192 protein-coding genes, 4 tRNA genes and 3 pseudogenes (2 of these 199 cut by a window edge) are annotated in these 230686 nt (G+C 56.5%); 94 read left to right on the top strand and 105 right to left on the bottom strand.

The annotated features are described in order from the left end of the window. The 3 genes from JTM80_RS09170 to JTM80_RS09180 all read right to left on the bottom strand — a co-directional run. Positions 1 to 370, bottom strand: partial view of a phycobilisome rod-core linker polypeptide gene (locus tag JTM80_RS09170; RefSeq protein ID WP_172358375.1) — the 5' portion only. The gene continues 3041 nt to the left of window position 1, outside the view; the window shows 370 of its 3411 coding nt (coding positions 1–370); the start codon lies at positions 368 to 370; its stop codon lies beyond the left edge, outside the window. Between the two features lie 433 nt (positions 371 to 803). Continuing rightward, the gene (locus tag JTM80_RS09175; protein ID WP_205371036.1) at positions 804 to 1691 is read right to left on the bottom strand and encodes a CHAD domain-containing protein; all 888 of its coding nucleotides are present in this window, start codon (positions 1689 to 1691) and stop codon (positions 804 to 806) included. A 136-nt stretch (positions 1692 to 1827) separates the two neighbouring features. After that, the gene (locus tag JTM80_RS09180; RefSeq protein WP_172358373.1) at positions 1828 to 2448 is read right to left on the bottom strand and encodes an L-threonylcarbamoyladenylate synthase; all 621 of its coding nucleotides are present in this window, start codon (positions 2446 to 2448) and stop codon (positions 1828 to 1830) included. 339 nt (positions 2449 to 2787) lie between these two features. Here JTM80_RS09180 and JTM80_RS09185 point away from each other — a divergent pair, with 339 nt between their 5' ends. After that, positions 2788 to 3279, top strand: coding sequence for a hypothetical protein (locus tag JTM80_RS09185; RefSeq protein WP_172358372.1), 492 nt, complete (start codon positions 2788 to 2790; stop codon positions 3277 to 3279). Between the two features lie 134 nt (positions 3280 to 3413). Here JTM80_RS09185 and prmC read toward each other — a convergent pair whose 3' ends face one another. Continuing rightward, a complete protein-coding gene (prmC, locus tag JTM80_RS09190; RefSeq protein WP_172358371.1) occupies positions 3414 to 4313 on the bottom strand; it encodes a peptide chain release factor N(5)-glutamine methyltransferase in 900 nt (299 codons plus the stop codon). Positions 4314 to 4330: 17 nt separating this feature from the next. Then, positions 4331 to 5128 (bottom strand): Tic22 family protein, encoded by a 798-nt coding sequence (locus JTM80_RS09195; protein ID WP_172358370.1) that lies wholly within the window; start codon positions 5126 to 5128, stop codon positions 4331 to 4333. Between the two features lie 385 nt (positions 5129 to 5513). On the opposite strand from JTM80_RS09195, the gene xylB reads away from it, so the two are divergent. Both xylB and JTM80_RS09205 read left to right on the top strand, forming a co-directional pair. Continuing rightward, positions 5514 to 6992 carry a xylulokinase gene (gene xylB / locus JTM80_RS09200; protein ID WP_172358369.1) on the top strand — a complete coding sequence of 493 codons (1479 nt, stop codon included), beginning with the start codon at positions 5514 to 5516 and terminating at the stop codon, positions 6990 to 6992. 93 nt (positions 6993 to 7085) lie between these two features. Beyond that, complete coding sequence (locus tag JTM80_RS09205) at positions 7086 to 7619, top strand: GNAT family N-acetyltransferase (protein ID WP_172358368.1); 534 nt, start codon at positions 7086 to 7088, stop codon at positions 7617 to 7619. Between the two features lie 11 nt (positions 7620 to 7630). On the opposite strand, the gene JTM80_RS09210 is transcribed toward JTM80_RS09205, so the two are convergent. Both JTM80_RS09210 and JTM80_RS09215 read right to left on the bottom strand, forming a co-directional pair. Then, positions 7631 to 9253 carry a sodium:proton antiporter gene (locus JTM80_RS09210; protein WP_205371037.1) on the bottom strand — a complete coding sequence of 541 codons (1623 nt, stop codon included), beginning with the start codon at positions 9251 to 9253 and terminating at the stop codon, positions 7631 to 7633. Positions 9254 to 9328: 75 nt separating this feature from the next. Continuing rightward, complete coding sequence (locus JTM80_RS09215; RefSeq protein ID WP_172358366.1) at positions 9329 to 10657, bottom strand: FAD-dependent hydroxylase; 1329 nt, start codon at positions 10655 to 10657, stop codon at positions 9329 to 9331. Positions 10658 to 11003: 346 nt separating this feature from the next. Between JTM80_RS09215 and JTM80_RS09220 the strand changes: the two genes are divergently transcribed. Then, positions 11004 to 11882, top strand: coding sequence for a class I SAM-dependent methyltransferase (locus JTM80_RS09220; RefSeq protein WP_172358365.1), 879 nt, complete (start codon positions 11004 to 11006; stop codon positions 11880 to 11882). 20 nt (positions 11883 to 11902) lie between these two features. Here the strand turns inward: JTM80_RS09220 and obgE are convergent, their stop codons facing one another. Further along, positions 11903 to 12913: a GTPase ObgE gene (gene obgE / locus JTM80_RS09225; RefSeq protein WP_172358364.1), complete on the bottom strand. Its 1011-nt coding sequence runs from the start codon at positions 12911 to 12913 to the stop codon at positions 11903 to 11905. 27 nt (positions 12914 to 12940) lie between these two features. On the opposite strand from obgE, the gene thiL reads away from it, so the two are divergent. After that, positions 12941 to 14011, top strand: coding sequence for a thiamine-phosphate kinase (gene thiL / locus JTM80_RS09230; RefSeq protein ID WP_172358363.1), 1071 nt, complete (start codon positions 12941 to 12943; stop codon positions 14009 to 14011). A gap of 19 nt (positions 14012 to 14030) precedes the next feature. On the opposite strand, the gene JTM80_RS09235 is transcribed toward thiL, so the two are convergent. Further along, entirely contained in the window at positions 14031 to 14420 is a 390-nt protein-coding gene (locus JTM80_RS09235) for a hypothetical protein (RefSeq protein ID WP_172353200.1), read from the bottom strand. A 243-nt stretch (positions 14421 to 14663) separates the two neighbouring features. On the opposite strand from JTM80_RS09235, the gene JTM80_RS09240 reads away from it, so the two are divergent. The 9 genes from JTM80_RS09240 to JTM80_RS09280 all read left to right on the top strand — a co-directional run bounded on the left by JTM80_RS09240 (position 14664) and on the right by JTM80_RS09280 (position 23358). Then, positions 14664 to 15131: an Lrp/AsnC family transcriptional regulator gene (locus tag JTM80_RS09240; protein ID WP_172358362.1), complete on the top strand. Its 468-nt coding sequence runs from the start codon at positions 14664 to 14666 to the stop codon at positions 15129 to 15131. A gap of 34 nt (positions 15132 to 15165) precedes the next feature. Further along, the gene (locus tag JTM80_RS09245) at positions 15166 to 16587 is read left to right on the top strand and encodes a BCD family MFS transporter (RefSeq protein ID WP_172358361.1); all 1422 of its coding nucleotides are present in this window, start codon (positions 15166 to 15168) and stop codon (positions 16585 to 16587) included. Between the two features lie 5 nt (positions 16588 to 16592). Further along, positions 16593 to 17180, top strand: coding sequence for a gluconokinase (locus JTM80_RS09250; protein ID WP_225906809.1), 588 nt, complete (start codon positions 16593 to 16595; stop codon positions 17178 to 17180). A gap of 71 nt (positions 17181 to 17251) precedes the next feature. After that, the gene (locus JTM80_RS09255) at positions 17252 to 18694 is read left to right on the top strand and encodes a DICT sensory domain-containing protein (protein ID WP_172358360.1); all 1443 of its coding nucleotides are present in this window, start codon (positions 17252 to 17254) and stop codon (positions 18692 to 18694) included. A gap of 129 nt (positions 18695 to 18823) precedes the next feature. After that, positions 18824 to 19522 (top strand): pentapeptide repeat-containing protein, encoded by a 699-nt coding sequence (locus JTM80_RS09260; RefSeq protein WP_205371039.1) that lies wholly within the window; start codon positions 18824 to 18826, stop codon positions 19520 to 19522. Continuing rightward, the gene (gene rnc, locus JTM80_RS09265; protein ID WP_172358358.1) at positions 19500 to 20216 is read left to right on the top strand and encodes a ribonuclease III; all 717 of its coding nucleotides are present in this window, start codon (positions 19500 to 19502) and stop codon (positions 20214 to 20216) included. The genes JTM80_RS09260 and rnc overlap by 23 nt, the downstream gene beginning before the upstream one ends. A gap of 111 nt (positions 20217 to 20327) precedes the next feature. Continuing rightward, positions 20328 to 20669, top strand: coding sequence for a hypothetical protein (locus JTM80_RS09270; protein ID WP_172358357.1), 342 nt, complete (start codon positions 20328 to 20330; stop codon positions 20667 to 20669). Between the two features lie 21 nt (positions 20670 to 20690). After that, a complete protein-coding gene (locus tag JTM80_RS09275) occupies positions 20691 to 22223 on the top strand; it encodes a DUF6745 domain-containing protein (protein ID WP_205371041.1) in 1533 nt (510 codons plus the stop codon). Between the two features lie 148 nt (positions 22224 to 22371). Further along, positions 22372 to 23358 (top strand): FecR domain-containing protein, encoded by a 987-nt coding sequence (locus JTM80_RS09280; RefSeq protein WP_172358355.1) that lies wholly within the window; start codon positions 22372 to 22374, stop codon positions 23356 to 23358. A 10-nt stretch (positions 23359 to 23368) separates the two neighbouring features. Here JTM80_RS09280 and JTM80_RS09285 read toward each other — a convergent pair whose 3' ends face one another. Beyond that, entirely contained in the window at positions 23369 to 24034 is a 666-nt protein-coding gene (locus JTM80_RS09285) for an HAD family hydrolase (RefSeq protein WP_172358354.1), read from the bottom strand. 90 nt (positions 24035 to 24124) lie between these two features. On the opposite strand from JTM80_RS09285, the gene JTM80_RS09290 reads away from it, so the two are divergent. Together JTM80_RS09290 and JTM80_RS09295 are read left to right on the top strand one after the other, a co-directional pair. Further along, positions 24125 to 26149, top strand: coding sequence for a CHASE2 domain-containing protein (locus JTM80_RS09290; protein WP_172358353.1), 2025 nt, complete (start codon positions 24125 to 24127; stop codon positions 26147 to 26149). A 147-nt stretch (positions 26150 to 26296) separates the two neighbouring features. Then, positions 26297 to 27271 (top strand): lysylphosphatidylglycerol synthase domain-containing protein, encoded by a 975-nt coding sequence (locus JTM80_RS09295; RefSeq protein WP_172358352.1) that lies wholly within the window; start codon positions 26297 to 26299, stop codon positions 27269 to 27271. 99 nt (positions 27272 to 27370) lie between these two features. Here the strand turns inward: JTM80_RS09295 and JTM80_RS09300 are convergent, their stop codons facing one another. The 7 genes from JTM80_RS09300 to JTM80_RS09330 form a co-directional block, all read right to left on the bottom strand. Then, complete coding sequence (locus JTM80_RS09300) at positions 27371 to 27805, bottom strand: hypothetical protein (RefSeq protein WP_172358351.1); 435 nt, start codon at positions 27803 to 27805, stop codon at positions 27371 to 27373. Positions 27806 to 28055: 250 nt separating this feature from the next. Next, positions 28056 to 29897 carry a nickel/cobalt transporter gene (locus JTM80_RS09305; RefSeq protein WP_205371042.1) on the bottom strand — a complete coding sequence of 614 codons (1842 nt, stop codon included), beginning with the start codon at positions 29895 to 29897 and terminating at the stop codon, positions 28056 to 28058. A 74-nt stretch (positions 29898 to 29971) separates the two neighbouring features. Continuing rightward, positions 29972 to 31387: a tetratricopeptide repeat protein gene (locus JTM80_RS09310; protein ID WP_205371043.1), complete on the bottom strand. Its 1416-nt coding sequence runs from the start codon at positions 31385 to 31387 to the stop codon at positions 29972 to 29974. Positions 31388 to 31739: 352 nt separating this feature from the next. Then, positions 31740 to 33032, bottom strand: a complete 1293-nt coding sequence (locus tag JTM80_RS09315) for a DUF4331 family protein (protein ID WP_205371044.1) — start codon at positions 33030 to 33032, stop codon at positions 31740 to 31742. A 158-nt stretch (positions 33033 to 33190) separates the two neighbouring features. Next, the gene (locus tag JTM80_RS09320; RefSeq protein WP_172358348.1) at positions 33191 to 34138 is read right to left on the bottom strand and encodes a phosphoribulokinase; all 948 of its coding nucleotides are present in this window, start codon (positions 34136 to 34138) and stop codon (positions 33191 to 33193) included. Positions 34139 to 34440: 302 nt separating this feature from the next. Next, positions 34441 to 34965, bottom strand: coding sequence for a hypothetical protein (locus JTM80_RS09325; RefSeq protein WP_172358347.1), 525 nt, complete (start codon positions 34963 to 34965; stop codon positions 34441 to 34443). A 373-nt stretch (positions 34966 to 35338) separates the two neighbouring features. Beyond that, complete coding sequence (locus JTM80_RS09330; RefSeq protein ID WP_205371045.1) at positions 35339 to 35950, bottom strand: hypothetical protein; 612 nt, start codon at positions 35948 to 35950, stop codon at positions 35339 to 35341. 444 nt (positions 35951 to 36394) lie between these two features. On the opposite strand from JTM80_RS09330, the gene JTM80_RS09335 reads away from it, so the two are divergent. Next, on the top strand, positions 36395 to 37654 hold the full coding sequence (locus tag JTM80_RS09335; RefSeq protein WP_205371046.1) for an inorganic phosphate transporter: 1260 nt from the start codon (positions 36395 to 36397) through the stop codon (positions 37652 to 37654). A gap of 226 nt (positions 37655 to 37880) precedes the next feature. Here the strand turns inward: JTM80_RS09335 and JTM80_RS09340 are convergent. Then, positions 37881 to 38123, bottom strand: a pseudogene (locus tag JTM80_RS09340) (hypothetical protein); the annotation flags it as partial. A 478-nt stretch (positions 38124 to 38601) separates the two neighbouring features. On the opposite strand from JTM80_RS09340, the gene JTM80_RS09345 reads away from it, so the two are divergent. After that, positions 38602 to 40197: a NupC/NupG family nucleoside CNT transporter gene (locus JTM80_RS09345; protein ID WP_172358344.1), complete on the top strand. Its 1596-nt coding sequence runs from the start codon at positions 38602 to 38604 to the stop codon at positions 40195 to 40197. Between the two features lie 92 nt (positions 40198 to 40289). On the opposite strand, the gene JTM80_RS09350 is transcribed toward JTM80_RS09345, so the two are convergent. The 6 genes from JTM80_RS09350 to JTM80_RS09375 form a co-directional block, all read right to left on the bottom strand. Further along, a complete protein-coding gene (locus tag JTM80_RS09350) occupies positions 40290 to 40991 on the bottom strand; it encodes a triacylglycerol lipase (protein WP_205371047.1) in 702 nt (233 codons plus the stop codon). After that, positions 40988 to 41884, bottom strand: coding sequence for an alpha/beta fold hydrolase (locus tag JTM80_RS09355; protein WP_205371049.1), 897 nt, complete (start codon positions 41882 to 41884; stop codon positions 40988 to 40990). Before JTM80_RS09355 ends, JTM80_RS09350 begins: the two co-directional genes overlap by 4 nt. Positions 41885 to 42053: 169 nt before the next feature. Continuing rightward, a complete protein-coding gene (locus JTM80_RS09360) occupies positions 42054 to 44861 on the bottom strand; it encodes a cation-translocating P-type ATPase (protein WP_205371051.1) in 2808 nt (935 codons plus the stop codon). Positions 44862 to 45343: 482 nt separating this feature from the next. Then, on the bottom strand, positions 45344 to 46438 hold the full coding sequence (locus JTM80_RS09365; protein WP_205371053.1) for a pseudouridine synthase: 1095 nt from the start codon (positions 46436 to 46438) through the stop codon (positions 45344 to 45346). A 36-nt stretch (positions 46439 to 46474) separates the two neighbouring features. Then, positions 46475 to 46774, bottom strand: a complete 300-nt coding sequence (locus JTM80_RS09370) for an AzlD domain-containing protein (protein ID WP_172358341.1) — start codon at positions 46772 to 46774, stop codon at positions 46475 to 46477. 235 nt (positions 46775 to 47009) lie between these two features. Then, positions 47010 to 47393, bottom strand: a complete 384-nt coding sequence (locus JTM80_RS09375) for a gamma-glutamylcyclotransferase (protein ID WP_172358340.1) — start codon at positions 47391 to 47393, stop codon at positions 47010 to 47012. 295 nt (positions 47394 to 47688) lie between these two features. Between JTM80_RS09375 and JTM80_RS09380 the strand changes: the two genes are divergently transcribed. The 3 genes from JTM80_RS09380 (at position 47689) to JTM80_RS09390 (ending at position 49801) form a co-directional block, all read left to right on the top strand. Beyond that, positions 47689 to 48558 carry a DUF928 domain-containing protein gene (locus JTM80_RS09380; RefSeq protein ID WP_172358339.1) on the top strand — a complete coding sequence of 290 codons (870 nt, stop codon included), beginning with the start codon at positions 47689 to 47691 and terminating at the stop codon, positions 48556 to 48558. A 262-nt stretch (positions 48559 to 48820) separates the two neighbouring features. Next, positions 48821 to 49300 (top strand): CRR6 family NdhI maturation factor, encoded by a 480-nt coding sequence (locus JTM80_RS09385; protein ID WP_172358338.1) that lies wholly within the window; start codon positions 48821 to 48823, stop codon positions 49298 to 49300. A 273-nt stretch (positions 49301 to 49573) separates the two neighbouring features. Further along, positions 49574 to 49801 carry a hypothetical protein gene (locus JTM80_RS09390; RefSeq protein ID WP_172359095.1) on the top strand — a complete coding sequence of 76 codons (228 nt, stop codon included), beginning with the start codon at positions 49574 to 49576 and terminating at the stop codon, positions 49799 to 49801. A 37-nt stretch (positions 49802 to 49838) separates the two neighbouring features. Here JTM80_RS09390 and JTM80_RS09395 read toward each other — a convergent pair whose 3' ends face one another. Continuing rightward, the gene (locus JTM80_RS09395; protein WP_205371055.1) at positions 49839 to 50303 is read right to left on the bottom strand and encodes a hypothetical protein; all 465 of its coding nucleotides are present in this window, start codon (positions 50301 to 50303) and stop codon (positions 49839 to 49841) included. 135 nt (positions 50304 to 50438) lie between these two features. Continuing rightward, positions 50439 to 51968, bottom strand: coding sequence for a site-2 protease family protein (locus tag JTM80_RS09400; protein WP_172358336.1), 1530 nt, complete (start codon positions 51966 to 51968; stop codon positions 50439 to 50441). Positions 51969 to 53035: 1067 nt separating this feature from the next. Between JTM80_RS09400 and JTM80_RS09405 the strand changes: the two genes are divergently transcribed. Then, positions 53036 to 53716 (top strand): MBL fold metallo-hydrolase, encoded by a 681-nt coding sequence (locus JTM80_RS09405; RefSeq protein ID WP_172358335.1) that lies wholly within the window; start codon positions 53036 to 53038, stop codon positions 53714 to 53716. 112 nt (positions 53717 to 53828) lie between these two features. Here the strand turns inward: JTM80_RS09405 and JTM80_RS09410 are convergent, their stop codons facing one another. After that, complete coding sequence (locus JTM80_RS09410) at positions 53829 to 54641, bottom strand: HAD family hydrolase (RefSeq protein ID WP_205371057.1); 813 nt, start codon at positions 54639 to 54641, stop codon at positions 53829 to 53831. Positions 54642 to 55294: 653 nt separating this feature from the next. On the opposite strand from JTM80_RS09410, the gene JTM80_RS09415 reads away from it, so the two are divergent. Continuing rightward, complete coding sequence (locus tag JTM80_RS09415; protein WP_172358333.1) at positions 55295 to 58243, top strand: PAS domain S-box protein; 2949 nt, start codon at positions 55295 to 55297, stop codon at positions 58241 to 58243. Between the two features lies 1 nt (position 58244). On the opposite strand, the gene JTM80_RS09420 is transcribed toward JTM80_RS09415, so the two are convergent. After that, positions 58245 to 59003 carry a hypothetical protein gene (locus JTM80_RS09420; RefSeq protein ID WP_172358332.1) on the bottom strand — a complete coding sequence of 253 codons (759 nt, stop codon included), beginning with the start codon at positions 59001 to 59003 and terminating at the stop codon, positions 58245 to 58247. A 291-nt stretch (positions 59004 to 59294) separates the two neighbouring features. On the opposite strand from JTM80_RS09420, the gene JTM80_RS09425 reads away from it, so the two are divergent. Continuing rightward, positions 59295 to 60215, top strand: coding sequence for a site-specific DNA-methyltransferase (locus JTM80_RS09425; protein ID WP_205371059.1), 921 nt, complete (start codon positions 59295 to 59297; stop codon positions 60213 to 60215). A 538-nt stretch (positions 60216 to 60753) separates the two neighbouring features. Further along, positions 60754 to 60915: a hypothetical protein gene (locus JTM80_RS09430; protein WP_225906810.1), complete on the top strand. Its 162-nt coding sequence runs from the start codon at positions 60754 to 60756 to the stop codon at positions 60913 to 60915. A 360-nt stretch (positions 60916 to 61275) separates the two neighbouring features. On the opposite strand, the gene JTM80_RS09435 is transcribed toward JTM80_RS09430, so the two are convergent. The 4 genes from JTM80_RS09435 to JTM80_RS09450 all read right to left on the bottom strand — a co-directional run bounded on the left by JTM80_RS09435 (position 61276) and on the right by JTM80_RS09450 (position 64028). Then, positions 61276 to 61671, bottom strand: a complete 396-nt coding sequence (locus tag JTM80_RS09435; protein WP_172358330.1) for a hypothetical protein — start codon at positions 61669 to 61671, stop codon at positions 61276 to 61278. Then, positions 61664 to 62029 carry a hypothetical protein gene (locus JTM80_RS09440; RefSeq protein WP_172358329.1) on the bottom strand — a complete coding sequence of 122 codons (366 nt, stop codon included), beginning with the start codon at positions 62027 to 62029 and terminating at the stop codon, positions 61664 to 61666. Before JTM80_RS09440 ends, JTM80_RS09435 begins: the two co-directional genes overlap by 8 nt. Positions 62030 to 62058: 29 nt before the next feature. Further along, positions 62059 to 62433, bottom strand: a complete 375-nt coding sequence (locus tag JTM80_RS09445) for an HNH endonuclease (protein WP_172358328.1) — start codon at positions 62431 to 62433, stop codon at positions 62059 to 62061. A gap of 269 nt (positions 62434 to 62702) precedes the next feature. Continuing rightward, the gene (locus JTM80_RS09450) at positions 62703 to 64028 is read right to left on the bottom strand and encodes an IS110 family transposase (RefSeq protein WP_225906777.1); all 1326 of its coding nucleotides are present in this window, start codon (positions 64026 to 64028) and stop codon (positions 62703 to 62705) included. Positions 64029 to 64565: 537 nt separating this feature from the next. Between JTM80_RS09450 and JTM80_RS09455 the strand changes: the two genes are divergently transcribed. The 4 genes and pseudogenes from JTM80_RS09455 (at position 64566) to JTM80_RS09470 (ending at position 67309) form a co-directional block, all read left to right on the top strand. Then, entirely contained in the window at positions 64566 to 66233 is a 1668-nt protein-coding gene (locus JTM80_RS09455; protein ID WP_205371060.1) for a DUF262 domain-containing protein, read from the top strand. 212 nt (positions 66234 to 66445) lie between these two features. Continuing rightward, a complete protein-coding gene (locus JTM80_RS09460; RefSeq protein ID WP_205371061.1) occupies positions 66446 to 66706 on the top strand; it encodes a hypothetical protein in 261 nt (86 codons plus the stop codon). Continuing rightward, positions 66699 to 67117: pseudogene (locus JTM80_RS09465) on the top strand (retroviral-like aspartic protease). The gene JTM80_RS09460 and the pseudogene JTM80_RS09465 overlap by 8 nt, the downstream one beginning before the upstream one ends. Before the next feature lie 42 nt (positions 67118 to 67159). Beyond that, positions 67160 to 67309 carry a hypothetical protein gene (locus JTM80_RS09470; RefSeq protein WP_205371062.1) on the top strand — a complete coding sequence of 50 codons (150 nt, stop codon included), beginning with the start codon at positions 67160 to 67162 and terminating at the stop codon, positions 67307 to 67309. Between the two features lie 186 nt (positions 67310 to 67495). Here JTM80_RS09470 and JTM80_RS09475 read toward each other — a convergent pair whose 3' ends face one another. Continuing rightward, a complete protein-coding gene (locus tag JTM80_RS09475; protein ID WP_172358323.1) occupies positions 67496 to 69010 on the bottom strand; it encodes a hypothetical protein in 1515 nt (504 codons plus the stop codon). Positions 69011 to 69343: 333 nt separating this feature from the next. Here JTM80_RS09475 and JTM80_RS09480 point away from each other — a divergent pair, with 333 nt between their 5' ends. Continuing rightward, positions 69344 to 70219 carry a pirin family protein gene (locus JTM80_RS09480; RefSeq protein WP_205371329.1) on the top strand — a complete coding sequence of 292 codons (876 nt, stop codon included), beginning with the start codon at positions 69344 to 69346 and terminating at the stop codon, positions 70217 to 70219. A 154-nt stretch (positions 70220 to 70373) separates the two neighbouring features. On the opposite strand, the gene JTM80_RS09485 is transcribed toward JTM80_RS09480, so the two are convergent. Both JTM80_RS09485 and dnaK read right to left on the bottom strand, forming a co-directional pair. After that, entirely contained in the window at positions 70374 to 71729 is a 1356-nt protein-coding gene (locus JTM80_RS09485; protein ID WP_205371063.1) for a DUF4912 domain-containing protein, read from the bottom strand. A 432-nt stretch (positions 71730 to 72161) separates the two neighbouring features. Then, positions 72162 to 74069, bottom strand: coding sequence for a molecular chaperone DnaK (gene dnaK, locus JTM80_RS09490; protein WP_172358320.1), 1908 nt, complete (start codon positions 74067 to 74069; stop codon positions 72162 to 72164). A gap of 700 nt (positions 74070 to 74769) precedes the next feature. Here dnaK and JTM80_RS09495 point away from each other — a divergent pair. Further along, a tRNA-Arg gene (locus JTM80_RS09495) sits at positions 74770 to 74843 on the top strand. Positions 74844 to 75428: 585 nt separating this feature from the next. On the opposite strand, the gene JTM80_RS09500 is transcribed toward JTM80_RS09495, so the two are convergent. From JTM80_RS09500 to JTM80_RS09525, 6 genes are all read right to left on the bottom strand, one after another. After that, entirely contained in the window at positions 75429 to 75629 is a 201-nt protein-coding gene (locus JTM80_RS09500) for a hypothetical protein (RefSeq protein WP_172358319.1), read from the bottom strand. A gap of 54 nt (positions 75630 to 75683) precedes the next feature. Continuing rightward, positions 75684 to 76421 (bottom strand): hypothetical protein, encoded by a 738-nt coding sequence (locus tag JTM80_RS09505; RefSeq protein ID WP_205371064.1) that lies wholly within the window; start codon positions 76419 to 76421, stop codon positions 75684 to 75686. Positions 76422 to 76741: 320 nt separating this feature from the next. Further along, positions 76742 to 78859, bottom strand: a complete 2118-nt coding sequence (gene ppk1 / locus JTM80_RS09510) for a polyphosphate kinase 1 (protein WP_225906811.1) — start codon at positions 78857 to 78859, stop codon at positions 76742 to 76744. A 99-nt stretch (positions 78860 to 78958) separates the two neighbouring features. Beyond that, a complete protein-coding gene (locus JTM80_RS09515) occupies positions 78959 to 79165 on the bottom strand; it encodes a hypothetical protein (RefSeq protein WP_205371065.1) in 207 nt (68 codons plus the stop codon). Positions 79166 to 79382: 217 nt separating this feature from the next. Beyond that, the gene (locus JTM80_RS09520; protein ID WP_172358316.1) at positions 79383 to 79988 is read right to left on the bottom strand and encodes a superoxide dismutase; all 606 of its coding nucleotides are present in this window, start codon (positions 79986 to 79988) and stop codon (positions 79383 to 79385) included. 149 nt (positions 79989 to 80137) lie between these two features. Then, on the bottom strand, positions 80138 to 80845 hold the full coding sequence (locus JTM80_RS09525; RefSeq protein WP_225906812.1) for a bifunctional 4-hydroxy-2-oxoglutarate aldolase/2-dehydro-3-deoxy-phosphogluconate aldolase: 708 nt from the start codon (positions 80843 to 80845) through the stop codon (positions 80138 to 80140). Between the two features lie 92 nt (positions 80846 to 80937). Between JTM80_RS09525 and JTM80_RS09530 the strand changes: the two genes are divergently transcribed. Further along, a complete protein-coding gene (locus tag JTM80_RS09530) occupies positions 80938 to 81369 on the top strand; it encodes a TMEM165/GDT1 family protein (RefSeq protein WP_225906813.1) in 432 nt (143 codons plus the stop codon). A gap of 7 nt (positions 81370 to 81376) precedes the next feature. Then, positions 81377 to 81703 (top strand): TMEM165/GDT1 family protein, encoded by a 327-nt coding sequence (locus JTM80_RS09535; RefSeq protein WP_172358315.1) that lies wholly within the window; start codon positions 81377 to 81379, stop codon positions 81701 to 81703. Positions 81704 to 81713: 10 nt separating this feature from the next. On the opposite strand, the gene JTM80_RS09540 is transcribed toward JTM80_RS09535, so the two are convergent. Further along, positions 81714 to 82232 carry a hypothetical protein gene (locus JTM80_RS09540; protein ID WP_205371066.1) on the bottom strand — a complete coding sequence of 173 codons (519 nt, stop codon included), beginning with the start codon at positions 82230 to 82232 and terminating at the stop codon, positions 81714 to 81716. 610 nt (positions 82233 to 82842) lie between these two features. Between JTM80_RS09540 and JTM80_RS09545 the strand changes: the two genes are divergently transcribed. Further along, the gene (locus JTM80_RS09545; RefSeq protein ID WP_172358314.1) at positions 82843 to 83088 is read left to right on the top strand and encodes a hypothetical protein; all 246 of its coding nucleotides are present in this window, start codon (positions 82843 to 82845) and stop codon (positions 83086 to 83088) included. Between the two features lie 109 nt (positions 83089 to 83197). Here JTM80_RS09545 and JTM80_RS09550 read toward each other — a convergent pair whose 3' ends face one another. The 4 genes from JTM80_RS09550 to JTM80_RS09565 form a co-directional block, all read right to left on the bottom strand. Then, entirely contained in the window at positions 83198 to 83500 is a 303-nt protein-coding gene (locus tag JTM80_RS09550; RefSeq protein WP_172358313.1) for a hypothetical protein, read from the bottom strand. Between the two features lie 20 nt (positions 83501 to 83520). Continuing rightward, entirely contained in the window at positions 83521 to 84972 is a 1452-nt protein-coding gene (locus JTM80_RS09555) for a PLP-dependent aminotransferase family protein (protein WP_172358312.1), read from the bottom strand. Between the two features lie 572 nt (positions 84973 to 85544). Next, a complete protein-coding gene (locus tag JTM80_RS09560; RefSeq protein WP_172358311.1) occupies positions 85545 to 86273 on the bottom strand; it encodes a ParB N-terminal domain-containing protein in 729 nt (242 codons plus the stop codon). 3 nt (positions 86274 to 86276) lie between these two features. Further along, positions 86277 to 87134, bottom strand: coding sequence for a ParA family protein (locus JTM80_RS09565; protein ID WP_172358310.1), 858 nt, complete (start codon positions 87132 to 87134; stop codon positions 86277 to 86279). Between the two features lie 327 nt (positions 87135 to 87461). Between JTM80_RS09565 and JTM80_RS09570 the strand changes: the two genes are divergently transcribed. The 3 genes from JTM80_RS09570 to JTM80_RS09580 all read left to right on the top strand — a co-directional run bounded on the left by JTM80_RS09570 (position 87462) and on the right by JTM80_RS09580 (position 90063). Continuing rightward, entirely contained in the window at positions 87462 to 88055 is a 594-nt protein-coding gene (locus tag JTM80_RS09570) for a hypothetical protein (RefSeq protein ID WP_205371067.1), read from the top strand. Between the two features lie 147 nt (positions 88056 to 88202). Continuing rightward, the gene (locus JTM80_RS09575; protein WP_172358308.1) at positions 88203 to 88904 is read left to right on the top strand and encodes an ATP-dependent Zn protease; all 702 of its coding nucleotides are present in this window, start codon (positions 88203 to 88205) and stop codon (positions 88902 to 88904) included. Beyond that, a complete protein-coding gene (locus JTM80_RS09580) occupies positions 88879 to 90063 on the top strand; it encodes a glycosyltransferase family 4 protein (protein WP_205371069.1) in 1185 nt (394 codons plus the stop codon). The genes JTM80_RS09575 and JTM80_RS09580 overlap by 26 nt, the downstream gene beginning before the upstream one ends. A 165-nt stretch (positions 90064 to 90228) precedes the next feature. Here the strand turns inward: JTM80_RS09580 and JTM80_RS09585 are convergent, their stop codons facing one another. Next, complete coding sequence (locus JTM80_RS09585) at positions 90229 to 90909, bottom strand: hypothetical protein (protein ID WP_172358306.1); 681 nt, start codon at positions 90907 to 90909, stop codon at positions 90229 to 90231. A gap of 226 nt (positions 90910 to 91135) precedes the next feature. On the opposite strand from JTM80_RS09585, the gene JTM80_RS09590 reads away from it, so the two are divergent. Further along, the gene (locus JTM80_RS09590) at positions 91136 to 92368 is read left to right on the top strand and encodes an MFS transporter (RefSeq protein WP_172359089.1); all 1233 of its coding nucleotides are present in this window, start codon (positions 91136 to 91138) and stop codon (positions 92366 to 92368) included. Positions 92369 to 92391: 23 nt separating this feature from the next. On the opposite strand, the gene JTM80_RS09595 is transcribed toward JTM80_RS09590, so the two are convergent. From JTM80_RS09595 to JTM80_RS09610, 4 genes are all read right to left on the bottom strand, one after another. Further along, positions 92392 to 93399 (bottom strand): glycosyltransferase, encoded by a 1008-nt coding sequence (locus JTM80_RS09595; protein WP_172358305.1) that lies wholly within the window; start codon positions 93397 to 93399, stop codon positions 92392 to 92394. Between the two features lie 76 nt (positions 93400 to 93475). After that, a complete protein-coding gene (locus JTM80_RS09600; RefSeq protein ID WP_205371071.1) occupies positions 93476 to 94603 on the bottom strand; it encodes a glycosyltransferase family 2 protein in 1128 nt (375 codons plus the stop codon). Positions 94604 to 94873: 270 nt separating this feature from the next. Further along, a complete protein-coding gene (locus JTM80_RS09605; protein ID WP_172358303.1) occupies positions 94874 to 95080 on the bottom strand; it encodes a hypothetical protein in 207 nt (68 codons plus the stop codon). A 200-nt stretch (positions 95081 to 95280) separates the two neighbouring features. Then, positions 95281 to 96207 carry a 3'(2'),5'-bisphosphate nucleotidase CysQ gene (locus JTM80_RS09610; RefSeq protein WP_225906814.1) on the bottom strand — a complete coding sequence of 309 codons (927 nt, stop codon included), beginning with the start codon at positions 96205 to 96207 and terminating at the stop codon, positions 95281 to 95283. Between the two features lie 335 nt (positions 96208 to 96542). Here JTM80_RS09610 and JTM80_RS09615 point away from each other — a divergent pair, with 335 nt between their 5' ends. Then, positions 96543 to 96764 carry a hypothetical protein gene (locus tag JTM80_RS09615; protein WP_205371073.1) on the top strand — a complete coding sequence of 74 codons (222 nt, stop codon included), beginning with the start codon at positions 96543 to 96545 and terminating at the stop codon, positions 96762 to 96764. Positions 96765 to 96799: 35 nt separating this feature from the next. On the opposite strand, the gene JTM80_RS09620 is transcribed toward JTM80_RS09615, so the two are convergent. After that, on the bottom strand, positions 96800 to 97720 hold the full coding sequence (locus tag JTM80_RS09620; protein ID WP_172358301.1) for a PfkB family carbohydrate kinase: 921 nt from the start codon (positions 97718 to 97720) through the stop codon (positions 96800 to 96802). A 356-nt stretch (positions 97721 to 98076) separates the two neighbouring features. Between JTM80_RS09620 and psbQ the strand changes: the two genes are divergently transcribed. Both psbQ and JTM80_RS09630 read left to right on the top strand, forming a co-directional pair. Beyond that, positions 98077 to 98535 carry a photosystem II protein PsbQ gene (psbQ, locus tag JTM80_RS09625; protein ID WP_205371075.1) on the top strand — a complete coding sequence of 153 codons (459 nt, stop codon included), beginning with the start codon at positions 98077 to 98079 and terminating at the stop codon, positions 98533 to 98535. A gap of 35 nt (positions 98536 to 98570) precedes the next feature. Beyond that, the gene (locus tag JTM80_RS09630; RefSeq protein ID WP_205371077.1) at positions 98571 to 99740 is read left to right on the top strand and encodes an FAD-binding oxidoreductase; all 1170 of its coding nucleotides are present in this window, start codon (positions 98571 to 98573) and stop codon (positions 99738 to 99740) included. A gap of 14 nt (positions 99741 to 99754) precedes the next feature. Here JTM80_RS09630 and JTM80_RS09635 read toward each other — a convergent pair whose 3' ends face one another. Together JTM80_RS09635 and JTM80_RS09640 are read right to left on the bottom strand one after the other, a co-directional pair. Continuing rightward, positions 99755 to 103453, bottom strand: coding sequence for a Calx-beta domain-containing protein (locus tag JTM80_RS09635; protein ID WP_205371078.1), 3699 nt, complete (start codon positions 103451 to 103453; stop codon positions 99755 to 99757). A gap of 661 nt (positions 103454 to 104114) precedes the next feature. Beyond that, the gene (locus JTM80_RS09640; protein WP_172358297.1) at positions 104115 to 105668 is read right to left on the bottom strand and encodes an adenylate/guanylate cyclase domain-containing protein; all 1554 of its coding nucleotides are present in this window, start codon (positions 105666 to 105668) and stop codon (positions 104115 to 104117) included. 244 nt (positions 105669 to 105912) lie between these two features. Here JTM80_RS09640 and JTM80_RS09645 point away from each other — a divergent pair. Further along, positions 105913 to 105993: transfer RNA gene (locus tag JTM80_RS09645), tRNA-Leu, on the top strand. A gap of 89 nt (positions 105994 to 106082) precedes the next feature. On the opposite strand, the gene JTM80_RS09650 is transcribed toward JTM80_RS09645, so the two are convergent. Together JTM80_RS09650 and JTM80_RS09655 are read right to left on the bottom strand one after the other, a co-directional pair. Beyond that, positions 106083 to 106607, bottom strand: a complete 525-nt coding sequence (locus JTM80_RS09650) for a GNAT family N-acetyltransferase (RefSeq protein WP_172358296.1) — start codon at positions 106605 to 106607, stop codon at positions 106083 to 106085. Positions 106608 to 106646: 39 nt separating this feature from the next. Next, positions 106647 to 107213 carry a hypothetical protein gene (locus JTM80_RS09655; RefSeq protein ID WP_205371079.1) on the bottom strand — a complete coding sequence of 189 codons (567 nt, stop codon included), beginning with the start codon at positions 107211 to 107213 and terminating at the stop codon, positions 106647 to 106649. 484 nt (positions 107214 to 107697) lie between these two features. On the opposite strand from JTM80_RS09655, the gene JTM80_RS09660 reads away from it, so the two are divergent. Then, positions 107698 to 109317, top strand: a complete 1620-nt coding sequence (locus JTM80_RS09660) for a sensor histidine kinase KdpD (RefSeq protein ID WP_205371080.1) — start codon at positions 107698 to 107700, stop codon at positions 109315 to 109317. A gap of 395 nt (positions 109318 to 109712) precedes the next feature. Here the strand turns inward: JTM80_RS09660 and JTM80_RS09665 are convergent, their stop codons facing one another. The 5 genes from JTM80_RS09665 to JTM80_RS09685 all read right to left on the bottom strand — a co-directional run bounded on the left by JTM80_RS09665 (position 109713) and on the right by JTM80_RS09685 (position 114742). Next, positions 109713 to 110690 carry a DnaJ C-terminal domain-containing protein gene (locus JTM80_RS09665; RefSeq protein WP_172358295.1) on the bottom strand — a complete coding sequence of 326 codons (978 nt, stop codon included), beginning with the start codon at positions 110688 to 110690 and terminating at the stop codon, positions 109713 to 109715. 184 nt (positions 110691 to 110874) lie between these two features. Further along, entirely contained in the window at positions 110875 to 111504 is a 630-nt protein-coding gene (locus JTM80_RS09670) for an AAA family ATPase (protein WP_172358294.1), read from the bottom strand. Positions 111505 to 111551: 47 nt separating this feature from the next. Then, positions 111552 to 112841, bottom strand: coding sequence for a glucose-1-phosphate adenylyltransferase (locus JTM80_RS09675; RefSeq protein ID WP_205371081.1), 1290 nt, complete (start codon positions 112839 to 112841; stop codon positions 111552 to 111554). 301 nt (positions 112842 to 113142) lie between these two features. After that, entirely contained in the window at positions 113143 to 113991 is an 849-nt protein-coding gene (locus JTM80_RS09680) for an alpha/beta fold hydrolase (protein WP_172358292.1), read from the bottom strand. Between the two features lie 580 nt (positions 113992 to 114571). After that, positions 114572 to 114742 (bottom strand): hypothetical protein, encoded by a 171-nt coding sequence (locus JTM80_RS09685; protein WP_172358291.1) that lies wholly within the window; start codon positions 114740 to 114742, stop codon positions 114572 to 114574. A 445-nt stretch (positions 114743 to 115187) separates the two neighbouring features. On the opposite strand from JTM80_RS09685, the gene speY reads away from it, so the two are divergent. Then, complete coding sequence (speY, locus tag JTM80_RS09690) at positions 115188 to 116393, top strand: homospermidine biosynthesis protein (RefSeq protein ID WP_172358290.1); 1206 nt, start codon at positions 115188 to 115190, stop codon at positions 116391 to 116393. Positions 116394 to 116665: 272 nt separating this feature from the next. On the opposite strand, the gene JTM80_RS09695 is transcribed toward speY, so the two are convergent. Then, a complete protein-coding gene (locus tag JTM80_RS09695) occupies positions 116666 to 117550 on the bottom strand; it encodes an Npun_R2479 family HD domain-containing metalloprotein (protein WP_172358289.1) in 885 nt (294 codons plus the stop codon). 635 nt (positions 117551 to 118185) lie between these two features. On the opposite strand from JTM80_RS09695, the gene JTM80_RS09700 reads away from it, so the two are divergent. Continuing rightward, a tRNA-Gly gene (locus JTM80_RS09700) sits at positions 118186 to 118257 on the top strand. A 114-nt stretch (positions 118258 to 118371) separates the two neighbouring features. Further along, positions 118372 to 118791 carry a DUF4346 domain-containing protein gene (locus tag JTM80_RS09705; RefSeq protein ID WP_172358288.1) on the top strand — a complete coding sequence of 140 codons (420 nt, stop codon included), beginning with the start codon at positions 118372 to 118374 and terminating at the stop codon, positions 118789 to 118791. 78 nt (positions 118792 to 118869) lie between these two features. On the opposite strand, the gene JTM80_RS09710 is transcribed toward JTM80_RS09705, so the two are convergent. The 4 genes from JTM80_RS09710 to JTM80_RS09725 form a co-directional block, all read right to left on the bottom strand. After that, entirely contained in the window at positions 118870 to 119607 is a 738-nt protein-coding gene (locus JTM80_RS09710) for a hypothetical protein (protein WP_172358287.1), read from the bottom strand. A gap of 282 nt (positions 119608 to 119889) precedes the next feature. After that, positions 119890 to 120495, bottom strand: a complete 606-nt coding sequence (locus tag JTM80_RS09715; protein WP_172358286.1) for a hypothetical protein — start codon at positions 120493 to 120495, stop codon at positions 119890 to 119892. 322 nt (positions 120496 to 120817) lie between these two features. Further along, positions 120818 to 120913 (bottom strand): photosystem I reaction center subunit XII, encoded by a 96-nt coding sequence (gene psaM / locus JTM80_RS09720; protein WP_172358285.1) that lies wholly within the window; start codon positions 120911 to 120913, stop codon positions 120818 to 120820. Positions 120914 to 121012: 99 nt separating this feature from the next. Then, positions 121013 to 121183: a hypothetical protein gene (locus JTM80_RS09725; protein WP_172358284.1), complete on the bottom strand. Its 171-nt coding sequence runs from the start codon at positions 121181 to 121183 to the stop codon at positions 121013 to 121015. Between the two features lie 464 nt (positions 121184 to 121647). On the opposite strand from JTM80_RS09725, the gene JTM80_RS09730 reads away from it, so the two are divergent. Then, positions 121648 to 122364 carry a sugar transferase gene (locus JTM80_RS09730; RefSeq protein ID WP_172358283.1) on the top strand — a complete coding sequence of 239 codons (717 nt, stop codon included), beginning with the start codon at positions 121648 to 121650 and terminating at the stop codon, positions 122362 to 122364. A gap of 32 nt (positions 122365 to 122396) precedes the next feature. Here the strand turns inward: JTM80_RS09730 and JTM80_RS09735 are convergent, their stop codons facing one another. Beyond that, positions 122397 to 123575: a histidine kinase gene (locus JTM80_RS09735; RefSeq protein WP_172358282.1), complete on the bottom strand. Its 1179-nt coding sequence runs from the start codon at positions 123573 to 123575 to the stop codon at positions 122397 to 122399. Between the two features lie 395 nt (positions 123576 to 123970). Here JTM80_RS09735 and JTM80_RS09740 point away from each other — a divergent pair, with 395 nt between their 5' ends. Further along, a complete protein-coding gene (locus JTM80_RS09740) occupies positions 123971 to 124633 on the top strand; it encodes a dienelactone hydrolase family protein (RefSeq protein WP_172358281.1) in 663 nt (220 codons plus the stop codon). A 217-nt stretch (positions 124634 to 124850) separates the two neighbouring features. On the opposite strand, the gene psb34 is transcribed toward JTM80_RS09740, so the two are convergent. Continuing rightward, on the bottom strand, positions 124851 to 125021 hold the full coding sequence (gene psb34 / locus JTM80_RS09745; protein ID WP_172358280.1) for a photosystem II assembly protein Psb34: 171 nt from the start codon (positions 125019 to 125021) through the stop codon (positions 124851 to 124853). Positions 125022 to 125248: 227 nt separating this feature from the next. Then, the gene (gene codB / locus JTM80_RS09750; protein WP_172358279.1) at positions 125249 to 126538 is read right to left on the bottom strand and encodes a cytosine permease; all 1290 of its coding nucleotides are present in this window, start codon (positions 126536 to 126538) and stop codon (positions 125249 to 125251) included. A gap of 124 nt (positions 126539 to 126662) precedes the next feature. Between codB and JTM80_RS09755 the strand changes: the two genes are divergently transcribed. The 3 genes from JTM80_RS09755 (at position 126663) to JTM80_RS09765 (ending at position 129149) form a co-directional block, all read left to right on the top strand. Next, the gene (locus tag JTM80_RS09755) at positions 126663 to 127223 is read left to right on the top strand and encodes a hypothetical protein (RefSeq protein ID WP_205371082.1); all 561 of its coding nucleotides are present in this window, start codon (positions 126663 to 126665) and stop codon (positions 127221 to 127223) included. A gap of 106 nt (positions 127224 to 127329) precedes the next feature. Then, complete coding sequence (locus JTM80_RS09760) at positions 127330 to 127728, top strand: hypothetical protein (RefSeq protein ID WP_172358277.1); 399 nt, start codon at positions 127330 to 127332, stop codon at positions 127726 to 127728. Positions 127729 to 128399: 671 nt separating this feature from the next. Beyond that, on the top strand, positions 128400 to 129149 hold the full coding sequence (locus JTM80_RS09765; RefSeq protein WP_172358276.1) for an SIMPL domain-containing protein: 750 nt from the start codon (positions 128400 to 128402) through the stop codon (positions 129147 to 129149). Between the two features lie 26 nt (positions 129150 to 129175). Here the strand turns inward: JTM80_RS09765 and JTM80_RS09770 are convergent, their stop codons facing one another. Then, entirely contained in the window at positions 129176 to 130264 is a 1089-nt protein-coding gene (locus JTM80_RS09770; RefSeq protein ID WP_172358275.1) for a serine hydrolase, read from the bottom strand. 77 nt (positions 130265 to 130341) lie between these two features. Here JTM80_RS09770 and JTM80_RS09775 point away from each other — a divergent pair, with 77 nt between their 5' ends. The 4 genes from JTM80_RS09775 to JTM80_RS09790 all read left to right on the top strand — a co-directional run bounded on the left by JTM80_RS09775 (position 130342) and on the right by JTM80_RS09790 (position 132300). Then, on the top strand, positions 130342 to 130926 hold the full coding sequence (locus JTM80_RS09775) for a peroxiredoxin family protein (RefSeq protein ID WP_172358274.1): 585 nt from the start codon (positions 130342 to 130344) through the stop codon (positions 130924 to 130926). 158 nt (positions 130927 to 131084) lie between these two features. Continuing rightward, positions 131085 to 131231, top strand: a complete 147-nt coding sequence (locus JTM80_RS09780) for a hypothetical protein (protein ID WP_172358273.1) — start codon at positions 131085 to 131087, stop codon at positions 131229 to 131231. Continuing rightward, a complete protein-coding gene (locus JTM80_RS09785) occupies positions 131182 to 131985 on the top strand; it encodes a peroxiredoxin (RefSeq protein WP_172358272.1) in 804 nt (267 codons plus the stop codon). The genes JTM80_RS09780 and JTM80_RS09785 overlap by 50 nt, the downstream gene beginning before the upstream one ends. A 6-nt stretch (positions 131986 to 131991) precedes the next feature. Continuing rightward, positions 131992 to 132300 (top strand): 2OG-Fe(II) oxygenase, encoded by a 309-nt coding sequence (locus JTM80_RS09790; RefSeq protein ID WP_172359085.1) that lies wholly within the window; start codon positions 131992 to 131994, stop codon positions 132298 to 132300. A gap of 145 nt (positions 132301 to 132445) precedes the next feature. Here the strand turns inward: JTM80_RS09790 and secA are convergent, their stop codons facing one another. Beyond that, positions 132446 to 135340 carry a preprotein translocase subunit SecA gene (gene secA / locus JTM80_RS09795; RefSeq protein WP_172358271.1) on the bottom strand — a complete coding sequence of 965 codons (2895 nt, stop codon included), beginning with the start codon at positions 135338 to 135340 and terminating at the stop codon, positions 132446 to 132448. A 235-nt stretch (positions 135341 to 135575) separates the two neighbouring features. On the opposite strand from secA, the gene JTM80_RS09800 reads away from it, so the two are divergent. Both JTM80_RS09800 and JTM80_RS09805 read left to right on the top strand, forming a co-directional pair. Then, a complete protein-coding gene (locus tag JTM80_RS09800; RefSeq protein WP_172358270.1) occupies positions 135576 to 136436 on the top strand; it encodes a mechanosensitive ion channel family protein in 861 nt (286 codons plus the stop codon). Further along, positions 136433 to 138205, top strand: coding sequence for an ABC transporter ATP-binding protein (locus tag JTM80_RS09805; protein WP_205371083.1), 1773 nt, complete (start codon positions 136433 to 136435; stop codon positions 138203 to 138205). The genes JTM80_RS09800 and JTM80_RS09805 overlap by 4 nt, the downstream gene beginning before the upstream one ends. On the opposite strand, the gene JTM80_RS09810 is transcribed toward JTM80_RS09805, so the two are convergent. The 8 genes from JTM80_RS09810 to JTM80_RS09845 form a co-directional block, all read right to left on the bottom strand. Continuing rightward, a complete protein-coding gene (locus tag JTM80_RS09810) occupies positions 138202 to 139044 on the bottom strand; it encodes a glycosyltransferase family 4 protein (protein WP_172358269.1) in 843 nt (280 codons plus the stop codon). The genes JTM80_RS09805 and JTM80_RS09810 overlap by 4 nt on opposite strands. Positions 139045 to 139585: 541 nt before the next feature. Then, positions 139586 to 140917, bottom strand: a complete 1332-nt coding sequence (locus tag JTM80_RS09815) for a glycosyltransferase family 4 protein (protein WP_205371085.1) — start codon at positions 140915 to 140917, stop codon at positions 139586 to 139588. A 22-nt stretch (positions 140918 to 140939) separates the two neighbouring features. After that, on the bottom strand, positions 140940 to 141776 hold the full coding sequence (locus tag JTM80_RS09820; RefSeq protein WP_172358267.1) for a WecB/TagA/CpsF family glycosyltransferase: 837 nt from the start codon (positions 141774 to 141776) through the stop codon (positions 140940 to 140942). Positions 141777 to 142095: 319 nt separating this feature from the next. Next, positions 142096 to 143220: a dTDP-glucose 4,6-dehydratase gene (gene rfbB, locus JTM80_RS09825; RefSeq protein WP_205371086.1), complete on the bottom strand. Its 1125-nt coding sequence runs from the start codon at positions 143218 to 143220 to the stop codon at positions 142096 to 142098. 99 nt (positions 143221 to 143319) lie between these two features. Next, positions 143320 to 144396, bottom strand: a complete 1077-nt coding sequence (locus JTM80_RS09830; protein WP_205371087.1) for a glucose-1-phosphate thymidylyltransferase — start codon at positions 144394 to 144396, stop codon at positions 143320 to 143322. Further along, positions 144368 to 145357 carry a dTDP-4-dehydrorhamnose reductase gene (gene rfbD, locus JTM80_RS09835; protein WP_205371088.1) on the bottom strand — a complete coding sequence of 330 codons (990 nt, stop codon included), beginning with the start codon at positions 145355 to 145357 and terminating at the stop codon, positions 144368 to 144370. The genes JTM80_RS09830 and rfbD overlap by 29 nt, the downstream gene beginning before the upstream one ends. Continuing rightward, complete coding sequence (rfbC, locus tag JTM80_RS09840; protein WP_205371089.1) at positions 145354 to 145899, bottom strand: dTDP-4-dehydrorhamnose 3,5-epimerase; 546 nt, start codon at positions 145897 to 145899, stop codon at positions 145354 to 145356. Before rfbC ends, rfbD begins: the two co-directional genes overlap by 4 nt. Before the next feature lie 124 nt (positions 145900 to 146023). Continuing rightward, positions 146024 to 147085: a glycosyltransferase family 2 protein gene (locus JTM80_RS09845; RefSeq protein WP_205371090.1), complete on the bottom strand. Its 1062-nt coding sequence runs from the start codon at positions 147083 to 147085 to the stop codon at positions 146024 to 146026. Positions 147086 to 147797: 712 nt separating this feature from the next. Between JTM80_RS09845 and JTM80_RS09850 the strand changes: the two genes are divergently transcribed. Next, entirely contained in the window at positions 147798 to 149129 is a 1332-nt protein-coding gene (locus tag JTM80_RS09850; RefSeq protein ID WP_205371091.1) for a glycosyltransferase, read from the top strand. On the opposite strand, the gene JTM80_RS09855 is transcribed toward JTM80_RS09850, so the two are convergent. The 4 genes from JTM80_RS09855 to JTM80_RS09870 all read right to left on the bottom strand — a co-directional run bounded on the left by JTM80_RS09855 (position 149114) and on the right by JTM80_RS09870 (position 155417). Then, positions 149114 to 150256 carry a Gfo/Idh/MocA family protein gene (locus JTM80_RS09855; RefSeq protein WP_172358260.1) on the bottom strand — a complete coding sequence of 381 codons (1143 nt, stop codon included), beginning with the start codon at positions 150254 to 150256 and terminating at the stop codon, positions 149114 to 149116. The two genes, JTM80_RS09850 and JTM80_RS09855, sit on opposite strands and share 16 nt — an antisense overlap. Before the next feature lie 123 nt (positions 150257 to 150379). After that, positions 150380 to 151591, bottom strand: a complete 1212-nt coding sequence (locus JTM80_RS09860; protein WP_205371092.1) for a Gfo/Idh/MocA family protein — start codon at positions 151589 to 151591, stop codon at positions 150380 to 150382. Positions 151592 to 151802: 211 nt separating this feature from the next. Continuing rightward, complete coding sequence (locus JTM80_RS09865) at positions 151803 to 154184, bottom strand: tyrosine-protein kinase domain-containing protein (protein WP_172358258.1); 2382 nt, start codon at positions 154182 to 154184, stop codon at positions 151803 to 151805. Between the two features lie 213 nt (positions 154185 to 154397). Then, positions 154398 to 155417, bottom strand: a complete 1020-nt coding sequence (locus tag JTM80_RS09870) for a polysaccharide biosynthesis/export family protein (protein ID WP_172358257.1) — start codon at positions 155415 to 155417, stop codon at positions 154398 to 154400. A gap of 862 nt (positions 155418 to 156279) precedes the next feature. Here JTM80_RS09870 and JTM80_RS09875 point away from each other — a divergent pair. The 3 genes from JTM80_RS09875 (at position 156280) to JTM80_RS09885 (ending at position 160384) form a co-directional block, all read left to right on the top strand. Further along, positions 156280 to 157617 (top strand): oligosaccharide flippase family protein, encoded by a 1338-nt coding sequence (locus tag JTM80_RS09875; protein WP_205371093.1) that lies wholly within the window; start codon positions 156280 to 156282, stop codon positions 157615 to 157617. Between the two features lie 248 nt (positions 157618 to 157865). Then, on the top strand, positions 157866 to 159233 hold the full coding sequence (locus JTM80_RS09880; protein ID WP_172358255.1) for an O-antigen ligase domain-containing protein: 1368 nt from the start codon (positions 157866 to 157868) through the stop codon (positions 159231 to 159233). 284 nt (positions 159234 to 159517) lie between these two features. Then, positions 159518 to 160384 carry a LysR family transcriptional regulator gene (locus JTM80_RS09885; protein ID WP_172358254.1) on the top strand — a complete coding sequence of 289 codons (867 nt, stop codon included), beginning with the start codon at positions 159518 to 159520 and terminating at the stop codon, positions 160382 to 160384. 176 nt (positions 160385 to 160560) lie between these two features. Here the strand turns inward: JTM80_RS09885 and JTM80_RS09890 are convergent, their stop codons facing one another. Then, a complete protein-coding gene (locus tag JTM80_RS09890; protein ID WP_172358253.1) occupies positions 160561 to 160950 on the bottom strand; it encodes a hypothetical protein in 390 nt (129 codons plus the stop codon). A 199-nt stretch (positions 160951 to 161149) separates the two neighbouring features. On the opposite strand from JTM80_RS09890, the gene JTM80_RS09895 reads away from it, so the two are divergent. The 5 genes from JTM80_RS09895 to JTM80_RS09915 all read left to right on the top strand — a co-directional run bounded on the left by JTM80_RS09895 (position 161150) and on the right by JTM80_RS09915 (position 165494). Then, on the top strand, positions 161150 to 162346 hold the full coding sequence (locus JTM80_RS09895) for a glycosyltransferase family 4 protein (RefSeq protein ID WP_172358252.1): 1197 nt from the start codon (positions 161150 to 161152) through the stop codon (positions 162344 to 162346). A gap of 735 nt (positions 162347 to 163081) precedes the next feature. Then, entirely contained in the window at positions 163082 to 163891 is an 810-nt protein-coding gene (locus JTM80_RS09900; RefSeq protein ID WP_172358251.1) for an FHA domain-containing protein, read from the top strand. An 82-nt stretch (positions 163892 to 163973) separates the two neighbouring features. Then, complete coding sequence (locus JTM80_RS09905) at positions 163974 to 164477, top strand: DNA recombination-mediator protein A (protein WP_172358250.1); 504 nt, start codon at positions 163974 to 163976, stop codon at positions 164475 to 164477. Between the two features lie 58 nt (positions 164478 to 164535). Continuing rightward, positions 164536 to 164928: an MAPEG family protein gene (locus JTM80_RS09910; protein WP_172359083.1), complete on the top strand. Its 393-nt coding sequence runs from the start codon at positions 164536 to 164538 to the stop codon at positions 164926 to 164928. 74 nt (positions 164929 to 165002) lie between these two features. Beyond that, positions 165003 to 165494, top strand: coding sequence for a YajQ family cyclic di-GMP-binding protein (locus tag JTM80_RS09915; RefSeq protein WP_172358249.1), 492 nt, complete (start codon positions 165003 to 165005; stop codon positions 165492 to 165494). A 609-nt stretch (positions 165495 to 166103) separates the two neighbouring features. Here JTM80_RS09915 and JTM80_RS09920 read toward each other — a convergent pair. Then, positions 166104 to 167327: a tocopherol cyclase family protein gene (locus JTM80_RS09920; RefSeq protein WP_225906815.1), complete on the bottom strand. Its 1224-nt coding sequence runs from the start codon at positions 167325 to 167327 to the stop codon at positions 166104 to 166106. 5 nt (positions 167328 to 167332) lie between these two features. Further along, on the bottom strand, positions 167333 to 168253 hold the full coding sequence (locus JTM80_RS09925) for a hypothetical protein (protein WP_205371094.1): 921 nt from the start codon (positions 168251 to 168253) through the stop codon (positions 167333 to 167335). Between the two features lie 1155 nt (positions 168254 to 169408). Between JTM80_RS09925 and JTM80_RS09930 the strand changes: the two genes are divergently transcribed. The 4 genes from JTM80_RS09930 to JTM80_RS09945 all read left to right on the top strand — a co-directional run bounded on the left by JTM80_RS09930 (position 169409) and on the right by JTM80_RS09945 (position 177654). After that, on the top strand, positions 169409 to 169792 hold the full coding sequence (locus JTM80_RS09930; protein WP_205371095.1) for a calcium-binding protein: 384 nt from the start codon (positions 169409 to 169411) through the stop codon (positions 169790 to 169792). Continuing rightward, positions 169762 to 170133, top strand: coding sequence for a hypothetical protein (locus tag JTM80_RS09935; protein WP_205371096.1), 372 nt, complete (start codon positions 169762 to 169764; stop codon positions 170131 to 170133). Before JTM80_RS09930 ends, JTM80_RS09935 begins: the two co-directional genes overlap by 31 nt. Before the next feature lie 403 nt (positions 170134 to 170536). Further along, positions 170537 to 171491 (top strand): IS630 family transposase gene (locus JTM80_RS09940; protein ID WP_205369865.1). Its coding sequence is split into 2 segments (ribosomal slippage): positions 170537 to 170880 and positions 170879 to 171491, totalling 957 coding nucleotides; the frame shifts between segments, so codons are not numbered across the junction. A gap of 649 nt (positions 171492 to 172140) precedes the next feature. Next, positions 172141 to 177654, top strand: coding sequence for an ATP-binding sensor histidine kinase (locus JTM80_RS09945; RefSeq protein ID WP_205371097.1), 5514 nt, complete (start codon positions 172141 to 172143; stop codon positions 177652 to 177654). A 155-nt stretch (positions 177655 to 177809) separates the two neighbouring features. Here the strand turns inward: JTM80_RS09945 and map are convergent, their stop codons facing one another. After that, a complete protein-coding gene (map, locus tag JTM80_RS09950) occupies positions 177810 to 178589 on the bottom strand; it encodes a type I methionyl aminopeptidase (protein ID WP_172358243.1) in 780 nt (259 codons plus the stop codon). 135 nt (positions 178590 to 178724) lie between these two features. Further along, entirely contained in the window at positions 178725 to 180551 is a 1827-nt protein-coding gene (pabB, locus tag JTM80_RS09955) for an aminodeoxychorismate synthase component I (protein ID WP_205371098.1), read from the bottom strand. A 573-nt stretch (positions 180552 to 181124) separates the two neighbouring features. On the opposite strand from pabB, the gene JTM80_RS09960 reads away from it, so the two are divergent. Together JTM80_RS09960 and JTM80_RS09965 are read left to right on the top strand one after the other, a co-directional pair. Next, positions 181125 to 183089 (top strand): caspase family protein, encoded by a 1965-nt coding sequence (locus tag JTM80_RS09960; protein ID WP_172358241.1) that lies wholly within the window; start codon positions 181125 to 181127, stop codon positions 183087 to 183089. 683 nt (positions 183090 to 183772) lie between these two features. Continuing rightward, positions 183773 to 184819 carry a pentapeptide repeat-containing protein gene (locus tag JTM80_RS09965; protein WP_172358240.1) on the top strand — a complete coding sequence of 349 codons (1047 nt, stop codon included), beginning with the start codon at positions 183773 to 183775 and terminating at the stop codon, positions 184817 to 184819. Positions 184820 to 185738: 919 nt separating this feature from the next. Here JTM80_RS09965 and JTM80_RS09970 read toward each other — a convergent pair. Both JTM80_RS09970 and JTM80_RS09975 read right to left on the bottom strand, forming a co-directional pair. Then, positions 185739 to 185999 carry a hypothetical protein gene (locus tag JTM80_RS09970; RefSeq protein ID WP_172358239.1) on the bottom strand — a complete coding sequence of 87 codons (261 nt, stop codon included), beginning with the start codon at positions 185997 to 185999 and terminating at the stop codon, positions 185739 to 185741. 209 nt (positions 186000 to 186208) lie between these two features. After that, a pseudogene (locus tag JTM80_RS09975) lies at positions 186209 to 186460 on the bottom strand (LuxR C-terminal-related transcriptional regulator); the annotation flags it as partial. Positions 186461 to 186621: 161 nt separating this feature from the next. Here JTM80_RS09975 and JTM80_RS09980 point away from each other — a divergent pair. Both JTM80_RS09980 and JTM80_RS09985 read left to right on the top strand, forming a co-directional pair. Beyond that, positions 186622 to 187089, top strand: coding sequence for a DUF4168 domain-containing protein (locus JTM80_RS09980; protein WP_225906816.1), 468 nt, complete (start codon positions 186622 to 186624; stop codon positions 187087 to 187089). 4 nt (positions 187090 to 187093) lie between these two features. After that, positions 187094 to 188074: a carbohydrate kinase gene (locus JTM80_RS09985; RefSeq protein WP_205371099.1), complete on the top strand. Its 981-nt coding sequence runs from the start codon at positions 187094 to 187096 to the stop codon at positions 188072 to 188074. Positions 188075 to 188086: 12 nt separating this feature from the next. Here the strand turns inward: JTM80_RS09985 and yvcK are convergent, their stop codons facing one another. Then, a complete protein-coding gene (gene yvcK / locus JTM80_RS09990; RefSeq protein WP_172358237.1) occupies positions 188087 to 189511 on the bottom strand; it encodes a gluconeogenesis factor YvcK family protein in 1425 nt (474 codons plus the stop codon). Between the two features lie 763 nt (positions 189512 to 190274). On the opposite strand from yvcK, the gene JTM80_RS09995 reads away from it, so the two are divergent. Continuing rightward, positions 190275 to 191057 (top strand): ABC transporter ATP-binding protein, encoded by a 783-nt coding sequence (locus JTM80_RS09995; RefSeq protein ID WP_172359081.1) that lies wholly within the window; start codon positions 190275 to 190277, stop codon positions 191055 to 191057. A gap of 79 nt (positions 191058 to 191136) precedes the next feature. On the opposite strand, the gene JTM80_RS10000 is transcribed toward JTM80_RS09995, so the two are convergent. Both JTM80_RS10000 and gyrA read right to left on the bottom strand, forming a co-directional pair. Further along, positions 191137 to 194190, bottom strand: coding sequence for a GAF domain-containing protein (locus JTM80_RS10000; protein WP_205371102.1), 3054 nt, complete (start codon positions 194188 to 194190; stop codon positions 191137 to 191139). A gap of 584 nt (positions 194191 to 194774) precedes the next feature. Further along, positions 194775 to 197297: a DNA gyrase subunit A gene (gene gyrA / locus JTM80_RS10005; protein ID WP_172358234.1), complete on the bottom strand. Its 2523-nt coding sequence runs from the start codon at positions 197295 to 197297 to the stop codon at positions 194775 to 194777. Positions 197298 to 197665: 368 nt separating this feature from the next. Here gyrA and JTM80_RS10010 point away from each other — a divergent pair, with 368 nt between their 5' ends. Next, positions 197666 to 198064, top strand: a complete 399-nt coding sequence (locus JTM80_RS10010; RefSeq protein ID WP_172358233.1) for a response regulator — start codon at positions 197666 to 197668, stop codon at positions 198062 to 198064. Positions 198065 to 198573: 509 nt separating this feature from the next. Next, a complete protein-coding gene (locus JTM80_RS10015; protein ID WP_172359080.1) occupies positions 198574 to 199674 on the top strand; it encodes a glycoside hydrolase family 10 protein in 1101 nt (366 codons plus the stop codon). Positions 199675 to 199790: 116 nt separating this feature from the next. Here the strand turns inward: JTM80_RS10015 and JTM80_RS10020 are convergent, their stop codons facing one another. Further along, on the bottom strand, positions 199791 to 200654 hold the full coding sequence (locus tag JTM80_RS10020) for a tetratricopeptide repeat protein (protein WP_172359079.1): 864 nt from the start codon (positions 200652 to 200654) through the stop codon (positions 199791 to 199793). A 282-nt stretch (positions 200655 to 200936) separates the two neighbouring features. Next, positions 200937 to 203444, bottom strand: a complete 2508-nt coding sequence (locus JTM80_RS10025) for an ATP-dependent Clp protease ATP-binding subunit (RefSeq protein WP_205371104.1) — start codon at positions 203442 to 203444, stop codon at positions 200937 to 200939. A gap of 1032 nt (positions 203445 to 204476) precedes the next feature. On the opposite strand from JTM80_RS10025, the gene JTM80_RS10030 reads away from it, so the two are divergent. Next, entirely contained in the window at positions 204477 to 204725 is a 249-nt protein-coding gene (locus tag JTM80_RS10030) for a hypothetical protein (protein WP_205371105.1), read from the top strand. Between the two features lie 228 nt (positions 204726 to 204953). Further along, positions 204954 to 205475, top strand: a complete 522-nt coding sequence (locus tag JTM80_RS10035) for a YbaY family lipoprotein (RefSeq protein WP_205371106.1) — start codon at positions 204954 to 204956, stop codon at positions 205473 to 205475. A gap of 86 nt (positions 205476 to 205561) precedes the next feature. Here JTM80_RS10035 and JTM80_RS10040 read toward each other — a convergent pair whose 3' ends face one another. After that, complete coding sequence (locus JTM80_RS10040) at positions 205562 to 205891, bottom strand: hypothetical protein (RefSeq protein ID WP_205371107.1); 330 nt, start codon at positions 205889 to 205891, stop codon at positions 205562 to 205564. A 58-nt stretch (positions 205892 to 205949) separates the two neighbouring features. After that, the gene (locus JTM80_RS10045; RefSeq protein WP_205371108.1) at positions 205950 to 207539 is read right to left on the bottom strand and encodes a hypothetical protein; all 1590 of its coding nucleotides are present in this window, start codon (positions 207537 to 207539) and stop codon (positions 205950 to 205952) included. Between the two features lie 324 nt (positions 207540 to 207863). On the opposite strand from JTM80_RS10045, the gene JTM80_RS10050 reads away from it, so the two are divergent. From JTM80_RS10050 to JTM80_RS10065, 4 genes are all read left to right on the top strand, one after another. Beyond that, positions 207864 to 209366: a UDP-N-acetylmuramoyl-L-alanyl-D-glutamate--2,6-diaminopimelate ligase gene (locus JTM80_RS10050; protein ID WP_172358228.1), complete on the top strand. Its 1503-nt coding sequence runs from the start codon at positions 207864 to 207866 to the stop codon at positions 209364 to 209366. Between the two features lie 394 nt (positions 209367 to 209760). Continuing rightward, positions 209761 to 211392: an ATP-binding protein gene (locus JTM80_RS10055; RefSeq protein WP_172358227.1), complete on the top strand. Its 1632-nt coding sequence runs from the start codon at positions 209761 to 209763 to the stop codon at positions 211390 to 211392. A 165-nt stretch (positions 211393 to 211557) separates the two neighbouring features. Next, positions 211558 to 212076 carry a hypothetical protein gene (locus tag JTM80_RS10060; protein ID WP_172358226.1) on the top strand — a complete coding sequence of 173 codons (519 nt, stop codon included), beginning with the start codon at positions 211558 to 211560 and terminating at the stop codon, positions 212074 to 212076. A 93-nt stretch (positions 212077 to 212169) separates the two neighbouring features. Next, positions 212170 to 212742, top strand: a complete 573-nt coding sequence (locus tag JTM80_RS10065; RefSeq protein ID WP_205371109.1) for an Npun_F5749 family FMN-dependent PPOX-type flavoprotein — start codon at positions 212170 to 212172, stop codon at positions 212740 to 212742. A 55-nt stretch (positions 212743 to 212797) separates the two neighbouring features. On the opposite strand, the gene JTM80_RS10070 is transcribed toward JTM80_RS10065, so the two are convergent. Further along, complete coding sequence (locus JTM80_RS10070) at positions 212798 to 214828, bottom strand: FAD-dependent oxidoreductase (protein ID WP_172358224.1); 2031 nt, start codon at positions 214826 to 214828, stop codon at positions 212798 to 212800. A gap of 455 nt (positions 214829 to 215283) precedes the next feature. On the opposite strand from JTM80_RS10070, the gene JTM80_RS10075 reads away from it, so the two are divergent. Then, on the top strand, positions 215284 to 216057 hold the full coding sequence (locus tag JTM80_RS10075) for a peptidoglycan-binding protein (RefSeq protein ID WP_205371110.1): 774 nt from the start codon (positions 215284 to 215286) through the stop codon (positions 216055 to 216057). A 537-nt stretch (positions 216058 to 216594) separates the two neighbouring features. Here the strand turns inward: JTM80_RS10075 and JTM80_RS10080 are convergent. The 3 genes from JTM80_RS10080 to JTM80_RS10090 all read right to left on the bottom strand — a co-directional run bounded on the left by JTM80_RS10080 (position 216595) and on the right by JTM80_RS10090 (position 219537). Then, the gene (locus tag JTM80_RS10080; RefSeq protein ID WP_172358222.1) at positions 216595 to 217200 is read right to left on the bottom strand and encodes a hypothetical protein; all 606 of its coding nucleotides are present in this window, start codon (positions 217198 to 217200) and stop codon (positions 216595 to 216597) included. A gap of 401 nt (positions 217201 to 217601) precedes the next feature. After that, positions 217602 to 218087, bottom strand: coding sequence for an allophycocyanin subunit alpha-B (apcD, locus tag JTM80_RS10085; protein WP_068507529.1), 486 nt, complete (start codon positions 218085 to 218087; stop codon positions 217602 to 217604). 211 nt (positions 218088 to 218298) lie between these two features. Further along, positions 218299 to 219537, bottom strand: coding sequence for an acetate kinase (locus JTM80_RS10090; protein ID WP_205371112.1), 1239 nt, complete (start codon positions 219535 to 219537; stop codon positions 218299 to 218301). A 237-nt stretch (positions 219538 to 219774) separates the two neighbouring features. On the opposite strand from JTM80_RS10090, the gene JTM80_RS10095 reads away from it, so the two are divergent. The 4 genes from JTM80_RS10095 to JTM80_RS10110 all read left to right on the top strand — a co-directional run bounded on the left by JTM80_RS10095 (position 219775) and on the right by JTM80_RS10110 (position 223001). Then, a tRNA-Leu gene (locus JTM80_RS10095) sits at positions 219775 to 219858 on the top strand. A 122-nt stretch (positions 219859 to 219980) separates the two neighbouring features. Further along, complete coding sequence (cobJ, locus tag JTM80_RS10100; protein WP_205371332.1) at positions 219981 to 221900, top strand: precorrin-3B C(17)-methyltransferase; 1920 nt, start codon at positions 219981 to 219983, stop codon at positions 221898 to 221900. Positions 221901 to 222061: 161 nt separating this feature from the next. Beyond that, entirely contained in the window at positions 222062 to 222229 is a 168-nt protein-coding gene (locus tag JTM80_RS10105; RefSeq protein ID WP_172358220.1) for a metallothionein, read from the top strand. A gap of 268 nt (positions 222230 to 222497) precedes the next feature. Beyond that, positions 222498 to 223001, top strand: a complete 504-nt coding sequence (locus JTM80_RS10110; RefSeq protein WP_205371113.1) for a type IV pilin-like G/H family protein — start codon at positions 222498 to 222500, stop codon at positions 222999 to 223001. Positions 223002 to 223269: 268 nt separating this feature from the next. Here the strand turns inward: JTM80_RS10110 and infC are convergent, their stop codons facing one another. After that, on the bottom strand, positions 223270 to 223797 hold the full coding sequence (gene infC, locus JTM80_RS10115; RefSeq protein WP_197673295.1) for a translation initiation factor IF-3: 528 nt from the start codon (positions 223795 to 223797) through the stop codon (positions 223270 to 223272). A 545-nt stretch (positions 223798 to 224342) separates the two neighbouring features. On the opposite strand from infC, the gene JTM80_RS10120 reads away from it, so the two are divergent. The 3 genes from JTM80_RS10120 to JTM80_RS10130 all read left to right on the top strand — a co-directional run bounded on the left by JTM80_RS10120 (position 224343) and on the right by JTM80_RS10130 (position 226710). Continuing rightward, positions 224343 to 224966 (top strand): ComF family protein, encoded by a 624-nt coding sequence (locus JTM80_RS10120; RefSeq protein ID WP_225906817.1) that lies wholly within the window; start codon positions 224343 to 224345, stop codon positions 224964 to 224966. A 382-nt stretch (positions 224967 to 225348) separates the two neighbouring features. Further along, positions 225349 to 226008, top strand: a complete 660-nt coding sequence (locus JTM80_RS10125; RefSeq protein ID WP_172358218.1) for a Uma2 family endonuclease — start codon at positions 225349 to 225351, stop codon at positions 226006 to 226008. A gap of 90 nt (positions 226009 to 226098) precedes the next feature. Next, positions 226099 to 226710, top strand: coding sequence for an adenylate/guanylate cyclase domain-containing protein (locus tag JTM80_RS10130; protein ID WP_172358217.1), 612 nt, complete (start codon positions 226099 to 226101; stop codon positions 226708 to 226710). Here JTM80_RS10130 and JTM80_RS10135 read toward each other — a convergent pair. Continuing rightward, entirely contained in the window at positions 226707 to 227060 is a 354-nt protein-coding gene (locus tag JTM80_RS10135) for a type II toxin-antitoxin system VapC family toxin (RefSeq protein WP_225906818.1), read from the bottom strand. The genes JTM80_RS10130 and JTM80_RS10135 overlap by 4 nt on opposite strands. A 1-nt stretch (position 227061) precedes the next feature. Here JTM80_RS10135 and JTM80_RS10140 point away from each other — a divergent pair, with 1 nt between their 5' ends. Genes JTM80_RS10140 through ispD form a run of 3 tightly spaced genes read left to right on the top strand, consistent with a single transcriptional unit; the run spans position 227062 to position 228969 of the window. Beyond that, positions 227062 to 227241 (top strand): DUF2256 domain-containing protein, encoded by a 180-nt coding sequence (locus tag JTM80_RS10140; protein ID WP_084781995.1) that lies wholly within the window; start codon positions 227062 to 227064, stop codon positions 227239 to 227241. A 47-nt stretch (positions 227242 to 227288) separates the two neighbouring features. Then, complete coding sequence (locus tag JTM80_RS10145) at positions 227289 to 228257, top strand: isoaspartyl peptidase/L-asparaginase (protein WP_068507512.1); 969 nt, start codon at positions 227289 to 227291, stop codon at positions 228255 to 228257. A gap of 13 nt (positions 228258 to 228270) precedes the next feature. Next, the gene (gene ispD, locus JTM80_RS10150; RefSeq protein ID WP_172359075.1) at positions 228271 to 228969 is read left to right on the top strand and encodes a 2-C-methyl-D-erythritol 4-phosphate cytidylyltransferase; all 699 of its coding nucleotides are present in this window, start codon (positions 228271 to 228273) and stop codon (positions 228967 to 228969) included. Between the two features lie 97 nt (positions 228970 to 229066). Here ispD and JTM80_RS10155 read toward each other — a convergent pair whose 3' ends face one another. After that, positions 229067 to 229801, bottom strand: coding sequence for a proteasome-type protease (locus JTM80_RS10155; RefSeq protein WP_172358216.1), 735 nt, complete (start codon positions 229799 to 229801; stop codon positions 229067 to 229069). 27 nt (positions 229802 to 229828) lie between these two features. Beyond that, positions 229829 to 230686 carry the 3' portion of a heat-inducible transcriptional repressor HrcA gene (gene hrcA, locus JTM80_RS10160; protein ID WP_172358215.1) on the bottom strand. Its footprint extends 237 nt past the window's final position, so the window shows 858 of its 1095 coding nt (coding positions 238–1095); the start codon falls outside the window, past its right edge; the stop codon is at positions 229829 to 229831.

Consider the following 230686-nt stretch of genomic DNA (forward strand, 5'->3'; position numbering starts at 1 on the left):
AGCCACCGCTGCTGCCAGAAACGTAGGTCACGGTGCCTAGCTTCATGGCTTCTTCGGTGTCGAGGGCAACGCCGCCCATCGTCATCATGACAGGGACTTCTTCGGGGGGCTTTTCGAGAAAGGCCATGGGGGAGCCGCCGACAAAGATGCGGTTGGCGGCCCGAGAGACGATGAGTTCGGAGTTTCTGGTGATGGCATCGGCGATCGCCAATCGCTTGAGTCCAGAAGAGAAGAAACTGGTTAATTCGGCGAGTTCACCCCGCCCCAGGAATCGGTCTTGCTGCTCCGCCTGGGAAATGGTTGAGACGGGTAGGGTTTGATAAAGGTTTGGACGCGCAACAGAGCTTCCACCGCTTGCCGTAACACTCATTGGATTTCAAAAGCTCCCTTAATAAACAACTGCCTCAGGTGAGAAGTAGACGTTCCCAGTACGAAATTCAGAACGGCTTGAATAACGACACCCTCCGATGGGCACAGGAGAAATTGTCGCAAGCGATACTAAACAAGCGTTCTGGGGTCTTACAGATTAACTTTTAGATTAGAACGTTTAGGCCCCGCCATGCGGAATGTTAAAAAGCATGTCGAGAACTCTCTCTAGAGTGTCCCAAAAAACCTGATTCTGTGGATGGAATCAGGCTGAGAGAAGTGATAAGTTTTGTTGCAAAACAAAGAGGGCGGGGAGATGGGGCGGAGCGGGGATAAGGGGGTGAGCAATTCTCTCACCCGGTTCACTCCTCCTCCGGTCATTTCTCGGCGTGTCAATCTCAGTGCGCCAGCTCATTTATCAGTGCGTCAATGCTGCATCACTCTAACACTGGCTGGAGCAGCATTTCATAAAGCTGGTAGCGCGAGGCTGGGTCGAGATGCTGGAGGCGTGTTTGGTTCCAGTTCGCCAAAATTTGCTGCTGGTTGGATTGCACCATTTGCCGCAGTTCTAATAGCTCCGTGCCTTTGGGCAGCACGTCGGATAGCAGCTCCAGCAGCACCTGAATATCTTGCAAGCTACCAAGGCTGTCTTGTAGCGACTTTAGCCCAGCGATCCAGGCTTTGAACTGAGCGCCATAGAAGCTGACGAAAAACTCTGCCTGGTAACGAACGTGCTTGCAGGCTTTGCGGAGGTCGTGCAGCGTTGGGGCGGTGTCTTCGGTCAACGCTTCGGTGGCAATGAGCCAGCCGGGGTGTAGCAGCGAGGTCGATAGCAACGGGCTGAGCAGGTCGGGCAGAACGGTCACAATGGGGATTTGAGCCAGTGGCGTGAACCGGGGAGCGCTGAGCCAGGTTTCGTAGGCGGTTTTCAGGTCTTGATAGCGGCTCTGGCTGAGGATGTCGCGGGTGCCTGCAAGGGTTTTGCGGCGCTTTTGCTGGAGTGCGGCGATCGCCGTTTCGAGATACGCCTGCTCTGGCTGGCTCAGATGGGGATGATAGTCTGTCTGGAGCGTGGCGATTTGCACGTCCAGATCCCGCAGTTTGCCCAGTGCCTTGGTGAGCGATCGCACGCGCTTGGAATGTGCCGCCTTGGGCAAATCGATGGCGGCTCCGAATACTTGCAGTGCCGTATAGAGCCGACGGCTATGAACGCGCATTTGGTGGAGATGCTCCGGGTCGGTATCTGCCAGGACGTGCTTTTCGTGCTTCACCATCTGGCGATACTGCTCGTCCACGATGCGATGGGCATACTCTCCCAAGGTCAAGGGTTGAGGCGTTGGCTGTTCCTTGGGTTGCCTGATTTGCTTGCTTTGCCTGGGTTGCTTGCCCTTGCTCCGCTGCTCGGTTTTCATAGGAAATTTACCAATTTTTAGTCTTATCTTAACTTACGGCTTTTGCAGCCTATGGCTGGAAAACGACCTGGCCCTGCCGCAAAACGAGCCAGCCTTGATCCGTCCATTTCACCACCGTTGAGGGGGTTCCAGAACCCGCATAGGTGGCAGACACCGAGAGCGATCGCCCCAGTTCGTCCAGTGCTGCTTCGGTCAGCGTATAAACATCGGGAAACTGTGCGTTAATGTCTGACAGATTTTGCAACGCGGGTTCTCCAGAGCGGTTAACGCTGGTGGTGGCCAATGGGCCTGTCTGCGCCAGCAGATGTCGGGCTAGGGCATGGTCGGGTACACGGATGCCGATGGTCGTTGGGTCGGTCGGGTTCATGGCGCGGGGGAGGCGATCGCCCGCAGGCAGCACCAGCGTCACCGCCCCCGGAAAGTAGCGCTCTGCCGCCGCCTGCCACTGCGCCTTTGCCGCTCTATCCCCTGCCACAAACGCCCACAAATCTTCCACACTGCCGCCCATCAAAATCAGCGGCTTGCGCTCGTCCCGCTGCTTGGCGGCATAGATCAGCCCCGCCGCATCTGGTCGCGTTGCCAGCGCGGGCACGGTATCCGTCGGGAAGCTAATCAGCCCAGCACCCCGCCGAGCGACATCAACCAGTTCAGCCAGAGACACTTGCGGCATAGCAGAGAGGTATCACAGACACCACAATAAGTTAGGTGGACATTAATAAACATAAAGCCCAAAGACCCTGTGCCGCCCGCTGCGCGGGCGGCGCAGGGTTCAGGATCTGTTTTTTAATCTGGTCTATCTACTTAGAAAACACAGGGGATTTTAGCTAATCTGAAACTCGCGCTATTCTACGGATTGCAAAGGGTTAAGGCAACGGTTCAATGCCAAATTTCCCCGTTGTGCCGCGCCTCGACTGCGGTACGCTACCCACCGAAACCCTGCTCACCACTATCGCTCACCTCACCACTGCGTAATTCTCCCAAGGTAATTCTCCCAATAAATTCTCCTAATATGGATAATCCGCTCAGCCCAGACCCAACGCCCGTGCAGCAGCAGTGTGCCAGCCTACTCAAAACCTTTTGGCAAGCCAAATACGCCGCCTATCAAAGCGGAGAAGATGCGACTGAGGAAATGCCGCTGCGTCAGAATGCGATCGGTGGCATCGGCATTGCAAGCACGCCTCCCCTGCCCGCCAGTGTCCAGGCTGCCTACGATTTTTACGATGAACACGTGATGCAGCACGACTGGGGTTCGGTGTCTGTTTCTCAAGTGCCGATGGAGGGCGCACCCAACGGCGCGGTGTATGCCGTGGTGACGACGACCGATGGCGATGACGGCTGGCTGGAACTCTTTGACCTGGACGGCAATCCGCTGGGCGCAGCCCGCACGTATCTGGAACTGGTGTCCTGGGGTGATCCAGAGGCGCTGCGGGAACAGGTGCATACGGGCGAGTTTCCCGAAGAGTTGCGGGCGCGGATGGACACGACGCTGTGGGGAAAGTGAGAGGGAAGAACGAAGAGGGAAGAACGAAGAACGAAAAGAGGGAAGAGCGAAGAAGGGAAAGAGGGAAGAGCAGGTTTTCGCTTTTCTATTTTCGTTCTTCCTTTTTCCCTCTTCCTTCAAGTCCCTATTGCCTATCACCTTCTCACGCTGACGGCAAATCGCTCGATTCCGGCCAGGTCGGGATGAATCTGAACCGTGGCGTATTGCCCCGTGTTGCTGAGGAGTTGGGCGACGGCTGGGGCCTGACCGGCCATCATTTCCAGCAGCAAGAGTCCGCCCGGTTTCAGGTAGTGGGGGGCCGTGTGGACAATGTGGCGAATGCAGTCTAGCCCGTCGGGGCCGCCGTCGAGCGCGGCGTGGGGTTCGTGGCGAGCTACCTCTGGGTCTAGGTGGGTTAAATCACTGGTGGGAATGTAGGGCGGGTTTGAGACGATGCCCTGTAGCTGTCCGGCAAGGAAGGCTAGCGGCTCGAACCAGGAGCCTTGGTGAAACTGGATGCGATCGCCCAAGCCAGCAGCATCAGCATTTTGTCGGGCGATCGCCAGGGCGGGTTCACTCCAGTCAACCGCGTGAACCGTAGCCAGCGGAAAGACCGAGGCCAGCCCAAGGGCGATCGCCCCGCTGCCCGTTCCCAGGTCGGCCCAACGGCTGACTTCCTGAACCGGCCAGCCATATTGCAAGGCCGCTGAGTTTGCCAGGTCGATCAGCAGTTCTGTCTCTGGACGGGGAATCAGAACCGCTGGCGACACAGCCAGGTCAAACTCTCGCCAGGGAACTCGACCGACCAGATATTGCACGGGCACTCGGTCACGCAGCCGCGCCTGCCAAAGCCGGGTCAGGTCAGCCAAGGAACGGCTGAGCGAAATTTCTGGTGGAAACGGTGGACCCAGCTTCAGCAGCAGCGGCTCCACGTCGGCCCCCTGTTGCAGTAGCCAATCGACCTCTGCTGGACTGACCTGATGGGCGATCGCCGCCTGACGCGCCAATTGTCGCCACTGCCAGAGGCGATCGCCCGCTACCGTTTCCTTCACCACAGCTTTAACAGCGGGGACTAGCGGGTTCTGCCGCCGCTATTGCGACCGCCCCCGGCTGGTGCTGTGCCGCCATTGGGCTGCAACGTCCGGATATACTCCAGCGTCTCGCGAGGCGGCACCAGCACCACCTGATTCAAATCAGGATCATCGCTGCTTTGGAAAATCTGGATCAGCGTTTCCAAACTGGTCACTTGAACCCGCGTCCGACCTGCCAAACTCGGCTCTTGTTGGGTAATCCGGGTCACCATTGCCTGCAAGTCTTGCTGCGTAAAGAAAATCGGAATCACCCGCTGGTTCCCCTGCTGAATGGTGAGATAGCCACCGCCCTCCTGGGTCGATTCCAGGAAAAACAGCGGAACACCCTCGAAATTCTCAGGATTTTGCCGATTTTGCTGGAGTACCGTGCGGGCCGACTCGACCTGCTGACGCATGGGCACGAAGTAGAACCGCAGGGCATCATCGTCGTTTTGCTGGCGCACCGCCAGTTCAAAAATTTCCGCCAGCGAAACGGTTGTCACTTGCACCGAGTTGCCAAGCTGGGGATTGCGAGATTTCAGTCCCTCGACAAACTGCTGCGCGTCTTGACGGCTGATGAAGACCCCTGCGACGGGGGTGGCGTTATCTCCTTCCCCAGTTGTGGCAACGAGCGGGGTGCCATCGGCATCGGTAACTGCAAACACAGGGATGGGGCGGAGACGTTCCATGACTTGCTCGGTGGTCAACGCCAAGACGCGCAGCCCACCCGCTAATAGACCAGTCAACGCGATGCCGCTTGCTACTGCGATCGCCGCACTCCGTTGAAATAGTGACCTCATAACGACTTAATACTCCTTAATTACAGGCCCAAACGGACGTTGATTTGGGGCTTGTTTGGGTCATCGGGGGAAAGTTTAGACGGTTGCAGCAACGCCGCTCGTCAGAGATTTTTTCCCTGGCACCACCAGCGCCGAAAGTTGGATTCATTCTACAGGCAAGTGGGTCGAGTTAGCAGACTGCTTGTGCCAAAGGCAAGTTCCGCCGCTAAGAGGCACGTCTATTCTTCAAGAGGCAGATCTTTAAGAGGCAGATCTGAGGAGACAGGGTGATTGGCGGGGTGGAGTGGGGTTAAACGGTTGAAGTCAGTCACTCACCCTCACATTTCCTGCTTATCTAGCCCCTTGTTTATTTTTCCTTTTTCCTTTTTCCCTTTTCCTTTTCCCAATGTTTCTTGGAATTGACCTCGGCACCAGTTCCCTAAAAGCGCTGCTGATGAGCGCTGATGGAACCGTCATCGCTGAAGCTTCCCATCCGTATCCGGTGAATGCGCCCCATCCGGGCTGGGCCGAAAGCGACCCGCAGGACTGGTGGAACGCAGGGGCGATCGCCGTTCGGAAGGTGGTTCAGTCCTATGCTGCGCAGGTGCAAGCCATCGGGCTGTCGGGGCAAATGCATGGCGTGGTGGTGTGTGATGGGGCGGGAAACCCGCTGCGGTCGGCGATTCTCTGGGCCGATGGGCGATCGCACTATGAGCTAGAACACTATCGGGCGCTGGGAACTGAGGCGCTGCGGCCGCTGGCCAACCCGCTGACCGTGGGCATGGCGGGGCCGAGCCTGCTGTGGCTGCGGCAGGGAGAACCGGAGGTATATCGGATGGCCCGTTGGGCGCTGCAACCCAAAGACTGGCTGCGGCTGCGGCTAACGGGACAGGCGGCGACGGAACCCTCGGACGCTTCGGGTACGCTGATGGCGGATGTGGCAGCGGGAACCTGGGCGATCGCCCTGCTGGAGGCCCTGCACCTGCGAACCGACTGGCTGCCGCCAATTGTGGCTTCGAGGGCGATCGCCGGAACCCTGACCCGCAGCGCCGCCGAGCATCTAGGGTTGCCTGCCGATCTGCCCGTAGTGGCCGGAGCCGCCGATACTGCCGCCGCGCTGCTGGGGAGCGGACTAACTACGGCTGGAGATTGCCAGCTCACTGTCGGCACGGGTGCACAAATTACGCTGGTGGGCGATCGCCCCACCCTCGACCCGCACGGCTGCACCCACCTGTTTCACGCGGCCCTCCCGAATCAGTGGTATACCCTCGCCGCCATGCAAAATGCGGGGCTGGCGCTAGAGTGGGTGCGGCAACTGCTGGGCCTAAGCTGGGCCGACCTCTACGACCAGGCGTTTACCGTGGAACCGGGCTGCGACGGGCTGGTGTGCTTGCCCTACCTCACCGGAGAACGCACCCCCCACCTGGATCCCACCCCCACCGGGGCCTGGATTGGGCTGGGGCTGCACCACACCCGCGCCCACCTGGCCCGCGCCACGCTAGAGGGCGTTGCCTTTGCTATTGCTCAGGGCTTTGCGGCACTCCAGGCAACCGGGGCAAATCCCGATACCCTGTATCTGGCGGGCGGCGGCAGCCTGCATCCCCAGTGGCGACAACTTTTGGCCGATGTGCTTCAGCGTCCGCTACACAGCGTCGAAACCCAATCGGCCTCGGCCAAAGGAGCCGCTCTGCTGGCGCGGCTGGGAATCGGGCAAGATAGACAAATAGGAGAACCCTGGAAAGAGAAGCAGGCGATTCCTGGAGGGAGCGCGACGCAAATTGCCCCCGCCCCGCAGATCACCATTCCTAACTCCCCTTCCCCTGCCCTAGAAACCGCCCATCAGCGCTTTGCTCAACTTTATCCGGCAGTGCGATCGCAGCTTTGAAAGAAGGGTCAGGAGACAGAAGGCAGGGATTCAGGACGCACGCTCTGCCCGCTTTACTTTTCCCCCTGCCCATCCACAACCCAATCCTCTCCCATGCTCACCCCCGTCACCACCTGGTATCTGGAAATGCTCAGCCCAGAGTGGCTGCGCCCCACCCTATCCAGCCGTGCCGATCTAGTGGTCATGCAGGCCGAGGTTCCGTCGCCAGAGTTTAGCCGCTTTCTCTATACGGCAGTCGGGGGCGACTGGTATTGGCTCCAGCGGTTGTCTTGGAGCTATGAGCAGTGGTTGCGCTATCTCGATCGCCCGCAGGTGCAAACCTGGGTAGCCTATGTGTCGGGTACGCCAGCAGGCTATGTAGAACTGGAGGCGCAGCCCGATGAGAATGTGGAAATTGCCTACTTTGGGCTATTGGGGCAGTTCATGGGGCAAGGGCTGGGTGGACACTTGCTGACCGTGGGCACGCAGCAAGCCTGGAACATGGGGGCAAAGCGGGTGTGGGTGCATACATGCAGCCTGGATGGCCCCTACGCGCTGAAAAACTACCAGTCTCGCGGGTTCAAACTGTATGACCAGCAGGTACATTCCGAAGAGCTGCCGGAGCAGCCACCGGGTCCCTGGGGTTGAGGGTTCAGGGGTTAGCTTTCTTTGGTGGCGGCGATGGGGGCGATTTCTGGCTTGGCGGCTGGTTCTGGAGTGTGAGGATTTTCCTCGTCGTTAATGATTGATTCCAGCAGCGCGGGCGGCTCTTGGCTCAGCCGGCCCAGTTGCACCAGCTCGTAGTAGGCGTTGGACTCTACAGCCAGCAGTTCTTTCCGCAGGGTTTCGATGCCCAACTCAGCCAGGGATGGGTTTTGCTGACAAAGGGACTGGCTCTGCTGCTGCAACTTGTGCAATTCTGCTTCGATGGTGGACTGTTCGGCGCGAAACGCAGCGGGGTCGATGCCTGCGCGAGTGCCTGGCTGCTGCATATAGTCCAGCACTTTTTGCAGAGCGGTTTCCCGCGAGATGAGTTCTAGATACTGCTGCTGGATTGGGTTTGCCTGGATCAGGTCGAGCGCCTGCAACAGCGGCTTGACCGTGATGCCCTGCACCAGGATGGTGAAAAACACCGTGCCAAACACCACCGCGATTAGGGCATCTCGCTGGGGCACGGTTTCGGGCACGCTGAGGGCCAGCGCCAGCGCAACGCCACCCCGCAGCCCGCTCCAGCACAGCATGGTCTGGAGGTTCCAGCCGATATCGACAGTGGTGATGCGGTTGCTGATGGCCGTGAGCAGGGCGATCGCCACGACGCGAGTCACCAAAACAGCGGCGATCGCCACGGCAATGCCCGCCAAGCCCGACCACACCGAGTCGATCAGCAATTGGTCGCCAATCAGGAAAAACAGGATGGAATTAAAGAAAAAGGCGATAAATTCCCAAAACTCGCTGACCACCACCCGCGTCCGGGGGTTCATGCCCACCCGCGACCCAAAGTTGCCCATGATCAGCCCGACGGTGACGGTGCCGATCACGCCCGATCCGCCCAGGTTTTCGCCAATCAGATAGGCGGCGTAGGCTCCCACCAGCGTCAAGGACTGCTCTACTAGCGGCAGGTCAAATTGTTTGGTGATTAGCGAAATGCCAAAGCCCACCAGCAGCCCCACGCCCACGCCAATGCCTACGACCGAGGCAAATTCCACAATCAGGTTTTGCAGATCGAAGGTTTCTGTGCCCGTCGCCAGCCCCAGCAGCAGGCTAAAGGCGACCACGGCCGTGCCGTCGTTGAACATGCTCTCGCCTTCTACCAGCACCTTGAGCCGCGAGGGTGCGCCCAGTTCGCGTAGCAGCGTGCTGACTGCCACTGGGTCGGTCGCCGATAGACACGCGCCCGTCAGCAGTGCCACCGGCCAGAGAAAATCGGCCCACTGCGCCAGCGCAAACGCAATGCCCAGGATCGTCACCACTACGCCCAGCATGGCATAGAGCGCGATGGGAACCAGGTTGCGGCGGAGTTCGCGCCATCGAATGTTCCACGCTGCCTCAAACAGCAGCGGCGGCAGGAAGATCCACAGAATTAGCTCTGGCGATGGCGAAAAGAAATGAATATCCAGCAGCGCTAGCCCCATGCCCGCGATCACCAGCAGCACGGTGTAGGGCAGCTTCCGCATCCAGGGGATACTCTGCGGCAGTACGGCGATAATCAGCGCCGCCGAGATCACCAGCAAAAACTGCTTTAAGTTTTCTTCAATCGAGACAGGTTCAATTAGGGATTCCATAGCGCAAACACATGAACCGACAAATGCAGTTTAGTGTAGCGTCTTTTCTCTGAAAGCCCGGTACTACAGGCCTCACTAACGCTCTAGTTGGGGTTTTCCAGGGTGTTGGGCGAGTTGGGGCGATCGCCCGCCCAGCCCCGTCATCAGCCGCAGTGCCAGAAACCGCAGCGGCCACAGCCCGGCCATCAGCCGCAGCGCCAGCCGTCGCGCCATCACCAGCGGACGCCAGCGGTTGGAGAAGGTGCGATCCAGCAGGTCGGTAAAGCCCAGAATTGTTAAGTTCTCTAGCTTTCGCCAGCGCTCGTAGCGCTTCAGCACGGGCAAGGTGCCCAAGTCTTTGCCTGTGGCGTGTGCCTGGGTTAGCACCTCTGCCAGCGCCGCTGCATCCCGAATGCCCAGATTCAGCCCCTGACCGCCGACGGGATGGCAACAGTGTGCCGCGTCGCCCACCAGCGCCAGCCGGGGCTGCACGTAGCGATCGCTCTGCATCAGCCGCACCGGGAACAACGCGCGATCGCCCACCAGTTCCAGCCGCCCCAACTGCCCGCCATAGCGTCGCTCTAGCTCTACCAGAAATGCCGATTCTTCTGTCTCTAGCAGCGCCCTGGCTTCTTCATGGGGAGCCGTCAGCACGATCTGGCAGCGGTTGTCGGGCAGCGGCAGCGTGGCAAAGGGACCACTCGTCCAGAAGTGTTCGCGGGCTACGTTGCCGTGGTCTTTTTCGGGGCGAATCACCGCCGTCACACAGGACTGCCAGTATTGCCAGCCGTGGGTGCCGATGCCCGCCGATTCTCGCAGGGGCGATCGCGCTCCGTCCGCCGCCACTAGCAGTTGCGTGGTGAATTGCCGCCGTTCGCTCTCCTGCTCCAAATGCAGAGTGACGTGATCGGATTTATAGTCCACCGCCACCAGCGTTGCGGGGCAGTGCCAAGTGAGGTTGGGCGTGTTGTCTAGGGCTTCGTAGAGCGATCGCAGCAAGACGTGATGTTCGCCCACATAGCCTAGTTCCGCTGTGCCTAGGTCTTGGGGCTGGAGCGTCACCACGGCGGGCGAGTCTTCGTCTGCCAGCCGGATCTGGCGAAAGGTGGCAATTTGCGGCAGAATTTTGTCCCATAGCCCCAGCCCTGCAAGAATGCGCCCCGTCATCAGGGTTAGCGCGTAGGCTCGCCGCCAGGAAAAGCCCGCCTCGATGGGCTTCGCCTCAATCACCGCCACCCGCAGCCCGGAATGTTTCAACGCGCAGGCCAGAGTTAGCCCGACGATGCCCCCTCCGGCGATCGCCACGTCATAATCCAGCCGATGGGTAAAACTGTCTACCGGAGAGGGTTGGGAAACGCTCTGCTGATTTGAAATTTCTAAAACCGAGCCAGCGTGGTCAACCAAAGAACGCGAATCTAAAACCATGTCGGAGCGCAAAAGGCAGATGAATAAGGGAAATTAAAAGTGTTAAGTAATTTAACTAATTCTATTGTGACGCGATCGCCCGCTTCCTTTCAAGCCAGCGAACCGAAATCGCATGGGCAGACCCAGCGTTCTCCAAACTTTCACCCCGCTACGACCTCGACGGAGGGGATGGAAATGGTGAGAAATGCAAGGAGTCTTCCCAGTAAAATAAGAGCTTTGCGGATGCCGAAATTACAAAACCCTTACAAAGCCTCACGCGCCACGCCGACCTCAACCCTATACGCTCAAATAAGACGCTTAAAGATAGACGCTTAAAGACGCTCTCAATTCAACGCTCTAGCTCACTATGCAGCCACTCAGCCCCACCGAACGCCTGATCAAAGCCTACGTAGACCTGGGCAACACGCTCTATCGCCAGGGCGACTTTGCCCAATCGCTGTCCTATTTTCAGCAGGCGCTCGACGCTGCGCCAGACCTGAGCGCGTTTCAGAAGGCGCGGCTGCTCTACAACATCGGCGTGTCGTATCTGAATATGGGGGAGCGCGATCGCGCCATTGGCTACTTTCAGCAGGCGCTCGAACTCTGTCCTGACCTGGCCCCAGCCCGCGCCGAATTGCAGCGGATTGCATACCAGGATGACGTTCAAGCCAAGGGCTATGAGTTTACTCAGGACTGGTTTAGCCGCAACGTCTGGCTCTGGCAGGAACAGCTTCAGGCATTGGCGGGGCGGGAAAACCTAAATGCGCTGGAGATTGGCAGTTGGGAGGGGCGATCGGCCTGTTGGCTGCTGGAAAATGTGCTGACCCATCCCACGGCGCGGCTGACCTGCGTCGATACCTTTGCGGGCAGTTCCGAAAATCTGTCGCTGGATCACGACACCGAGGGCATCGAAGCCCGGTTTGATGCGAACATTGCCCGCACTGGGGCTGCCGAGAAAGTGACCAAGCGAGTCGGGGTATCCAAGGATGTCGTGCGATCGCTCCCCCTGGATTCTTTCGACTTTATCTATGTCGATGGCTCTCACCACGCGCCCGACGTGATGACCGACGGCCTGCTAAGCTGGCTCGTCCTCAAACCCGGCGGCATCCTCATCTTCGACGACTACGACTTTGGGCTAACGGGCTACGGCACCAAAGAGGCGATCGATGCCTTTCTCGCCACCTTCAAGAGTCAGCTTGAGCTATTGCACCAGTCACACCAGGTCGCCGTGCGAAAGAAGGCGTGATGGGTCGGCTGAGAGCCAGGTTAAACTTCCACCTCTACGCTATCTAGCACGCGCCAGACTTCCTGAAGCAGCGCCTCCAGACCCACTCGGGCCACCGCAGAAATCTGGAACACGGGTAGACCGCTGAGGCGGTGCAGTTCAGCGGCGATCGCCTCCGCCCGTTTCCGCTCACCCCCCAGCGCATCGACCTTATTCAGTGCCAAAATTTGCGGGCGATTGGGCAGGCCGCGGCCATAGGCTTCCAGTTCGTCCTGAATCACCTGGTAAGCGGCGATCGGGTCGTCTTGTGTCGCGTCAATTAGGTGCAGCAGCACGCGCGTCCGCTCGATGTGTCGCAAAAAGTCGTGCCCCAGTCCTGTGCCCAGGTGTGCTCCCTCGATCAGCCCTGGAATGTCGGCAAACACTGTGCCGTCGCCCGTGGGCTTGCGGACGACCCCCAGGTTGGGCACCAGCGTTGTGAAGGGATAGTCGGCAATTTTGGGTCGCGCCGCCGACAGCGCCGAAATCAGCGTAGACTTGCCCGCATTGGGCAGACCAATAATGCCCACCTCTGCCAGCAGCTTTAGCTCCAGACGAATGAGGCGCTGTTCACCCGGAAGCCCTGGCAGGGCCTTCTCTGGGGCGCGGTTAAAGTTATTGAGAAAATGCTTGTTGCCCAGCCCGCCCTTGCCACCCTTGGCGACAACAAGCCGCTGGCCGGGCTGCACCAAATCGCCGAGCTGTTCGCCGGTTTCGGCATCGTAAACCATCGTGCCGCAGGGGACGCGAATCAGGCGATCGCTCCCCGAAGCCCCGGTCATATTCTTCGGGCCGCCGCGCTGCCCGTCTTCTGCCTTAAACTTGCGGGCATAGCGAAAGTCGAGCAGCGTCTGCAAATCCGTCGCTGCTTCTAAAATCACCGAGCCGCCGTGCCCGCCGTTGCCGCCCGACGGCCCGCCCGCAGGCACGTATTTCTCCCGGTGAAAGGCCACCAGCCCATCGCCGCCTTTTCCGGCCTCAACTTCGACTTCCGCCTGATCGATAAATTGCATTCCCACTCTTGCCAATCCGCTTTTCTGATGGTATCTGAATCCTTGCAAGTCAAACACCTCGGCGAACAGGGCCTGCTCCGTCGCATTCAGACCTTTTGCCCGGCGGGGATGGTTGGCGACGACGCGGCCCTGCTGACGGTTTCGCCGGGGCGATCGCTCGTCGTCACCGAAGATTTGCTAGTGGATGGCGTTCACTTCAGCGTCGGGCTGGCCTCGCCGGGCGTGATCACCACGTCGCCTGCGGATGCGGGCTGGCGGGCCGTAGCGGCGAACCTGTCGGATCTGGCGGCGATGGGCGCTGCGCCGTTGGGCATTACCGTGGGGCTGGGGCTGCCCGGTGATCTGCCTGTGGACTGGATCGAGCAGCTTTATCAAGGCATGACCGACTGTCTGAGCCAATTCAACACGCCGATTGTCGGCGGGGATCTCTGCCGATCGCCCGTGTTTACCGTGGCGATCGCCGCCTTTGGCGAAGTAGACCCAGGCCATGTCCTGCGTCGCGCTACGGCCCGACCGGGCGACGTAATTTGGGTCACGGGCCCCCACGGAGCCTCTCGCGCTGGTCTGGAGTTGTTGATTCATCCTGAGCAAGGCGAGGGCCTCACCGAGGGCGATCGCGCTGCCCTGATCCGCGCCCATCAGCGTCCTTTGCCCCGGCTGGATGTGATGCCGCTGTTGCGGGCCTGCGGGGCCGCAGGAGAGGGGGAGACTGACGGGAAAGGGCGCTTCAACCCCCCAACTGCCCCGCTCACTGCAATGGACAGCAGCGATGGACTCGCCGACGCGGTGCTGCAAATCTGCCGGGCCAGCGGCGTGGGCGCGGTGCTGCATCGCCGCCAGATTCCGCTCCCCGTGGGGCTGGTGGACTGGGTGGGAGAACCGCAGGCGATCGCCTGGGCGCTGTATGGCGGCGAAGACTTTGAACTGGTGATGTGCCTGCCGGGGGCGATCGCCCAAGCGCTCCAGGCTCAGTTGCCGGGTTCCGCCATTGTCGGCGACATTGTTGCCGGCCACGATGTGATCTTGCGAGACGAAACGGGCGAAACCCCCGATGAGTCTCTCCGTCTCGACCAGGGGTTTCAGCATTTTGGAGATTAGGGGTCAGCCCCTGCTCTCTTTATCCTGCGTAGCGTGCCTCGATCCAGCGCCGCATTTCGTCTTCAGAATCGGTCGAAAAGTGGCGATCGCGCTCTGGGTCATAGGCGTGCCAGTCCACCTGCCCGCTGGCATGTCGGGTCTGCCAGACGCGCAGTTCTGGCGCTTGGGTCAACCAACGAACAAATCCCTGCCATGCATTGCGCTGGCGCTGAGCGGAATCCGCCGTGGGAGTAAACTGAGTCGTCGCGGCTGCTTTGAACTGTTCAAGCTGCTTCAGACTCAACGTGAGTTGAGTAGCGAGGTCATCGGATGGCTGCGTCGTGCGTTGCGATGACACGGACTGAGTTTTCCCACGGAACAGAACCTCAAAGCCATGAGCAATCGGCGTAAAGAGATTGATCGATTTCATAAATTCAACCTCCAAACTGAACTCAACAGAACTTATGCACTTTCGATAAGCTCGGTTTTTGGACAATTTCTTGCGGGCGCAGCCCGCGAGAAACTGTCCAACTGCGTAAGTCCTACTCAAATTAGGAATATCCATCCGTGGAATGCCTTCTATATCTAGAATAGAAGGTGGATTTGGGAATGCACAGCCTGAATCAAAGGTGGAACCGCTTAATAAACTTAAAAACGAAGCAGTTTTTGCCCTATGAGCTTGGAAATAGAAAGGCTCCTAGATGACACAGGCTGGGCGCTGCTGCGATCGCTCCAAGACGATGCGCGGCTGTCCTACAGCGAACTGGGGCGGCGCGTTGGGCTGTCGGCTCCGGCGGTGGTCGATCGCATCCGCCGCATGGAGGAGTTGGGCATCATTACGGGCTATCGCGTCGAACTGGATTTGTCTAAACTGGGCTATAGCATCATCGCGTTTATGCGAATCGAGTCGTTTCCGGGCGAGTTTGCCCGCCTGAGCGATCGCCTCCAGTCCATGCCCGAAGTGCTGGAGTGCCACCGCGTCACGGGCAGCGACGATTACATTGCTAAGGTTGCCGTGGCCTCCGTGGCCCATCTAGAATCCCTGATCGACCGATTTACCAATAGCCAGGTGACAACGCTCATCGTCCTCTCGTCCCCCGTCACCCGCCGCACCATCGATCACGGTCCCCGCCATCCCTGACTCTTTTACTTGATGAACTTGCTAGGACACATTCATGGCTAAAGGAGAGTTTATAAGCTCGGCAGTGGCTCAACCGACGGTCAAGCTGGGGCTACCCACCATGTTTCGGCTGGGTCTGTTTCAGATGGGCCTGGGCATTATGTCGCTGCTGACGCTGGGCGTGCTGAACCGCGTCATGATCAAAGAACTGGCCCTGCCCGCAACCATCGTAGCGGCGACCATCGCCATGAACCAGTTTGTTGCGCCATCGCGGGTGTGGTTTGGGCAACTGTCCGATTCCAAACCGCTGGGCCAGAGCCACCGCACCGGCTACGTCTGGCTGGGGGCGGCGCTGTTTACTACGGCTTCGTTTCTGGCGGTTCAGGTGGTGTGGCGGCTAAACAACAGCATCCAAGCAGCGGGCTGGGGCTTTGCGACCTATGCGTGGATTGCGCTGCTGGCGCTGGTGTTTGCGCTGTATGGGCTGGCCATTAGCGCCAGTTCTACGCCTTTTACGGCGCTGCTGGTGGATGTGTCGGATGAAGACAACCGTCCGAAGCTGGTGGGCATTGTCTGGTCGATGCTGATGGTGGGGATTATTGTGGGGGCGATCGCCTCTAGCGGGCTGCTGCGACAGATCGACTCGGACGCTCCCCTAGAACTGGTGCGGGCTTCGATTAACCGGATCTTTCTAATCATTCCAGCAATCGTGTTTGGGCTGACGCTAATTGCCACCTGGGGCGTTGAAAAGACCTTTTCGCGCTATCGATCGCGCTCGATGATTGCCGACCGGGAAGACAGCATTACCCTGGGGCGATCGCTCAAGGTGCTAACCGCTAGCCGCCAGACGGGGCTATTCTTCAGCTTTTTGATGATGATGACCCTCAGCCTGTTTTTGCAGGAGTCGGTGCTGGAACCTTACGGCGGCGAGGTGTTTGGTATGTCTATTGCCGAATCCACCCGGCTCAACGCCTTTTGGGGACTGGGCACGCTGATCGGCATTGCCACGACGGGCTTTCTGATCGTGCCGCGCATTGGCAAACACCGCACCGCAAAACTGGGCTGCTATGCTGTCGCCGCCAGCTTTGTGCTGATCATCCTGGCGGGCTTTTCGGCCAATCCTCGGATGCTGAACCTGGCGATGCTGATTTTTGGACTAGCCTCCGGCGTGACGACCAACGGCGCAATTAGCCTGATGCTAGATTTGACTGCGGCAGAAACGGCGGGTACGTTCGTCGGCGCGTGGGGGCTGGCGCAGGCCATGTCGCGGGCGGTGGCGGCGGTGCTGGGCGGTGCGGCGCTGGATGCGGGGCGGGTGCTGTTTGGGTCGCCCGTCCTCGCCTACAGCTTTGTGTTTGCCCTGCCCATTTTGGGAATGCTATTTGCCGTGCGCCTGCTGGATCGGGTGAACGTGCAGGAGTTTCAGCTCAAAGCCAAAGAGGCGATCGCCGCTGTGCTTCAGCAAGAGCTGGATTAGGCTCTATGAGGCTTCAATCCATGCCCCAATTCCCCATCGTCTGGATCGTCATGGGTGTCGCAGGTTCCGGCAAGACCGTCGTGGGGCGGCGGCTGGCGCAGTGGCTAGAGTGCGATTTTCTGGAGGGCGATCGCCGCCATTCCCCAGCCAATATCGCCAAAATGCAAGCCCAGATTCCGCTCGACGAGGGCGATCGCCGCCAGTGGTTGCTGGATATGCAGGACGACATTCAGCGGGCGATCGCCCTCCGCCGCGAAACCGTAATCACCTGCTCTGCCCTCAAGCGGGCCTACCGTACCCAACTCGCCGCGCCCGGTGGGGTGCAGTTGGTTTGGCTGGATGTGCCCCCAGCAGAGCTAGAGCGGCGGCTATCCAATCGCCTGAACCACTACATGAAGCTGGAAATGCTAAATAGCCAGCTTGCCGCCTTTGAACCTGTGTCTGCCGAAGAGGCCGTCATCCGAATCGACGGCAGTTTGCCCCCCGATGCCATCGTGGCAGACTGGCTCCGTCAGGCAACCCAGCAGTTTCCGGCTCTCAATCTCCCCTGGTGGCAGCGCCTCCACCCAGAGAGTCCCAAACGCGACCCATAGAGATTTCCTATGAACCGGAAAAGTCTGCGAGAATCGAAGCAAGAAGTCTTGCACCACCGCCAATCGCCAGGATGCTAACCGGATCAATCTTGCAACAGTTGAGGGATGCTCACCAAGGCAGCCAGTCTCAGGGCAAGCGCCCGCTCAACTTTGGAGTTTATTACAAAAACACGCTCGTCGCCCTATGCCACGCGCTAGAAGACTCGATTTTGGAGCATGACTACTCGCCGCTGATGATTACGGCATTTCAGCGGGGCAAGTGGTATTTGCAGGAAGCCGACCGCTATGGGCAGATCGCCGAAAAGTCTCCGCAGATCGTGATTCTGGCAGCAGACGATGCGGGCTTTGCCGAACACCCCACCAGCCAGCGGGACAACGTGGCGCTGGTCAGCCTGGAGGATGCCGACCCGGTGGCGCAGGAGTGGCATTTGATTATCGTTTCGCCAGACTATACGGCAATGGTGCTGTGCCAGGAGTTGGCGGAAGCAGACTATCTCAAAGCAGGCGTGCCGACCCATGACCTAGAGCGCAAGTTCTACGGACTATGGACCTTTGAGCCGTCGCTGGTGCTGGAAACGGCGGAACTGGCGATCGCCCACATTGGCCGCTATAACCCCCAGCTTCAGCAGCAGTTGACCCAGCAACTCAGCGCGATCGCCGCCCAAGTCCAGCAGGTCGACGCGCTCTGCAGCTCCCCCACAGCCGACAACCTGGGCGACATCGTGACGCGGGTGGTGGACTATCTGCAAACCCATCAGGCGGCAGACCCCCAGGCAGAGTTTCGCGATCGCTTCTCGGTCAACGACAACCTGATTTCCAACGAGCTGCAAGCCTATTTGCGAATTGCCCAACTGATCGACCTGACAGACCTCAGCAACCCGATGGCCGCCGCCGAAGTGGCGACGCTCACCGAGGCGATGGGGAATTTGCTCGACCTCCCTGCTTGGCAACTTCATCGGCTCCAGTTGGCCAGCCTGCTGCACCGCATTGCGCGGATCGAGTCGGGGGGGCCCGTGCTAAGTCCGGGCGCGTCGTCTCGGTATGACGAAGACGCGACGGTGCCCCTGGCCTGTCCGCTGATTCCGGGAACCCAATTGCTGCGGCGGATGAACCGTCTGAAGGCGATCGCCACCATTCTCGCTCACCACACCGAACGCTGGGATGGGCGTGGCTATCCGGCCGGGCTACGCGGCGATGAAATTCCCCTAGAGTCGAGAATCCTGGGGCTGGCGATCGCCTTTCAAGCCCACGTCACCCATCTCAATGCCCAGCCCAGCGCCGACCCCCTGCAAAACCTGACCATCGCCCTCGACCAGTGCAAAGCCGAACAGGGCCAGCAATGGGATCCCAAGCTGGTGGAAACACTGTCGCTGCTGATTGCCGGAATCCAGCAAGGACTCAGCCTGCCTGCGGCATTGCCCAAAATCGCCTCTGGACTGTGGCTACTCGACTCCCACTCGGAGGAGGATGTGCTGGGGCTGTCGCAACTTTCCAGTCCTGTCGAAGCGCCTTAGCATCCTGGTTTGCACAGGGTTCTGGTTTGCACAGTGCCCAATTTGCATAGTGTCTAATTTACATAGTGCCCCGGTTTGCATCCTGTCCCCCTTTGCATCACGTCCCGGTTTGAACGCTCTGAACCGCCCATGAACATTAAAGAAATCCACGCCGGAACCCTAAAGCAGCTTGCAGGAGCCGACCTGCAAGACGAAGACCTGGCAGGCGCAGACCTGTCGCGGGCAAACTTGGCCGGAGCCAACCTCACCGGAGCCAGCCTCACTGTCGCCAAACTGAGCGGGGCGCGGCTCGACGGGGCAAACCTGATGGGCTGCGACCTCAGCCGCGCCGACCTGCGGGCCAATTTTCTCGGCGCAAACCTGATGCAGACCAACCTCAGCGAGGCCGACCTGCGCGGCAGCAACCTGCGCGGCGCAAACCTGATGCAGGCAAATCTCACCCGTGCCGTGTTCACGGGCGCATTCCTCAGCGGTGCCAACCTGATGGGCGTGAACCTGAGCGGGGTCGATCTGCGCGGGGCAGACCTGCGCGGCGCAAACCTCAGCAACGCCAATTTGCAACACGCCAACCTGCGGCAGGCAAACCTGCAAGGCGCAGTGTTAACCGAAGCGAACCTGGAATCTGCCGACCTCCAGGACGCGAACCTGGCTGGAGCCAACGCGGTCGGCGCAAACCTGCTCTGCGCTGAACTAGAAGGCGCGAACCTGGACGGGGCAAATCTGTCGGGGGCCTGCGTGCGGGGGACGAGGCTGGATGGGAAGAACGAAGAGGGGAGAGGGAAGAACGAAGAGGGAAGCGTGACAAATGGTTCTCCATCCTTCTCGTGAAACGAAACTGCGTGGGTTGATGCAAAAGCTGGGTCTGTCTGCAATGGCTCCGGTGGACTTGGGGCTGCTGGATCAGGCGCTGACCCATGCGACGGCTTCGGCTAGCAAGAACTATGAGCGCCTGGAGTTTGTGGGCGATGCGGTGGTGAAGCTGGCGGCGGCGGAACTGCTATATGAGCTATATCCTAAGCTGCCGGAGGGAGAACTGTCGGCGTTTCGGGGCATCATGGTGAGCGATCGCACGTTGGCTACCATCGCTGATCAGTACAACCTGGAGCGCTACTTGCTGATGGGAGCCGCTGCCTATGCAAATCCGGTGGGCAGAGAAACCCGTCTGGCAGACGCGCTAGAGGCAATGGTGGCGGCGTTTTACCTCAGCACCCAGGATCTCAGCCTAATTCGCCCGTGGCTAGATGGCCACTTCCGGGCGATCGCCGCTGACATTGCCCAAGACCCCACCCGCCAAAATCACAAAGGCGCACTGCAAGAAATTACCCAAAGTCGCTATCGCGCCCTGCCAGAATATCGCGTGACCGAAGTAGGGCAAGACTACGGCGATCCGGAGCGCTTTGTCGCAGAGGTTTGGATTCAGGATCAGTGTGTGGGAATCGGGAAGGGCCAGTCTAAAAAAGCAGCGGAGCAGGCGGCGGCACAACAGGCCTATCTCAAGCTAAGCCAACAGCCTCCGCTTTAGCTGGATGAGACCCATCGCATTCAGCCAGAGGCATAACCCTTCTGCCTGCACTCAATAGGTGCTTGAAACTTGCGCCGCAGGTTTCGAGAATTTTGATTTGGAGGAAGTGGTATGAATCCGATTCGCCAGGGTGATGTGATTTTGACCCCTGTGGAGTCCAGCGAGTTGGCACAGCGGCAACCCGCCCTGTTAGACCGAGCGCAAAGACTGAACCATTTGACGCTGGCAGAAGGAGAGGTGACTGGACATCGACACCGCATTGCGGACGGCGAGGCGGAGCTATACGAACGCAATGGCACGTTGTATCTCAGTGTCCGGTCGGAGTCTGCCCGATTAGTCCACGAAGAACACAAGCCGATTGATATTCCAAGGGGCCTTTGGCAGGTTCGGATTCAGCGCGAGTATGTGGGAACGGAACAGCAGCAGGTCGTTTTTCGTTCTGTGGAAGATTAGCCGAGCGAGAGGATTCCAGCCATGACCGATCTGCGGACTCCGCTTACGCCTGAACAGCGATCGCGCTTGCAAGCTTGCCGCCAAAAGTGGGTTGACCTGGCCCATACAACGCAACCCGTCGATGCCAAGCAGGTGACAGAGCGCGTGCTGGAGTTTTATGCGGCGTTTGGGCAGCCAGCCCCTAATGTTGTGGTGTGCCCAGGGGTGATCAGCGCGATGACCGATGCGCTGACCTATCGCCCACTGGGCCAGCGATTGCAAAAAATGCGCTCTAACTGGGAAGAGTGGGTATCAACAATAGGGGTGGCAATCGTCGTCGGCACAATCTGGGGCGGCGGGGCGGTGGTGTTTATCAGGTGTCTGCTGACTGCTGCGGTGTCTGAACTTGAAGGAAAAGCGGTGGATGATTCTCTCAGGCTGCTGACCCGCATTACCCTATGGGGAACGCTGCCTGCTGGAATTGCCGCAATGTTTTTGTTGGGCGTTTTGTGTTCGTCTGTGAGCGCTCTGGTGACCACAGTCTGCGATCGCCATTTTCTGAAATGTACCGAGCGCTCCGTCTATCAGTCGGGGTTCCGCAGCCCCAGGGCGCAAGCCGACCCCAAATGGCGGCAAGTGGCTGATTGGGTTGGCACGGACTGGCGATCGCCCCTGCACGGGATTAACTTCTGGCAAGTCTGGATACTGTGGGAATTTCAGAGGCTCCACTGGCAGTTTCCGGAGTCGATGTTGCGAGCCGTCTGGCAGATCTGCATTAATAGCGATCGCCCCCAGGATGAACTTTATAGCTCGCACTTCGCCAGAGACTTTTTGAATCGTCGTGATTTTGAGGACTGGCAGGCGCAGGCTCGACGAGCTGATCAACGCCTGTGGACGGAGGCTCAATGGCAATTTGTGCTATCCAACGGCTCATGGCGTAACGCTCAGTTGCTAGCACGATTCTCGCTGGAAATTAGCCTGCTGGCTCCCTATTTCACGATGCTGGATTTTTGCGAGGCGGAACTGGGCTATCAGCCTGACCCGGTTCGCTGGAAGGCGCTGCGCCACCTGATGCAATCCACGGGCTATGTGATCGCAGGGGGACGAACCTGCTGGGTGGGCGATCGCCCCATCTGCCTCAAGTGCGATCGCCAGGGCCGCTTCCACGCAGACGGACAGCCTGCCCTCGCCTTTGCCGATGGCGCACGCCTCTATGCACATCACGGGGTTTTCCTGCCGCCCAAGTATGGACAGACTCCCATTGCCCACTGGCAGCCCCGCTGGCTCCTCCAAGAAACCAACGCAACCCTGCGCCAGATTTTGATTCAAGGCATTGGCTATGAGCGCATCGCCCGCACACTCCAGTCTCGCAGCGTCGATTGCTGGCGCGAGTACGTGCTTTGCCGCATCCCGACCCATCCAGACGTGGAGCCGTTTTTGCTGCTCCAGATGACCTGTCCCAGCACCCGGCAAATTCACGTCCTTCGAGTGCCGCCGACCCTGCGAACCGCCCGCGAAGCCGCCCGCTGGGTCAACTGGGACATCGACCCAACCGACTTTGCCATTGAAACCTGAGCCACCGATCGCAAAATGGCGATCGCAGTGTAAAAAACATCCAAAAGTTTACTGAAGCATCTCCCAAAATTTACGGAAGTTTTTCACGGAATCCCCCGGCAAATGCCTGAATGGATCAGTGGAGTTCTGTAGATGTGCAGGTGCAATCATGCCTTATCGAAAATCCTCGATCGGGTTTCTGGAACGGGTTTCGGGTCAGGTTTTCGGGCAAATTTTGGGACGAGTTTTCGGGCAAATTTTCGGGCTGCGGCGGCGCTTCGTGTCGAGCCTGCTGATCGGGTTTTGGGTGGTGCTGGTGATGGGGGCAGTGGCGCAGGTATCGGAGGCGCAGACCAGCGTCACGCGCGGCACCATTACAGAAGTGCTGGACGGCAATCAGGTGTTTATTCAAAATCGGCAGGCGCGGGTCAACGATGTGGCCAACCGAGGGCAGCAGGTGCGGACGGGTCGGGCCCGTGCCCAGGTCAATTTTAATACTGGGGCTGTGGCGCGGCTGTCCAATAACTCGGTGCTGACGGTGGGGCAATGCGCTCAGCTTCAGCGTGGTGTGCTGCTGGTGAATGGCGCGGTAAACGGCTGTACGTCGTCTGTAACGGCGGGGGTGCGCGGCACGACCTACATTCTGGAGGTGGACGACGACGGGCGAGAGGAAATCAAGGTGCTGGAAGGTGAGGTCGTGGTGACGAAGAACGAGGCTGGCTTTATAGAACCCAGTTCCCTGATGGAGCGACTAGAAGGGCGATCGCGCTTTCGGCGAGGCACTAAACAGCTTTCGCTGCCTCGCAGACCCAGCCTGGGGATTCCGTCCACCCGGCCCAGCCCTAGCCCCTCGCCCAGTCCCTTGCCCAGTCCGTTGCCCAGTCCGGTTACAGAGTCAGCCGATCCAGAGAATACGGTTGTGCTGTCGGCGGGGCAAAAGGTCGCCACGCGGCGCGGCTCGCCCCTGGGCCCGGTCGAAGACATCACGCTAGAAGAAATTAACGCCATTCTGTCGGGCAGCCTGTTCAACGGCTATTTGCAATCGCTGCCGGGGTACGCTGCGATTCAGAGTACGCTTCAGCGGATCTATCCAGGGCTGTCGCTGCCAGGAGTGCCGGGGCTGCCTGTGCCGGGGCTGCGGATACCGTTTTTCTAGGTCTGGTTTTCTAGGTCTGGGCTGCAACGAGCGCTTTGAGTTCGTGCAGGGTGCGGATGTGATGGGTCGCAAGATTGGTGGGGGCCACGCCAGGACGGAGGATTTGCACTGTGGGGATGCCAAGGCGATCGCCCGCGGCCAGTTCCGAGTCAGGATTGTCCCCTACCACCAGCGCCTCAGCAGGGCAGAACTGATGGGCGTTTAGGATGGCTTGAAAAATGTCCTGCTTGCTAGTGCGGTTGGGGTCATCAACTGCATCGATGTAGATCCCGGTAAACCACTGCTCGAAAGGCTGCTCCATGCTCAGCGCCTTAATCTTGCTGTCCTGAAGCGGGCGAAAGCCCGACGTAACCAGAAACAGCATCGGCAGTGGGTCACCCCGCAGTTCTGCTAGGACGTGCAGATCGCCGTAGCCCCGCATCGGCGTGCTAACGCGAGTTTGCGAAATCACGGCCTGCCCCGCCGCCAGCATCTCGTCTGAGAAGTCGTGTTTTTTGGCCACAAAGTCGAGCGCATGATACCAGCAGTCGCCCAGCGCGGCTTCCAGAACGTCGTCGGGCAAGGTTCCCTGATTGGCTTGCCGAATTGCGTCAAATACAGGCTCTAGGAGTTCGGCTCCGGGTTCATCAGCCGCACTGAGGCAGTTATCCAGGTCAAAAATGATGGCTTTGATCATGCGGATGATTCTGCTGGGTGTCCTTCGTTTGGCAAATGGCGATCGCACGGCACGAGGCCGCTCTCATTCTACGGTTAAGGGTGATTCACCATGTTTTTCAAACCACTGCGCCGCGTTCGACCCTTGCCCGCGCTGCGTTCCGAAACGACCCCGGCAGACCAAGCACCCCTAGCGCAATCGCCCTGGCAGGTGTTGGGCTATGGGCTAATTGGCCTGTGGGCGGTGACGGGGGCGATCGCCACGGGCGTTGACCTGGGCACGGTGCAGTGGATGGAGCGACAGGCGCAGGTGTTGTTCTTTCGGCTGCGGGGCCAGGTAGAGCCACCTGCCAATATCGTAATTCTGGCGATCGACCAGGAATCGCTGGCGCGGGGAGCAGACGTGCAGGCAGACCCCGACCGCTATCCCGAACTGGCTCCGATTGAGATTTGGCCCTGGCAGCGGGCAGCCTATGCCCAAGTGATCGATCGGCTGCTAGACAACGGAGCGCGGGCGGTGTCTGTCGATCTGGTGCTGACCGATCCCAGCCTGTATGGTCCAGCGGACGATCGCCAGCTTGCGGCGGTGCTCCGGCGGCATCCGGGGCGGGCGGTGCTGGCGGCAAACTATGAGGTGTTTGGCACGCCCGACGGCGGCGAACAGAGCCAGATCGTGATGCCCAATCCCGACTTTGGTGCGGCGATGACGCAAATTGGGCTGATTAACTTTTTGCGCGATGCCGACAAGCGGGTGTACCAGTTGTCAGACAATCTGATTGCCGAAGTGCTGCAACCCCAGGGCATAGGCGAGGGGCTGGATTCCTTTGCGGTGGCGACGCTGCGGGCGGCCCAGCTTGAAATTCCGGCGGTGACCACGGGCGACATTTTCTACTACGGGCCGCCGACGACGTTTCGGCGGGTTCCCTTCTGGCATGTCCTCGACCCCACAAACTGGGCCGTTCACCAGCGCCAGGGGACGTTTCAGGATGCAATTGTGCTAATTGGGCCGCTGTCCAACGATGTCGGCAATGACTTTATTCCCACGCCCTTTTCGGAAACGATGCCGGGGGTGGAAATTCACGCCAATGCCATCGCCACGCTGATGCAAGACCGCGTGATTCAGAGTGCCTTGCCGACGGCGCAGGAGCGGGGCTGGTTTGTGCTGGCGCTGGTGGGGGGCGGCGGGCTGGCGCTCATGGCGCTGATTCGGCAGCCCGTGATGCAGATGAGTCTGGCGGTGGGGGCGATCGCCCTCTGGGGCACGATCGGCTACCTCAGCTTCACCGCAGGACAGCAGATCTGGCCCGTAGCCGTGCCCTGCTTGGGCCTCTTCCTCAGCGGCGCAACCTGCCTCACCACGGGCACGATCCATACCCAGCTTGAGCGTCGTCGCCTGCGAACCACCCTAGAGCGCTACGTCGCCGCGCCCATCGTGCAGGAAATTTTGACACACCATTCCAGCGATTTTCAGTCCCTCCTGAAAGGGCGGCGGGTGCAGGCGGCGGTGATGTTTTGCGACATTCGCAGCTTCACCACGCTCTCGCTGGAGCTAGAGCCAGAAGCATTGCTTGAGCAGCTTAACGAATACCTGAATGCAATGGTGGAGGCAATCCTGGCAGCAGGTGGCACGATTGACAAGTTCATCGGCGACGCGATTATGGCGGAGTTTGGCTCGCCCATTTCCCACGGTGCAGAAACCGATGCGCTGAACGCGATTCGGGCGGCGCTGGCGATGCGGCGATCGCTCTCCGTTCTGCAAGCCGAGTGGCAGCGGGCAGGCAAACCGATCCTGTTCAACGGCGTGGGGATCAACTTTGGCGAGGCGATCGCTGGAGACATCGGCTCCATCCGCCGCCGCGAATTTGCCCTGATTGGCGATGCCGTGAACATTGCCAGCCGCGTCGAAGCCCTCACCCGCAACTTCTGGACTGACATCCTGATCACCGACTCCCTCTACGCCCTGGTGCAAGATCAGGTGGAAGTCGTTCCCATTGGCGCACAGGAACTCAAAGGGCGCAAAGACGAAAAGGTAATGCTCTACAGCCTCGTCGGCTTCAAAGGCGACGACCCAACGCTGTATCACACCGTCCACGAACGGCTGCGGGCGTTCAAAGGGTTTGAGGAGATGCGGAGTTAAGGGGGGGAAGGGATGATGAGATGATGGAACGAAAGCCAAAAAACGAAGAACGAAGAACGAAAACCAAAAAACGAAAACCCATTCTTCCCTCTTCGTTCTTCCCTCTTCCCTCTTCGTTCTTCCCTCTTCCCTCTTCGTTCTTCCCCAATGCCATCTATAAACCTCCGCCCCAAAGATTTCCTCCGCTGGGCCATTTTCGGCGGGGCGCTGTTCTTTTTGGCGCAGGCGGTGCGGCGACACTGGGCAGAGGTCGCGCAGATTCGGATCGAGGGGGCGGGCTGGAGGCTGCTGGCGATCGCCCTGCTGATCACCCTCATCGCCCATCTCTGGACGGGTTGGGTCTGGGGCTGGATTTTGGGCGATTTGGCTCAGCCCGTTCCGGCGCTCTGGGCCACGCGCACCTACCTGAAAACCAACATTGCCAAGTATCTGCCGGGAAACGTCTGGCATCTCTATGGGCGGGTGGTCGCGTCGCAGAAGCGCGGCATTTCCCTGGGTGCGGCGACCCTCAGCGTGCTGCTGGAACCGCTGCTGATGGCGGCGGCGGCCCTGATGCTGGGGCTAGTGGGAATTCGGCAGGCAAACTGGAGCGTGCAGGCGCTGAGTCTGGTCATCGTGCTGGCAGGCGTGCATCCCCGCGTGCTAAATCCAGTGCTGTCCGTGCTGCGGCGGCTCAAGGGCAGGGGCAAAAAGACGGCTGATGCCGCCGCAGATTTGGCAGATTCCGCGCCGTCTTCTGCGCCGTCTTCTGTGCCATCTGAGGCTAAACCCTGGCAGCTCAAGCGCTATCCCTTGCGGCCGCTGCTGGGAGAACTCCTGTTTGTGGCGCTGCGGGGGCTGGGGTTCGTGGCGATCGCCCTGGCCTTGCAGCCCGTTGCGCCGGCCCAATGGCTGCCGCTGATCAGCGGGTTCAGCTTTGCGTGGCTGCTGGGACTGGTGATTCCTGGCGCACCGGGCGGCATTGGCGTGTTCGAGGCAACGGCGATTGCCCTCCTGGGCAACCAGCTTGCGCCCGCCATTCTGCTCAGCGTTGTCGCCCTCTATCGGCTGATCAGCACGCTGGCAGAGGCCATCGGCGCGGCGCTGGCATGGCGAGAACTGGGAGTCCAGCGTCCACACTAGCAGGGCAACCCACACGGGCGATCGCTTGGTAATCATCTTTCAACCCCAGCAGCAGCCAGAATTGTTTCGCCAAGACAACTGGATGCAAGCGGGAGCGTGCTATGGGCAGCGGCGACCCTGTGCATCCAGCACCACGCACCGACCGTTGTTCACGCTGATGCGGCTATTGGCACCCGCCGTGTCATAGATGGGAACAACGGGCGTAAAGTAAGGCTCATCCTCGATCGGCGTGGCGGAAAGTGGCTCTTCGTTGAGCAACAAGTCCGGGTCGCGGCCCGTCGGAGTCGTGCTACCGCCATTACTGCCAGGATTGTTAAGAGAGGGCGGACGAGACATCGGACTGACTGGATAGGGCGCAGCAGCCGGAGGACGAGTCGAGTTGCCACACAGTCGATTCAGATCCAGCACTTGCCCGCTGCTGGTTTCCATATAGCAAGACAGGTCGCGGTTATCAAGCGGATTGCTGAGGGTGGCTTGCGGAAGAAGGGCGATCGCCCCAGCACCAGACAGCACCAACAGGATGTATTTCAGCATAGGAGTTTGCTCAGAATTTACTCACGATGAAATTGCAGTCACGTTCTCAAAAATCCGGTCAAACAATCGTCAAAATAAGTAGATGGATCAGATTAAAAAACAGATCCTGAACCCTGCGCCGCCCGCGCAGCCGGCGGCGCAGGATCTTTGGGGTTTATGTTTATTAATGTCTACCTACTTAATCTACGGAAATCGCCAGTCCAAAATCCAAAATCGCCAATCCAAAATCCAAAATCACCCTCACAGCACCTCACAGCAATAGTTGCGTAAGCGCCTTAAGCGAAATCCCCACGCCCAGCAGCGTAATGCCCGCCGCGCTAACCAAGGGTAAGATATGCGTCCACCGCTGGGGCGTAGGCACTCGCCAAAACCAGTGCTTGGCCCGCACCAGCAGCAGCCCCAACCCCGTCAGCACGCCTGCCAGCCCCAGGCTAAAAGCCAGCACCAGCACTAGCCCAAACCCAGTTTTACCCAGGGCGATCGCGCTCAGCAGCAGCACCAGCGCCGCCGGACAGGGCACCAGCCCTCCCGAAACGCCAAGCGCTACCAGACTGCGCCAAGTCACAGGTTCACCATCCGCTCCGGGCGGCAGATGAGAATGCCCCTGAGAGTGTTCATGAGAATGTCCGCGGGAGTGTTCATGAGAATGTCCGCGGGAGTGTTCATGAGAATGCTCCTGGGAGTATTTATGGGAATGCCTCTGGGAATGTCCGTGGGAGTATTCATGAGAATGCTCACGGGAATGCTTGTGAGAGGACTCCTGCGAATGCTCATGAGAAGGCTGGCAAACAGGCTCATTCGGGTACTCAAGACTATCCTCGCGAGAAGATTTATGGAAATTCTCATACGGATGTCTATGAGAATGTTCATGGGAATTTCCATAGGCATGGCTATTAGGATGCTTATGAGAATCTCCTCGATCGTCCTGAGAAGCACAGTGGGAATGTTCAGGAGAACGGCTATGGGGAAGCCCACGCGGATTTTTTTGCAGCCTGTAGGAATCGTGAGCACGAACCAGGGCAGGCACATGAACCAAATTCTGTGAATGATAATGATCTTCTGAATACACTTGATTAGGCTCGGCAGACTTATGAGATTTATGAGGCTGAGGATGTGAATGGAAATGACTGCTAGACGGTGATTTGGAACTCAAGCTGGAATGCAGATTATGATGTACTAGGTCATGCTGATGCGAATCGGGTTTTGAACGTAGCCGACGATGCAGCAGATTCAGACCAATCCCAACCACCATCGCGCCCGATGCCAGGCTTAGCCAGGGATAAAGCTGCTCTGGAAGCACGTACTGAGCCGCGAACAGCGTCGCTAGCCCCAGCGCAAACACGCCGAGGGTATGGGTGATGGTGGTCGTCAGCGCTAGGAATACTGCATGTTTGGGCGTGGCGCGTTCGCCTACCAGATAAGCGCCGACGATCGTTTTGCCGTGCCCTGGCGACATGGAGTGAATCGCGCCCCAGAGAAACGCTCCGGCGATCGCCAGCAGCAGTTCCCCTGTGCCGAGTCCGGGCAGTCCTGGCGCAAGGGCCAGGGTTTGTTGCCTTGGGGTAAACAGAAACGTCCGCAGCCGCCCGTTTTGTAGAATTGTGGTCAGGCAGCTTGCCGTGGGCACATCGGGCAGGAACAGGCCGTAGTGAATTTGCACCCCCTGAACAGGCTGGGGCCAGGCAAAGGTAAGGCGTAGCGTGCTGTGGGTGGTGTTTGGCGCGAGGCGGACGCTGTTAGGCAAAGGTGCATTGGCTTCCAGCGGTTCCAGGGTGAGCGTACCGGGGCGGCGATCGCCATCCAGCATCCGAATCTGGCTGCCCAAAAACGCCTGTAGCGTGGTGGCATGGTCGCGCACTTCCTGGGGAGAGAGTTGACCGTTGCGATCGCCATCGGCAAACGCCGTTAGCCCGGTTGGATAGGTGAGCATCATTTCCACAGTGGATTCTGCCACGCGCACTTCCGCAACGGACAAATCTGCCCAGTGGGCCTGCCCAGGAGCCGCCAGTCCCAGCCACAGCATCACTGTGATGACCCCAGAGAACAACGCCCAGGATAGGAAGCGACCTGGTTTACGCATGAGTTTATCCATAGATCAATGCATGAATCCATGCAGTAGAAGAGAATAGAACTGATCCGCAAATCCGAACGGTGAACGTCATTTCGCTAGCCGCCCAAGCCTATGCCTAGACCAGCGGCATAACGTGCGTTTTGATCAAATTGGGGATCGATCTCAAGCATTTGCTGGCGATAGGCGGCGGCCTGCGCTGGGTTGCCCAGGGCTTCCTCGATTTGGGCGGCGCGATCGCACAGGGCTGCATCACGAGTGCCCAGGGCGATCGCCGCTTGAACCACCTCCCTAGCCTCCTGCCAGCGCCCCATCTGTGCCAGCGCCCAGGCGTAGGTATCGAGCGTGTCTGCGTCGCGCCGCTGCTTGACCTCCGCTTCCATCAGCGCCAGCACCTCGGCGGTGTCTTCTGGGCGGCCCCGCTCCAGCAGCAATCGCGCCAAGTCACGCCGATGCCCAAAGCCAAAGGCGCTAGAACCCGCCGATGTCTCTGCCAGCGTTTGCCGCAGTTGCAGTTCGGCGTTTGCCCAGTGGATTTCTGCCTGGGCGGGCTGGTGTTGCAGGGGCTTCAGTCGGGCCTGTCCCCGCTGCACCAGCGGTTCGTAAACTGTCGCGGCGCTGCCCATGTCCTCGACCTGGCGATAGTATTGTGCCGCCAGCCCATAGCGCCCCTGCCGCAGCGCCAACTGGGCCAGGTTCAGGCGGGCGGGCAGGTAACTCGGCAAAATTCGCAGCGCCTCATGATACAGACCCCGCGCCAAATCAAGCTGTCCCCGTTCGTAATAGAACCGGCCGAGCAGCGTGCGCGTGCGGGCGGCACTGCCGAGATCGCCTGCTTCCTCAACCTCTAGGGCGTATTGGAAACTTTGCAATGCGCCCTCATCGTCTCCTTGGGCTGCCCGCACTAGCGCTTGTTGGGTAAAGGCGGCTGGACTCAGGGTTTGATCAACGAGGCGATCGCCCGCCTCAGCCGCTGCTACCAGGTTGCCTCTTGCCAGATGCACCGCTGCCTGGACGCTCAGCGCCTCTTTCGACCCATCCAGTTGTGCTGCCAGCGCCAGTGCTTGATCAAAGTCGTGCCGTGCCTCTGCCACCCGTGCCAACACGGCGATCGCCTCTGGGTGTTCTGGCATGGACCTTAGCGCCTCCTGCGCCGTCTGGTCTGCCAGCAGATACCAGTGGCTTTGCCCTGTCAGCCGCGCCATTTTCAAATAGCCCAGCGCCAGCGCCGACTGCTCCAGTCCTTGCGCTACGCTCTGGGCAGGCATCTGCCGGACGCGCTCCTGAAAATGGGCAATTTCCTGCTCTAGTCGTGCCGTTGCGCTGCCGGAGGTGCTAACGAAAAACGGGTAGCGGTAGGGGGCATCGAGATGGCGAGAAGGGCGATCGCCCAGTCGATTTAGTGCCGGCCCGCCTGCCTGCGTGAACCACAGCACGGCACTGGTGGCCGACAATCCCACCGCCGCCAGCAGCCATCCCCGCCTGCTGGAACTCAAACTATTCAGCGTGTTCATGACAATTCCTTTAGCTTGAAAAGCTGCCCTGGTTTAGGCACTAACAGACTTGAGACAGCAAACTTACTGCCCTCATCCCCCAACCCCTTCTCCCAAGCGGGGAGAAGAGGAGCTAGATATGGGGTTGAAGTCCCTCGCCCGCTCTGGGAGAGGGATTTAAGGTGAGGGCTGAAATTGCTGCGTGAAGTATATTAGTGCCCTGGTTCAGGGGTTGGGGAATCTTGCCCAGTGAGAACAGGAATCGAAGCCTATCAGGAGAAACACCTTAACTCCCTGATCTGGCGCTGAGAGAGAAACTCTCACCCTCACCCCTAACCTCTACAGGACTGATCGCAACTGCGTCAGTCCTACCCTAAATGGGTGGCGCTAAATAGGGGAAAGTGGTCGCCAGCGGCTGATGCCCCTGCGCCGGATTGCCGGGTGTGCCGTTGTAGGAAACGTTGTCGGTGGTAATGGCCCCGTTGGTTACGATGTTTAGCGACGCATCTACCACGTCATCCAGCAGCCGCCGGCCTGCTGCCGGGGAACCCAGCGCATTGAACTTGTTGCCATAGCCGCTGGGGACCGTGGTGTCAATCCGCATTACGTCTGGCAGCAGCGCCCGCACCAGCGCGTTTGCCCGCGTGTCGTTGTTGCCCACCAGTTTCAGAACGGCTGTGATGTTGTTTCGAATTACGGTGCTGTCGGATGAGTTAAACCGGGCAGGCTGCGTCCGGTTATAGGTTTCGTAGATGGTTTGGGAGCCAGTGGTCAGCAGTTCGTTGATGCCGGGCCGGGCAATCTGCTCCACCTGGGTAAATTGACCTGTGCGGGGGTCGCGGATGTTGATCGTGCCCCAGAGGTCGAAGGTGTTGACCGCTCTGCCGCCTGCTAGGAGCTGCTGCGGCACCCGCACGACGATAGTGTTGACGTTGTACCCTTTGGTAAAGTCGAGGGCGGTGTCGGGCGAACGGAAGCTCGCTGCTGGGCCAAAGCCTGCGACCGCCGCCCGCACGCGGAAGTAGGCCTCCACGTCAAAAAAGAAGGGATCTTCGCGCAACCCCGCAAAAACCGTGAGATTAGCGCCCCGCACCCGCACGGTATTGAGCCGAGGGGCCGCATCGGTGATGGACGTGGTGAGAATGCGGCCGCCGCTGGTGGTGGTATTGGTGCTGCTGGTCTGCCCGCTGCTGTCGATGGTGGTCAGGGTGACGACCTGGCGATTGCCTTTATTGGGAGGCGAGAAGGTGAACCGCAGCGTCAGATCGGGCTGAGGTACGGGGGCATTGTTGACATTGGCAACTCGCGCAATCTTGATGTCGTACTGAGCGTTGCTGCTGAAGTAGTATTGCTGGCGAGCGAGCGATCGCGGGTTCGTGTTTAGCACCAAGATCAGGTCGCCCGCACGGGCCGCCGTGTTTTGGTCAATTTCCCGAAAGACGTAGAGATCGGTCAGGCTGAGGGCGCGGCTGCGAACGTCGATATCGCCGTCATCGTGGTCAGAGGCCTGTAGCGGTGCAGTTTGCAAGCCACTCGTCAGACCCAGTGCGGTGATCGAAAGGCAGCCTGCGAGAGTGCTGAGGGCGATCGCCCGCCTTAGCCCAGATCGGCGGGGGATAAGCCGCTGTAAGAAAGTACAAACTGCGATCTCGGAGGGGGGTTCCATAGTTTAATTGACTCCTAATGTGCCTAGAGCAAGGCTTATAAAAACGCCTATCCGGGGAAGGGGGTTGGCGCTCTAGACACAAATACGGAGGTCAAATCAGAATGGATCTCACGAACCAAAATTTCCTGATTTTTAGAATGCCATTTAGAATCTCACCGTCAGGCAACGTTTGCAGAAACGTTCGCAGCCTTCAGCATGTGATAAGTAATCAGCAGTTGAGTAATGGCGAGTGGATAGCTTTGCAGCGTCTCTCCAGTGGTGCCAATCAGCTTGCCAATTCCAGGATTGCCCTCCAGACTGCAAAACTGACCCAAGTAGGGCACCTCCTGGCACAGGCTGCGCTCCAGATCTCGCACCTGCTCTGCTGTAGCGTGGGCATCGATCTCCATTACGTCCACAGGCTTGCCCATGTCGCGATCTAGCCCCAGCCGCACCGCACCGCCTGCATGTTCTCCGTCGCCAATAATGCTGCTGAAATCTGGATGGGGAATCGTGGGACGCAGCACCAGCCGCACCGCCAGCAGCAGTTCATCCTGCGTTAAGTTATCGCTGGGCGGATAGAAGCTCACCACAACATCCGCCCACTGCCGCTGCGGGCGAATAAAGGCTTCTGAGTCCGACTCGCGCTGCTGGATTTGCTTGATGACCTGCTCACGGGTATAGCCACGCTTGCGGGTATCGCGGTTTATCTTCCAGGTGTGGCGCAGGTCTTCCGGCGGAGCCAAATAAACTTTGACATCGTAGCTGTCGCGCATTCCTCGCGTGGCATAGCCCAGCAGCCCTTCCACAATTACAAATCGCTTGGGTTTGATATACTCTGGCGGGTCGAAGGTGCCGCTGCTGTGGTTATAAATCGGCTTTAAAATGGGCTGTCCCGTCCGCAGCAGCGAGAGGTGCTGTTGAATGATGTCGAGATAATTGCAGTCGGGATGCAGGGCAGAAATTCCCAGTTCAGCCCGCTGTTTGCGGTCGTAGCGGTGATAGTCGTCGGTGCAGATGACGGTCACATCGTTTTCGCCGAGCACCTGCGCGATGCCGCGAGTCAACGTTGTCTTTCCAGCGGCACTATCGCCAACAATGCCAAGGATGATGGGTCGGTGGGACATGGAGCCTCCTAAAAGCGCAATCACTAGCCCCCACCAACGCTTTGCGCCAGTGACCGAAGCTAGGCGATCGAGTTCACGAATAGCCCCAATTATTAGCGTCTGGGGGACTCAGCGCAAGGCTTCTGCAGAGATAGGTAAGATTTTGCAACGTTCCTCTTGAGAGGTAGCGTGAACGGTAGCAAATGTACAAAATTGCTGTAACCTAGCCGTAACCTAATAGAAAATACCTGCGAAACGTTGATCCCGCAGAGACACTGACCCACAGAAGCGTATTGCATCGTTGCGGATGTTTCCCGGCTGCTCTAGGCCTGTTTTTTACGGCCGCGAGTCGAGGTTGTAGAAGTGGTCTTCGTCTTGGTCGAAGTGCGGGGAGACTTGGTTTTGGCGGCGGTGGTGCTGCGCGTGCTGCTGGTGCGGGGGCCGCGCTTTTTGGGGGTGGCAGCGGGTTCTTCGGACGCGGCAGGTTCGACCTCTGGCAGCGCGGCAGCGGCCTCGGTCACGGCTTTTTTCTGAACGGCGGTGCTGCGGCGGCGGCGAGTTTTGCCTGCAGTGCCCGATTTGTCCTTTTTGGTGGAAGCCAGATAGCGTTTGAGGGAAGAGACGCTGATTTTGATGTTCTTATCGGCTAGCAGCGCAGCAATTTCCTCATGGCTATAGCCACGGTCGAGCGCGGTTGAAATGGAGTCTTGCAGCAGCTCGATGGCTTCCCGCAGAGACCAAACTTCTTTGGGCTTTTCGGGGAGTTGTTCCAGCAGGCTGGTGGCCTGTTCGATGGATTCTTGCTGAACCAGGACAGTGCCGGGAAGGCGTTTTTTGGTGGTAGTCATAGTGGTAAAGGTTGGGTCAATGAGCGAGTGTTTCTGCGGTCAGGCTGAGGGTCAGAGGTGATCAGAATCGATTCGCCGCTCTATTCAGCGGTTCTATTCGTACGCTATTCGTACGCTGTTCTTGGAGTCGGCGATTCCCAATTGAGCAGGTTGCAGTGGGGGTTGCAAAGTGGATAACTTAGTGTATCCAAAAGCGAACAATTTCTATCAATTTTCCTGATCCAATCTTGATTGATTTGCTTTTTGCCGTGTCAACTCCGCCTCTTCTTCACAGTCTCGCTGCTGAGGCAAGGCTATTCCTTTGGCAGGGAACGGGATATTTGAGGGACGCTGTGACCCGTTCGCGCCCGCGTTCAGCAAAACGGTAACAAGGTTATCTCTTTCGCTTTTTGCGTTTTTGCTCGGAGGTTGACGACTTCTGAGTTGGAGCGATATCGGTTGCTCTTAGCGGGGGTGTTTCGGGTTCATCGAGCAGGTAGGCGATGACATTTTCGACAGAACGGTTTGAGGCGGAGTGATTTGCAGGGGGGCGGTTTGCAGGGGCTTCTGCGGGGGGTGTGGGGTCTGGGGGTGAGATCGCAGGTGCGGCGGGGGCGATCGCACGGGCCTGCTGTTTGGGTTTCTGTCCAGCGGGCCTGGAGCGCACGGGCGCAGTCCGAGATGCAGCCGACTGCTTGAGCCGGGTCAGGTAATAGCGCAAAGACGACGGGGAGACGGGAATTCCTGCCTGGTTGAGCAGCGCAGCCACATCTTCCTGGCTATAGCCTTTGTCGAGGGCGGCGAGGATCACGTCTTGCAGCAGGGCGATCGCCTCTCGAATTGACCACTCCTTTGCCGGTTCGGGGGGGGTGTCGGGGAGCGCAGTCAACGCCTGACTCGCCCGCTTGAGCGATCGCCGAGGCACCGCAGCCGGAGAGGTTGCGCTGCTCGAAGACGACTTACGGGTTGACTTGGTTTTTCGAGTCACGCCGAAACCCAGAGACACGGGGGAGAAACTGCCCCTTACGTTAACGCTGAATCCTGAAATTGTGAGAGCTTAAGGGGGGTTATTTGCAATTCTCAATAATGTTGTCGGAATATTTCGAGGTCAGGCATTGCACCGATTCTTGATTGGGACTTACGCAGTTGGACGATTTCTTGCAGGCGTAGCCCGCGAGAAATCGTCCAAAGTCCAGAAAACTTATCGAAAGTGCGTAAGTCCTGTGGATTTGGGATTCTTGATTTTGGATGGGCGATTTTGGACGGGGGTCGGGCATCTGCGGGGCTTCCAGTCATCTCATTCTTAGCGAGACTCAGAAGAATTGATGCTGGAAAGTCTGTGAGGAGTGATTGACCGCCTATAGACAGCCGTCTTGTCATTGTTAAGCCATTAAGCCGTTAAGCCATTAAGCCATTAAGCCATTAAGCCGTAGCGTGGAGCGCAAGCAGCGTGATTTGGATTGTGATTGCCAGTGGATTAGCCCTGTACGTTGCCTGGAACCTGGGCGCGAACGATGTGGCGAATTCAATGGGCACGTCGGTTGGATCGGGAGCGGTGTCGCTGCGGCAGGCATTGGCGATCGCCGGAGTGCTGGAGTTTGCAGGAGCAGTGCTGTTTGGGCGGCGAGTGGTGGACACGTTGGCCAGCGACGTGGTCAGTCCAGATCAGTTCACCGATACGCCCCAGGTTTTGGTGCTGGGCATGGTGTCTGTGCTGCTGACTTGCGGGCTGTGGCTTAATCTGGCCACGCGGCTGGGGCTGCCCGTCGCGTCGTCTCATGCCGTTGTGGGGGCGATCGCCGGGTTTGGCTGGGCGGCATCCGGTCTGCATTCCGTGAACGGGTCCCTGCTGGGTCAAATTTCCCTCACTTGGCTGGTCACGCCGCTAATTAGCGGGGCGATCGCCGCTGGGGTTTATACCGTTCTGCGGCGCGGCATCTTGCAGGCTCCGCAGCCGCTCCAGCAGACCTATGAATGGCTACCCTGGCTGAGTTTGGTGCTGGTCAGCGGGTTTGGGCTGATTGTGCTGCCTGGGCTGCAACCTGCCATTTCAGCCCAAATTAACCTACCGCCCCACACGCTGGCGCTGGCCACCGGGGCGATCGCCACTCTGGGCCTTAGCGCGATCGCCGCTTGTCCGGTGGCGTTGTCTGATGGGCCAAATCCTACCGAAGACAATGGGGAGGGGATTGCCATTAAGCCTGCCAATCCCGTTGAGCAGATCATGGCGCGATTCCAGTTGATCAGCGCGTGCTTTGTCGCCTTTGCCCACGGCTCAAACGATGTCGGCAATGCGATCGCGCCCTTGGCGACAATTGTCCACCTGACGCAGCCTGCCGGGGATGAGGCAATCCTACCGCTGTGGATTTTGGGGCTGGGGGCGCTGGGCATGGTGGGTGGGCTGGCGGTGTGGGGGGGGCGCGTCATCGCCACCATCGGCGAAGGCATTGTCGCGCTGCGACCCAGCAGCGGCCTCTGTGCAGAACTGGCCACCGCCGCGACCGTGCTGATCGCCTCGCGGGTGGGACTGCCCGTGTCTACGTCCCACGCGCTGGTCGGCGCAGTCGTGGGGATTGGTCTGTCCCAGCGCAACAGCCAGATTCACTGGAGCATGGTGCGTCAGATCGGTCTGGCGTGGGTGGGCACGATTCCGCTTTGTGGCGGACTGGCCGCTGCAATTTTTTGGGGATTAATCAGCCTAACGCATTGATGCAGCTTTTTCACCCTCATTCTAAATCCCGCTCTCAGAGCGGAAGAGGGATTTCGATCCGGCTTCTCGCGTGACGGATCTGACTCCCCTGCTTCTTCAACTACTCACCTTGCAACTATTCACCTTGCAACTACTCACCTTGATAAACGTCGGGCAGGTCGTCAAATCCGCCCAGCAGGTAGTCGGGAAACAGGGTCGGCGTGGTGTCGGGGCGATCGCCCTGCGATTCTAGCGGCGTGAGGTCGGTGGGTGGGCGATCGCTGCTCCAGGCCCACCAGGCCGTCCCGCAGGCGCAGTGATAAAATTCCTGCCACTTGCGGCGATGGTCATGGGTAAAGACGGGCGATCGCCGATTAATCCACACTTGCTGCGCTTCGGAGCAGGACAAGCGGCAGCTTGGACAACAAAACTCAACGGCGTGAACTGCCGCCTCTGTCCAGTCGGGCGGCACGAGAGCAAAAGCGTCCATGAGCAGGTGTGGGAAAGGAATATCCCTATCCTATCCGACTCGTCAAGCGGCTGGATTTTCAGTGAACCCACACAGAAATTTTTATCCCTTTCCCCCCGTCTTATGTAAAATCCAAAGCGAGGCCGTCAGCAAGTTGCCCCATTTGGAATTGCGCGACCCACCGTGCGACCCACTGCGCGAGCAGGTCGTCCTATCGATTCTTCAGTTTGTGACCGAGCGGGTGATTGAGCGGGTGGTTTAGCGCAGTCTAGCGCGATGTGCAACTTTCAATCAGCCCTCCTGCTCCAAACTCTCCTCCCCAGTCGGGAGCAGGGGAGCAAGCGAGGCTTGAAGTCTCTCTCCTGCTCTGGGAGAGGGATGCAGGGTGGGGGGAATCGGCAAAGTTGCACATTGCGTCAGTCTAAATAGCTGCCTAAATAGCTGCATGTAGCCGCATGACCATGACGACCCGGATATCTCTCAGAGAGGACAACCTCAAATGTCGATTCTGAACTTAATCTCCTTCATTGGAATTTTCGGGCTGTGTGCAGTCGCGTGGCTGTTTTCCGAAAACCGCAATCCCAAATATTTCCCCTGGCGAGTGGTCATCTGGGGCATCTTGCTTCAGTTGATTCTGGGCTTTTTGGTGTTTGCCTTTCCGATTACGCAGCTTTTTCTGCAATGGTTTACCGATTTGCTGAACGTGATTTTTGACGCAGCCGACGCAGGCGCACGGTTTGTGTTTGGCAATCGGTTCGTGCCGCTGCCAGGTCAGGAGCCGCTGGTGCTGTCGCCCCTGCCTGCATCGGGCACCTGTGCGCCAGCGCAGCCGGGAGAGGTGCTGCCGGGGCTTTGCGGCATTCAGTTGGGGTATATCTTTGCGTTTCGAGCGCTGCCAGCGGTCATTTTCTTTTCGGGGCTGATGGCACTGCTCTATAACCTGGGGATCATCCAGGTTGTTACGAACTTTTTTGCTCGGATTTTCTATCGCGCGATGCGGCTGAGCGGGGCAGAATCCCTGAGCGGCGCGGCGAATATTTTTGTGGGCATTGAGGCGGCGATCGTGGTGAAGCCGTTTCTGGCCAGCATGACCCGCAGCGAGCTACTGGCGATTCTGGCCTGCTGCTTTGGCACGGCGGCCTCGTCTACGCTGGCCATTTACGTGAGCTTCCTGAAGCCTGTGTTTCCCAATATCCTGGGGCATCTGGTGTCAGCCTCGGTGATGGCGATTCCGGCATGTTTTGTGCTGTCGAAGATTTTGCTGCCGGAAAGGACCGTGCCCGTGACCGCAGGCGGCATCCCCGATGAGCGATCGCTCGATCAGGCGCTGAACGAAGAAGTGGAAGACTTTGAAGCAGGCGTGGCGCGGACGGAACCCGTGCATCAAGAAACCGTCGCGGGGGAACCGATTGAGCGGGTCAGTCCGCTGGATGCCGCCATTGTGGGCGCACTAGACGGGGTGAAAATGGCCGTGGCGATCGCCGCTGTGCTGATTCTGATCCTGGGTTTGGTGTATCTAGTCAACCAATTTTTTGGGGCATTGGCCAGTATTCCTGGCCCCATTGGCAACGTCTTTCAGGTGATTACGCTGCAAAACATCCTGGGGGCGCTGTTTTTGCCGCTGACAGTGCTAACGGGCGTATCGCTCGACTGGAGCGAACTCTGGGCTTCGTCGGTGATTATCGGTCGTCGCCTGTTTGAGACAGCGATTCCGCCCTACCAATCGCTGGCGGCTGCTTCGCGGGATGGCGTGTTGAGCGATCGCGCTTTGTTAATCGTCAGCTATGCCCTCTCTGGCTTCGCGCACCTGGCCTCGGTCGGCATCTTTGTCGGCGGCACCACAGCGCTGATTCCCTCTCGCCGCAAAGACATTTCCGAACTGGGCTGGAAGGCGCTGTTTGTGGGCACGCTGGCCACCATGATGATTGCCTGCGTGGCGGGCGTATTCGACACGGGCAACCCTAGCATCCTGGGCACACCCGACGAACCCGCGCCGCAGGCTACCCCCGCCAGCCCTGCCGCACCCAGTCCGGCGGCTCCCGCGCAGACCATCCCTGCGCCCCTTCCTGCTAGCCCCTCACCAACCACGCCCTAAAAGAACAGGACTTCCGCACTTGCGATAAGTGTTCTGGGTTTTTGGGAAGCTTTGACTTGATTTCCAGCCAAGCGGAGGCCGAGTCACAGGTTTTACGTCAGATATTTTGCCCACTGGCTTACGATTTCCGGCGAGCCGTACCAGAGCCGCCCCGGTCGCGGCGAATGAACGACATCCGGCAGGGTAATATTTTCCGCGCCTTCCAGGTGGGCTGCTTCGATGGGCGTAATGCCGTCGCCCCAGCAGCCGCCCACGCCGCAGGTCATTTCGTAGCTGCTGTGGGCAAACCAGGTTCCTGGTCGCCGCTGCCCATACACGGCCTTGCCCGCCACGCAGACATAGCGCACCTGCGGATAGAACGCGCCGGGATAGTGCGTTTTCACAAAGTCCAGGTTGCGCCGTGTCCAGCGCTCCCGGCTGATGTGGGGCGTGCCCAGCGTCACCAGTGTTGCCACCGAGGGATGCGCTTTCCAGAGGCAGGTCTTGCCCGCATCGCTGGGATGAATCTGGTACGGCACATCACCCAGATAGATCCGGGCAATCCATCCGCCTGCGGAATGACCAACCAAATTGAGGCGATCGCCCCCCGTTTCGGCCTGCACCAAGCGCACCGTCGCATCCAGCTTTTCCAAAATTGGAGTCATCGAGCGTCCGCCCAGCGTTGGCACCCAGTCTCGTCGCCGCAGGGGAACGGTCTTGGCCCAAATGCCCAGCCCTTCGAGCGCCCGTTCCATCTCCCGATAGGGCGCAGCATCGGCAAAGTACCCCGGCAAAATGACCGTCGGCAAACTCATCCCCGGTTCCCCGCGCTCAACCAGTCCAGCACCAGCCGATTCACCGTGTCGGGGCACTCGTCGTGGGGACAGTGGCCGGCCCCTGCAATAGGCGTGTATTGGACGCGATCGGGTTCGGCGGCCGCCAGTTCTCGGTAGATTTTGGAGCCTGTAATCGGAGTCCAGGGGTCGGCATCGCCCCACAGCACCAGGATGGGCTGATGCACGCGGGGCAGCAGTTCCGCAGGGCTAGGGCCGGGCGGAGCCGTGAGAATTGAGGCGAAGACCTTCTGTGCGCCGGGGTCGCAGGAGGGTTCGTAGATCAGTTCCACCAGTTCATCGGTGATGGCGGTGTGGTCGCGGTAGACTTGCATCAGAGTGCGGCGGATGCGCGGCTTTTTGCGGACTTGCTCAAACAAAAACGGCCCCACTAGTTCCGAACTCACCAGTTGGGTAAACACGCCCATCACCAGCCGCAGCGGTGGGTTTAGCTCCTCTGGGCGATGGTTTAGCCCGCCCGCTGCATTGAGCAAAACGACGCGCTGTACTAGATCGGGATAGTCGGCGGCCATCATCAGGCTAAGCAATGCGCCGATGGAGTTGCCGACAAACACAGCCGGTGCGCCAATGTGGGCGGCCCAGAAGTCTTTGAGCAGGGCTTGCCAGAGTTCCAAACTGTAGGCGATCGCCGGCTTACTCGATCCGCCAAAGCCTAGCAGATCCAGCGCAAACACGCGATAGCCCGCCGCCGCCAGCACGGGGATATTGTTGCGCCAGTGCCCAATTGCTGCGCCAAAGCCATGAATCAGCACCATCGGCTGACCCGCGCCCTGCACAGTGTAGCGGATAGTGTGGCCCTGCCAGTCCCAGTTGAGCCGTTCGAGGGGTTGGGGTGCGGTGAGTTGAGAAGTCACAGATAAGAGGCTACGGAGAATATTGAAGTTTTCTTAACTTCTTCTATCATAAAGGCTTTATCGCCTAGCCCGTGTCCTCACCCGCTTCTGCAACCTTCCCTCTTCTTTTTTCCTTCTTCCCTCTTCTTTTTTCCTTCTTCCCTCTTCTTTTTTCCTTCTTCCCTCTTCTTTATTGCCCCGCCCACTTCCTCACCAGCTTCTGCAACTCTACTGCCCAAAAGCCGATCGTGCTGACCCCCACGCAGGCCCACAACTCAACGCCTGTGAGCGGCTGAGTTTCAAACCAGCGCTGGAGGACTGGCAGCGTCATCACTAGCATTTGTAGCCCAAAGGTGAGCAGCACCGCGCCCAGCATTGGCTTGTTGCTGAGCAGCCCAATTCGCGCTAGCAGGCGCTGTTCCGACCGCATCGCCAGGGCCAGCCAGATCCGAGAAAACGCCAGCGTCGCAAACACCATTGTTTGCCAGTTGGGGCGGCCCGTAGACCAGGCCCAATAGCCAAAGCCGAGGAAGGTAATGCCCATGAGGATGCCGATCCACACAATATCGCGCCCCACGCCCCGACTAAATACACTTTCGCCCGGCGGATAGGGCGGACGCTGCATCACGTTTTTCTCGGCAGGTTCCACGCTCAACGCCAGGGCCAGCAGCCCGTCTGCCAGCAGGTTGATCCAGAGAATCTGAATGGGTCGCAGGGGCAGGGGCATGGCAATCAGCGGAGCCAGCAGCATCAGCACCACGCCGCTGACATTGCCCGTCAGGTTGTAGCGGATGAACTTGCGGATGTTGTCGTAGATGACGCGCCCCTCTTCGACCGCTGCGACGATGGTGGAAAAGTTGTCATTCAGCAGCACCATGTCTGCCGCTTCTTTGGCGACATCGGTGCCCGTAATGCCCATTGCCACGCCGATGTCTGCCTTGCGCAGGGCCGGCGCATCGTTTACCCCGTCGCCCGTCATGGAGACAATTTCGCCGCGATTTTTCAGGGCTTCCACAATCTTTAGCTTTTGCTGGGGCGAGACGCGGGCATAGACCGACACCTCGCCCACCTGCTGCTCTAGTTCCTCCGTGGAAAGCTGGTTAAGCTGCTGCCCGGTCAGGTATTTGTCGTTGGTGGCAATTTCCAGATCGCGGGCGATGGTGCGGGCCATTAGGGGATGGTCGCCTGTGATCATGACCGTGCGGATGCCTGCTGCGTTGCAGGTTTGCACGGCGGTTTTGGCTTCGGGCCGCGCCGGATCGAGCATTCCCACTAGCCCCACCATCACCAAGTCTTGCTCGACTTCTAGTTCTCGACCCGGAGGCGGCAGTTCGTCTAGCAAGCGAAAGGCCACACCGAGGACGCGAGTGCCCATGCTGGCCAGCCGGTCGTTATCTTGCAAAATGCGATCGCGCATGTTGGCATCAAGCGGCTTTTGCCCGTTGTCCCAAATGCGGGTAGACACCTCTAGCATTCCGTCGATCGCCCCTTTGGTGAAGGCAATGTAGGGCGCATTGGGCAGCTTGACCAGGCTCAGCACCAGCTTGCCCACATCGGAAGACTCCCACCCCTGGCGATCGCCCCACTGGTGGATCGTCGTCATCCGTTTGCGGTCGGAGTCGAACGGTGCTTCGGCAACGCGAGGCAGTAGCACTTCTAGTTCTTCTTTGCTCAGGCCCAGACGATCGGCTGCGACCACCAGGGCGATTTCCGTCGGGTCGCCCAGCGCCTTGTCTTTGCCGTCCTCATCTTCTTTGACCAGCGCGTTGTTGCAGAGGGCGCTGCCTCCCAGCGTCAGGGCGATCGGCGCACTCAGCGGCACGCCGTCTCCGGGGCGAAAGATGGACTTGTTGCCATCTAGCCGGGAGGTAATTTCGGCAAAGGATTCGCGCAGTTCCACCTGTTCGCCTGCCAGCGCCAGGATTTTCACCGTCATGCGGTTTTCCGTCAGCGTGCCCGTTTTGTCGGAGCAAATTGTGGTGACGGAGCCGAGGGTTTCCACCGCAGGCAGCTTGCGGATCAGGGCTTGCCGCTTCAGCATCCGCCGCGAGCCGATGGCCAGGGCGATCGTCACCACAGCGGGCAACCCTTCGGGAATAATCGCCACGGCCAGACTGACCGCCGTCAGGAACAGATCTTCTACATTGCCTCCCCGCGCCAGACCAATAGCAAACATGAGGGCCACCAGCGCAAGAGCGGCGATCGCCAGCCGCTTGCCCAGTTGATCGAGGCGCTTTTGCAGGGGCGTTTGCTCCGATTCCACAGACTGGATCGAGTCGGCAATTTTGCCCAGTTCTGTGTCCATGCCCGTCGCAACCACCAGCCCACGCCCGCGTCCGTAGGTGACAACCGTGCCCATGTAGACCATGTTGCGGCGATCGCCCAGCGACAGATCTTGCCCGTCGATCTTGGCCACCTGCTTTTCTACCGACTCCGACTCGCCCGTGAAGGCGGCTTCCTGAGTCCGCAGGTTGGTGCTTTCTAGCAGGCGACAGTCTGCTGGAACCTGGTCACCGTCCTCTAGCTGGACGATGTCGCCCACGACCACTTCTCGCGCCAAGATCTGCTGCCACTCGCCATCGCGCAGCACCCGCGCCTTGGGAACCGCCATTTTTCTCAGCGCTGCAAACTCTTTGCCAGCCCGATATTCCTGCGTAAAGCCCAGCACCGCGTTGAACACCACGATCGCTAGAATCGCCAGCGCGTCTTCAAAATCGCCCAGCAGCGCCGAGGCGATCGCCGCCACAATCAGCACCACCACAGTCGTTGCGGTGATCTGTTCCCACAGCATCCGCAGCACGCTTTTGGGCGGCGGCTCGGCCAGTTCATTTGCGCCATCTTGAGAGAGGCGATCGCTCGCTACAGCCTGACTCAGCCCTTTGCGCGGGTCGGTTCCGATCTGGCTCAGTGCCTCCTGCGGCTCTAGTGCATACCACCGTGTCCCGTCTCCCGTTCCCCTTCGCGTCAGCGCATAGTCCGGTCGATTGCCTCTACTCATAGCAAGCCTGCACCATTTGCCCGATGGGCCTAAAAGTCAATTTCGAGAATTCAAGAACACAGATTTCACAACACAAATTTCACAACACAAATTTCACAACACAAAAACCAGGTACGACCGGATACGAAGAATCATAGAGAGTGGGATCGTCTGCCCCAGCCATGCCATGCAGTTTGACAGCCGCACCGTCTGATGCACCGCACTGACTGCTGATAGGAGTTCCCCCAATGGCGCTACGGATGAGATGGCTGAAAGCCCCGCAGATGCCCGACCCGCCATCCAAAATTACCCATCCAAAATCGCAAATCCAAAATCCAAAATCGGCATAACATCCATATCTCATAGCACCAATCAGCATTCATAGCATCAATCGACAGATTGAGAGAGTATTTGACAAATCATGTTCTGAACCGTTGGTATGAAGGACTGGGCGTGAAGGACTGGGCGTGAAGAATTGGGCGAGGAGGGATTCAAACAATCCCTTAACTGCGTGCAAAGGGTGCAGGAAGCGTGAACCTCATGGGCTGCGCGTAGGTGGGATGCAAAAACGTGAGATGGTGAGCGTGCAGGCAATAGCCACAGTCGCCAGGAACGGGCAGTTTTTCATCAGACGCTTCGGTCGTTTCGGCTTCCATGTCAAAGGTGCGGGGCGTGCCGCCAGGAGCGTAGAGCGGGTCACCCAGCAAGGGATAGCCCACCGCCGCTAGGTGAATGCGAATCTGGTGGGGGCGGCCGGTGAGGATGGTCATCTCGACGAGGGTGCGATCGCCCTGCCGCTGCAAAACCTGTCCTTCGCTGTAGGCAGGCAAACCGTTAGGCGCAGCACCATACACGTAGCCGAGAACCGGATGGGACAACTTGCCGATGGGCTGAGTAATGGTAAAGCGATCAGGCAGATCGCTAGGGCCGACTAGCGCAAGATAGGTTTTTCGTAAGGGGCGATCGCCCAGATTCTCAGATTGGAGAATATCCGGGGTATACCAACCAGAATTCAGGTGTGAACGCCGGGGCGAACCAGAGGGAGAACTGGAGGGCGAACCGGGAGGAGAACTAGAGGGCGAACATAAATCCGCAATGAACTGTAACAAGATCTCTGCCTGTCGCGTCTGGTCGCGCATCTGCTGGCTGAGGCGAGATTTTGCGGCGGGCGATCGCCCCAGCAGCACCAAACCAGAAGTCCCCCGTCCCAGACGATGGACGGGCGTTGGCGGGTTCTGCGGGTAGCGCTGCTGCAACTGCCCCAGCAGTGTATGTTGCAAAAAAACGCCCCCCGGCAGCACAGGCAACCCCGACGGCTTCGCCACCACCAGCACGTCCGCATCTTCATGCAAAATGTCAAACGCCAGCGGTACGTCGGGTTCCTGCCATGGGGGACGATGGTATGCAAGCTGCTGCCCCAGGCACAGCACATAGTCTGCCGAAACTGGCTGACCATTCACCAAAACCTGCCCCTGGGCAATGCGGCTTTGCCACTCGTCGCGGCTGGAGTGCGGATAGCGCTGGCTGTAATAATCCAGGAGCGATCGCCCCACGTCGCGCCGCGCCACCTGCTCTCGATAGACCCAGCCCTGGTTCATAAGCTGCGTAGCAACAATAAGGCAAACAGCGCCAGATCACCAGGCAAGGGATGACACCATGCCAAACACCCCGCATCCCAGCAAAATACAGACCGCCAGTGGCCATTTGCACAGCGCTCCGCCCACCACCGCCAGTGTTGTCAAAATCGTTGCCACTGTTTCAGATGGTTGGCTCACCAATCCCATTACACTCGCCACCGCCATTGCCAAAATCACCGCTAGCGGCAGGTAAGCCAGCCATCGGGTGGGAACCCACGCTTCGGGTAGCCACACGCCCGCTGTTCGCATGAGAAACGTGCCAATGCCTGCAAGGAGGATGAGGACGGTGAGGGACATAACGGTGAGATATTGAAGACCGAGATGGGGGATGGGGTTGATTTTGGATTTTGGATTGGTGATTTTGGATGGCCAGTCCGAGTGGCTACGAGGCTTGCAGCGATTTATTGACAGCAGCGTTTGGGAGAACTGGCACGAGGCGCAAGGCCAGCGCTCTGCTCATCATCCTATTACCTTTAGGACTCACGCGGTCTTCCACCCAAAATCCAAAATCCAAAATCGCTCACTCCCTCCATCAATTGACCCGCTCCACATACGCCCGCCAGCCGCCATACTCTGTGATCTCCCGTTCCCCTTCGCACAGGTACGGTTCTCCCAGCACGCCCAGCACGTTTTCACCGTCGTCTAGTATGAGGCGGCCGATGCAGAGGCCGGGGGGTTCTTGCAGCAGGAGTAGGCCCAATCCGTCCGGGGGAACGTCCCAAACTTCGACGGCGATCGCCCGCCCCCCGTCGCGCACCCGCAGCATGGCCGGATGGCGATCGCCAATGCTCCACAGGCGATAGGCAGGCTCCGTTTTGGCCTCGCGGACGAAGGTAGCCCCCACTGCAAGCAGATTGCCATTGAGCGCCAGCCCCCGCATCAGCGTTCCATTGACCGCAAGAGGAATTCGTTGCATAGATACGGCTCTCTTCAAGGTTTTCTTTACAATCCCAGCATTTATCCAGGCTTACGGATTTTTTGTTGCAGAATAGCAGACTGACCTCTCAAACTTTTAGCAGAACTTTTGGCAGAACTTTTGGCAGAATAAGGCTGACGGGGATTATCCCCACGCGCATTTGTTCTGGAGGATGGCGATCGCCCCCATCGACCCGGCTCACCCTTCACTCAGCTCCTGCTCATTGACCGAATCAATGGGGTTGTCGAAACCTTTGCGACCTGAAACGCACTAGTCATCGGAACCGATTCATTAAATGCAGACTTTTTTATCATCGTCGATTCTGCTGATGGCGCTGTTGGGCGTGGGGGCCTTCTCCGAAAGCAGCACTGCTGAGGCGCGGGTTTTCCAAAATGCTGCGCCACCTTCCGTCTTGGACTCGTCTGCGCTATCCCGTCCAGCCTTCGATCCGCCTGTTCAGATCGCGCAGCTAGGATTTAGCGTGCGGCAGTCTCGCCCCGTCCGCAATCGCATTGGCGGCATCACGCGGGGCGGACAGGCGTGCAGCCCAGATGGAGCAACGGGGGTGCGGCTGCTGCCCCTGGTGCCGCCCACCGACCCGACTGCTGCCGAGCAGGGCAAGATCAACGTTGAGCCAACGGTTTCCGAGCAGCCGATGGTGTTTGTATATGTGCCGCAAACGGTGGCTCGGCAGGCGCAATTTTCGCTGGCGATCGCCACAGACACCCCTTCCGGACGCACCGTAGAGGAAGCGCTCTACGAATATCGCCTGCCGCTACCCCAAGAGCCTAGTATTATTGGCATTCCGCTGCGGCCGCTGGACGAGGGACGGCTCTATCACTGGGTGTTTCAGCTCCAGTGCGACCCGTCGGGCGATCGCTCTGGAGACGCGCTGACGGACGGCTGGCTCCAGCGGGTCGTCCCCAACAGCAGCCTCTCGCTGCGGCTCAACCGCGCCACGCCCCAAGAACTGCCCGCCCTCTATGCCCGGTCGGGCCTGTGGCAAGACACCGTAACCAGCCTGGGAACCCTGCGAGCCGCCACGCCCGATGATGCAGCGCTGATCGCCGACTGGGACAGCCTGTTGTCCTCCGTCAACCTGGACGACCTGGCCAACGTGCCGCTGCTGTTTCCCCCCGTGGAATACCGCTCCCTGCAAGAATAAGAGATACAGAACTGTCGTCATTTATGCTTGCTTAGGGCGTGCTTGAAAACCCTTTGATCCCCCCTTAGTCCCCCCTTAACAAGGGGGGAACTGGGCCAAACCGATCCGGAAGTCCCCCTTTTTAAGGGGGATTTAGGGGGATCGACTCAGGGCAATCAACGACCTAGAAAGTTTTAAAACAATGCCTAGTCATCTGCGTTGATCGCAGGCGTAAAAGAGATAAAAGTTCTACCCCTCTGCTCTACCCTTTTCGACACCTAACATGTCCCCCATTCTCACGATCACGGCCGACCAGATCAATCGCCTGGATCTCTCGCCTGCCACAGCGGCGATCGCCCCTTGGCTGGCTCAGCAGACCAGCGCCACGGCCCAGCCCAGCCTCCAACTCCAGTTCAAGATCGACATTCCCCGCGATCCCGACGACCCGCGAGAACTGTCGGAAATTCCCGAAGTGCGGCTGTGGTTTGTGCGGCTGGATGCGTGCTATCCCTGGCTGCCGCTGGTGCTGGATTGGGAAGCGGGTGAACTGGGGCGCTATGCGGCGATGCTGGTGCCGCACGAGTTTAGCCGGACGGAGGGCATCCGGTTCAACCCGGAGGCGCTGGAGCTATTTGTGATGAGCAAGATCTTTGCCGTGGCAGACTGGATGCAGCAGCACGGCGGCATCAGCCCCACCCGGCTCAAGTTCATGACCCAACTGCTGGGCTACGAGCTAGACGACGGCTTCTTTGAACTACTTTGAGTCCGGCAATCTACACTCCACAGCAAAACACTCCACAGCAAAACTTGGCTTGCACCGATTACAAAGTTTTGCTTGCGCCCATCCAATCTATCGACTATAGTCATCCATCAAGCTGTGAAATTTCCCTTGACCGCAGCTTTCTCCCCGAAAATTTGGCCGTTTCGTCGTTTACGGCATTGGCAGGTGTTCGCACCACCCACCAACGCCTGACCCATAGACAGTACGGAGCTGTCTCAGGGCTTTGCCGATTGTATAGCCGCCTTGAAACCTGCTTTGCGTCTTCCGCTGACGTGCGAATTGCCCCAGCGTCGGAGTCTGCGCCACTATATCGTCGGCCAGCCCGCAGACGCGCAACAGGCTATCGATCGCCTGCACTTGCTGCACTATGCCGAGCGCTTTGAGTGGACTCGTGCCCTAGATCTTCCGCAAAACGGCATTGTGATCAACGCGCTCTATCCGGGCGAAGTGCTGCGCTATCTGCGGCGCGATGTGCGGGCGTGAAAACGAGTCAGCAAAGCCCCTCAGACCGACCATTGCCTCAGTGAGGATGTTGCCCCTTCTGGATGGCGGCCCGCTCCTTGGCCAGCCGATCTACTGTTTCGCCTAGGGCGGCCGTCAGGCTCTTGCGGGTTTGGTCGTGGTCGGTCTGCTCGGCCCGCAGCGCTTGGGCCAGGCGATCGCACTCTACCAGGGCTTGCGCTAGGGCTTGCTGCAAAGATTCCAGCGTATCCAGTCTGGCGATTTTTTGGGCGATCGCCGGAGGCACGTCGCCCGTCAGCTTGGGCAAGGGGCTGCTCTGGGTCGTTTGCAGGCGCTCTTTCAAATCGGCGATCGCCCGCTGCGACAAGTTAGTTTCGGTGCGCCGCTGCTGAGCTTCTGTTTCGTATAGCCGCCGCCAGTTGGCCGCACTGCTCAGCGCCTCGTCTCGCTCTTTATAGGCGCTCTCCAGCTTATGCTGCAAATGCTTAATTTCAGCTAACCACTGCCGGACATCCTGACTCATGACTCAACGGCTCCTCCAACCTGAGTGGTAATGGGTGGACAAAAAATACGAAGACGAACATCGCCTTGTTTAATCAACGGGCAGTGCAGCATCAAAACCGCAAAGAACTAAAATTAACTAGAGTACATCAATCGTCTATCCGGCGATACCCAAAAGCTGGGACAGAACGGGCGGCGGCGGCAGCAGGATAATGACCAGTAGTGTCAATGCAGCCAACCCCAGAAAGTCGCGCAGGTTGTCCAATTCGCTCACATCATTAAGCGTTGGTGCATCCACCGCAGGTAGTAAAAATAACAGCACTGCCCACAGCAGGAGTTCTTGCTGCACCAGCGACAACAGCAGCACCAGCAGCCGCGCTACCTGCCCGATCAACGCTCCCATCCGCTGACCAAACATGGCGTGAACAATCTGCCCGCCATCCAGTTGTCCCACAGGCATCAGGTTGAGCGCTGTGATCACGATCCCAATGCACCCCGCCACGGCCACCGGATGCAGCCGCAGCGCCGTGTCTGCTGTAAACGCGCTACCCAGCGCCAGCTTGCTCAGCACCGCTAGCAGCAGCGAACCGTGGGGATTAAACGACTCGAACCGGAAAAGACCCGACTCGGCAGTGCGCTGAATCGGCTGCGACTGCGCCAGCCCCCACAGCAAGATCGGCAGGCTAATCAAAAAGCTGACCATTGAACCCGTTAGCCCGATGTCGAACAGGGCGCGACGATGGGGAACGGGCGATCGCCGCTGGAGCAGCGCCCCAAACGTGCCGAAGGGAAACACCGCCATCGGCGGCACGGGGATGAAGTAGGGATAGGACACGCGCAGCCCATAGCGACGCGCCACCCAGAAGTTTGCCAGTTCCCGCCCGCCCAAAATCAGCAAAATGGCGATCGCATAGGGCAGCCCCGTCAACAGCGTCGGCAGGTTAAAGCTGAGAGTGCTGGCTAGTGGCTCATCTGCTGCCACGCCTGCGGTAAAGCGCTCTGTCAGAATTGCCCCGCCTAGGCAGGTGGTGAGCAAAGTGGCCGCAAACAATCCGAGCGATCGCCCTAGTCGTCGTTCGGGTTTTCCGTCCGCCTGGTCTGCTTGGTCGCGCTGGGCCTGGGCATTGGGCACGAGGGCAAAGAAGGGTTTGCCGTTCAGCCCTTCTTGAAACAACACCAGGAAGCGATCGCCAAACTGGGCTTCAATATTTTCGCGAATCGTGCGATAGGCCACCTCCGGCGAACTCCGCAGTTGCCCGCGACAGATCAGCGCCTGCGGCCGATATTCCAAATTCTGCAAATAATAGACCGACCAGGGAAAGCAATTTTGCAACGTGGCTTCTTCCTGTCGATCGATCGGGCGCAGCGGCGCTTTGGGGTCTGGCTCTGGCTTTTGCGGCGATGGCTCGGCACCGGCCTCGTCCGCGGCGGGTCGAGGCGGGCGGCCCCACTGCACCAGCAGCCAGTACAGCACCGGGCTAATCAAAAATGGCCCAAACAGCAGCGTTGCGGGAATTCGAGCATCTGGCCCATTCAGCAAAATCCATCCCGTCCAGATTAGCGCAGGCAGCATCATCGCCAGCCACAGCAGCCAAATGGGGGTGCGCGTGATGCTGGACACGCTTCTCTGCACGATGTAGTAGGTAAATAGCCCAGTGATGCTGAGCAGCAGCAGCCAGAAAATCATAATGGGCTTCTCAGAAGCAGTTGAAAAAACGCCTATGAGCTTTCAAAGCTCTGGTAAACTAGGTGGTTTAACTTGCGGTTTTCACGGGTAGATCTCCAGGATACTCTGGATTCCTCGGTCTCGTGAAACACGATTGGAGTCACGCCAGGGTCAGCAAAAGGCTACCAGGCACACACCAGTCTTCCGTATTATTGAGCGGCGATGCGTTGATCCCCCCTAACCCCCCTTGAGCAAGGGGGGAACCGAACCCTAAGCACCCGAAGCAGGTCAGGACTGGCTCGGAAGTCCCCCTTACTAAGGGGGATTTAAGGGGGATCGAGTGGAGCCTTCCGCCTTGATAAGCTACTGTGTACACACCAGTCTTCCGTATTATTGAGCGGCGATGCGTTGATCCCCCCTAACCCCCCTTGAGCAAGGGGGGAACCGAACCCTAAGCACCCGAAGCAGGTCAGGACTGGCTCGGAAGTCCCCCTTACTAAGGGGGATTTAAGGGGGATCGAGTGGAGCCTTCCGCCTTGATAAGCTACTGTGTACACACCAGTCTTCCGTATTATTGAGCGGCGATGCGTTGATCCCCCCTAACCCCCCTTGAGCAAGGGGGGAACCGAACCCGAAGCGCCCGAAGCAGGTCAGGACTGGCTCGGAAGTCTCCCTTACTAAGGGGGATTTAAGGGGGATCGAGTGGAGCCTTCCGTCTTGATAAGCTACTGTGTACACGCAAGTCTTCTATTCTTGAGCGGCGATGCGTTGAGCCCCCCTTAACCCCCCTTGAGCAAGGGGGGAACCGAACCCGAAGCGCCCGAAGCAGGTCAGGACTGGCTCGGAAGTCTCCCTTACTAAGGGGGATTTAGGGGGATCGAGTGGAGCCTTCTGCAAAGAACCGAAAGATACGTAAGAGATGCGTCAGAGATGCGTATAAAACAGTTCATAAAAAGTAAGCGCTCTGTCCTTAGGTTTCCCAGAAGAACGGCCTAAAGACCTAAGGATAGCTCCCTTGTCGCTTCACTGCACCCTTATCTTCAATCCAATCTACTCATCCACCGCGTTTAACCCATCGCTTCTGCCCTATGTCTGTTGCTGTTCGTCCTGCTGCCACCAAGCCGCCGCGCCCTGTGTTGCCAGGAGTGTGGGCTTTTGCGCCAAATCGGGATGCCCTCGGCGGCACGGCCTATCTGCTGCAAGCGCCTGACGGCAACCTGCTGATCGATTGCCCTACATGGGACGATACTACTTGCCAAGCCCTGGCAGAATGGGGCGGCGTGCGCTGGCTGGTGCTAACCCATCGGGGGGCGATCGCCCATGTCTCTGACTTCCACAAAAGCTACGGCTGCGAAATCCTGATCCAGGAACAAGAAGCCTACCTGCTGCCGGGGCTTCCCGTCACGACGTTTCACCAGGAGCATGAGATCAGCCCTGCCGTTCAAATCCTCTGGACACCTGGTCATTCCCCTGGTTCCGCCTGTGTGTACACCCCGATGCAGGGCGGCGTGCTGTTTTCCGGTCGGCATCTACTGCCCGATCGCCAGGGCAATCCTGTGCCGCTGCGCCTGTCCAAGACCTTCCACTGGCCGCGCCAGCTTCGCAGTGTTGCAAAATTGCGCGATCGCTTTTCACCCGACACGCTCCAGCATCTCTGTCCGGGCGCAAACCTCGGCTTCCTGCGCGGCCAGCCCACCGTGACCCCTGCCTACGAAAAGCTCGCTGCCCTCGATTTGGAGGCTCTCCGTACCCAGCCTCCTGGACTGTAGACCCACCTGACCCTCGCCCCCAAGTTCTGACAGGGCGCATCCCTAGCTTTGATCTGACAAGTGGGGGAAATTTTGAGCGGGCGATCGCCCCTTATGCTGAACTCGGCAAGCGCTACGCAGGCAGCCATCCGGGAAACGCGCCGGCAAACTGCGCCAGAGAGATCAGGTGAATTTGTGGGTCTTGCTGGGCGGTGTCGCGCTCGGCGGCGGTGTTGTAGCCCCAGTCTGCCAGAAATAGCTGGACGGCTGCTAAATCGAGCTGGGGCTGAATCGCTTGCAGCGTCTTCAGGCGATCTTCTACAAACCAGATGGCGGGCGGTGTGCCGTCTTGCGTGTGCTGTTGGAGCAGGTCGCGCAGGGTTTGCGCCTTGGGCTGGCGGATCTCTTTGCCAATTAGGCGATCGCCCGGAAAGTCCACCCCCTGCTGCGCCAAAAGCTGCCGAATAAAGCGCGATTCCTTGGTGCTGATGATATACACATCCACGTCACTGCGAAGCACCTGCGCCACCCGTTCCACCACGCCCGGATAAAAGCGATGCTGGGCTAGCCAGGTGTCCAGATCGGCGGCGATCCACTCGTCGCGGCTGCCATCTAGGGCGGCGCTGAGGTCGGCCGGATTTAGCCCTTCCCGCTCGATCTGCTGCTTGGCCAGCGTGCCCCAGTGTGCCAGAATCTCGGCTTCGGAGATGCCCTGCAAGAGCGATCGCACGATCAGCGGCATTTCCCAGCCTGTTTCCACCACGGGCCGCGTGCGATAAAACGATTCTGCCAGTCCCGCAGGCGGCGTTTTCTCCTCTGGTGACCAGATGCGGCAATAGCCCCGCCACGCCGTTTGAAAATATTCAACCATGCCGTCGCACAGCACCCCGTCAAAGTCGAGCGCCAACAGCGTCGGCATGGCATCAGCTAGCACTGCATTGGACATAGAGCATACTGGGTAGGGCGTACTGGGTAAGGCTGACTAGATAGGGCTGACTAGATAGGGCTGACTAGATAGAGCATACTGGGTAGGGCTTTCCGAAAACACGACGGGTTGCAGCAGCCTGCGCCTGCGAGCGGCAGCCCTGTGCGAAGGTCGCAGCAAACCTGGAAGCGGCCAGATGCAAACTCAAGCGTCAGTCTATCGCAGATGAAATTGGGCATTGCGTAGTCAGGCAAACTGTAGTTGAGCCAAAACTCATGGCAAAGTAGGAGGAATTCGTCGATTTTGGGCTAAACGGGTGTGAGATCGAGGTCAATTTTGATTTAAGCATCGACATTAGGGATGAGTAAGGATCAGGATTGAGGGTCAATCAGGGTGCTGTGTGCAAAGGCTGCGAAAGCGGGCAGTTCGGGGCGGCTGAGGGCTGTCGGCCACCGAGCGATCGCCCCAGAGCCACAAGAACAGTTCGCGGTTCTTCAGAGCTGCAAGCGCAGCGCAAAGCCTCAGAACCTTGCAAAACGCTGTAAAATCTGAAGTCTTCGCTTTGAATTCTGGAGTGACGCAGCCAGAGCTTGTAGATTAGAAGGTTATTCGGAATTATCGAAACGTGGTCGAATAATTGCCGGAGGTTTGGCAAACAAACCCCTCTCTGCGCTATGGTTTCTGGGCTTGACTATCTTCGGGCACTGCGAGACTGCTGCCAAGACGAGGCCGCCTTTGATCGGTTAAAGGTGCTGCTCAACTTGGCAGATGACGCTGCACAGTCATTTGCTGCACAGTCATCTGTAGACGCTCATTCTGCGGAACAGCGCTACCGCGCCATGCTGGATGCCATTCCCGATCTCATGTTTCGGCTCGATCGCCAGGGATATTACCTGGATTTTGAGGGCAAACAGGTGGTAACGCTGCCCCGCGAGGCAATGCTTGGTAAGCACGTTACCGAAATTCTGCCACCGGATGTGGCGGAGGTTTGTCTGGCGGCGATTCGGCGGACGCTGGAAACTGGGCAACTCCAGACCTGCGCTTACCAGCTTTGGGTGGATGGAGCATTACGAGACTATGAGGCGCGGCTAGTGGTGAGTGGGAAGGACGAGGTGCTGTCGGTGGTGCAAGATGTGACCGATCGCCAGCGGGTAGAGTCAGACTTGCAGGCGAGTGAAGAGCGGCTCCGCTGCTTTTTTGAAGCGACATTTGAGGCGGTGATCATTCACAACTTTCAGCAGATTTTGGACGTGAACCCGGCGGCGGTGAAACTGCTGGGGTACTCAGCAGAAGAACTGATTGGGATGCCCGTGATTGATCTGATCGCGCCAGAGTCGCAGGAGATGGTGCGCGAAAAGTGGCGATCGCTCACCCGTCCTGAAGATTCCTACAGCTACGAAGCCACGGGTATCCGCAAAGATGGCAGTCGCTTCTTTGGCGTGGTGTTTGCTAAGGGCATTGAGTATCAGGGTCAGCGAGTGCGAGTTGCCAGTATCCGCAACATCACCGCCCGCAAGCAGGCCGAGCTGCGCTATCAAGCAATGCTGAATGCCATTCCAGATCTAATGTTTCGGATTAATCTAGACGGCATTTATCTGGACAGCAAGGCAGAGCGTGATAGCGACCTGTTGGTGCCTGCCAAAGATCTGGTGGGCCGGTCAATTTACGACGTGCTGCCCCATGATGTGGCAGAACAGCGGATGGAGTTTGTGCGGCGGGCGATCGCCACGGGCGAAATCCAGGTCTTTGAATACCAACTGCGGCTCAAGCATCCGTCGAAATATGCAGCCGACCAAAAGGACTGCGACCCCTATCTACGCGACTATGAAGCGCGAGTCGTGGTCAGCGGCGAAGACGAAGCGCTGGTGATCGTGCGCGACATCAGCGAACGCAAACGAGCTGAAGCCGCTCTCCGCCTGTCGGAAGAAAAATTCTCCAAGGCCTGGCGCTCTAGCCCCAACCCCATGAGCATCGCCACGCTGCTGGGTGGGCACATGATCGACTGCAACGACGGCTTTTTGGAGGTGATGGGCTATCGCCGCGATGAAGTGATCGGGCGACAGGTGCATGACCTGAAACTGTGGGCTCGACCGGGCGATCGCAACAAAGTCGTGGCGATGCTCCAGCGCGATGGCTCGGTGCATAACATCGAACACTACTTCTGCACCCGCAGTGGCGAAGTCCGCGAGGGGCTGTTTTCCGCTGAAATTATTGAAATCAACGGCGAACAATGCCTGATCGACACCATCGTAGACATTACTGAACTGAAGCAGGCCCAGGCGCAACTGCTGGCCACCACCGAGCGCGATCGCCTGCTGGGAGAAATCGCCCTCCGCATTCGCCAGTCGCTCGACCTGGAGCAAATCTTGAACACCACCGTAGAAGAAGTGCGGCGCGTGCTAAAGGCCGATCGCGTCACTATCGGGCTGGATCTGGACGATCGGCGCGGGCAGATCGTTGCAGAATCGGTCGATTCCTGCTGGCGCTCCATGAAGGGGCTAATCATCGAAGACATGGAGTATCTGGAGGAAACGCGGCAGGGCTTCACCAAGCACGAGGTCGAAGTGGTGAACGATGTGGCCGCCAGTCATCATCCCCGCGCAACTAGGGCGCTAACCGAGTTTCAGGTGCAGGCGTGGCTGGCCGTGCCGATTACGCTTGAGAAAGATCTGTTTGGGCTGCTGGTGGTGGATCAATGTGACGGTCCGCGCCAGTGGCGCACCGAAGAAATCGAGTTTCTAGCACAACTGGGCACCCAGGTCAGCATTGCCGTTCAGCAGTCTAGGCTCTACGAGCAGGTGCGCGAACTCAACACCGGCTTGGAGCAAAAGGTGCGCGAGCGGACGCTGGAGTTGCAGCAGAAAAACGAAGAACTGCTGGAGCTAAACGCGCTCAAGGATGAGTTTTTGAACGCCTTTTCTCACGACCTGCGAACGCCAGTGATGGGCATTTCGCTGGTGATTAACAACCTGCTAAACCAGCCAGGAGACACGATTCCCCTCAGCCGCGCCATGCTGGAGCGAATGCTGCAAAGCAACGATTATCAGCTTCAGTTGATTAAATCGCTGCTGGAGGCACACTCAGCCGAAACGCGGGGCGTGTCACTGAATTACGAACTGGTGCAACTAAGCCTGCTCATTCAGGTCATTGTGGAGGATTTGGAGCCGCTGGTGGCCAAAAACCACGCCACCCTGCGAAACGACGTGCCACCAGACTTACCGCTGGTCAATGCCGACTCGATGCAGATTCGGCGCGTGTTTGAAAACCTGATTACCAACGCGCTGAACCATAATCCCCCCGGAATTTGCATCACCATCAACGCCACGGTCGAGGGCGACTTGGTTCGCTTTACGATTCAGGACGACGGCGTGGGCATGGCTCCCGAAACGTGCGATCGCCTCTTTACTCGCTACAGCCGGGGGCCAAACTCGCGTCATTCTACGGGTGTTGGGTTAGGGCTATACCTGGCGCGGCAAATCATCACTGCCCACGGCGGACAGATCGGCGTGACCAGCACCCCCGGCAGCGGCGCAACCTTCTGGCTGACGCTGCCGCTGGCCATTCCCCCTGGCGCAAACCCAACCCCAGAAGATGAATTAGATGAGTTAGATGAGTTAGCGTGACCTACGCTCGCTCGGTCATGCGCGTGGTGCGGAAAGTGACATTCACGCCTTCATTGGATTGCTCCAGCACCAGCAGCGGCGTGGGTTTTGCTTTTTGATCCCAGTGAATCGAAGCAATGCGCCCTTGAATCGTCGGCTGCCAGTTGTCATCAGCCTGCTGGCTCATGTAGGTTTGCAGACATTCGATAATCTGGTTAATCGTGACCGAGGTGGGCTGGGTGGGCAGTTTCGCCAGCTTGATCTGGATGCGGAACAGCACGCCTTTTTTGCCGCCGGGAATGTCCGTCAGATCGTATTGAACATCGAAGATTTCATCCACCTGGCGCGGGGTGCTAGCAATGCCCAACGTTCCTTGCTCTGCTTGGGGCGGGCGCAGGGCAACGGTAATTTTTTCCTTGATCTTGATCTTGATCTGGTTGACGATGGCGAAATGGAATTGTTCTTCTTCCATTCGCAGCCGCAGATAGTCCAGGTTGAACTCGCGGGAATGCACCAGGTCGGGGTTTTTCTCCATCTTGCTGATGGTGTTGAGCGCCAGCTTCAGCTTTTTCTGAAGCTCCCGATTTTTGTATTCCTCGAAGCGCTTTTCTTTGCTGATCTTGTCGTAGGTAAACTTGCTGTAAGCCCCTAGCCCCAGCAAGAGCAGCAGCAGCCCACCGGACGTATACATCCAGAACTGTCCGGGCTGAGACGGCTGTGCGCTAGCTTGGGCAAGCGTCGGCTGAATGACGATAGACTGGGCTGAAACGTGGGCTGACATGGCAGGGCTAAATACAGGGCGTAAGGGATATGTATCGTGTCCTATTGGTTAGAGTGCCCCCTGATTCTGGCGATCGCGCTATCAAGCATCTCTCTTCAAGCGTCTACATCTTCAAGCTTCAGATATCAAGCTATCAGATATATTGAAAGCTTCTACTAGGCTTAGAGTGCCCAGCTTTGGCTCAGAACCTTACAGCGGGCGATCGCCAGATAAAGTCCATTGAATCAGTTGATTGAATCAATTGAACTTACGGATTAGTCTCAGTATGGATTAAAGGGAACCCGGTTCGCAATGCCACATCCCCACTCCCCTGCGCCAACTGCCATTTCGTCTCCGCCTCAGCCCTTTTCGTTGCAATATACCCACGCCCACGGACAGATTTATCAGGGCAATTCGGTGGTCTGGCTGACCTCGCTGGCGGCGGAAAGCATAGATTTGGTGTTTGCCGACCCGCCCTACAATGTCAAAAAGGCGGATTGGGATAACTTTGCCAGCCAGGAAGACTACATCGTCTGGTCGCTGGAGTGGATCGCGCAGGCGGCGCGGGTGCTAAAGCCCACCGGATCGCTTTACATCTGCGGCTTTTCGGAAATTTTGGCAGATTTGAAACACCCCGCCTCGCGCTATTTTGCGGGCTGTCGCTGGCTGGTGTGGCATTACAAAAACAAAGCAAACCTGGGACGAGACTGGGGGCGATCGCACGAAAGCATCATTCACTTTCGCAAAAGCAGCCGCTTTCGGCTCAACCTGGACGACATTCGCATTCCCTACGGCGCACACACGCTCAAATACCCTGCCCATCCCCAGGCCGACAGCAGCGCCTACGGCCGCAAGGTCGATCAGACGGGCAAGTCCCGCGCCTGGTTGCCCCACCCCAGCGGCGCAAAGCCCAAAGACGTGATCGAACTGCCCACCACCTGCAACGGCATGGGCGAAACCACCCCCCACCCCACCCAAAAGCCAGAGGAACTGTTGCGGAAGCTGGTGCTGGCGGCATCGAGTCCGGGCGATATCGTCCTTGACCCGTTTTCGGGATCGGGCACAACGCTGGTGGCCGCAGAGCAGCTTGACCGCCGCTGGCTCGGCTGCGACCTGAATGCAGAATACAACCAGTGGGCGATTCGCCGCCTCGAAGCGGTGGACTGCCGATCGCCCCAAATCTGGATCGAGCGCGATCGCAAAACCGCCGAACGCCGCGCCTCCATCCGCTAGCCCCCGACCTGATATGACCTTACACAACCTGATGCACGGTCCACATCGGGATCGGCCAACTCCCGATAAACAAACAGCGCACCGCATGGCGATCGCCGCCAACCCGCTTCACACTCCGTAGCAAAATTTTGCTTGCGCTGAGCGATCCTCTCTACTACAATCGTCCATCAAGCTGTGATTTTTCCAACTTCCGCAGCTTGCTTCACTCCCCGAAAATTTGGCCGGTTCGTCGTTTACGGCATTGGTAGATGCGCCAACACCTACCAACGCCTGACCCCAGGACAGTAGGGGCTGTCTCAGGGCTTTGCCTATTGTATGGCCGCCTTGAAACCTGCTTTGCGTCGTTTGGGCGGCCATCTTTTCGGGGTTTCCTACCCCACTCGTTTCCTGGAGGAAACCCCAAATGCTGACAGTTCAATAAACCTGGTCGTCCCCATTCTCGGAGGCGACCCAGTTTTCGCTGCCCCCGCTCACCTGCGAACTGCCCCACCACCGCCGCCTGCGCCACTGCATCATTGGCCTGCCTGAAGATGCCCAGATGGCGATTGACCGTCTGCACCTGCTCCGCTACGCCGAACGCTTCGAGTGGACTCGTGCCCTCGACCTTCCACCCTACGGCATCATCCTCGATGGTCGCCCCGGCGAAGTGCTGCGCTACCTCCATCGTGAAATCCGCAGCAACCCTAGCGCAAACGAGTAAGAACAGGTAAGGAGGATTTTGGGTTTTGGATTTTAGCAGGGCATCCCCTCAATCCAAAATCCAAAATCCCCACTCCAAAATCCACAACCTTGCAGCCGCGCCATCCAAAGCCTTTGTGAACCCATCTGCCCAACTCCGCAAAACAGGGGTATTATGCAGATTAGCGTCAGCCTAACTCCCCAAATTGGGATCTTAGACAGATCTGAATCAGCCTAATCCCCCGAATTGGGATCTTAGACAGACAAATTTCAGCCTAATTGCCCTTATGGAGGTAGATAGGCAGACACGATCAGTCTAATTACTAGTTGGGCGGCAAGTGACCTAGCCCCCGATTCATCTAAGCTCTGTTACATGGCGTATCTATCTGCTTGCCGCCATCTGCTTAGCTCGGGCTAACAGTTTTGCAGTATCCTCATTGAGTATTTGTTCTTGGGATTCTAGTTCCTGTACACGGGCGCGTAAGACTTCAATTTTTTTCTCAGGTGACAAGCCTTGCAAGAAATCTACCGGGATAACATTAGACTCACCATTAAGCCAGAAAAGAACTCTCTGAAGCATTTCCCTTGTCTTAGACTGGATTCTCGGATTTTCCAATCTTTTTTCTACTGCTACTTTTACATCAGGAGCAGCGTACTCATTTAATCCAGTACTTCTAGACTTGGCATCAAGATCCTTAAAGATTTGTCTAATCATGTAATCAGAGAGTCCAAAAGCCTGTAAGTGGAGTTTGGTAAGCTTCTCAATATCACTACCCATTGGAACCTCCTTGATTTTTCCCAGATACTTGCTTTAGTAAATCTGCTATGTATGTAGCCTGTGCATCAATTGTAGCTTTTAGCGTGGGAACCACCTGTGTAGCGTAGAAGCTTTGGACACTGGTCAGTTGATCAACCAGGCTAGCAATCATCTCCTTCTGTTGATTACTGACTCTTTTCTGTGCCCCAAGTTCACGATTGCGTTGTAGGAGTGCTGGGCCTGCATAGCGAATCATACAGGCAATGATTTCATCCCTAGTAGTTACTTCATCCTGAGAAGCCTCAATAGCGCGTTTAATATCTGCTTGTGTCCAACCAAACTCATTTGCGACTTGTTTAATTAGTGTGGTGCTAGCCATGTTTCAAGATTACTCCAAGTAAAGAAAGCTCAAGAAAAATCAACGATTTTTGTTCCGATTGCAAGATTACAGCCAGGATGTAGCAATTTGAAGTTTTCAGGTCTGTTAGCAGAAGAACCAAAATCTTTTAATGGAAGGACATGATGTACAACTGCATCAGCAAAACGTAGCGGTTCGTTGCAAGCTGCACATTTACCTTCTTGAAATTCAAACTGCTTATTCTTCCAAGATTTTCCAGTTTTTGTTTGAAGCCATCTATTAAATTCTTTACGAGGATCAATAACAGCTTTAGCTTTTTCCAACTTCCTTTGCGTTTCTTTACGTAGTTCCTCTTCCTGCTTTAGTAGGACTAAAAGCTCACTATAAAGTAGATTCAGGTTTTGAGCTGATTTGTCAGATGCCATAGATTCTTCCTCGGATCCTCTTTAGGCATAGCAGTTGAGAAACGTTATGCCTATCAACTAGTATTCCCATGAATCTCGAAAGCCAAACTAAAACTTCTGGGTTGCCGCCCAACATAGGCCCTGAGGGAGACGGAGTCAACAGTCAACCGTGAAAAGGTACTGAGTAAATTGATGCACAGACTCTAAACGCAGCAAACCATAAGCCAGCCCGAGGTTGGCTACATTGCATTAAATGTTTCATTCCTAAATACGTTCCATTTGTTGAACTGTCATGTGTCTTTTAGCGTAACTTGAACCCTAGAATTACTGCACTCACCTCCTGCACTCGTCGTCACTTCAGCAGCGCTTTGAACTAGCATTACCGCCAGTGGTGACCTCTTGCGCTGGAGCGCCGCCAGATAGCGGTCTTCGTCATAGGGCACTCGGTCTTGCCAGCAGCGCCAGAGAATCCGTCCCCACTTATACGCCAGAGCGCGAATCGCTTTGGGATGACTTTTGCCCGATCGCCGCTGCTGCTGATAGAACGCATTGGCCCACGATGAGTGCCGCCGCGACTGGTCAGCCCACTCTACAAAGGACTGCCGCAAGAACTTTGGACAACTCCAGCGCCAATGCGTCCAGCGTTTCTTGCCACTCTCCTCTTTGACCGGTGCAATGCCGATATAGCTCATAAACGCCTGGGCGCTGCCGAAGCGACTGCGGTCATCGCCAAACGCAATCAGTAGCCGGGGCGCAAGATGGGGTCCTGCTCCGGGTAAAGCATCGAAAAACGCCGCATCTGGCAAAGACTGAAACAATTGCTCAATCGTTTGATTTAACTCATCGAGTCGATGCAACAGCGCCTTGAGCTGAATCACCAGCGTTTGCACCAGCCATTGCATCGGTTCAACAATCCCTGGGTCTTCTGTCAGGGGGATGCCAGCGGTTTGGATTTGGTGAATGCGCCGCTCAATGGCGCTCCGGCGGATGACTCGATGAGACTGGAAGAACAGAGTCAATTCCTCAGCCGAAACCGCTTGGGCAGAGTGGAGGTCAGGGTATTGAGTGATAAAGTCACAAAACACTTGGGTGTCTTTATCCTCAAACCACTCCAGCACTTGAGGATAAAAGTTCTTCAAAGCAGCGGTGATGCGATTGGTCAGTCGTACCTTCTCTCCCACCAGCATGCGGCGGGATTCACTCCACTGCCGCAACGCTCGCAGTTCACAAGATGCGGCTTGCCACGGGGGGATCTTGTCTGGGTGCTTGAGCAGCAGCTCAATCAAAATCTGGGCATCTACGGGGTCTGATTTTGCTCGTGAGGGCTGAAAGGCTCGTCGATAGTTAGAAACCGTGCGCGGATTGATGGGAAACAGCACTAGGTTGTCGTACTGGCACAGCGCGTAAATCAGGGGTCCTCGCTTTTGCTCCAGGCAGATGGCAATTGGGCTGTTGCCGTATCGCTGTTGCAAGGTCGCAACCCAGTTGGCAATCTCTTGCGGTTGAGCGCCAATCACGCTGTATTCTCGCTGTGCGCTCTCGGGGTCGTACAGACAGATGTCGTGTTTGCGATCTGACCAGTCAATGCCGATGTAGGCGACAAAGGTTCTTTCCATCAGCTAAGTTGGGGATAGTTTGTTGTCTGGAACTGGGCTGCCTGCTTCTGAGCGAAGAGATTATGGAAGGTGTCTGTCACCACTCCCTGAGAATTCGTTGAAGGAAGCTGGTCAAGGTTGAGGCGATGCAATATGTTAGTAGACATCGAGATGTCTGACGTTGGATGGTCGTCCTCAATCCCTAGCCCAGTTCCTTTTCCTATTACCATTTCTCTGGCTCTTAGCGATCTCTATGAGAGGAGCGAAGCGATATGTTAGTAGACATCTGACTGTCGCTCAATGCATGGTCGTCTCCTCTCTGTTGCTGTTCCGTCTCCCCATAAATTCGCTGCAACGGACGGAACAGAAATCTTGGCTGAAACCGAGAGCGATCGCCCGCCGTTGAGCTACACCGTTGGACGGCTTCATTCCCTGGTTTGGGCACCCCCTCAGTCACACCTATATGGGTTAAGGTTGAGCGGATGACTTCTAGCAACCCCAGGTTGGGCGAGGTTATGATGAAGCATCACTTGACTAAAATCGGCGGAGGAGTTTGAGATGCAGTTGCCAGAACCCCAAACCAAGACATTCCCAAGCTTGGTAGGTGCAATCGAGCAAGGGCAAATCAAGATTCCACAGTTTCAAAGAGACTTTGTGTGGACGATGCAGAAGTCGGCTGGTCTTATAGATAGCGTAATCAAAGGCTATCCGATTGGCACTTTCATTTTTTGGCGTACTAAAGAGCGTCTTCGCTCTGTCAAAGATATTGGCAAGCAAGTTCTACCAGAGCCAGAGCCAGGTGATTTTGTCGATTATGTTTTAGATGGACAACAAAGACTAACAAGCCTTTTCGCAAGTCTAAAGGGTATTACTCTGGTTAGAGAAGATGGTCGAGAGGATGATTTTTCCAAGATATTCATTGATCTAGAGTCTGAAGAGTCCGATCAAATCGTCATTACTGATACCGACGGTAGAGATGCAGAGAGCCTAATCAGTATCCTTGATCTGCTAACAGGCGACTTCATGGTGTTAGCATCATATCCTCAAAAATATCATGAGAAGCTTAGAACCTATAAAAATAGAATTGAGAGTTACCAATATTCAATCATTCAAGTCAAAGATGCCCCTATAGAAATAGCCACGGAAATTTTTGCGCGAATCAATGTTGGGGGCAAGCCATTATCACTTTTTGAAATAATGGTAGCCAAAACTTTTGATCATGAAAAGCAGTTTGACCTAGCTGAGAAATTTCAGGAATTAGTAGACAATTTGAAGCCTTTTGATTACGAAACAATTTCAGATGCTACTGTCCTACAAATTGTTTCAATCATTTTATCGAAGGAGTGTAAAAGGCAAGTCATTCTTGGACTTGATAAAAATGACTTCATAAACACTTGGGATAAAGCAAAGGATTCTATAGAGCGTACTGTAGAATATTTTAAGAATTACTACCGCATTCCGGTTTCTCAATTGCTCCCATACAACGCTTTGATTGCGCCTTTTTCCTATTTCTTTTTCTATCACCCTGATAGACCAACTGGTGATAAACAAAGATTTCTAGAAGATTTTTTCTGGAGATGTTCTTTGTCTGGGCGTTACTCATCTTCTGTAGAAAGCAAATTAGCTCAGGATGTGAAAAGAATAGATCAAATTCTTGCTGGTGAATTACCCAGTTACGACTGGTCAATTGACACTTCAGATGAATTTATTAAGAATAATGGCTGGTTTAGCACAGCCAGAAGCTATATCAAGGCAATCTTATGCATATATGCTTATCTTCAACCAAAGTCTTTTAGCGATAACTCTATAGTTAATATCAGCAACTACTGGCTAAAACAAGCAAACAGCAAGAACTATCATCACTTCTTTCCAAAAGCGCATTTAAGAAAGCAAAACTATGGAGAATTTCGCATTAACCATATTTTGAACATTACGATAGTTGATGATTTTCTCAATAAGAGAGAGATTAAAGCGAAAGCACCATCAAAGTATATGGCTAAGTTCCGAGATGTAAATCCGAATCTAGAAGCTACTATGAAAACCCACCTCATAGAGGACTTAGATACTTTTGGTATTTGGGATGATGACTACGACAAGTTTTTTGATGAGAGGGCAAAAGTAGTTAGCCGCGAACTCTCTAAAAGAGTAATCAAACAGGATATTGATAAGCAGGGGCAGTCAAGCATAGTTGACGATTTTGAGGAGGAGTTAACAACTGTTGAATAACTATTTCGAGTTCAAAACTTGATTTGTGCACCTCGAAAAATTCAGATTCTCTTGAGAATAGCCACAAGAAAACAAGGGTTTCAGGCTCCTAAAATTCTCAATAAGGCAATTGATCGAGGTGGACATTTGTAATTGGATTAGCAATGAGAAAGTCTGATTGAGCAGACTTTCCTGAAACTCAGCCTTGTTAAACTAGCAATTTTCTAACAGCCATGCTTCTTACTGAATTATTCCCTGTAGTTAGTCAGCTTTCGCATCAGGATAAGCTACGCCTTATTCATTTCCTCTTACTTGCAGTTGCTAAAGAGGAAGGCTATGAACTACAACCTAATGAGACTCAGACTCAAGAAAACTTATTATTGGAACAGTTAGAAGCTACTGAGGCAGTTGTATGGTCGCCCTATGATGCTCATGGGGCTGCTCAAACTCTCTCAGAACTTCTAGTGGCAGCAAGGCAAGAGGACAATGCTTAACGGTCAGCGATTTCCTTTTATTGAGCGCACCAACAGCGCAGGGCTGTCCAGTGTGATGCCTTTTTGCCAATGACGCTGAGCTACCGAGATCGGTCTGTAAAGATAATGGCTTTGCTGGACACTGGTGCAAGTGTCAATGTACTGCCGTATAAAGTTGGCTTGCAGTTAGGAGCAGTTTGGGAAGACCAAACAGTACCCATCCAGTTGAGCGGTAACTTGGCTCAGATGGAAGCGCGAGGGTTAGTGCTATCAGCAACAGTGGCTAATTTTTCATCAGTTTTGCTGGCATTTGCTTGGACACAATCGAGAGAAGCTCCGTTAATTTTGGGGCACATGAACTTTTTTGCAGAATTTGATGTGTGTTTCTACCGTGCCGACCTTGCCTTCGAGTTGCATCCGAGAGCAAAGTAGCATCATCCGTTCAGCCAGCCGTCCAACACTGCGTTGGTACGGGTGCTAGGAAAGGACGATCGCGTTTCTGAAGGGCAACTCCTGGCGTATATGGACGACTCGAATCTCCAAGGCGATCTGGTGCAGGGGCAGGGGCAACTCGATGCAGTCCAGGCCCGACTCGCGCGATCGCAGGCGGGTAACCGCCCCTAGGAAATTGCATGGGCCGAGGCCAGCTTGTGCCAGTCCAAAAAGACCTGTGCCGATATCAGCTACTCTGTGACAAAGGGCGACACTGTGCAACTTGGGGCAGATGTATCACCTGATCCGCACGATCAACTGCCTCGGCGCAACCATGCCCGGAAAATCCTGCCCAGAGCAAAAGTAGACCAGTTCCCGCTAGAACCCGCGAGCCGACTGACCGAGCCGCTGCCGCGATGTGTTGCCTGGGACTGCCACATCACCAGACGGATCGTAGGTTCTAGAACTGCCGGGTTCGCAGCGTTCTTCTAGTACGCAGATGGCGTAGAGCAGGGCCCCGCGCTGGCGTTCGTGATGGTCGGCAATCCAGCCAACGCGATCGCCCGTGCTGCCTGTTGTTGCAGCTTCTACGCCGTCGCGATAGTGTCCCAGATCGGTCAGGTCGTCGATGTCCTGGGCGCTGCGATCGCGCGTGGCTCTGTCAACACGTTCCCAATAGTCTCTTACGGCTTGCTGCTGGTCGTAGGCTTCGCGGCCGCGCCGGGCCCAGTCCCAATAGCGATCGCCCTGGGCTGTGAAAAATCCAGGCAGGGGCAGGGCGGCTGCCAGCGTCACCGGATTGCTGGCGGCGCGGCGTGGCGCGTGGGTAAAGGCCCAGCCCTGATTTTGCACCTCAAACTGTTCCGTTTGGGCGCGATTGGCAGGGTTGGGGCGAGTCAGGCGCACGGATTGAAAGGCGTAGGCAACCAGTTGCGGATCGGTAGGGTGGGGGCGCGGTGCAATGCGATCGTCGTAGACTACTTCGCTGCGATACCCCTGGCTATCCGTGACGGATGTAATCCGCCCTAGCGTGTCTCGCGTGATGGTATATCGATCGGGTAGCGCAAACTGAACCTTGGTGCGGCTATAGCCCGACGGGTTATAGCGGACAAACAGCCCGCTGGGATGCATCGACCAGCGGCCGGTTGGAACCTCGCGACTCCCCTCGCCCATGCCAACCTCGCCCACCAGCACAGCGATGCGCTCCATCTCGGCATAGGACGCATTGCCGCGTGTGAGGAGCGATCGCAGGTTCGCCTCTGCCTGCACGACTTGGCGCACCGCAGGCGGCAGTTCGGCAAAAATGCGGCGCTGCACCTCTGGCGGAATGTTGCCCAGTGCGCCGCCATTCAGGTCGTTGATATCTTCGCGGGTGAGCAGCCGTCGCCCTGCTGCCTGTAGGTCGCTGGACAGGTCATTAAACCGGGTCCGCGATAGAATTGCCCACAGCAGCAGTTGGATATCCCGCTGGGGAATGTCGGGATGGGCAACGGAGTTTTGCAACACCCGCCGCACGATGGTTTCTCGCTTGCCCAGCAGCGGCGCATACAGATAGCCGTCGCCTTGCCCCGGCCCGTGCGTCCCTGCATGTAGGCAATAGCTCTGCGCCTCGTATTCATACACACCGGGCACGACGACAAAGCTGCCGTGTTCGCCGCGCCGCAGTTGGCTGGCGGGTGCAACACGCTGGGGATTGTATGTATCCAGCAGGGCCAGTTCCGTTTTCGCATCTTCCAGGCTGGTGGAGACAGGGGGGCGATCGCCCATCAGTTCTCCCAGTCCTGGCACGGGCGGAATCGGCACACCACCGGGCAACCCGGGAATATTTGGCAGCCGCAACTGCGCCATCACCGGAACCGGAGCCATTGCCACCAGCCCTACTCCAACTGCCATTAAAATACGCCGCATATCCATGTCTCCAAACACACCAAGCCAAACTAAGAGTTGTAACGCTGATTGTTGATTCACACCAACGTTTGATTCACACCAATGTTTGATTCACACTAACAGTTGATTCACACCAACAGTTGATTCACACCAAGACAGCGTCGATCCGGGATACTGAATCCAGACTGTATGCAAGATCGCCTCAATTCTGGCAGAGCGATCGCCCCCGCCGCCACAGTTGATTCTAAATGTAACGGACATTACAAAAACAAAGCCGAGGCAGTTTCCCAGAACCGCACCCCCGCCTCGACGCTCGATTCACCCGGATCAGGAAAATTCATGGTTTTAGCATCCCACCTAGCGCAAGTCATCGAACCGGAAACGAAAGGCCTGGGCGGCTTTCAGGCACGGCGCGTATTGCCGAGCGACACCTGCACGATGGTCGGCCCGTTTATCTTTTTCGACCACCTCGGCCCCGCTGTTTTTCCACCAGGCAAGGGGCTGGACGTGCGCCCCCATCCCCACATCAACCTGGCCACATTGACGTACCTGTTTGAAGGCGTGATTTTGCACCGCGATAGCCTGGGTAGCGTCCAGGAAATTCACCCCGGCGCGGTGAACTGGATGACGGCTGAACGCGGAATTACGCATTCCGAGCGATCGCCCGCCTGGGCCCGCCCCATCGAATCGACGCTGCACGGCATCCAGACCTGGATCGCGCTGCCCGATGCCCACGAGGAAACCGATCCCTGGTTTCGCCACTATGCTGCCGCAGAAATGCCGTCCTGGGAAACGGGCGGTGCATCAATCAAGCTGATTGCCGGACAATTGGGCGATCGCACCTCGCCTGTAAGAACCTTCTCGCCCATTCTCTACCTGGATGTAAAGCTTGCAGATAACGCTGAGTTTACGCTGCCTGCACTGTATTCCGAACAAGCCGTCTATGCCGTCACACCCGGAATCGCGCTGAACCAGGAACCGATGACCGTCCACACGATGGCGCTGCTGAAATCGGGGGAATCCGTCACCCTTTCGACGGATCAGCCCGCCCGCTGCATTGTGATTGGGGGCGAACCCGTGGGGCCGCGCCAAAAGTGGTGGAATTTTGTCTCCAGTCGCCCAGAACGCATCGAGCAGGCCAAGCGAGATTGGCAAGACTGGAAGTTTCCAGAAGTTCCAGAAGAAACGGAGTTTATTCCGCTCCCCGAAGCATAGGGTTAAGTCCTGGGGTCGAGAAAATGCCGACAAAAAATCAGGGGTCGGAAACCCTCCGACCCCTGATCTGATGCCTGATTTTCTAGTAAGTCAGCTTTAGTCGGTTAGCCTCGTAGGTTAGCCTCAATAGATCAGCCTCAGTATGTCATCAGCCTCAATAGGTCAGCCATTCTTCTACAGCTTCCTCCTTAGTGTTGGTGCGGCGATCAAGCGTTTCGCGGGTGAACTTCATGTGAATGTTGCGGGTTTGTTCGCCATCGGCCGCAACCGCCATAATTGGGTAGTCAATCAGCCCCTCCTGGAAGGACATCTGGAAGCGGAAGGTGCCGTCGGGATTGAGCTTGATGGGCTGGCCGCCGATGGTAACAGTGGCATCGGGTTCCGTTGCGCCGTAGACAATCAGTTCAGCATCGGCAATTAGCCAGAACTTGCGGGGACGAATGGGCGGCGCGGAGGCAGAGAAGCCGATCCCGCTGCCCGATGCCGTGTAGGCCAGTCCCGCGCCCGATGCCATATAGCCCACGCCCGATGCCATATAGCCCACGCCCGATGCCGTGTATCCCACGCCAGACATGGTGTAACCCATGCCCACGCCCGATGCCGTGATTCCCGACATTGTGGGCACGGCCCACAATCCCGCACCCGACGGGAATACATAGGAACTGACGGCTTTTTCGGCCATGTGAACCGAGCCAAATAGCGATCCTGCAACGTTCGGCACTGCGCCCATCATCGACGCATCGACTCGCTGCCCACCGACCATCGCCTCGCCGAAGAGTTGGTCGTAGATCGAGTCGGCGGCCGCACCCCGCTTGCTGGGGGGCACCAGTTCCAAGAACTGCTTGCCGACCAGTTCCTCGTCCCAGTTCACAGTGATGAACTGATCATCGACCCAATCCGATGGATAGACCGGGGGGACGCGCACCGGAGCAGACCGGGCCAGCACCAGCCAGCGACCATCGGTGCAGACGTAGCCAATTTCAACCAGATAGTCCCGATCGCTCACGGGGACGGGCAAGTACCACTCCCGCGCCAATTCGTCACATTCGTACTGCTGGAGGCTGTGGGGACGCTGCACTGCTAGGTTAATATCCGTCACGTCGTAGAACCGCAGCGCCAAGCGTGAGCCACCCTGCCGACGCAACTCCTCTTTTTGGCTATTGGGAATGTCCCAGTAGGCGTAGACCCACTGCGGGTCGCGGGGCATCAACACAATGCGGCTCTCGCCGTAGCCATCGGGGAGATCGCTGAGGGGTTCATCCACTTCTGCCAGGGACATGGGAGCGCGATCGCTCTGCCCGACATCAAACTTGGCTGCTTCGACCTCCGCCTGTGCTTCCACCAGACGAGAGGAGGCAGGCGCATAGCCCGCAGCCCGCTGAGCGCTCAAAATTGCGGCAACAAGCTGCTCCTTTCTCATGCGGCTATAGCGTGAGACGTTAAACTCGCTAGCCACGCGGCGCAACTGCCGGAGCGTCATCTCTTCCAGGGGTGGGCGTTCCTGTGCCATGATTTTCCTCCAGTAAAGGGATGAAGAAGTGGGTAAAGGAATGACGAATTGACACCCTGCCCAAACGGACGCCAGCCATGTTGCCTACGGGGATCACCAACGGAGCTTATAAACCTTTTGGGATCACGGGGATCGAATCGTTAAGACCTATAGTGCGTAAAAATTCCTATTCGGTCAAGGGGTAGAAAGTGTTGAATCATAGGGACTTCACGAGATTACAGGTTTTGTTGGGATCGTATTGTCAGGAAAACATGACTTTTTGCTGAGTTGGGATCGTCAGTGAAATCGCCTCATTGTCAGGACTTCATGACTTGCTTTGTGCGGGTTAAGGGCAAAATTTAGGCACAAGAAAAGGGGAGCGATCGCCCCCCTTTATTCCGGTTAAATCAGGTTTTAGAACCGTACCAAACCGTTCTTGTTGCAGCCTCAGTTCTACTTGGTTTCCGAGAATTCTGCATCGATCACGTCGTCGTCGCCGCTGCTAGAAGGCGTTCCCGCATCTCCACCCGGAGGCGTTGCGCCGCCGTCGCCACCATCGCCGCTCTGATAGAGGTTGCTGCTGAGGCTATAGAGGGCCTGTTGCAGCTCGCTCATCAGCGACTTGATGCTGTCCATGTTCTCCTGGGCGATCGCATTCCGCAGATCCTTTGCCAGTCCTTCCACCTTGGTTTTGTCGGCTTCAGGCACTTTGTCGCCTTGGTCAGTCAGCAGCTTTTCTGCCTGATAGGCTAGCGAGTCGGCCTGGTTCTTCAGTTCAATCTTTTCACGGCGCTCTTTGTCGGCGGCGGCGTTGCGCTCGGCCTCGTTCACCATCCGCTCCACTTCATCCTTGGGCAGGGTCGAAGCGCCCGTGATGCTGATGGACTGCTCTTTGCCCGTGCCCTTATCCTTGGCGCGGACGTTTAGAATGCCGTTGGCATCGATGTCGAAGGTCACTTCGATTTGCGGCACGCCACGGGGCGCGGGGGGAATGCCGTCCAGCCGGAAGGTTCCCAGGCTCTTGTTGTCCGAAGCCATTTCGCGCTCCCCTTGCAGGACGTGGATTTCCACATTGGTCTGCCCGTCAGCAGCCGTTGAAAACACTTCCGACTTTTTGGTGGGGATCGTCGTGTTGCGCGGGATAATCTTGGTCATCACGCCACCCAGCGTTTCCACACCCAGCGATAGGGGGGTCACGTCGAGCAGCAGAATGTCCTTCACTTCGCCGGCCAGCACGCCCGCCTGAATCGCAGCGCCCACAGCCACGACTTCATCCGGGTTCACTGTCTGGTTAGGTTCCTTGCCCAGCACGCGCTTCACCACTTCCTGCACCGCAGGAATCCGGGTGGAACCACCCACCAGTACCACTTCGTCGATATTGTCCTTCGACAGCTTCGAGTCGCGTAGGGCGGCTTCGACAGGTACGCGGCAGCGGTCGATTAGGTCGGCACAGAGTTCTTCAAACTTGGCGCGGGTCAGCGTTACGTCGAGGTGCTTCGGCCCGTCCTGAGTCGCGGTGATAAAGGGCAGGTTGATTTCGGCCTGGGTAACGCTGGACAGCTCGATCTTGGCTTTCTCAGCCGCTTCTGTTAGGCGTTGCAGAGCTTGTTTGTCTTTGCGGAGGTCGATGCCCTCGTTGCGCTTGAACTCTTCGGCCAAGTAATCCACGATCTTCTTGTCGAAGTCGTCGCCGCCTAGGTGAGTGTCGCCGGCGGTTGCCAGCACTTCAAACACGCCGTCGCCCACTTCCAGAATCGATACGTCAAACGTACCACCGCCCAGGTCAAACACCAGGATGGTTTCGTTGCTCTTTTTGTCCAAACCGTAGGCGAGAGAGGCGGCCGTCGGCTCGTTGATAATCCGCAGCACTTCCAGACCTGCGATCTTGCCTGCGTCCTTTGTGGCCTGCCGCTGGGAGTCGTTAAAGTAGGCGGGAACGGTGATCACCGCCTGGGTCACTTCTTCGCCTAGATACTTCGTGGCATCTTCTTTGAGCTTCCGCAGCACCAGCGCCGAGATTTCTTCAGGGGCAAACTGCTTGCCTTCGGCGGGGCAGTCGAGCTTGACGTTGCCGTTGACGTTTAGCACCTTGTAGGGCACTTCAGTCGTTTCATGGGTCACTTCGTCAAACTTGCGACCGATGAAGCGCTTCACCGAGTAAAACGTATTTTCGGGGTTAATCACGGCCTGCCGCTTCGCAATCTGCCCCACGCGACGTTCTTTGGTCTTGGGGTCAAACGCGACCACGGAGGGCGTTGTGCGGAACCCTTCTGCGTTCGCGATGACCGTGGGCTTGCCGCCTTCCATCACTGCCACGCAGGAGTTAGTGGTTCCCAGGTCAATTCCAACAACTTTTGCCATAGATAGTCTCCGGTTCAGATACAGTTCCAAGTCTTGATTAACCGATGTGTGCGATCGCCCTTCTACCCGTTTTCAAGCTCAATGCAAGCTGAGTCCTAAATGCGATCGCCCGGCCCAGCGGTCTGGGCGCTATTTGTGAACTACGTCTCACAAGTAACGTGTTTCACCAGTGACGTGTTTCACCAGTAACGCAGCGTTTGGGTTACGTACCCTCTCAAGCTGCACACTCTCTGAGGATAGAGTGCCTTCAGCCAGCTCTAGCCAAACCCGTGGGCGGCAGTGGTTCCCAATCTATATACTGCGTACCTTTTCCGAGTTCGATGAAGTCGTATTTCCCGAACCTGGGGTAGGGCGGTTGTGAATTCGCCACCGGTTTGCAGTCTGGGGAGCGATCGCCGCCTTGCGTGCAAACCTGCCTGACAACAGATGCACACTGATCAACCTCACGCTGAATCGATGCATCAATGCAGGCGGAAATTGCCTCTAGAGGGACGATTTCCTGCTCTGTTTGTTTGAGTCGAATGTTGTTGATGTTCCTAAGGGCTTGGTTATGCTGCATGTTTTTAGTGTAAAAAGCAGGCGCGATTAGGATTGACGGTGAACCGTAATCCGCTGGGGCGTGTTTACCGTCTGTCGCTGCCTCCTTTTGGGTTGCTGCTATGATTGGCTTAGAAACATTGGGTCGTCCCAATTCACCCCTGGGGCTGTAGCTCAGTTGGATAGAGCGATCGCCTCCTAAGCGATAGGTCGCGCGTTCGAGCCGCGCCAGTCCCGTTAGCCTCAAAAGCACTGGTAGTAAAGGGTTTAGCCGTTTTTGCGTAATTCCTGACAAAGCCTGAAGTGGCGCAGATGCGTTGGCAATTTCCGGTAATGTGGTCATAGTTTGGGTCATGGATAGCCACAGCTTTGCTGAAGCAGCGATTTTGTGGGCAGTGCAGCGGCGATCGCACCCACACAAATCAGGAGTAACTGCAAAAACTGGCTCATCTGACTAACCTATGGCGACTTCCAAGATTGAATAGACGCATGACGCGGTAAGCCAGCGGCTTAAAGATGGGCGCGTCAAGGTGTCGGTAGAGCAGATAGGTGGGATGCTGGCACTGCGGGCCAAATTGCCGCCTAAACCTGGCAGCGATCGCCCCAAGCCCTACCGACAGCGCATATTCCTGAATTCGATGCTGTCACGATGGTGCGATTCTTTGACGGCGTGACCGGGCAGGCGACCGACACCAGCAAATTAGTGGCGATCGCCGATCTCGCCCTCAATACCGTTGCCAGCGCGATGGATCAGAAATTGCGGTCAAGCACAGAATTCGTTGCAGAAAACACTGAGCGAATTTTAGTTGCCAGCGCGATGGATCAGAAATTGCGGTCAAGACGCTGGGCATCGAGGGACAAGGCAGCCTGCGCGAGTGCTTCACCTTTATTCGCAGGCGTGGCTTCGTCGAAGACCATGTGCGACGGCTGAAAGATGAGGCGATCGCTCGGTGGGTGCAGCAGCAGCCCTTCCCCTGGATGGTAGAGGATTCCAGAGGCGACGCGCCTGCTAGTGTGGCTCACCCGCAAGACAGATCAGGGCAAGACCCCACCCACACCATCACGGGCTTTATCTCTTCATACCCTGGCTGCAAGGAGCTGAGAAACCAGCGTCGTAAGCGTTGCCACACTCTGCGCCTGCTGCTCCGCTAGGCGAATATGCCCCTCTAGCGCCCGGTTCTGGCTTTCCAGCGTAATCGCAATGCGGTCAAGTCTGTCGTCAATGGCGACGGTTCGCTGCTGGGTCTGGTCAACAAATGTGGCGATCGCCTCGGATAATCGATCTAGCTTGGCATTGAGCGACGCATCCCGCTGGGCGGCCTCTTCGGATAATCGATCCAGCTTGGCATTGAGCGACGCATCCCGCTGGGCGGCCTCTTCGGATAATCGATCCAGCTTGGCATTGAGCGATGCATCCCGCTGGGCGGCCTCTTCGGATAATCGATCCAGCTTGGCATTGAGCGACGCATCCCGCTGGGCGGCCTCTTCGGATAATCGATCCAGCTTGGCATTGAGCGACGCATCCCGCTGGGCGGCCTCTTCGGATAATCGATCCAGCTTGGCATTGAGCGATGCATCCCGCTGGGCGGCCTCTTCAGATAATCGATCCAGCTTGGCATTGAGCGATGCATCCCGTTGGGCGGCCTCTTCAGATAATCGATCCAGCTTGGCATTGAGCGATGCATCCCGTTGGGCGGCCTGTTGTCCATTAGTAACAATTAGCTCTGACAGATAGGCGATTTGCTGGGTCGAGGTTTCTAGCAACACTGCCACACGGTCGAGGCGTTCATCGATGGTCGGTTGATTCTCACTCATGACGCTATTCCGCTGCGAATAGTTGAATAATATTCCCACGGCGCAACTCATAGCGGGATTCTGAAAATTCGGGCAGCCACTTAACGGACTCGTCAAACGTCGTGTGGGGGATTGGAGCGCTGAATCATGGCGATTTCCTACTTGATTGAAGACCGACAGATTGAAGACCTACTAGAGTAACATTTCAGCCGGGATGCTCAGGTCTGGAAATGCCAGATCGAGTCTTGGCTCTGACCCATCCCTCAGCGTAGTGGGAGCCGCAGGGCACACCTGAGCGCGATTCCCGTAGGGATCGCTTCGCGAATCGCCCAATCGCTTTATCAGGACTGCCGCGCCATGTCCATGAGAATTTGTTGGGCACTTTGCACTGCGTCTGGGGATGCAGGATGGCGCTGGCGATAGCTACCGTCGGGCTGAAGCTCCCATGCCTGGCGGTTGTCGGCCAGCAAGATGCCGAGAATTTCCTGCAAATCTTTGGCGATCGCCCTATCGTCCACTGGCGTAACGGCCTCCACGCGCCGATCCAGGTTGCGCGGCATCCAGTCGGCACTGCCGATGTATACGTCCTCCGCGCCGTCATTGTGAAAATAAAAAATGCGGGAATGCTCCAAAAACCGGCCCACAATGCTGATGACCCGAATGCGATCGCTCACCCCTGCCAGCCCCGGCCGCAGACAGCAAATGCCCCGCACAATCAGGTCGATCTGCACACCCGCCTGCGACGCTTCGTATAGTGCCCCAATCAGCGGCGGATCGACCAGTGCATTCATCTTGGCGACAATCCGGGCATGGCGACCCGCACGGGCAATCTCGCGCTCTCGGTGAATCAGGTCAAGCAGGCGATCGCGCAAATTGGTCGGAGCCACCAGCAGCTTGCGATAGTTTTTTTGCCGCGAGTAGCCCGTCAGCGCGTTAAACAACTCCGTCACGTCTGCACCCAGATCCTCCCGACAGGTCAGCAAGCCCAGATCGGTGTAGAGCCGCGCCGTTTTGGGGTTGTAATTACCCGTGCCAATGTGGACATAGCGACGCAGGCGATCGCCCTCCTGCCGCACCACCAGCATCAGCTTGGTATGCGTTTTCAGCCCCACCAGCCCATAAACGACGTGAACCCCTACCTGCTCTAGCTTCCGCGCCCACTGAATATTATTCTCTTCGTCAAAGCGTGCCTTTAGCTCCACCAGCACCGCCACCTGCTTACCGTTCTCGGCGGCATCGATCAGCGCGTCCACAATCGGCGAATCGCCCGACGTGCGATAGAGCGTCATCTTAATCGTCAGCACGTCGGGATCTTGGGCTGCCCGCTGAAGAAACGCCTGCACCGACGACGAAAACGATTGAAACGGATGATGCACCAGCAAATCTTGCTTCCGGATCAGGGCAAAAAAATCCTCATCCGTGGAATATTCAGACTCCATCAGTCGGCGCAGTCGGGGATGGCTCACAGGCTTCCAGGGCGCATCCTTGAGATGGGGCAACGGCAGATCCACCAGCGCCATTAGGTCGCGCCCGCCCAACAGCCCCACCACCGGATACACATCTGCGTTGCTCAGCCCCATCTCCGCCATCAGCGTTTGGCGAATTTCATCCGGCATGGATTCGTGAACTTCTAGCCGCACCACAGACCCCGCAAACCGCCGCTTGCGAAGCTCCTGCTCGATTGCCTGGAGCAGGTCATCTGCTTCGTCCTCCTGCACTTCCAGGTCAGCATTGCGGGTCACCCGAAACACATGGCAGGCGACGACCTCCATGCCTGGAAACAGCTTGTCCAGATTGTGGGCAACGATTTGCTCGATTGGCACGCCCATCCAGACTGGCGTTTGCTTGCGCCGCTGCAACTCTAGCGGCAACAAGACGAATCGGGGCAGTGAACTGGGCACTTTGAGGCGGGCAAAATGGCTGGTTCCTTCGGGCGATCGCACCACCACCGCCAGATTCAAGCTGAGGTTAGAAATGTGCGGAAAGGGATGCCCCGGATCGACCGCCAGCGGCGTTAGCACGGGAAAAATCCGCTCTTCAAAATACTCCCGCAAATGGCGCTGCTGGGCCTGGTTGAGCGCTGCATAGTCCAGCAGGAAAACGCCGTGGCTCGCAAGCTGCGGCCGCAAGACCGACTGCACATGCTGGTGCTGCTTTGCGACTAGGGGCAAAAGCTTTTGGCAAATGGCTTCGAGCTGTTCCTGTGGCGTGCGACCATCGAGCGATCGCCGATCCACCTGTGCCTGCACCTGGCGCTTGATGCCCGCCACCCGCACCATAAAAAACTCATCCAGATTGCTGCTAAAAATCGCCGCAAACTTCAAGCGCTCCAGCAAGGGCGTGCGCTCGTCCATCGCCTCATGCAGCACCCGCGCATTAAACTCGATCCAGCTCAGTTCGCGGCTGAAGTAGTATTGCGGATCTGACCAGTTGGGTTGGGGCGGCTGGGTAGAAGACACGATAGGAGAATCGGGGGGCTAGAGCTAGGAAATCTGAAGCGAACGCTGAGCAGCCGATCATATCAGATCATTATCCCCCTATTCTCGAACTGAGGATACTCAAAACACCTCATCTTCGCGGCCGACCCACCATTCCCCAAGCTGCATCAGGTCGTGATGCACATCCGCCAACGCCCGGAGATACTCCTCGTTAGACAGGCTTGCTCGCTGCTCTTGCAATTTTTTGAGCCGCAGTTGTGCCAGGAGCCACGGCTGATGGAGGCGATCGCTCTCGGACATGTAACGTGCCAAGTCTTCACTATTCATAGGAACTATCCACCAGAACTACCTATAGGAACTATCCACTGGAACTACCCACCGGCACTATTCATAGGAAACCGCTTACAAAGCAAGAGTGGATAAAGCGATTTTGCACTCTATCCACTCGCGGCAGCTTCATAACTTACAAAACTGAACCATGCGCTTTATCAAGCTAGAAAAAGCCTCAGAAAAAGCGCCAGCGTCAGCCAAAACCGGGTTGTACCTAGGCGGCAGCCAAGTTCTCAGCGACAAAATCCCAGTTCACCAGCTTATCCAAAAAGTTCTGGATAAAAGCAGGGCGGGCATTGCGGAAGTCGATGTAGTAGGCATGTTCCCACACATCAAGGGTCAGCAGCGCTTTTTGCCCATGTGCTAGGGGGTTTTCGGCGTTGGGAGTCTTGGTCACTTTCAGCGTGCCGTTGTCATCGATCAGCCAGGCCCAACCGCTGCCAAACTGGGTCGCAGCGGCGTTGGCAAAGGCTTCGCGAAACTTGTCGTAGCTGCCGAAAGAAGCGTCGATCTTGGCGGCCAGGTCACCCGTCGGCGCACCGCCGCCACCGGGCTTCAGGCTGTTCCAGAAGAAGGTGTGGTTCCAGACCTGAGCGGCGTTGTTGAACACGCCAGCTTTGGCAGAGTCGCCAAAAGTCGCCACGATGATTTCTTCCAGAGACTTGCCTGCCAGGGAAGAATCGCTCTCGATCGCCTTGTTCAGGTTATCGACGTAAGCTTTGTGATGCTTGCCGTAGTGATATTCAAACGTCTCAGCCTTCATGCCATAGGGTTCTAAAGCATCCATCGCAAAAGGCAGGGGCGGCTGTTCGATAGGCATAGTGTTCATCCTCTATTAACTGCGCTGTGTTCAGTTTGAGTCTAGAAGAGCTAGTTGCCCCTACGCATGATCCGCCAGACGTAGCTAGGGCGGAGCGCGTCCTCAAACTATTGATAGAATTTTATATCAAAAATTGGCCCGGCCGTGTCTTACACAGCACCGAACGCAGCCCGACTGCCGAGGCTTGGTTCAAGGCTGTGTTCAAGGCTGTGTTTTAGCTGCGCGGCTCGTTCTTGCACGATCGCCCATTCCCCATTTTTCACGGCCGCCTTGGGAAATAACTGCCCCGCCAGCCCAACGGCGATCGCCCCTGCCTCCAGCATGGTTCGCGCATTCTCCAGCGTGACCCCGCCCGTGGGCACTAGCGGAATCTCGCCCAGCGGTTCTCGCACGGCCCGCAAATAGTCTGCGCCGCCGACACACTGAATCGGGAACACCTTCACCGCCGCTGCGCCCGCCTGCCATGCGGTCATGATTTCCGTCGGCGTGAGGGCCCCCGCCACAAAGGGAATCTCGAGTTCGGCCGCCTGCTGAATCAGCGCCCGGTTTGTGTGCGGGCTAAACAAAAACTGGGCTCCGCTGGCGATCGCCGCACTCACCTGCTGGGGAGTAGTAATCGTGCCCGCGCCAATCAGACAGTCGGGCAAGCGCTGCCGCAGTTGATGCACCAGGGTTTCAGGGCGATCGCTGTTCCAGGTAACTTCGATCAGCCGCATTCCACCCGCCGCCACTGCCCGCGCCATGGCCTCGCCGGTCGCCAGGTTGGGCGCACGAATGACGGCGATCGCCCGCTCGGTTTGCAGCCAATGCAGCCATCGATCGTTGAAGGAAACCGCCTGAGAATGGGAAGAAATCACAGTTCACTTACCAGACTTTCTAGGAGCGCGGGTGACGGAGCAGACGGATTGCCATAAAATGAGAAGAATATGAAAAACATTGGTGACTGCCCGTGAGCCTGGTTTCCCCCGACTCGATTCTATCTTCACCCGTTTTGACCGCTGAGCGCCCAGTCCCCCCTTCGATTCAGCCGCTTGCTGCGTCGTCTGACGGGGCTGCCGACTCAACCCAGCCTGCGCCGACTGCTCAGCCGCTCCGTCTGCGAGACGAATTCGGCATTTTCTTCTCGACTTTTATCACGATTTTCCTGGCAGAAATTGGCGACAAAACCCAAATGACGGTGCTGCTTATGAGTGCCCAGTCCAAAGCGCCGTGGGTGGTGTTTTTGGGAGCGGGTTCAGCGCTAATCGCCACGAGTCTTTGTGGGGTGCTGCTGGGCAAGTGGCTCTCGACCCGCATTTCGCCCCGACTGCTCGACAAAGCAGCAGCCGTGTTGCTGCTGGTTGTGGCGGGAATGCTGGTGTGGGATGTAATTCAGGGATAGAGCAAAAATGGACTGGAATTTGCTGGGACTGGCGTTTGTCACGGTGTTTGTGTCGGAACTGGGGGACAAAAGCCAGCTTGCGGCGATCGCCCTCGGCAGCAGCGGCAAGTCTGTTCGGGCTGTGTTTTTGGGGACGGCAGTAGCGCTGGTGCTGGCCAGTTTTTTGGGCGTGATGCTGGGCGGCGGCGTGGCTCAGGTTGTGCCGACCCGCTGGATCAAGGCGATCGCCGCGATTGGGTTTGTCGTCATGGCTATGCGTCTGCTGCTGGGTGCGGCGGATGAGTTGCCAGACGAGCCGCTGGATGAGTCATTGGACGGTAACGAACCTGCCTAAACAAACCCACCTAGCGTCCCGCTTCCAGCCGCTCGCCCAAAAACCGCCGACCCACCGCGACCAGCAGCGCTGCACTCAGCCCTAGCTTAACCAGTTCCAAAACCCAGTAAATTCCGTGCATTTGCGCCATGCTGCCAGGAATGCTGGCTTCACTCGTCAGCCAGTTCAGCGGCATCGCTAGACCGCTCATCACGGGAGTCATCACGTAGGTCAATACAAAGGTCACGCCCAACAGGAGCCAGACCGCAGCGATTGCCCAGCCCGCAACTTTGTGCTGCCGCAAAAGCGAGAGAAGCCCCACGAAGGCGATCGCCACACACAACAGCCCCAGACGGTTGAAAACCCAGAACATGCTGTAGCCTGCGCTGGCAAAACCGGGCTGCGTCATCATGCCGCTGGCGTACATGGCAGGCATCACGACCAGATCCAGCAGCAGGCTGCCGCTGAGCCAAAACCCTACCGCCAGTAAAACCGCCGACTGCCAGACAGAGCGACCCGGCAGCAGATTAAATTTAGTAGAAGTCATCATGGGTATAAGACATTCTTAACTCTTACCTCCAGCCTATCGGATTCGGCTCAATCCAGTCATGAACAATCGTTTCGAGTCATAACTAGATTTGTCTGAATCGAGCTTCAACAAATCATTAATGAATTCTTGCTGACTTAACGTAAGTGATTACGCTGGTTCGCGCTATTCTCAGACTAGGAAAATTCAGTATATTCTCGGATAGTTCCTTGAATTTGGGTTGCTCAGTTCTGCTGGTTTTCCAGAGCGTTCAGGAAATTCTTGGTTTTAGTTTGTCTCATGTAGCCGTCTAGGGCGATCGCTCTCGATCCTACGGAGCAATTCTCTCAGCGCAGCTTGATCCCGCTTGGTGCGCTCGAAAGCACGGGTCGCTGATAAGCGTTGTAAGGCGCTAAGGCTTGACTAGCCAGGTTGGCCCAAGCTGACAGAGCTTTCCGGCACTCGCTTTCGTCCTTTTGCTTCAGGTCTTGGTGCTGTTTGTCAAATTTGGTGCTTCGCAGCATACGCGGACTCGAACAGTCTCAACGAATTCCCAACGAATATAGAAAAACCAGTCACCTGTATGAATAGTGCTTGCTTAACAGACTTTTATCGCGGTTGGATGATTGAGGTTGTGCCTCAGGGAATCGGTTATACCAGCGTTTGCTATTCCCCCTCTCGGCAGCGGATCGATGACGACGTAATCTACTCGCGCGACTTTCTGGCGCTAAACGCAGGCAAGGCACTGGTTGATCTTTATCTCGCCTGCCAGCAGTTTTCCGGTGTGCTGCGCGAACTGTACGAATCGGACAAGCTGGAGTACGAAGAGTGGCGATCGCTCAGCCAGTCCATTACTGATGCCATCGGCGTGTCTCGCTAAAGTATTCCCGGCCGTTCCTCGTGAAGAGTTTTGGGGAATTCTTTGGGGCGATCGCACCCGATGCTGCCCATTCCCGCTATCTGCCATCCCAAGGTTCCCGGCTCGTTCGCTATTGGATATAGTCCGGGTCAATGCCGAGGGCCCGCAGGCATTCGGCAAGTCGTTCTGCGCGGCGCTCTGCACGCTCAGCCCGCTGCTGGGCCTGTTCGGCCTGCTGCTGGGCCTGAAGTCGTAGCGTCTCTAGTTCTACAAACGTCAGAAAAGGCTGCCCATCTGGGCGGAAAATCTGCAAGCCCGACTCGCTGGGTTCAAACCGAATCTGCAAGCGCGGACTGACCCAGCCGTCCATCTCCTCGATCACGTCGAGCCGTCCAGCGGGCGATCGCGCTCCAAAAGTGCCGGAGTTGCCCAACCTGCGCCGAAATGTTCCGCTCAGGTGGCCAAGTGGCGTTTCATAATGCGTCCAAGGATTGCCATTCCCTGCTCAATTACCTCTGCATCAAAGGAAAAATTCAGCCGCATTGCCGGGTAGCCCTGCAAATTTGGGAAAAATGCAGAACCGGGTGTGACCAAAATGCCCTCGGACGCTGCCTCGCTGCATACCAACTGCATCGGCAGGCGATCTGGCAGCTTCACCCAGAGAAACAGCCCCCCAGTAGGCACTGTCCAGGAAGCCTCGGCAGGAAAGTATTGCTCCAATGCCTGCAGCATGACACCACGCCCCTGAAGATTGCGCGTACACAACTGCGCCAAATGGCGGCGATAGTAGCCCGTCGCCAAATACTCGCTGACAATCGCCTGCGAAGCCGTAGACACACACAGGTCATGCAGCATCTTGCGCTCTCGCAGCCGTCCATAGTCGTCCCCCGTCGCGACCAGATAGCCCACCCGCAGACCGGGCATCAGCGTTTTGGTAAACGTCCCTGCGTAAATCACAAAGTCGTCTTGATCCAGCGCCTTGATGGGGGGCGGCACGGGGTCAAAGTTCAGCCCTTCGTAGGCGTTGTCTTCCAGAATGCGGCAATCGTAGCGGCGGGCCAGATCGAGCAACTGCTGGCGATGGGCGAGGTCAGTGGTAATGCCCGTTGGGTTGTGCAGCGTGCTGATGGTATAAATCAGCCGGGGGCGATGGCTGTGGAGGTATTGCGCCAGCAGGTCGAGGTTCATGCCGTCGCGAGTCATGGGAATGCCGATCACCCGTGCACCAAGCTGCTGAAGAACCGCCAACGCGCCGTGAAAAGTCGGGCTTTCTACAATGACCCAGTCACCGGGCTGCACAATTTCCTGCATCACCAGCGACAGTCCCTGCATAGACCCATTGGTGACAATCAACTGGTCGGGCGAGGCATCTAGCCCCTTTTGCACCAGCAGTTGAGCAATTTGCTTTCGCAAGGGATATTGTCCCTGCGGCAGGTCATAGTTAAACAGCAGCGCCCCCATCTCCTTAAAGGCGCGACGAGCCACCCGCTGGAGAATGTCTGTGTCGTGGGGGTGGGGAAAGCCGGAACTGAAGACCGTCACGCCATCCTGATGCAGCGCTGACACAGAGGCCATGTAAATGTCGAAGTAAGACATTTCGCCCTGGTCAGGAATAATGACCTCCTGAGAGGGGGCAAAGCGGGACGGCGGAATCGGCGAGGTGACGGACGGTTCGCTAACGAAATAGCCAGAGCCAGGGCGGGCGTAGATCAGTCCGTCTGCTTCTAGCACGCTGTAGGCTTCGATAACCGTGAGCTTGTTGACCTGGGCTGCTTCGGCCAGGCTGCGGATGGAGGGCAGGCGATCGCCCGGTTGCAGCGTTCCCGACTGAATCAGGCGATGGATGCGCTGGCGAATTTGCAGGTAGACGGGCTGGGGCGATCGCCGATCGAGGGGAATTTTCACAGGCGCAGAGCGGCGCAAAACAACCGCTACGAAAGCACTATAGATGCACTATAGGCGATCGCCCCCGTTTTCACCCGGTACAGTTTGGCTCAAAACAGGTAGTACAGTTTCTAGTCTTCAATAACTGTACTAGTTAAAGTTTGAAAATCTGTACCTTATCAAATGGCTTTGAATTAGCGAAGCTTGGAACTGTGAACCCCTTTCCCTCCTCCAAGCCGTATGAATGTTTCTGAAGTTTCTCCCACTTCCTCATCCCAGGCTCCTTCGGTCAGCGCCGCATCTCATCTCGAAAACCCGAATCATTCAACTCAAAATCGTTGGTTAGAACTGGTTTTAAGTTGGGTCAATCATTTATCAGGAAGCTCAGAGCCAATCATCCGAGAAATTCCGCAAAGGACTGGCTCAAGCCTTTGGCAAATCTACGATCCACACACTCAATCTAAAATCACTTGCACTTCCGAACGCGAAGTCAGAATTTGGATAGAGCAGCACTATTCTTCGAGATAGCTGCCAGCTATCAACACCTCCTAGCTAACAAAAAACTATGAAGGGAAGGCTGAATCCATTCTCCCTTAGAAGACTCTGTTCCATGCATCTAGAATGCTGAGCATTCGCTTATCGCCTAGCTTCTCGACCCGTTTGACTACATCCGAAAATGAGGTGAAGGGCGCTTTGGCACGAGCTTTTTCAATGTTTTTGATGAGTGTGTCAGCCGTTTTACCTCGAATACCAGCGCTCGCCAGCTTCTGCATCAGGGTTGCTGGAGGGGCGGTGTTGAAGGTTTCCAGCGGCTCTACCTTCTGAGGAATCTGCTGCTGGAGTGCCTGGAGGTGTTGTTCTAATCGCTGTATGTCTCGCTGCTGGGTTTGTTTCATGTCTTGAATTGCAGCATCCAGTCGCGATTCTAGATTAGTGACTCGTTGATCCATATAGCTAAGAGGGGCAAGGGTAGGCGTTTGCGTGTCGGGGCTGGGCACTGAAGGCGGAGACGGATGCAGCGCTCTAGATTGTTCAAATTGTTCAACCGCAGCGTCTGACACATCCTCCGGCACCACAAACGCATTCACCATCTCGGCTTCGCGGGGGTTGATTTCTCGGGCCCGCACGGCAGCATAATACTCGCGATCGCCCGCCAGCACCTCATAGCTTTCTGCCCCCGTCTGCTTCAGCAGAATGGGAGACAGCAAACCACCCGCCGCCAAAATGCTCTTAGCCAGCGCTTCGATTTCATTTACAGCAAACTGAGAGCGGGGCACCTTCGAGGTAATACTTTTGACATCCACCAGATAATATTCGCTCATTCCCTAGGCCCCAATTTTTTGCATCACTTCGTAGGAAAGGTTCCTGAACTCCTTCACCGACTCGGAATCTGCATCAAATTCAAAAATAGACTTGGGGTCTGGAATCTCCAGGTTTCCCATCGTCAAGGTGTTGTTCACGCAGTTAGACAAGGCAATCCGCTCATAGATGACGGTATCCAGCAGCGGCAGCCCATACCGCTGCACCACTGCTTCTCGCTGCCGGGGAAAGACATGCTCCAGGTAACGATTATTCGTTAACACCTTAGAAGGCAAAACCCCTAAGACATTGAGTGGCTTCTTGCCGATGCTAGACCGTGTTTCATTTACCTCACTGACGAAGTTCTTGACATTGCTCAAGCCCTGGTTCGCAAAGGGCTTCAAATCAGACGGAATAATCAAATAATCGGCCGCAATTAGCGCAATTTCTGCGTAGAGATCACGGGAGGGCGGCGCATCAATAATCACAATGTCGTAGTCGTCTTCTACTTGCTGGAGCTTCATATTTAGGCGGAGGCGACTAGCGGCAATGCGAGTCAGGCGCTGTTGTTCATCGATTAGCGTAATGTGCGAGGGGATGACATCGATTTCTGGCGTGTTGAACCCATTGGAGCGACGGACGATTTCTGGAATGAAGTTGAAATCCCCGGCACTAATGATGTGAAAAATATTTCGGTCTTTGAGGTTGTCCTCTTCTTCAAACTGAAACTTGATCAGGCCCGTCGCAAAGGTGGAATTGGCCTGGGCATCAATATCCACCAGCAGTACCTTCTTGCCCTTATTGGTAAAGGCAGCAGCCAGGTTAACAGCCGTGGTGGTTTTTCCGACTCCACCTTTGTTGTGGTAAATGGCGATCGCTTTCATCAGAGCTACATCCTGCTAAAAAATCCCTCGTTTATTCAAGCACAAGTATTCAAGCACAAGAATTACCATCAGGATTCTAAACAAATCATCCAGATCCACAGGAATCTAGTAAAGATTTAAGTCTTGTTCTACGGGGCACTTGCTTGATGCAGACGGATAAACTGTCAGATACCCGCTCGCTGCTTCACCAATCGGGCTGATGTCCGAGGGGGGCTGTTGTAAGGAGTCGCTCATGCTTCTTCCGGATGCGCGATCGCCCTGGTGGAAGTTGAGATATTTGGACGGATGTCCGATTCAACCTTCTCAAAGCTTCTGGATGAGCGTGGCATGAAAAAAGCAATCTATTCCCTGACGATGGTGGCTCCGGCTCTGGCCGTGGGGGCGCTGGGCGAGGCGGCAGAGGCGGCACAGTCGCCTGTCAACCTGCGGGCTGAGGAACTGTATCGCAACCTGCAACTGTCGGTGTGCAGCAACGACTGGAACGGGGCACTCAGGGCGATCGCCCCTCTTATCGCCTCGGCAGGCATCACGCCAGAATCGCGTCAGCAATTGGTCGAATATCGCCGCCAGCTTGAAGACTTGCGGGCCGTGCGGGCGGTCTACGCCAACCTGCCCAGTTGCCAGAGCAGCGCCCAGCCCATCTGGTCGGATCAGCCCGCTGAGCGTACCATCGTCTTTGCGCCCGAAGCCCAAGACATTAGCTTTGAGCAGCTCTATGCCGCGTTTCAGGGGTCGATTTGCAGCAACGACTGGGCAGAGGCACTGCGAGTGATTGGCCCGATGATTGGCTCTCCCAGCATTTCGCCAGAATATCGCGCCCAGTTGGTGCAATATCGCCGTCAGCTTGAGACATGGCGGGCCTCGCAGGCGGTGTTTTCCGGGATGGAGGGATGTGGTGGGGGTGGGGTGGTTTGGAGTTGAGGGGGGAAGAGGGAAGAGGGAAGAACGAAGAGGGAAGAGGGAAGAACGAAGAACGAAGGGGGAAGAAGGAAGGGGGATGATGCGATGATGGGAATAGGAGGGTGAATTATTGCTGCCTCCGGTTGTTGTTTGCTTGCTTGAGTGTTCATGAATCAGTCTGCGCTGAACCTGATCGCGGTTACGGTCTTTGCGTTTACGATGCTGAGCCTGCTGGGGCCGGTGATCCATGTGTCGCCGCTGGTGACGGCGATCGCCGCTGGAGGGCTGCTGGGTGCGGCGACGCTGGACACGCTGACCTGGCAGGGACGGGGCGGGACGCTTCTGCTGGACTGGGTAGCGGGCTTTTCGCCAGAACACCGGGCGCGGGTGCTGCGGCATGAGGCGGGGCATTTTCTGGTGGCGCACCATCTCGACATTCCCATCACGGGCTATACGCTGAGCGCCTGGGAAGCGCTGCGGCAGGGGCAACCCGGCGCGGGCGGCGTGAGCTTTGATACGACCCAGCTAGACGCAGAACTGTTGCAGGGTAAACTGTCGGCCCAGCAAATCGATCGCTACTGTACCGTCTGGATGGCGGGGATTGCGGCGGAAACGCTGGTCTATGGCAATGCCGAGGGCGGCGGCAACGATCGCCAGACGCTTTACGCATTGTGGAATGCCTTGCGGCGATCGCCCGCCGAAGCGGCCCTCAAGGAGCGCTGGGCCACGCTCCAGGCAAAAAATATGCTGGAAACTCACCGCGCTGCCTACGACCGTCTGGTGGCCGCGATGGAGCGCCGAGACAGCGTAGAAGCCTGTCGCGCCGTTTTAAGCAGCCCTGCCGATGCCTCAGCGCCCCCTGCTGTCTGAACTTAGCGTGTCGCTGGTGGTCAGCGACTGGTCGGGGGGCGGGGCAGTGCGAGCGTTGTTGCTGGCGCAGGTGTTGCAAACCCTGGGCTGTGGCGTGCAGTTGGTCGGCTTCCGGTTTGGCGAGGCGCTGTATACAGAGCCGCCTGCGGGGATGGAGGTGCTGGCGTTTCCGGGGGCAAGCTATCCCGCGATCTTGGGCACGGCGCGGCGGGTTTTGTCCCACCTGACGGGCGATGTCCTTTATGCCGTGAAGCCCAAGCCCACTAGCTTTGGACTGGGGCTGCTGCGACGGCTGCAAGTGCGGCGGCCGCTGCTGCTGGACATGGACGACTGGGAGCTAAGCTGGCACGGTGGCGACGACTGGCGCTATCGACCTGGCCCCCAGCAATTGGCGCGAGATCTGCTGAAACCGGGTGGAGCGTTGCGATCGCCCGATCATCCCTTTTACCTTCGCTGGCTAGAGCGGGCCGTGCCCTGGGCCGACGGACTGACGGTGGACACCACCTTTTTGCAGCGGCGGTTTGGCGGCGTATATCTGCCCAACGGCAAAGATACGTCCTTGTTTGACCCAGCGCAACAGGATGCGGCGGCCAGCCGTCGGCGGCTCGGACTGTCGGACGTTTGGGTGCTGATGTTTCCCGGTGCGCCGCGTCCGCACAAAGGGCTAGAAGACTTGCTCCTGGCGCTAGAAGAATTGAACCACCCTGCGGCGCGGCTGGTAATCGTGGGCGGCAACCCTTATGACGACTATGATGAGCAGTTGCGATCGCGCTGGGGTCGGTGGATTATCTCGCTGCCCAAAACGCCTTTAGCGGAAATGCCCGCCGTGCTAGCGGCCGCCGATGTGGTCGTCGTGCCCCAGCGCGACACGGCGATCGCCCGCGCCCAGTTTCCGCTGAAGCTGACCGACGGCATGGCGATGGGCAAACCCGTCCTCGCGACTCGCGTTGGCGATATTCCCAATATCCTGGGCGACACGGGCTATCTGGCAGACCCCGACTCGCCTGCCCAGCTTGCTGCCCAGCTTCGGCACATCCTGGCCCATCCCGATGAAGCAACGCACAAGGGACAGCGGGCCCGCGATCGCTGCGTAGCCCGGTATAGCCTCGACCCAATGGCGATCGCGCTGCGGGCAGTGCTGGAGCGAGTGACGGGGTGATAAGGCGGTGGGGCTGAAGTCCCTCGCCCTTTGGGAAAGGGAGTCAGGGTGAGGGCTACTGAGTGGGGTGAAAGTCCCTCGCCCTTTGGGAAAGGGAGTCAGGGTGAGGGCTACAAACGCAGGATGCACGCCGTCCCCCCACCCTTGTTTAAACTACGGGCATCGCTACGGGCATCGCACGAAGTTGATACCAATGCCACCTGTTCCGGTTTCAGCGACCCAGCCGAGGTTCGTTGTGCCGCGATAATAGACGCGCTGCCAGATACGTCCATCAGCCGTTGTTTGACGCTGAACGGGATTGGTGCCGTAAATGCGATCGCCACTCAACACGCTAGACAGAATCGTGTCGTAGGGAGCCGAGCGCACCACCAGTTCGGGCTGCGTCACCTGATAGCACTGGCCCACAGGGTCAACGGGGGGACGCGCGTCGCAGTTGGTCAGCAGCGTCGCCGAACGCACCCAGCCCACCGCAGGTTCACGAATCTGGGCGACCCCATCCCCCAGCACGCCCGTCAGCGTAATGCGGGTGTAGGGCTGAAGCTGTCGGACGACGGTGCCTTGGGCAGTGCTGGTGTAAACGGCTAACGTACTCGCGCCGCTGTTGCGACAGGTGTTGACGTAGCTGGGCCGCTCGAAAACCTGGACATCAGCTGCCTGAGCGATTGGGGCTTGAGCCAGCAGACCTGCCGATTCCTTCAGACCAGATTCATCCAAGGAGTCGGTTGATGGGGCGATCGCCTGAGCCGCCAGGGGAGCGAAGACGCTTGCGCCCAGCAGCCCTGCTACCCCTGCAACCAATCCGCCGTAGCTGAGAAGCTTGTCCGTCCGCGTTACTCGTTGCACCATGCCGTTCCACTCCTCGATGTCAAGAGTTCTTTTCGCTGAGGAATTTAGCACATTGGGCAATGCTGGAAACTAGCTGTACACAATGTTTTCAGGTTTCCGTAATGCTTGCACATACGCGCTCCCAATTTGCCCGGGACTAGCCCAACTGGGGGAAGTGGCCGCCTGAGGATTCAGCGGACAATGCGACATTTAAGGTTGCTATCTGTCCATGCGCCATGAACCGTCGATGACCCGCGAAAGGCAGAATGTAGCGTTGCTGGCGCTGTGTCAGGCCCTCGCCATGACTAGCATGACTGTGCTGTTTACCGTGGCAGCGCTGGTGGGCAGGGCGCTGGTAGCCGATGCCTCGCTGGCGACGCTGCCGCTGGCGGTGATGCAGGTGGCGGTGATGCTGGCGACGATTCCCGCATCGATGTTGATGCAGCGGCGGGGCAGGCGCTTTGGGTTTGCAGTGGGCACGCTGATTGGCATCGTCGGGATTGGGCTGGCGGTGGCGGCGGTGCTGATCCAAAGCTTTCCGCTGTTTTGTGCGGGAACTGTTTTGATGGGCGTGTTTAGCGGGTTTTCGGGGTTCTATCGGTTTGCGGCAGCAGAGGCCGCCAGCGAGTCATTTCGGGCGCAGGCGATTTCGCTGGTGGTGGCGGGCGGCGTAATTGCGGCGGTGCTGGGCCCCAACCTTGCCAGCGTGGCAAAGGATGCGATCGCCCAGGCAGAATTTGCCGGATCGCTGCTGTCAATTGTGGGTCTACAAGTCCTAATCCTACTGCTGCTGATCGGCATCAGGCTCCCAGTTATGCAACGTCCGGTCATGCACAAAGAAATTGCAGCAGCAGGGCGATCGCCCTCAAGTCCCGAAGGCCGAAGCCTTTCACAGATTTTGCGACAGCCTGTGTTCATCGTCGCAGCCTTGGGCAGCAGCGTCGGCTATGGGGTGATGGCGCTGCTAATGACGGCCACACCGCTTGCCATGACAGGGATGAATCATTCGTTCCATTCAGCGGCCTCCGTCATTCAGTGGCACGTCCTGGGTATGTTCGCGCCGTCGTTCTTCACTGGATTCCTAATCGCGAGATTTGGCGTTCTCAATATTATCCTTGCAGGAGTCGCGCTGAATCTTGCTAGCGTGGCGATCGCCCTCTCCGGCGTGACGCTCCCCCATTTCCTGATTGCGCTCACGGTGCTGGGGCTGGGCTGGAATTTCATGTTTGTCGGCTCCACCACGCTGCTCACCGAAACCTACACGCCCGCCGAAAAAGCAAAAATGCAAGCCGCCCACGATTTCCTAATGTTTGGTGCGGTGGCAGGCTTTACGTTCCTATCAGGACACCTGCTCAACGGCTTCGGCTGGGACGTGGTGAACTATGCCGCGCTGCCGCTGCTGCTGGTGACGCTGGGTGCGATGCTGTGGCTAAAGCTGAGGAGCAAAGAGGGTGCGGGAAAGCGGGGAATCGTGGGCTGATGGAGCGGCCCTCCAGCATTCCGTCACTTCCCAAACCGTGCTAGGAGCGATCGCAGCCTGGGGCCGCGCTGGTGGGGATAGAGCCAGCGGGCAGGCAGCAGTCGGCGCAGTGCTACGGCCAGCCGCAAGTCCTGATGGGAGCGGACTGGCAGCGTTCCGCCCAATAGTCGCAGCGGTTCCTCAATCAGGGCTTCCTGACTTGAAAACTGCACCAGCGGGGCGATCGCTCGAAACAGGTCATATTCTCCAGCCTCCAGGGTTGTGTCGAGTAAGAAATAAAGGCTGCGCTGGCAGTCGGGAAGCAGGTCGGGATAGCGATCGCCCACCCAGCGAAATAGCGCTGCGTAGGACTGCCTCAGTATCCTGGCGTTTTGCGTCAGGTTTGCCCCATGCTGTCGATAAAACGCCGCCACCATCGGCACGTACACCAACCGCGCCCCGTCCCGCAGCAGCGCTAGCCCAAAGGCTCGATCCTCGCAGGCCTGCAGGGTTTCGTCAAATGAGAACTGAGCCAGCACCGACCGATGCAGCAGCATGGCCTGTTGCAGCAGCGGAAAGGGGATGTCGGCCAGGCGATCGGGGCAAATCAGCAATCGCCGCGCCAGGGCTTCTGGAGGCTGTGAGCCAATTTCACAGCGCTGGCGCAGTCCCGATCGCTCCACCCGCTCATAGTCGGAGTAAATTACCAGCCGATCGGGGTGCTTCCCGTCCACCGCCGCAAGCTGGCGCGATAGCTTATCCGACGCAAGCCAGTCGTCCCCATCCAAAAACTGCACCCACTCGCCACGGGCACACCGCGCCCCCAGGTTGCGAGCCGCCGATACGCCGCCGTTGGGCTGCGACTGGTAATGAACTCGCGTATCTTGCTGCATCAGCCCTTGGGCGATCGCCTCTGTGCTATCGGTCGAGCCATCGTTGATAATCCAGCACTCGATATTGTCATAATCCTGCCGCAGCACGCTGTTCACGGCATCTTCCAGAAACCGCGCCTGGTTAAAGGCAGTGACGACGACCGAAACCAGCGGAGGCATGAGAAAAGAAAAATAAGATAACTTACCGAGTTGAACCGTTGACCCTGGAATGGTTGTCTAGATAAGTTTGGCAAGTTTAAGTTTGATAAGTTTGGTAAGTTTGGGTTTGCCCCGTTTGAGATTGCCCCGTTTGAGATTGCCCCGTTTGAGTGCGCGCCGTTTGATTCGTTTGCGACACGCTCGCGTCTGGCTTGGCGGCTGATAAGCCCTCTGACGGGAAGTTTGCCCGCAGCACCCAGTCCTCGATCGCCATTCGCAGCCAGCCAGGACAGCGGCGATCGCCACACAGCGTCAACAGCCGCTCTTCCAAACTCCCGTCCTGCACCGATAGCCGCGCTGGAATCTGCCGATTCTTAATCACCCATCGCCAGATCGACCTAATGCTGGGGTCATCCGCCGCCAGCCCCCATTTCCGCACCGCATGGGCAAAGTTTCGCGCCGTGTAGCCCTCACTCCATTTGAATCGGTAAAACGGCAAGTCCGTTGCGTCAAACTGGGGCAGTAGCTCCGGGTTCAAAAAAATCACGCGGGCAGACGGTTCCAGAATATGCCTGCCGCCCAGCGCTGCCACCTGAAAGGATACATCCGTGTGGCTGGCGAGGCTGTCGAACTGTTCATCCAGCCGCACCCGTTGCAGCACATCCCAGCGCACCATCAGGCAGTGAAACTCGGCTGAATCCACCTCCTGTCGCCGCAGTTGAGGTTCTGCCTGAGCGAGCGGCACGCCCGCCATCAGTTGCTTTTGCTCGAACCAGCGCTTGCCCCAGCGACGGGGATGAAACCGGGTGGCAATACCCGCGACGTGAATCTCTAGCCTGTCGGAATGGGGATCGCCTTGCAAAATGAGCGGCGCAGTGATGGCAGCGTGTTCTGCCTCGGCCGCCAAAACGAGCGATCGCAACCATCCTGGCTGCACCACCACGTCGTTATCCAGAAACACGACGTATCCTGGACGCTCCACCCACGGCAGCGCTAGGTTTCGCGCCTCGTTCGACCGCAAGTATCGCTCCCGACGAATCAGCGTCATCCAGGGATAGGTAGCGGCCTGGCGTTCCAGGTAGTGGCGCACCGGGGTAGGCGAGTTGCCGTCTACATAAATCAGCCGAAACGGGTAATCGCCATAGCTGGCTAGCAGGCTGTCCAACGATACCTGGCTGGGGCTAAATCGCTCACGCTGCGTCACGATGAGGGTGACTGGTGGCATGGGGACGGATGATGCGTGGGGCACAGCGCCAAAACCCTCGGAATGACGGAAACGATAAACCTACACCCAGAGCTTAGCAGAAGCAACCCATTGGCCTGTTGCCGATCCGCCATAGGGCGGTCTGGAACAGGGGATATCTTGCGTTGGGCGATCGCCCAATCCAGCCTGTAACTCAATCCTCAATCCAGTCCCCAATCCAGCCCGAAACTCAGTCCCCAATCCAATTCCTGTCCAGTTCCTATCCAGAGCTGACTTTTCTGACTTTAGCGTCTAATCGACCAGCATCACGCGGCCGGCTTGCAACTCGTCAAACACGCGGCTAATGTGATATCGCTCCGCTTGGGTTAACCGCTGATCGGACAGGATCGTGGCGGCAAGCTGGAGATGCTCTTTGCGGGTCATTTGCCCCGAAGACAAAATTCGATCGACCAGCGCTTGCGTAGAGACGCTGGCGCGACCAGGAAGCGCCCAAACCATGTAGTGAACCTCTGCTGCTGAATTCTGACCAGATCCGTGTGACAGGAACGGTTTTCCTAGCCTTAGTAAACCCAAGATCCCGCCCCTATGGATCGATCTTCTGGCGAAAACAGGGGATCGGGGGCAAAGCTTCTGTAATGGCGGGTGTCAGGACTGTGAAGATTCTGCGTAGCAGCGGGGTTGGGCGCAGCGCTTGGGGTTCAGGAGAGGCCGTCGATTTCTGCCAGGATGCGAATGGCTTCGGCGCAGAGGGCTTCGTGGCAGCAACCGTTGGAGGCCATCAGTCCGCCCCACTGGTTGACATCGCCCGTGTTATATCGCAAGGGTTCGCCGCTGAAGTGGGTGAATTTGCCGCCTGCCTCGGTGAGGATGAGTTCCGGGGCGGCCATGTCCCAATCCTTGGGGGCAGACTTGCCGGAGAGCGAGATGTAGAGGTCGGCTCGGCGATCGACCAGCGCGGCGATTTTGCCGCCGACGCTGCCAACGGAGAGCTGGTTTTGGCAGGGCAGCTTTTGCAGCAGGGCATTCAGCCGTCCGTCGCGGTGGGTGCGGCTGACCACCACGACCAGATCGGCAGGGCGATCGCACGCCGACACCTGCAACCGCTCCACCTTTCCATCGGGCGTTTCCACAAATGCCCCACCGCCAAGGGTGGCGAAATACTGCCGCTCTAGCTCTGGGCAGGTGACCACCGATAGCACCGGGCGACCGCGATAGGCCAGCGCCAGGTGAAAGGCATATTCCCCCGTTTTGTCAATGAAATCTCGCGTGCCGTCGAGCGGATCGAGAATCCACACCCAGTCTTGAGGGAACGGCGCGGCGGAAGCTTGGGATTTGTAGGTTTCTTCGCTGAGATAGCCGAACTGCTCATCGCCCAGCAAATCGTGCAGTCTGCCGAGTACGAAGCTGTTCACTGCCAGATCGGCTGCAGTCACCGGGCCGTCTTTTTCATTCTGGATATCGAGATTGCGGGCCGTGCCATCCTGAAACGGTTCCCCCCGATAATACGCCCGCAGAATTTTCGCTGCACCCCAGCCCAACGCACGGGCGATCGCCAATAGGTCTTCTAGGGGATGGCCATCTATCAATTCCGCAGGGTTTGCTTGGATCACAACGTTTCCTTTCACGTTTTTTGGGCACAGGCGAGCATCTTTGCCCCTACTGCAAGCCGCTGTAGTATCAGTCACCACAGTATCAGTCACCACAGTATCGGTCACTATAGTATCAGTCACTATCGCCCTAGCATAGAACGGCTGGTCAATTATAGGGCACGGGTTCGACCAATTCTGAACTAAAGCTTAAGCAGGCGTTATCAGACATAAAGCAAGATTATATACAAAACCTCTTTTCATGAATTGAGTTTATATCTAGTCTGGGGAGAAGACGCGATGGTGACTGGTGTTTTTCGCGTCTTCCCTCACTCGCGCTGCCTTCTTTTTACCAACTACCAAAGGTGAATGGCATGAAGAAACTGCCCGATCAAGTGACAGATGGAGGATGGTCGGTTCAAGTGTACAGTGGCGATCGCCGCCTGCTGTGTTCGCTAGACCCGTCTCATATTTGGATGCTGATGCTGGGAATCTTTTTGGGGCTGGTAATGGGCATCTCTTGGGTGCGGGTGTCGCCGCCCGCAGAATCGGAATGGAGTGCATCCAGCGCACCGCCTATCTTAAATGTAGATTAGTCTCAGGCAGTCTTTTTGCGATCAGTCCTTTGCCATCAGTCCGGTTTGGGGAAGCGGGGGTTCTCCTCGTGCGGCGGTGCTTTCATCCAGCGGCGCGGACCAAAGGATTGGCAGGCGCGGGCAGCGACTTGGGCTGCTTGGGCGATCGCCGCCTCGAATCCCAGTTGCAAAATAAAGTGGCAGAATGCGCCGTGAAAGATGTCGCCCGCGCCCAGCGTGTCTACTGGGGAAATGGTGGGAACCGCCACTCGCTCCGCGTGTTCGCCCTTGAGATATTCTACGGGCTGAGAACCGTGTGTCCGTGCGACTTGGGCAACGCCGAGCGATCGCAGGTAGGGCAGCACATCCGCCGAGTCGCACCCTGGCGGCAAAAAGTTGGCCGAGCAGATGGCATAGTCCGTGTGGCGCAAGACTGCCTCAAAGCCCGGTTTCCAACTGCCGCCATCGACTACCACGGGAATGCCCAAGGCTCTTGACTGCTGGGCGATCGCCTCGCTAATTGCCATCTGGTGTCCGTCGATCAGCACCACGTCAAACCTGCGCTCTTTCAGGGCTTGCATCAGGTCGGCTGGAAGGCGATCGCCCGCCACCTGTGCCCCCACGGCATTCCGCGATACCACCGCGCGATCGCCCGTCGCCGCTGTCACCAAAATGGACGACACCGCTGGCGAGGCCTGCCGCTCTGGGTCAAGGTCGCGGTGCTGCACACCCCAAGTTGCCAAGTCTGCCCGAATTGACCCCGCTATTGGGTGCTGTCCCAAACTGCTCAGCAGCAGCGCGTCTCCGCCCAAGTGGGCAAAGGTTACGGCTGCGTTGGTTGCGGGGCCTCCAGCGGCGATCGCCACATCCTGGGCCACGACTTTCTGATTGCTGGCGGGCACGGCCTCGACCTGGTAAATCAGATCGAGCGTCGTTAGACCCACAAATACCCCCCGCCCTCTTGAAGACTCTCCCATGTTCATCGCTCTGTTTTGGATTTTGGTAGGACCTACGCAGTTGGATGATTTCTCGCGGGCGCAGCCCGCGAGAAATCGTCCAGAACCCAGCAAACTTATCGCAAGTGCGTAAATCTTGTTTGGATTTTGGATTTTCGATTGCCGTTTGGAAACGCGCATTGGGAACGCACAGGGTTCCGGTCAGATTCAGTGCCCTCTCGTCCTGCGAAACCCTTCCCACTCGTCCCCTTGTGGTTTATAGTGCTTTACCGGAGCCAGTGTTCAGTCTATCGGGATGTTGCGACTATCCCGCCATTGGCTGATGTATTCTGGGGTAATCCGTTGGCAAATGTTGGGCAAGTAATAGAGTGAGATCTATGAAAAAGTGGTATCGAAGCGTCCTCAGTTTGGTGTTGGTGGCGATCGCCGTCTTGTCCATTGGCTGTAGCAGCGCCCCTGTTGCCAAAGGGCCACTTTATTCACCTGAACAACTGGCGCAAATTGAAAAATACGTGAGCGATGTGGACGCACTGCGGGTGCGGATGCAGGAAATTCCCCCGCTGGTGCAAAAGAAGCAGTGGGTGGACGTGCAGACCTTCATTCACGGGCCGCTGGGTGAACTGCGGGCGAAGATGACCCGCCTGGCCCGGCTGCTGGAACCCAAGAAAGCTCAGCCCGCCGCGCTGGATGCCGCCAAGGCCGTGTTTGGGCACCTAATCGCCATCGACGAAGCGACCCAGACGGGCGATTCTCAAAAGGCGCTGCTGAACTATAACGAGGCGCTGCGCGATTTTCAGGTGTTTCTGGATCTGATGCCAACGACGCAGGACGGTTAGGATAATCCAGCTAACCCCCAGAGGCAGGTAGGATTGTGCCAACCGACGGAAGCCGCGTGGTGATCGTGGGCTGCGGAGTGGTGGGGGCGGCGATCGCCTACGAGTTAAGCCAGGTGAATGGTCTGGCGATTACCGTAGTCGATCGTCAGCCTCCGGCCCGCGCCTCGACAGGGGCCGCGCTGGGCGTGCTGATGGGCGCGATCAGCCAGAAAACTAGGGGCCGCGCCTGGAACCTGCGACAAACCAGCCTCCGCCGTTATCAGCAGTGGCTCCCTGAGCTAGAGGAATTGACCGGGCAGCGAGTGCCCGTGAATCGGCAGGGCATTTTGCTCCTGTCCTATGAAGCAGATTTATCGAAATGGGACGCGCTGATCCGCCTCCGCCGGGAGCAGGGCTGGACGCTGGAGCATTGGGCCCCGGCTCAGGTGGGCGATCGCTGTCCTCAGGTTTCTCTGAATGCAGTCACAGCGGGCATCTACTCGCCACAGGACTGCCAGATTGATCCGACGGCCTTGACCCGTGCGCTGGTGGCAGGGGCCGCACAGCGCGGCGTGCAGTTTGATTTTTCGAGTCCGGTTGCATCGCTAGAATTTGCCGATGCGACGGGGCAGCGCTGCGTGGGTGTGCGAACCGTGCAGGGCGATCGCCTCTTGGCCGATTGGGTGGTGATCGCCTCCGGGCTGGGAACCACACCGCTACTCGACGCGCTGCCCCTCCCCAAGATCGACATCCGCCCCGTTTTGGGACAGGCAATGCGGGTGAAACTGGGGGAACCAATGGGCGATCGCACGTTTCAGCCTGTGATTACAGGCAACGATATTCACGTCGTGCCGCTGGGCCAGGGAGAATACTGGATTGGCGCAACGGTCGAGTTTCCAGAATTTGCAGAAGGGGAGTCTGCGTCGAGTTTTAGTCAGGCAAATGGTTTAGGGGCGATCGCCGCCAGCCCCGCCGCGCTAAAAACGGTCTGGGAGGGGGCGATCGCCCTCTGTCCTGTCCTCGCCCAAGCCGAGGTGCAACACACTTGGTCGGGTCTGCGCCCTCGCCCCGCCAACCGCCCCGCGCCTGTGCTGGAGCGTCTGAGCGCCTGCCCAAACGTCATTCTGTCCACAGGGCACTACCGCAACGGCGTGCTGCTGGCTCCCGCCACCGCTGTGTGGGTGCGGGGAGAGATTGAAGATACGAAGGGGAAGATACAGGGTTAGGCTTCGGCTAAAGGCTAAATGCCCGTGTTTCCAGTTCCGCTGAAGTTAGACAAGTCGCCAGCCAGGTTGTTTGGCGTATTCAGCGGCGAATTATTAAAGATCGAATTATTCACCGCCAAAACACCACCTGATGCGATGAAAATCCCGCCGCCGCCCATACCAATATTGCTCGCCTGATTGCCGACAAAATTGGCAAAGTTGATATTGGACGTTCCAGCATTGTACAAGCCACCGCCTGACGAGTTCTGGGCAACATTACCAGAAAACAGAATTCGCTGACCTGCAGTTCCTGTCACATTCAGGGTGCCGCCAGAATCGTTGGAAACCCCGCCACCGATGCTAGCCGCTGCGTTGTTCACGATTTGGCTACTGCCCTGGATGTTAACCGTACCGCTCTGGTTGCTGATGCCGCCGCCCGCGCCGCTCGTCCCACTGCCGGCAGTATTATTCCTTACGATTGTGTTTAGCAGCGTCGTTGTACCGCCTTGGTTGAAGATGCCACCGCCGAGCTGCGCCTGGCTATTCTGCACGACCAGGTTTTCCAGGTTCAGCGTACCGCCCAAGTTGGCGATGCCGCCCCCATTTCCCGTGGCCACGTTTCCACCGGAGATTGTTAGCCCTTCAATCGTTGCTGTGATAGCTGGCTGGAGAGTAAAGATTCTGAAGTTTGTTGCTGCGGCTGAATCCCGCGAAATGGTGAGCGTCCCAGCCCCAGGCCCGTCAATCGTCATATTGCGCGACAAGTCAGGCAGCGCTGAGGCAAGCTGAATCGTGCCGCTTACCGATGACGCAAAGGTAATCGTTGGGTTGGCAATCGAGTTGGCATTATTGGCGGCAATAATCGCCTGGCGCAGCGACCCCGCTCCAGAGTCGTTTGTGTTGGTGACGATGCCGTCATCGTTGAGGATCGTGCTGATCTGCGGGGCTGTCGTGCCGATGGTATAGCCAGACCCGCTAGCGAGCGTCAGGCTAATGGTCTCGTCTGGTTCAATCGTGCCTAGATCCGCAACAGGCTTAATCCGCAAAACAGCCGTGGTCGCCCCAGGTGCAAACGTAATCGTGCCCGCTGTGGGGTTAAAGCTGGCTGCGCCTTCGACCGTGTAGTCATTGCCGCCTGCACCAAACGTCGCCGTACCGCCTACCGCAAAGTTTACCGTCAGCGCACGAGTCGTTGCGCCTACTCGCGTGAAGGTGTAGACAATTTCCTGTCCGCTGTCTTCCAAAACATTGTCGGGCGAAACCGTTAGCGTCACGATTGCGTCGTCGTCTTCGATGATGCCGGAAACTGGTGTCGTGCTGACGGGCGTGTAGCCTGTCCCCGGTTGCAGGGTCAGCGTCACCAGTTCATTCGGCTCTAGGCTGGAGTCTGCAACGGGCTTCACAAGGATCGTCTTGGTCGATTCGCCAGCGGCAAACTGCACCGTTCCCCCCAGCGCCGTGTAGGTAAAGGTTGTGCCTACGGGCGCAGACACCGTGTAGTCGGTGCTGAAGGTTGCTGTGCCACCCACGCCAAAGTTGACCGTAATTGGGCGATCGAGGAACGCTGTACGGGTGAAGGTAAAGACCAGATCTTCGCCGCTATCTTCTAGCACGCTGCTGGGCGATACGGAAAGCTGGATGCTAGAGTCATCATTTTGAATCGTGCCTATGGCAGTGCTGGGTGAACCGACTACATACCCCGTGCCAGTTGCCACCCCAATCACAACAGTTTCACTGGGTTCCACCACGTTGTCGCTGGTGGGCGTGACGGTGATCGTCTTTGTAGTTTCTCCGACCGCAAAGTTAATGGTGCCCTTTCCACCCGTGACCGTTGCGCTTGTGATGGTGTAATCCGAACTTGGCCCGCCTAAGGTTGCCGTGCCGCCGACTGTAAAGTTTACGGTGATTGCGTTGCCTGTGAATCCGTTTCGGGTAAAGGTGTAGACCATCCCCGTGCCGCTATCTTCGAGAACAGCACTAGGCGAAACCGCAACACTTACGGAGCTATCGTCATTTACGATGGTTCCAATCACTGGAGTCATCGTGGCTCGAACGTAGCCGACACCATTGTTAAGCGTCAAAGCCACGGTTTCGTCAGGCTCAACCACTGTGTCTGCGTTGGGGCGGATACGCAGCGTTTTGGTGCTTTCCCCTGCCGCAAAGGTAATCGTGCCCGCCGATGCGCCATAGGTAAATGTTGTTCCTAGCGGTGCGTTTACGGTGTAGTCGCTGGTTGCGCCAAAGCCTGCGGTGCCGCCCACTCCAAAACTCACCGTGATGCTGCGGTTTAGAAATCCTGTCCGAGTGAAGGTGTAAACCAGCTCACTGCCGCTGTCTTCTAGAACGCTAGCAGGAGACACAGATAGTGCGATCTGGCTTTCATCGTCGATGATAGTGCCTGTGGCGCTGCTGGCAGAAGCGAGACTGTAGCCAGCACCAGGGGCCAGCGCTACGATGACCGTTTCGTTTGGCTCGATCAGGTTATCTGCAATGGGGGTGACTTGGATCGTGGCAGTGCTGGCGTTGGGGGCAAAGATAATCGTGCCCGTGCTGCCTGTAATGCTGGCTCCCGTCACGTTATAGTCGGTGCCGCGCGTGGCGGTGCCGCCTAGGGTGAAGTTGACAGTCAGGGCATTGCGGATGAAGGTGGTGCGGGTGAAGGTGTAGACCAGAGTGCCGCCGCTGTCCTCGACCACGTTAGCAGGCGAGACGGCAACGCTGACAGGCACGATGGGAATGGGCACGCTGACATTGAAACTGCCAAGCGTCGCCGCAGGGGCTGCGTTGCCGCTGGTGTCGAAGATTTGCCCGGCTTGCAGCGAAACCTGGTAGGTGCCGTTGTCGTTGGCATCCCAAGTGCCGCCGGGGGCTGTGATTTGATAGGTCACGGTGCGGGAGGTGCCGTTGCCGACGGGAGTAAAGCCGACCAACTGCGCCCCCTGCACAAAGCCATTGGGGCCCGTGATGAGCAGGTTGCCATTGCGGAAGCTGAGGCTATTGAGCTGAACCGCATCGGCATATTGAATAGTGAAGGTCTGGGTGGTTCCTCCCGCAACAGTGATATTGGGATTGGCGATGACTAGGTTGGCAGCGCTGGGCGGCGTGGTGTCGCGGGGGGGCAGCGGGAAGGCGGCTACGTTGGTGCGGGTGAGGCGGCTGACGTTCACATTGCGGACGATCGCCAGAAATTCACCCGTCTGACGGTTGCGAATGATGACGTTGTTGCGGTTGTTGCCTGTGCCCTGGACGATGCTGAGGTTATTGAAGCGCAGGTCGCCTGCTAGACCAATGCGGTCTTGATTGGGGTTGAAATCGGTGATGACGTTGGCGTTTCTTCGTTGGCTACCGCCTGTGCCATTGGCCAGGACGAACACATCGCGGCCGGGGCCACCGGTCATGACATCTCGCCCGCCAGTGCCCGCGACCAGTGTATCGGCTCCTTGTCCACCATTTAGTCGGTTGAGGCCGCTGTCAGCATAGATCAGGTCGTCGCCGTCGCCGCCGTTGAGAGTGTCATTGCCGATGCCGCCGGAGAGGGTGTCGTTGCCAGCGCCGCCATCTATCAGATCGTTGCCTGCATTGCCCTGGAGCAGGTCGTTACCATTGCCACCGTTAATTTGGTCGTTGCCAGCAGCGCCAAGGAGGTAATCATCTCCATCCTCGCCAAAAATGAGATCAGCATCGGGAGTGCCAAGCAAAAAGTCCGGGCCGGGGGTTCCAATCAGAGTAGCCATTAACTGTTTTCCTAACGAACTTGAACAGCGGGAGGAAGTACGGAGGGGGGACAGGGATTCTGCGTTGCCAGATTGGGAATTTCGGAGTTTTTTCGGAGTTCTATTTCATGCTTCTGAGAGCATTTCTGAGAACTCCTGGGAAGGTCGAGAAAGGGAGGCGGGACATGACCTTGCTAGAAGGTTGAACCCAATATCTCCTGATATCTAACGTCTGAAACAAAAGTGATAAAGCAAGGTTGCCCAATCTGGAGCGATGAAATTAACATGTCAATTGATTAATTTGACTAACCTAGTATCCTTTTTGACATAAAACTGAATCCGTAGGCGATCGCCCTATAATTTGCCCTCAGAGAAAGCGTTAAGGCAGCTTTGAAACTGGAGTTTGGCGTGTGGGTAAGCCATCTGAAAAACCGTGCTGTATCCGCACAAGCCACGCTGAAACATGCTTTTCAGAGCGCTACAAAAATTGCTCTGAAAAACGGCTTAATGATAGCAACCCCTGTTTCAGTCAGGACAATTTTTTTAGCCTGAAGCTGGGATTGGAGCTTAGTGCGTCTCTGTCTCAAATCGGGGCAGGGCTTACGCACTTGCGCTCAGTTTTCTGAATTTTGGACGATTTCTCGCGAGCGCAGCCCGCGAGAAATCGTCCAACTGTGAAGTCCTATGGGGATTCAAGCTCAAAGGTGGGCTGGGGTGTGGTTTTGCCTTTGAGAAACAAATCACCGATGGGCGTGCAGGGATAGTGGGGGGCGATCGCCCGATACACCGATTCCGTCAGCAAAATTTGTCCACTGCTGGCAAGGGTCATCAGGCGGGCGGCCGTGTTCACGGGGTCCCCCAGGATATTAAACTCGCGGCGGGCACGGGGCGAGCCGATTTCGGCGGCAAACACTGGGCCCTGGTCGAGGCCGATGCGACAGGCGATGTCCACAGGCTGACCCGCAGACCGTGGTGGTGCAAGCTGGTGGACAATTTGGCGAACCTCCAGAGCCATGTCTGCTGCCCGCAGCGCATCTTCGGGGTGGCTGCCCAGCGCTCCGAAGTAGACCAGCATGTCGGAACCGAGGGAATGATAGGTCACCTTTTGCAAAATGCCGCCGCGCGATCGCACGCTGGCGTGGATCAGCGCAAACGCTTGCGAATAGCGGCGCACCAGCAGATCCACTTCATCAGGCGAGGCCAGGTCTACGGCTTCCGGCAGCCCCATCAGGTTGACAAAGACCACCGTTGGGGTTGGGAAGGCCGGCGGAATCTGACGCTGAGCAGCGCATTCCACCAGCAGGTTCAGAATCGGCGCGGGCAAGTAGCTGGCCAGTGGCTCTACCAGACCTACCGACTTTTGAATTTCCTCACTCAGGCCGGGGATGCTGCGATCCATCAGCATCGATGAAGCCATGCGGCGACGGGGCAGCGTGATGTCATATTCTCCTAGTTCCTCCGGGCTAAGCTGGTCAATCACCAGGCTGTGCTGGGCATCGAGCGGCTGGAGCGGAAATTCTTGACCGAGGCGATCGCCCACTTCCCGACTCACGCACACCCGCCCCACAGCACTAGCTGACTCTGCCCGCTTCGCCTGCTGCACTGTCTTTCCCAGCAGCACCCGCCCCATTCGCTCTGGCGTGCCAATATCCGCCGTCAGAAACCGTCCAGAATGAATGCCCACCCGCATCTCCAGCGAAAACTGACCCTGGGGCATGTCCAGCGCGGTGAATTGGGTCATCGCCCGCTGCATTCGCAGGCCCGCCCGCACCGCCTGCGCCGCATCGCTGCCATCTCGCCCTGGCAAAAACTGCACCAGCATGGCATCGCCCGTAAACTCCAGCAGGTCGCCCCCCGACTTGCTGATAATTTCAATCATGCTGGAGAAATATTGGTTAATCAGCGTCAACAGCGCCGCCGCGCCCTCCGACCCCGCATCCGCATTTGCCTCTAGCAGGGGCGTAAAGCCCGCCAGATCGGTAAACAGCAGCGTCCCCTCCTGCCAGCCATGGCGCAGTTCTCCTGGCAGGGGCGGCGCTTCGGACACCTGGCGGGGCATGTAGTCATGCAACACCTGCTGCATTGTGCGTAGGTGCTGAAACACCTGCATCAGCGTGTCGGCAGTGGGATCGACCCACAGCGCGGCATAAAGGCTGGCGGGCAGAAGCGGGCGCATTCGCTGCTCTAGGTCAACCAGCGGCTTTGGGAGTGAGTCGGGCGAAGAAGGAGACAGCATCAGCGACTAACGAAATGGGCCCAACTTAGACGCGCACCCATTGAGAGGACGCAACAATGAGAGGCGCAAAACTTGAGGGATGCAAAAATTTTCTAGCCCTGAGAAAAACATAGGCGAAATTGGCGAGAAATTGGTGGCAAATTTGCAGCGCGTGGCTTGGACGATTGCGCGATTTTGGAGTACAGTTAAAGACTGTGAGTAAGTCAGCAGTCATCCCTCATGCTGATTTGCCTGTTCCCCCCACGCGGATGTGGCGGAATTGGTATACGCGCACGTTTGAGGGGCGTGTGGCTTTGCCTTGCGAGTTCGAGTCTCGCCATCCGCATTGAGTCTAGTGTATTGCTCCATTCATCCTTCTACGCTAGGTCGAGGGCAGCCTCAGGCTAGTTTGAGGGGGGTGACTGTGAGTGGGTGTCATGGCGAGAAATGTTCGCGGGCGATCGCCCAATACACGACCGCACAGTTGTAGTAAAAAGCGTCTTTTTCATAGGTCATGCCGAGTTTTTGCATGACACGCTGTGAGGCGTGGTTTTCGGGCCGGGCGATCGCCACGATTCGCTCCAGCCCTAAGGTATCAAACCCAAACTGGAGGCTGGCCCGCGCCGCTTCGGTAGCCAGCCCACGTCCCCAAAAGGGGCAACCCAGCACATACCCCACTTCGATTTCTGGCGTGCTGTCCAGATAAATCAGCCCGGCCCGCCCAACAAAAGCCCCTGTCTCGTTTTCCACCAGCTTCCACATGCCAAAGCCGTGCGCCTGCCAATGATCAATCATGCGATGCAGCCCGATTTGAGTTTCTGCTCGCGTACGGACACCTTTTCCCACGTAGCGCATCACGTCTGGATTGGCTGATAGCGCTGCCAGCGCGTCGAGGTCGTCTGGCTGAAACTGTTGCAGATAAAGTCGCTGCGTTTCTAGTTCAGGTGTGGAGTGGAGCATTGGGGTTGTCGATTAGGTGGATATGCGACCCTAAAGCGGTTATTGAGCAACAGCAGTCTGAATCAGCGCTTGCAGGCACGCCGCCGCCGTGGTGAACACCTGAGACCCCGATGCCGAATGCCACCAGCCCGTCGTCGTGTGGGGCGATCGCCACAGATCCAGATGCGCCACGGCGGGTTCTGCATAAAAGCGGCTTCCCCTAGCGCTCACCGCTGGCCCATCTAGCAAGGCCGAACTCCAGTCGGTAAAGCGATCGTGGCTGAGTCGATGGATGGGGAAAGGGCCGCTCAGGGGCATACCCCAGCCGTCTAGCGCAATCAGCCCCAGCACGGTTCCGCCGAGCGCTTGCCAGAGGGGGGCGATCGCCGCCAACCCTACCACACCTGCACTAAAGCCGAGAAACAAGACCGGCGGGGCGGCCCAGGGTGCGCCCAGCCGATGCTGCAACACCTTCAGCCCGTACAGCGGCGAATAAACGGGCTGGCGATCGCCCGGTATGACGCAAATTTGCATCGTGTCCAGCCGATCCAGCGCTACTGCCGCTAGAAAAGATTCTGTAAGCCGGGGCGAATGCATCCCCGGACACACCACCAGTACCGTCGCCAAGTCTCTGCCCTCTGTCTTTTCAGGACTTACGCACTTGCAATAACTTGCAATCAGTTGGATTTTGGAGGATTTCTTGTGGACTGCGCCCGCGAGAAATCCGGCCACTGCATCAGTCCTCTGTTCGTGTCCCAGCTTGAGGGCGATCGCCCCTGATCCCCATCATAGGGCGGGCATTGCGACCCCAGAGTTCGGTTCTAGAGCTAGGCTCTCTGGAGGTTTATCGATATCGTCTTATATAGGAGCATGAGGTGATTCATGAGGTGATTAGTGATAAGGCGCGATCGCTGTGCATTGGCCCAGATGGTGCCAGGCAAGTGTGCCAGGTAAGTGTGCCAGAGAGATGTACCAGAGAGATGTGCCAGGGCTGAATGCCTGTGGGTATACTGCCTCTGTAGAACCTCTCTAGGGGCAATGGCAGCCGCGTTTTACCTCACTGCTCTGCACTCATCGATATTGGAACCGTTTGTTTCCAGGACGCGCAGCCGTGCATAAGTGGTATCTACCCACCCTCAGTGAAGTCGTTGCCCAGGCAGAAAGCCCGGTGCGGCAGCCTGGCCCTGTGGCCCGGCAGCAGCTTAAGGCTGAGCGCGAATGGTGGGGGGCGATCGCCGCGCTGAACCATCTACTTTTGGAAACGCTCCCCTTTGACCCCAAACCTCGATCTTCCAAAGCAAAAGCCCAGGCTTTGGTGCTATCGGGGCCGCTGCCCGTGCTAGAAGCACCCGATGTGGTCGCACGAGTTGCCACCTGGAATTTCACGGTAAATGCGCTAGAAACCGCGTCGTGGCTTCCGTTCCGGCTGTTGCCCTCGGCCCAGCACAACGCCCCGCACGGCTCTACGGCGGCCACGGTGCCCCTCATGCCCAATGATCCGCTGGCGGCGGAGCAGTTTTGCCTGGTGCTAACGCCCACCTTTGGGCTGGTGATGGTGCTAGGGGAAGATCTGGAAGGCACGCCTGCGTTTATGCTGTCCTTTGACCCGGTGGTGGTGCGGGCGGCGTGGCAGGCGCTGCGGGCACGGCTGCTGTTCGCAGGGGCGGGGATCTTGGGACAGATCGAGCCACTGGTTATCCAGTTCATGCCGCTCGATCCCAATCGTCCCGACGATCGCCCCACCGCATTGCCCGACTATCGACTGGTTTCCCGGTTCAATCGGCTGATGCTCGACTTTTTGCCAGAGCCGCTGGAGTGGGAAGCCCATCCCAACTCGCTGCCGACTGTGGGCGATCGCTCCAGTGTCCCAGAAGAAGCGGCCGAGGTCGTTGAGGTGTCGCCCTTGCACTGGCTCCATGATGGCGAGGCGATCGCCCTGGGCTTGCAGCAGTCAAGCTCGACCAATGGAAACAATGCTAGCCGCAAGGGCCAGGCAGAGGCAGATAATCTGCTGAGCGCCAAGAGCGAACACCTGGATATGGAACTCTTGCAGGCGATCGCCCACGAAGTCCGCACGCCGCTGACCACCATCCGCACCCTGACGCGGCTCCTGCTCAAGCGCAAAGACCTCAGCCCCGACGTGCTAAAGCGCCTGCAAGTCATCGACCAAGAATGCACCGAACAAATCGATCGGTTTAACCTGATTTTCCGCGCCGCAGAACTAGAAACGGCTCCGGTCAAGCATCCGCTGATGCCCCTGGCCCCGGTGTCCCTGGCGCAGGTGTTCGAGCAAAACGTGTCCCGGTGGAAGCAGCTTGCCAGCCAGCGCAGTTTGACGCTCCAGGTCGAACTGCCCCAAAAGCTGCCGAACGTCGTCACCGACCCCAACCTGTTTGATCAGGTTTTGACCGGGCTGATCGACCGACTCACGCAGACCCTTGCGCCAGGGAGCGAAATTCGCCTCCAGGTGGAGCTAGCCGGACACCAGCTCAAGCTCCAATTTGAGGCAGAACAACCAGCCGCCGACCCAGCCGGAGCTAATCTGGGCTTTGTGCCACCGCTAAAATCGCTGGGGCAACTGCTGATGTTCCAGCCCGAAACGGGTAGCCTCAGCCTTAGCCTAGCGGTAACCAAAAATCTGTTCCAGGCGCTAGGCGGCAAGCTAATCGTGAAACAACGACCCCAGCGAGGCGAAGTGCTGACGGTGTTTCTGCCGCTGGAGTCGAGGTAGCCAAAAGCCTGGAATAGCTAAAAGCTCAATAAATCCGTGGCTTCATAATCCAAAATCGGCAATCTAAAATCCCCAATCCCTACAGCCCCGCGCACCCCATCGCGCCCACATCAGCAACAATCCATATCAGCGACAAAAAGAGGGACGTGCGGTAGGCACATCCCCTCAGGGAGTCAAGATATATCTCCAGAGTATGTAACTCGATCCAGGGGTGTCCTCTGTCTCAGGAGGTAAATGTGGGGCGCAGCTTTTCAGGAGCCAGCTTTCTGAATCAGCTTTAGGACTTACGCAGTTGGACGATTTCTCGCGGGCTGTGTCCGCAAGAAATCGTCCAACACCCAGCACACTTGTCACCAGTGCATAAGTCCTACAGCTTTCTGAATCGAAAATAAGGGCTAGAGCCGGATGTGCTTTAGTCCACTACGGGGGTCAAACGTCCGGCTATCGCGGATTTTTTCGTAGTATTCGCGCTCAGCAGGGCTGAGATCCTTAGGAGGCACGATGACGATTTTCACCAACTGATCGCCACGCCCGCCTTTAGGATTCACCCAGCCCTTACCTCGCAGCCGCAGCGTTTGGCCGGAGCGGATTCCAGCGGGCACGTTCATGGTCACGAGACCGTCTGGCGTAGGCACGTCGATGGCGGTTCCCAGCACGGCTTCATCAGGGGCGATCGCCACTTCACACACCAGATTGTCCTCTTCAAATCGGAAAAACGGGTGGGGCTGGATGTCGATTTTGAGATACAAATCTCCTCGCTGACGGGTATAGGGATTCATCTGTCCTTTGCCCCGCACGCGAATCTTGCTGCCCGGTTTGGCCCCCGCCGGAATCCGCACCTCGATTTCTTCGCTGCCCAAAATTAGTCGTTTTTGCACACCCTTAAACGCCTCCGATAGGGTCATGCTGAGGTTGGCTTCCAAATCGCCGCCCGCGCTGGTCGGAGGTTCGCCAAACCCACCAAACCCCCCAAAGCCCCCCGGTGGAGTGCCCGGACGATAGCCATAGCTGCGATCGCCACCCGGAACGCCGCCCGCAAACCGGCCCAGCAGCTCATTGATAAAATCATCGAAGCTGCCGTATTGGCTAAAGTCAAATCCGCCAAAGTCGCCCGGAGCGCCGCCGCCAAAGCCTTCTGCCTGTTTCCAATATTGCCCAAACTGGTCATATTTGCGGCGCTTGTCTGGGTCAGACAGCACTTCGTAGGCTTCGTTGATTTCCTTAAAGCGAGCCTCGGCTGCCGCGTTGCCAGGATTCATGTCAGGGTGATATTGCCGCGCCAGTTTGCGGTAGGCCCGCTTGAGTTCGTCGGCGCTGGCGCTTTTGCTGATTCCAAGGATGGCGTAGTAGTCTTTGAAGTCCTGAGCAGCCATCGGGTCATCACCTACTCTGAATTGACTGAATTGACTGAATTGACTGAATTACTTGACTTGCTGAATTGCTTGAATCGCTTGAATGGCTCAGATTCCTCGAATCGATCAAGCTACTTGAGCCAATGGGTTAGGCATACCAACTGGGGGGTGGCGACAACGCCCCTATTCCAACCCTATCAAAGCTTCAAGAGAATTGGGGGTGTGGTTTCCCAAACCGAGCCGAATCCCAGGTTGTAGGGTCTGGACAAAAGGCTGGCGGCAGGTGAATCAAGGTATCGAAGCCGTCGCTGAGGCTGGGTGGGGCTGTGGAGAGGCGGCAATGCATCTGCTCGATGATGGGTTCAGGAACCTGGCGATCGCGCTTTCGGTTTCGCTCCAAACACAGGCTCAGCGGCACATCTAGCCATAGCCCCGTAATGTGTGAAAAGCCACAGCGCCGCCCCAGTTGCACGACCTCCCGCCGCTGCCGCCGTGCTGCATTGGTCGCGTCGTAGAGCGTATGAGAGATTTCGTGAGACGGGGTGCGCGTAAGCGGCTTTGCAGCGTCAGACCGTCGCTTCAGAACGATTTGATTTGGACGAACGCCCGTCACCGCTCGAAAAGCCTGCTCGACTTCCTGCCAGATCAGCGGCCAGGGGCCCTGCGTCGCCTCGTCGCCAAACAGTCGCCCCCGGATCGCGTCTGTAGACACTAGCCGACAGCCATAGTTATTGACTAAAACCTGCGCCAGCGTGGACTTTCCGCTTCCCGGCAGACCAATCAGAACAATCAGATGAAAAACCGTTGGCGTTGGGGCAGCAGTGCGTTGATCCACAGCAGCAGAGTCTTGCCCTCCAGAACCAAACCCTAAGGTCTGAATCCTCAGATCACGGTTCCATCTGGAATCGTTGCCCCCTTGAGAACCACCACGATTCCGTTGCGGATATAGAAGCCGTATTCTTCGCGGGCAGCTTCTTCGACGTGATCCTTGTTCAAAATTTTGACATCGCAGCCGATGCAGGCGTTCTTGTCGATAATTGCCCCGCGAATCGTGGTGTTCGCGCCGATGCCGAGGGGCACTTTGCCATCATCGCAACTGTTCGAGCGCTCGACCAGGGGCTGATAAAAGTCTGACCCCATGATCAGCGTGTCTTGCACTACGCAGCCCGACTCGATGCGCGTGCGGATGCCCAGAACAGAGTGATGCACCTGACAGTTTTTTAGAATGCAGCCCTCGCCGATCATCGACTCGGTAATGGTGCAGTCGAGCAGCTTGCTGGGCGGGAGCGATCGCCCGCGGGTATAGATGGGAGCCTTTTCGTCGTAGAAGCTAAAGGGCGGATGGGGCTGTTGCGTCAGCGCTAGGTTGGCATCGTAGAACGAGCGGATTGTCCCAATGTCTTCCCAGTAGCCGTTATACAAATAGGCCTGCAGGTTGTAGTCTTTGGCAGAGGAGGGAATGATTTCCTTGCCAAAGTCGGTCTGTTCGGGCGATCGCCGCAGCAGGTCAAACATCACCTGCTTTTCAAACACATAGATGCCCATCGACGCAATGTAAGGCTTGAGCTTTGCCTCTTCGGGGGTCAGCCCTAGCACAGTAGTATCCACCTGCATCTGCTTCAGGGCCTCGCCCTTGGGCTTCTCGTAAAAGTCAATGATGCGTCCATCCTCATTGATCTTCATCAGACCAAAATCTGAGGCCCGCTCATTGTCCATCGGCAGCACCGAAATCGTAATGTCGGCCTTGGTTTCGCGGTGGCGCTCCACAAAATCGCTATAGTCCATGCGATAGAGGTGGTCGCCAGACAGGATTAGATACTGATCTACGTCGTAGTCCTGGAACATCCAGAGATATTGCCGCACCGCGTCAGCCGTGCCCTGAAACCAGTTGGGATTTTCGGGAGTTTGCTGTGCTGCCAGCACTTCCACAAATCCTTCGTGGAACCCCGAAAAGCTATAGGTACGGGAGATATGGCGATTGAGCGACGCTGAGTTGAACTGCGTCAGGACGAAGATCTTGTAAATGTCGGAATTGATGCAGTTGCTAACCGGAATATCAATCAAGCGATACTTGCCCGCCAGCGGCACGGCTGGCTTGGCTCTCAGCTTTGTGAGTGGATACAGGCGGGTGCCTGCACCGCCGCCCAGAATAATCGCTAATACCCTTTTCACAATGACCTCTTAACCGCCGTTTAACGCCTGTTTGATCCCCACGTTTAGTGTGATGCGACATGTGATCCTTTGCAAGGGGATCGGGGTAAAGAATCGAGACTTTTTTATCCTCCAAAAGGCGGATGTTTCTGGAAAAAAAGTGCTGAAGAAATATATTGATCTCCGAATCTGCTGAGAGAGTCACCGTGAGGTCTGCCCAGAGGGCCGCAGTGAGTCCCATGCCGACCACCACCGCGACACCTGCTGTGCTTGCCAAGTCACCGTGAGGTCTGCCCAGAGGGCCGCAGTGAGATAACCTGGGTCAAATGACGGTTCTCAGCAGGAAGGGCAGGATCGCTTCATTCACCTTGTCGAACCAGTCGATTTGCGGATAGTGCCCCACGTCCGGCAGTTGGATCAGTTCTGCTTCAGGAGTGGCTTGCACAAATGCCTCGGCCAGGCTGAAAGGCAGCCAGCGATCGCGCATTCCCCAGCCCACCAAAACGGGCTTCGTCCAGGCTTGAAACCCCTGCTCAATCTCGGCAGTAGCCTGCGGCAGGCGCAGGTTTTGCACGGCGGCAAACAGGGCCCGACCCGCATCCGAGCTTTTCAAAAAGGGGCGGCGATATACATCCAGATCTTCGTCTTTCACCACATAGCCCCCGCCGCCTTCGAGCGTCCGATCCACCAGCAGCGGGTCTTGGGTGAACATTTCGCCCGCCAGCGGCAGCCCCAACTGCTGCATCTTCCAGGGAAGTTTGGCGCGGCTCGTCACCGGGGCATTCAGGATGACCAGCCGCTCGATCTGGTCGGGATGGCGCAGAGCATATTGCAGCCCCACAGAGCCGATGAATCCCTGCACAATCAGCGAGCAGCGATCGATCCCCAAGGTGGTCAGAAACGTTTCCAGTGCAGTGGCGTAGGCATCGGGCGTGTAGGCAAAGGTGCGGCGGTCGGGTTTTGCCGAGGAACCAAAACCAATCCAGTCGGGGGCGATCGCCCCAAACCCCCACTCCTCCAGCGCCAACATCACACCGCGCCAGCTATAGCCCGCAGCAGGCAGCCCGTGCAGCAGCACGACAGGCACTCGGTTGCTCGCTGTATCTCCTTCTACTGCTCGATAAAACCATTCGAGCTGCCCACAGGTCAGCGTTTTCTCCTGCACCGCCATGACGTTCTCCTTCGTTCCAGAACAGCAGGTGGGATGAGCTTACCGCTGCGGGGGATCAGAGGACAAGCGAAAGCCACAGGAGAAACAGGACAGACGCATCCTATGGCGACCGAAGCCCTGCTTTACCCGCCGGGAGCAGCGCTTGCTGGACTGCCTATTCTATATCGCTCATGTTGCTGAGATAGGCTTTGCGCTTGGGATTGGCGATTTCCGGCAGGCGAGTGCCTCAGGGCAGGATAGAACAACGGAATCACTTCTGCCTCTCTTCCCTCCTTGCGTCCTGAGTAGGCGTTTGCCCTGCTCTATCACCCATTAGCCTCTGGTCGTTTGCGAGAAGGATGTTAAACTGTAGACTGACGTAGCGCTAAAGGGTTGCAAGCCGTTGAAACTCCTTTCTGCTGGAAGTCGCCTCTGGCTTCTCTTCTGGTACTTGGGAATGAATCTACAGCGAATTCGGCTTTCCGATCCTGCATTGTCCTGGGCAGACCGCTGCGAAGGGCCCAGTATGCGCTGATCGACCTGCAACTTTAGGTTTGTTTTTATCCATCTGCCTGGGGCCTCCTGAATTGGGGTCGGCTTCTTACAGAAGGTTGAGCAAACTGGGTCGATCTGCACTCCATATCAAAGTTTTTGAACGGCTAACCGCTGGATTTCGCAAAACGGGCGATCGCGCTGCTTCTTCCACGAGGCGCTCGATCACTTGCGGCAGTGCGACAGGGTCTCCGGCGATCTGCTCAGGCAACAGGGTCATCCTGTTCTGGAAGGCTTCTGCCTGCACTTCTGCCAGTGCCCCTGACGAGCTTGCAATCTGTTCGAGATTCCCTGTTTTGAGGAACCCTGAGGGGGTTCTCGCTGTCCTGCCGCGCCGATGAGGTCTTTGAGACAAAATATTTCACCCGCCCTGCGTAACCGCACCCCGTTCAACTCTCTCTTCTGAGCCGACTGGTTTTCGCCGACTGGTGTTCACAAGTTTTCTGCTCTAGTTCTACATCTGACTGCCTGACACATCTCTGGAAACCCCTGATTTCTCGTAGGGGACGCTGGCCCAAAAGCTCCTCTGACCAAGCCCTCCGGCTCCAACTCAGGAGCTATGGGCTTCGATCCCAAGACAACGAATTTTCTGGGCTTTCGGGACTTGTGTCAGGCAACCAGGTTCTACATTCACAATTCACGCCGGATCTTATTGGGAAAAAGCCATGACCAAACTGCTTAGTCGTCAAATTTCGCCTGCGCCGCTGTCTGCCAATATCGGCATCACTGACCTAATTGATACCTACTTCACGGCTTACAACTCAGCCCGTCTGCGCGAAGCCTGTCATCTGCTCAGCCGTGACATCATGCAACCGGGCGTGACGGTTGCCCTCAGCCTATCCGGTGCGCTCACACCTGCGGGGTTGGGGGTATCCGTCCTGTCGCCGCTGATGCGCCACGGGTTTGTAGATTGGATCATCAGCACGGGCGCAAATCTGTATCACGACTTGCACTACGGGCTGGGGATGGAGCTTTATGCCAGCAACCCCTTTGTAGACGACGTGAAGCTGCGCCAGGAAGGGCGAATTCGCATCTACGACATTGTGTTTGGCTATGACGTGCTGCTGGAAACGGATGCGTTTATCCGGGAACTGCTGCGCTCTGAGCCATTCCAAAAGCGCATGGGCACGGCAGAATTTCACCACCTGTTGGGCAAATACATCAACGCGATGGAAAAACAGCTTGGTGTGAAAAATCCCTGCCTGCTGTCTACGGCCTATGAGTGTGGCGTGCCGATCTACACCTCTTCTCCGGGCGATAGCTCCATCGGCATGAACGTCGCAGCCCTAGCGCTGGAAGGCTCGAAGCTGGTGATCGACCCATCGCAGGATGTGAACGAAACAGCGGCGATCGCCTATGCAGCCCGCAACTCTGGCATTCCTGATGTAGAAGGCAAGAGTGCTGCACTCATCCTCGGCGGCGGCAGTCCCAAAAACTTCCTGCTGCAAACCCAGCCCCAACTGCATGAGGTGCTGGGGCTAGAGGAGCGCGGGCATGATTACTTTGTGCAAATTACCGACGCTCGTCCCGACACGGGTGGACTTTCCGGCGCAACCCCCAGCGAAGCCGTGAGCTGGGGCAAGGTTGACCCAGAAGAATTGCCCAGTACCATTGTTTGCTATACCGACAGCACCATCGCTCTGCCGCTGATAGGAGCCTACGTGATCAACCAGTGCGAACCGCGTCCGCTGAAGCGCCTCTATGATCGCCGCGAGGAAATGCTGGCGACGCTGCAACGGGACTATCTGGCAGCCCGTGCGGAACGAACTGAGGAAAAGGTAGCCGCTGCCATTCCCAACGCTAAGCCTGTGCCCAAACCCGAACGGGAGCCTGTGGCCACCTATCCCTGCGGCACGCCCATCCGTCGCTAGGCGGGTTCAGGGCTGGCTGAAAAGGTATAGAAAAGGTTGGCTTTTCGGGCGTTTCGACCTCGAAAAGTCAACCTTCTTCTACGCATCACCCTTCCACGCAAAATCTAGGGCATGTTTTAGAACTCTTCGATTCCCCCTAGCCCCCCTTAAAAAGGGGGGAGCCGAACCACTCCGGAAGTCCCCCTTATTTCTAGCGAAGCGGCGCGTAAGCGCGGGGATTTAGGGGGATCGACTCAAGGCAATCAACGACCTAGAAAGTTTTAAGACACTGCCTAGTGGGTTGCGCTGCCTACAGGCTGATTTTCGGGATGGGGGGTGGAAAGCTGTCCCCCTGGCTCATGCTCGACTACGAACACATTGGAGTAAAGGTTAGCAATGATCTGTTGCCCCTGCTGCGTCAGTGAAAGATACTTCAGACCATCTTTCACATAGGGATAGACTCCGTTCCAATAGAACTTAGGATAGTTTGCCCGCAGGTCACCCGGATGGCGATAGCCCAGCGCCTTGTTCACGCCTGTTTCTTCAAATTCGTAGTAAAGTGCCCCAATTTTTTTGAGATAGCGGGGATCGCTCAACTGGCCAATTAAATCCGCAGCCCGCACCAGCCCTGGATAGTGTATCGTATCTTGGTGGTCGTCGTCGTGGGGCACCGGGAAGCGGGTCAGCTCGATGTTGCGCTTTACAATAGCGGAGTCGATCTTCTGGTTGCCGCCAAACCGCTCGTCGATGAAGAGCTTGGCACGATCGACGTGGTAGGGCGTTAGGGCTGCATCGGATGAGCCTGGTGGCAGGCTGATCATTTCGCCGTTTTGCCCGGTGGCATACCAGCCTTCGCGATCGCTCCGACAGACCCCTTTCACGTAGCCAATATCGTGGCACACCAGCGACACGATGAAATGCAGCCAGTCATCGGGTGAAACACCACCCTCGCGGATGTGTTTGCCACGCAGGATTTCCTGACCCACCAGCGTCACCAAGATTGTGTGTTCGACATTGTGATAAAGTGCGTCGCTGTTGGCAATGTTCTCCAGCGCCATTGCCCCGACCCAGCCGATAATATCTTCATAGCCAGCATTGAGACCGCCATAGGTATGGTGATATCCCTCTTTGAGCTTGGTCACAAAATCAGAGATTAGGAGTTCAGTAGCGTTAAACATTGCGAATCGCTCACAGCGCTACAAGACAGCAGGAAGAAGGGCAACAGCGATAAAGACAACAGAACACTAAGTATTCGGAAAGTATTCGGACAGGAGGCAACCTAGAAACTGTTAGATTCAGAGTACCCACTTCTACGATATAGATACCGTAGCGTACCTAGCGGCAGATGGGGGGTGAGATGGAGCATCTGGGGCGATCGCCCGCATCACTGGCATTGTGATCTGAGATCACATCTTGCAGATGAGAGGTCGCACCCCTTAATCTGCGCCTGTTTCAATCCCTCCATTCCCCGATATTCAATAGCAGCAAGCAGAGATAGCATCAAGCGAAGATAGTAGCAAGCAAAGATATTGCTCCCGTTTCCATTGATCAACCCTTCATTCAAAATAGACGAATAGAGCGGGTTAAGGGAGTAAATATCAGCTGATTTTTAATTTTTTTAAAATGGGAAGAATTCCCTTGGAAAATAGCCGTAGTCCGCTCTATTTAATTTAAATCAGACTGAATTTGTGATGATTTGTTGCATGGGCGATCGCTCATTTTGATAGCACTCGTTCATATAAACTTATCCATAAACTACCTCCCCCATCGCACGATCAGTGTTCAGGATGCTATCCTAGAAGTCTCCAAAAATGCGGGTGTAGTTCAGTGGTAGAACGTCAGCTTCCCAAGCTGAATGTCGTGGGTTCGAGTCCCATCACCCGCTTTCAATCGCATCATCACATCTATATAGCCCATCCGATACTCTGCTGGGATGCGATAGATTAGGGGTTGGGCCACCCTTCAATATCCGTAGCTTCCGAGAACCTGTACCTTTGTTATGAATCAAACTGCCGAACAAGAGTTGCGTCCTGAGGCGATCGCGCTCCGCAATGAATACGCCGCTCTAGATGACAAGCTGTCCAATCGCTACATTGAGCTAGATCCCCAGGGCTATTTCATTATTTATGTGGATCGGGATGCCAAGCTGATTTGTGCAGACCATTTTTCTAACGTTATCAACGACAAAGGACTGGCCTGCGATCCCGAAACTGGGGAGCCGCTGCCTTGTAGCGGCTCTCTAAAGAGATTGCCCACGGCAACCTTTCGCGGGCGCACCGCCAAGGAACTCTGCATCGAAATTTTTGAAAAAGCGCAGCCTTGCCCCATCAGCCATCTTGACCACGCTGCCTATTTGGGGCGTGAATTTGTGCGGGCAGAGATAGCGCTGCTGTCCGGGCAGGACTATGTGCAAGATTAGTGCGAGATTAGCTGATCAGAGCGATTGATCCCAATCAATTGATCCCAATTGACTCTGGGAATCTGGGAATCCGGCAAGCTAACCTACCTGCTCCACCGCCAGCATCTTATCCAAGCTGTCGGGCTTGTAGGAATCGGGCGGATAGCGATCGAGGTGGCGATACAGCGTCTTGGTTCCAGAAATCCGACAGGAAAACAGTTCTACGGCTGCGTGTCCATCGGGATAGAGGCGCACCTTGGGCGACAGGTCTTTGGGGATCTCGGTTCGCCACTGCCAGTTATATTTGGCAGGGATGCCCTCGATGAGGTGGTGGTAGGCCCAGTTGCGGCGATCGCCCAACACGCCCAATTCCTGAAGCTCTCGTCGCAAGATCGATGCCAGCACAAACGAAGCCGCCGAGCGATCGCCCTCAATGGCTTCCATGACGTGGCCGAGCGCTCCTTCTGGCCGGGGAACTTGAGCAATGTTGTGTTTCTCTTTCACGGCCTTTTCAAGCTGGGCTGTGGTGCCAAATTCTTCTGGCACAGCCCACACCACCCCAACCCCACTGCCCTCTGCTGAGCGATACAGATAGCTCACCAGGCGAAACCCTGGCTTTAGCCACAGCCCCGGCATTTTGATCAGCGGGGCAGCAGGGTTTACCGTGCTGATAAACCACTGTTCTTGCAGAATCGGCGAAAGGGTTGTGACGATGGGCGTTCCCGAAGAAAATAGCCCGCTCAGGTCATCGATGGATTCCGGCTCTGGCAAGTCGTCTAGTGTTTCTACCACCTTTGCCTGCTGCTCGGCATCAGGCAACGCCAGGGTCGTCTGCATGTATCGCCTGATTTTGAGGAGCGTGGCTAGGGGGAATTTTTGAATCGACATGATCCAGGGGCACCATTCCAAAGAGAGCAGGGGTGACCTGTTAGGCGGCTGAAGCTGTACCTAGCCCATCATAATCAACCCAAATCGACATCTAACTCCAGGCAAATCGGTAGACGCAGGGATTCAGCGTAACCCGGATTGATAATCTCCGTAAAAACTAGCACCCTTAAACAGCCCTTGAACTTGGCTCCCCTCGTGGCAGCGCGATCGCCCTCTAGCCAATTCCAGAGGCTACCACCCCAGAGGGGCGACCGATGCCTGACTCGGCACAGCGACCGGAGCCTGAGCGGGTGCAGGATTAGAAACCATATTGGTCGGAGAAGCGTCTGGCTGGCTGGGCGCAGGTGGGGGAACGGGTGTTGTGTCTGGCGGCGTGACGGGCAAAACAGGGTTGGCTGGGTTTGCGACGCTTGTGGGAGCGGCAGCAGGGGTAGGGGCGATCGCCGCGTCTGGAGTGGGCTTTACCCAGACGACCGGACGTTGGCCAATGCCAATGCGGCCGGTTTCTTCCTGCATCACGCTGCGGGCTTGCCCTGCATCAAACTGGCGGGCAAAGGTTTCCTGGAGTCGATCCACGCGCTGCTCTAGTACCGTCACATCTGACTGGAGCTTGTTGAGTTTGTGCTGTTGGCTGATGTTTTGGGGCAGCAGCCGGACAATCGAGGCGATCGCCACCATCCCTACCACGACATTCACGGCTAGCCGAAGGCTGGCTTCAACCGCAACCGACTGATGGGGATTACGCCGCTGCCGGAGCCTGCGTCTTGGGCGGGGAGCCTGCTTGCGAACTGGCTCGATAGGGTAAAGCGGCGGGCGGGAGGGTTGAATCGCATTCATGCTAGCAGTTCATATAAAAAACGGGGCGATTTGACCGGTAGCCCGGAATCTACCCCAATATAATCGCTATGCGAAGCTCTGGCACCTCTCGCGCCGAAACTTAAGACCTAAATTTGGCAATTTAAATCTGGCGACCTAAATTTGGCAACCCAAACTTGGCGATCTAGGCGATCTATATTAAGCCTGAAATCTGCTATTTAAGCCTGAAATCTGCAAGTCTGAGATCCCGGCAGGCTTGTGAGAGGTTTGAGTGAAACCTGAGAGGGCTGAGTCGCCGAGCAGCAGTGCCCAGCAGAGACTCAGCCCCCAACAGACTGATGACTTACTTATACAGCTCGGTCGAAAGCCGAAATGCCAGCACCGCAGGCAGCAGAGCAATCACCAGCGCTGTAAGAATTTGAGTATCTGACAAGGCCATTTTGTAACACTCCTAATAACAAACAACACGCCAATAAGCGTGCTACTGTCCATCACTTTCGGCTAAATCGGGAGCATCGGGAACATCTTGTCACACAGTTTAATAATCTGTGATGCCGTTTGCAGGGGTTGCCCAGGAGATTGGGGCGAGAGATTGGAGCGAGAGATTGGGGCGAGAAATTGGGGCGAGAGATTGGAGCGAGAAATTGGGGCGAGAGATTAGGGCGATCGCCCATTCACCGTCTTGCCCAGTCGTTCGCTGTTTCTGCATATAGCTTCAATGACATTGCCTCAGTGCATTGCCTCAGGACATTGCCTCAGTGCATTGCCTCAGTGCATTGCCTCACCTGATGAATAAGGTGGAAGCATGAACTGAATAAATTGGAAACATGAACGCTGCTGACTGTTTCCGTGCAGGGGCAAGCGAGTTGGCCTGTAGCAGGATGCATAACTAGGGTGCGTGATCCGGAGCGCCAGATCAAGGCAGCCTGTTTCTACCAAGCACACCATTGCTTAACATTTCGTCTTAATCGCTTGATGGAGCGTTCATAAAAAGCTTCACGAAGACTTTAAAAACATGGGCTACTTTCGGGCTTCTGCAAAGATTCCGTGAAGACGTTTCTGCTGAACCTTTGATCCATAAGCGCTTGCTATATATTCCTGCACGAAAGGGTTTTTACGTATTTATGCGGTCTTCTTCCAGCAGGGTTGTTACTTCAAAAAGGGTTACTACTAATGTCTCGCTATGCATCTCCAGATTCGCTCCAAGACTCACTTAGCTCCGTTTCAATAGCGCCCGCTCTGCACGTACAAACACCTGATCGCCTGCCCCACCCCTCTGTAAATCACTGGTTCAAGCGATCGCTCGATATTCTTGGCAGCCTAGTTGGGCTACTGGTCTTAGCAATTATCTTTGTGCCCGTGGCGATCGCCATCCGGCTCGATAGCCCCGGCCCCATCTTCTACAGTCAGCAGCGCTGTGGCCTATTAGGGCGCTGCTTCACGATTTACAAATTCCGCACGATGGTTCAAGGTGCCGATCGGATGCAGGAGCAGCCGGATAGTCTCTCCGATGCGGCAAAGGGAAAACCTTTTAACTTCAAGCGTGGCCGCGACCCGCGGATAACTCGCGTCGGCTGGTTTCTCAGAAAAACGAGCATCGACGAGTTTCCTCAGTTTCTCAACGTCCTCAAAGGCGAGATGAGCTTGGTAGGCACTCGCCCGCCCACTCTGGATGAGGTCGCCAACTATGCCGACCATCACTGGCTGCGACTGAATGTAAAGCCTGGGATTACGGGCGAGTGGCAGGTGAGCGGACGGTCGAGAATCGATGATTTTGAAGAAATTGTCAAGCTCGATTTGCGGTATCAGGCGCTCTGGCACCCGCTCTACGACCTGTCGCTGATTCTGAAAACCATCCGCGCCGTGCTATTTGGCGTGGGCGCAATGTAGGGCAGGGGCGATCGCCCGTTTGCCCGCGCCCTTTAGGGCCGATAGACTGGGAGCGTAAAGTGGAAGCAGCTTCCGGCTCCCAGTTCTGAATCGACCCAGATTTGCCCGTAGTGCGCCCGCACGATGCGCTGACAAACCGCCAGCCCAATCCCATAGCCGTCTTGCGTGGTATCTCGCTCCAGCCGATAGCTGTCTTCAAAGATGCGATCGCGATTTTCAGCCGGGATACCTGGCCCATCGTCGCAGATGCTCACCTGCACCTTTTGCGTTGTGCGATGCAAGGCCGAAACTTGGATATGACTGCCATTGGGCGTGTATTTCACGGCGTTGTCTAGCAGATTTACCAAAACTTGCCGCACCCGATCGGGGTCAGCATATACCGCAGGCAAATCGCTGGGGATATCTGTAGAAATACTCTGCGCCTTGATTTGCAGCTTGGTCTGAAAATCATCTACCAGACTGAGGCACAGCTTGCCCAGGTCAAACTTGCGAGGCTGCACGTTGAGCTTGCCGCCAGTGCTGTTGGCGGCGTGGAGCGTGTCTGTAATCAGACGGTCAATCGTCTTCGCCTGCGTGCGGGCATGTTTGATGAGCTGACTCATGGTTTCTGGGGTCAGCCGCGACTCGGCGTAGATTTCTCGCATACTGCTGCCCAGTTCCAGCGTTTCCAGCGCAATGGAAACCGCCGTGAGGGGATTTCGCAGGTCGTGGGCCAGCATTGCTATGAGTCGGTCTTTGAATCGAAGCTGTTCCTGTAGTTCCTCTTTTTCCTGATTCAGCCGAAAAATCTCATCCGACAGGCGAATTAGCTCAGCCGAATAGGTGACGGAATTGGGAACTGGCAGCGACTCTATCGCCATTGGCAAGGGCGACGTGGAACCGAGGCTGATCCGGTTTTCCTGGGCAGACTGTTTCCAGCGCGACCACCAGCTATCGATTTGGGCGATCAGGTTGCTGCCAGCCAAGGTTTGGCGAGGCTCTGGGTAAATTTTGATAATGGCCGGCGTGGCAATCAGGCGAAAATGCTCGGCTAGGTGCGGTTGCTCCCCCACATCTACCACTTGCAGGTCGAATGGATAGTCTGCCGCTAGCTCTTTGAGGCGACTGCGAATCTGCCGAATCTTTTCGACGGAGCTAGGGCGCTTGTCTACAAACAACAGCAGTTGCAGAGACGGTTCGGCGCGGTCGGGTGGAGTGGATAAGGCCTCCATATCGGCTACATCACAACGGATGGGATCGGGCGAGCAAACGGAACGTCGGTAGCGCTGTGTTTCAAGTAGGCTGGCTGGAGTTTGAGGAAGGCAGTCGTAAGCTGAGTGCAGGGTTAGAGTGACTTTGGGGGCGATCGCCAGGATAACCTTCTGGCACAGTTCACAGCTTAGGCATGACTAAGAATTGTCAGGGGAGGACACGCCATAAATGCAGCCCGCACGCCTTGTGCAATGCAGCATACACCAAATTACTAAATATTTTAACCTTTTGCAGGGCGGCTTAGGGATTGATTTTCAGCTAACTGTTCGCGCGAACTCTTGCGGGGCAGGACATTTCGAGGCTTTACTGGGTGAGGTTTCTTGAATGGCGACTTGATTTTTAGCTGGCACAGGTCATGGGAACAGAAATTGCAAATCGAGGATATTTGGCACTGCCGTCGGGCGGCTCTGGACCGGGGGTAGTGGTGCTGCAAGAGTGGTGGGGATTGGTTCCCCATATCAAAACGGTGACGGATCGCTTCGCCGAAGCGGGGTTTGTGGCGATCGCCCCCGATCTGTACGATGGCGAAACGACCACCTCACCCGATGAAGCGGGGCGGCTGTTTATGGCGCTAAACATTGAGCAAACGGCTCGTAAGCTCGAAGAAACCCTCCAATATTTGCAGGAGCATCCGGCAGTAACGGGCGATCGCTTGGGCGTGGTGGGCTTTTGCATGGGCGGCCAGTTGGCGCTGCTGGCGGCAACCCTGAGCCAGCGCGTGGGCGCAGTGGTCGATTTCTACGGCATCCATCCCAACGTGCAGCCCGATTTCTCGAAGCTGCGTGCGCCTGTGCTGGGCATTTTTGGGGAAAACGACGGGTTTGTGACTCCAGAGGCGGTGCGATCGCTAGAGGCAGCCATTCAACAGGCGGGTGGCTCCATCGAAACCCACACCTATACTGGAGCCGACCATGCCTTTTTCAACGACACCCGCCCGGAGGTCTATCAACCCGATGCCGCCGCTGATGCCTGGGATAAGACGCTGAGCTTTTTGCGGCGAGAACTGGCGACAGCCTAGCAGAGAGCAAGGGGTCGCCTGGAAAAGCACATTCAGGACTTACGCAGTTGGACGATTTCTCGCGGGCTGCGCCCGCGAGAAATCGTCCAAAACCCAGGAAACTTATCGTAAGTGCGTAGATCCTGACATTAAAAAGCACATTAAAAAGCCGAGTCCTCCAGAGCTGAGCCTGGGGCGCTCGGCTGTTTGATTGGTTCAGGGTGTGCCAAAAGACGGGCTAGGACACAGAGACGGCGATCGCCACGAGACCGCCCACCAGCACCAGTGCGCCGATGCCAGCAATGAGATAAATCGTCTGCTGCTTTTTGCTGGGTGGCTCAGCGGTATACATTTTCGGCTCAACTGCAAAGTTGTTCAGGCGACCGCCATCTTCTGTGGTGTAGCGCATACACTCAATCCTTTTTCCTAGATATTTGTTAATTTTAGCAACTAGTTATGTCCATACTCCCGGCATTCCTTTAGGGAAGTTTAAACATTGGATGGAGTTTAATAAGCCTAAAAGCGCCACACCTAAAAGCGCCACAAGAGATACCCTGCGGCGCTTTGACTAGAGTGTTGGACGGACGGGGTGGGGGAGATCGCCCGTTGCTAAACGTCTCCCACTTTGGGAAAAAACTACATTTCCGTCACCCGGATGGGCTGAGGAATCACCTTGGTCAGCACCGCGTAGAGAATCGCCGCCGCAATAATCCCATTTAGCGGGCCAATGCCGATGCCCGCAGTGCCCGTAAAGTAGGCAATGAGCGCAGCAGCAATATACGAAATCACGCCAGCCCAGTTGAACGCAGGCAGGGGAGTATCCAGCGAGGGAAACTGACCCCGGTGGCGCAGCCAAAAGTCGGTCATGATGATGCCCCCAATTGGCGGGATCAGCGTGCCCAACAGCAGCAGATAAGTAATCAGGTTTTCATAGATGCCCGTCAGCGCCAGCAGCAGCGCAAACAGTGCCCCGCCCAGCACAAAGGCATGGCGCTTGGTAGTGCGGAAAAAGTTGGTTCCCGCCACCGAGAAGGCATAGATGGTGTTGTCTTGGGTCGTCCACACGTTGAGGATCAGCAGAACCAGGCTACCCAGCAGCAGGCCTTGCTTGGCCATCGCCGCGATCAGGTCTTCGCTGCCATAGACCAGGGTGGTAAAGGCTCCCGTAAACACCAGCAGCCCGTTGATAAAGAAAAACGCCAGAAAGGTACTCCAGATGGCGTTTTTGGGCGTGTCGGCAAAGCGGCTCCAGTTGGTGGATTGGGTGCCGCCGGAGATAAAGGTAGACATCACCGTGGCGATCGCCACCCCAACCCCCATCTGCTGGGCGGGCTGTAAGCTGGCCAGGTCGCCTGCATCGCCAAATCCTCGAATCAGGCTAATCGCCATCAGGATCAGCATTGCGGGCACAGCGATACGGCTAAGCCAGTCCATCGCCGTATAGCCGATATAGGCAGTGACGCAAAAAGCGAAGGTAAAGAACACTGTCAGGAAGACCTTCATTCCGTCTGACAGTCCAAACTGCTTCGTGAGCGCATCGGCGATAAAGGCGTTGGTCACGGCATACCAGCCGATTTGCGTAAAGCCCAGCACAAAATCGACCCAGCGAGAGCCGATATTGCCAAAGCTGAAGCGCGACATGAGAACGGTCGTCAGCCCGCTCCGCTGGGCGATGTAGCCCATTGCAGCGCAGTAGGTTCCCAAAAGTAGGTTGCCAATTAGCACAATAGCCAGCATGGTGGAAAAGGGAAATGCTGAGCCAACTAGCCCACCGGCAAACAGCGTGGTAGAGGTGAGCGCAAACCCCATTAGCAGCGGGGCCAGCGACCAAATGGGCTTGCGGGCCTCGAAGGGCACCGCCGAAAGCGGATAGTCTTCCCCGGCCTGACTGCGATCCACGTATTGTGAATCTGACGAAATACTCATACGACTTCAATTCCTCCCCGCGTAGACTCTATATTTATAAAGCTTTTATGGCGGTATTCTCGGTTCTGTGTTCAGGAAGAGAGGTATTGTAGGTTACAAATTCACTTCCAAGGCGATCGCACTCATGATTCCTAGCGACATCACGACGCTTTTGATGACCCTGTTTGGCCCTGCGGTGCAGGCTGCCGAGCCAGAATCCTGGCAAGTCGAGATCGGCAACTTGCGCCTGCTGGTGCTGCTTTCGGAAGACCAGAGCTGGCTGCGATCGCTCGTTTCGATTGATTCGGCGCAGGCGGCTGCCCCCTATCTTGCCCAACTTCTGGAGGCAAATTTCGATGAAACCCAGGAAGTGCGCTATGCCCTCTATCAGGGCGTGCTGTGGGGGGTCTATCAACATGCCCTGGCCAGCCTGACGGTGGAAGATTTTCGAGCGGCGATCGCCCGTCTGGTGTCTCTGCAAGAGCGCGGGCTAACCCCCAGCTTCGACCGTTTGGCCGAAGCCCAAATTCGCCAGATCATTCGCGCTGCCAAGCAGCAAGGGCAGTCGATGGAGACCACGCTGCAAACCCTAGAACGCTTCTATGCTGAGGGCATGATGGGCAGCCTGGAGGCGGGGGCTGCCGAGCGTGACCAAACGCTGGGCGCGTGGCGCTATCAGCTAGAGCGGCTGTGGGACGAAGAATAGCGGAAAGCACCTGGGGCAATGAGTGCCAGCATGGGTCGTAATGTGTCGTATTGTTAAGGAGTAATCACTGACGCAACCGTGACTCACACCAGAGGCGCAACCAACGATGGGACAGCTTGAACGCCTGCTGCTGATGGCAGAAGATGAACTGACGCAATACAGCACCGATGCCCGCAAGATGGAAAAGCTGCGGCAGAAGATTGCCCTGTCGGTGTCGCGGGCTGAGCAGCAGCAGATTAAGGAAACCTTGCTGGCAGAAATGCCTACGGGCGGCCTTGCCAAGCTTGTGGAAACTCAGCGTCAGGCCGTGGCGCTGCCGCTGTGGGGCATTGCAGGGCTGGGCCTGCTGTTGGGCATTTCGTTTATGCAGCCTGTCGATTTTTTGGCGACGATTGTTGGCGGGGCGGGGGCGATCGCTGTTCAAAAGTGGGGCTGGTCGCTGCAAGCCAAGCGCCTGCTGATCAACACGCTGGAAGAGTTGGAGCAACGGATGAAAGGCGGTTAAGGGGGCTAGGGCAGGGAGATCTGCTGGAGCTTGGATTTTAGAGTTGGCAAAGGGGGCGATCGCATCGGGAATTGCCCCAGATGCTGCTGTAGTTAACCACACTGACGAAACCGCTTTCGTGAATAAGGTACTGGAAAGACTGGTCTAGTGAGTAGCCAAGTGTGGCCGCTCTCCTGCTCGGTTGCTCGGTTGTTGGCTGCCAAACTGGCCGCGTCAGTCAGGGATCGCATCATACCCCGCCAGAGTGGAGTGAACGCTGTTCTGGCAGGCTCGACTGACGAACCCAATTGTTTTTATAAAAACTTGACCCAAACGCCGCGCCGCTGCTCGGTGACAGAGCCACGCAACGATTCTCGGACTTACGCAGTTGGACAATTTCTCGCGGGCGCAGCCCACGAGAAATTGTCCAAAATCCAGAAAGCTTATTGCAAGCGCGTCAGTCCTGGATTTTTGAAACTGGAATCGAGCCTGAGCCGAGTCCAGTCCTCAGAGCCTCGTGGAGGCGGCAGGAATCGATGAATAGTTTGTGCCACCCGGAGCCACCAAAGCTCTGGTGAAGCCAGTGTTTATCGCTCCTGCTAGCCCCTCGCGTCAGCGTTGTAAAGCAATTCTCCGCATCGGACGAACGCGCAAAGGGTCTTTATTCTCCCTGGTGGAGAGGAGAAATGACCATGCAAAATTCAGCGTCATCGGAACGCTATCCCCAGCTTTTCGCAGGTTTAGTAGCCCTCTCGCTGGCCCTGGTGGGCAGCACGTTTATCGGCGCAACGGCCCTGCGCGACGTGAAATCCAGCAATGATGTGATGGTGGTGACGGGGTCTGCCAAGCGGCCCATCCGCTCCGACTACATCATCTGGCGACTGTCCGTATCCAGCCAGCAGCCAACGGCTCAGGCTGCCTATCAGGATTTGAAGCGACAGACTGAGCGAGTGCAGGCTTATCTGCGCGAAAACCAGGTGCCTGCCGAAGCAGTCACCCTCAGCGCGATTGAATCTTACTCGATTCCGGAGGTTGCACCCAACGGACGCGAGACTGGGCAAACCCTGGCCTATCGGCTGACGCAGCGGTTTGAGGTGCGCTCGACGGAGGTCGATCAATACACCACGCTGTCGCAGCAATCGACTGACTTGATCAACGAGGGGATTAATCTGGTGTCGGAGTCGCCGCAGTATCTTTATACCGAGCTGAGCAAGCTGCGGATTGAGATGGTGGCCGAGGCGACCAAGGATGCCAAGGCCCGAGCAGAGGCGATCGCCCAGAGCGCAGGCAACCGCGTTGGCGCAGTCCGCAGTGCCGAAACGGGCGTGTTTCAAATCACCTCGCGCAACTCCACCGAGGTCAGCGACTACGGCATGTATGACACGTCCTCAATTGAGAAGGACATTACAGCCGTGGTTTCGGTGACCTTTGGGATTGAGTAGGTCGGCGTGTGAATCCAGGGGTTGGGCTAATCAGGGGCATCTGCCAGCGCCCGGAGGATAGCAAAAACGATGCGCGTCCCCAGGTCGAGGTCATGGCGATCGCGGTTGGCCAGTGCCACTACCGTCGTTGGCTGCCCCTGCACATTCGACAGGTAAAACGCGCCCGTGACGTAGCCAGGCCCTGCGCCATTGTGCCCTGCGACCTTGCCGTAGGGCGACTCCAACCCCAGACACAGCCCTAAGCCATAGCCAATTTTGCCGATCTGGGGATGCTCGAAATCGAACACCTGGATCGGCTCTAGCATTTCGCAAACGCGCTCTGGCTCCAGCAGCCTGCCTGCAAACAGCGCGTCCATGATTTTGCCCAGCTCGGCAGCGGTGGAGATCACGACCCCATGCGACACCCAGCCGGGATGATAGAGCAGCGCGACGTTTTGCAATTCGTCTCCAGTGTCGTCCCCAGTCAAGAACTGGCTGTAGCCGGGGGTTAATCCATGCGCTTGTTCCAGCGTTTCGGGAACGAAGGTGTGTCGCAGCCCTAGCGGGCGAAAAATCCACTCGTGCAGGTATTGCGGCATTGAAAGCCCTGTTTCCTGGGTCAAGATCAGCCGCAGCAGCATGTAGCCAATATTGGAATAGGCCCAGCCTGCGCCAGGTGAAAAAAGCTGTCCCTGGTCTTGCGCTACCCGGAGAAACGTCTCCGTCGTCCAGGCCTGCTGGGGATGCGCCTGCAAATCTTGCACATAGGCGCTGCCATCGCCATAGCCAGGGATGCCGCCTGTGTGGCTCAGCAGTTGCCGCAAGGTCACGGGAGATTCAACGGTGTAGGGGATTTGGGCGAACTGCGGCGCTAGCGATGTGTCCAGATCCAGCCGCCCCGCCTGCACCAGATTCATTGCCACCGTCGCCAGCAGCGGTTTAGTAATACTGTAAATATAGAAGCGGGCATCGCTGGGCAGGGGAATTTGCTGCTGGAGGTCGGCATAGCCTACGCCCGTTGCCAGAAGGATTTCGCCGTTGCGGAGGAGGGCGATCGCCGCTCCCGGTGTCTCTGCCTCTTGCAGTTCCCTCTCGACCGTTGCTCTGACCCGTGCTTCAAGGTTTTGATGGGTCATTCCATACCCCCCGTCCTCACTGTGCCTGCCCCCCTTGAACCTCCCTTGAACCTCCCTTGAACCTCCCAACCTCTGCAATGCTAACTTCTACCGACTTTCGCGGACTGCTGGGCGATCGCTTCTACAAAAACTTCTTCCCCATTCCCGCTACCAATCAGTTTGTCACGGGTAGCCTCGCGCCGCCGTTTGAGCTGCTGGATGTGAAGAGCGATCGCAAGGTGCGCCTGTCGGACTATACGGGCAACCGCAAGCTCAATGAACAGGCGTGGAACCGCCCGGTGCTGCTCTATTTCACACGGATTTTTACGGAAAGGCAGTATTGCCCGCTCTGCTATCCGCATATTCTGGAGATGAACGAGAAGTACGAGGCGTTCACCCAGCGCGGCGCAGAGGTGCTGATGATCACCAGCACGGACGAGCGACAGAGCAAAATCGTGCTGCAAGACTTGGGGCTAAAAATGCCGCTGCTGAGCGATCCTGAATGTCGCGTGTTTCGCCGCTACCAAACCGGGCAGGCATTAGGCGCACCACTCCCCGCTCAGTTTTGGGTTGACCCCGCCGGAAAAATCCGCTTCCGTCACCTGTTCTCGTTTTTGGAGCCAAACGCCAGCGTCGAGCGACTGCTGGTGGCGCTGGAGCGGCTGAAGGAGCCGGAATCCTAGACGACTTTTGGCAGACAGCGCTCTAGATGAACTTGCTAGAAGCTTTTCAGATGCTTGGACTAGCAATCTAAAATCGCCAATCTAACTAAAATCGCCAATCTAAAATCTAGAATCCAGAATTAATCTACCTCCCTCGTGACCCTTAAAACCCTTGCCACATGTCCACTCCCGCAGTTCCGCTCTCGATTGGCGACTCGGCTCTTTGGGCCGCCCTCCCTTCAACTGCCCATCCGCAGCACTACGGCGATTATCTGAATGGCGATCGCACGGTGCTGTTTTTCTACGGTGCTGTTTTTCTTGGGTAGCGCCAGTAGCCCAGAGACTTCGGCAGCGCTAATGGAATTTGTGTCCCTACAAGCCCAGTTGCAGGCGCTGGGGGTATCGGTTTTGGGGGTGAGCATTGATCCACAAGACCAGGCTCTGGGTGAACTGGTTGGGCGATCGCCCCATCTTAATCTTCTGTGGGATTTTGACGGACAACTCAGCACTCTCTACGGCGTGCGCCAGATTGATAGCAACGGCAGCATTGTCTACGATCCCACGACCTTTGTACTGGATGAGAACTTGCGGATTGTTGCTATTATCCCGCTCGATCGCCAGGGGAGTCATGCAGCAAGAGTGATGGAGCAGTTGTCGCAATTGCCGCCGCTCTCGCCGCCAACTCTGGTGACGGGACAGGCTCTGGTGCTGCTGGTTCCTCGCGTCCTAGAGCCAGCGTTTTGTCAATTGCTGATGGATCGCTACGAGTCAGAGGGCAGCGTCGATTCTGGCTTTATGCAGCAGATTGGCGATCAGACGGTGGAAGTGCTGAACCCGTCCATCAAGCGACGGCGGGATCTGCGAATTACTGGCCCTAGCCTGATTGGGCAAATTAATCAGCGCATCTGGCGGCGGATTGTCCCAGAAATTGAGAAGGCATTCTATTACCGTGTGACCAATTTCGAGCGCTATCTGGTGGGCTGCTACGATGACCAAACGCAAGGTTTTTTCAAGCCGCACCGCGACAATACAACCGCGACAATACAAATGTCGGTTCTTTGCATCGTCGCTTTGCCATGACGTTAAATAAATCTTAACGAGGGCTATGAAGGGGGATATCTCAGGTTTCCAGAATATGGCTCTCAGCTTTATCGCCCGGCCCCCGGCGAAGCAGTCATCTTTTCCTGCTTGCTGCTGCATGAAGCAACGCCCGTGACGCAGGGACGACGATTTACGCTGCTGGCATTTTTCTACAACCAGCACGATGCCAAGCTGCGGGAAGCCAACAAGCAGCATGTCGTTTTGCGATCGCCCGCTGTTGCCCCCTCCCCAGCAGCACCCACCGCTGACAAGCCAAGTGGGTTTGGGGCGGCTAATCCGCGAAAAAAACGCTAGCGTCTACACACATCTGAGTAGATGGATATCAGTAAACATAAAACCCAAAGCCCCTGCGCTTTTTCACAGAGTCTTTGAGGTTTCATAAATTCATAGCGTTCTTCCGCAGAGTTGCTACCGCCCAGATTGCGGCATTGACAGTGACCTAAGCCACGGGCTGCGGCTGCGGCTGGAACTGGAACAGCGAGTAGACCACGTTCCGGCGGATGTCGGTCATCATATTTAGGAATAGCTCGTAGCCTTCGCTCTTGTATTCGATCAGCGGGTCTTTTTGACCATAGCCGCGCAGGCCGATGGCTTCGCGCAGGGCTTCCATCTGTTGCAGGTGTTCGCGCCAGAGCGTGTCGATCTGCTGGAGGATGAAGAAGCGCTCGGCCTGGCGCATCAGCCCTGGAGAGGCGGCATCGACCTGGCCTTCTTTAATGTCGTAGGCGATGCGAGCCTGTTCGTGCAGGAAGGTCTTGATTTCCCCCGCAGAGAGGTCTTCAAGCTGGCTCGGCTCCAAGTCCGCCAATAGGTAGACGAACTCTTTGACTTTGGCCACGACCTTATCTAGCTCCCATTCTTCCGGCGGCAGTTCGGGGTTGATGTAGGCATCCACGATGTCGTCCATCGTCAGTTCGGCATACTTAATCACCTGCTCCTTCAGGTCTTGCCCTTCTAGCACGCGGCGGCGCTCGGCGTAGATGGCGCGGCGCTGATTGTTCATCACCTCGTCATATTCAAAAACCTGCTTGCGGATGTCGTAGTAGTAGGTTTCGACTTTCTTCTGTGCGCCTTCGAGCGATCGCGTCAACATGCCCGACTCGATGGGCATGTCCTCTTCCACGCGGAACATATTCATTAGACCTGCGACGCGCTCTCCGCCAAAGATCCGCAGCAGGTTGTCTTCCAGGCTGAGGAAAAACTTGGTGGAACCGGGGTCGCCCTGCCGACCCGCACGGCCACGAAGCTGGTTGTCAATCCGGCGCGACTCGTGGCGCTCTGTGCCAATGACGTGCAGCCCGCCGAGCTTCACCACCTCGTCATGCTCGGCAGACGTGTGGGCTTCGTACTCGCGCTTCACCAGGTTATAGGCTTCGCGCAGTTTCAGGATGACCGGATCGCTGCTGGGCGCTTTTTCCGATGCAGTCGCTAGCTTGTCTTCGGCCTCTAGCTCAGAGAGCGATCGCTCGCCATACTGCTGCACTGCAAAGTCCACCGCTTCTTTAAGCAGCCGCTCAGCTTCCTTGGAAATCGGCACCGGGAACAGATCCGCCGCCACCTTCCAGGTTTTCTGCTTTTTGCCAGGGGCAAAGCCCTGTCCACCCGATCGACCGCCGCCTGCCCCGGCTCCACTGATGGCAAAGGCGGCCTCATCTTCTGGCTGCACAATGCGCGGCATCAGGTATTCCCGCACCTTGAGCCGTGCCATATAGTCGGCATTGCCCCCCAGAATGATGTCCGTACCGCGTCCTGCCATGTTAGTGGCGATCGTCACCGTGCCTTTGCGACCGGCCTGGGCGATAATTTCCGACTCGCGCTCTACGTTTTCGGGTTTCGCATTCAGCAGGTTGTGGGGCACACTTAGCTGCGACAGATAGCTCGACAGTAGCTCCGATTTTTCCACGCTGGTCGTCCCCACTAGCACCGGGCGACCCATCTGGTGCATCTCGGCGCATTCCTGCGCCACGGCTCGCCATTTGGCGTTTTCGTTTTTGTACACCACGTCCGACAGGTCAACCCGACCCGTGGGGCGATTGGTGGGCACGACTGTCACTTCTAGCTTGTAGATTTTCTCAAACTCGGCCTCTTCGGTCTTTGCCGTGCCCGTCATGCCTGCCAGCTTGGGGTAGAGCAAGAAGAAGTTCTGGTAGGTAATCGTTGCCAGGGTTTGGGTTTCTGGCTGAATTTCCACACCCTCCTTGGCTTCGATCGCTTGGTGCAAGCCATCGCTCCAGCGGCGGCCCGGCATCACCCGTCCGGTAAATTCGTCCACAATCACAATTTCACCATTGCGAACGATGTAGTTCACGTCGCGAATAAAGAGTTCGTAGGACTTCAGCGCCCCAAAGATAAAGTGCGCCCAGGGATCTTTGGGGTCGAACAAGTCCTTCACGCCGAGGCGCTGTTCTACCACCTCAAAGCCCTCGTCGCTCAGCAGCACGTTGCGCTGCTTTTCGTCTACTTCGTAATAGCGATCGAGTTCTTCCTTGAGCCGATCGAGTTCGCGGTTAAGCTGGTTGGCTTCGGCTTTGTTGCCTTCTTGCAGAGCAGCGGCGATCGCCTCCTCCACTTTCTCGATTTGCCGCTTCACGCCCTGACGAACTTGCCACAGCTCCCGCGCCACCTCCGACGCGCGGGTATATTTCTCGTTGGGGCGATCCACTTGCCCCGAAATAATCAGCGGTGTCCGCGCTTCGTCAATCAGCACCGAATCCACTTCGTCGATGATGCAGAAGTTAAACGGGCGCTGCACCACCTCCTGCATCGACGTGGCCATGTTGTCGCGCAAATAGTCAAACCCCAGTTCGCTGTTGGTGCCGTAGGTAATGTCGCAGTCGTAGTTGCGCTTGCGCTCGATCGGGTTCATCCCCGACTGGATCAGCCCGACTGACAGCCCCAAGAAGCGATGCACCTGCCCCATCCACTCCGCGTCCCGGCGGGCTAGGTAGTCGTTTACCGTAATCACATGCACGCCCTTGCCCGACAGCGCGTTGAGATAGGCAGGCGAGGTAGCCACGAGGGTCTTTCCTTCGCCCGTCTTCATCTCGGCAATCTGTCCATCATGCAGCACCATGCCGCCGAGGAGCTGCACGTCAAAGTGGCGCATTCCCAGCACCCGCTTGCCCGCTTCCCGCACCACTGCAAACGCCTCTGGCAGCAGGTCGTCCAGGCTTTCTCCTTTTTCAATTCGCTGCTTAAACTCCGCCGTCTTGCCCCGCAGCTCATCATCCGACAGCGCCTCCATTTCTGGCTCTAGCAGCTTAATTTCTGCTAGATCAGGCTGATATTTCTTGAGCTTACGGGCGTTGGGGTCTCCCAGCAGGGCTTTCAGCATGGTGTCAATGGGCGATAGTGAAGAAACTTAGGGTTCTAAGGCCTAACGTTCATTGTAGCGAACTAGGGAATGAGCGAGATGTTTGGACGACTGCCCCCTGCCGTGCGGGGTCTAGAGATCTAGACTCGGTATCTGGGGGGCAGTGCGGTGGTTCGGGATTAGGTTATAGAATGCGGACACCCGTTCCAAGGTTAACTTCCCTCACCTCATACGCCATACTGACGATCTCCTGCTCATGACCTTTGATTTTGATCTGTTTAACCTCGATGCCTGGAATGCCCTGTTGCTGCAACTGCAATCTCTGGGCGTAGACTTTGGGCTGCGACTGCTGGGCGCAGCGATTATTCTAGTCGTGGGTCGCTGGCTGGCCAAGCAACTCCGCCGCCTGATCAAGCGACTGATGACCCCGACCACGATTGACCCTAACCTCGTTGCATTTACCGGCAATCTGGCTGAATACGGACTGACGGCCTTTGTGATTTTGGCGGCGCTGGGGCAACTGGGCATCCAAACCACGTCGCTGGTGGCGGTGCTGGGGGCGGCGGGTCTGGCAATTGGGCTGGCGCTGCAAGGGTCGCTGTCCAACTTTGCAGCAGGGCTGCTGATTGTCTTTTTTCATCCGTTTCGTGTTGGCGACTGGATCGAGGGCGGCGGCGAATCGGGCTTTGTGGAAGATATTCAGCTTTTTACAACGGTGCTGCGGCGGTTGGATAACAAGACGGTCGTCATTCCCAATAACAGCCTTACCGGCGGCAATATCATTAACTATTCCACAAAGGGCATTCTGCGGGTGGATCTGGTGGTGGGCGTTGCCTACCACGAAGACATTGACCGGGTGAAGCGGGCGATCGCCGAAGCGCTAGCCCAAGATGAACGAATTCTCAGCGATCCGCCGCCGATGATTGGCGTTTTGGAACTGGCGGAAAGCAGCGTAGACTTTGCCGTGCGCCCCTGGACCCACACCGAACACTACTGGCCCGTCTATTTTGCCGCCTACGAAAACATTAAGAAAAAGCTGGATGCCGCCGGGATTACCATTCCCTTTCCCCAGCGCGATGTGCATCTCTACCCCGCACCCAAGGCTGAAGCCTTATGATCAGAGGCCCGTCCCCCATTGTCGCTGCGGAGCAAAAGCCCAAGCTCTCGACCCTGCGGCGATTTCTGCAATATTTCGCGCCCTATCGTCAGGAAATTCCCATCGCGCTCCTGCTGGTGATGCTCGGCGCAACCACGCAGTCCATTGGCCCCCTGTTGATTGGCTGGGCAATCGACCACCTCATCTTGCAGGGCAACTGGCCGGGGCTGGCGCGGCTGCTGGTGCTGCTGGTGGTGATTTACGTGCTGGGCGTGGTGGCGATTCGGGGACAAATCTGGCGCATTGGCAACATGATGCAGCGGGTGCTGGGGCAACTGCGGCAGGACTTGTTTACCAAGGTGCAGAGTCTTCCGGTCAGCTTTTTTGACCGCAGCGAGGCGGGCGACCTAATGAGCCGCCTGCTGAATGATGTGAACACGGTGAATCAGGCCTTTGGGCTGACGGTGCCGCAAATGCTGGGGCAGGCGTTTAGCCTGGTCGGCATCATCATCGCCATGCTGTCAATGAACCTGCAACTGGGGCTGCTGAGCAATCTGGTGGTGCCCGTGATGATTTTCACGACCGGGTTCTTTTCGCGCTGGGCACGGCGGCGGTTTCGCGTGGCGCGGGAGACCATTGGCGAACTGTCGGCCAAGCTGGAGGAGGACATTAGCAGCGTGCGCGAGGCGCAGGCGTTTAACCGGACGCAACTGAATATTCAGGAATTTGATAGCCTGAACGAGGCCAATCGCCGGGCCAATGTGCAGGCTGTGGCCGTGACCTCTGCCTTTTTGCCGTCGATTGATTTTCTGAACACGCTGGCGACGGCGGGTGTGATGGCCTATGGTGGCTATCTGGCAGTGACGGGGGCGATGTCTGTGGGCGTGGTGACGGCGTTTCTGCTGTATGTGCAGCAGTTCTTTCGCCCCATTCAAATTCTCAGCCAGTTTTATACGCAGGCGCAGTCTGGACTGGCGGGATTAGACCGAATCTTTTTGCTGCTGGATGAGCCTGTGACGTTGCAGGATGCACCCAATGCGACTGAGATGCCGCCGATTCGCGGAGAGGTGCGGTTCGAGTCGGTGTCTTTTGGCTATACGGAAAATCAGCGCGTGCTGCAAGAGGTGAGCTTGGTGGCAGAACCAGGACAGATGGTGGCGCTGGTAGGGCCGACGGGCGCAGGCAAAAGCACGATCATTAACCTGATCCTGCGGTTTTATGATGTGACGGAGGGCGCAGTGAAAATCGACGGCATCGACGTGCGCCGCGTTACCCAAAGCAGCCTGCGCCGCCAGATTGGGATTGTGCTGCAAGATAACTTACTTTTTAGCGGTACGGTGGCGGAGAATATTGCCTTTGGTGCGCCCAATACCAGTCAGGCAGAGATTGAGGCGGCTGCCCAGACTGCAAATGTGCATGAATTTATCACCTCGCTGCCGCAGGGATATAGCACGCTGCTGGGGGAGCGGGGCGCACCGCTGAGCCAGGGACAGCGGCAGTTGGTTAGTATTGCGCGGGCGGTGCTGATTAATCCAAAAATTTTGATCCTGGACGAGGCGACCAGCAGTATTGACACGCGCACTGAAGCATTGGTGCAAGAGGCGATCGCCCGGTTGCTCCAGAACCGCACCAGCTTTGTGATTGCCCATCGCCTCAGCACCGTGACCCAAGCCGATCAGGTTCTCGTGGTTCAGCAGGGGCAGATCGCGGAACGGGGAACCCACGCTGAGCTAATTGCCCAAAAAGGAATTTACGCAAACCTGTATGCGATCCAACTGGGCGCAAGTTAGCGCAGCAGGGCCCGCTGGCGAACGGAAATTGTCGGGCGGGCAGGTTGCTGGGCATTGTAGGCCTGCCAGAGCGAATCAGCCAGTTTCTTGGAGAACTGCTCCAGGTTGAAGCGCTGCTCGGCCAAAAGGCGGGCGCGGCGACCCATTTCGCGGGTTTCTTTGGGATTATCCAACAGATAGGCGATCGCCCTTTGCCAGCCATCCACATCGCCTTCCTCGACCCACAGCCCAATTCCTTCTCGCTCCAGATCCACACCCACATAGTCGCTGCGCGTCATGGCGATCGCCTTCCCCATTGCCATCGCCTCCGTCAGCACCGTCAGACCAATCGCATTTTTGAACCTGGCTTTTTCCTCCACAACAGGAATCGCCACCGCATACGCCTGCTGATAGAGACGAATAAAATCTCGCCAGTCAATCATGTCTTGCAGGATGGATACATTACTGGGCAAATGCGCCTCGGCACTGCCGACCGCTCGCTGCTTTAGATGCTTGAGATCAAGCTGACCAGCCCCACAAATCGTTAAGCCACAGTCCAAGTTTTCAAACGCTTTGACCAGGGTTGGATAGTCTCGATAAGACTTTCCAGGGCTGAGAATAAACCTCTCCCTGGCAGCTTGTTCAGCCGTTGATTCACTTAGATTGACAGGCTGATAAAATCTCAAATCTGCACCCCACTCAATCAAATCTAGCTTCTGCCTGGGAACTCCAAAATCTTCCAGATCCCTCAGCAAAGATTCACTCAAACACAGAATCTTGTTATTGCCTTCAATAAACGTTTTCACAAACAGCTTCCAATGAAACGCTTTTGTGCGAGGAGCCTGATATCCAATCGCCACAATTGGCTTTTTCAGAAGCCCCAGAATGCTCAGAAAAGAAAGAAGTGTTGTGGTTAAATAATGCGCCGAATAGATTACATCATAGCGACGACAGTTTGCCAACAATCTAAGCTGCTGATCCAAATCTCCAAAAATCTTCAGCTTGCCACTGATTTTTTTGAGAAAGGCACTCCCTTGAAAGGGGAGAATATCAACTCCAATATCATGACGAGTCAACGAGTCATAGCCCCAAAGATGCTGAGACGGAGCGTTTCCATGTTCCTCTTGGAGCAAGTTCAAGATTCCGAGCAGGTCATAGTTGTTGACTAAAATTGCCTTCATGATACTCTCAACAAGTGTTAGCAGTCGCGTTCATTAACAAATCCTCGAATAGACAATGGACGAGTGTGGTCATGTCCAGTTGCCAAATAGAGAGTTTTAGGGGTGTTGTGATAGAGATGTCGAGTTGCTAGCCTTGAAAGATGCTTTAGCTGCATGGAGAAACCTCCAAGAACTTCGATTAATACACTTTTGAAAATTTAATTTTTGAATAAGAGAAGACTTAACTCACATTTGAAAGCTGTCGCTGTCCTGTCTGTGGAGTAGCCAAAGCTGGTTGAGTGATTCCAGCAAAAGCTAGCGTCCACTCAAAGCGCCGCTGCAACCATTCCTCTTGAGTATTTTGTTTTGCAAATTCAACAGCTTGGACTGCCATGTCCGCTAGCAAATCTCTATTCTTGCTGTAGTATGCAATCTTTTGAGACATTTCTTCTATGGACGGCCAGGCAACTGTATCAACCGCACCAGTGGCTGAAAGATCTCTGTAGTAGTAGGTATCAAATGCAAGGATTGGAATCCCTGCTGCCATCGCATCTAGGGCGCTGCGAGGCGTGTCTTCATTGAGCGGTGCTGCTAACAGCAGGTGATATGAGTAAAGCTTCTCAAAAAAGTCCTGGTTAAATGGAAGTGCGCCGTGGAAAATGACTCTTTCGATAATTTTCAAAGATTGTGCCAGACGCTTCAGTTCTTCTAGCTGCTCACCGCTACCAATGACGTGAAATACGACATCGCATCCGAACTGGTGATGGGCGATCGCCACTGCGTGAAGGCACCGATCAACTCCCTTGTAGGGCGTTAACCGTCCGAAGTAAACCACTTCTAGAGGCCGCCCTTGATCTTCTAGATTTAGCAACTTTTGAGCCAGCCGATCTCTTCTAATAATGTGATGCCTGCTATGCGCCGCATCCAAGAAGTTCTTCACATTCGGCTTACCTCTGCCAAAATCACGGCAGAGCTTTTCGCCTTTTAGCAAAATTAGTGAGCAGATTTTGGACGCGCAGTAAACTTGCAGTGCCCGAAAGCTGTCGTAGATATATTTGCAAAGTAGATAACTCTTGAGTGACCAAGTCCCTGTTTCATAGCTCATCTGAGCCGTGTTTCTGAAGTCAATGTCTACGACGTAAACTGTCGGTTTCTTAAGAATTCGACCCAGCAGTGTCGCAATAAACTCCATTGGAAACCAGATGTTTGCAGCCAAGCCAGTATGCAACAGATCGCATTGCGAAATCAGACTTTTTAATCTGTTTGCAACCCGAAATAGCTGAAAAAACTGCTGAGCTTTGGAAGATAAATCTTGAACTCTATACAGCGACTTGAATCGAATTCCTGCTTCAGATTCATCCACAACTGATAGCCATTGCTTCCTATAAGAATACTCCTCATCACTCATTTCAACCAGCCCAACCACAAGATGATTAAAGATGGGTGAAATCTTTTCTCTTAGCAGCATCAAGTGCTTCACAAACGCACTCTCTAATGCAACGGTTTGGGAATCGAGCCTGTAATAGTAAACAGGCAAAACCATCAAATAGGTTTTGGAATCAGAGTTTCTCATCCGTTCAAGGTTCCTAAAGCGTTTAACCGCCAACTTTCTGAGCGATTTTTTCTTGAGATTTGTAGGCTTGATGCGAGAGTGCAGAAAGGTGGGGAGAGCGATAGAGATTCAGCTTTTGCTTGAGGACGAGCCAAAAGAAGGGAAGTCCCTCAATCAGATAGCGTCGCCATAGCCGCCGGGGTTCAGACAGCAGACGATGGAGCCATTCCAGGCCCGCCTCGCTAATCCAACGGGGCGATCGCTGCTTATAGCCCGCCTCAAAGTCAATGGCTGCGCCGATTGCCAGAAAAATACGAACATTTGGGAGCTGATGTTTGTATTTAGCAATCCACTTTTCTTGCTTGGGGGCCCCTACGCCAACGGCCAAGACCGTTGCGCCGGAGCGATTAATCATGTCAATGATCTCGGCGCACTCTGTCTCATCTCGCTCAAAGCCAAACGAAGGCGAGTAGGCTCCCACAACAATGTCTCTGCCTGCTTTGGCATTCATCCGCTGCTGCGCTCGATAGGCAACGCCTTCACGGGCACCCAGCAGAAAGATCCTGATATCTTCGTTGTCTTTGTGGTGCTGACAAAAATCCGGTAATAGTTCAGAGCCAGAGATCTTTTCTCTAATCGGCACTCCCAAGAAGTGAGATACATAATATAAAATTTTGCTGTCACAAACTCGATAGTCCGCCTCTTGATAAACCCGATAGAAATCAAAATCTCGTTCTAGTTTAATGAGGTGATCGACGTTGGGAGTAAACACAACGCCAGAGTCTAACAATTCTAGGAACTCCTGCTTAGAGAAATTGTGTATTGAAATGCCCAGGATTTTAATTTCCCTTAGGGCACCAAACCCGTTACCAAGTTTCATGGCTAGTGATCCTGACGCTTAATGAATGACCAGTGTGAGTGCCTATCGGCTGGATCAATCAACACGCTTGAAGTCGATCAATGAATCAACTTGACAGTGTTTCAAGACGAGCTAATAAGGTGAATAAACCACAAATTAATTGGGCTTGTAAGTATTGATCGTAACCTTGTGACGAGATTTTTCAGGAGAAATTCTATAGCTATAGTTATTTCGGACGATCGCTCTAAAAATGATTGTTAAATCAAACAAAAAGTATTGGCTGGAAGGATGATTCAGAAATGCAAACCCTGATGATTGAGAGATGAGCGATAACTGCAAACTAACAGCGAGTGGTCTGAAAAAGATCTGAAAATTCGGCAGATGTGTAAGGCAGGGTAAGCTTCTTCGACAACAGCGGTTGCCACCAGAAAGGGTGCGCGAGATACCATTCCACGGTGCGCCGAAGCCCCGTCTGCCAGGTTTCCGCAGGTGTCCAGCCGAGCTGGGCTTTGATTTTGGTTGCGTCAATTGCATAGCGGCGATCGTGCCCTGGACGATCTTTGACAAAGGTGATTAAGTTGCGACTGGGGCGCACTGGCAGTTGGGGCGCAAGTTCATCCATCAGGTCGCAGAGTGCTTGCACCAAGTCCAGGTTCTTGACCTCGTTATTGCCGCCGATGTTGTAGACCTCTCCGGGGATGCCGCGGGTCAGTACTGCTTCTAGAGCGCTGCAATGGTCGCCGACATAGAGCCAATCGCGAACATTTTGCCCATCGCCATACACAGGCAGCGGCCTGCCCAGCAGAATGTTGATGCACATCAGCGGGATCAGCTTTTCTAGGAATTGATACGGGCCGTAGTTATTCGAGCAGTTGGTAATCAGCGTCGGCAGTCCGTAGGTGTGGTGATAAGCTCGCACAAGGTGATCACTGCCTGCCTTCGATGCGGAGTAGGGGCTATTGGGGGCGTAGGGCGTAGTTTCTGAAAAAGCCGGGTCGTTGGGGCCGAGACTGCCATAGACCTCATCCGTGGAGACATGGTGAAAGCGGTAGTGATCGGGCTGCTGCTGCTCGTTCCAATGATCCCGGAAGGCTTCTAGAAGCGTGAACGTGCCGAGGACATTGGTCTGCACGAATGCCGCAGGGCCAAAGATTGACCGATCGACATGGGATTCTGCTGCAAAGTGGACGAGAGTGTCAATCGCTTCTTCTCGCAGCAGTGAATCAAGCGAGGGGCGATCGCAGATGTCTCCCTGCACGAATCGGATATTTTCTTCTTCAAGGAGTGACTCTAAATTTTGCAGGTTGCCTGCATAGGTCAGGGCATCGAGAATGACTAGACGATCGCCCGGATAGGCCCTGTGCCAATGATGCACAAAGTTCGCCCCAATGAATCCTGCGCCACCTGTAATTAGCAGACGACGAGTAGCTGGTAGATGCACGTTATCCTGAATGGCTTGACTCATTTTTTAACCTTGATATTTCATCTCGACATCTGAACAAAAGAAGTCATTAACAAAATCGGTGTTTTCCCCATTCAAATCCTCTGCGTTACCCATGCCGTGCTACTGGCAAAGCTCGATATGACAGTCGTCGCCCACCATGAACCGGAGGGCCTTTGGGCGTTGCGGTGCGGCTTTGATCTGAACCCGTTGACCGATTACGCTATCTACAATGCGCTGGTGAATTCCAACAACCGCAGCGCCTTCCAAGACAACGCTGTGTTCTAAATCGGCATCGACTAATTTGACGCGATCGCCAATGCTGCTGTACGGGCCAATGAAGCAATTTTCCAGGTAGCAATCCCGACCGATTACAACCGGGCCGCGGATGGTGCAGTTGATCACCTGAGAGTCTGGTGCAATCTGGACACGACCGCTAATTTTGCTGGCGTTGTCGATGTTGCCCTCTAGCTGCGTACAGAGGCAGTCGTCCAGGATAATCTGATTTGCCTCCAGCAGGTCGTCTTTTTTCCCGGTATCCAGCCACCAGCCCTGGATTTGCAGCGCTTCGACCTGCTTTTGCTGATCGATTAAGAATTGAATTGCGTCGGTAATTTCCAGTTCGCCCCGGGCAGAGGGCTGAATGCTGGCGATCGCCTCATGAATCCGTGGCGAGAAGAAGTAAATCCCCACCAGCGCTAGGTTAGACGGGGGATGCTTGGGCTTCTCGACCAGCCGCAGCACGCGCCCTTGCTCATCGACCTCAGCGACCCCAAAAGCGCTGGGGTTTGGTACGCTGCACAGCAGGGTCAATGCGTCCAGTCCCCTCGCTTGGAAGCATTCCAGAAACAGGCCCAGTTCCCCCTGTACTAGGTTGTCTCCCAGATACAAGACAAACGGTGAAGCTTCTAGAAAGGGCTGCGCTGTCTTAACCGCGTGGGCCAGGCCGGCGGGCTGTTCTTGGAGGATGTAGGTAATGCGGACCCCGAAGCGGCTACCGTCGCCCGTCTTCGCCCTTACCTCTGCGCACGTTTCTGGGCTGATGACGATGCCGATGTCGGTAATGCCCGCAGCGGCGATCGCCTCAATCCCGTACCAGAGAATGGGCTTGTTGGCCACGGGCACCAACTGTTTTGCACCAGTGTAGGTGAGTGGACGCAGGCGCGTTCCTTTACCGCCGGAGAGAATAAGCGCTTTCATAGGAGTGGGTATAAAGTTCAGCCAGCATCTTTTTCAACGATTGCCGCCAGTGGGGGGGATAGCCACCCAGCGCCGCAGCGGTTTTTTTGAGCGACAAGACCGAGTAGGCAGGACGTTGCGCGGGCGTAGGATACTCCGCCGTGGAAATTGGCACAATCCGCTGCACTTGGAGGGGAAACCCAAGCTGACTCGCAATTTCAAAAATGGCCACCGAAAAGTCGTACCAGCTTGCAACGCCGCTATTCGTAAAGTGGTAGGTTCCCCAGAGCGATTCCTGGGAACTGCCATTGACAGGGGAACTGCTCTGCACCAGCAACCCATTCGGCAAGCCCTGATGCACCCGATCCGAAGTCGCACCAGAGCGCGATATCAAAATGGCGATCGCCTGGGCCAGGTCTGCCGCCCAGGTAGGAGCGCCTACCTGATCCGCGACTACGCGAATCTCTGGGCGATCGCCCCCCAGCCGCAGCATGGTTTTTACAAAATTGCTCTTGCCCCAAGTGCTGTAGACCCAGGACGTGCGGAGAATGATGTAGCGATCGCAGGCCTGCCGAATGCCGATCTCCCCTGCCAGCTTGGAGCGTCCATAGGCGCTAATGGGCCCGGTCAAAGCAGCCTCCTGATAGGGCGTGTGGGACTGCCCATCAAACACGTAGTCCGTTGAGACATGAACCAGCGATGCGCCAATGCGGCTTGCAATCTCCGCCAGCGTTGTGGGCGCTTCCGCATTAATGGCGTGGGCGAGTTCTGGTTCGCGTTCTGCCTGATCAACGGCTGTGTAGGCGGCCGCGTTCACGATCACGTCCGGCTTGCATTCATAAACGGCCTGATAGATCCGGTCAGTTTGTGTGAGATCTAGGCAGCGTCGATCCAGGCTTTTAACGGTTCCAATGCAGGGTAACTTTCGCTGCAATTCCTGTCCCAGTTGCCCTGCGGCACCGATTAACAAAATTGAGGTCATGGGTATACCTCCGCCATTCTCAATGGCTGTCCTGCTTCATCTTTTGCAGACAGGATCGGCGACGACTGGAGCGGCCAGGCGATCGCCAAATCGGGATCATCCCAGCGAATGCATCGCTCGTGCTGCGGCGCGTAATAGTCCGTCGTTTTATACAGCACCTCTGCCGCTTCCGACAGCACCACAAAACCGTGGGCAAAACCAGGCGGAACCCAAATCTGGCGGCGGTTTTCGGCGCTTATCTCCCAACCCACCCACTGTGCGAAAGTGGGCGATTGTCGGCGCAAATCGACCGCAACGTCAAAGATGGCACCCTGGATGACCCGTACCAGCTTCCCTTGGGGTTGCTGAATCTGATAGTGCAGCCCGCGCAGCACGTTTTGCATTGAGCGAGAATGGTTGTCCTGGACAAACTGCGCGTCCACACTCGTCTTATCTCCAAAAACCTTCTGATTAAAACTTTCGTAAAAGAAGCCCCGGCTGTCGCCAAATAGACGAGGCTCAAGAATTAAAACATCTGAAATTTCAGCCTGGGTAATTTGCATAGTGCTGCGCCCTGCTTGCCTGTCGATAACGGTCGTGACCGGCCCACTCTTTCTAGGTAAAGGTTGTAGATAAAAAACTCTGACACAGCGTTTACGATTAACGCTTGCTTGAAGCTCCATGCTGCTAATCTTCAGCAGTACGAAGCATCTCGCGGTCAGTGCGAATCCATTTGGTTTGCGGACGGAACAGAAATGTGACGTAGAGCGGAATCTTCCAAAGAATGTAAAACGGAACAGCAAGGATCGCGCTCAAGGGCACGAGCGATCGCCCGAATCGATACCACCCCAACAGCACAGCGACTAATAAAAACGCGCCTGCCAGTGCCGAAATCACTAGAGGTAAGATCGTTCCGCCCACGGCAAAACCCGCCATGGCAGCCAAAACCGACGCTGTCCAAAGCAGCACCAGCAGCGCTAGTGGCGGAACGCCCAGGTCTAGTGCCAGCATCAAGAGATCGAGCCGCTGCTGATGGATCGCTGCCTGCAACAGGCGGGGTACCTGCGTCTTCAAAGTTTGCAAATGACCATGCTCCCATCGCGTCCGCTGCTGCTTGGCAGACGTGCGCTGAGACGGTAGACAGCCTCCAATTTCTGCATCTGCACACAAGAGGGGGGCAGAACCCGCGATCGCCAAGTCAACCGACATCTGCATATCCTCAACCAAGTTTCCGCTGGACAGCGACACCTGGCGAATCACTGACCACGGAAAAGCCATGCCCGTACCTGTCAGCCAGCAGGGAAGCCCAAGCTGCGCCATCCCTACGGGACGAACCAAATTCTTGAACAAGAAGGCTAGAGCAGAAATCAGATCTCGTTGACTCGGAGCTTCAGGAGTCCGCATCAGATAGACTGCCTGAACAGGACGATTTTCTTGGAACGCCAACTGAACAATACGCTGAATGCTACCCGAACGTGCTACGCAATCTGCATCTACTAGAACGACAACATCTGGACGCACAGCTTCGAGATGCCTCAGACCATAGTCCAGTGCATAGCCCTTACCAAGCCGAGCCGGGTTTTGGCGCTCAATCACATCCACTCCAAAGGAACGAGCGATCGCCGCTGTTTGATCCGTGCAGTTATCCGCTACGACTAAGACCTGCTCAGGAGAATCAACCTCGCGGATGAGGTGATGCAAGCAGTCCGAAATGCCAAGCTCCTCGTTGTGAGCAGGCATAAGAACCATAAACCGGAACGAGCGATCGCCCGCTTCTACATCATTTCGTATACTAGACCACGAATCCTCTTCTGAACACAAACGAGGCAGTCTGCCTGATGACTTCTGCGAAATCCGTAACGCCATTACACACTCAGTGAGTAGAACGGCGCAAGGAACTAGAACGACTCCAGACAGCAGAAGCAAGACCCAATCAGTGATGACCATAACTGCAACCCTGGAGCAACAGAAGAGCTTCAGTGAATACACTTAGCTCTGCTCGAATTTATTCTTTAGGCAACACCTGATTTTCGCAATATCTATACCTCAGATTCACGTAAACTTCATATTCAAGAATTGACGACTATGACGCAGGCGATTGCCTCTTTCCAAGACGGATCGGGCTAACATCCCATGAATTCAAGCGTCTTGTGGGCTAGAAATGTTTCCGTGAATACACCGAAGACACTGCTGCATGGCTTTGTTCTAGATCATCAGCTTTACAGTTTCTACGTTTCAAGTTCATGTAAACTTCATAATTCCAAAAAGCTCCGTGCCAGGTCAAATCCCAACACCCCGTCTTTATCTCGCTCTGAACTGTTCATATAAAACATAATTTTGAAATACACAGAACTTGCACAGTCGGCTAACTTCTCACCTTAGTGTTGTCCGGGACATAAATGCAGTGCTGCAATGTGTCACAATCTTTTGAAATTCATTTTTCTCTGAGTGCATCGCTGCTATGAAGATTGCTTACCTGATGAATCAGCATCCCTACGCAAGCTGCACATTCATCCGTCGAGAAATTCTGGAACTGGAAACGCAGGGAATTGACGTAACCCGTTTCTCGATTCGCAAACCAGAACTGGCGCTGACTGACGCGGCGGATCAGCAAGAGTTTCAAAAAACACGGTTTATTCTAGGCTCTAAATTTGACCTGCTGCTGAATGCGGTTCGCGGGGTGATGAGCCGCCCTCAACGATTTCTCGCTGCGCTGCGACTAGCGCTCAAAACGGGCTGGAAATCGGATCGGGGGCTGCTGGTGAACCTAGTTTACCTAGCTGAGGCCTGTGGATTGCTGCGCGGCTGCATGGAAATGGGCATCGACCACGTACACGCGCACTTTGGCACGAATGCAACCGCAGTGGCGATGCTGTGTCATGCGCTAGGCGGGCCGTCCTATAGCTTCACGGTTCACGGCCCCCACGAGTTTGACAAGCCAGAGGCGATCGCCCTCTCTGAAAAAATTCGCCACGCTGCCTTTGTCGTCGCCATCAGTTCCTTTACCGAAAGTCAGCTTTTTCGCTGGTGCGACTATCCGCAGTGGTCAAAGATTCACATCATCCACTGCGGCGTAGATGACTTATTCTTATTGCAGCCGTCTGTACCGTTGCCGCAGGAGTCTCGCTTTGTCTGCGTGGGGCGGTTGGGGGAGCAAAAGGGCCACCTGCTGCTGCTGGAAGCGGTGAGCCAGCTTGCAGCAGAGGGATTAAGGTTTAAGGTCGTCTTGGTGGGCGATGGGCCGCTACGGGCGCAGATTGAACAGCGTATCAAGGCGCTGAATCTGCACGACTATCTAGAAATCACGGGCTGGGCGACCAATGCGGAAGTGCAACAGCAGATTTTGGCGGCGCAGGTGATGGTGCTGCCTAGCTTTGCCGAGGGGCTGCCCGTGGTGCTGATGGAGTCGCTGGCGCTGGGGCGACCCGTGCTAAGTACCTATATTGCCGGGATTCCTGAACTGGTGGAGCCGGGAGTCTGCGGCTGGCTGGTGCCCTCGGGTTCCGTAACGACGCTGGCGGCGGCGATGCGCCAGGTCTTGCAGACACCGCTGGCAGATTTGGAGCGCATGGGGCAGGCTGGCGCAGCGCGAGTGGCTCAGTTCCACAGCGCCAGGGTAGAAGCGGCGCGGCTGGCGGCGTTATTCCAGCGCTACGTGACGCATCCAGGACTTGCAGACATGGCAGACTCTGTACAGGAACGGGACTCTAAGGAACGGGACTCAGGGGCGATCGCCCTCCCTCGCAATCTCGAAAAAGTTCCTAGTCAGATTTCAAGTCAGATCTCATCTTGAGAATACACCAAACCCCACTGGCGACGCATCTCGTCCATTGCTTTTTGAATGGCCAGCGTCTCGTCTAGTGGCATGATCCTGCTCTCGATCTCGCCGCTGCGAAGACACCGCATCACCTCGGCGGCTTCATAGCCGTAGCCATTCCCCGCGTATGGCTCCAGGATGGTTTTGGTTGGCTGACGGAGTCGCTTGAGGAACGGATCGCCGAATTGCAGATAGAGGCGTTGCAGAAGGGAATTGTCTCGAACAGCGGATGCTACGATTTGTTTCAGGCTAGACGGACGATTCCCGCCTGAGGCTTGGCTTGAGCCATCGCCCGCTGCCGCAAACGTCCTCACCGAGAGCTGATGCGGCTTATAAAACGGTGCATGAATGCGAATTTGTCCGCGAGTGCCTGTAATCACAGCTTCGTTGCTGGCGTAGGTTCGCAGATTTGCCGACAGCATCGCCAGTTGCCCGCCCTCATATTTCAGCAAATAGCTGGACTGTTCATCAACGCCTGTGGTGGCGATCGCCGCCTGACTGACCACGCTCTCCGGTTCCCCCAGCAAAAAGTACGCCAGCGACAGCGGATACACGCCCCGATCCAGCAGCGCCCCGCCCCCCAGTTCCCGGTTAAACAAGCGGCTCGACGGGTCAAACGCAGCCGGATAGCCAAACTCCGCCGTCAGCGTACACACTTCGCCAATCGCCCCGCTTTGAACCATCTGCCGGACTCGCTGCACCAGCGGCAAGAAGCGCATCCACATCGCCTCCATGCAAAAGAGATGCTGCTTGCGAGCAAACTCAATGACCTCGCTGGCTTCTCGCGCATTCATTGCAAAGGGCTTTTCGCACAACACAGGCTTGCCCGCCCCCAGACACAGCAGGCAGTCGTCGTGGTGGCGACTGTTGGGCGTGCCGATATAAACCACATCTACTTCGGCATCTTGCACTAGTTCCTCATAGCTGCCGTAAGCCTTCGTCACGCCAAACTCGCGGGCAAACTGCTGGGCGTTCGACAGCGTGCGAGAGGCGATCGCCACCAGTTGCGCCCCCGGCAGCGGCCGTAGCCCCTCGGCAAACGCCCTGGAAATATAGCCCGTGCCCAAAATACCCCAGCGAATTGTGCGCGATGGTGTTTGCATCTCAGAAACTTAGCGCGAGAAATTGAGTGCGAATTCAGTGCGGATCTTACTGCGGAACCTTAGCGTGAGAAACTGAGTGCGAATTCAGTGCGGGATTCTAGTGCGAGATTCGAGTACGGGACTTCACTGCGGGATTCTAGATGTTAAAGCTGCGACTTTCGCCGTGGACATTGGCTCCAATTGGGGCTGTTCCCTCGTCTCTACCCCATCGCTGGCCCAGGGCATTGGCGCAATTGGCTCAAAGGTTGTGGTGAGCCGATAGGTTCGGCTGGTTTCCATTGCGTTTTGAATCGCCAGCACGATTTCGTTGTTGTGCAGCGAAAAGCGGGGCGACAGGCGACAGGGACGACCTTCGGCGATCGCCGCTGCCATTTCTGCCACGCCACGGGCGAAGTCCATCTGCTGAGAACCCTTATAGTTAAACCGTTTGCCCCCTTTTCTCAGCAGCGGGTAGCGCTGTTTGATTGGACTCATAAAGGCTTTGCGGCGCAGGGTCACCATCCGCTGGATGTACACCGGATCTTCGTAATACCAGCAGTCGTGAATGCCCAACACGCCGTCGTCGCCAATGATTCGCAGCCCGTGGTCATGCGGGGCCACAATGCCGCAGGTGAGCCGCGCCACCACGCCAGAGGCAAACTTGATGCAGGCAACGGAGAAATCGGGCGCATTCACCGCCAGCGGCACGTTCGTTTCCTTGTCGGGAATCAGGCAGGAGGAAAACGCCGTCACCGATTCTGCCGGGCCAAAAAATGCCGTGAGCCACGTCACGTAATAGCCTGCATGTTCCAGCGTGCAGCCCACTTCAAATTCGTCCTTGTAGGGCCAGGGCACGCCCGATTCGCTGACCCATTTTTGGTAGGGCATTTTGTGAACCAGTCCGTCGTCCATTTCGGCGTAGACCAGGCGCACATTGCCGATGCGATTTTCCCGCAGCGCCCGCCAAACGGTTTGCGCCGTTTCGCCCAGCACGCTACAGGGCGCTGAAGCAATCAGCAAGCCGCGACGTTCAGCCAGTTCAACCAGTTCAGTTGCGTCTGCCATGTCCATCGCCAGCGGTTTTTCAGAATAGACGTGTTTGCCAGCGGCCAGGCAATCTCTGGAAACCTGGTAATGGCTGCGGGGATTGGTGAGATTGAGGACAATATCCACGTCGGGATCTTTTAACAGATCGTCGAACGTGTCATACCGAGGGACGGAATGGTATTCGGAAAAGCGCTCGGCACGTTCTGGAACGCGATCCATCACGCCCATCAGCTTGAGTTCTGGATGCCGCTGCAAGGTTTTGAGATAGTAGTCTGCAACGAATCCACAACCAACAATCGCAATCCGCATTACACCCTCCGCAGCTAAGAATTGAAGTTGAATATCTCAGTCAGATTCCAATTAAAGTCCTATGTTGAAACATCGAAGCCTGATATTGAACCAGTGATATGAAACCCGTGATGAATGCTGTTGGGATGGGCTGGAATGCGTGCAGACGCTCTGAATAACCACGCCTAATCACACCTAATCCATGCAAAAAACCAGCTTTTTTGAACCGTATCTAGCTTCTGGAATGATGAGAACCATTACCGCCGTTGGAACTACCAGAACTGCCATTCAGCAGGGCGCGGGCGGGTTCCTCCACCATGCGGGCCTGTCGCCGCAGCGGGCGCGGATGGGTGTTGTAGTAGCCCAGAGAGGCGATCGCCCTGGGGTTTGGATGATTGGCAACCACACCTAGACTCGGTAGGCGATGGACGCTCAGGGATTGCAGAGCTTGCATAACGTGCGATTTCTTAGCCTGACAAACGCTCACCACCATGAGAATGCCGTCGGTATTTGCGGAGATGAACTCCGCATCCGTCAATCCCAACAGGTGGGGTGCGTCGTAGATCACCAGGTCGTAGGTCTGATGCAGCCTGAACATGGCGGTCTGCATGTGTTCTGATGCCAGCAGCCGGACGGCTTCTAGCGAGGGTTGCCCAGCGGTCAGCGCGAACAGATTGCGGACGCTGGTGGGTTGGATCAAGTCATCAGGCTGCACCTCACGCAGCAGCATATCGCTCAAGCCCGTCTCGTTCTCCAGCCGCAGCCGTCGATGCAAGTCGGCATGGCGGAGATTGCTGTCTACCAGCAGCACCCGCTTGCCCATGCTGGCAACGACCTGGGCCAGGTGCAGGGCGATCGTGGTTTTGCCCTCGCTGGGCGAGGCAGAGCAAACGGTGATCGAGCGAATTGGCGCACCGTCCGACATAAAGCAGAGATTGGCATAGAGCGAACTGAAGGCTTCCTTAAACAGAGAAGAATCGAGGCGATCGCCCGTTGCGGTCGGCGGAACCTCCGCTTGCAGATGGGCAGCGCCAGCGTCGTAGGGCACCACCCCAATGACCGGCAGATCGATCGCGTCTTGAATGTCCTCTGTTCTAAAGAAAACGTTGCGGAACTGGTCAAGTAAGATAGCCGCCAGCAGCCCCAGCAAAATCGAAGCGCCGATCGCCCCCAGCAGTTCTCGGTTGCTCTTGGCAAAGGGAATCGGGCGACCCTGCCCGTCTTTCGGCAGCGTCGGGGGCGACACCAGTTCCCACGGCACCTCCGTCTGGGCCGATTCAATCTGAAAGTTTTCGCGCTGGGTGAGCAGTTGATCCAGGCTGCGGTTGGAAATCTCAAGCTGCCGCAGGATTTCGCTGTATCGCCGCGAGACAGCAGGAAGCTCCTGAAAGCGGTTTTGTACCTGTGCCTGAATGCCTGCAATTTCGGCGCTGCGGGCCTGCAACACGCGAATCTGGTTGATAGCCGCTACCATTTCTTCGATTAGCTTGAGCCGAACAGAGTTCTGGAATGCCTGCACGCGGGGATTGCCCGTGCCCTGCCCCAGATTTTGCCCCAAGATGCGCTGTGCCTCCTGCGCCATCAGGCTCGAAAGATTGCGCTGCTTTGCCCGCAGATCCAGTATAATCGGGCTTTCTTCGCTAAACTGTGCCGACTGAGTGGCAATTTCGGCTTCTAGCTGCTGCATCTGCTCTTGCAGCTTCAGATAGCCCGGTTCTTCGCTGAGGGCAGACGCGGCGATCGCCTCCTCCGGGGTCAGGTTCAACTGTTGCCGCAGCGAGTTATACAGCGTTACCTGTTCCCGCAAGAGTTTGCGCGTTTCCCGCGCCTCTGCCGCAATCTGGCTCACCTCTCCCGACAGCAGTGTTCCCTGCTCCTTGGGGTCAACCAGGTTATATTCCTCTTGCAGCGCTTGCAGTTGGTCTTGCAGCGAGTTCACCCGATTTTGCAGTTCTGGCAAGCGGTCTTCAACGAATTTAATGCCTTCGCTGTAGCGGGTCTTGCGGTCTTCCAGGCTGTATTGCAAATAGCGATTCGACGTTTCCCGCAGCACCATCGCCACCAGTTCGGGGTCGGAGTGGACATAGCTGACGCGAAGAATTTTGGTCATATCCGTATTCGTCTGCCCTTTCCGCTCCACCGTCAGCCCCCGTTGCAGCATCCCCACGTTGAAGTCTGGATAAGACTTTTGCACTTCCTGCACGATCGACTCCAGCATTCCGGGGCTTTGCAGCACGGCAATCTGGCTGGGATAATCCAGCCCGCCAAAGGAATGCTCGGTCGGCACGTTATTGCTCGTTCGCGTGACTGCCAGTGGATCGACTACCCGCGCCTGTGTATTCAGCGGCTCCACCAAAAGCTGAAACTCGCCCAAGTAGGTGGGGGGCGTGGTGGCATATCGCAACGCAGCCAGACTGCTGACCAACCCCACAATGCTCGCCGTTAGCCAGAAATTTCGGAAGATGCTGCGCCGATACGTACCAATGTTCAGCCCCTTTCGCATCAGGCGGGCAAACTCATCGGCATCGCTAGCAGAATTTTGGCTGAGCAACTGGCTGATCAGCTGGTTACTACTCTCCAGGCGGAGCGGCTCGTGACGATTTTCTGGGTTCATACCTGACTCAACTGACGATTGGAGGAGTTACAGAAGACTGGCACAACACACGGATAAAAATACGAAGAAAACATGAACAGCTTGCTGAACGCTATCAATGCAACAGGAATGCGACTCAAAGAATAGGAACGGGCGATCGCCCCACACTCTCATTCACGCTCACTCACACACGCTCACTCACAGTTTGGGAACGCCATCGAACCCTGTACCAAGCTAATTCCCGCCAAAAATTCGGAGGATGCTAAACACCCCCACAAACGGATTAATCGGTCCCAATAGCGTATTCAAAAAGTCTCCGGTTCGCGCCAGCCCAGAGCGACCCACCACCACAATGTCGTTGTTTCTCAGGGCCGGATTAGTGGCTTCGTTGACCTCGGCGGAGAGATCTACCTGAATTTCTCGACGGACGGCCGAACCATCTGGGTTGATGCGGATTAACTGCACTTCGCTGGTGCGGGCACGAGTCAGGTCAAACCCGCCCGCCGCCAGAATTGCCTGATTTAACGAAGTGTTGGACTGTAGCGCCAGCGTTCCGGGAGACTTCACTTCGCCAACGACGTTAATTCTGACCGTTTCGGGCGAAAAGTTTGCGGCAGCCAACTGGACGGCTTCGCGGGGGTCGAGGGCGCTGACTGTCGGCACGATCAGCGTGTCGCCATCTCGCAGGGGAATGTCCTGATCCAGTTCGCCCGCCTGCAAAAATGCCCACAGGTCAACCCGAATCACCTCCTGGCGATTTCCCAACTGCGGCCGGCGAATCTCGATGTTGCGGATATCGGCTAATTGAGTGATGCCGCCTGCGGCCTGGATGGCCTGCGTCACGGTGCGAATGGGAGCGGCTGCCCCATCACCCTCGATTGTGCCGCCCGCCGATTGCCCGGTGGTGTATGCGCCGGGGCGATTTACCTCGCCCACCACGCCGATGCGAACTGGGCGCGGGCTGACCAAGCTGACGGTAATTGACGGTCGGTGGATATAGCGGCGATAGCGCTGCACCAGGGTTTCTGAAGCCTGTTCGGTCGTCAATCCCTGCAAAACCACCTTTCCGACCCAGGGCAAGGTCAGGGAGCCGTCGGACAACAGGGTATACGTTGTGCCGCTGAGATCGGCGACACCAAAAACATCGACCCGCACCTGATCGCCCGCCCCCAGCGTGTACTCGGTGCTGGCTGCTTCTGCCGGAATCGCTGCCGCCGCACGAGAGGGCACCCGTCCGCTAGGTTCGTAGGGCATAGATTCAGGTAAGGTCTGGGCGGTGGATGGCAGCGCAAGGGCGATCGCCCCCATCCAGCAACCCAGTCCTAGTCCTGCTAGCCCAAGACCTGCGTTCCAAACACGCCCTAAAAAATTTCTGGATTCTCCTCCAGACTCATTCCTAACCCCAATAGCAAAGTCCCCACTTCGGGCGTAAATGCGTTCCTGATAATCCGACATAAGGCACGCTCCTTGCGACTGATGCCCTGTCATTAACCTGGCTTTAATAAGTTCTGTGAATCGAAGCAAACAGATAATACCAAACCTGTTCCGGGGCAAACGGTATCATTACGCCTAATCCCGTAAATTTTGGGCGATCGCCCAAAAACAGAACTGCTCGGCAACAGCGATGAAATCCAGAACTGGCAAGGACTACGGGTTTCCTCAGAAAAGGTATCCAGAATTTTATGAAGTTTTGATGAAGGGCCGTGAAATTACTGACAAGCCCCCAGCTTCACCGATATAAGTTAGCTATACAAAAAGAAACAACTGGCAAACTGGCGTTATTTTGAGTCTGATTGAGTCTGAGTCCAATTGAGTCGGCAGACTTTACAAGCTCTGCTAAAGGGGGATTAGAGGGCGATCGCTCCCCGATTTTTACATCGATTTTTCTGCTTAAAGTAGATCTTCTACTCTTCCTTTTAATCTTCTAAGAGTCGTTTTAAGAATACTTTCGGAGTGGCTCTCAAGTTATTTTCAAGTTATTTCCAAATTATTGTTAGAAACACATATCCAAACAGGCAACTGTATCGCAGCGAACTAGCAGTATCTGATGGAATGCGACGAAACTGGTGGATGAATTTGGACGGGTTTGGATTAGCAAAGTTGTTTAGGCAGGGTCATGGCATCTATTAAACAGTTGGCAATTCGCGGGACGGCCTGGGTTGTCCTCACCTACGGCATTTCCCTGGCGCTGCGAATTGGCAGCAACTTGATTCTGACCCGTCTGCTCAACCCCGAAATGTTCGGGAAAGTCAGCTTGGTCTGGGTATTCTTGGGTGCGCTAGTTTTGTTTTCGGACTTAGGAGTTGCTCCTAGCATTATTCAAAGCAAGCGCGGCGATGATCCCGATTTTCTAAACACAGCCTGGACTATTCAGGTGATTCGGGGGTTCATTTTGTGGGCAGGCAGTTTGCTAATTGCGTGGCCCGTTGCCAGTTTTTATGGACAGCCTGAACTGGTCTTATTGCTACCGTTTATGGGGCTTTTTCTGGTCATTGATGGGTTCAACCCGACCAAGCGAATCACGCTCAATCGCCAGCTTTCAATGCGGCATATTTCCACCCTTGAAATCAGCGCCCAAGTGGTTTCGGGTGTTATCTTGATTATTTGGGCCTGGATGAGTCCATCAATTTGGGCGATCGCCTCTGCGGGAGTTATTTCTGCAGTTATCACGCTGATCCTGAACATTTGGAGCATTCCTGGCCCGCTAAATAGGTTTGCCTGGGATAAGTCAGCCGTTCGAGAAATCTTGAACTTTGGCAAGTGGATTTTTGCATCCAGCGCGATGCATTTTCTGGCGACCCAGACCGATCGATTGGTGCTTGGAAAGCTCATCACCCTCTCGATGTTTGGGATTTACAATCTTGCCCTGGGAATCGCAATTTTACCCTCTACGCTGATCGAAAAGGTCGGCGGCACGGTGATCTTTCCGTCTCTAGCCAAGCTGATTCATCTAGAGCGGACTGAACTGCGGGCCAAGATTCTCAAAAACCGGGGATTGGTATTGGCAGCAATTGGAATATTGCTTGCTCTGCTGATTAGCACCGGAGACATTATTATCTCCATCATGTATGACGAACGCTACTGTCAGGCAGGGTGGATGCTATCAGTCCTCTCCTTAGGAATTTGGCCCCTGGCACTGACGAATACAGTGGGCCCTGTCCTTCTGGCGCTGGGACAATCTCAATATTCGGCATTCGGCAAGTTTTTGAGTTTTCTGTTTCTAATTCTGGGAATTCCCTTGGGCGCTCATCTGGCAGGCGATTTTGGAGCAGTGGTTGCGGTTCCAATCAGCAACATCCCCATCTATGCGGCAAACCTTTATGGACTCTGGAAAGAGCGCCTGCTTTGTATCGGACAAGACCTCAAACTAACGCTTGTTTTTTTGGCTATTCTGGCTTTATTTCTGACCGGTCGAGCCATCTTTGGGGTAGATTTTCCAGCACTTACCTCTTGACTCTTAACTTCTGACCCTTAACCCTGAGTCTCAGAGCTAATTTATGAAGCAAATCTTAAGAAGCCTGAAACTCTTGGCATGTGTGGCTTTGAGGTCATGCTTGCCCAGGAAAAGCGGTTTCTCGGAAATCCTTGATTAACAAGGCTTTCAGGCTCCTTTACAAATTAGCTCTCAATACCTGGAACGAAAAGCTCATAACATCGATGATCATTCCTCCTGCTCCCGCACTGCTTGCATGGGTTCCGATCGTGGTTAATTTGTTTCGACAGTTGTCGATTCAATGGGCGATCGTCGTGAGCTTCGTGACAGGGTTTCTCTATCTGTCTCAGTTTGAATTTGAGCTTCCGCTTCTGATTCCGGGGACTCGAATGGCGTTCACAACTTATGCAGTTTTCTTAGGAATCATCCTGTTTAATGCGGAAGCAAAGCGCTTGTTTTCCTTTCGCCTAAGCTGGTTTGATTTGCCGATGATCGTTTGGTGGATCTGCCCGTTCCTTTCGTCTATCTCGAACGACTTGGGCATTTTTGACGGCTTGAAGGAGCTAGGCGCTCAAAGCGTAAATTGGGTCTTGCCCTATCTATTAGGCAGAGTTTATCTCCGTGATTTGGAGGGACTGAGAAAGCTCTGTCTGGGCATTGTTGTGGGGACGCTGAGCTATATTCCACTTTGCTGGATTGAGATGCGTCTCAGCCCGATCTTGCACCAGACCATCTACGGATTTGACGGCTCAGGGGGCCGGATTGGTCAAAACGTGATTGAAGGCGTTGGCTATCGACCGATTGTGTTTCAGGCGCACGGCCTGGTTGTGGGTGCTTGGTTTATGTCTGCTGCTGTAATTTCAGTATGGCTTTGGAAAAGCGGCTCAATCAATCGTCTGTTTGGGCTTCCCTTTAAGTGGCTGGCGCTCGCCATCGTGGTTCAGTCTTTCCTGACGCGATCGCTGGCGGCGACGGTGTTTTTCTGTGTCGGCGTGTTCATCTTTTTTGTCAGCAGATATTTGAGAAACTTTTTGCCGCTGCTAGCAATTTCGTTCTGTATTTTGATTTATTTGCACAACGGCATCTCAGGTTCCCTGGCAAAAGATGGCATTACCGCAGCCGTTAGCGGCGTGACTTCTGAAAGCAAGACGGAATCCCTGCAATTTCGGCTCAATTCTGAAGATGTTCTAGTGGACAAGGCCAATCAGCGAATGTGGTTTGGCTGGGGGGGGTATGGGCGAAATCGCGTGATTGATCACAGGGGCTATGAGTACATCACCGATAGTTTGTGGATTATCGTGTATGGCACTCGCGGACTGGTGGGATTGGTGAGCCTTACGCTCGTTTTTTTGTTGCCCAGTCTGGTGCTAATCTTTTATTTCCCCACAGGCGCTTGGCATCATCGCAGGCTTGCGCCCGTGGCGGCCCTATCCGTCGTACTCGCGCTCAACATGGCAGACGCTCTGCTGAATGCCTTTCCCCATCCGCTGCTGACGATTTCAGCCGGGGGCATTTTGGGCTTGTTTGCCGACCACACCGAGTCCAAAACGCTTGGCATTTCGCTGAAAGCAATCGAAAGTCCCGTTTCTGCAAGCTCGGCGATCGCCCCCTTCTCCCAACGCAGCAGCGTGAAATAGGGCGATCGCTTTTCGAGCCAGTACAGCGCCGTGCTGCAAGCCCATCCAGAAGTTGTGATGGCTCATGCAGAGGTCGTATCGCTTCTATCTGCACACGCCGCCTGATTTTGCGTTCTGGTAACCATTCGCCAAGACTGAGCGCCCCAAAACTGTCGCCCAAGATTCGCCACGCCTCCCGTCTTCCCTTCTACAATGGCTGGCGATATCTGTTGGAATTTGTTGGAATTCTTGCCATAGGGCAAGTGAAATAGGGCAAGTTGCTAGACGCAAACAACCAAAACCAGATGAAGCTATCCCAGCTCCGCATTCTCGTTGCCGTGGCGGAGCAGGGCAGTTTTAGCGAGGCAGCGCTGCACCTGGAAATGTCGCAGTCTGCCGTCAGTCATGCGATCGCCGCTCTAGAAAACTTCCTGGGTGTTGTATTGTTTAGCCGGGGGCGACATGGGGCACGGCTTACGCCAGTGGGCGAAGCGGTACTCGTCCATGCCCGCGAAATTGTGGTGCGGGCGGATGCGATCGCCCAGACAGCGGAAGAGGCCAGAGGCTTGAAACGGGGACAGGTGCGGGTTGCTTCTTTTCGCAGCGTTGCGACTAACCTGCTGCCGTCTGTGATTGCCCAATTTCACCAGCAGCACCCCAGCATCACCATCAACCTGTCGGAACACGACAACTATCCCCACGTCGAGCAGGCCCTCCGCGAAGGGCAGTCCGACGTGGGGTTTACGTTTATGCCCACCACCGAAGAGTTTGAAGTCTGGCGAGTCTTTCAGGATGAATTTATTGCGCTGCTGCCGTCTTCGTTTCAGCCTGCGGGTCCACAGCTAACCTGGGCAGAACTGTTGCAGCACTCGCTGATTATGCCGCCCAGAGATTACCTCATGATGCGCCCCGTCTACGACCATGCCAAAGCCTTGGGGCATTCGCTCAAGGCTGACTATGAGGTGGAAACCGATGCCACGATCGTCAGCCTTGTGGCGGAAGGCTTGGGTGCTGCGATCTTGCCGCGACTTGCTGCGGAACCTATTCCTGCGGGCGTGAAAACCTACAGCCTGCCTACGCCCCTAGAGCGATTGATCGGAGTCGTGACGCTGGCAAATGCCTTGCTGCCACCCAGTGTCTATGCGTTTCTGGACGTGCTGAAGAAACAGTAGCAGTCTTGATAACCGTCTGAACGTCACGAGACACCTGACCCGCTAGCAGGGTTCTGAAGGGTTCTGGCATCGCTATAGCCAGCGATTAGACGGTGGGATTAGACAGTGGGATCAGATGGTGGGGTCAGACAGTGAGATTAGACAGTGAGATTAGACGTTGGGATTAGAGAGTGGCATCAGACAGTGAGATTAGACATTGGGGAACTGGGTGTTTGGGAATATCGCGCTTCCAGCCAGACTCGCAAATCCGCCTCCGAAACGCAATTCACTGACTTTCCGGTTTTTGGATCATAGGCATTCCACAAAACATCCCCGTGCTCATCCCGCGATCGCCACACGCGCGGCTCATCCGATACATCCAGAGCGGCGATCGCCCTTTCCCACAGTCCGTTCAGCCTCGTATTCCAGTTGCGTTTGGCGGTTGCCGTCCGCTGAAAGATGCGCTCCAGAGTTTCAACATGGTGTCGATTTTGGTGCCAGTTCAGACGCGATTGGGATTCGGACTGAAATCGTTGCTGAGGGTTTGCCGGAAATTCTGATTGCCCGTGCCCTAATTGCCATTTCATAAGCATCTACCTCCTTTTTGATATCTCCAGTCTAAAAAACAGTATCTTAAGATACAAAAAGTAGGCTCCATAGCTTCCATGAATAGGTTTGATAGAGTCTCTGAAGGGCTAGAACCTGGATGAATGCGCTGAGGGATGGTGATAGGCTCGGTTCAGCCAGATATTGAAAACACGCCCCAGGCTTGAGACGGGTGAAAGCATGGACGACGCAACCAGCGCCAATGTAGCGGTTCAACCTGCCAACGCCAGTCTCTTGCTGTTGGGGACGGGCTGGTTTCCCAAAACGCCAGGGGGCATGGAGCGATATGTCTATGAGTTGGCAACTCAGCTCGCCAGGGGCGATCGCCTGGAGTTGGGCGGGGTCGGTCTACCCGACGGTTTAGAACGCGGCTCTCTTCGTTTGACGAATTTGTCTGAACCCGATCGCCCGTTGCCCCAACGGCTTTGGGAGGTGCGTCGTCGGTTTGCCCAGCGCACCAGGCAAGCCGATTTTTGGGACATCGACGCAGTAAACCTCCACTTTGCTCTCTATAGCTTGCCGCTGCTCGACCTACTGCCGCCAGATGTGCCTGTCACTTTTACCTTTCACGGGCCCTGGGCGCTCGAAAGCCGCCAGGAAGGAGCCAGCAAGCCAAGCGTGGTGCTAAAGCAATGGGTCGAGCAGCGCGTTTTTTCCCGGTGCGATCGCTTCTTGGTCTTGAGCAAAGCCTTTGGCGCGATCCTGCACGAGTCCTACAGCGTTCCCTGGAGCCAGATCCGCGTCGTTCCTGGCGGGGTAGACACGCACCACTTTGCCCCCACGCAGTCGCGTTCCGAGGCCCGGGCGGTGCTGGGCTGGCCGGGCGATCGCCCCATTCTGTTCACGACTCGCCGGCTGGTGCAGCGCATGGGGCTAGACCGTCTGCTGCAAGCGCTAGTCTCGGTAAAATCTGCCGTGCCAGAGGTATGGCTGGCGATCGCAGGCAAGGGCCCCCTCCGCCAAGCCCTAAAGCAGCAGGCAGATGAACTGGGGCTGCAAGACCACGTCCAGTTTCTCGGCTTTTTGCCCGAAGCAGACTTGCCCCTCGCCTATCAAGCGGCCGACCTGACCGTGATGCCCAGCCTGAGCCTAGAAGGATTCGGCCTGGTGCTGCTGGAGTCGCTTGCGTCTGGAACGCCTGCCCTCTGCACACCCGTCGGCGGAATGCCAGAAATTCTCACGCCTTTTTGCCCAGACCTTGTGACAGACTCGACCGAACCAGCAGCGATCGCCCAGCGGCTGATTGCGCTCCTGACGGGAGAATGCCCCTTACCCGGTCGCGGCCTCTGCCGCCAATATGCCGTTGACCAGTTTGACTGGCAGAGGATTGCGCGACAGGTGCGGCAAGTCTTGCTCCAGCCCAAGAAAATCCGGTAGAAGGTCTACCTGTCCTGTAGTATTTTTTGTTTAAGGAAACCCTATGAGGGATGACCGAGCAGACAGGAAGGGCGATCGCCTCCGTTTCGGCAAAGTCACCTAAGTAATATAGAACACGATACGGATCTCGCAGAGGCCCCCATGAGCAGGGTTCCACCCCAGAGCCAGCCGGGAATTTCGTAGCCTGGAATAGGATTCTCTAGCCATTTCTTTATTGCCCCTGCCCTCCGTAAAGACCCGAAAGTTTAAAGTGACAACTGTAACGCTGGGTGATGTTTATAGTGATGTTTACCCGGAGCGCTTTCTGGGAAAACTTGGAGAAATCCTAAGATTTTCGGGGAGCTTTATAGACTCAACCGTGGTCGTGCGGTTACCTCAGCTTGAAAGTCCATTTAGGCTAGAAAGTGGATACGCGCACGGGTCGGTTTCTTCAGTCAACTGGGGATGACACCCAAGGTTGATCTTGTGTTGATCCTGGGGCATTGCTCCAGTCTTGGAGGCACAGTGGCAGAGTGTGCAGGTCGCCGCGCTCACCACGCTCCCCTCTCGGCGAGGCTCCTCCGCTTCTTAACCGCCAAAGCTGAATCGATGGATGAAGCCAGACCCAGCAAACTATCGTAAGCAACGCAGGCAATAGGTGTCCAAGTCTCAGTTTTAGAGCGATGGCTTTGCCTCTACTGGCTTGCGGCTGGTTTCTGGTTAGATTGCCCAAATCTTCTGTTTTGTCAGTTGTTTATGATTAACCTCAACACCCTGACCGCCTTTCCTGCCGACTCACTAGAAACTGCTTCTGATCACGCTCTACAGCAGCGTTTGGGGCTTTATCGCGTGTTTCTCAAGCTCTACGAGCACAATCGCGAACTGCTCGATGAAATTCTTAATCTAGAAAACTCTGGCAATAAGTCGCTAACGGGCGTTGCGCTTCCCTACGTTCAAGGGCTTGTGCTGGGCGATCGCGTTCACCTTGTCACCAATTTGCTGAAAGGCGCAACCCAGTCACTGTCTCAGCCCCAAAACATTTGGACGATTGGGCGCGACTCTCGGCGCGTGGTGCTGCCGATTCAAGACAAGCGCCTCTCCCGCTGCCACGCCGCCATCGTGTATGACGAAGGGGGATTTCGCCTCGTTGATCTCAACAGCAGCAACGGTTCCTACCTCAACGGCGAACTGATCCGCCATTCTGTGCGCCTCAAAGATGGCGATCGCATTCGATTAGGCAGCCTTACCTTCTCGTTTTTTGTCTGCAATACGGCTCAGGTGTTGCCGCCTGTTTCTGAAGAACTGCTGTCGCAGGTGCGGGCGTTGTCGGCTGCGTCTGAACCCAAGCGGGCGATCGCCCATCCCACGGCCCCTAGCGCCAGCCAGCCCTCCCCGCTTTCCGCCTCCCCCATACAGCCTGCATTCTCGTCGCCCCTGACAAAGAATTGGGAAGAATCTGTGTCCGAAAGCGATTCAGAGACTTGTCTGCAAAGCCCGGAGGATGCGCTCCCTGCCCAAGTCAACCCGCTAGAAGATACGCTCATGTTTATGCGGTCTTCCCACTAGAACGAGTCGCGCATCGGACAAGTCGCGCCAGAGTTACTGACACCTGATAGAATAACTCCGTTGTTCAGCCTGTGTGTGATCGTTGAGCCAGTCGATCGACCTACCCAAAATTGATGACTTCCTACAGGAGCTAGCCACGATCCAGCAGACTGGATCGAAACGCATCGCCCTGTTGGGGTCGCGCCATGTTCCTATTACGCATCAGCATTTGATCGAGATGATGAGCTATGCGCTGGTGCTGGCAGGCAATCGCCTGCTGACCTCTGGCGCAACCGGAACCAATTCTGCGGCAATTCGGGGGGCCATGCGGGCCGACCCTAATTTGCTCACGGTGATCCTGCCCCAAAGTCTGGCTCGCCAGCCCCGCGAGTCGCGAGAGCAGCTAGAGCAGGTCATGCATCTGGTGGAAAATCCTGCTAATGACCCGCTTTCCTTAGCAGAAGCCAGTGCCCTGTGCAATCAGGAAATTATTTCGCGCTGTCAGCAGCTAATCTGCTTTGCGTTTCACGATAGCCATACGCTTCTGAAGACCTGTCGCGATGCCGAGGATCAGCGCAAGCTCGTGACGTTGTTTTATTTTGACTAGGTTTTTTCGACCAGGAGAAAGCAGCGTGATTGCAAGTTTGGAGCAGCTTCCTAGCCCTATGGTTCTGCTGTATGCCATTGTGGCGGCGGCGATCTTGGTCTATGTCCCGTTTGGGGCGGTGGCGCTGGGCCGGGTGCAGGCTGGCTATGACATGGCCGCCCCCCGTGCCCTGTTTGACAAGCTGCCCCCCTATGCACAGCGGGCGACCTGGGCCCATCAAAACTCTTTCGAGTCGTTCACGATCTTTTCGGCGGCTGCTCTGATGGCCTACGTCACGCAGCAGAGCGGCGGCTGGGTGAATCTGGCGGCGATCGCCTACGTCGCGGCACGGTTGTTTTATTCCATCTTTTACATTCAGAATATCCCCCTTGGGCGATCGCTCATGTTTGGCATCGGCAGCGCCAGCATCGCGACCCTGTTTCTCCTCAGCCTGATGAGTTTGAACGCCTGAACGCGCCTTTCAGAAAATCGCTAAGCGAAAACTTTAAACCAGCCTACAGCCCATTTGAAATTCATGATTTAGCTATGGCTTCAGCATTCTCCTTTGACATTGTGAGCGACTTCGATCGGCAGGAATTGGTAAATGCAATCGACCAAACTATGCGCGAGGTGCAAAGTCGCTATGACCTGAAAGATACCAACACCACGCTGGAGCTAGGCGAGTCGGCAATCACGGTCAACACCGACAGCGAGTTTACGCTGCAAGCGGTTCACACCATCCTGCAAACCAAGGCCGCCAAACGAAACCTCTCTCTTAAGATTTTTGATTATGGCAAGATCGAACCTGCCAGCGGCAACCGAGTCCGCCAGGAAATTAAGCTGCAAAAGGGCATCAGCGCTGAATTGGGCAAGCAAATCTCTAAGCTGATTCGAGACGAATTTAAAAAGGTGCAGGCTTCAATTCAAGGGGATGCAGTGCGGGTTTCTGCAAAGTCTAAGGATGAGTTGCAGGCGGTAATTCAGCGGCTCAAGCAGGAAGATTACCCTGTTGCCCTCCAGTTCACAAACTATCGCTAGGTTTGCAGGTGCTAGGCTCTTGCAGATTCGCTGCTACCCAGCTTTTGATCGCCTTTCTGATCTAACAGCTTCCGAACCCAGAGGGGTGCTTTTCTTGCAGATTCGCTGCTACCCAGCTTTTGATCGCTCCTGAAGCGCCCAAGGGCTAGTCCACAACTCGAAGGCGACCGTTTCGCAGTGCATCGAATAGGAGATTTATCTGAGTTTGTTCCTTTTCACTCAAAGAGGACTTAGACAAAAAGATCGCCATGAATCGCTTTTGATCTGCTCGCGTGATACGTCGATCTGCCAGAATATCGCGAATGAGTTGGTCAATTGACGTTTCTGAAGGAGAGGGTTGGGCCCCTGGTAGATGTATGGGCGCTTGCATATACTTAACGATTCAGTGCGTGTTCTTATACCCATAATCATCTGCGTAGCCTTCAGCGTAAACCGTGAATTCTGGCAATTTAATAGGGTTTTTAGACAGTCTTTAAGCTGTGATATGAAATCTTTCTATCGTATCAATTTGCTTGTCCTGGCACTTTTGCAGAAGTTTTGAGTTTATTCGAGTAAAACGTCATACTTCAGATAGAAATTAGCCCCGCAGCGCTGCCTGGCCTTACGCCTTCAGAAATACCAGAAATTGCTGTAGCCCCTGGTATCGGTCGCTGAGAAATCGCCGCCTGTTTCCAGCCCTGCAAGATGACTCTGCGCTTGCAGCAACAGCGTGGGGCGATCGCCCTGTTTTTCCCACAGCTTTACTGTCAGCTTGCCCTGGGTGGTGTCCTGGCAGGCAAAGACCATGCCCTGCGCCGTCGGCACACGGATGGGCGTGGGAGGGCGATCGCACGTCCCCAGCAGTTCCACCATATGACCTGCGTTTTCTGCCTGCATCTGCCAGTATCCCCAGGGCTGCACTCGCCAGCGCACGGTTCCATTCCAAGGCACAAACTCGTAGAACCGCCGCCGGTGGTGAATCCCCACCATGCCTACTGATTCCATCCAGCCCAGCACGCGCCGCCGCCCGCCGCCTGCCGTCAGCGTCAGATCCGCCTCGCTGTCAAACGCATTGCACTGAATCCAAAACCATTGCTGGGGGAAAGCCCCGCCCCAGTTTTTTTCTGCATAGGCGGGCGCTTGGCTAAAGCAGTAGCGGGTTCCGTTCCACTCCACCCAGCCCGTTGCCAGTCCGTGGGCCATTAAAATCTGCCAGCCCGGTTCAAAAATTTGGAACTGCGATAGCCAGCCTGCTGTGGACTGTTGGGGGCGATCGCAATTGCCCCAGCCATAGACGGGTTGAATGCTATAATACCAGCGAGCAGAATGCCGACCGGGTTCGCTGAGAATGCCCTGATGATATGTGGCAGTAAGCTGATAACCTTCACTTGAGAATAGACTAGAGTCTTCAGCCAAGACGGTTTGAGGATGCTTAGAGGAACTCGGAATGGAACAGTCAGAGGAATGCTCTGAGGAATCATTGGAGGAACCGCATTTATCCCCCTTAGGTTCCCTTGGGAAGAAGGGAAATCCGGCAGTCTGCTTATTCAGCTTATTCGAGGTGTGGGGGGATTGGCGCGAGTGGCGGAGGGCAAAGGCGTGGCGATCGCCCCAAAACAGGCGCACATCGGGAAACGTGCGGCAGAGGTACTCGTGGCGCGGGCCGAGGATTTGGGCTGTGCCGCCGCTGTAGGGCGTGCCACCCTGTGGGTCTTCGATGGAATACATAAAGGCGAAGCTTTCGCCCAACTCTGGCAGCGTCAGCCGCAGATACCAGCCCTCAAAAAAGCGGCTGCTTGCCCTCGTTCCGGGATGCCTCCAGTGATAACCGCTGTGGGGAGTTTGCAAACCCATCAAGCTCATTCCGCTGTGGCATCCAGGCAAAAGCTGCGGCACATGACCACGGGCGAATCGGGGCGGCGATACATGGGGCAGTCGAAGTTGGCGCAGGCGGTGCAGTCGGCTTCGGCGTGGATGGCGACGGGCTGCTGGGTGGTGTAGACGCTGATGCCCTGGCTGATGAAGCCCCGTGCCTCCAGTTCCATGAGGCGATCGCCAATGATCAGCGCCTTTTGGATGCCCATCTGGTGCCGAAATAAGTTAATCCGCTCGATGGTGCGTCGGAAGGTCTGGGCGGGGGTTTTGATTTCCACCAGCACTTTTTGACCCTGCGTGCTAAAGGAGGGCGGCTTGTCCTGGGCAAAGTGGTCGCGATATTGCAGCGTGAAGGTTCCGTCGGGATAGCGCAGCGGCCGCATCAGCCGCAAAAAAGGCACGGTAAAATGCCCCACCTCATCCAGCGCATACCACCAGGACTTGTGCCATGCTTCATTGGGTAAGTTAATGATTTCGTCTACCTGCTTGGGGGGAAAGCCTGCGTGAGAGAGGCGGGCGATCGCCTGTGCCAGCGTCAGGTTGTTGCCCAGAGTGTGCAGTTCCGATTCGCAGCGAGTCAGCTTGGCGTATTCTCGATCCAGCTTTTTGGGGTCAATATTGGCGGCAACTTGGCGGCTGATTTCTTCCGGCGAGCTAGCCAGCACGCAGGTAATATCTTCAAAACTGAGAATGCCGTCAATCGCCTGCCGTGAATCGACGGGCACGCCCACCTGCGACGACACCGAGCCGAGGCGATGGGGCTGGGCGATGGGCGGTGTGCAGCGGATCAGCAGCGATTTTAGGGTAGACTCATCGGCGATCGCCAGCGCAATTTGCAACTGGTCGCGGGCGGCGGTCGCGCTGTGGGTGGGCGGCAGGGGATGAGTCAGGGCGGAGGCCGTCATAGTGCAAAACCCTAACTAAGGAGCAAGTTTGGGGGAGCAAGTTTGGGGGAGCGAGTTTGGGGAACCAAGTCGGTTCTGGGATTCCCCCTCGTTTGACCTCCATTGTGCGGGCTTTTGGAAATCCGGCAACGGTTTCTCACTTTCTTTTAACGCAAGGCGACCCAACGTAACGCCACGTTGCAAACTGCATGACAAAGCTTTACAGAGCATTACAGAGTTTGTGGCTCTTTAAAGCTTGATGCCAAGCCGTATCGAACTTCGATCAAACTTCAATCCACTTCAATCCAACCGGAAACATATCCCATACGGTTGCCCGTCAAGCCGTGAATTGCCGTGAGTTGATGTTGTGAATTGATGTCGATAGAGACTCGATGTGCGATCGCCCAGCGTCTCCGGATGTATCTCCGGGGCGTATCCCACTTTTGTAACCTTTACCCTAAATCTCTCTCCCAAAGCTGGAGAGGGACTTCCAATCCGGCTCCCCTTCTCCTTTTTTGGGAGAAGGGGCTGGGGGATGAGGGCAAACTCGCATATCTGGGATGCGCTCTATCTCCTGGCATATAAGGATGATCCTAAGCATTGTATCCATACCCTCGACCTCTCCAGGTATCCATACCCTCGACCTCTCCAGGCATTGCATACTTTTTCAGGGCCATATCGCCGGAAAAGTAACTGTGTTTAAGAATACTTTTAAGAATCTTTCCTGAAGAAATATAAAAATATCTATCTTTGGGAATAGCATCATGATAACTTGACATTCAGGATCGCATTTTCAGAGTAAGCATCCTGCTTCGCGATATTCAATTCAGCCAGCTATGCCTCTGCTCCAGGTTTCCTTTGCTCCAGATTTCTCTTGGGTTACGTGTTGAGCTGTAATCTTGGGCATCTAAGTTGAACGGCTACGGTTTCACTCCTCAGTAGTTTGAGGAGCAATCATGGCTTTTTGTTAGGCTTGCATAATCGAATAACTTTTGCCTGATTACTGCTGAGTAAGCTTTTGAGAAGCCTCTCCAAAAGCTCGATCTGCAATTCGAGAACCGTCATCGCAAGTAAGTAAGTTCTGCTCAATGCTTGAGTTCGTTTTTGACCGCCTCCTTATCCAGAAGGAGGTCAGGTTTTACCGTGTTTGAACCACACTTTAGGAGCTGAATTAAGATGGCTACTTTCAACGGAACGATTAATGCTGAAGTCATTTTCGGCACGGATGCAGGCGATGTGATTAATGGGAACGGCAGCCTTGGGGGGTACGATCAATTGTTTGGCAACAGCGGCAACGATACCATTTCTGGCAGTGCCGATGAAGAAGACATCTACGGCGGCGAGGGAGACGACGTTATCTACGGCAATGGCGCAGTGAACAACACAGAGCCAAGCAGTTTTAACGGGGTTGCTGCCTACGATATCCTGCACGGAGACGGTGGCAATGACAAAATCTACGGTGGTGCCGGAACCGACTCTATTCGGGGGGCACTGGTAATGACACAATTTACGGCAACGGTGGCCTTGACGTGCTGTGGGGAGATGATGGGGATGACCTGATCTACGGCGGCTCTCAGAGGGATCAGATCTTCGGCGGCAATGGTAAAGACACAATCTATGGCAATGGAGGCAGCGACCTGATTGATGGTGGAGCAGGTGCAGACGTGATCTGGCTGGGCAGCGGGGATGCAACGGTCGTCCTCACCGCTGGCCAGGGGCCCGATACGATCAACAACTTCCAACTGGGCAAGACCAAGTTTGATGTGGGTAATATCGGCGCTCTGAGCTTCCAGAACGTTGCAGGTGGTGCCCAGATTAAAGAGGGGGCTAACGTGCTGGGGGTTGTGAGTTGGACGCAGGCTAGCGTTCTACAAAGCAACGTCGGCAGCATCTTTGTTTAGGCTTAAATTAGCTTTCCCTAGAAACTATAAATGGCTTGAACGAGTCCGTTTGACTTGTTTAGGACTTACGCAATTGGACAATTTCTCGCGGGCTACGCTCGGGAGAAATTGTCTAAAACCCAGAAAACTGATCGTAAGTGCGTAAGTTCTGCTGTTTTCTTAGGTTTTTGGATGGAGTTGGGTTAGTGTCCTTAGTTTTTCGCCACCTCGATCTGGCAACTGCTGAAACCCTTACAGCATGGTTGTTCTTGATTGGTCATTTTGAGGGTGGCGAATAAATCGGGACACTAACGAGTTGGCAATCGGTTTAACTCATCTCTAGACTGACGTATAGCAATTTCTAGCCTAGTGAGGCGTATTTTGATATAATCTATTCAGTGAATTTACTTTACCCTTAACTCAAATGCGACCCTACTCACTAGATCTTAGACAAAAAATTATTGATGTCTACATTGAAGGGAATACGTCGCAACGTCAAATCGCTCAACAATTTCGAGTTGCTTACAGTTTCGTGCGAAAGCTGATCAAACAATATCGGGAAACAGGTGAGATTGCCCCCAAACGCCGCACTGAGCAAACGCCAACCAAATTAAGTAATGAGCAACTAGAGATCCTAAAAACGATTGCTGAATCAAATCATGACGCGACATTGGCAGAGTTGTGTGACTTGCTGGAACAAAGGGTCGGTGTTTGGATTGGCGTTTCGACGATGTTTCGTATGTTAGAGAAACTGAACTTAACCCTTAAAAAAAACGCTGTATCCCGACAAAAAGGAAACTGAACGGGTGCAAATCGAACGAGTCAAATTTTGGCAACTGGTTCGAGGATTCCTGGCTCAAGACTTAATCTTTATTGACGAATCAGGAGTGAACCTGGCTTTGGCTCGACTCCGGGCACGTGCCCCGAAAGGAAAACGAGCCCATGGTAAGCGTCCCAGCAAACGAGGGAAACGGGTCTCGATTCTTGGTGCAATTAGCCTTAAAAAGGTAATTACCTATTCCAATCTCATCGGTTCAGTCGATGGACTTACCTTTGAAGCCTTCATTTCCCAGAGACTCGTTCCTAAGTTGTGGAAAGGGGCATGTGTCATCATGGATAACTGCTCGATTCATCTTGGTGAAGAAGTTAGGAGGTTGATTGAGGATGCAGGTGCTAAACTGATGTTTCTACCGCCGTACTCGCCGGACTTTTCACCCATCGAGAATTGCTTTTCAAAGATTAAGAGTATTCTGCGCTCCCTTGGGGCACGGAGCTATCTTGATCTAGACAAAGCCATTGAGGAGTCCTTCTCCCAAGTGTCATTGAATGACCTACAGAATTGGTTCTCCCATTGCTGTTACTATGCCTCGCCAGAATGAAAAATGCTATATAACTTACGTATAAATGATGGGGTTTGCAGATCTTTCAATGACTTCTCGGAGACTTTTTGGTGAGAAGTTGGTGATGAATTGATGAGAACTTACTGAGCTGCGTAAGCACTATCACGGATGAGGGTTATGGACTGCTGCACAGTCAGTTTGTATCCCTCGTTTTTTTGTCCTATTTTTTCTCCTGATGAAGTGGCTGCCTGCGATGCAATAGGCGAGATAGCGGATGCTTATTGTCGATTATTCATCTAGCAAAATCTGTTAAGTCCCTGGTTGAAACGGGCACTCTAGCCACAGCGAGTGTATCCCACTTTTGTAGCCCTCACCCTAAATCCCTCTCCCGCTTTGGGAGAGGGACTTCCAATCCGGCTCCCCTTCTCCTGCTCTGGGAGAAGGGGCTGGGGGATGAGGGCAAACTTGCAGAACTGGGATGCGCCCAGCCACAGCATTGTTGCAGGGGGTAATGGGAAAAGGATGTAGGGGGTTGCTCGCAACGCTGGTGCGAATGGGGTTGAAATTAATCTGACTCGGATTTGCAGGCTTTTTGGGCAGACTTTCTGATATCGCTTTACCTTTCCCCTCAACTATGACGAGGGGTCTTTCTTCCGCTGACGCTCAGCCATAAAAAACTAGAGTATCCATGCACGGAACGATTGAGATTTTAGGTTATCAGTCTCTAGACTTGGTTCACGAAGGCGTGAATACGGTGCTGTATCGGGCGGTTTCCCAGATTACCCAGCAGCCGTTCATTCTCAAGGTGTTGCGGGCGGAGCATCCTACCCTGGAGCAGATTACCCGGCTAAAGCACGAGTATCAGGTGGCGGCTAATCTCGATTTGCCCGGTGTGGTGCGGGTATACGGGCTGGAAACGCATGGGCATCGGGCCGTGCTGGTGTTGGAGGACTTTGGGGGGCGATCGCTCAAGCAGGTTTTGGCCAACCGCAAGTGCAAGATCCTTGATCCGGCGCGGGTGTTGAATATCGCGATTCAGTTGACTCAAGCGCTGGCCTCGCTTCAGCAGGCTCGCATTATTCACAAAGACATTAAGCCTTCTAACATCCTCCTCAACGAGGAAACAGGTGAAGTAAAGCTCACGGACTTTAGCATTGCCTCGCGCTTGGGCGAAGAGCTGACCCTGCCGCAGGAGCTAAACCAGCTTGAGGGAACGCTGGTCTATATGTCGCCGGAGCAGACGGGGCGGATGAACCGGACGCTGGACTATCGCAGCGACTTCTATTCCCTGGGCATTACGCTGTACGAACTGCTGACGGGGCAGCTGCCGTTTCGAGGAGACGACCCGCTGGAACTGGTGCATTGCCACATCGCCAAAGCGCCGCCGCCGCTGCGGAGTTTGAACCCGGACGTGCCGGGGGCGATCGCCGCCATTGTTCACAAGCTCATGGCCAAAAATGCGGAAGATCGCTACCAGAGCGCGGCGGGGCTGCTAGCTGACTTGGAGCGATGCCGCGATGCTCTGATGGAGAGCAAGACGATTCCTGACTTTACGCCCGGAGAGCGCGATCGCTCGTCCCAACTGCTGATTCCTAAAACCCTCTACGGCCGCGAGTCGGAGGTAGCGGCGCTGCTGGCGGCGTTTGATCGGGTGGCGGTTAATAACAGCCCGCTGCTGACGCTGGGCGGCGAGGCAAGCGGCCGCAGCGAACTGATGCTGGTGTCGGGCTATTCGGGGATTGGCAAATCTTCTCTGGTTAACGAAATCCACAAGCCCGTTGTGCGGCAGCGGGGCTACTTTATTAGCGGCAAGTTTGACCAGTACAAGCGCAATGTGCCCTATGCCTCGATTATTCAGGCGTTTCAATCCCTGACGCAGCAAGTGCTGACGGAAAGTGGCGATCGCCTAGAGATCTGGCGCGAAAAGCTGCTCGATGCGCTAGGCTCCAATGGGCAAGTGCTAATTGACGTGATTCCCCAGATGGAGTTAATTCTGGGTTCCCAGCCGCCCGTACCCGAACTGGGCGCAACGGAAGCACAGAACCGCTTTCTCCAGGTGTTTCAATCGCTGGTGGGGGTCTTTGCCCAGCCGACTCATCCGCTGGTGCTGTTTCTGGACGATTTGCAGTGGGCCGATTCGGCCTCGCTAAAGCTGATTCAGGCGTTGATGTCCAACCCAGATAGCCGCCACTTGCTGATGATTGGCGCATATCGGGATAATGAGGTCAGCCCGGTTCACCCGCTGATGAAGACCGTGGAGGAAATTCAGCAGGCGGGCGGCGTGGTGACCCCAATCGTGCTGAAGCCGCTACCGCTGGAGTCTGTGCAACGGCTGGTGCAAGACGCGCTAACGGGCAAGCGGGCCTCTCGGAGCCGGAGAGCCGAAGAACAGTCCTCAGAATACTTGCACCCGCTGGCAGAACTGCTGTTTGCCAAAACTCAGGGCAATCCCTTCTTTTTGACGCAACTGCTGAAGACGCTGTATCAGGAGAAACTGCTCACCTTTGATTGTGCCACGGGGGGTTGGCAGTGGGATGTGCAGGCGATTCAAGAGACGGGCATTGCCGACCTGTCGGTGGTGGATCTGGTGGCGGGTAATTTGGTGAAGCTGCCGCCAGAGACGCAGACCGTGCTGAAGCTGGCGGCCTGTGTGGGCGATCGCTTTACGCTGCCAACGCTAGTGGCGATCAGCGGACTCAGCCTGTCGGCGCTGGCACGGGCCTTGCAACCTGCGCTAGAGGAGCGGTTTATCTTGCCCCTCAGCCAGGATTACAAAATTCCCCTGCTGTTTTCTGAAGAGGAGTTGGGTCAATTCCTGGCTGACACCGCCCAAACGGGAGGCCAGCAGCCCTTTACCTACCGCTTTTTGCATGACCGGGTGCAGCAGGCGGCCTATTCGCTGATCGCTGAGGGCGATCGCCCGGCCACGCACCTGCAAATCGGTCGGCTGCTGCTGCAAACGATTCCCGCTGCGGATCGCGCCACGGGCCAGTTTGAAGGGCTATTTGAAATCGTCAACGCGCTGAACTATGGGACTGACCTGATTAACGAGCCGCAGGAGCGGATAGAACTGGTGCGGCTGAACCTGGCGGCGGGGCGGCGGGCCAAGGCAGCGGCGGCTTATGAAACAGCGGACAACTTTTTACGACAGGGGCGATCGCTCCTCCCCGAAAACGCCTGGGCCGCGCACTATGACCTGACGCTGGCCCTCCATGCCGAAGCGGCCCAGGCGGCTTACTTGGTGACGCGGTATGACGAAGCCGAGGCGATCGCCAATACCCTAGAGCAACAGGCCGCCAGTGTTCTTGATGCGGTGCAGTCCTACGAGCTAAAGATCCAGATTTACATTGCCCAACTTCAAATGTGGCGATCGCTCACGGCTGCCTTCGACGGGCTGATGCTGCTGGGCTTTACCATCGCCAGCCCGCTGAACCACGATCATTTCCAAATTTCCCTGCCTACGCTGGATGGGCTGGATGCCGTACCCGAACTGACCGATCCCGAAAAGCTGGCAGCCCTGAGGATCTTGAACGCGGTGACGGGCACAGCGTATCAAACTCAGCCAGAGGTGTTTCGCTGGGTTGCCACTACGCAGCTTGAACTCTGTGTCCGTTATGGACATTCGCCCCTGGCCGCCCCCAGCTACGCCACCTACGCCTGGTATTGCAGCACGATTCCTGCCGCAGACCGCGCCTACGAGGCGGGGCAAATTGCCATGAAGCTGCTGGAGCGCTATCAGTGCCGCGAGTGGCAATGCAGCATTGTGCAACTGTTTGAGTGCTTCGTGCGGCACCACAAGGAACACATCCGCAATACCTTTGTGCCGCTGGTAGACGGCATCCACATCGGGCTGGAAACGGGCGACCTGGGCTATGTCAGCTATTCGATCATGAACTATTGCGATCACCGATTTTTTAGCGGCGAGGTGCTGGAAAGTCACTACGAAAACCAGGTGCAGTATGGAGCGCTGCTGCTTCAGCTCAAGCAGCATTTTCAACTCTCTGCGGCTCGTATGTGGCAACAGGTAACGCTCAACCTGCTGGGACGATCGGACAATCCCACGCTGCTGGTGGGTGAGGCGTTTGATGAAATTGAGATGCTGCCCCGCTGGGAAGAGTCGCAAAATTTCCAGGCGCTCTTTGTGTTTCACCTGGCCAAGCTGATGCTGCACTACTGGTTTGGCGAATATGAGGCGGCGATCGCCTTTGCCAAGCGCGGGGAATCATACGCGGGCTGCGGCGCGGGGCTGATGGCCACGCCCGTCTACTGGTTCTACTACGGGCTGGCGCTGCTGGCTGCCTATCCCCACGGCACGCCCGCCCAACAAGCGGAGTGGATGCCGCAGGTGCTCACCTGCCAGACGACCGTGCAGCAGTGGGCCGCGTCTGCGCCGATGAACCACCAGCACAAGGCCGACCTGCTGGCAGCGGAGTTGGCCCAGATTCGGGGCGATCGCCAGACGGCGATGGATTGCTACGATCGCGCCATTGCCCGCGCCACCGAAGAGGGCTTTATTCACGAAGCGGCTGTGGCCTGCGAACGGGCTGCCCAGTTTTACGCGGCGTTGGGCAAGCCCCGCATTTCCCAGAATTATCTCATCGATGCCTACTACGGCTATATCCAGTGGGGGGCGATCGCCAAAGTTCATGCGCTCACTGCCGAGCATCCTCTGCTACTCCAGCAGGACGAAGCCAGCAGCGCTCCAGCCGTCGATGCCACCATCACCGCTACTGCGACCACCACCTGCTCCACCCGCAGCACCAGCAGCCAGCGCGATTCCCTCGATTTGTCTACGGTGATGAAAGCCGCCGAGGCGATCGCCAGCGAACTGCATCTCGACGCGCTGCTCAGCCGCATTGTCTCGATCATCCTGGAAAATGCAGGCGCACAAAAGGGCTGCCTGATTTTGGAAAAGGCGGGTCAGTTGCGAATCGAGGCGATCGACACAAACCCAGACCAGATGGCTGTGGTGCTGCAATCGACCCCGCTGGAGGGCAGCCGCGATGTGCCCGTGTCGATGATCCACTTGGTATGGCGAACGCAGCAGCCGCTGGTGCTGTCAGATGCAGCCAACGATGCGCGATTTGAGGGCGATCGCTATCTCCAGCAGCACCAGCCCAAGTCTGTCCTATGTGCCCCGATTCTCTATCAGGGCAAGCGGACGGGCGTGGTGTATCTGGAAAACCCGCTGACGGCCAACGCCTTTCCACCGTCGCGGCTAGAACTGCTGAAACTGCTGACGACCCAAGCGGCGATCGCCCTAGAAAATGCTCAACTCTACGCCCGCGAACAGGACAAATCCCAGTGCCTCCAAGACTCGCTGCAAAAGCTCCAGCAAACCCAGGCGCAACTCGTGCAAACTGAAAAAATCTCCCAACTGGGGCAACTAGTGGCCGGGGTCGCCCACGAGGTCAACAATCCCGTCAGCTTCATCGCAGGCAACCTGGCCCACGCCACCCGCTATATCGAAGATCTGGTGGAACATCTAACCCTGTATCAGCAGCACTACGCCCCACCTATCGCGGCGATTCAAGACCACGCTGAGGAGATAGACCTGGAATTTTTGCTCGATGATCTGCCCAAAATGGTGAACTCCATGAAGCTAGGCACGGATCGCATTCGGGATATCATGCAATCGCTGCGAACCTACTCCCGCGCCGACGGCAGCGAAAAGCGCCCCGCCGATCTGCACGCAGGTCTAGACACCACGCTGCTCATCCTGTCCCATCGGCTCAAGGCAAAGCCAGATCGCCCCGCCATCCGCATCATCAAGAACTACGGCACGCTGCCGCCCGTCGAGTGCTACAGCGGGCAAATCAACCAGGTGTTTATGAACCTGATTGCCAACGCCATCGACGCGATGGAAGAGGGCAACGCCGGGAAATCTCTCTCGGAGCTAGAGCAACACCCCAATACGATTACGATTTCCACAACCGCCACCGACCATGCCGTCACAATCCGCATCGCCGACAATGGGCCGGGCATGAGCGAAGCCGTCCGGCAAAAGCTGTTTGATGCCTTTTTCACCACCAAGCCAGAGGGCAAGGGAACCGGACTGGGGCTATCCATCAGCTACCAGATCGTGGCAGAAAATCATGGCGGAACCCTAGAATGCCACAGTTCGCCAGGTCAGGGCGCAGAGTTTGTGGTGCAAATTCCAGTTCAGTCTGGGGTGTCTGCCCAAGTTCTGGTTAGCTCCTAGATCTGGCTTTCTGGAGGAGGGGCTGAAACGGCGGCTATCGTAGAAAATCCCCCACTGCTGTTGCAGTTGCAAGCCTGCAATTTCCTAAGCATGTATCAAGCCCCTTACAAGCCCTACACAGACCCCACATAAAACCCGTAGAAGACCCACAATGGCTAGGCGACGGCCAATTCTGGCATCAGCGTCAGCACATCCACTCCCGTCGCCGTCACCGCAACCGTGTGCTCAAACTGGGCAGAAAGCTGCCGATCTTTCGTCACCGCAGTCCATTTATCCGATAAAACTTCCACTTCCCAAGTGCCGACATTGATCATCGGCTCAATCGTGAAGACCATGCCGGGGCGTAGCTTTTTGCCCTTGCCGCGCTTGCCATAGTGGGGAATTTGGGGAGCCGTGTGGAAGATGCGACCAACGCCGTGCCCCACAAAATCTTGCACCACCGAGAAGCCCTGGGACTCGGCATATTCCTGAATCGCTGCACCAATGTCGCCGATGCGGGCCCCTGGCTTTACCTCGCGAATGCCGCGCCACATACACTCTTCCGTCACTTCCACCAGCTTGCGGGCAATAGGCGATGGCTCTCCCACAAAGAACATGCGCGAGGTGTCGCCGTGGTATCCATCCAGAATCGGCGTTACGTCGATATTGATAATGTCGCCGTCGCGCAGGATTTGTTTGGCATTGGGGATGCCGTGGCACACTACTTCATTGACGCTGGTGCAGATCGATTTGGGAAAGTCGTGGTAGCCCAAGGGGGCGCTTTTGGCTCCGTGCTTTTGGGTCCATTCCTCTGCGGCATCGTTTAGCTCCAGCGTGCTGACCCCTGGCTTCACCATCGGCTCTAGGTAGGCAAGAAGCTGGGCAGCAAGCTGTCCGGCCTGGCGCATCTTCTCGATTTCGCGCTGTGACATGAGGGTGATGGTTTCGTTGGACATTTTGGAGGGAGCTAGACGCTAAACGTTGGAGGTTCGAGGCTGCTGTTAAAGCTAGCTGTTAAAGCTACTGTGTAGAATCACTAGGACTGCTGCTGGAGAGGCGAGTCTACAAAGCTGACGTTTCTAATTTAATTTCTACTTTAATCGGCGGAGGGAGTCTGGATCGAGGGTGGCGTTCCACGGGGTTCGGACGGCGTTGATCAGCAAAATCCGGGTGCAGCGGGAGAGATCTGCGAGTTGCACGATGCGCTCTTTTATTTTGCCCTGTTCCAGCAAAAAGGAGCGATAGATACCGGGCAGCAAGCCGCAGCGGACGGGTGGAGTCACCCATTCGCCATCCAGTTCTAGCACGAGGTTGGCAATACAGGTTTCGGTGAGTTCGCCGCGCTCGTTCCATAGCAGGGTGTCGTTGGCTTCGGGGTGTGCCTGTCGTGCCTGCGTGTAGACGGGGCGATGGGTGGTTTTGTGATACAGAAATGGATCGCCGGAGTCGATGGGCGTTTGGGCGAGCGCCACTCGATAGACACTGGGCAAGGGGGCGATCGCCTGGGCTTCGACCGTGGGCGGCTGGGCTGGCGGCACGATCAGCCGCAGCTTGTGGGGCTGGGGGGGGAGGGTGGCGAGGCGCTGCTGAATGGCGTTTTCAACCGCGTCCCAGGCTACCGTAAAGCCGAAATAGTCTGCGGAGGCGCGGAGTCGGGCGAGGTGGCGATCGCCCCAGGCAATTCCTGCCTCTGGAGTCCACAGCATCGACTCCAGCAGAGAAAAGTCAGGACGCACTTGGGTCAATACCTGCGCCTTGGTGCGGCATTCCTGAAACTCGGAGTCGGCCGTGGAATCCCAAACGATGCCGCCGCCGACCCCATATTCCGCCTGCCCTGTGGGGCGATGCACCAGCACCGTGCGAATTGCCACGTTAAATTGCGCCTGAACAGATGCCTGCGGGTCGGGGCAAATGTACCCAATCGTGCCCGTGTAGACCCGTCGGGGGGCCGTTTCTATCTCGGCAATGAGAGACATGGTGCGGGCTTTGGGCGCTCCGGTAATAGAAGCAGGCGGAAACAGGGCTTGAAAAATGGCTGGTAGGCTGGCTGAGGTTTCTGCCTGAACAGTGCTGGTCATCTGCCAGACGGTGGGATAGCGCTCCAGGGCAAACAGGCGGGACACCTGAACGCTGCCCAACCGCGCTACCCGCGCCAGGTCGTTTCGCACCATGTCCACGATCATTACGTTCTCGGCACGGTTCTTGTCCGAGTGGTACAGATCCTCAGCCTGCTGGCGATCGCCCGCTGCCCACAATCCCCGCGCCGTTGTTCCCTTCATCGGCTTGGATGTCAGTGTGTTGCCCTTCCGTGAAAAAAATAGCTCCGGCGACGCGCTGCACACAGCCCATTCCGGCAGATGGATAAACGCGCCATAGCCTAGCGGCTGTGCCCGAATCATCTGACACCAGAGGGCCCACGGATCACGCACATTCTCTGCTTGCAGCCGAAAGGTATAGTTGACCTGATACGTGTCGCCTGCGTGGATGTGATGCTTAATGCGGGCGATCGCCGCCTGAAACTCGCTGACCGACAGGTTGGGCCGCCAGTCCAGCGGGGGCAGGCTTGCCGCTGCCGTCAGCCGGGTCAGGTCTTGCTGCGACAGGATTTGCGGCGCTGGATACAGCCCAAATGCCAGCAGCGGGAAACGGTCAGGTGCAGATGGGGCTGTGTCTCGTACCGTCAGGGTGGGATCAAACGCGGGCGCAGCCTCGTAGCTCACAAACCCCACCGCCCACAGGTGCTCCTGCTCTACCCGCGCTTCGATCTCCGCCAGCGCAGGCAGCACGTCCGCTGGGTCATACACCTCATAGGTCGCCACCGGATTCTGGAACCCCAGCCAGCGATCGCGCTCTGCCTCTCGCACCAGCGCTCCCCATTCCCCCACGCCCTGCCATTCCAGGTCTTCCAACTTGCTCAATCGCCTGCCCCAATGCTCGTTTCCTCACGCTAGCACGGCTTTTCAGGCTGGGGCAGATGGCTGCACAGCGGTCTGCAACTAATCTGACTAATCTGTAATTTCTGACTAATCTGTAATTAATCTGCATGGCACTTACGCAGTTGGACGATTTCTCGTGGGCTGCGCCCGCCAGAAATCGCCTAAAACCCAGAAGACTGAATCGCAGGTGCGGAAATCCTGCTGCAATTAAACCGCGAGAGAATCTGTGCGGCCCACCTCCGCAAAATCTGTGCTATTGGATGTTGCATGAGGGGGTGCTGCGAAATCCGGTGCTGCCATTCCATCGGTTTTTGCACCACTTTTCAATTTTTTGGGCATCTTAGAAGAAGGATAGATATGATCTGAGTCTAAAGGCGGGATGGATTAGCGCTTTGGAGACGGGGTCGAACCTCGAAGTTTTAGATTTCTGAGGCTTTGGGGTTGGATGAGAGGTTGGAGTTTATGCTGAGCTTGGCAACTTCCCTTGAGTAGTCTCTTAGGTGCGGTTGAAAGCTGAACATCTTTTTTGGGAAACTGCTTGGGGTGTCTGAAACGATGACAAACTACTGGGCGATCGCCATCGGCATTAATCAGTATCCGCAGTTGCAGCCCCTCGTCTATGCCGAGCGGGATGCCCAGTCCTTGATTCAAAGTTTGATTAACGACGCAGGGTTTCTGCCCGACTCTTGTGTGCGGTTGACCGATAACTCGCCCCCGGCAGCCTGGGGAGCCACCACCCCCGACCGCGCTGGCATCCAAACGGCGATCGCCCAAGTGTGCCAGCGGCTCAAGCCCAACGATTGCCTCTGGCTATTTTTCAGCGGCTACGGGATGCACTATCAAGGAAAAGACTATTTAATGCCTCAAGATAGCGACCCCACCCAGCCTGCCCAGACGGGGCTTTCGGTCGAATTTCTCTATTCCTTGTTGCAGGCAGCGCCGACGAAAAACCTGCTCGTGCTGCTGGACATGAACCGGAGCCAGGGCGTGCTGTCGGGGGTCAGCGCAGGCACCCATACCGCAGCCCTGGCCGAACAATATGGCATTCCCACGCTGCTGTCATGCCGTCAAAACCAGCTTTCTCACGAAACCATTGCCTTGCGCCACGGATTGTTTACGGCTGCGGTGCTGGAGGGGCTAAAGCGTCCGGGCTGCGTCACGCTGGAGCATCTGGTGCAGTTTTTGCAAACGCGCCTGCCAGAGCTAAGCGACCACCACTGGCGACCCCGCCAAGAGCCGCTGGCCATCATTCCAGATAGCCTGCGCTATCAGCTAATCGTGCCCGGAAAGGAAACGATGTCGCCCTCTCTGCCATCTTTTGCGCCTGTGGACGCTCCGGATCGGGTGCAGCCTGTTCCTCATCGGGATGAACCGCCTCGTCGGTCAGGGTCGGAGTGGCAGCCCTCCCAAAGTCCTGGATCCCACCCCGACTGGCGACACTCCAGCCCGCAAAATCCCAGCTTGCAAACCCCTGCAATTCGGCAGGATCGCCCCGTCGAGCGAGTTACGCCACCTCCGCCTCCGATTCCGGTTGTGTCGGAGGCAGAACCCCGTCGTGAGCCAGCAGACACGCCGCTCCCGCCGTTTTCATCACTCCCTGCGCCGCCCCCGCCCCCACCCCACCGTACGCCCGTGGCGATCGCCTCTGATGCTTCTGAAGAGCGCTCTTGGTGGCAACTGGTGCGCTGGGGGGGCGGGCTTTTGTCGCTGTTGATGGCGGCGGTGATTGTCCGAAATGTGGGCACGGTCTTGCGATCGCCCTCCGACGGTCAGACCATTGCCGTGCAGCCCAGTCCAGGTGTAGTTGCCTCGCCTGCTGGAACCTCGCTGCCAAACCCCGCCGCCAACTCGATTACTTCCACCGCCCCGTCGCCTGCACCGCTGCCCACTCCGGTTCCGGTGGCAAACCCAGCAGCCAATTCGCTGAACCTCCCTGCCCAATCTCCTGCATCGTCTGTGCCGGATACCCGCCCTGTGAGCGAGCCTGCGCCGCCCCTGTCAGATCGTGACATCATGAATGCGGCGATGGCAAACCTGACCAAGGTGCGGGCCGAATCGTCGAGCAATCAGGTATCGGAAATTTCAGAGTCGATTCGACTGCTGCGGCAAATCCGCCCCGATCAGCCGCTGTATAAAGACGCGCAGCAGGCGATTGATCGCTGGAGCCAGGTGATTTTGGATATGGCATCGGGTCGAGCCATGCAGCGCAACGGAGGCGACCTGTGGCTGGCGGCCAACAACTATCGGGCGGCGATCGCCGCTGCCCAACTCGTGCCCAGCGATCGCGCCAATACCTATCAAGCGGCTCAGCAGGCGATCGCCGGATGGAGTCAGCAAATTTTGAACTTGGCGAATATCCACGCCCAGTCAGGCGCTCTGGCCCAGGCGGTGCAGGTGGCTCAACTGGTGCCGCCCGGTACGGCTGCCTACGATGCGGCTCAAGGGGCGATCGCCACCTGGCAAAATCAGCTAGCTCCCGGCATTGGTGCTGTGCCACAAGACCAACCGCTGGCATTCTAAAGTTGCAACCTAACGATGCAACGGCTTACGCCGAGGCTGAGAGATTTTTAACCTGTTTTGGGAATACTGACAGTACTCAAGCCCCAAAGCACGGATTTCACATTCTCTTTTTCATTACAGTTCTACGTGATTTGGGTTTGATTGCGCCGATTGCGCCTCAGAGCAGAATTCTTGCTTCTGCTAGGGACAAGGGCGATCGCTAGTTACCAGTTCTCGTTATTGCCATGCAGAGTCTTTGCAAGCCCCCTGCAAGCCTCTCGCAAGCTTCTTGCAAACCTCTTTCAGGCTCCTTTCAAACCTTCTACAAGCCCTTTTTACAAGCCCTTTAAAGACCTTTTTCAGACCTTCCGCAATTCCGCCATAATTCCTCCGTAATTTCTCGGTTTGGCTTCACCTGAATTAGTGCCACTTTTATCTTGGAATTATATGGATAGGACTTACGCACTTGCGATTAAATTTTCTGGGTTTTGGACGATTTCTCGCGGGCGCAGCCCGCGAGAAATCGTCCGACTGCGTAAGTTCTAATGGAAATCTCCTGAAATTCCCCCCTTGGCGCAACCATCTTCAACCAGTAACCGCCCGAAAATCCTCCTGCTGACCAGCCTGAGATTTTGCCAAAGACATCTGCGCCGTCCTGTCTCCAGTTTCGCGTTCTGGCAGTTTGCAAAAGAGATGCACCACTCATGGCAAATCATGAACATCTAGCTCTGCTGAAACAGGGCGCAAACGCCTGGAACCAATGGCGCGAAACCCATGCTGAAATTCATCCGAACCTCAGCTACGCTGCACTCAACCAGGCCAACTTGCGCGAAGTGACCCTCAACCAGGCTGATTTGCGAGAAGGCATCTTGAGTCGAGCCGATTTCTGCATGGCGAGTTTGCAGCAGGCCGATCTGAGTCGGGCAGACCTACGCGAGGCAATTCTCTACACAACCGATCTGCGCGAAGCCAACCTGAGCGAAGCCAACTTAATTGGTGCCGACCTGCGAGAAGCCAATCTGAGTAGCGCCAACCTGTCGCTGGCTAGCCTTTGCACCGCAACTCTGTGTACCGCAGACCTGCGACGGGCAAATCTGCGCGAAGCCCTTCTACAGGGTGCAAATCTAAGCCATGCTTCGCTGAATCAGGCAGATTTATGCCTGTCTAACTTGCGCGAAGCCGACCTGAGCCGGGCTGATTTGCGGGGCGCACGGCTGTATACCGCCAATCTCTCCCACAGCAATCTCTACGGGGCGAACCTGAGTCAGGCCGATCTGCGCGAGTCTACGCTGAGTCAAGCCAATCTGCGGGAAGCAGATTTGCGACAGGCAAACCTCGGCATGTCAATCATTTGTCTGGCAAACCTGGTTGGCGCAACCCTGTATCAGGCTAATTTGACGCGAGCAAACCTCAGCATGTCGAACCTGTGTATGGCGAACCTGAGTCATGCAAGCCTGGGCGACTCCATTCTGATTGGCACGAATCTAATTGGCGCAAATCTCTACACCGCAGACCTGAGGGCGAGCGTCATGACGGAAGCTGACCTGCGCGAAGCCGCGCTTAATGAAGCAAATTTATCTAACACGAGTCTTTTTCGGGCCGACTTGAGCATGGCGAATCTAAGCCATGCCAACTTGTGTAGGGCAGATTTGCGACAGGCAAACTTACGACATTCAAACCTTTGGGAAGCCCAGCTTGATGGGGCGAACTTGAGCGGGGCGACGATGCCCGACGGACAAATTCATCCATAGTGGCGTTTAGGAGGTGCAGCTTCAGGCGATTTCGCTGGAAACAAGAGGCGGCCTCCCTATACTGAAAGTCGTCTGAGTGGTGAAATGGAAGGGAGAGACTGGTTTACAGAGGTGTGCCGCCTGACCAGAGACTGCCGAACCATTCAGATATTTCGTGGGCGATCGCCCCAACTGGTTACGTTTCTGATATTTGTATAAAACTTGCACAAATAAATCATGCTTTGGCGGTATGCTTTGGGCGACGCAGTGACTTCAGTATGAACCTGACGTAAACCCTGATTGCATGAACAGTGTACGAACGATGAAACCTCTAAAACTCTGCACGAGTCTTGCGTGGCTTTGGGGACATTACCATTTAAGACCCTATCCAAACTTTAGTTAGCCACTGACTCAAGCTGTTAATAGCAGCGTGCTTTTTATCACACTTTGTAAAAAACTTAATATTCGGTTGCTTGCTGAAGCATATTTTATACATGTCTTAGTGAAACTACTGGTATTTTCAACTAGCTCAAACCATCGTTAGTTAAATGCCCTGATTGAGAAGCCCCTTGTCATAAGCCACTATTGAGTCACGACTGAATCACGGCCGCATCTACCAGGAAACTATGGATATCATTACGCTTACCGCTGTTCTGCTGACTTCCCTCACTTCATTTTTTGCTAGCGAAAACGTGTCCTATCTGCAAGATTTGCAGGTTAAAAACCCGCCCTGTGAAGCTATCTACGCAGAGTGTCGATAGACACATCGTGTATTAATTGACTCTCTGGTTTATGCCTGTGTTCCTCTGTTGTTTCGTCGGTAATGTTTTATCACTTAGGGCTTTTGCGTGAGTGGAACTGTAATGACATGAATGAAAAGGGCGACTCTCTCGATTGGAGGTCGCCCTTTTTGCTGGATATTCAAGCTGGATTGAACGCCTTAGAGAGCAGGGGCGATCGCCTGCCAAGCCCCAAAGCGATCGCCATAGTATTGCAAAATTCGCTCGACCTGCTGCTGTGCGGCGGTGGTCGCCTCCTCGTCATCAATTTCTAAACCACCCACCTGGCTTTGCCGATAGTCAAACTCAGTGGATGTTTGGGGCAGTAGGCCAACTGACACGCCAGGAACCTGGCGCAGGTGAGCAGCCACCTCTCGGTAAACCGCAAGCGGGAGTTGAGGCAAGCAGATTTGCCGCTTCATAGCGCTACTTCGTTTACAGCATCAACAACGTCATTCACTGAGTCAGTATCCCCTGAGTCAGCATTCCCTGAGTCGAGATTGACCGATTCAGCCCCTATTTCCGCAGCCACATCATCCCCTGCTTCAGTCATCACTTCCGCAGATTCAGATACTTCAGATTGGAGTGCTGTATCAGGCGGGGGACTAGACGCTTTGGGAATTGCCCCATTCGTGGGCAGCACGCAGCAGTTCACCTCATCCAGACAGACCTTTCCCCACTGCAACGCCCAACGCACCAGTGCTACGCGGTTGCCCGTTGCGGTTTTGGTCAGAATATTGCTGATGTGGTTATCGACTGTGCGCTTGCTAATCTCTAGCTTCTCGGCAATCTCCTGGTTGGTTAAGCCTGCTGCCACTAGTTCAACAATTTGCAGTTCCCGATCGGAAAGAGAACTAGAGTTTTGAGACTCGTCAACCCCCATAGTCTGCACTGTCACGTATATGTACCTACTCGATACTTCAATTTTAGGCGGATGTTTTGCAAAACTGTTGTTAAATCTATCTGTGAATCAAGTTCTGATGGCCTAATGGGTCAGATTAGGCAAGAGGGCTGGGCTATTCTGAAAGAAGTGAAATTTGACCGATGCTGAGATTGCGCCGTAGAACAGGTTGGCAAGAGCGGGCTGGACGGAGGGGGCGATCGCTCGTCGCACTGCTGCTGGGCTGCCTAGTCGGCCTGCTGCTGATGGGTGCGGCGGCGGGGAATGCGGCCGAGCTTGCGCCCCAAGCAGGAACGCCTGCACCCATTGACCAACCCCTGCCGCCGACCAGCCTGAGCGCAGAAGATATTTCTACTGAGAAGGTTCACCAGTTTGTGCAGGCCTATCTCAAGGTGTTGAAACTCGTGGAAAGCCGCGAGGGCGAGCTACAGGCTGCGGAAACTCAGCTAGAATCCCAACGGGTGCAGCAAGAGGTGGAATTGGAGGCGCTGCGCCTGATCGAGGCGGCAGGGCTGACCCAGCGAGAATATCTACAATTGTTGGGGCTGGCAAATACCGACTTGGAGTTTCGGGAACGGATGGTTGCTCAACTACAGGAAATGATGGATTAGCAAGATGACACAGCCGCGTGTGCTTTGTTTGGGTGAGGTGTTGCTGGATTATCTAGCCGATCAGCCAGGGAAACCGATGGAGCAGGTGATGTCTTGGACTGCGTATCCGGGCGGTGCGCCAGCAAATGTAGCCTGCGCTCTGGCAAAGCTGGGTACGCCGTCTGGCTTTGTGGGCTGTGTGGGCAGCGATGAGTCGGGGGATGCGCTGGTGAAGCTGCTGCTGGCCTCCGGGGTGGACGGAGCGGGCATTCAGCGGCACGACACTGCGCCGACGCGGGGGGTGTATGTGGTGCGGGATGAAGCGGGCGATCGCCATTTTGCCGGATTTGGCGGGCTGCCCTCCGATGCCTTTGCCGATACGCGCCTGCAAGCCGAGGCTTTGCCCGAAGATCTGTTTGCCAATGCCGATTTTTTGGTGCTGGGTACGCTGGAGTTGGCCTATCCAGAGTCGGCTGGGGCGATCGCCCGCGCTTTGGAATTGGCAGAGCAATACTTTGTCAAAATTTTGGTGGATGTCAACTGGCGGCCCGTGTTTTGGGCCGATCCCGAAGCGGCTCGGCAGCCGATTCATGCTTTGATCAAACGGGTCGATTTTCTGAAGCTCTCCGCCGAAGAGGCCGACTGGCTGTTTGAAACCCGCGACCCCGCCATCATTGCCCATCGCCTGGATAATTTGGAAGGGGTGCTGATTACCGATGGCGACAAGGGCTGTGCCTATTGCCTCAGCGGTAACGACGGGCGCGTCCCGGCCTTCCCGGTCGAAGTGGAAGACACGACGGGCGCAGGCGATGCCTTCGTTGCTGGATTTTTGCACCAAATTTGTCAGCAGGGAATCGCTGCCCTGGCCAATCCTGAGTTGGCCCGGCAAATCGTGACCTATGCCTCGGCAGTGGGGGGTCTGACGACCACGCGCCCAGGGGCGATCGCCGCCCAGCCCAGCCCCGCAGAAGTGGGGGCGTTTTTGTATATGCAGCAGCAGGGCTAGAGGGTGGCTCCGCTACCGAATCCCGGCTACGCGGCTATACCAGCGCAGCAGGATGCGGGCGAGGCGATCGCTGTCGTGGCGCACCAGGCCCGTCTCGACTTCTTCGTCGATGACGTTAGCGATGACTACGCGGCGACCCGTTTGCATCACGCCTTCTCGGTCAAAGTAAACCGGATTTGAGCCTTCCTGGGCGTAGCGGATGAGTGAGTGGGCAGAGGGCATTTTCTTTTGCACCAGAACTGCGTCAAACAGGCGCTTGCCCTGCGTCACCTGGTCGATGGCGCGGATATGGTCGGACACTGCATAGCCATCGGTTTCGCCGGGCTGGGTCATGACGTTGCACACATAAATCCGAGGCACCTGGCGCTGGGCGATCGCCTCTACGATTTCTGGCACCAGCAGATTGGGAATAATGCTGGTGTACAAGCTGCCGGGGCCGATGATGATATAGTCCGCCTCCTCAATGGCGGCCAGGGCGCGGGGCAACGCGGGCGGATTTGCGGGCGTGCAGCCAATTCGCACAATTTTGCCCTGGGCTTCGGTAATGTTTGATTCGCCCTCGATGTGGCGGCCGTCTTCCAAATCGGCCCAGAGGCGCACGTCGCTCAGGGTTGCAGGCAACACCTGCCCCCGCACAGCAAGAACCTTGGAACTGGCGGCGATCGCCTGCTCCAAATCGCCCGCCACCTCGCTCATCGCTGTCAAAAATAAATTGCCAAAGCTATGGCCCACTAGCCCATCGCCCGCCTGAAAGCGATATTTGAATAGCTCCGTCAGCAGCTTTTCCTCATCGGCCAGCGCCGCCAGACAGTTGCGGATGTCTCCTGGCGGCAACACGCCAATCTCCCGCCGCAGTCGCCCCGACGACCCGCCATCATCCGCCACCGTCACAATCGCCGTAATATTGGCGCTATAGTGCTTCAGCCCCCGCAGCAGCGTAGACAGACCCGTGCCGCCGCCTAGCACTACAATTCGCGGTCCCCGATTCAGACGGCGATGGGCCATCAGCCGATCCACCAGTTCTTCTTCTTCTCCCGGCATCAGCACTTCAGTAATCGACCCCAAACTGCGCGTCTGCCCCCAAAACACCAGCAGCACACCCGCCAGCATCACAAGCGGCCCGCTGATATAGTTCGGCACAATCCGCGTGATGACCTCCAGCACATCCCCAATTAGCTGCCCCAAGCGAAAAATTGGCGTTTGACGCGACCAAATCGCAATCCCCAGCAGCAGCAGCAGACAGCCCCCAACGGTGATAAACAGCCACCGCTTGACCGATAGCCCTGGCGATAGCCATTTGAACCATTGATTCACCCGATGGGGTGTGCGATGGCGGCTTGCGGCTCTGGGTGCAGGCTTTTTGGGTAGGTTGGCCCGGCGGAGGCGCGGCTCAGGCTTGATGGCCTGGAGGGCGTGCTTTAGGAGTCCGTTTGACATGGTGACCTGGCTAAGGCAAAAGGGCAGCGACGCTGCGTATCAGTTTATACTCTGGAAATCGGACTGGGCTTTGCAAACCTTATCACGCTCTGATAATGCTCTAGCCGCGTGGCATTTCACAAGTGAAGTCGTAACCGGATGACGCTGCAATGTCACCCATCTTAGTCACCCATCTTAGTTACCCATCAAACTAGTCATAAACTAGGACTGTGGGATGCGCTTGTGTAAAGTCTTGATGAATTCGTGATGAAGTTTCGGAAGCTTCCCCGTGATTGCATATTCCTACCTGCACGTTCCTGCTTACACTTTCCTACTTGCATGTTCCTGCTTACGCCACTGCTTACGCCACTGTTGTTCAGGGTCAAATTTGGTCTACTTCCGCTGCAAGGATATTAGCCTATCTCGATCGAATCCACGGTTGATTGTTTGAAAGAGCCAGCCTTCGCGTGCCTGGGGCGGATAGCCCCTTTCACTCTGCAACTACTGCGGCTTTGCGAGACTGGTCTTATCATTTGGGTAGCCGGAGGGATGCCAGTTGGTAGGATGCTAGTCGGCGGGATACTAGTCGGCGGGATACTAGTCGGCGGGATACTAGTCGGCGGGATATATGTACGAAGCGAACGTGCGGATGCAAGAAGAGGGCACACTGGAAGCAGTTACACCGGGGGAAGGCACGCTGGAAGCAAGCACACTGGAAGCAGACACACTGGAAGCAAGCACCCTGGGGGAAGGCACACTGGAAGCAAGCACACAGGCGCAAAGCATGGGCGAACCGTTGATTGAATTGCGCGGTGTGAGCAAGGCCTTTGGCGATCGCATCGTGCTAGACGAAGTGGATTTAGCCATTTACCCCAATGAGGCAGTGGGCATCATCGGTCCTTCGGGCACTGGAAAATCAACCATCCTTCGCCTGATTGCGGGGCTGATTGCGCCGGATGCAGGCGAGATTTATCTGAAAGGGCAGCGCCGCACGGGGCTGGTAGACGAGGGTAAAGATCCCTTTGGCGTGGGTATGGTGTTTCAGCGGGCGGCCCTGTTCGATTCGCTGACGGTGGATGAAAACGTTGGCTTTTTGCTGTATCAGCACTCTCGGTTGCCGCGTCACCAAATTCGTCAGCAGGTGGAGCGGGTGCTGGAAATGGTGGGGTTGCCAGGAACGGGCGATCGCTATCCGTCGGAACTCTCTGGCGGGATGCGCCAGCGGGTTAGCTTTGCCCGCGCTATCCTAAAAAACCCCGACAATCCGGCGGATAATCCTGAACTGCTGCTCTATGACGAACCAACTGCCGGGCTAGACCCAATCGCCTCCACCGTAATTGAAGACCTGATCCGCAAGCTGCAATGCACTGAGGATGGCTGCACCACCTACGCCATTGTGACCCACCAGCACAGCACCATTCGCCGCACTGCTGACCGCATCGTTTTTCTGCATGAGGGCAAAGTGCAGTGGGAAGGGCGAGTGGAGGAGATCGACACGACGGACAATCCAGCCATGCGGCAGTTTTTTACAGGCAGCGTGGACGGGCCGATACGGGTGGCTGGTTGATGGGAAACAAGCGGATAAGGCGATGACGAGAAATGCTTCAGAAATGCTTCAGAAAGCTCCTCGTCCTTGCCCCCGCTCCCTAGCGCTCTCCTGAGGTCAACTCCAAGCTGGGCAGCGTAACGGTAAAGCAGGTTTCTCCCCGGCTGTCTTCGGTGTGGCTGCTTTCAACGGCGATCGCCCCGCCCAGTCGTTCTACCAGCCGCTTGACCAGCGCCAGCCCCAGTCCTGTGCCGCCATAGCGCCAGGGATCGTTGCTGGGAATGCGATAAAACCGCTCAAAAATGCGATCGCGCTCTGCTTCAGGGATTTCAACTCCTGTGTTGGTAACGCAGATTTGGAAGAGGGTAGGCGCGTTGGGGTAGGCTGGCTCGGTTGGGTCGGCGAAAGATTGGCCACTCTGATGGTGGTTGCGCGATCGGTTCCACGGTCTGGCTTCGACGGTGATGCGCTCTCCAGCGGGGGTATACTTGCAGGCGTTGGTCAGCAGTTCCGTCAAGATGCGCTCCAGGTAGGACGAGTCGGTGATGAGCGGGGGCAGGTTTGCTGCAACGTTAATGAACAACTGCTGCTGATTGTCGCGGGTCTGCTCGATAAACGCTTCGGCGATGTGCGGCACCCAGAGATCGAGGCGGATTTCGCTAGGCAGCAGCGGATCGACCTCGGCATCAAGATGCGACAGGTCAAGCAGGTTGTTGATCAGGTCTGATTCGCGCTGGCACTCGTCTTGCAAGATTTGGAAGTAGCGCGTAATGGGGTTGCTGCGATTCCCGTAGGGATCGCTTCGCGAATCGCCCAAAATGCCCAGCCGATTCAGGTGAATTTCCAAAAGCTGAATCGACATCTTGATGCCTGCAATGGGGGTGCGTAGCTCATGGGACACCGTGCTGAGAAAGTCGTCCTTCAGGCGATTGAGCCGCTCTAGCTCTTCGACCTGAGACAGCGATGTGTAATAAAGTCGGGCCTGCCGGATGGCAATCGCACATTGCGTTGCGACCTGCTGCACTAGGCGAATCTCCGCATCGTTAAACCACTGCTGGCGCTCTCGAAATAGCCAGATATCGCCCAAAATCCCCTGATCGTCAAACACCGGAAATGCTAGAACTGCCAGAGATTCTTGCACTTGGGGCAAGGGATCAGGAGCCATTTGGCAAAACTGAAAAGGCAGTCCCGCCAGCAATTGTCGATACAGATCTGGCTTGTCGGAAAACAGCACGGCCTGCCCCTCGGCGCTGGGCAGCCAGGTCGTGTACTCATAGCTGATGATGCTGCTTTGCAGGTCAGGACTGTAGGTTGCAGTCCGGCAACACAAGATACCGGGCAATCCTTGCCCAACCTCCTCCACCACGCCCTGCAAAATCTGGGCTTCGTCCAGGCTGTCGCGCACTTTGTCAGTAATTCGCTTTAGCAGTGCCTCGAACTCTAGCGCCTGCTGCAATTGGGCAGTGCGATGGGCGACCTGATGTTCTAAATCATCATTTAGCCGCTGCACCGACTGATACAGGCTCAACTGCTGAATGGCGATCGCCAATTGATCAACCACCGCCTGCACCGTTTCCAACTCCCAGCTTTGCCACTGCCGCGACGGTTGCTGATAGTTCAGCGATAGCGACCCCCAAACCCGCCGCTCTGCCGCCTCCGTTTCGGCTATGCTAATTCGGGGAATCGGAACCAGCATCCACGCACCTGGAAAATGCTCCGCAAAGGATTGACTAATGGGGTCGGGTTCATCGGCCAAACTGCTTACGTGCATGACTTGGAGTTGCTTTAGCCCGGCTGCGATTGGATTGCCTTCATCGGGAATGACCACCCCGTTGGCATCAGGCAATTCTGGGCGGTTGCGATAGCTGCATACGTTGATCCAGCAGCCTTGTTCAGGCTGATAGCGCACCAGTTCCGCCCGGTCGAGCCGCAGCATTTCCCCGATTGCAGTCGTGGCGTTGGCGAAAACCGTTTGCAAATCCAGAGAATTGCGAACAGCTTGGACAAGCTGGTTCACAAGCTGTTCTTTTTGGGCTTGCTGTTGGGTTTGTCGATACAGTTCGGCTTGGGAAATGCCAATCGCCAGTTGGGTGCTGAGCTGTTGCAGCAGGTCTTCGCTGAGGGCATCCCACTGGTGCGGCGCGGTGCAATGGTGAGACACCAGCAGTCCCCACAGCCGATCTTGTACGACGATGGGAATGATCAGCACCGCCTGCACCTGAAGCTGGGTCAACATCTCTCGATAGCAGTCCGACAAATCATCACGCTGCACATCGTTGACGCGATGGATGCGACCACTCACGTAGGGATGCGAGTCGGGGAGGGACAAGGATGCCGCGAAGCAGGGATCTTCGATGACTCGATCGAGCAGTGATAAAGGGTCGCGGGCGACCGACTCGGCGACGACTTTGCCGCTCCAGTCGGGCTGAAACTGGTAGATCAGCACCCGATCCACCTTGAGGAAGTGTCGCACCTGTTCCACTGTGGCGTGTAGCATGGTCTGCAAATCGAGCGACTGGCGGATGGTTTGTGCTAGCCGGGTGATGAAGCGCTCTCGCTCAATTGCCTGCTGTTCGGTTGCGAGGGTCTGCTGCATGTCAGCCAGCGATCGCCCCTCCAGGTTTTCAGCCTCTTTGTTAGCCCCTTTGTCAGCCTCTTTGTTAGCCTCTCGTTCAGGGTCGTTTTCAGAATCATGGGCATCGCCCAGATCTCGCAAAATTGTCAGGTGAAGATCTGGAGCAAGGCCGGCGGCGATCGCCCGATAGGCGACCCAGCGCAAGCGGCCGTCGGCTTTTAGAATTAGCGTTTGTCCAGACTGTTGGCGATCGCGCAAAAAGTGTGCCCAAGCAGCCTCAGACTGGTACTCTAGCGGCACAAAATCCTGGAGTCGCCGCTGACACAGCGCGTCCACAGGCAATGCCAGAAGATTGCTGGCCGCTGGGTTGGCAGCCCGACAATAACCCGCATCGTCAAACGCCAGCACTGCGTCAAAAGACAGCCCAAAGAGGACTTGCAAGACGGGGTTTGCTTCAAGATCGGTGAGTGGCCTGGCGGCTGGGTTTCCGATGCGCTCATCGTAGATGGACGGACGGATGGGAAAACCCGTAACAGCGTCGCCAGACTCTGGAGGCGGAAGAGACTGTTCAGGGTTCATGTCCCTAGTCAAACTATGGCTGATGCTATAAATGCAGCGATTGGTGCCAACCAAGGATGGCAAATCGTTGCTTGCTTAGTAATTGAAAATAGAGAAAACTCGGAGCAGCTAGACTTAGTTGCCGGGATGCCGGAGCGCCTGATGGCACACTAGAAGGAGAACTTCACCCTGAGCCATTCGAAAATCGAATTATATCTGCAAACGTTACCGAGTAGCTGTCGGGTGAACGTCCCTCTTAAGCCGCTTCGACCGTCATTTTGGGGCTGTCGGTCTCGACGCAGCGTCTATCAAAAACTAGCGCTGGGAATAAGACCCTTATTTGCGATTGGTTGGGAGAAAACATTCAGGGAACGGATTGGGTGAACCGATATATTGGGTGAGTTGAAAGGTTTGAGTCTTCTAGTGTAAGAAGCAGCACTTTACAGGCCATCGACAAAATTAGAGAACTTTCTTGGAAACGAGGGCGATCGCCCGCTGTAATTGGGTGTTTTTACGATTACACTCTCGGCACAAAAACATCAAATCAGGGCACAAATCAGGGCACGCTGTGGGTTGCTGCGGCTGGAATTTGAGAAAGAGAAAAACTATTGCTCATCCTGAGCCTCTTCAGTCTCATCTTCGCCGGGCAAGAGGGCGGGAATGAGGGTAGTAATGGACTCGGTTTTGGCAAGCTTGAGCAGTTTTTCGCCGCTCGTCGTGCCGCTGGGGAAGGACTCGGCAGGAAGGCGGGCGAGGCGATCGCCACTGGTCAGCACAGTTACCATCGTCCCGTCGTAGGCCGGCACCAGCCCCACCACCGCATCCGTCTTGGCCACAAACTGGAGCGCCTGACCCAAGTCCCCACGATTCGCCAGACGCAGGCTCCGCACGGGCAGCCGCTTGCCCATGCCCTGGCGCGAAATCAGCAGGATCTCGTCGTCCGCCGTCAGCGCAACGCAGCCCGCCAGGGTTTCCTGCTTGCCCAAGCGAATAGCCTGCAAGCCTTGTGCAGTGCGGCTTTGCACCGGAAGCTGGTCTTCGTTGATTTCAAACCGCAGCATCCGTCCGCCTGCGGTCGCTAGCACAAGCTGTTCGCCCTCAGCCGCCAGCAGCGCGATTTGCAGCGTGTCGCCGTCTTTCAGCTTCAGGGCCGTCAGCCCTCGCCCAGTTAGGTTCGTAAACTCCGCCAGCGGCACCCGCTTGATCCGCCCCTGGGCCGTCAGCATCACCAAATCTAGGCTTTCCAAAAACTCTGGAGCCAGCACAAACTGCGCCACAATCGCATCGTCTCCGGTCTGCGCTCCCGGCGGCAGCAGCGTCACCAAGGGCGTTCCTCGCGACTGGCGCGAGGTGGGGGGAATATCGCCCACCTTAAGCGTGTAGGCCTTGCCGCTGCGAGTCAGCACGAGCAATTCTTGGGTGGTCAGGGCCGACTCGGTTTGCAGGGCGGGGTCTTCGCTGTCGATCAGCGTTTTGGGCGGAGTGTCTTCTTGTTTAGCCTGCTGACGCTCAAAGGCTTTGGGTGTGAAGCGGCGCACGTAGCCGCGCTGGGTAAACTCCAGCACCACTTCTTCCTCAATCACTTCTTCAGCAATTTCGGCCAGGGTTTCGGCTTCCTCGGCCCGCTCGGTTTCGGTTTGCAGGCGGGTGCGGCGCGGGTCGGCAAACTTTTTCTTGAGGGTCCGCAGGTCTTTTTTCAGAGATTTCATCAGCTCCCGGCGGTTGCTCAGGAGGGTGCGGAGTTCCTGCATTCGGGCGGCGGTTTCGTCGTACTCGGTCTGGAGTTTTTGCTGTTCTAGCCCGGTGAGGCGACGCAGCGGCATAGAGAGGATGGCATCACACTGGCGATCGCTAAAGTCGAACTCTTCTCGAAACTGGATCTTGGCCGCGCCGCCGTCGGGCGCGTTTCGCAAAATTTCAATCACCCGATCCAAATTTGCCAGCGCCCGCAGCAGCCCTTCTAGGATGTGAATGTGGCTTTCTGCCTTGTCTAGCTCATAGCTGTATTGGCGGGTGAGGGTTTCTTCGCGGAAGGCGAGGAACTGTTGCAATAGCTCCCGCAGCGGCATCTGGCGCGGTTGCCCGTCGGCCAGCGCCAGAAAAATTGCGCCAAAGTTGCTTTGCAGTGGGGTCATCTTATAAAGCTGGTTCAGCACCCGCTGGGGGTTGGCTTCGCGCTTGAGTTCAATGACCACGCGCATCCCGTCGCGATCGCTCTCGTCGCGAATGTCTTGAATGCCCTCGATCCGCGTCTGGTTCACCAAATCGGCAATTTTCTCGATCCAGGCGGCTTTGTTGACTTGGAAGGGCAGTTCTGTGACGACGATGGCGGTGCGGCGATGGCGACCCCGTCCCGGCTGAATTTCTTCAAACTGGGCAATGCCGCGCATGGCGATGCTGCCGCGCCCGGTGGTGTAGGCATCGCGGATTCCCTCCGTGCCCACGATTTCGCCGCCTGTGGGAAAGTCGGGGCCAGGAATCAGCGCAAAAAGCTGGTCATCGGGCAGGTCGGGGTTGTCGATCAGCGCCACTAGCCCGTCCACCACTTCGCCCAGGTTATGGGGCGGGATGTTGGTCGCCATGCCCACGGCGATGCCAGACGACCCATTCAGCAGCAGCGTCGGCAACTGGGCTGGCAGCACGACGGGTTCCTGCTGCGAGTTGTCGAAGTTGGGGATGAAATCGACCGTGGCTTCGCCAATTTCCGTCAGCAGCGCCTCGTGGCTGATAGCGGCAAGGCGCGTTTCGGTGTAGCGCATGGCGGCGGGCGGGTCGTCGTCTACGGAGCCAAAGTTGCCGTGGCCGCCCAGTAGCGGATAGCGACTGGAAAAATCCTGCACCATCCGCACCAGCGCGTCATACACCGCCTGGTCGCCGTGGGGGTGATATTTACCCAGTACGTCCCCCACCACGCGGGCGCACTTGCGGAAGGGGCGATCGGGCGTTAGTCCCAGTTCGTGCATGGCGTAGAGGATGCGGCGATGCACAGGCTTTAGCCCGTCGCGCACGTCCGGCAGCGCCCGCCCCACGATGACGCTCATCGCGTATTCGAGATAGGATTGCTGCACTTCGGTATGCAGCGCTGTGGCCACCACTTGGCCGGCGGAGAGGTTGAGCTGTCTAGCCATGAGCGTGTTTAAGGACTAAAAGGCAGGTGAAACGAGCGAGAGAACAGGGGCGTAAGCGATGCCCGAAACCCAACCATAGCGCTAATTTCGCATTTATCAGCAGCATTACTGAATTGCAGAGAATCTGCAAGTAGAGCGCAGGCTTGGGGGCGATGGGGGAATCTGCTGGAGCGAATTAACCGAGGGGGATGGGAAGACGGGGCGATCGCCATCATTGCCAGCTAGACTTTTGTGAAATGCTTTGTGAGATGCTATGTTCAGGTTTTATCACTCTTTTATAGTTCTTCATCATGTTTCCTTAACTGCTGGGGTAGGAGATATTTCATGCTTTTGGGTAAGGGTGAATAACGGGGAGTTAGACAATTGGTATGAAGACCGTTCTAATTGTTGAAGACGATTTAATTAACGCTCGTGTCTTTTCCAAGATTTTGACCAAGCGGGGCGGGCTAGAAGTTCGCCATACCGAGAATGTGGATGAGGTCATGGAGATTGCCACGGCGCGAGCGGCGGACATCATTTTGATGGACGTGTCGCTGTCGCACAGCGTCTATCAAGGCAAGCCCGTGGACGGCATTAAGATTACCCAAATGCTGAAGGCTGATCCCAAAACGGCGGATTTGCCGATTATCCTGGTTACGGCTCATGCGATGGAGGGCGATCGCGAGAATTTCCTGAAGCAGAGCGGAGCCGACGACTATATCTCCAAGCCCGTGGTGGATCACCAGCGGTTTGTTGAGCAAATCATGTCGCTGCTGCCCCAAGAGTAATTTGATTCTAGTACATTTGTATGAACTTGCCGCTCCCGCATTCGCAGAGGCGGCTTTTTGTGGGGCGGGGTTCTGCGGCAGGTAGCGCTTTCCAAGCCAGCAATCCTTGGGGGATGCTTTTCCCAAAAATCCCCGCTTGGGGGATTGAAGCGCGTCCCCCAAACCCCCTCCGACTTGGCGATCGGCGGTGAAACTGAGAAACAGCGCAGCAGGTGCGGTCGGCGGATCGCTCAGATTGCCGCCCTGATTACCCCCTAGAGGATGTTTGTGCTGAAAGGGGCAACTTGTCGTGGGAACTTCTGTTTGAGTAGAGAAATCCTAAAATCTATCTGCAAAGCCAATCAAGAAAGTCAATCCCACGACAAATCGTGAAATTTCGACAGTTCTACTCCGCTTTCCTGCAATCAACTCCTTTTTCGGTCTTTCCTGCCAGCGTTTTCACAGCTTTTCAACGGCGGACGTTTCGCTCCTGGCGCACGAGGCTAACCGCGCTGGGCCTGGCGCTGTCTATGCTGCTTCACTTGCCGCTGGGCGGGATGGCCCAGGCTGCGCTGCCCACCACGGAACTGCGGGGCGTTTGGCTTACTAACATCGACAGCGATGTGCTGTTTTCGAGCGATCGCCTCTCGGAGGGACTCCGCCGCCTTTCCCGCCTCCACTTCAACACGATCTATCCCACTGTCTGGAACTGGGGCTACACGCTGTATCCCAGCGCCACGGCCGAGCGCGTCATTGGGCGACGGGTAGACCCCCACTCCGGGTTGCAGCAACGCGATATGCTCGCTGAAGCCGTGCAGCAGGGACATCGCCTGGGCATGGCCGTGGTTCCCTGGTTCGAGTTTGGCTTTATGGCCCCGGCAGATTCGGAACTGGCGCGACGGCATCCCGACTGGCTGACGCAGCGGCGCGACGGCTCTCAGGTGGTCATGGAAGGGATCTGGCCCCGCGTCTGGATGAACCCATTCCATCCGCAGGTGCAGGAATTCATCTTGAGCTTAATTGCCGAACTCGCCGCCAACTATGAAATCGATGGGCTGCAACTGGACGATCACTTTGGGCTGCCCGCCGAACTGGGCTATGACCCCTACACCATCCGGCTCTACCAGCAGGAGCATCAGGGCCAGTCGCCGCCCGCCAATCCCTACGATGCTGAGTGGACACGTTGGCGAGCCAGCCGCATCTCTGCCATCATGGTGCGCCTGTTTGAAACCGTGAAATCCTACCGCCCCGACTGCCTGGTGGCCCTGTCGCCCAACACCCAGGACTACGCCTATCGCCACTATCTGCAAGACTGGAAGACCTGGGAGCGGCGCGGCTATGTAGAAGAACTGATCATTCAAATCTATCGGGATAACCTGTCCAGCTTTGCAGCCGAACTCAGCCGCCCCGAAATCGTCGAAGCCCGGAGCCACATCCCCGTTGCCATTGGCATCCTAGCCGGACTCAAAGATCGTCCTGCCCGCCCAGAGGTAATCCGCCAGCAGGTCTTTGCCGTTCGGCAGCAGGGCTTTGCGGGTGTGTCGTTCTTCTTCTACGAAATGCTACATGGGCGCGATCGCACGCTCCGCACGCTATTTCCCAGACCCGCTCAGCGGCCGAGGGTGGGGTGATGGGGGAGAGGCGAAAAAATGAAGAACGAAGAACGAAAAATGAAGAACGAAAAACGGACTCTCTTCGTTCTTCGTTCTTCCCTCTTCGTTCTTCCCTCTTTTCCCTCTCCGTCGCCCTAACCTCCCGACTGCCGAATCTGCGCCAGCGTCTCGCGCATCCGGGGAAGCTGGAGGAATCGTCGGGTTTGCTCAATCAGGCGATCGCCCCACAGGTTTTCCCGCAAAAAGTCGATCTCGGCGTAGCGATCGTCCAGGTTGAGGGCGGCTTCGCCCATCGCCAGCGCTTCTTCCTGCTTGCCCTGCACAAACAGCGCCACAGCGACCGCGAGTTGCGGCTCGGCTTGCGTTCCGTCGATGGCGATCGCCTCGCGCCATTTTTCCAGCGCCCCGTCGATGTCGCCCATTTCATACAGCACCAGCCCGATGTTGTTGATGGACGGCCAAAAATCTTCCTGAAGCTCGACCGACTTTTCGTAGCTCTCGATCGCGTCGGCGTAGCGCTTTTGCATATAGTAGGCATTGCCCAGGTCAAACCAGGCACCGGGTTCGTCTGCCTTCAGCGCCAGCCCTTTTCGCAGGTATTCGGCGGAGCGGGCATAGTTCTCGGCGCGAAAATAGGCCGTGCCCAGGGCAAACAAGATCGCCGGGTCTTCTCGGCTAAGGGACTCAGCCTTGAGTAGGGGGGCGATCGCCTTGTCGCCCTGGCCCACTTGCAGATACAGACTGCCCAGCAGCGCCCACACCTGCCCATTTTGCGGCACAAGCTGCGTCGCCAACTGCGCCCGAATCAGCGCCAGTTCATACTGCTGAAACTGCGCGAGTTGCGCCGCTTCCTGCGCCAGACTCAGCCCCTGCTGCTCCATGCGGGCATAGTCCAACTGGGGCACATGGGGAATCAACGCCTGGGCGATCGCCGGACGCGCCCAAAACCCTGCACCCAACACAAACGGCAGAGCCAAGAGAGGAAAACGCTTCAACACCATCAATTTCAGCTTCAGCAAGGTTAATTCCAGCACTATCGTTAAATACTGAGCATAGCTTAGACGATGACTCGACAGATCGCCAAAAGAAATCACTAAAAGAAATCGCCGAAATCACGCCTTATCATTTCGATATTTTGGCGCTCAGTTTCAGTGCATACGCTCCTTGCAGTCAATAGTCCGGACAATTGCTCCCGCATGAGAGGCGACAAGTGGAGTCGGCCCTGCGGGAGCAATGCCTTTTAATTAAGTTAATTAACTTAATTAACTTAATTAACGGACTTAATTGACGGATTGCAGCACTGGCACATCCTGGCGGCGAACGCGGATCTGTCCGTCGTCGTCCAGATCAACAATAGCTGTGTCGCCTGCGCGGATTTCGCCCGTCAGCATTCCCTCCGCCAGCGCGTCCTCCAGCAGGCGGGTGACGGCTCGGCGCATGGGTCGCGCTCCGTAGGCAGGGTCATAGCCCTCCGCCAGCAGCCGTTCTTTGACGGCATCGGTGACGATGAGCGCCATGCCCTGTTCGCTGAGACGCTGATTCACCTCGCGGATCATCAGGTCGGCCACCTGCGTCACCTCGTCGCGAGTGAGCGGGCGGAAGACGATGATTTCGTCCAATCGGTTCAGCAACTCAGGGCGGAAGGACTGCTTTAGCTCGTCGTTGATGCGATCGCGCATCCGGGTATACTGCGAGTCGCCTTCGCCCAGATCAAAGCCCAGCCCGCTGCCGCTTTTTTGGATGGCGCGAGAACCGATGTTGGAGGTGAAGATGATCAGCGTGTTCTTAAAGCTGACCGTGCGCCCCTTAGAATCCGTCAGGCGACCGTCTTCCAGCAGTTGCAGCAGGATGTTGAATACGTCGGGATGGGCCTTTTCGATTTCATCGAACAGCACCACCGTATAGGGCTTGCGGCGGACGGCTTCCGTCAGTTGACCGCCTTCGTCGTAGCCCACGTAGCCTGGGGGCGAACCGACCAGCTTCGACACCGTATGCGGCTCCATAAATTCCGACATATCCAGTCGGATCATCGCCTCCTCTGACCCGAAGATGGCCGCCGCCAGCGCCTTGGTTAGCTCTGTCTTGCCCACGCCTGTCGGCCCAGAGAAGAACAGGCTGGCAATGGGCCGATCCAGATCCTTCAGCCCCACGCGCGATCGCCGGATGGCCCGTGCTGCGGCCTTCACCGCCTCATCTTGCCCAATGACTCGCTCGTGCAGCCGTTCCTCCAGATGCAGCAGCGAGATAGATTCCGATTCCGTCAGCTTGTTTACCGGAACGCCTGTCCAGGATTCGACCACCTGGGCAATATCCTCGGCAGTGACCGTTGGCGAGGGGGCAGGAAGAGCAGGGGAACCAGGAAGAGAGGAGGGTTCAATCATCCCCACCGCCTGATCCCGGACTCCTGCACCCTGCCCCCTGATCTGTGCCTCTAGCTCGCGCTGGCGATCGCGCAGTTGGGTGGCTTTGTCAAAGTCCTGCTCTTGCACAGCGGCGTTTTTCTCAGCGAGGACGCGGCGTAGCTCCTGCTTCAGCTCCCGCGTAGGAGCCTGGGCCGAATAGCGGAAGCGGACACGGGAGCCAGCCTCATCGATCAGGTCGATGGCCTTGTCCGGCAGGAAGCGATCGGTAATGTAGCGATCGCTCAGGGCGGCCGCTGCGGCCAGCGCTTCGTCCGAAATCAGCAGGTTGTGATGCTGCTCGTAGCGCTGGCGCAGACCCCGCAAAATCTCCACCGTTTCCAGCACCGTTGGCGGTTCTACCATCACAGGCTGAAAGCGGCGTTCGAGCGCAGCATCCCGCTCGATATGCTTGCGATATTCGTCTAGCGTAGTGGCACCGATGCACTGCAACTCGCCCCGCGCCAAGGCAGGCTTCAGCAGGTTGGCCGCGTCCATGCCGCCCTCTAGCGAACCTGCGCCCACCAGGGTATGAATTTCATCGATCACCAGGATGACGTTTCCTGCCTCGCGCACCTCCTGCATGATTTGCTTGAGGCGTTCTTCAAAGTCGCCCCGGAAGCGGGTTCCTGCCAGCAGCGTGCCCATGTCTAGGCTGATCACCTGGCGCTCTAGCAGCAGGTCGGGAACGTCTTGATTCACGATGCGCTGGGCCAGCCCCTCGGCGATCGCCGTTTTGCCCACACCTGGCTCCCCAATTAGCACCGGATTATTCTTGCTGCGGCGACCGAGAATTTGCACCACCCGCTCCACTTCTTTTTGGCGGCCCACCATCGGGTCGAGCTTGCCCTCGGCGGCTAGCTCTGTCAAGTTGGTGCCAAACTCTTGCAGCATTTTGGGCTTGCGGTTGTTGCGGCTGGAGCGCTTGGTCGTGCTGCCCACGGGCACTTCGGCCACTTCGCCCACAGCGCGAATCACCGTGGTTCGCAGTTGATCCAAATTGACACCCAGGTTTTCTAGCACCTTTGCAGCGACGCTTTCCTGTTCCTGGGCCAGGCTCAGCAGCAGATGCTCAGTCCCCACATGGCGCTGGTCGAGGCGGCGAGACTCCTGAAACGCTTGCTCAAAGACTCGTTTTGACTTGGGGGTAAAGGGAATTTCGGGCGGTACGAAGCCAGACCCGCGCCCAATAATATTTTCGACCTCGTGGCGGGCGGCCTCCACGGTCACGCCCAAATCGGTCAGCACGTCTGCTGCAATGTGGTCTTTTACCAGCAGTAGCCCCAGCAGGATTTGCTCTGTGCCAACGAAGTTGTGTCCCAGCCGACGAGCTTCTTCCTGGGCTGCCATCACCACAGCGATCGCTTTTTCAGTGAAATACTCAAACATCCTCAGAACCTTGAATGAGGTTTGCCCGGTTTGCCAACTGGCTCCCCGTCAGAAGCACATGCCGCGAGTATTCAGCGGTTCATGCAGTCCCAATACTGGTGCATATGAATTTTTATGTACTCCGTAGTTCCAATGTATCCGCATTCTCGCCTCGATAGCAGGGAGGATAACCGTATCTACCCGGAGGAGTAGGGGGTTAAGGAGTTGCTTGCCCTGAAATGCGATGCCCAGCGAGATGCCCAGCGAGATGCCCAGCGAGATGCCCAGCGAGATGTCCAGCGAGTCGGAAGAGAGTTGGAGATCTAGATACTGTTTCGGTCGTCAAGGTGCAGGACAAGGGCGTGTTTTAATACCCTTCGATCCCCCTTAGCCCCCCTTAACAAGGGGGGGAACCGAGCCGAACCACTCTGAAAGTCCCCCTTAATGAGGGGGATTTAGGGGGATCGACTCAAGGCAACCAGCGACTTAGAAAGTTTTAAGACACTGCCTAGGACCTGACTGCCTGACACATCTCTGGAAACCCCTGATTTCTCGTAGGGGACGCTGGCCCAAAAGCTCCTCTGACCAAGCCCTCCGGCTCCAACTCAGGAGCTATGGGCTTCGATCCCAAGACAACGAATTTTCTGGGCTTTCGGGACTTGTGTCAGGCAACCAGGCCTAGGACTCTTTCGGAACTATTCAACCTTGTGAATCGTACTGAAGTAAAAGGGGGCACAAAACCTCCCTTTGGATAGAAATCGGGTGCGGTAGACCGTCCGTGGCGCGGTGCGGTCTGGGTTCGGTCTGCGGGAAACCCATCCAATTTGGGCAACATTCCACACCTGCAAAACCCTCGTCATGCCTGGGCTAGGGCTAGATACTGTTATTCATTCACTATTCACTTGTGATTCATTCGCGATTCATTCGCGAGTTGCGATCGCCTAAGACTGGGGCCAATGCTCGACAATTCCAATCCTGTCCGCTGACTTTTTCTGATCTCTCTGACATCTTTTGCTGACATCTTTTCTCCTATCTATCTCCGAGGCTCTCATCATGTTCCAACCCACCCATCTACTGGTTTCGCGCTCTCGCAAAACCCCCGTCCAACTCATACCCGGTGCCAATGGGCTAATGCTGCTCACCGAGACGGAATTTAACGCCGGAACGGAGGCAGCGTTTGAAATGCGCCCTCGTCTGGGGATCTTTTGTAAAGGTGTGCCCCTGGTGGGCTATAGCCTGCAACCCATGCCTGCGTCTGTGCCTGCTGCGCCCAGCGCGTCTGCGGTTAGCTCCGCCTGCTAGGGACAGCAATCGGATCGATTCTGGATTGTGGATTTGAGATTTTGGATTGCCCGCAAAGCGTCTGCGGGGCTGTCAGCAATTTCATTCATAGCTCTGGCCAGGAAAATTAACATCGGGGCATGGACTAAGCTTGACTGGCTGGGTCTATCTTTCATAGACTATGCCAACCCAAAGCCCCCTAAAGTGTGCGCTGTGAGCAATATGCCTGTGATGCCACCGCAAGTTGGATTGTCTCTAGTTTCTCCGCTGCTTGGCCTGCTGGTTGGTACAGTGGCGATTCCCACAGGGATCGCCTCGCGAATCGCCCAAACCCCGGCTCCAGAGGTTTCCCCAGAGACTACGCCGGATGCTACACCAGAATTGCCATCGGAATCGTCACCCGATCTACCGCCCGAACTGCCCCCCGACGACCCCCAGGCCCAGGCCTCCGTCAGCGGCGCGGTCGTCTCGCTCCAGCGCAGCGCCCTCCCACCCAGTGCCATTCTTAGCGTGCAACTGCTGGATCTGACGCGGGCCAGTGCGTCTACTGTGGTGCTAGCAGAGCAGACGATTCGCACCAACGGGCGACAGATGCCGCTGAATTTTGAAATTCTCTACGATCCAGCGCTGATTCAGGACAATCACCGCTACGCCGTTCGCGCCCGCGTTCTGATCGATGGGGCGCTCGCCCTGACCAGTCCCCAGACCTATCCTGTCATCACCGGGGGCAATCCGAGTCGGGTCGAGGTGCGGGTAGAGCCAGTAAGGTGAGGGAAAAGGGAAAAGGGAAAAAAAGAAAAACGAAAATCGAAGAACGAAAACCGAAACCTCTTCCTTCTTCGTTCTTCCTTTTTTCCCTACGTGTTCATCCGCTCGTAGATTGCCGAAGCCGAGGGCGAGTAGCGCGTCAGGTAGGAGAAAATCCAGAACTTGATGCAGGAATCAATAAACACGGGCACTGTGGCGATAAAGCCGTTGATAAAGACCTTGCTTTCGGGCAGGCCAAAGTGATGAAACACGCCTTCGAGGATGACTTCCCAGCCCTCGGCAGAGTGGAACCCGACGAAAATATCCGTTACCAGGATAAACAGGAACACTTTCGCGGGGTCGCTGAGGGTGAGGAAGGTGCGGTTGGTAAAGTTGCCCAATAGCCGGAGGCGATCGCGCCCAAAGTAGACCAACCCCATTAGCACCAAAGAAGAACGAAAACCGAAACCTCTTCCTTCTTCGTTCTTCCTTTTTTCCCTACGTGTTCATCCGCTCGTAGATTGCCGAAGCCGAGGGCGAGTAGCGCGTCAGGTAGGAGAAAATCCAGAACTTGATGCAGGAATCAATAAACACGGGCACTGTGGCGATAAAGCCGTTGATAAAGACCTTGCTTTCGGGCAGGCCAAAGTGATGAAACACGCCTTCGAGGATGACTTCCCAGCCCTCGGCAGAGTGGAACCCGACGAAAATATCCGTTACCAGGATAAACAGGAACACTTTCGCGGGGTCGCTGAGGGTGAGGAAGGTGCGGTTGGTAAAGTTGCCCAATAGCCGGAGGCGATCGCGCCCAAAGTAGACCAACCCCATTAGCACCAAAATCGAGGTTAGGTCGGCCAGCACGTTTTTGAGGCCGTCAAGCTGCTTTTCGCGGGCTTCGCGCCATAGCTCGACGGCTTTTTCTTGCAGCGCCCGTTCATATTCGCGGGCTTCCTCCTCGAGATCGGTGCGGAGTTCGGGCAAGTTGGGCAGGTCAGTTGTCACGATGATGCCACGCGATGGGCTGCCGTGGGCCATCCCTGGAGCTATGCCGGGCGATCGCCCATCGAGCTGGTGGGCAGGCTCGGTCGGTGGCCGTCTAGAGGCAACGGTCAACACATCAGCAGAGGAGCGCATTAGGGTTTTATCTTCAATCGCTTGGTTGAAAAAGGAGCGGTTGCGTTGCCAAAAAGGAGCCTGCGATTGTTCTGCGACAGGTGGCTGATAGTTTTTCAGCAAGTGCCGAATTTCTAGGGCTTCTCGATATTCACTAAATTTGGCGAGAAATTCTTCTTCGATTTCTGTGCTGAGTTCGACGGCAGAGGGATGGCGATCGCTGTAACTACCTAGCAGTGGTTCAAATATCAAATTTTTGGTTAGTACCTGCGTCAGCAGGGGTAGCAGCAACAACACCGCTAGCCAGCGCAGGGCGATACGGTTTTGCTTGCGGCGCAGGCGCAGTTCGGTGACAATTTCCTGCTCCGAGGGTGGGCTTAGTTCTTTGCTCAATTCCTTACCGATAGAAGACAGCCGATTCAGGATTGAGTCAGAACTGTCTGTTTCGCCAGAGTGCATAGGCGGCAGCGGTTTGGACCCAGAGACTTTACCGCGGCTAGTTCGCAAATCTTTGGTCAGCTTGCCGGGTTCTGGAGCGGCAATAGTCGTATCAGCCATTGTTTCATCCCCCGCTTCTGCCGCTATTTGATCAAGCATGTTGTCCAAATCGCGATATTTGCCGATAACTCGCTCGATAAAGCCCAGTTTTTCCAAAATTTGCTGTTCCTGAGCAGTCGGTACAGCAGATTCGGGGGTGACATCGGTATTTTGCAAAAAGCTGCTCAGGCGAAATCGGGTGAGGTTTGCCCGCACGCGCAGCAGTTGGCGATCGCGCTTTGTTTTGACGTAATCAAACACCGTCTTGCTGAGGTCGGCGCGAAAAGCGATGCGATCGCCCCCAAAGTATTGACGTTCTAGCTCCTGAATTTGCAGCGCGCCGCGATAGGCCTCATCGAGCGATCGCAGTTGGTTTTGCACCAGCCAGCGGTTGATCTGATTGGCTCCCGCAGCCCACCATTGCTTGTCATTACTCATCCGCGAATGCTTGTCTACTTATCTAGGTGATTTTCAAAACTGATTCACAAACTGGCTAATGTTGGCCCACAAGCTTGTTTATAGGCCGGTTTACAGGCTGGTTTTGCGACTTTGCAATCCTGCCTGCATTCCATCAATCTGCCATCCAATTTTGAAAAAGTCTGTTCACACCCGCAAAGACTTCATAATTTAGCCTGCTCATGTGGTCTGCCCTGGTCTAACCTGATAAAAAGCGTTCCGCAGGTGTGATCACCCTTTACACTTTCAAATAAGCAGAAATCGAGATGCGAAATCGCAAATGTGCTGTTTGGGAGGCTTGGCGGAATGAAGTTGGTGGAACTGCTGCGGGCGCTGCCGGAAAGCCTGCAACTGCCGGAACATGGGGCGCTGAACGCTGAGGTAACAGGGCTGGCGACGAATTCTCACGCCTGCAAGCCTGGTGATCTGTTCATTGGGATGCCGGGGACGCGGGTGGACGGGGGCGAATTTTGGCAGAGTGCGCTGGCGGCAGGGGCGATCGCCGCTGTGGTGTCCGAAAACGCTGTGCAGAAAAAACCGCCCACCGCCGACGACTGCATCATTCCCGTGGCGAACGTGGCGCGGGCATCGGCGCGGCTGGCGGCGGCGTTCTACGGCTACCCGGCTCAGGCGATGAAGCTGATCGGCGTGACGGGCACCAACGGCAAAACCACCACCACCCACCTGATCGAGCATTTTCTGGCGCAGGCGCAGTTGCCCGTAGCGCTGTTGGGTACGCTTTACACCCGCTGGCGGGGGCATCAGCAGACGGCGCTGCACACCACGCCCTTTGCGCTGGAACTTCAGGGACAACTGGCGGCGGCAAGGGCGGCGGGGTCGGAATATGCCGTGATGGAAGTCAGTTCCCACGCGCTGGCCCAGGGGCGCGTGCTGGAGTGTCCCTTTGAGGTGGCAGTGTTTACCAACCTGACGCAGGATCACCTCGACTATCACAAAGATATGGAGGACTATTTCTCCAGCAAGGCGCTGCTGTTTAGCCCCGGCTATCTGCAAGGGCGGGCCGTGGTGAATCTGGACGACCCCTACGGGAAGCGGCTGGCGGCAGGGCTGGCGGGTCAGTCGGTTTGGACCTATAGCACGCAAGATTCTAGTTCAGATCTGTGGACGAGCGATCTGGTGTATGAGCCTGCGGGCGTGCGGGGCTTGCTGCATACGCCGCTGGGCGACGTGCCGTTTGCCTCGCCGCTGGTGGGCCAGTTTAACCTGGCAAATTTGCTGGCGGCGGTGGGTGCGGGGCTGCATCTGGGTCTGGATTTAGAGGCGATCGCCCAGTCCCTTTCCACTTTCCCCGGTGTGCCCGGCCGCGTCGAGCAGGTGCAGGTGTCCCCCTCGCAGGATATCAGCGTGATTGTGGACTATGCCCACACTCCGGACAGTTTGGAGAACTTGCTGAAAGCGTCGCGTCCGTTTATCCAGGGGCGGATGATCTGCGTGTTTGGCTGCGGCGGCGATCGTGATCGCACCAAGCGGCCCAAAATGGGGGCGATCGCCGCTGAGCTGGCGGATTGGGTCGTGGTCACCTCGGACAATCCCCGCACCGAAGACCCAGAGCGGATCTTGCAAGATGTGGTGGCGGGCATTCCGGCCAGCGTGAGTCCAACGGTGATGGGCGATCGCGCTGCCGCCATCCGCAAAGCCATTCTGGAGGCGCAGCCCGGTGACGGCGTGCTAATTGCAGGCAAGGGTCATGAGGATTACCAGATTCTTGGCACAGAAAAAGTTCACTTTGACGACCGCGAACAGGCTCGTGTAGCCCTGATGGAGCGGCTTTCGCTCAATCCTGCCTAGCCCTGAAAAATTCAGCCCGAAAAATTCAGCCCAAAAAATCTAGCCTAAATTAGCCCCAAAAATCTAACGCAAGAGGGTCGCCAAGCCATGTTCTAACCCCCATACTCCTGATCATCAGCCTTTTCTTTAATAAACTGGAAATTAGCCAGAGCCATTGACTTAGGACTTACGCAGTTGGATGATTTCTCGCGGGCGCAGCCCGCGAGAAATCATCCAAAACCCAAAACGTTTAATCGCAAGTGCGTACGTCCTATGACTTATTCGCGATTGACTAGTTCAACGTCAGGGAATTTAGACTGTGGGGCGCTGCTGCTCCGCTCTGCTTGGAGACGACTCCGATCTGGTTGGAGATGCTCCAATGCATCTAGTGCTTACCCCATAGAATTTCACCCCCATGAAATCGCCACGCTCCTCCGAAGCCTCGCTCTATGAACTAGCCCTCAGTTCTGAGCGTCCTCTGCATCCGCTCCAGGTTAGCCCCACGACGTTCAAGTCGATGCTGACGGCCATTCTCGATCTGCTGATCGAAGAACATTTGCCCGCGACGCTCTGGCTCAAGTTTCCCAAGGGCGACACCTGGGAGTCGGAAATTACTCGCTATTGCACGGCGGCGACCGCGCCCTATACGCTCTATACCCTCGGCAATAGCCAGGGCGATTTGGCAGAGGCCGCAACGCCAGCATCGTCTGGGCACCTGTCGCACCTGGATCAGGTGTCTGATCTGACGGCTGCCGAACTGGCGGGCCTGGTAGACAGCCCCGCTGCGGATTCTCCAGTTTTGACGCATCAGCCGCAACCGACCTCGCTGAATGTGGCGGCCCAGTCTCAGCGCGTTGTTCTGCCGCTGGGAACCGAGAGCCAGTTTAAGCGGGAGTATCTGCTGCTAGTGATGACGGAGGAGTTTTGCGGACTGATTCTGGCCCATCGGCCGCGCTCGGTGCGCCCGTCCAAGCCAGATAGTAGCCCGCCGGAGCGGCCGCTCTGGCTCGAAGAGTTATCCCCCAACTCTGATGAAGACATAGAGCGGCGACATCCGCTGCTGGCGATTTATACGTTTGAATCGGACACGATTTGCCGGGTGCTAGAGGGCATTCATCAGGCGATCGCCCCTGCCGAGGCTCCTGAGGCGGTTCGGGCTGATTTGGAGTCCCTGGTGAAGCACTGGGAGGAGTGGGTGCTAACGGCTGCTAACATTACGCCGAATACCCGAATTGTTGGGCAACTGCTGGCCAAGCAACTGCAAATTCAAGAAGAAATGTGGCACAGCACCGCGATTTATCGGCGACAGGCAGAAATCGCCACCGGGCTGCAAATGGAGAATGAGGAACTGCAAAACGCGATTCGCCTGAAGGACGAGTTTTTGAAAACCGTCGGGCAAGAACTGCGAACGCCGCTGGCCACGATGAAAACTGCGCTGAGCTTGCTCAATTCCCCCAGCCTGAAGCCGCCGCAGCGCCAGCGCTATATGGACATGCTGACCCACGAGTGCGATCGTCAGAGTTCGCTAATTACCAGCGTGCTAGAGCTGGTGCAACTGGAAAATATGGACGATACAGCGGTGACGCAGCCGCTGCGCCTGTCGGATGTAGTTCCGGGCATCGTCAGCACCTACCAGCCCCTCGCCCAGGAAAAGGGCATTTTGCTGGCTTACACGGTTCCGCAGGATCTGCCTGCTGTGTCCTGTACGGTTCCCTGGCTGCGGCAAATTTTGATTAACCTGCTGCACAACGGGATCAAGTTTACCCCAAAGGGTGGCCGAGTGTGGGTGTTGGCAAAGCTGCAAGGCGACTATGTGCAAATTGAAGTGCGCGATACGGGCATTGGCATTGCTGCCGCCGACATTCCCAAAATCTTTGACCGCTTTTATCGGGTGCGGCAGGCGGGCAGCGGCGAGGACTCTGGCGGTGCAGGGCTGGGTCTGTCTATTGTGCAGCAGCTTTTGCTCAAGTGCGGCGGCTCGATCTCTGTGAAAAGTAAGCCCGGTGAAGGGTCTACTTTCAATGTGTTGCTTCCGGTTTATCGATAGCTATGAATAGCTGTGAATAGCCGTCAATCGCTGTCAATCAAGCTGTCAATCATCAATAGCTGTCAATCGCTGTCAATCAAATTTGGGAATGAATCGGGAACCCATCCGCTTTGTGTCCGTCTATACTGCTAGACCCTACTAGACCCTAGCTTCTGAGATCCGGCCATGGTGACGAAACTCCGATTTTCTAGCTTGAAACTCCCGATTGGCGGGCGATCGCCCCGATGGATTGGGCTGTTGGTTCTGGGTGTAGCGCTGCTGACGGGCGTGGGGGCGTTTGCCCAGACCGCAAACTTTGGCTCTGCGACCTTGGCTCCTGGCTTTAGCGCAGATGCAGGGACTCTGCGCGGACGGACAGGCGGCAGCAGTTCCCTTCCAGGCATCGTCGCCAACCGCGATAAAGACGGCAACCTCTGCCTTGGCTTTGGGTCATCTACTCCGGATCACCTGATTACGCTCCAAGGCAACTTTTCTGCTCTGACGCTGCAAGTCAATAGCAACCGCGCCGTTTCTACGCTGGTTGTGCAGGGGCCCGGCAACGTTGTCCGCTGCGCCAGCGGCAACAATCGCGCCCCAAATGCCACGCTGTCGGGAACAGATTGGGCTGGTGGCACTTATCGCGTGTGGGTCGGCTCCAATGTTTCTGGGGAACAGTTTAACTACACGCTGACGATTCGGGAGTAGGGTTTGAGGGCAGTAGGAGGAGGTTGGGGTGTTGGAGGGCTAAGCTAGGCTAGGTGCGCTATCCCTCCATCGCGTTCTTGAACCTTAAACCTAATGGCTCCTTGGCGATCGCCCCTTTCCCGCGCTCTGCATCTCAATCGTTCGCTCGTCTATGCCCGCTATGTGCAGCTTGCCACGGTGCGGCCAGACGGTCGCCCCGCCAATCGCACGGTGGTCTTTCGCGGATTTCTAGACCCCACCAATCAGCTCAAGTTCATCACCGACACACGCAGCGCCAAACCAGAGCAAATCGCTCACCAGCCCTGGGGGGAGGTCTGCTGGTATTTTCCCAAAAGCCGCGAACAATTTCGCCTGCTGGGACGGCTAACGCTGATCGATGAAATCCATCCTGATGAAGGTTTGCAACACGCCCGCCAGCAGCAGTGGCAGGCTCTCTCGGATGCAGCCCGCCTGCAATTTGCCTGGCCCCATCCCGCCCAACCACGCCGCCCCGTGGCCGAGTTTTCGCCGCCACCGCCTGACCCCACCGCGCCGCTGCCGACCTTTTGCCTGCTGCTGCTGGCTCCTGCCGAAGTGGATCACCTGCAACTGCGGGGCGACCCCCAAAGCCGCGATCGCTATTTTGAAACCAGCGACGGCTGGCAGATGGAATCGGTCAACCCCTAGCCGCTCCCAATCCCTAGCTGCTTCCCTGGATCGCTGCTCCCCTAGATCACTGCGTCTACCAATCCAGCCGCAGGCCTTGCTCAATCATGTACTGTTGCAGTTGCGGCATTTTTCCTTGAGGGACGATCTGGGCAGGCTGCAAATCGGGTTGATCGACCAGCCAGCCGGCCGTCACCCCCGCCGCCGAGCCAATGGTCCATTCGCCGTGGTGAACACGGGTCATGGCCGTGGCGATGTGCGTGGCGGCGATCGCCTTTCCGCCCACCAGCAGATTCTCCACGCCCTGCGGAATCAGGCTTTCGAGGGGAATCTGCACGGGGCGAATGTAATATTCTTTCACCGAAGCTTTAACTGCCTCGCCCGTCGGCTCCCAGTTGCGATAGCGACAGCCGTGAATGTCAATATCGTAATGGGTCACACCTACCGCAGTTGCCCGAAAGTCTCGTCCTTCCATGTCTTCCCGCAGGTCAGCCTCGCGCAGCATAAACTCCGTCTGTCCGTAGGCCGATCGCCCCAGGATTCGCCGCCCCTCGCGGATGTAGGGCAACATGCTTAGCCCAGAAACCGTCCCCATAGGGGAATCGGCCCCCGCTAGGTAGGCCAACGGCAGCGCTGGATCGGGCGGCTGCTCCAGGAGCCAATGGGCAAACATCAGCGCGTGATTTTCTGCATGGCGCATAGACCGCAGCGACACGCCGCCCATCCAGTTTTGATACTGCCCGGTTTGCATGAGCTTTTCGGGTGTCAGGATTAGCGGCGGATTCATCCAGTTCCAGTCGTTGCCCTGCGTCCAGTTGACCAGCGTAATGTCGTTGAGGACGGGGCTGCCAAAGAAGGGGTCGCTGCGATTCAGGCTGACGATCCGCCGATAGTTAAAAAAGCTGCGCCCGTGAAACATCGGCACGCCTTCTAGCGTGTAGACCCGCATATGCTCGGCGCGAGGATAAAACGACTGGACGTATTCCAGGGTCTTGATGCTCTGGCCGCCATCGGCGCGGATGCCCATTGCAAAGGGGAAGGTAAACGCCTGGGTGCATTCTGGATTGTCGAAATCGGCGGCGTTGGTTTCCCCCGTGGTGTTGCGCGAGTCGGAACCAATGCGTAGCGGCACCTTGGCCCAGCCCACCACTTCGCCCGTATCCGTTGCGTCAATCACGATCATCCGCTTTCCGGGCGGTGGCTGGAGCTTGATCGGGGTTTTGCGGAAGGTGGCATCTTCTTCCCAGGCATACCAAGTGGCTAGCTCCACCGACGGGCGGCCCTGGGGCACATAGCCAGATTCCCGGGGCGATCGCCGCACGGCATAAATCGCGGTGATAAACCGTCCTGTTTCGTCAAACTCTGCGCCCTTGAAGGCAGTAAACGCGCTCCACTTGCTGCTTGTGGAATATTGCGCCGCCCGCTTGAGCCACTCCTGCGATACCACAGCCCCCACCTGCGGCGGAAAACACAGCCGCCCAACCCAGCAGCTATTAATCTGGGCGACCGTGAGGGGCGCAGTGATACCCGTCCAGGCAGGCAGCGTGACGGGCTGCTGCAAGATAAAGTCCTTGAAGCTCTGCCAGCTTGGCGAAAAGTTATTCCGCTCCAGCATGTTTCTGGACTCGTCTACCGCAGACACCCCCTGGGAGCTGATCTGTCCGCCCATCCACGGCGTTAGCTCAATGAGGCAGGTCTTCGCGCCCGTCCGCATGGCATGAGAGGCGGCCGCCACCCCACCCAGCGACCCGCCCACCACTGCTACTTCACATTCCCAGGTTTCGGCTGGCGCAGGGAGCGGCGACAAACTTGGGCGACCATTGGGCAGCAAAAAAGAGTTGTCCGATCCGCTTTTTGTGGGGTCAGATTGCTCAGAAGAATTCAGGGTTTGAGCATTTTCTGCTCCGTCATTGGGGTTGACTGTTTCGGCATCCGGCACAGAGTCTTGGGCAAAAGAAGGCTCTGCTGCGGATAGTTTTCCATCGGTCGTTTCGGCCTGGGTATATTGCTCAATAGTGCTGACTAGTACAGCAGAACTAGCCCCTGCCAGCAGGCTTGCAACGGGAATGATCCATGCTAAACGACGAGAGAAGAAAAACCGTTTCATGCTCGAAACCCGAATGATATGCTAGTAGAAATAATGCTCCTCTGACTGCGGCGGAGCCTGGTTTGTGGCATCTTCACTTTTAGCCCACCTGTCCTATTTTTAGGGTTCCGAAATCCATTCGGCTCACAGTGTAGCTAAATCCAGAAGTATCGGCACATTTAGCCCCTCAAGATTGTCTGATATTTTTTATCTCTGCTCCAGTGCAAACTTTGCATCCGCAGAGGTTCGACCTTGCACTCAGGTCGCATCGAGATTGAGGTGTGTCCTGAACGGTTGTCAGTTTTAGCAGGGGCCTCCCCGAAAAAATTCGCAGCCGCTAAATTTTGTAGTCACGAATGAGCAATCCTCCTATGAAGCCCAACTTTTTTTTCCAGACGCTTTCTGCTTTTAAAGCTTTCAGGTCATGCTCAAACATTGCCGGACAAATTCAAGCTCGCCAAGCCCAAGTTCGTCAAGTGACCCGCTCGATGCTGTGGAAGGTGGCAGGGATGGCGATTGCCTCCTCTGTCTTGCTCACGGGGGGCGAAGCGCTAGCCCAAGTTTACAGCTTTGGCAGCCAGGGATCAGATGTCGCCGCAATTCAGTCGGCGCTGGGCATCTTCGCCGATGGTGTATACGGTCTTGAAACAGAAAACGCAGTTATCGCATTTCAAAGACGAAACGGGTTGATGGTAGATGGGCAGGCCGGCCCAGAAACGCTGCGGGCCCTAGGGCTGGGCTATCTCGTGTCGGGTGGCGGCATCGGCGGCCCGTCGCAGCCCGTTCCGCCGGGGAACTGGTTGGGCCGCGAGGCGATCGTCCGCACCAATAGCGGAATTGGCGTAAACGTGCGTAATCGTCCTGATGGGCAGGTAATTGCAGGCATCGATGATGGGGTGCGCGTGCGCCTGTCTGGACGGCAGGAATTTTCCGGTGGTTTGACCTGGGTTGAACTGGCGGGCACGGGCGGCTGGATTGCCTCTGAGTACCTAGTACCTGCCAACATCGGCGGCCCGACCGACCCAGGGTTTCCGGGCCATTACGGCGGTCCCTACCGGGTTGCCATACCGGGGAGCAGCGATGAGCTACTATTCCAGGTGCGTCGCTTTGTGCGCGATGCCTACCGCGACTCGGACTCGCTGCGGGGGCCATTCATCAATGCAGGCTCTTTCCGCGATTACTCTGCCGCGGCGGCTGTGAATCAGCAGCTCCGGAGAGAAGGGTTTGACGCGCGAGTGGTCTATGACTAGGTTGTATGACTAGGTTGCCTGTGACCGTACTGCCAGCGCGGGATGTTTTCTAGCGGGTGCAGTCAGGCGGGTTGCCCTAGCTGAAACCGTACAAGTCATCGGAAGATCGCTGTGCAGTTAGGCTGTGCAGCGATTTTTACTGATGAAAAACGAACGGACTCGTCACTGAAGCATGTGACAAAAATCACAACTGGAGATGATCGCGATCGCGCTTTAGTTCTCTCTGCATCGGCATACTTAAGGAGACTCAACTCTAGCCGAGTCATCAACAGGGAACACACTATAATCCGGCAGACTCAATTCGGGACTGTCGGATTTTTTTGTGGGTGTGACATTACGAGTGTCATAAAATTCTCTGTGCTTCCGTGAATACCGACATCATGGTGTGGAGTTTGCCGGGTAACGCTGACGCTTAAGACCGTTCAGCCGGAGGTTCAGAATGAAGCGGAGACTGCTGCCGAATTTTGCCGCTGACTTGTAATGCTGACTTGTAATGCTGAATTTTGCTGTTAATGCTGAATTTTGCTCTGCTGAATTTTAACGCATTGCACCCATTGTGCTTTTCCAGGAAAGCTCTCGGCAGAGAATTTCTAGCGCCCGCTGGTCTGGGCCAGAAAAAAGGCGGCTATCGACCAGTTCTTGCAGCGTTTGTTGGGTCAGGGCGGGCGCAAAGTTGCCGCCGCAGCGCAGCAGGTGGCTATAGTAGCAAAACTGGGGGCTGCCTGCTTGGTTGAGGTGAAAGCGGTAAATTTCGTCCTGGGTCATGACCGATACGGGCGTGTTGACAGGGACGACCACGCGGGGGATGCCGTGGATGCCGTAGGGCTGCCCGTTGTCCTGCGCCATCCAGCCCACCAGCACTACGCCCAGCAGCGTGCGGGTTTCGGTGATTAAATCTGGCGTAAACAGCGGGTCGGGTTCGCTCGACAGGCGCGGCCCGTTGCTCATAAACATCGGGTTCATCAGCAGCGAGTTGTAGATTAGCCCGACGGCCCAGTGGCGATCGCCCGGTTCCTCCAGCTTTACAAAGCTGCCAAAGCCGTAGTCGTCGGCCTGTGGCGGGTTGTCTACGTCCATGCTGTCATCGACTTGAACCACGTAGTCACAGTGGGAGTTGGATTTGACGACTTTGCCGAGACGCATAGGGGATGGGGGGATTTTGGATTTTGGGTTTTGGATTTTGGGAGCGAGTCGCGGAGTGTTGGGAGGGCGATCGCTCTTCATCATGATGCCCCAAAAGGCGGAAAGTGGTGAACACTTGTACGATTTTCAGCGGTGGGATGTTCGAGTGCGCTGCATCAATTCCTCTCAAGAAGCGCTTTTCTGAGAAAAGGTGAAAGTCTTGCATAACCTGGATTTGCAATCCAAAATCGCCAATCCAAAATCCAAAATTATCCGATCACCCAATCTCGCTACAAAAAACGGTTCCCCGCAGGTGCAGGAATGCTACTTGGTGCAACACTTCTGCCCGCCACAGGGAACAAAGGCTGATATTAAACTTTTTCGATTACACGCCTTCGATCGCACGCCACTGGAAAGCAAAGCTAGGACATGGCCTGGATGATGTAGTCGAAGTAGGGGGCGGCTTCGGCAGCGTCTTCGTCGCTGAGCAGCGCCAGGGATGCCCGCTTGAGGCAGCGGATCGACTCCACCATGCCGGGAACGGGAACGCCCAGAGAGTTGTACATTTCGCGCACGCCGATCAGGCCGATGCTTTCGATGGGCTGCTTGTCGCCCGCCAGCACGCCATAGGTAATCAGGCGCAGATACCAGCCGTAGTCGCGCAGGCAGAGGGCCCGCTGGCGATCGCCGTAGGCATTGCCACCCGGAGAGATAAAGTCGGGGCGCTTTTGCCAGAGTTGCTTGCTGGCTTCTTGCACAATTTTCTTTTCATTCTCCGCCAAGATATTGGCGATACGCACGCGCTGTTCTCCGGTTTGAAAGAACTCGCTGATGCTCTTGAGTTCTCCACTGCTGGGGTAGCGGAGTTCGTCGTCGGCGTTGAGGATGACCTGGCTAACTACACTCATAATATGGCGGTGATGTCAGAGCAAAGATGAATATCGATCTGTATTGTAACGAGTTGCGGGGACTGAAGAAAAGTCTATCAAAGACCGGATCGATACATTTGCAACAAGGCTTTTAAGTTTTGAACGGTTCCTTGCAGGCTTTGCCCGAGAATTTCCCTCACTGCACCAATCTTAAAGGACTTAATAAAAGTTAGCAAATACGCCCAGGTTGTTAATTTTCTACGCCGACGAGTGTTTTCGACAGGTGCCAACAGTCTTGGGCGATCGCCCAATCTTCCTGAGTGTGGATAATCAGCACGCGCACTGTGGAATCAGCAGCGGCGATGTCCTGATCGTCGGGGTTGCGGCTGAGCTTGGCAGGGTCGAGCCGCAGTCCCAGAAATTGGAACGGTTCGCAGGCGGCTTGCCAGATGTTGGGCGCGTTTTCGCCGACACCAGCCGTGAACACGATCGCCTCCAGCCCGCCTAGACTCGCTAGCATACTGCCCATGAGCGACCGCAGGCGGTGAACGTAGACATCGATTGCGAGCTTCGCCCGCTCGTTGCCCTGGGCGATCGCCTCCAGCACAAGCCGCATATCGTTCGACACGCCCGACACGCCCTCCAGCCCCGACTCCCAGTTTAGCATAGTGTCTACCTGATCCGGCGTATAGCCCAGGTCGCGGATGAGGTACAGCAAAATGCCCGGATCGACCGAACCCGAACGGCTGCCCATCATCAGCCCCTCCAGCGGCGTAAAGCCCATTGTGGTATCTACACACTGGCCGTGGCTTACCGCCGACAGCGATGCGCCGTTTCCCAAATGGCAGATCATCAGCCGCAGATCAGCCAGCGGCCGTCCCAGCAGTTGGGCTGCCCGCTGAGCGCAATAGCTGTGACTGGTGCCGTGAAAGCCGTAGCGCCGGATGCCCTGTTCTAGCCATGCATAGGGCCCCGGATAGACGTAGGCCGCAGGCGGCAGCGTGCTGTGAAAGGCCGTGTCGAATACGGCAACCTGGGGGACGCTGCTGCCCAAAATTTGCTCCAGGGTTTCAATCCCTTCTAGATTGACCGGGTTGTGTACGGGGGCAAACTTGGCTAGGCGGGCGATCGCCGCTTTCACCTCCGCCGTTACAAACACGCTAGCCCGATAGTCCTCTCCGCCATGCACGACGCGATGCCCCACCATGTCAATTTCACCGGGGCGATCGATCACTCTTGTATCCCCTGTCCACAGGGTTTCCAGCAGGTGATGAGTGGCCTCAACCCGCGACGAGGTGGGATAACTCTCCGTTTTTTTCACGCCGGCCGCCGTTTTCACCTTAATTTCTGCCACGCCTTCGGCATGGGTCAGGTCGATTTGCGCTTCCCACAGCGGCTCTGGCGGATGCTCTGGCAGCGCCGCCTCCGGCAATTCGTACAGGCAGGACTTTTGGCTGCTGGAGCCAGCGTTCATGACCAAAATTTTCATAGCCACTTGCATTGAGAGGACAGGAGGCAACAGTGCTCACCCTCAGTTTGCCGGAAAGTGCCCAGACCTCAAGGTATGGGAGATGTCATCTCTGGAAAGTTTTGGGCAGGGAATAGGAATCAGGAAATTGCGGGGCAGTGATTTTCTGACCCTGCCGGAGCATCGCGTCATAGAATAGATAGAACGCATTCGCAGGATTCTTGCGAAGCTTTACTCATTGGGTGCGGCCTAACAGTCGGGGGTATGGCGGAATGGTAGACGCTGCGGACTTAAAATCCGTTGACCTTAACAGTCGTGTGGGTTCAAGTCCCACTACCCCCATTTAAAGAAAGAAGAGAGAAAAAAGAAGAAAGAAAAAAAGCGAGAGAACTCCAGTCTTCGTTCTTCGTTCTTCGTTCTTCCCTCTTCGTTCTTCCCTCTTCCCTCTTCTCTAGGGTTTTAGAATTTTGCTATTTCAAGACTTTCAGCCGATTGCGGCGATCGCCCCCACTCCCCTTGCTGTGAAATCGCTGCGAGCACTGGCAGAGGGCGGTGAGGTGACGCTCTGGGTTCCGGCAGACCTAGCGACGGACGAGTTGACCTGTGAGGTGTACCAAACCACGCTGCGGGAATTGGTCAACACGCTCTGGCAAACGCATCGGGCTTTGGTGTTTGGGCTGGCGACGGGGGCGGTGGTGCGGCTGATTGGCCCGCTGCTGCAAGATAAGATGACTGACCCGGCGGTGCTGGTGGTGGATGGCGCGGGCAAGGGGGTGATCAGCCTGTGCGGGGGGCATCAGGGCGGGGCCGATTGGCTGGCGCGGGCGATCGCCCTCCGGCTCAATGCCACCCCCATTCTGACGGGCGGGGCCAATGCCCTGGCTCTGCCGGGAATCGATGTGCTGGGGGAACCGTTTGGCTGGCGCAAGGGCAGCGGCGACTGGACGGGGGTGAGTGGGGCGATCGCTCGTCAGCAGCCTGTGCAGGTGATTCAGGAAGCCGGGTCAACGCTGTGGCAAGACCATTTGCCGCCCGATCATCCCTTTGTCTTTGGCTGGGACGACCCGACAGCGGCGCAGCCAAATCTGCCTAAACCCGCCGCCCGCGTATGGATTAGCCCAATTCAGCGGCGCTTTGCGGATGGGGCAGAGGTTCCCTCTGACTGTCCCAAGGTGCAGTGGCATCCCCGCGTGCTGTGGGTGGGCATGGGCTGCGAACGGGGTACGCCGCGAGGGGTGATCGAAGCTGCCGTTGCTGATACGCTGCGGCGGCATCACCTGGCAGAGGGGGCGATCGCCGGCCTGGCCAGCCTCGACCTCAAGGCAGATGAAGCGGGACTGCTGGAATTTTGTGGCGATCGCCATCTCCCCCTGCTCACTTTCTCTGCCGAAACCCTCCGCGCCGTCCCCGTCCCCACCCCTTCCGCCGTCGTCGAGTCGGAAGTGGGCACGCCCAGCGTCGCCGAAGCCGCCGCGATTCTGGCGGCCAGCCGGACGTGCCAGCGTGACCGCCAACCCCAAACCTTTGCCCCCCTTCGTGTTTCCAAGCAAATCTTCCGCCTCCCCGACTATCCCGGCGCAGTGACCATTGCCGTGGCCCAGGCAGAGCAGGAATATACCGGGCGCATTGGAAGGCTGTGGCTGGTGGGCACGGGGCCGGGACGACTGGAGCAAATCACGCCTGCGGCCCAGGCGGCGATCGCCTCTGCCGATGTGGTGATTGGCTATTCGCTGTATATGAACCTGGTGGCGGCGCTGCTGCATCCGGGGCAAATCGTTGAGGCGCTGCCCATTACTCAGGAGCGACAGCGGGCCGAGCGGGCGATCGCCCTGGCCCAGTGGGGGCTGACGGTGGCGGTCATTTCCTCTGGCGACTGCGGCATCTATGGCATGGCGGGGCTAGTGCTGGAACAACTCCAGGCCCAGGGCTGGGACGGCCAAACGCCCGCAGTTCAGGTGTTTCCTGGCATTTCGGCCTTGCAGGCGGCGGCATCGCGGGTGGGTGCGCCGCTGATGCACGACTTTTGCGCCATCAGCCTCAGCGACCTGCTTACGCCCTGGCCCGTCATCGAGCGGCGACTGGCAGCGGCGGCCGCGGCCGATTTTGTGACCGCGCTATACAATCCCAAATCGCAAACGCGGACAGAGCAAATTGCGATCGCCCAGCGCATTTTTCTAGACCATCGCGCCGTCGATACGCCTGTGGCCCTGGTTCGCGCCGCCTATCGCAATGAAGAACAGATTACGCTGACCACCCTGGGGCAACTGCTCGACTGCCCCATCGACATGCTCACTACCGTCGTCATCGGCAACCAAAGCACCCGCTTCCATGAAGGCTGGATGATCACCCCACGAGGCTATTTGGGCTTTGAGAAGGGAACCTGAAAGCGCCTTGGGCGATCGCCTCAAGTTTTTCAGAAAATATCTGAATACCTGTTCATATGTTATTCTTGTTTTTAGAGACGCGCAGGGACACTGCCCTCGCTCAATCGCAAAACCTCGTTTGATAAGTTGACTGATTATTTGACGAAAGGAGAAACCCGGTCATGACTACAACTGTGACTCAAATGAAATGTGCCTGTGAATCTTGCCTGTGCATCGTCAGCCTGGAAGAGGCCATTCAAAAAGACGGCAAGTATTATTGCAGCGAAGCCTGTGCCGATGGACACCCCAACGGGCATGGCGACTGTGGCCACGCGGGCTGCGGCTGCTAGGCTGAGCTTGCCCTGAGCTAAGTTTTCTGAGGCTTGGGGTTGCTAACTCGCTGCATCCGAATATTTGCGGAAACCGTCGTGCAGGCTGCTGTGCGGCGGCTTTACGTTAGAGCGAGAGGGGCAAGCCGCGGTCAAGAACCGGATTCGCTCTAGAGAGAGTTTTAAAGCTTTAGTAAAGAAAAGCAGGTTTCTGTAAATTTCGTCCGGCTAAAAACCGAGTTTTCCCGGAGATTGAACTGTCGTGGTGACAAACTCTCCAGGGTCGCTTATGAAGCCTGAACGACATATGAAACTCTGCTATTTGCTGTTTCGCGCTGGCATAACGGGCGATCGCCCGCAGGATTCGGGGTTCACGCTGATCGAGCTGCTGGTTGTTTTGGTCATTGCTGGCATCTTGTCGGCGATCGCCCTGCCCTCGTTTGTCAGCCAGGTCAACAATGCCCGCCATGCTGAGGCCCGCACCTACGTCGGCTCGATCAATCGGGCGCAGCAAGCCTATTTCCTGGAAAAAAGCGCGTTTGCCACGCTCTCACAATTGGAACTGAGTATTTCCAATTCCAAAAACTACATATATAGCTCTGCACCCAACGGTAGCGGCATGGCATCCAAAGCCATCACCCTGGCCCTACCCGTTGGCCAGGCGCGGGGATTTGCAGGTAAAGTGTGGCTCATGCCTGACCTAGACGGAAACGCCAACACCGTCTCCAGTATTTGTGAAGGGCCGCCGGGTGAAATGCCCGACTTGGCCAGCCCGACCTGTGCAGGATCATAAGGCTGGGGCCGGAGGACTGGATCGATTCTGGATTAGCGATTTTAGATTGGCGATTTTGGATTGCTAGTCGAGCGTTACAGGGCTTCCAGCCATCTCATTCATAGTGCCCCTGAGGAGAACGGGTTAACCCATCCCTCCTGTTTCAAGGCGCTTGTTCCAACGCTAAACCCCCCTGTACAGGTGCTAGCCATAGAGACACTAGCCATACAGGGGGGGGCTAGGCGGTAGCCAGTCTAGGTGTTCAAAAGCCGCAGCAAGCAGCGGGGCGCTATTTCTTGGGAGACAGCAGCATGGTCATGTTGCGGCCTTCCTGCTTGGGTTCTTGCTGCACCTCGGCAACGGTTTGTAAATCGGTTGCCAACTTCTTGAGCAGCGTTTCTGCGAGATCCTTATGCTGAATCTCCCGACCCTGAAAGCGAATCGTTGCCTTTACCTTGTCGCCCGATTGCAAAAAGCGCTCTGCCCGATTGACGCACACACGATAGTCGTGTTCTTCAATCTTATAGCGCATCTTCAGCTCTTTCACGTCGGACGTGTGCTGCTTTTTGCGGGCCTCGCGTGCCTTTTTTTCCTGCTCAAACTTGAACTTGCCATAGTCCATAATCCGACACACGGGCGGGTCGGCTTTATCGCTCAGCATCACTAGGTCAAGCTCTTTTTCTTCGGCCAGCTTGAGCGCGTCGCGGGGGGTCATAATCCCCAACTGACCGCCATCGGTGTCAATGACTCGAATTTTTGGGAAACGAATGCGTTCGTTAATCGTGGGCAAATCGCGAGTGGGTTTGTTCAGCGCCATGGGCAAGTGAATTTTAAAGATGCTATCGACTCATCAGCTAAAGGTGGACATCCTCATAGTAAGTCGGGCGGCTTGGGGTGGAACCAGAAATTTATTAATTGTCACTGACTAAATCGTTGCAATTCGTTGCAACTTGCAATTCATTGCAAAAAGAAGTCTGCTGCTACATTGCGGCTGGCCCACTGCCGACTCGTTTTCTCTATGGAGGGATTACTAGCATAACGCATCCCCTAGGCTCGACAAATTTCTGTTTGCAAAGTCTTTAGGTTGGGCAAGGTTCTGGATCCGCCCAGCGGGAATTCTAAATGGAGGAATCATTTAGGACTGACGCAGTTGGACAATTTCTCGTAGACTGCGCCCGCGAGAAATTGTCCAAAATCCAAAGAGCTTATTGCAAGTGCGTAAGTCCTGTCATAGTTGGGTCTGAGTTGGGTCTGAACTCTTGGTTGAGTCTGAATGCTTTTGATTCCCGCGATTTTTGCTGAGACGGATGAATGAATTTGCTCCAGCCCTTGTTGAATTTGGTTTTGCAGCCCTGTTGTCCGATGTGCGGACGCACAGATGGGCGATCGCCCGCGCCTCCGTTGTGCATTGACTGCGATCGCCGCCTGACGCACTGCCAAATACCTCAGCCCACAACCGAATGGCGGCCGCCGCTGCCTGTGTTTTCCTGGGGCAAGTATCAGGGCACGCTCAAGCAGGCGATCGCCACGCTGAAATACAACAACCATCCCGAACTGGCGCGGCCGCTCGGTCACGCAATGGGTCGCGCCTGGCTGCATTCCGTACATGGAAAAACGCCGCTGATCGTGGTGCCGATTCCAATGCACGCCGACAAGCAAAAGCAGCGCGGGTTTAACCAAGCAGAACTGCTGGCTGCATCCTTTTGTCAGATCACCCGGCTGCCGCTGGAGCGTCGCGGGCTGGTGCGCGTGCGGGCGACGACCCCACAGTTTGGGCTGAGCGTGGAGGAGCGATCGCAAAATGTGGCTGGTGCGTTTCAGGTGGGCCCTGCTTTTGGGCGATCGCCCCGCCGCCCGGTGCTGCTGCTCGACGATATCTACACCACCGGAGCCACGGCGCGGAACGCTGCTGCCTGCCTGGAAGCACGAGGCATTCGCGTGTATGGGCTGGTGGCGCTGGCTTCTCCGCGATTTGGCGACGACTGATATCGATAGGACTTACGCAGTTGGGCGATTTCTCGCGGGCTGCGCCCGCGAGAAATCGCCCAAAACCCAGCAAACTTATCGCAAGTGCGTAAGTCCTGTGCGATTTTGGATTTGCGATTTTGGTTGGACAGTCAAGCGTTTGCAAGGTTTCCAGCAGTTCTGGAAATATTGGCGATTTGACAATTTTTGACAATTTGACAATTTTTTAGAGTTTGGACAGCCAACTCAACGCGATGTAAGACTTTCCATCATTTCATGGGTAGCCTTGTTATGTAAGAGAGATGAGATCAGTCGAGATCCAGGCTCACTTTTCCTCCTGAACCTGACCTCTAACCCCTGCAATAAAATAGACGAATCCTTTGAATTCCCGTGAGCTGCCGCAATGGTGACTGATCGCTGGCTCCACCTACCTTCAAGCGCTGAGCTGCCCTGCTCAGACGATACGCCCGTGGATAACGAAGATCAGAATCTCATTCCCAATATCCTGCTGTTTTTGCTCAAGTTCATTTGGGCAGAGCGGAACGACTGGTTCTTTGGGGTAGACATGGGGATCTACCACACGACGGGGGTTTCGCCGCTGGTACCCGTCGTGCCGGACGGGTTTCTCAGCCTCGGCGTGGAACGCCATAAAGCGGGGGAATCTCGCAAAAGCTATGTGGTGTGGGAAGAGGCAGGCGTTGTCCCGATGCTGGCGCTGGAGGTGGTGTCGCTGACTCCAGGTGGAGAATACGATGCGAAAATGGCGACCTATGCCCGGCTGGGCGTGTTGTATTACGTCATCTATAACCCCCAATACTGGCGACGCGACCAGCACCAGCCGTTTGAGGTGTATAAATTGCAGGACGGCGCTTACCAGTTGCAAATTGGTGAACCCTACTGGATGCCGGAGGTGGGGTTGGGAATAGGCCGCAGCCCTTACCAGGATGGAACGGTCGTGCGGGAAGCGCTGTATTGGTATAGCGAACAGGGAAGACGGTATCTAACCCCAGAGGAACAACTGGAACGCTATCGCCAGCGGTTTGGCGAGTTGCTAGACGAATAAAGGCTGCAAGACGGTCGCCCATCTGAGAGAATTGCTCGTCGTCCACCCTTCTCATTCACCCAATGTTCACTGAATACTTCACTGAATACTATGTCCACCGATACTGAAGTAGAGCTAGAGCGACTTTTGCAAGCCCGCAACCAATACCCTGATCGCGCGGCTGACATCGATGCCCAGATTCGCGCCCGGTTTATGGAAACCCACGCGATTTTGGTGCTGGATTCTTCTGGGTTTTCGCGCTTGTCGCAGGAGCAGGGTATTATTGCCGCGCTGGCTGAAATTGAGCGGATGCGTGGCATTGTTGCGCCGATTGTGGAAGCACACCAGGGCAGCCCGTTTAAGCTAGAGGCGGATAATGTATATGCGGTGTTCCCCAGTGTGGAGAGGGCGATCGCCGCGTCTCGTGAAATGATGCGCCAGCTTGCCCTGATTAACAAACACGTCAGCATTGGCATTGGCTACGGCGACCTGATCATGATCTCCGATGGGTCGTGCTATCAAGATGTCTACGGCGAAGAGATGAACCTCGCTTCCAAGCTAGGCGAAGACCTGGCAGAAACCGATGAGGTGCTGCTCACCGAAGCCGCCGTTCACCAACTCTGCACCGAGCGCCCCAGAGAACACCTGCCCGTTTCTCCACCCACCGCAATGACCATCTCCAACCTCACGCTCCAGGTCTATCGCCTCACCCCAAATCCCTAATCCCTTGCCACCGCTGCCCAGACTAAAGCAACTTCGTATTGTTGAAACATCGAATCTGCACTAACCAGCATCAGGTCTTCTAGCTGTGCTTGGGCAATCAGCATTCGGTCAAACGGATCACAATGATGAAGCGGCAGCATGGATGCCTGCACCGCATGGGCGGCTGTAATTTCTAATGACCTTGCTCCAAGCTGAGTCATGCGTGTAGAGACATAATCACCAACAGGCTCTGGTAGCAGCAGCTTGCCGATGGAAACCTTAACAGCCATTTCCCAAACACTGGTGACGGAGAACCATAATTCATTTCTTAACCTTAAACCATCCTTTCTTAACCTTAAACCATCCTTCAAAATGCCTCGCTCCAAATCCGACCTGCCCAGCAAACTCTGTCCGGTATGCCAGCGGCCATTTACATGGCGCAAAAAGTGGGAAGATTGCTGGGATGAGGTCAAGTATTGCTCCGAACGCTGCCGTCGTCGTCGCGCTCAGGCGAAATCGGGGGATGACGAAACGCCGCAGCGTCGGCAGTAGCGTTTTGCGGGCTTCATTCACTGTGGACTACTGGAGAAGGGCTTTCTATGCTGATGGGTCAGGTTCAACCCAAGCTAATCATTCATGGCGGGGCGGGCAGTTCGCTCCGGAGTAAGGGTGGGGCGGATGCCGTGCGGCTGTCGCTTTACCGGGTGATCGAAGAAGTGTATGGAATGCTGCTGGCGGGAGCGAGTGCCCAAGCAGCAGTGGTGCGTGGCTGCCAGATGCTAGAGGACGATCCCAGGTTCAACGCGGGTACGGGGTCGGTGCTGCAATCGGACGGGCAAATTCGCATGAGCGCATCGCTGATGAATGGCTCGGCACAGCGGTTTAGCGGCGTGATCAACACTTCGCGGGTGCAGCACCCGATTGATTTGGCGCTGTTTTTGCAGGATGGGAGCGATCGCGTTTTATCCGACTATGGTTCCCTGGAACTGATGCGGGAACTGGGCGTGCCGTCCTACGACCCGCTGACGGAAATTCGCCTGAAGGAATGGATTCAGGAGCGCGACCATAATTTTTCTAAAGAAATGGCGGGCGTGGTGGCCGAGAAAGAGCTAGTGTCGGAGGCGGGTCGCGGCACGATTGGTGTGGTGGCGCTGGATGGCGAAGGTCAGCTTGCGGTGGGTACGTCTACGGGCGGCAAAGGCTTTGAGCGGATTGGGCGGGTCAGCGATTCCGCGATGCCAGCGGGCAACTACGCCACCCACCACGCGGCTGTAAGCTGTACGGGCATTGGCGAAGACATTATCGACGAGTGTCTGGCGGCGCGGATCGTGGTGCGCGTGATTGATGGGCAAACGCTGCTGCAAGCCTTTGAGCGGTCGTTTATCGAGGCGGAGCAAAATCGGCGCGATTTTGGGGCCATTGGGCTAGACCGCACGGGGGCGATCGCCTGGGGCAAGACCTGCCCTACCCTGCTGGCGGCCTATCATGACGGCACGCGCATGGGTGATACGCTCGATCTGCCCGAAGAGATGGTGACGGGTGGCATCGCGTCGCCTGCCCACGCCTAGCAGGAGGTGGCTGGTGTATCTGCTGATTCCTGCCGCTGGCTCTGGCAAACGCATGGGCGCAAGCCGAAACAAGCTGCTGCTGCCGCTGTTTGGCAAACCGATCATTGCCTGGACGCTGCTGGCGGCTAAAGCTGCGCCGTCGATTCACTGGATCGGCATCGTCGCCCAGCCCGAAGAGTGGCAAGACTTTCGGGACATTGCCGCAGGGCTGGGCATGGGGCGGACGGTGCGCCTGATTCCTGGTGGCAAAACCCGGCAAGAGTCAGTCTATAACGGCTTACAAGAGCTTCCTGCCGTTGCGGAGCGGGTGCTGATACACGACGGGGCGCGGTGTTTGGCTACGCCGGAATTGTTTGATCGATGCAGCGAGGCGCTGCTGCACTGCGCGGGTCTAATCGCTGCGATTCCCGTCAAAGACACGATCAAGATCGTTGCGCCGGGAACCGAAATTATCCAGTCTACACCCGATCGCAGTCAACTCTGGGCCGCCCAAACGCCCCAGGGGTTTGATGTGGAAACGCTGAAACGCTGCCACGAGACGGGTCGTGAGATGGGTTGGGAAGTGACCGACGACGCGGCGCTATTTGAACACTGCGGACTGGCGGTGCGGATTGTGCAGGGCGAAGAGACGAACCTGAAGGTGACGACTCCGGTGGATCTGGCGATCGCCGAATTTATCCTGCGCGATCGCCAAAAGTCTGCCACTTCCTGAACTTAAGTTACTCCAGCCTACAACAGCTACTATCGCCACTTGCGCCGTAACACCGCTTTCAGCATTTCCAGGGTTACGCACAGACCTGCCGCAAAATTTACAGCCCCATCCACTCGATCGGCGGCATCTGGTCAAACGCCTGACGCAGCGAAATCTCCCACTGCTTGCGGATTTCTACCAGATAGGGATCGTCTTGCCCTAGCCGGAGGCGATCGCCAACCTTAAAAGAATCTGTCCGATACATCACCAAATCGATCGGCGGGCCGACGGAAATATTCGACTTCATAGTGGAATCGATCGACAGCAGCGCACACTTGGCCGCGTCTTCTACGCTGGTGTCGTAGCTTAGGATGCGATCCAGAATCGGCTTGCCATACTTCGTTTCACCAATTTGCAAAAACGGGGTTTCAGGCGTGGCCTGGATGCAGTTGCCCTGGCGATAGATGAGATAAAGCTCTGGCGGCTCGCCCTGAAACTGTCCTGCTAGCAGGCAGTTGCAGGAAAAGTCGATCTTGTCGCGCTCCAGCCAAGGGCGTTCTCGCTCCTGAATATGTCGAATTTTTTCGCCCACATAGCAGGCCGCATCATACAGCGTGGGCAGTGTGTGGAAGCTCTCGCACTCGCCCAGTTTCAGGTCGCGGTTGAGCATATTCACCACGGCTTGGGTAATGGCCAGGTTGCCAGAGGTGCAGAGCAAAATCACCCGCTGTCCGGGTTCCGAAAAATCGAACAGCTTCTGATAGGTGGAAATGTAGTCCACGCCTGCGTTTGTACGCGAATCTGCTGCCACCACAAAGCCGGATTGGGTGACAATGCCGAGGCAGTAGGTCATGGGGTAAGAAATGTTGAAGCTAAAACACTAGGACTGACTCAGCGTATCAGAAAGGTAGTCCGCTGTGGTTTCCAGCAGGGCGATCGCATTTTCGTACATCATGCGCGTCGGGCCCAGCATTCCCAAACTACCGACGGGCACACTGCCCCGATGGTAGGTGGTGGAAATCAGCGTGCAGCCGCGCATCGGTTCTAGCGGGTTTTCGGAACCGATGCGAACCATCACGCGGCGATCGCCCCCCTCCGAATCAGCCTCAAAAATCAGCGGCCAGAGCTGGTCTTGCTCTGCTTCCAGCACATGCAAAATCGTCTGCACCTGGTGTAGTTCGGAAAACTCCGGATGTCGCCGCAGCACCTCAGCTACACCGCTGATGAAAATTTGGGTAGACACGGGCGACTGGGTGCGCCGCTCCAAGTCTGCCAGCGACCCCCGCAGCACGTTGGCATATTGCTCAAACTCGCGCCCCAATTCTGACCAGTCCAGCGAGGCCACATCACCGAGCGATCGCCCCCTTAAATGAGCATTCAAAAAGTTCGACAAAACCTGTAGCTCCCGCTCCAGCAGTTCTGGATCATCTGGAGATTGGGCAGAATCGGCAGGCGCTTTGGGCAGATCCACCACCACCGACTGCGTTTTGTAAGAATCCAGCACCACAATCAGCATCAGCCGTCCCGGATCAATCTGCACCAGTTGCAAATGGCGCACCTGAGCCACTGTGCTTTGGGGCATCGTCACCAGCGCAATATAGCCGCTGAGCGTCGAGAGAATCTGCGCTGCGCCATGCAGCACGGCTTCTAGGCTCCAGCCTTCGGCATCAAGCTGTTGCGCCAGCACGCGATCGACCCGGCGGGCAGCCTCCTCCGATGGGATCATCAGCTGATCCAC

The sequence above is a fragment of the Thermoleptolyngbya sp. PKUAC-SCTB121 genome (assembly GCF_016919485.1).
GTDB classification, from domain to species: Bacteria; Cyanobacteriota; Cyanobacteriia; order Elainellales; family Elainellaceae; genus Thermoleptolyngbya; species Thermoleptolyngbya sichuanensis.

Bases quoted from the DNA above. Each gene is read 5' to 3' on its own strand.
- JTM80_RS09180 (WP_172358373.1), bottom strand. From the start codon at position 2,448: ATGCCGCAAGTGTCTCTGGCTGAACTGGTTGATGTCGCTCGGCGGGGT.
- JTM80_RS09185 (WP_172358372.1), top strand. From the start codon at position 2,788: ATGGATAATCCGCTCAGCCCAGACCCAACGCCCGTGCAGCAGCAGTGT.
- JTM80_RS09195 (WP_172358370.1), bottom strand. From the start codon at position 5,128: ATGAGGTCACTATTTCAACGGAGTGCGGCGATCGCAGTAGCAAGCGGC.
- xylB (WP_172358369.1), top strand. From the start codon at position 5,514: ATGTTTCTTGGAATTGACCTCGGCACCAGTTCCCTAAAAGCGCTGCTG.
- JTM80_RS09205 (WP_172358368.1), top strand. From the start codon at position 7,086: ATGCTCACCCCCGTCACCACCTGGTATCTGGAAATGCTCAGCCCAGAG.
- JTM80_RS09210 (WP_205371037.1), bottom strand. From the start codon at position 9,253: ATGGAATCCCTAATTGAACCTGTCTCGATTGAAGAAAACTTAAAGCAG.
- JTM80_RS09215 (WP_172358366.1), bottom strand. From the start codon at position 10,657: ATGGTTTTAGATTCGCGTTCTTTGGTTGACCACGCTGGCTCGGTTTTA.
- JTM80_RS09220 (WP_172358365.1), top strand. From the start codon at position 11,004: ATGCAGCCACTCAGCCCCACCGAACGCCTGATCAAAGCCTACGTAGAC.
- obgE (WP_172358364.1), bottom strand. From the start codon at position 12,913: ATGCAATTTATCGATCAGGCGGAAGTCGAAGTTGAGGCCGGAAAAGGC.
- thiL (WP_172358363.1), top strand. From the start codon at position 12,941: ATGGTATCTGAATCCTTGCAAGTCAAACACCTCGGCGAACAGGGCCTG.
- JTM80_RS09235 (WP_172353200.1), bottom strand. From the start codon at position 14,420: ATGAAATCGATCAATCTCTTTACGCCGATTGCTCATGGCTTTGAGGTT.
- JTM80_RS09240 (WP_172358362.1), top strand. From the start codon at position 14,664: ATGAGCTTGGAAATAGAAAGGCTCCTAGATGACACAGGCTGGGCGCTG.
- JTM80_RS09245 (WP_172358361.1), top strand. From the start codon at position 15,166: ATGGCTAAAGGAGAGTTTATAAGCTCGGCAGTGGCTCAACCGACGGTC.
- JTM80_RS09250 (WP_225906809.1), top strand. From the start codon at position 16,593: ATGAGGCTTCAATCCATGCCCCAATTCCCCATCGTCTGGATCGTCATG.
- JTM80_RS09255 (WP_172358360.1), top strand. From the start codon at position 17,252: ATGCTAACCGGATCAATCTTGCAACAGTTGAGGGATGCTCACCAAGGC.
- JTM80_RS09260 (WP_205371039.1), top strand. From the start codon at position 18,824: ATGAACATTAAAGAAATCCACGCCGGAACCCTAAAGCAGCTTGCAGGA.
- rnc (WP_172358358.1), top strand. From the start codon at position 19,500: ATGGTTCTCCATCCTTCTCGTGAAACGAAACTGCGTGGGTTGATGCAA.
- JTM80_RS09270 (WP_172358357.1), top strand. From the start codon at position 20,328: ATGAATCCGATTCGCCAGGGTGATGTGATTTTGACCCCTGTGGAGTCC.
- JTM80_RS09275 (WP_205371041.1), top strand. From the start codon at position 20,691: ATGACCGATCTGCGGACTCCGCTTACGCCTGAACAGCGATCGCGCTTG.
- JTM80_RS09280 (WP_172358355.1), top strand. From the start codon at position 22,372: ATGCCTTATCGAAAATCCTCGATCGGGTTTCTGGAACGGGTTTCGGGT.
- JTM80_RS09285 (WP_172358354.1), bottom strand. From the start codon at position 24,034: ATGATCAAAGCCATCATTTTTGACCTGGATAACTGCCTCAGTGCGGCT.
- JTM80_RS09290 (WP_172358353.1), top strand. From the start codon at position 24,125: ATGTTTTTCAAACCACTGCGCCGCGTTCGACCCTTGCCCGCGCTGCGT.
- JTM80_RS09295 (WP_172358352.1), top strand. From the start codon at position 26,297: ATGCCATCTATAAACCTCCGCCCCAAAGATTTCCTCCGCTGGGCCATT.
- JTM80_RS09300 (WP_172358351.1), bottom strand. From the start codon at position 27,805: ATGCTGAAATACATCCTGTTGGTGCTGTCTGGTGCTGGGGCGATCGCC.
- JTM80_RS09305 (WP_205371042.1), bottom strand. From the start codon at position 29,897: ATGGATAAACTCATGCGTAAACCAGGTCGCTTCCTATCCTGGGCGTTG.
- JTM80_RS09310 (WP_205371043.1), bottom strand. From the start codon at position 31,387: ATGAACACGCTGAATAGTTTGAGTTCCAGCAGGCGGGGATGGCTGCTG.
- JTM80_RS09315 (WP_205371044.1), bottom strand. From the start codon at position 33,032: ATGGAACCCCCCTCCGAGATCGCAGTTTGTACTTTCTTACAGCGGCTT.
- JTM80_RS09320 (WP_172358348.1), bottom strand. From the start codon at position 34,138: ATGTCCCACCGACCCATCATCCTTGGCATTGTTGGCGATAGTGCCGCT.
- JTM80_RS09325 (WP_172358347.1), bottom strand. From the start codon at position 34,965: ATGACTACCACCAAAAAACGCCTTCCCGGCACTGTCCTGGTTCAGCAA.
- JTM80_RS09345 (WP_172358344.1), top strand. From the start codon at position 38,602: ATGTCGATTCTGAACTTAATCTCCTTCATTGGAATTTTCGGGCTGTGT.
- JTM80_RS09350 (WP_205371047.1), bottom strand. From the start codon at position 40,991: ATGAGTTTGCCGACGGTCATTTTGCCGGGGTACTTTGCCGATGCTGCG.
- JTM80_RS09360 (WP_205371051.1), bottom strand. From the start codon at position 44,861: ATGAGTAGAGGCAATCGACCGGACTATGCGCTGACGCGAAGGGGAACG.
- JTM80_RS09365 (WP_205371053.1), bottom strand. From the start codon at position 46,438: ATGAACCAGGGCTGGGTCTATCGAGAGCAGGTGGCGCGGCGCGACGTG.
- JTM80_RS09370 (WP_172358341.1), bottom strand. From the start codon at position 46,774: ATGTCCCTCACCGTCCTCATCCTCCTTGCAGGCATTGGCACGTTTCTC.
- JTM80_RS09375 (WP_172358340.1), bottom strand. From the start codon at position 47,393: ATGCAACGAATTCCTCTTGCGGTCAATGGAACGCTGATGCGGGGGCTG.
- JTM80_RS09380 (WP_172358339.1), top strand. From the start codon at position 47,689: ATGCAGACTTTTTTATCATCGTCGATTCTGCTGATGGCGCTGTTGGGC.
- JTM80_RS09385 (WP_172358338.1), top strand. From the start codon at position 48,821: ATGTCCCCCATTCTCACGATCACGGCCGACCAGATCAATCGCCTGGAT.
- JTM80_RS09395 (WP_205371055.1), bottom strand. From the start codon at position 50,303: ATGAGTCAGGATGTCCGGCAGTGGTTAGCTGAAATTAAGCATTTGCAG.
- JTM80_RS09400 (WP_172358336.1), bottom strand. From the start codon at position 51,968: ATGATTTTCTGGCTGCTGCTGCTCAGCATCACTGGGCTATTTACCTAC.
- JTM80_RS09405 (WP_172358335.1), top strand. From the start codon at position 53,036: ATGTCTGTTGCTGTTCGTCCTGCTGCCACCAAGCCGCCGCGCCCTGTG.
- JTM80_RS09410 (WP_205371057.1), bottom strand. From the start codon at position 54,641: ATGTCCAATGCAGTGCTAGCTGATGCCATGCCGACGCTGTTGGCGCTC.
- JTM80_RS09415 (WP_172358333.1), top strand. From the start codon at position 55,295: ATGGTTTCTGGGCTTGACTATCTTCGGGCACTGCGAGACTGCTGCCAA.
- JTM80_RS09420 (WP_172358332.1), bottom strand. From the start codon at position 59,003: ATGTCAGCCCACGTTTCAGCCCAGTCTATCGTCATTCAGCCGACGCTT.
- JTM80_RS09425 (WP_205371059.1), top strand. From the start codon at position 59,295: ATGCCACATCCCCACTCCCCTGCGCCAACTGCCATTTCGTCTCCGCCT.
- JTM80_RS09430 (WP_225906810.1), top strand. From the start codon at position 60,754: ATGGCGATTGACCGTCTGCACCTGCTCCGCTACGCCGAACGCTTCGAG.
- JTM80_RS09435 (WP_172358330.1), bottom strand. From the start codon at position 61,671: ATGGGTAGTGATATTGAGAAGCTTACCAAACTCCACTTACAGGCTTTT.
- JTM80_RS09440 (WP_172358329.1), bottom strand. From the start codon at position 62,029: ATGGCTAGCACCACACTAATTAAACAAGTCGCAAATGAGTTTGGTTGG.
- JTM80_RS09445 (WP_172358328.1), bottom strand. From the start codon at position 62,433: ATGGCATCTGACAAATCAGCTCAAAACCTGAATCTACTTTATAGTGAG.
- JTM80_RS09450 (WP_225906777.1), bottom strand. From the start codon at position 64,028: ATGGAAAGAACCTTTGTCGCCTACATCGGCATTGACTGGTCAGATCGC.
- JTM80_RS09455 (WP_205371060.1), top strand. From the start codon at position 64,566: ATGCAGTTGCCAGAACCCCAAACCAAGACATTCCCAAGCTTGGTAGGT.
- JTM80_RS09460 (WP_205371061.1), top strand. From the start codon at position 66,446: ATGCTTCTTACTGAATTATTCCCTGTAGTTAGTCAGCTTTCGCATCAG.
- JTM80_RS09475 (WP_172358323.1), bottom strand. From the start codon at position 69,010: ATGGCAGTTGGAGTAGGGCTGGTGGCAATGGCTCCGGTTCCGGTGATG.
- JTM80_RS09480 (WP_205371329.1), top strand. From the start codon at position 69,344: ATGGTTTTAGCATCCCACCTAGCGCAAGTCATCGAACCGGAAACGAAA.
- JTM80_RS09485 (WP_205371063.1), bottom strand. From the start codon at position 71,729: ATGGCACAGGAACGCCCACCCCTGGAAGAGATGACGCTCCGGCAGTTG.
- dnaK (WP_172358320.1), bottom strand. From the start codon at position 74,069: ATGGCAAAAGTTGTTGGAATTGACCTGGGAACCACTAACTCCTGCGTG.
- JTM80_RS09505 (WP_205371064.1), bottom strand. From the start codon at position 76,421: ATGAGTGAGAATCAACCGACCATCGATGAACGCCTCGACCGTGTGGCA.
- JTM80_RS09515 (WP_205371065.1), bottom strand. From the start codon at position 79,165: ATGAATAGTGAAGACTTGGCACGTTACATGTCCGAGAGCGATCGCCTC.
- JTM80_RS09520 (WP_172358316.1), bottom strand. From the start codon at position 79,988: ATGCCTATCGAACAGCCGCCCCTGCCTTTTGCGATGGATGCTTTAGAA.
- JTM80_RS09535 (WP_172358315.1), top strand. From the start codon at position 81,377: ATGGACTGGAATTTGCTGGGACTGGCGTTTGTCACGGTGTTTGTGTCG.
- JTM80_RS09540 (WP_205371066.1), bottom strand. From the start codon at position 82,232: ATGATGACTTCTACTAAATTTAATCTGCTGCCGGGTCGCTCTGTCTGG.
- JTM80_RS09560 (WP_172358311.1), bottom strand. From the start codon at position 86,273: ATGAGCGAATATTATCTGGTGGATGTCAAAAGTATTACCTCGAAGGTG.
- JTM80_RS09565 (WP_172358310.1), bottom strand. From the start codon at position 87,134: ATGAAAGCGATCGCCATTTACCACAACAAAGGTGGAGTCGGAAAAACC.
- JTM80_RS09570 (WP_205371067.1), top strand. From the start codon at position 87,462: ATGAAAAAAGCAATCTATTCCCTGACGATGGTGGCTCCGGCTCTGGCC.
- JTM80_RS09575 (WP_172358308.1), top strand. From the start codon at position 88,203: ATGAATCAGTCTGCGCTGAACCTGATCGCGGTTACGGTCTTTGCGTTT.
- JTM80_RS09580 (WP_205371069.1), top strand. From the start codon at position 88,879: ATGCCTCAGCGCCCCCTGCTGTCTGAACTTAGCGTGTCGCTGGTGGTC.
- JTM80_RS09585 (WP_172358306.1), bottom strand. From the start codon at position 90,909: ATGGTGCAACGAGTAACGCGGACGGACAAGCTTCTCAGCTACGGCGGA.
- JTM80_RS09590 (WP_172359089.1), top strand. From the start codon at position 91,136: ATGACCCGCGAAAGGCAGAATGTAGCGTTGCTGGCGCTGTGTCAGGCC.
- JTM80_RS09595 (WP_172358305.1), bottom strand. From the start codon at position 93,399: ATGCCTCCGCTGGTTTCGGTCGTCGTCACTGCCTTTAACCAGGCGCGG.
- JTM80_RS09600 (WP_205371071.1), bottom strand. From the start codon at position 94,603: ATGCCACCAGTCACCCTCATCGTGACGCAGCGTGAGCGATTTAGCCCC.
- JTM80_RS09605 (WP_172358303.1), bottom strand. From the start codon at position 95,080: ATGGTTTGGGCGCTTCCTGGTCGCGCCAGCGTCTCTACGCAAGCGCTG.
- JTM80_RS09615 (WP_205371073.1), top strand. From the start codon at position 96,543: ATGAAGAAACTGCCCGATCAAGTGACAGATGGAGGATGGTCGGTTCAA.
- JTM80_RS09620 (WP_172358301.1), bottom strand. From the start codon at position 97,720: ATGGGAGAGTCTTCAAGAGGGCGGGGGGTATTTGTGGGTCTAACGACG.
- psbQ (WP_205371075.1), top strand. From the start codon at position 98,077: ATGAAAAAGTGGTATCGAAGCGTCCTCAGTTTGGTGTTGGTGGCGATC.
- JTM80_RS09635 (WP_205371078.1), bottom strand. From the start codon at position 103,453: ATGGCTACTCTGATTGGAACCCCCGGCCCGGACTTTTTGCTTGGCACT.
- JTM80_RS09640 (WP_172358297.1), bottom strand. From the start codon at position 105,668: ATGCTGTCTCCTTCTTCGCCCGACTCACTCCCAAAGCCGCTGGTTGAC.
- JTM80_RS09650 (WP_172358296.1), bottom strand. From the start codon at position 106,607: ATGCTCCACTCCACACCTGAACTAGAAACGCAGCGACTTTATCTGCAA.
- JTM80_RS09665 (WP_172358295.1), bottom strand. From the start codon at position 110,690: ATGGCTGCTCAGGACTTCAAAGACTACTACGCCATCCTTGGAATCAGC.
- JTM80_RS09680 (WP_172358292.1), bottom strand. From the start codon at position 113,991: ATGGCGGTGCAGGAGAAAACGCTGACCTGTGGGCAGCTCGAATGGTTT.
- JTM80_RS09685 (WP_172358291.1), bottom strand. From the start codon at position 114,742: ATGACCCTGTTGCCTGAGCAGATCGCCGGAGACCCTGTCGCACTGCCG.
- speY (WP_172358290.1), top strand. From the start codon at position 115,188: ATGACCAAACTGCTTAGTCGTCAAATTTCGCCTGCGCCGCTGTCTGCC.
- JTM80_RS09695 (WP_172358289.1), bottom strand. From the start codon at position 117,550: ATGTTTAACGCTACTGAACTCCTAATCTCTGATTTTGTGACCAAGCTC.
- JTM80_RS09705 (WP_172358288.1), top strand. From the start codon at position 118,372: ATGAATCAAACTGCCGAACAAGAGTTGCGTCCTGAGGCGATCGCGCTC.
- JTM80_RS09710 (WP_172358287.1), bottom strand. From the start codon at position 119,607: ATGCAGACGACCCTGGCGTTGCCTGATGCCGAGCAGCAGGCAAAGGTG.
- JTM80_RS09715 (WP_172358286.1), bottom strand. From the start codon at position 120,495: ATGAATGCGATTCAACCCTCCCGCCCGCCGCTTTACCCTATCGAGCCA.
- psaM (WP_172358285.1), bottom strand. From the start codon at position 120,913: ATGGCCTTGTCAGATACTCAAATTCTTACAGCGCTGGTGATTGCTCTG.
- JTM80_RS09725 (WP_172358284.1), bottom strand. From the start codon at position 121,183: ATGCAGAAACAGCGAACGACTGGGCAAGACGGTGAATGGGCGATCGCC.
- JTM80_RS09730 (WP_172358283.1), top strand. From the start codon at position 121,648: ATGTCTCGCTATGCATCTCCAGATTCGCTCCAAGACTCACTTAGCTCC.
- JTM80_RS09735 (WP_172358282.1), bottom strand. From the start codon at position 123,575: ATGGAGGCCTTATCCACTCCACCCGACCGCGCCGAACCGTCTCTGCAA.
- JTM80_RS09740 (WP_172358281.1), top strand. From the start codon at position 123,971: ATGGGAACAGAAATTGCAAATCGAGGATATTTGGCACTGCCGTCGGGC.
- psb34 (WP_172358280.1), bottom strand. From the start codon at position 125,021: ATGCGCTACACCACAGAAGATGGCGGTCGCCTGAACAACTTTGCAGTT.
- codB (WP_172358279.1), bottom strand. From the start codon at position 126,538: ATGAGTATTTCGTCAGATTCACAATACGTGGATCGCAGTCAGGCCGGG.
- JTM80_RS09755 (WP_205371082.1), top strand. From the start codon at position 126,663: ATGATTCCTAGCGACATCACGACGCTTTTGATGACCCTGTTTGGCCCT.
- JTM80_RS09760 (WP_172358277.1), top strand. From the start codon at position 127,330: ATGGGACAGCTTGAACGCCTGCTGCTGATGGCAGAAGATGAACTGACG.
- JTM80_RS09765 (WP_172358276.1), top strand. From the start codon at position 128,400: ATGCAAAATTCAGCGTCATCGGAACGCTATCCCCAGCTTTTCGCAGGT.
- JTM80_RS09770 (WP_172358275.1), bottom strand. From the start codon at position 130,264: ATGACCCATCAAAACCTTGAAGCACGGGTCAGAGCAACGGTCGAGAGG.
- JTM80_RS09775 (WP_172358274.1), top strand. From the start codon at position 130,342: ATGCTAACTTCTACCGACTTTCGCGGACTGCTGGGCGATCGCTTCTAC.
- JTM80_RS09780 (WP_172358273.1), top strand. From the start codon at position 131,085: ATGTCCACTCCCGCAGTTCCGCTCTCGATTGGCGACTCGGCTCTTTGG.
- JTM80_RS09785 (WP_172358272.1), top strand. From the start codon at position 131,182: ATGGCGATCGCACGGTGCTGTTTTTCTACGGTGCTGTTTTTCTTGGGT.
- secA (WP_172358271.1), bottom strand. From the start codon at position 135,340: ATGCTGAAAGCCCTGCTGGGAGACCCCAACGCCCGTAAGCTCAAGAAA.
- JTM80_RS09800 (WP_172358270.1), top strand. From the start codon at position 135,576: ATGACCTTTGATTTTGATCTGTTTAACCTCGATGCCTGGAATGCCCTG.
- JTM80_RS09805 (WP_205371083.1), top strand. From the start codon at position 136,433: ATGATCAGAGGCCCGTCCCCCATTGTCGCTGCGGAGCAAAAGCCCAAG.
- JTM80_RS09815 (WP_205371085.1), bottom strand. From the start codon at position 140,917: ATGAGAAACTCTGATTCCAAAACCTATTTGATGGTTTTGCCTGTTTAC.
- JTM80_RS09820 (WP_172358267.1), bottom strand. From the start codon at position 141,776: ATGAAACTTGGTAACGGGTTTGGTGCCCTAAGGGAAATTAAAATCCTG.
- rfbB (WP_205371086.1), bottom strand. From the start codon at position 143,220: ATGAGTCAAGCCATTCAGGATAACGTGCATCTACCAGCTACTCGTCGT.
- JTM80_RS09830 (WP_205371087.1), bottom strand. From the start codon at position 144,396: ATGAAAGCGCTTATTCTCTCCGGCGGTAAAGGAACGCGCCTGCGTCCA.
- rfbD (WP_205371088.1), bottom strand. From the start codon at position 145,357: ATGACCTCAATTTTGTTAATCGGTGCCGCAGGGCAACTGGGACAGGAA.
- rfbC (WP_205371089.1), bottom strand. From the start codon at position 145,899: ATGCAAATTACCCAGGCTGAAATTTCAGATGTTTTAATTCTTGAGCCT.
- JTM80_RS09845 (WP_205371090.1), bottom strand. From the start codon at position 147,085: ATGGTTCTTATGCCTGCTCACAACGAGGAGCTTGGCATTTCGGACTGC.
- JTM80_RS09850 (WP_205371091.1), top strand. From the start codon at position 147,798: ATGAAGATTGCTTACCTGATGAATCAGCATCCCTACGCAAGCTGCACA.
- JTM80_RS09855 (WP_172358260.1), bottom strand. From the start codon at position 150,256: ATGCAAACACCATCGCGCACAATTCGCTGGGGTATTTTGGGCACGGGC.
- JTM80_RS09860 (WP_205371092.1), bottom strand. From the start codon at position 151,591: ATGCGGATTGCGATTGTTGGTTGTGGATTCGTTGCAGACTACTATCTC.
- JTM80_RS09865 (WP_172358258.1), bottom strand. From the start codon at position 154,184: ATGAACCCAGAAAATCGTCACGAGCCGCTCCGCCTGGAGAGTAGTAAC.
- JTM80_RS09870 (WP_172358257.1), bottom strand. From the start codon at position 155,417: ATGCCCTACGAACCTAGCGGACGGGTGCCCTCTCGTGCGGCGGCAGCG.
- JTM80_RS09875 (WP_205371093.1), top strand. From the start codon at position 156,280: ATGGCATCTATTAAACAGTTGGCAATTCGCGGGACGGCCTGGGTTGTC.
- JTM80_RS09885 (WP_172358254.1), top strand. From the start codon at position 159,518: ATGAAGCTATCCCAGCTCCGCATTCTCGTTGCCGTGGCGGAGCAGGGC.
- JTM80_RS09890 (WP_172358253.1), bottom strand. From the start codon at position 160,950: ATGAAATGGCAATTAGGGCACGGGCAATCAGAATTTCCGGCAAACCCT.
- JTM80_RS09895 (WP_172358252.1), top strand. From the start codon at position 161,150: ATGGACGACGCAACCAGCGCCAATGTAGCGGTTCAACCTGCCAACGCC.
- JTM80_RS09900 (WP_172358251.1), top strand. From the start codon at position 163,082: ATGATTAACCTCAACACCCTGACCGCCTTTCCTGCCGACTCACTAGAA.
- JTM80_RS09910 (WP_172359083.1), top strand. From the start codon at position 164,536: ATGGTTCTGCTGTATGCCATTGTGGCGGCGGCGATCTTGGTCTATGTC.
- JTM80_RS09915 (WP_172358249.1), top strand. From the start codon at position 165,003: ATGGCTTCAGCATTCTCCTTTGACATTGTGAGCGACTTCGATCGGCAG.
- JTM80_RS09920 (WP_225906815.1), bottom strand. From the start codon at position 167,327: ATGGGTTTGCAAACTCCCCACAGCGGTTATCACTGGAGGCATCCCGGA.
- JTM80_RS09925 (WP_205371094.1), bottom strand. From the start codon at position 168,253: ATGACGGCCTCCGCCCTGACTCATCCCCTGCCGCCCACCCACAGCGCG.
- JTM80_RS09930 (WP_205371095.1), top strand. From the start codon at position 169,409: ATGGCTACTTTCAACGGAACGATTAATGCTGAAGTCATTTTCGGCACG.
- JTM80_RS09945 (WP_205371097.1), top strand. From the start codon at position 172,141: ATGCACGGAACGATTGAGATTTTAGGTTATCAGTCTCTAGACTTGGTT.
- map (WP_172358243.1), bottom strand. From the start codon at position 178,589: ATGTCCAACGAAACCATCACCCTCATGTCACAGCGCGAAATCGAGAAG.
- JTM80_RS09960 (WP_172358241.1), top strand. From the start codon at position 181,125: ATGACAAACTACTGGGCGATCGCCATCGGCATTAATCAGTATCCGCAG.
- JTM80_RS09965 (WP_172358240.1), top strand. From the start codon at position 183,773: ATGGCAAATCATGAACATCTAGCTCTGCTGAAACAGGGCGCAAACGCC.
- JTM80_RS09970 (WP_172358239.1), bottom strand. From the start codon at position 185,999: ATGAAGCGGCAAATCTGCTTGCCTCAACTCCCGCTTGCGGTTTACCGA.
- JTM80_RS09980 (WP_225906816.1), top strand. From the start codon at position 186,622: ATGCTGAGATTGCGCCGTAGAACAGGTTGGCAAGAGCGGGCTGGACGG.
- JTM80_RS09985 (WP_205371099.1), top strand. From the start codon at position 187,094: ATGACACAGCCGCGTGTGCTTTGTTTGGGTGAGGTGTTGCTGGATTAT.
- yvcK (WP_172358237.1), bottom strand. From the start codon at position 189,511: ATGTCAAACGGACTCCTAAAGCACGCCCTCCAGGCCATCAAGCCTGAG.
- JTM80_RS09995 (WP_172359081.1), top strand. From the start codon at position 190,275: ATGGGCGAACCGTTGATTGAATTGCGCGGTGTGAGCAAGGCCTTTGGC.
- JTM80_RS10000 (WP_205371102.1), bottom strand. From the start codon at position 194,190: ATGAACCCTGAACAGTCTCTTCCGCCTCCAGAGTCTGGCGACGCTGTT.
- gyrA (WP_172358234.1), bottom strand. From the start codon at position 197,297: ATGGCTAGACAGCTCAACCTCTCCGCCGGCCAAGTGGTGGCCACAGCG.
- JTM80_RS10010 (WP_172358233.1), top strand. From the start codon at position 197,666: ATGAAGACCGTTCTAATTGTTGAAGACGATTTAATTAACGCTCGTGTC.
- JTM80_RS10015 (WP_172359080.1), top strand. From the start codon at position 198,574: ATGCTGCTTCACTTGCCGCTGGGCGGGATGGCCCAGGCTGCGCTGCCC.
- JTM80_RS10025 (WP_205371104.1), bottom strand. From the start codon at position 203,444: ATGTTTGAGTATTTCACTGAAAAAGCGATCGCTGTGGTGATGGCAGCC.
- JTM80_RS10030 (WP_205371105.1), top strand. From the start codon at position 204,477: ATGTTCCAACCCACCCATCTACTGGTTTCGCGCTCTCGCAAAACCCCC.
- JTM80_RS10040 (WP_205371107.1), bottom strand. From the start codon at position 205,891: ATGGGGTTGGTCTACTTTGGGCGCGATCGCCTCCGGCTATTGGGCAAC.
- JTM80_RS10045 (WP_205371108.1), bottom strand. From the start codon at position 207,539: ATGAGTAATGACAAGCAATGGTGGGCTGCGGGAGCCAATCAGATCAAC.
- JTM80_RS10050 (WP_172358228.1), top strand. From the start codon at position 207,864: ATGAAGTTGGTGGAACTGCTGCGGGCGCTGCCGGAAAGCCTGCAACTG.
- JTM80_RS10055 (WP_172358227.1), top strand. From the start codon at position 209,761: ATGAAATCGCCACGCTCCTCCGAAGCCTCGCTCTATGAACTAGCCCTC.
- JTM80_RS10060 (WP_172358226.1), top strand. From the start codon at position 211,558: ATGGTGACGAAACTCCGATTTTCTAGCTTGAAACTCCCGATTGGCGGG.
- JTM80_RS10065 (WP_205371109.1), top strand. From the start codon at position 212,170: ATGGCTCCTTGGCGATCGCCCCTTTCCCGCGCTCTGCATCTCAATCGT.
- JTM80_RS10070 (WP_172358224.1), bottom strand. From the start codon at position 214,828: ATGAAACGGTTTTTCTTCTCTCGTCGTTTAGCATGGATCATTCCCGTT.
- JTM80_RS10080 (WP_172358222.1), bottom strand. From the start codon at position 217,200: ATGCGTCTCGGCAAAGTCGTCAAATCCAACTCCCACTGTGACTACGTG.
- apcD (WP_068507529.1), bottom strand. From the start codon at position 218,087: ATGAGTGTAGTTAGCCAGGTCATCCTCAACGCCGACGACGAACTCCGC.
- JTM80_RS10090 (WP_205371112.1), bottom strand. From the start codon at position 219,537: ATGAAAATTTTGGTCATGAACGCTGGCTCCAGCAGCCAAAAGTCCTGC.
- JTM80_RS10105 (WP_172358220.1), top strand. From the start codon at position 222,062: ATGACTACAACTGTGACTCAAATGAAATGTGCCTGTGAATCTTGCCTG.
- JTM80_RS10110 (WP_205371113.1), top strand. From the start codon at position 222,498: ATGAAGCCTGAACGACATATGAAACTCTGCTATTTGCTGTTTCGCGCT.
- infC (WP_197673295.1), bottom strand. From the start codon at position 223,797: ATGGCGCTGAACAAACCCACTCGCGATTTGCCCACGATTAACGAACGC.
- JTM80_RS10120 (WP_225906817.1), top strand. From the start codon at position 224,343: ATGTGCGGACGCACAGATGGGCGATCGCCCGCGCCTCCGTTGTGCATT.
- JTM80_RS10125 (WP_172358218.1), top strand. From the start codon at position 225,349: ATGGTGACTGATCGCTGGCTCCACCTACCTTCAAGCGCTGAGCTGCCC.
- JTM80_RS10130 (WP_172358217.1), top strand. From the start codon at position 226,099: ATGTCCACCGATACTGAAGTAGAGCTAGAGCGACTTTTGCAAGCCCGC.
- JTM80_RS10140 (WP_084781995.1), top strand. From the start codon at position 227,062: ATGCCTCGCTCCAAATCCGACCTGCCCAGCAAACTCTGTCCGGTATGC.
- JTM80_RS10145 (WP_068507512.1), top strand. From the start codon at position 227,289: ATGCTGATGGGTCAGGTTCAACCCAAGCTAATCATTCATGGCGGGGCG.
- JTM80_RS10155 (WP_172358216.1), bottom strand. From the start codon at position 229,801: ATGACCTACTGCCTCGGCATTGTCACCCAATCCGGCTTTGTGGTGGCA.